The organism is Leptolyngbya sp. GGD (genome assembly GCF_026735145.1).
GTDB classification, from domain to species: domain Bacteria; phylum Cyanobacteriota; class Cyanobacteriia; order Leptolyngbyales; family Leptolyngbyaceae; genus Leptolyngbya; species Leptolyngbya boryana.
Genome location: NZ_JAPQKE010000009.1, coordinates 57,672 through 229,652, shown reverse-complemented (window position 1 = coordinate 229,652; position 171,981 = coordinate 57,672). Strand labels below are relative to the sequence as shown.

At 45.7% G+C, this 171,981-nt stretch carries 122 protein-coding genes and 12 pseudogenes (1 of these 134 cut by a window edge); 70 read left to right on the top strand and 64 right to left on the bottom strand.

All coding sequences use genetic code 11. The features are described 5' to 3' along the window. Positions 1-193: 193 nt before the first annotated feature. The 3 genes from OU814_RS27790 to OU814_RS27780 all read right to left on the bottom strand — a co-directional run bounded on the left by OU814_RS27790 (position 194) and on the right by OU814_RS27780 (position 3,224). The gene (locus tag OU814_RS27790; protein ID WP_268242831.1) at positions 194-421 is read right to left on the bottom strand and encodes a helix-turn-helix domain-containing protein; all 228 of its coding nucleotides are present in this window, start codon (positions 419-421) and stop codon (positions 194-196) included. A 255-nt stretch (positions 422-676) separates the two neighbouring features. Beyond that, positions 677-2,461, bottom strand: a complete 1,785-nt coding sequence (locus tag OU814_RS27785; protein ID WP_268242830.1) for an ATP-binding protein — start codon at positions 2,459-2,461, stop codon at positions 677-679. A gap of 274 nt (positions 2,462-2,735) precedes the next feature. Further along, positions 2,736-3,224 carry a hypothetical protein gene (locus OU814_RS27780; RefSeq protein ID WP_268242829.1) on the bottom strand — a complete coding sequence of 163 codons (489 nt, stop codon included), beginning with the start codon at positions 3,222-3,224 and terminating at the stop codon, positions 2,736-2,738. Between the two features lie 479 nt (positions 3,225-3,703). Here OU814_RS27780 and OU814_RS27775 point away from each other — a divergent pair, with 479 nt between their 5' ends. Both OU814_RS27775 and OU814_RS27770 read left to right on the top strand, forming a co-directional pair. Next, a complete protein-coding gene (locus OU814_RS27775; RefSeq protein WP_268242828.1) occupies positions 3,704-3,883 on the top strand; it encodes a hypothetical protein in 180 nt (59 codons plus the stop codon). Positions 3,884-4,392: 509 nt separating this feature from the next. Beyond that, on the top strand, positions 4,393-4,947 hold the full coding sequence (locus OU814_RS27770) for an ATP-binding protein (RefSeq protein ID WP_268242827.1): 555 nt from the start codon (positions 4,393-4,395) through the stop codon (positions 4,945-4,947). On the opposite strand, the gene OU814_RS27765 is transcribed toward OU814_RS27770, so the two are convergent. The 8 genes from OU814_RS27765 to dnaX form a co-directional block, all read right to left on the bottom strand. Next, complete coding sequence (locus OU814_RS27765; RefSeq protein WP_268242826.1) at positions 4,859-5,233, bottom strand: sigma-70 factor domain-containing protein; 375 nt, start codon at positions 5,231-5,233, stop codon at positions 4,859-4,861. The genes OU814_RS27770 and OU814_RS27765 overlap by 89 nt on opposite strands. 10 nt (positions 5,234-5,243) lie before the next feature. Further along, positions 5,244-6,530, bottom strand: coding sequence for a hypothetical protein (locus OU814_RS27760; RefSeq protein WP_268242825.1), 1,287 nt, complete (start codon positions 6,528-6,530; stop codon positions 5,244-5,246). After that, positions 6,508-7,620, bottom strand: coding sequence for a hypothetical protein (locus tag OU814_RS27755; RefSeq protein ID WP_268242824.1), 1,113 nt, complete (start codon positions 7,618-7,620; stop codon positions 6,508-6,510). The genes OU814_RS27760 and OU814_RS27755 overlap by 23 nt, the downstream gene beginning before the upstream one ends. Positions 7,621-7,635: 15 nt before the next feature. Further along, positions 7,636-12,558, bottom strand: coding sequence for a DEAD/DEAH box helicase (locus OU814_RS27750; RefSeq protein WP_268242823.1), 4,923 nt, complete (start codon positions 12,556-12,558; stop codon positions 7,636-7,638). Between the two features lie 83 nt (positions 12,559-12,641). Next, the gene (locus OU814_RS27745) at positions 12,642-13,481 is read right to left on the bottom strand and encodes a hypothetical protein (protein ID WP_268242822.1); all 840 of its coding nucleotides are present in this window, start codon (positions 13,479-13,481) and stop codon (positions 12,642-12,644) included. A 69-nt stretch (positions 13,482-13,550) separates the two neighbouring features. After that, entirely contained in the window at positions 13,551-13,880 is a 330-nt protein-coding gene (locus OU814_RS27740; protein WP_268242821.1) for a hypothetical protein, read from the bottom strand. After that, positions 13,843-14,985, bottom strand: a complete 1,143-nt coding sequence (locus OU814_RS27735) for a DNA polymerase III subunit delta' (protein WP_268242820.1) — start codon at positions 14,983-14,985, stop codon at positions 13,843-13,845. Before OU814_RS27735 ends, OU814_RS27740 begins: the two co-directional genes overlap by 38 nt. Before the next feature lie 12 nt (positions 14,986-14,997). Continuing rightward, a complete protein-coding gene (gene dnaX / locus OU814_RS27730; RefSeq protein WP_268242819.1) occupies positions 14,998-16,350 on the bottom strand; it encodes a DNA polymerase III subunit gamma/tau in 1,353 nt (450 codons plus the stop codon). Between the two features lie 105 nt (positions 16,351-16,455). On the opposite strand from dnaX, the gene OU814_RS27725 reads away from it, so the two are divergent. After that, positions 16,456-16,953, top strand: a complete 498-nt coding sequence (locus OU814_RS27725; RefSeq protein WP_268242818.1) for a metallophosphoesterase family protein — start codon at positions 16,456-16,458, stop codon at positions 16,951-16,953. 31 nt (positions 16,954-16,984) lie between these two features. Here OU814_RS27725 and OU814_RS27720 read toward each other — a convergent pair whose 3' ends face one another. The 9 genes from OU814_RS27720 to OU814_RS27675 form a co-directional block, all read right to left on the bottom strand. Then, entirely contained in the window at positions 16,985-17,470 is a 486-nt protein-coding gene (locus OU814_RS27720; protein ID WP_268242817.1) for a hypothetical protein, read from the bottom strand. Between the two features lie 51 nt (positions 17,471-17,521). Beyond that, positions 17,522-17,953 (bottom strand): hypothetical protein, encoded by a 432-nt coding sequence (locus OU814_RS27715; protein WP_268242816.1) that lies wholly within the window; start codon positions 17,951-17,953, stop codon positions 17,522-17,524. Next, positions 17,950-18,531 (bottom strand): hypothetical protein, encoded by a 582-nt coding sequence (locus OU814_RS27710; RefSeq protein WP_268242815.1) that lies wholly within the window; start codon positions 18,529-18,531, stop codon positions 17,950-17,952. Before OU814_RS27710 ends, OU814_RS27715 begins: the two co-directional genes overlap by 4 nt. A gap of 68 nt (positions 18,532-18,599) precedes the next feature. Then, entirely contained in the window at positions 18,600-18,827 is a 228-nt protein-coding gene (locus OU814_RS27705) for a hypothetical protein (protein ID WP_017291757.1), read from the bottom strand. 80 nt (positions 18,828-18,907) lie between these two features. Further along, positions 18,908-19,165, bottom strand: a complete 258-nt coding sequence (locus tag OU814_RS27700; RefSeq protein WP_268242814.1) for a hypothetical protein — start codon at positions 19,163-19,165, stop codon at positions 18,908-18,910. Between the two features lie 733 nt (positions 19,166-19,898). Further along, positions 19,899-21,413 carry an HlyD family efflux transporter periplasmic adaptor subunit gene (locus OU814_RS27690; RefSeq protein WP_268242813.1) on the bottom strand — a complete coding sequence of 505 codons (1,515 nt, stop codon included), beginning with the start codon at positions 21,411-21,413 and terminating at the stop codon, positions 19,899-19,901. A gap of 9 nt (positions 21,414-21,422) precedes the next feature. Then, on the bottom strand, positions 21,423-24,365 hold the full coding sequence (locus tag OU814_RS27685) for a peptidase domain-containing ABC transporter (RefSeq protein WP_268242812.1): 2,943 nt from the start codon (positions 24,363-24,365) through the stop codon (positions 21,423-21,425). Between the two features lie 9 nt (positions 24,366-24,374). After that, complete coding sequence (locus OU814_RS27680) at positions 24,375-25,067, bottom strand: peptidylprolyl isomerase (protein ID WP_268242811.1); 693 nt, start codon at positions 25,065-25,067, stop codon at positions 24,375-24,377. After that, positions 25,030-25,530, bottom strand: a complete 501-nt coding sequence (locus OU814_RS27675; RefSeq protein ID WP_268242810.1) for a tyrosine-type recombinase/integrase — start codon at positions 25,528-25,530, stop codon at positions 25,030-25,032. The genes OU814_RS27680 and OU814_RS27675 overlap by 38 nt, the downstream gene beginning before the upstream one ends. 129 nt (positions 25,531-25,659) lie before the next feature. On the opposite strand from OU814_RS27675, the pseudogene OU814_RS27670 reads away from it, so the two are divergent. Beyond that, positions 25,660-26,508, top strand: a pseudogene (locus tag OU814_RS27670) (RHS repeat-associated core domain-containing protein); the annotation flags it as partial. A gap of 69 nt (positions 26,509-26,577) precedes the next feature. Here the strand turns inward: OU814_RS27670 and OU814_RS27665 are convergent. After that, the gene (locus tag OU814_RS27665) at positions 26,578-27,180 is read right to left on the bottom strand and encodes a hypothetical protein (RefSeq protein ID WP_148664755.1); all 603 of its coding nucleotides are present in this window, start codon (positions 27,178-27,180) and stop codon (positions 26,578-26,580) included. 127 nt (positions 27,181-27,307) lie between these two features. Here OU814_RS27665 and OU814_RS27660 point away from each other — a divergent pair, with 127 nt between their 5' ends. The 19 genes and pseudogenes from OU814_RS27660 to OU814_RS27580 all read left to right on the top strand — a co-directional run bounded on the left by OU814_RS27660 (position 27,308) and on the right by OU814_RS27580 (position 39,736). Then, entirely contained in the window at positions 27,308-28,228 is a 921-nt protein-coding gene (locus OU814_RS27660) for an RHS repeat-associated core domain-containing protein (RefSeq protein WP_017291742.1), read from the top strand. Next, on the top strand, positions 28,228-28,665 hold the full coding sequence (locus OU814_RS27655) for a hypothetical protein (RefSeq protein ID WP_096735606.1): 438 nt from the start codon (positions 28,228-28,230) through the stop codon (positions 28,663-28,665). Before OU814_RS27660 ends, OU814_RS27655 begins: the two co-directional genes overlap by 1 nt. Positions 28,666-28,808: 143 nt before the next feature. Then, positions 28,809-29,024, top strand: a pseudogene (locus OU814_RS27650) (RHS repeat-associated core domain-containing protein); the annotation flags it as partial. Positions 29,025-29,045: 21 nt separating this feature from the next. Beyond that, entirely contained in the window at positions 29,046-29,594 is a 549-nt protein-coding gene (locus OU814_RS27645; protein ID WP_326498335.1) for a nucleic acid/nucleotide deaminase domain-containing protein, read from the top strand. 16 nt (positions 29,595-29,610) lie between these two features. Further along, complete coding sequence (locus OU814_RS27640; RefSeq protein ID WP_268242809.1) at positions 29,611-30,264, top strand: hypothetical protein; 654 nt, start codon at positions 29,611-29,613, stop codon at positions 30,262-30,264. Between the two features lie 101 nt (positions 30,265-30,365). Continuing rightward, positions 30,366-31,217 (top strand): RHS repeat-associated core domain-containing protein, encoded by an 852-nt coding sequence (locus tag OU814_RS27635; RefSeq protein ID WP_268242808.1) that lies wholly within the window; start codon positions 30,366-30,368, stop codon positions 31,215-31,217. A gap of 128 nt (positions 31,218-31,345) precedes the next feature. Continuing rightward, positions 31,346-31,726, top strand: coding sequence for a hypothetical protein (locus OU814_RS27630; protein ID WP_268242807.1), 381 nt, complete (start codon positions 31,346-31,348; stop codon positions 31,724-31,726). Between the two features lie 52 nt (positions 31,727-31,778). Beyond that, complete coding sequence (locus tag OU814_RS27625) at positions 31,779-32,603, top strand: papain fold toxin domain-containing protein (protein WP_268242806.1); 825 nt, start codon at positions 31,779-31,781, stop codon at positions 32,601-32,603. 34 nt (positions 32,604-32,637) lie between these two features. After that, a complete protein-coding gene (locus OU814_RS27620) occupies positions 32,638-32,988 on the top strand; it encodes a hypothetical protein (protein ID WP_268242805.1) in 351 nt (116 codons plus the stop codon). Between the two features lie 292 nt (positions 32,989-33,280). Further along, positions 33,281-33,496: pseudogene (locus tag OU814_RS31415) on the top strand (RHS repeat-associated core domain-containing protein); the annotation flags it as partial. A 15-nt stretch (positions 33,497-33,511) separates the two neighbouring features. Next, complete coding sequence (locus OU814_RS27615; RefSeq protein ID WP_268242804.1) at positions 33,512-34,141, top strand: hypothetical protein; 630 nt, start codon at positions 33,512-33,514, stop codon at positions 34,139-34,141. Positions 34,142-34,216: 75 nt separating this feature from the next. Beyond that, positions 34,217-34,669 (top strand): DUF4279 domain-containing protein, encoded by a 453-nt coding sequence (locus tag OU814_RS27610; RefSeq protein ID WP_268242803.1) that lies wholly within the window; start codon positions 34,217-34,219, stop codon positions 34,667-34,669. Between the two features lie 72 nt (positions 34,670-34,741). Next, positions 34,742-34,960, top strand: a pseudogene (locus tag OU814_RS31410) (RHS repeat-associated core domain-containing protein); the annotation flags it as partial. A gap of 18 nt (positions 34,961-34,978) precedes the next feature. Continuing rightward, positions 34,979-35,497, top strand: a complete 519-nt coding sequence (locus OU814_RS27605) for a hypothetical protein (protein WP_268242802.1) — start codon at positions 34,979-34,981, stop codon at positions 35,495-35,497. After that, entirely contained in the window at positions 35,497-35,871 is a 375-nt protein-coding gene (locus OU814_RS27600; protein WP_268242801.1) for a hypothetical protein, read from the top strand. Before OU814_RS27605 ends, OU814_RS27600 begins: the two co-directional genes overlap by 1 nt. A gap of 102 nt (positions 35,872-35,973) precedes the next feature. After that, positions 35,974-36,810 (top strand): RHS repeat-associated core domain-containing protein, encoded by an 837-nt coding sequence (locus OU814_RS27595; RefSeq protein WP_268242800.1) that lies wholly within the window; start codon positions 35,974-35,976, stop codon positions 36,808-36,810. A gap of 179 nt (positions 36,811-36,989) precedes the next feature. After that, positions 36,990-37,646, top strand: coding sequence for a hypothetical protein (locus OU814_RS27590; RefSeq protein ID WP_268242799.1), 657 nt, complete (start codon positions 36,990-36,992; stop codon positions 37,644-37,646). A 271-nt stretch (positions 37,647-37,917) separates the two neighbouring features. Next, a complete protein-coding gene (locus tag OU814_RS27585) occupies positions 37,918-38,844 on the top strand; it encodes an RHS repeat-associated core domain-containing protein (protein ID WP_268242798.1) in 927 nt (308 codons plus the stop codon). 85 nt (positions 38,845-38,929) lie between these two features. Continuing rightward, positions 38,930-39,736 (top strand): hypothetical protein, encoded by an 807-nt coding sequence (locus tag OU814_RS27580; RefSeq protein ID WP_268242797.1) that lies wholly within the window; start codon positions 38,930-38,932, stop codon positions 39,734-39,736. Between the two features lie 157 nt (positions 39,737-39,893). Here OU814_RS27580 and OU814_RS27575 read toward each other — a convergent pair whose 3' ends face one another. The 11 genes and pseudogenes from OU814_RS27575 to OU814_RS31405 form a co-directional block, all read right to left on the bottom strand. Then, a complete protein-coding gene (locus tag OU814_RS27575) occupies positions 39,894-40,715 on the bottom strand; it encodes a hypothetical protein (RefSeq protein ID WP_268242796.1) in 822 nt (273 codons plus the stop codon). A 19-nt stretch (positions 40,716-40,734) separates the two neighbouring features. Then, positions 40,735-41,688 carry an RHS repeat-associated core domain-containing protein gene (locus tag OU814_RS27570; RefSeq protein ID WP_268242795.1) on the bottom strand — a complete coding sequence of 318 codons (954 nt, stop codon included), beginning with the start codon at positions 41,686-41,688 and terminating at the stop codon, positions 40,735-40,737. Positions 41,689-41,761: 73 nt separating this feature from the next. Beyond that, the gene (locus OU814_RS27565; protein WP_268242794.1) at positions 41,762-42,784 is read right to left on the bottom strand and encodes a hypothetical protein; all 1,023 of its coding nucleotides are present in this window, start codon (positions 42,782-42,784) and stop codon (positions 41,762-41,764) included. Between the two features lie 12 nt (positions 42,785-42,796). Then, positions 42,797-43,675, bottom strand: a pseudogene (locus OU814_RS27560) (RHS repeat-associated core domain-containing protein); the annotation flags it as partial. Positions 43,676-43,783: 108 nt separating this feature from the next. Beyond that, positions 43,784-44,068 (bottom strand): YrhB domain-containing protein, encoded by a 285-nt coding sequence (locus OU814_RS27555; protein WP_268242793.1) that lies wholly within the window; start codon positions 44,066-44,068, stop codon positions 43,784-43,786. 14 nt (positions 44,069-44,082) lie between these two features. Then, the gene (locus tag OU814_RS27550; protein ID WP_442786159.1) at positions 44,083-44,679 is read right to left on the bottom strand and encodes a toxin glutamine deamidase domain-containing protein; all 597 of its coding nucleotides are present in this window, start codon (positions 44,677-44,679) and stop codon (positions 44,083-44,085) included. A 42-nt stretch (positions 44,680-44,721) separates the two neighbouring features. After that, positions 44,722-44,937, bottom strand: a pseudogene (locus OU814_RS27545) (RHS repeat-associated core domain-containing protein); the annotation flags it as partial. A gap of 130 nt (positions 44,938-45,067) precedes the next feature. Continuing rightward, a complete protein-coding gene (locus OU814_RS27540) occupies positions 45,068-45,322 on the bottom strand; it encodes a hypothetical protein (protein WP_268242792.1) in 255 nt (84 codons plus the stop codon). A 17-nt stretch (positions 45,323-45,339) separates the two neighbouring features. Continuing rightward, positions 45,340-45,777 carry a hypothetical protein gene (locus OU814_RS27535; protein WP_268242791.1) on the bottom strand — a complete coding sequence of 146 codons (438 nt, stop codon included), beginning with the start codon at positions 45,775-45,777 and terminating at the stop codon, positions 45,340-45,342. A 4-nt stretch (positions 45,778-45,781) separates the two neighbouring features. Continuing rightward, positions 45,782-46,450, bottom strand: coding sequence for a scabin-related ADP-ribosyltransferase (locus tag OU814_RS27530; RefSeq protein WP_442786158.1), 669 nt, complete (start codon positions 46,448-46,450; stop codon positions 45,782-45,784). An 18-nt stretch (positions 46,451-46,468) separates the two neighbouring features. After that, positions 46,469-46,687 (bottom strand): annotated as a pseudogene (locus OU814_RS31405) (RHS repeat-associated core domain-containing protein); the annotation flags it as partial. 118 nt (positions 46,688-46,805) lie between these two features. Here OU814_RS31405 and OU814_RS27525 point away from each other — a divergent pair. Next, positions 46,806-47,705: a DUF4351 domain-containing protein gene (locus OU814_RS27525; RefSeq protein WP_268242790.1), complete on the top strand. Its 900-nt coding sequence runs from the start codon at positions 46,806-46,808 to the stop codon at positions 47,703-47,705. A gap of 159 nt (positions 47,706-47,864) precedes the next feature. Here the strand turns inward: OU814_RS27525 and OU814_RS27520 are convergent, their stop codons facing one another. The 6 genes and pseudogenes from OU814_RS27520 to OU814_RS27495 all read right to left on the bottom strand — a co-directional run bounded on the left by OU814_RS27520 (position 47,865) and on the right by OU814_RS27495 (position 72,058). Next, a complete protein-coding gene (locus OU814_RS27520; RefSeq protein ID WP_268242789.1) occupies positions 47,865-48,251 on the bottom strand; it encodes a hypothetical protein in 387 nt (128 codons plus the stop codon). Between the two features lie 51 nt (positions 48,252-48,302). Further along, positions 48,303-48,845 (bottom strand): hypothetical protein, encoded by a 543-nt coding sequence (locus OU814_RS27515; RefSeq protein WP_268242788.1) that lies wholly within the window; start codon positions 48,843-48,845, stop codon positions 48,303-48,305. 69 nt (positions 48,846-48,914) lie between these two features. Next, positions 48,915-49,106, bottom strand: a pseudogene (locus OU814_RS27510) (RHS repeat-associated core domain-containing protein); the annotation flags it as partial. A 64-nt stretch (positions 49,107-49,170) separates the two neighbouring features. Beyond that, a complete protein-coding gene (locus OU814_RS27505) occupies positions 49,171-49,893 on the bottom strand; it encodes a hypothetical protein (protein ID WP_268242786.1) in 723 nt (240 codons plus the stop codon). 48 nt (positions 49,894-49,941) lie between these two features. Continuing rightward, on the bottom strand, positions 49,942-71,088 hold the full coding sequence (locus OU814_RS27500; protein WP_268242785.1) for a putative Ig domain-containing protein: 21,147 nt from the start codon (positions 71,086-71,088) through the stop codon (positions 49,942-49,944). Positions 71,089-71,332: 244 nt separating this feature from the next. Then, positions 71,333-72,058: a hypothetical protein gene (locus tag OU814_RS27495; protein ID WP_268242784.1), complete on the bottom strand. Its 726-nt coding sequence runs from the start codon at positions 72,056-72,058 to the stop codon at positions 71,333-71,335. A gap of 554 nt (positions 72,059-72,612) precedes the next feature. Here OU814_RS27495 and OU814_RS27490 point away from each other — a divergent pair. The 4 genes from OU814_RS27490 (at position 72,613) to OU814_RS27475 (ending at position 76,842) form a co-directional block, all read left to right on the top strand. Then, the gene (locus tag OU814_RS27490) at positions 72,613-72,801 is read left to right on the top strand and encodes a hypothetical protein (RefSeq protein ID WP_268242783.1); all 189 of its coding nucleotides are present in this window, start codon (positions 72,613-72,615) and stop codon (positions 72,799-72,801) included. A gap of 224 nt (positions 72,802-73,025) precedes the next feature. Next, positions 73,026-74,084, top strand: coding sequence for a protein kinase domain-containing protein (locus OU814_RS27485; protein ID WP_268242782.1), 1,059 nt, complete (start codon positions 73,026-73,028; stop codon positions 74,082-74,084). A 453-nt stretch (positions 74,085-74,537) separates the two neighbouring features. Next, entirely contained in the window at positions 74,538-75,386 is an 849-nt protein-coding gene (locus OU814_RS27480; protein WP_268242781.1) for a hypothetical protein, read from the top strand. 13 nt (positions 75,387-75,399) lie between these two features. After that, positions 75,400-76,842, top strand: coding sequence for a hypothetical protein (locus OU814_RS27475; RefSeq protein ID WP_268242780.1), 1,443 nt, complete (start codon positions 75,400-75,402; stop codon positions 76,840-76,842). On the opposite strand, the gene OU814_RS27470 is transcribed toward OU814_RS27475, so the two are convergent. The 4 genes from OU814_RS27470 to OU814_RS27455 are packed head-to-tail and all read right to left on the bottom strand — an operon-like array spanning position 76,829 to position 81,347. Continuing rightward, the gene (locus OU814_RS27470) at positions 76,829-78,112 is read right to left on the bottom strand and encodes an McrC family protein (RefSeq protein WP_268242779.1); all 1,284 of its coding nucleotides are present in this window, start codon (positions 78,110-78,112) and stop codon (positions 76,829-76,831) included. The two genes, OU814_RS27475 and OU814_RS27470, sit on opposite strands and share 14 nt — an antisense overlap. Next, positions 78,079-80,787: an AAA family ATPase gene (locus OU814_RS27465; RefSeq protein ID WP_268242778.1), complete on the bottom strand. Its 2,709-nt coding sequence runs from the start codon at positions 80,785-80,787 to the stop codon at positions 78,079-78,081. Before OU814_RS27465 ends, OU814_RS27470 begins: the two co-directional genes overlap by 34 nt. A gap of 44 nt (positions 80,788-80,831) precedes the next feature. Beyond that, positions 80,832-80,975, bottom strand: coding sequence for a hypothetical protein (locus OU814_RS27460; RefSeq protein ID WP_268242777.1), 144 nt, complete (start codon positions 80,973-80,975; stop codon positions 80,832-80,834). Positions 80,976-80,984: 9 nt separating this feature from the next. Further along, positions 80,985-81,347, bottom strand: coding sequence for a hypothetical protein (locus tag OU814_RS27455; protein WP_268242776.1), 363 nt, complete (start codon positions 81,345-81,347; stop codon positions 80,985-80,987). A gap of 184 nt (positions 81,348-81,531) precedes the next feature. On the opposite strand from OU814_RS27455, the gene OU814_RS27450 reads away from it, so the two are divergent. Together OU814_RS27450 and OU814_RS27445 are read left to right on the top strand one after the other, a co-directional pair. After that, entirely contained in the window at positions 81,532-82,716 is a 1,185-nt protein-coding gene (locus OU814_RS27450) for an HNH endonuclease domain-containing protein (protein WP_268242775.1), read from the top strand. 29 nt (positions 82,717-82,745) lie between these two features. Continuing rightward, a complete protein-coding gene (locus tag OU814_RS27445) occupies positions 82,746-82,910 on the top strand; it encodes a peptidoglycan-binding domain-containing protein (RefSeq protein WP_017291727.1) in 165 nt (54 codons plus the stop codon). Between the two features lie 199 nt (positions 82,911-83,109). On the opposite strand, the gene OU814_RS27440 is transcribed toward OU814_RS27445, so the two are convergent. From OU814_RS27440 to OU814_RS27425, 4 genes are all read right to left on the bottom strand, one after another. Next, complete coding sequence (locus tag OU814_RS27440; protein ID WP_268242774.1) at positions 83,110-83,244, bottom strand: hypothetical protein; 135 nt, start codon at positions 83,242-83,244, stop codon at positions 83,110-83,112. Positions 83,245-83,709: 465 nt separating this feature from the next. Then, positions 83,710-84,981 (bottom strand): hypothetical protein, encoded by a 1,272-nt coding sequence (locus OU814_RS27435; RefSeq protein ID WP_268242773.1) that lies wholly within the window; start codon positions 84,979-84,981, stop codon positions 83,710-83,712. 12 nt (positions 84,982-84,993) lie between these two features. Continuing rightward, positions 84,994-85,836 carry a ParA family protein gene (locus OU814_RS27430; RefSeq protein ID WP_017291724.1) on the bottom strand — a complete coding sequence of 281 codons (843 nt, stop codon included), beginning with the start codon at positions 85,834-85,836 and terminating at the stop codon, positions 84,994-84,996. A gap of 211 nt (positions 85,837-86,047) precedes the next feature. After that, positions 86,048-86,263, bottom strand: coding sequence for a hypothetical protein (locus OU814_RS27425; protein ID WP_268242772.1), 216 nt, complete (start codon positions 86,261-86,263; stop codon positions 86,048-86,050). Here OU814_RS27425 and OU814_RS31400 point away from each other — a divergent pair. The 3 genes from OU814_RS31400 to OU814_RS27415 all read left to right on the top strand — a co-directional run bounded on the left by OU814_RS31400 (position 86,248) and on the right by OU814_RS27415 (position 89,127). Then, positions 86,248-86,574, top strand: a complete 327-nt coding sequence (locus OU814_RS31400; protein ID WP_442786157.1) for an AAA family ATPase — start codon at positions 86,248-86,250, stop codon at positions 86,572-86,574. The two genes, OU814_RS27425 and OU814_RS31400, sit on opposite strands and share 16 nt — an antisense overlap. A 39-nt stretch (positions 86,575-86,613) precedes the next feature. Then, on the top strand, positions 86,614-88,260 hold the full coding sequence (locus OU814_RS27420; protein ID WP_268242834.1) for an ISL3 family transposase: 1,647 nt from the start codon (positions 86,614-86,616) through the stop codon (positions 88,258-88,260). A 345-nt stretch (positions 88,261-88,605) separates the two neighbouring features. Next, entirely contained in the window at positions 88,606-89,127 is a 522-nt protein-coding gene (locus OU814_RS27415; RefSeq protein ID WP_268242771.1) for a hypothetical protein, read from the top strand. Here the strand turns inward: OU814_RS27415 and OU814_RS27410 are convergent. Then, a pseudogene (locus tag OU814_RS27410) lies at positions 89,124-89,339 on the bottom strand (IS5/IS1182 family transposase); the annotation flags it as partial. The gene OU814_RS27415 and the pseudogene OU814_RS27410 sit on opposite strands and share 4 nt — an antisense overlap. Positions 89,340-89,652: 313 nt before the next feature. On the opposite strand from OU814_RS27410, the gene istA (OU814_RS27405) reads away from it, so the two are divergent. The 5 genes and pseudogenes from istA (OU814_RS27405) to istB (OU814_RS27385) all read left to right on the top strand — a co-directional run bounded on the left by istA (OU814_RS27405) (position 89,653) and on the right by istB (OU814_RS27385) (position 96,015). Beyond that, positions 89,653-91,203, top strand: coding sequence for an IS21 family transposase (gene istA / locus OU814_RS27405; protein WP_268242770.1), 1,551 nt, complete (start codon positions 89,653-89,655; stop codon positions 91,201-91,203). A gap of 15 nt (positions 91,204-91,218) precedes the next feature. Further along, positions 91,219-91,980: an IS21-like element helper ATPase IstB gene (gene istB, locus OU814_RS27400; protein WP_268242769.1), complete on the top strand. Its 762-nt coding sequence runs from the start codon at positions 91,219-91,221 to the stop codon at positions 91,978-91,980. Positions 91,981-92,259: 279 nt separating this feature from the next. Continuing rightward, positions 92,260-93,315, top strand: a pseudogene (gene istA / locus OU814_RS27395) (IS21 family transposase); the annotation flags it as partial. A gap of 379 nt (positions 93,316-93,694) precedes the next feature. Then, complete coding sequence (istB, locus tag OU814_RS27390) at positions 93,695-94,492, top strand: IS21-like element helper ATPase IstB (RefSeq protein ID WP_268242768.1); 798 nt, start codon at positions 93,695-93,697, stop codon at positions 94,490-94,492. Between the two features lie 698 nt (positions 94,493-95,190). After that, positions 95,191-96,015: an IS21-like element helper ATPase IstB gene (istB, locus tag OU814_RS27385; RefSeq protein ID WP_268242767.1), complete on the top strand. Its 825-nt coding sequence runs from the start codon at positions 95,191-95,193 to the stop codon at positions 96,013-96,015. Between the two features lie 172 nt (positions 96,016-96,187). Here istB (OU814_RS27385) and OU814_RS27380 read toward each other — a convergent pair. Further along, positions 96,188-96,936, bottom strand: a pseudogene (locus OU814_RS27380) (ISAzo13-like element transposase-related protein). A gap of 814 nt (positions 96,937-97,750) precedes the next feature. Between OU814_RS27380 and OU814_RS27375 the strand changes: the two are divergent. After that, on the top strand, positions 97,751-98,014 hold the full coding sequence (locus tag OU814_RS27375) for a hypothetical protein (protein WP_268242766.1): 264 nt from the start codon (positions 97,751-97,753) through the stop codon (positions 98,012-98,014). A 79-nt stretch (positions 98,015-98,093) separates the two neighbouring features. Here OU814_RS27375 and OU814_RS27370 read toward each other — a convergent pair whose 3' ends face one another. After that, positions 98,094-98,894, bottom strand: coding sequence for a Uma2 family endonuclease (locus OU814_RS27370; RefSeq protein ID WP_268242765.1), 801 nt, complete (start codon positions 98,892-98,894; stop codon positions 98,094-98,096). 243 nt (positions 98,895-99,137) lie between these two features. Here OU814_RS27370 and OU814_RS27365 point away from each other — a divergent pair, with 243 nt between their 5' ends. The 4 genes from OU814_RS27365 to OU814_RS27350 all read left to right on the top strand — a co-directional run bounded on the left by OU814_RS27365 (position 99,138) and on the right by OU814_RS27350 (position 106,031). Beyond that, complete coding sequence (locus OU814_RS27365; protein ID WP_268242764.1) at positions 99,138-99,743, top strand: hypothetical protein; 606 nt, start codon at positions 99,138-99,140, stop codon at positions 99,741-99,743. A 21-nt stretch (positions 99,744-99,764) separates the two neighbouring features. Beyond that, positions 99,765-100,487 carry a hypothetical protein gene (locus OU814_RS27360; protein ID WP_268242763.1) on the top strand — a complete coding sequence of 241 codons (723 nt, stop codon included), beginning with the start codon at positions 99,765-99,767 and terminating at the stop codon, positions 100,485-100,487. Between the two features lie 23 nt (positions 100,488-100,510). Then, on the top strand, positions 100,511-101,755 hold the full coding sequence (locus OU814_RS27355; protein ID WP_268242762.1) for a tyrosine-type recombinase/integrase: 1,245 nt from the start codon (positions 100,511-100,513) through the stop codon (positions 101,753-101,755). A gap of 394 nt (positions 101,756-102,149) precedes the next feature. Further along, a complete protein-coding gene (locus OU814_RS27350; RefSeq protein WP_268242761.1) occupies positions 102,150-106,031 on the top strand; it encodes a CHAT domain-containing tetratricopeptide repeat protein in 3,882 nt (1,293 codons plus the stop codon). Between the two features lie 18 nt (positions 106,032-106,049). Here the strand turns inward: OU814_RS27350 and OU814_RS27345 are convergent, their stop codons facing one another. From OU814_RS27345 to OU814_RS27330, 4 genes are read right to left on the bottom strand one after another with little or no spacing between them, the layout of a single operon-like run. Then, a complete protein-coding gene (locus OU814_RS27345) occupies positions 106,050-109,163 on the bottom strand; it encodes a CHAT domain-containing protein (RefSeq protein ID WP_268242760.1) in 3,114 nt (1,037 codons plus the stop codon). Positions 109,164-109,218: 55 nt separating this feature from the next. Next, positions 109,219-110,583 (bottom strand): hypothetical protein, encoded by a 1,365-nt coding sequence (locus tag OU814_RS27340; protein WP_268242759.1) that lies wholly within the window; start codon positions 110,581-110,583, stop codon positions 109,219-109,221. Continuing rightward, entirely contained in the window at positions 110,583-110,954 is a 372-nt protein-coding gene (locus tag OU814_RS27335) for a hypothetical protein (protein WP_268242758.1), read from the bottom strand. The genes OU814_RS27340 and OU814_RS27335 overlap by 1 nt, the downstream gene beginning before the upstream one ends. A 9-nt stretch (positions 110,955-110,963) precedes the next feature. Beyond that, positions 110,964-113,378, bottom strand: coding sequence for a CHAT domain-containing protein (locus OU814_RS27330; RefSeq protein ID WP_268242757.1), 2,415 nt, complete (start codon positions 113,376-113,378; stop codon positions 110,964-110,966). Positions 113,379-113,866: 488 nt separating this feature from the next. Between OU814_RS27330 and OU814_RS27325 the strand changes: the two genes are divergently transcribed. Then, positions 113,867-116,971 (top strand): DEAD/DEAH box helicase, encoded by a 3,105-nt coding sequence (locus OU814_RS27325; protein WP_268242756.1) that lies wholly within the window; start codon positions 113,867-113,869, stop codon positions 116,969-116,971. Between the two features lie 450 nt (positions 116,972-117,421). Here OU814_RS27325 and OU814_RS27320 read toward each other — a convergent pair whose 3' ends face one another. The 8 genes from OU814_RS27320 to OU814_RS27285 form a co-directional block, all read right to left on the bottom strand. Next, a complete protein-coding gene (locus OU814_RS27320) occupies positions 117,422-120,319 on the bottom strand; it encodes an NHLP bacteriocin export ABC transporter permease/ATPase subunit (protein ID WP_268242755.1) in 2,898 nt (965 codons plus the stop codon). Between the two features lie 2 nt (positions 120,320-120,321). Next, positions 120,322-122,556 (bottom strand): NHLP family bacteriocin export ABC transporter peptidase/permease/ATPase subunit, encoded by a 2,235-nt coding sequence (locus OU814_RS27315; protein ID WP_268242754.1) that lies wholly within the window; start codon positions 122,554-122,556, stop codon positions 120,322-120,324. A 4-nt stretch (positions 122,557-122,560) separates the two neighbouring features. After that, entirely contained in the window at positions 122,561-124,012 is a 1,452-nt protein-coding gene (locus tag OU814_RS27310) for an NHLP bacteriocin system secretion protein (RefSeq protein WP_268242753.1), read from the bottom strand. Positions 124,013-124,059: 47 nt separating this feature from the next. Further along, positions 124,060-125,151 carry a cyclic nucleotide-binding domain-containing protein gene (locus OU814_RS27305; protein ID WP_268242752.1) on the bottom strand — a complete coding sequence of 364 codons (1,092 nt, stop codon included), beginning with the start codon at positions 125,149-125,151 and terminating at the stop codon, positions 124,060-124,062. 35 nt (positions 125,152-125,186) lie between these two features. Beyond that, positions 125,187-125,483: a bacteriocin gene (locus OU814_RS27300; RefSeq protein WP_268242751.1), complete on the bottom strand. Its 297-nt coding sequence runs from the start codon at positions 125,481-125,483 to the stop codon at positions 125,187-125,189. A 143-nt stretch (positions 125,484-125,626) separates the two neighbouring features. Then, on the bottom strand, positions 125,627-125,878 hold the full coding sequence (locus OU814_RS27295; RefSeq protein ID WP_268242750.1) for a CTB family bacteriocin: 252 nt from the start codon (positions 125,876-125,878) through the stop codon (positions 125,627-125,629). Positions 125,879-126,202: 324 nt separating this feature from the next. Further along, entirely contained in the window at positions 126,203-126,451 is a 249-nt protein-coding gene (locus OU814_RS27290) for a CTB family bacteriocin (protein WP_268242749.1), read from the bottom strand. A gap of 96 nt (positions 126,452-126,547) precedes the next feature. After that, positions 126,548-126,802 (bottom strand): CTB family bacteriocin, encoded by a 255-nt coding sequence (locus OU814_RS27285; RefSeq protein ID WP_268242748.1) that lies wholly within the window; start codon positions 126,800-126,802, stop codon positions 126,548-126,550. Positions 126,803-127,056: 254 nt separating this feature from the next. On the opposite strand from OU814_RS27285, the gene OU814_RS27280 reads away from it, so the two are divergent. The 4 genes from OU814_RS27280 to OU814_RS27265 all read left to right on the top strand — a co-directional run bounded on the left by OU814_RS27280 (position 127,057) and on the right by OU814_RS27265 (position 131,902). Further along, entirely contained in the window at positions 127,057-128,139 is a 1,083-nt protein-coding gene (locus OU814_RS27280) for a Tll0287-like domain-containing protein (RefSeq protein ID WP_268242747.1), read from the top strand. Positions 128,140-128,150: 11 nt separating this feature from the next. Beyond that, positions 128,151-128,960, top strand: coding sequence for a MinD/ParA family ATP-binding protein (locus OU814_RS27275; RefSeq protein WP_268242746.1), 810 nt, complete (start codon positions 128,151-128,153; stop codon positions 128,958-128,960). Positions 128,961-129,290: 330 nt separating this feature from the next. Beyond that, complete coding sequence (locus OU814_RS27270; protein WP_268242745.1) at positions 129,291-130,511, top strand: S8 family peptidase; 1,221 nt, start codon at positions 129,291-129,293, stop codon at positions 130,509-130,511. 458 nt (positions 130,512-130,969) lie between these two features. Beyond that, a complete protein-coding gene (locus OU814_RS27265) occupies positions 130,970-131,902 on the top strand; it encodes a filamentous hemagglutinin N-terminal domain-containing protein (RefSeq protein WP_268242744.1) in 933 nt (310 codons plus the stop codon). Between the two features lie 138 nt (positions 131,903-132,040). Here the strand turns inward: OU814_RS27265 and OU814_RS27260 are convergent. Beyond that, positions 132,041-132,934, bottom strand: a pseudogene (locus OU814_RS27260) (transposase); the annotation flags it as partial. 77 nt (positions 132,935-133,011) lie between these two features. On the opposite strand from OU814_RS27260, the gene OU814_RS27255 reads away from it, so the two are divergent. The 14 genes from OU814_RS27255 to OU814_RS27190 all read left to right on the top strand — a co-directional run bounded on the left by OU814_RS27255 (position 133,012) and on the right by OU814_RS27190 (position 154,933). Next, entirely contained in the window at positions 133,012-134,187 is a 1,176-nt protein-coding gene (locus OU814_RS27255; RefSeq protein WP_268242743.1) for a transposase, read from the top strand. After that, positions 134,172-134,393, top strand: a complete 222-nt coding sequence (locus tag OU814_RS27250; RefSeq protein WP_268242742.1) for a hypothetical protein — start codon at positions 134,172-134,174, stop codon at positions 134,391-134,393. Before OU814_RS27255 ends, OU814_RS27250 begins: the two co-directional genes overlap by 16 nt. 130 nt (positions 134,394-134,523) lie before the next feature. Then, positions 134,524-135,909, top strand: a complete 1,386-nt coding sequence (locus OU814_RS27245; RefSeq protein ID WP_268242741.1) for a hypothetical protein — start codon at positions 134,524-134,526, stop codon at positions 135,907-135,909. Next, the gene (locus tag OU814_RS27240; protein ID WP_268242740.1) at positions 135,906-137,156 is read left to right on the top strand and encodes a DUF1822 family protein; all 1,251 of its coding nucleotides are present in this window, start codon (positions 135,906-135,908) and stop codon (positions 137,154-137,156) included. Before OU814_RS27245 ends, OU814_RS27240 begins: the two co-directional genes overlap by 4 nt. Positions 137,157-137,226: 70 nt before the next feature. After that, positions 137,227-139,635: a CHASE2 domain-containing protein gene (locus OU814_RS27235; RefSeq protein WP_268242739.1), complete on the top strand. Its 2,409-nt coding sequence runs from the start codon at positions 137,227-137,229 to the stop codon at positions 139,633-139,635. Continuing rightward, positions 139,628-140,329: a hypothetical protein gene (locus OU814_RS27230; RefSeq protein WP_268242738.1), complete on the top strand. Its 702-nt coding sequence runs from the start codon at positions 139,628-139,630 to the stop codon at positions 140,327-140,329. Before OU814_RS27235 ends, OU814_RS27230 begins: the two co-directional genes overlap by 8 nt. Before the next feature lie 310 nt (positions 140,330-140,639). Next, a complete protein-coding gene (locus tag OU814_RS27225) occupies positions 140,640-143,588 on the top strand; it encodes a two-partner secretion domain-containing protein (protein ID WP_268242737.1) in 2,949 nt (982 codons plus the stop codon). A gap of 111 nt (positions 143,589-143,699) precedes the next feature. After that, entirely contained in the window at positions 143,700-147,158 is a 3,459-nt protein-coding gene (locus tag OU814_RS27220) for a two-partner secretion domain-containing protein (protein ID WP_268242736.1), read from the top strand. A gap of 12 nt (positions 147,159-147,170) precedes the next feature. Next, positions 147,171-149,783: a CHAT domain-containing protein gene (locus OU814_RS27215; RefSeq protein ID WP_268242735.1), complete on the top strand. Its 2,613-nt coding sequence runs from the start codon at positions 147,171-147,173 to the stop codon at positions 149,781-149,783. A gap of 139 nt (positions 149,784-149,922) precedes the next feature. Further along, positions 149,923-150,795, top strand: a complete 873-nt coding sequence (locus OU814_RS27210; protein ID WP_268242734.1) for a sensor histidine kinase — start codon at positions 149,923-149,925, stop codon at positions 150,793-150,795. Positions 150,796-150,946: 151 nt separating this feature from the next. Then, a complete protein-coding gene (locus tag OU814_RS27205) occupies positions 150,947-151,738 on the top strand; it encodes an IS5 family transposase (protein WP_268242733.1) in 792 nt (263 codons plus the stop codon). Between the two features lie 139 nt (positions 151,739-151,877). Next, entirely contained in the window at positions 151,878-152,288 is a 411-nt protein-coding gene (locus tag OU814_RS27200) for a histidine kinase dimerization/phosphoacceptor domain-containing protein (RefSeq protein ID WP_268242732.1), read from the top strand. Then, on the top strand, positions 152,288-152,959 hold the full coding sequence (locus tag OU814_RS27195) for a response regulator transcription factor (protein ID WP_268242731.1): 672 nt from the start codon (positions 152,288-152,290) through the stop codon (positions 152,957-152,959). Before OU814_RS27200 ends, OU814_RS27195 begins: the two co-directional genes overlap by 1 nt. 219 nt (positions 152,960-153,178) lie before the next feature. After that, on the top strand, positions 153,179-154,933 hold the full coding sequence (locus OU814_RS27190) for a ShlB/FhaC/HecB family hemolysin secretion/activation protein (RefSeq protein WP_268242730.1): 1,755 nt from the start codon (positions 153,179-153,181) through the stop codon (positions 154,931-154,933). A 78-nt stretch (positions 154,934-155,011) separates the two neighbouring features. On the opposite strand, the gene OU814_RS27185 is transcribed toward OU814_RS27190, so the two are convergent. Next, positions 155,012-155,707: a hypothetical protein gene (locus OU814_RS27185; RefSeq protein ID WP_268242729.1), complete on the bottom strand. Its 696-nt coding sequence runs from the start codon at positions 155,705-155,707 to the stop codon at positions 155,012-155,014. A gap of 142 nt (positions 155,708-155,849) precedes the next feature. On the opposite strand from OU814_RS27185, the gene OU814_RS27180 reads away from it, so the two are divergent. The 7 genes from OU814_RS27180 to OU814_RS27150 all read left to right on the top strand — a co-directional run bounded on the left by OU814_RS27180 (position 155,850) and on the right by OU814_RS27150 (position 167,370). Next, the gene (locus tag OU814_RS27180; RefSeq protein ID WP_268242728.1) at positions 155,850-157,964 is read left to right on the top strand and encodes a S8 family peptidase; all 2,115 of its coding nucleotides are present in this window, start codon (positions 155,850-155,852) and stop codon (positions 157,962-157,964) included. Between the two features lie 61 nt (positions 157,965-158,025). After that, positions 158,026-159,330: a hypothetical protein gene (locus OU814_RS27175; protein WP_268242727.1), complete on the top strand. Its 1,305-nt coding sequence runs from the start codon at positions 158,026-158,028 to the stop codon at positions 159,328-159,330. A gap of 9 nt (positions 159,331-159,339) precedes the next feature. Further along, on the top strand, positions 159,340-160,467 hold the full coding sequence (locus OU814_RS27170; protein ID WP_268242726.1) for a DUF1822 family protein: 1,128 nt from the start codon (positions 159,340-159,342) through the stop codon (positions 160,465-160,467). A gap of 6 nt (positions 160,468-160,473) precedes the next feature. Continuing rightward, positions 160,474-162,759 carry a CHASE2 domain-containing protein gene (locus OU814_RS27165; protein ID WP_268242725.1) on the top strand — a complete coding sequence of 762 codons (2,286 nt, stop codon included), beginning with the start codon at positions 160,474-160,476 and terminating at the stop codon, positions 162,757-162,759. Beyond that, entirely contained in the window at positions 162,752-163,474 is a 723-nt protein-coding gene (locus tag OU814_RS27160) for a hypothetical protein (protein WP_268242724.1), read from the top strand. Before OU814_RS27165 ends, OU814_RS27160 begins: the two co-directional genes overlap by 8 nt. A 107-nt stretch (positions 163,475-163,581) precedes the next feature. Beyond that, on the top strand, positions 163,582-166,851 hold the full coding sequence (locus OU814_RS27155; RefSeq protein ID WP_268242723.1) for a CHAT domain-containing tetratricopeptide repeat protein: 3,270 nt from the start codon (positions 163,582-163,584) through the stop codon (positions 166,849-166,851). 96 nt (positions 166,852-166,947) lie between these two features. Beyond that, positions 166,948-167,370 carry a hypothetical protein gene (locus tag OU814_RS27150; protein WP_268242722.1) on the top strand — a complete coding sequence of 141 codons (423 nt, stop codon included), beginning with the start codon at positions 166,948-166,950 and terminating at the stop codon, positions 167,368-167,370. 38 nt (positions 167,371-167,408) lie between these two features. Here OU814_RS27150 and OU814_RS27145 read toward each other — a convergent pair whose 3' ends face one another. Further along, positions 167,409-168,308 carry a transposase gene (locus tag OU814_RS27145; RefSeq protein ID WP_268242721.1) on the bottom strand — a complete coding sequence of 300 codons (900 nt, stop codon included), beginning with the start codon at positions 168,306-168,308 and terminating at the stop codon, positions 167,409-167,411. 377 nt (positions 168,309-168,685) lie between these two features. On the opposite strand from OU814_RS27145, the gene OU814_RS27140 reads away from it, so the two are divergent. Then, on the top strand, positions 168,686-171,981 hold the 5' portion of the coding sequence (locus OU814_RS27140; protein WP_268242720.1) for a CHAT domain-containing tetratricopeptide repeat protein. The gene runs 1,933 nt beyond the window's last position; the window shows 3,296 of its 5,229 coding nt (coding positions 1-3,296); the start codon lies at positions 168,686-168,688; its stop codon lies off the right edge, out of view.

Sequence of the window (171,981 nt, the reverse complement as noted above, 5' to 3'; positions counted from 1 at the left end):
CGAAATATCTTTAGTCGTCCCCTAAAAATTGTTGGGAACATGCAAAGTTAGATTTGATCTGAAATATTTCCCATCCTGGAAAGAGGCACTACCAGCTTTGTAGAGATTTTCTCGCCTTTTTCTTGTATCTAGAAGTGTATTGCCGTCCAACCCACATCAGTCCGCCAATCTTGGCTAACCATTAGAGCTTTGGTCATGCCGACCGCTTAACTTGGAATCGAAGTTCATTGAGAGGAACGTTAACCGCTTCTGAAAAGGCTTCCCACTGCTCGATCGTCATTGAGGGCTGTACCTTACCCTGTTCCCAAGTTCTGAGGGTAGAAGACGCAATATTTAATCTCACGGCTAATTGTTCTTGCGTGAGATTTGCCTCTTCACGCAATTGTTTGATCCAAGTGTTAGTGACACTTTTTTGTCCCATAGCTGCACAGAAGGACTCGGTAAGTTTGAGCAGTGATTAGATGCTGTGCTTAATTATCCCCTGCTACCCCCGATTCTGGCAAAGATTCCGTTAAAAAAATGATCTAATTCCTCTTTAAAAATTACTCCAATGCTCAGTTTTGTTGCGAGATGTAGTTGATCCACCCGCTTCTTGAAAGGATTCTGAGATCTAATCGCTGATTTCAAGCGGTGGATCATGGCATTGAATCTCAACGTGCAGCAAAGGCGCTTAGTTTCAGCTTTCTGACGTTTCTTCAGGATTGCCGATTATTTCAACCGATCGATTAAATAAAGTTCGTTCTGAGTTTTCATCACTTGAAATCGGTGAAACGCGCACCTCGATTTTCATGTTACTCGGCACAATCCAGCGCAGATAGCGATCGACAATCATTTCAATTCGGGCCTTGAGTGCAGATTCGCTGGAGAGCAGAAGTCGAATCGATTCTTCTTGAGCCGATTCGCGAAAATTTTCTCGTTGCGTTTCATAACTATCTGCATCACTGTCTTCACTCGGAGAAAAGAAAGAAGCTTCCAACAGTTCCGCTAATTCATAGGGATTAAGCGAATGGTGACGAGCGATCGCGATCGTAATCTCATCCAGTGAAGGAATGTATTCAAACTCATCCATTGCGCCAAATCCAACGTCTAATTCCAAGCGCAGCTCAGTATCTGGTTTTCCTGCCTGTTTCCGTGTGACAATTGCGGTGATTTGATCAACAATGCCCTGCTGCGGAAACTCTTCTAACCTCGCAAATTCTGTAGGGGAAAGAATACGATCGCCAATTTGAATTTCAATCCGCTCGAAGCTGAGTCTGGGCAATTCATCGTACCAAGGATAACCCTGGTATTTTGATTCCGCAGCGAGAAAGGTGAAAGGCAAATCGCTCTTCTCTAAAGCCCGCGCAAAAAGCTGCTGTTGTGGGGCTTCTAATTCATCAACTTCAACAACGATGGTCGTTGCATCGATTGGCTGTGGTGAGTTCCAACCTTGTCCGGCAAGATGGTCGGCGATTGCCGGTGTGAAGGGTTCAAGCTCGGATCGTGCTAGAGACAAATCGATGCCAAAATTGCGGGCTTCGAGCCAATGCGTATGAGACAAATTGTGGGACTCAAGCCGTGCGACTGCTTCGTAAAGCGTTTTGCGAAGTTCGAGCTTGAGCTGCTCAAAGAATTCAGTCTGAACAATTTCTTTTCTCGCAGGCAGCACTAATTTAAGCTCTGGTGCAAACTCGACATCCACTCGGGTTCTAAGCGTCGTTTCATTACAACAGAGGCTCGGCAAATACGCTTGAACCGTGAGACCGTAAAAGTTTAGTGCTCCATCTCTACTGCGCTGTGTCCAGCGGTAATCCCCTGAAACTCCAAGGCGTAATCCTCGCCATGATTTAATCATCTGTGCTCCAGCGAGAAAATCATGACGAGGGAGGTCTGTTTCGTTGAAGGAGACAGGAATGGGAAAATACCGAGCAGCATTTTCAATCACCGTCGATAACGATCGCTTCTGTTCTTGAGCCGTCAGGGGAAATTCGATACAGGTGCCGATTCGGGGTTCAGTCGATTGCACGATCGCGATCGCTTGCCCTGAAAAATGCGCTGGCTCAAGTTGAACCTGCCAATGATGTGACGCGATCATTGCGCCACGATTTGCCAAGCTGAAAACGCCCATGCCTGCGGGATCTTCACTTTCGACAATCTCGCCTTCCCAGTCGCTCTGCCCCAGATTGAGCAGCGTTTGAGCAGATTCAATCCCGCAGCCATTATCCTCGATCCGAAGATTTCCTGATTCAGTCAGTGAAACCTTAACCTGTGTTGCTCCAGCACGACGAGCGTTTTGAAACAGTTCGTTCACAATGTCTTCTAGTCCTGCATTGAACAGTCGTGTGACTTTGGTAAGAATTTGCAAACTGATTGATGCTGAGATTGGAGATAGAGATGTATCTAGATCCTCGTTGAGTTGAAAGGCACCTGAAAAGCTTGCGTTTGAGAAGTCAGCATTTTGAGAATTCTCTGGCGTTGGCATCTTTTATTCCTAACAAAAATTAGTCTTTTGTAGTAGGGAAATCAGCTCAATTCGAGCCTGAGAATTCTGCTACAATTCTTGTCTTTTCTCATGGTTCTCAAACTTTCAAGTTCAAGCGAACACGGTTAAAAAATGGAGGGATGGGATAAAAAATTAACCATTGCCATCCTCTCCGATCGTCGATCAACCTTTATCTCTTTTCGCGTCGAAGCGAATGAGTGAATGTCCCTCTAAAAAATCCCTCGTGTTGTTCTCAAACTCATTCTGAAAGTAATTAGATGCTCTCACCTTCAGGCAGAAGAACCTCGAAGACTTTCTGCAAATCCTGAATGTAGAAGCTCGCATATCCTAGAACACTATGCCGACGTATGGTTTTGGGGACTTGAATCTTTAAAGCATCAAGAGCGCTTACCTTGACTGCAACCTTCTTCGGTGTTCTGAGAATTTCGATCGTTCTCAAATCAAGCCTTGGCATCTGCTGACCACTTTCCGCGATCGTAGTTTTCTCTTCAACATCTTGCGTAACCTTCTGGTCTAAATCCTTAGTTCTCTCAATGTCTCTCGTTTCATGATCCCCTTCAGTTTGAATCGACGCTGCTAGCTCATCCGATTGAACTGCCTCAACGGTTGCTAACTGCACCGATGAAGATGTCTCCGTATTCTTCCAGCAGTAGATCGGAAATGCGCTCGCAAACCATAGTACAAACCCAACCTCCATTGCCGTTGATATCAGGGTCAAAATGCTTTGAATCTGCTCGTACATAGAACCTTCTCCAATTCGTCAATTTTTGCGTTGTGAATTCGTAACCTGTACTTGATTCAGGAAAGCTGCTTTGTATTGCTCTTCAACGCTTTCCTGGATTGCAGTGTTCAACCCAACCTAAAACCTTCCTAGCTCTTCTAAGCTCAAGCTCGATCGAACAACAGGCATAGGAAAACGATTTATCGTGCCAAATGCAAGACTTTTCTAACGGAAGTTTGAGTTGCATTCTTTGGATTGTTATTTGTCATCAGCTGCACTACTCTGCTATCTATCTTATTTGGCAAACTAGCAGCATCTTCTTTGACGTTTGTTCAATTCCAAAAGATTGAGTAATCGCGGGTTCAGAGCGTTGAAGCATCTTTTTTGATAAATCGTAGGATAATCTGCCAAACGATCAAGCTTTCTATCTACATTGAAGAGGCGAGCAGGGTTGCTATAAACGACCTGCCTGACTTACCACTCGTAGAGGAATTGTAAAAATGAAAGACTACATTGCTCAAGTGTCTCCTCCGATCGTCCCCTTCGCTCCAATTCGTCCACTAGAGACAGTAGCATTGCTTCAGTACGGAGGCGTGTCAGTTGCCGTCATTCTATCGCTCACCATCTTCATCAACATTTCTCTGGATCAAATCATTAAGCTTATTAAGACATTGCGATAGTGTTCTAGAATGCGGAACAGCATCCAAATCACCCTGATTTAGATGCTGTTCCGTTCAAGTATCTGAAATGTAGACAGAGCATTTTGTATCAAGCCCCCCGAAGTTCTGCCCGAAGATAATCTTCGGTTATGAGCATCAATGCGCTGAAATCTTGTCTATACATCTTGTGCAGGGATTGCAATAAGTTCGTTCACATAATAGCGAATCGTCTGCTGAAAAGTTGGAGACTGTCCGTAATATCAGATGGACGACTATTGCAATCGTTAAATTTAAGCCTCTTCAATTTCTCACCTTATCATTTATGCTGCTCAAGCAATTACCGCGTTGCTTGAGATTTTCTAAGGAAATTGCAGGAGTCACGATTTTGTTCCTTACGCTAAACACGGGAACGATTCCAGATCCTCTGCTGATCCCCTCAAATACCCTGCTCGATTGCACAGTCAAAAGTTTCGCCTTTAAAGGTTCCTGTTGCCTTTCACGCCCAATATATCTGGACATGGAGTAATGCGATGCGAGGACGAATTTTAACCAATGAAGCACGCTGCCGACTTGAAGCTGCGATCGGAAAGCGTTTTCCCTACACCAATCACAACTTTGCCGAAATCTATCATGGCGCACCTGGGTATTCTTACAACTTTGAGCAATTGAGAAGGCAGATTCAGATTCACTGCGAACCCAACTTCTTGATGAGTCGGGATACCTTGCAACGGATTCTCTGTCAATCTCAAGGTGTGGATGTTGGTTCAATTCGCAAGTTATTCAGCGTGTTGAATATACCGCTCAAGGATCAAGAAGATCTTCAATCTCCAATTCAGGTTGATCGCGCTTCTGATCATTCACAACCGAAGAACCGAAGCGAATTAAGTCGCAGATTTTGCCGCTTACCCGATCCAACCTATGAAACATTCATTGGGCGCGATACCGAGTTGAGAGATCTGCTGAGATATCTCTCTCCTGAACATCGGGGACATATCATTACTGTCGATGGTATTGGTGGGGTTGGCAAAACAACCCTATTAAGTCTAAAAAATCTTCTGTGCTGTAATGCAAGCGGCGTTTTTTAATGACTGACACTACAAGGCGTAAGTTGTGCTGGATCATTTTCGATTTAGCGCGATCGCCCTTTCGCAGAATTGCTTGAATTTCAGTAGCAGAGATTTCTAGTACTTGGGACAATTCTTCTGGCGTTGGTTCTCGATCGAGCGATTGAGCTAGAGCTTGCTTTTGAGTAACGATCGCTATCATCTGTTGAATTTGAGTGCCGTATTCTTGCTCTTCGTCTTCGGTCAGTAGGGGGTATTGACCCATTTGATTCAAATAATCTCGAATCGAACTGAAGTTAGGAGTCATGGGACAGTTACTAGATTTCGACGGGCATTATTAGAAAAGTCAAACTGGGTTGGTCATGAGTACTCTCAGGAGCAGCAATCAGAAGCGGCGACTTTTCACCAATGATGTGAAGCTTGGCTTCGGTGTGATTGAGTTTTTGAATGATTCGCTGAAGGTTAGCGGCATTCAGGTGTGTGGTCAAAGAAGCTCCATTGATTTGCCCAGAGATTGATTCGCAGTGCCCACCGCTTGCAGATTTGCTTTCTGTATCAAGTCCGGTTGAAGTTGCCGTAAATTTAACCACTCTTGTATTAATGCTCGTAACCATAACTAGATGGCGGTCTAAACAGCTAATGATCTGGCTTTGATCAATCGTGACGGTGGTTTGCACTTGCTGTCTCAGATTGCTCAAAATATTGCGATAGTTTGAAAAATTTCCTTCTAACACTCGAACAGTCAGGCTGTGATGCGTGTTATTCTCACCGTAGCGAAAGCGAACGATTGAGGTTGGCGCTTGCTTGGATTTTTCAAGCTCGATCGCGACTGTTTCGCTGACATTGAGATCTAAAAGTTCAGAGAGTTTCGTCAGGGCATCGGCTCGAACAATGCAATCAAAGTCTGGTGTTTCTTGTTCTAGTGTAGTCGTTTGATACAGTCCCAAAACGTGACCATCTGCCGCACACAAGCTGAAACAAATTTGTTCAGACTGTTTCCATAGTTGAATTTGAACGCCGTGATGGGGTGTTTGGCTTTCATCTTTGGAAGCACACATTGCGATCGCTCGAATCGATCGTTGAAATTCTCTCGCATTCAGTTCGTAAAGCTCAATGGTGCCATCGGGTTCAGGCAGCTTTGGATAATGAGTCGCAGGTTTAGCAGGAATTTCGCTGAGCGCGATCGCGCTCAGTAATCGAAGTTGAGTCACCCCAGGCGCGACTTCCAGCGTGATCGCAGTCTTTGGCATTTTCTCGATCAGACTGGAAAACTGTAATGGCGGAACGAGTAACTTACCCGATTGTGCGACATTCGCAGGTAGACAAACGCGCATTCCAATCTTCAGATCAAATCCTTGTAGAAAAAGCTGCTGAGTGTCGGCACAAGCTTCGATGACCAAGTACTTGAGTTCTGGATTCGTTCCTTGAGAAGGGACAGCTTTAACAACCAACTGGGTTAGTTCTGAAAGCGTTGCTTGTTGCACGGTTGCTAATCGCCCTTCGGGGATTGCTGGTTGCGCTTCAACAATAGGTGCTTCTACTTCTAATGGCTTGGTTTTAGCCGTCGTTGATTTAGTTGATTTACGCTTTGTGGTTTGAGTCATGAGAGCTTTCCTTGAAATAAGATGAGTGTGAAAAACGAACAGCTTTTTGAACTTGTCGATCGCAGCCTGCCTCACCGAGATAGCGGTAAATGGCAGGCATTGAATACCGAATCGAAACACTGTGAGATTGACTGTTGAGAATGCGTTGAATCCGCGCTATGTCTAGCCCTAATCGTTGTCCGATGGTTTGACAGAATGTGTCAGCCGTTGCAGTTAAGCGGTAGGGGTAGTTTTGTAGCCAGTTCTCCCAACCGAATACTTCACGGACGATCGTGCAGAGAACATCGCTTCTTTGCCCAACTGGAATTTCGTTCAATTGTTGAAGTAGAAATTTCACCCGCTGGCAAATTAGGTGTTCGATCGCAATGGGATGATCAGTTAATGATGAAAAGATATTCAAAGGCTCGATCGCCCGTAGTGTTTGCGTTGTCTGAGTTCGAGCAAAGATGCTAATGCTATCAAGTGATTCGATTTGAATCGGCATGACTCGCTGAATCGATTGATATTGCCCATTTTTTCCCTGAGTTGGTGCTAATACAATGATTTTTCCTTCACCGATTAGCTCACCAGCTTGAAAGCTTTTTGGTTGAAAAGCAAAGTTAGAAAAAACGGGCAATGGATTGCAGCGCACTCCAATATGCCAACCCTGACTCTGGCTGATTTCAATGAAGGTCAATTTGAGACAGGGTGCAAACTCTAGATAGGCTTCTAGAATTGTTCGACAGTCTTCGATCGATTGAAACCGATGCACGTCGAAATCAAGCCAAACGGTGTTATTCCATCCTCCCATCGTGGCGATTCCCGTTCTCCGATCGCAAAACCAGCGCTTGATTTCGCTGGAACTGGGGAGGCGATGCTGAAAGTCCTGATGTTTGATGAGGGATGGATAGCCATTGAAATTGAGATAGGAAGGATTTTTCCCAGTAAACCGGGGGAGTGGTTCTGTGTTTGAGATGATCGGCAGCTTTGGGTATTGGTGCGGGTCGTGATAGGGCGCGATCGGGAGCGGCGGATAACCGTGATCAAGGAGCCATATGATCGTGTCATTGATACCAGGATTAGGACTGTAGCGATCGCCAAAATAGGACATGGATTTGGAAGTAAACTAAGCAGCCAGAGCAACTGCATCCATCTGAGCTTCGGTCATCAGCCCCAGAGCTTCATTCAGTTGCTCTTGCCGTTCCAGTGCAGCTTTGAGAGCGTCCGCTTTCTCAAAGGATTGTCCAAAGAGCGGATGAATTTGTTCAAGTTCTGCGGTTAGCATCTGTAGAGTTTGATGACAGGTTTGAATTGCTCTTGTGATTTGGTCAGGACAATGTTCTAATGCTTGAAGTGTTCCTTTGGCGGTTTCTCGAACTTCCGTTTCATAGCTGCGTTCTCCTTGTAAGCGTAGGATAGTAGACTGAAAGATAGGTTCATGCTCGATCCATAATTCAAATCCAGCAAAAGAGCCGATCGCTCGTTTAGCAGCACGTCTACTTTGGGTCAAATCGGCTGCAATATCGTGTAGGGCTTGAGCCGCTTCACTTCGTTTGGTGTAGGGAATTTGAGAACCATTGAGCATCAGTTGAAAGGCTTCTCCTTGCGTTGGAATCAGTGTTTGCACATCGTGCTGGTAGCCGTTGAGAGCCTGTTGAACGCTCGCGATTTGGTGAGGGAGTTGATCGAGTTGTTGAGCGATCGCAATTTGTGTTCCTTGCCAATCTTGCTCCTCAATCAATAGTTTTTGGATTTGGTTATCCAACTCTACTTTTTCTAACAATCGTCGATCTCCGGTTGCCGTCGCCATGAGCAAGCTAAAATCGAGCGTCGTTTCGTCAATGTCCTCGATCGTTCTTACAGTTTCATCAGTTTGATACAGTCCTTCCTCGATAAACCGAGCTTTGCGGACATTGACTTCATAAAGGTATGAATCCGGTGAAAGTCCTTGAATTTGCTTATTCTCTTCGTTCTGGTAAGGCTTGCCTGTCGTGATATAGGAAACGATTTCGACCTCTGAGTGCATATTGCCGGGTCGGAGAATGCGTCCGTCACGCTGCCAGCGATCAGTCGGACGAAGTGGACAATCCAAATGCCGCAGCACCTTGAGGCGGTCTGGAATTTGAGTTCCGGCTCCGATCGTCGGCGTACTGCCACAGAGAATTCGGACATCGCCTTGGCGCACTCGGCGAAACAGTTGAGCTTTCTGCTCGTCAGTAGTTGCATCTTGAGCAAAGGCAAGTTCATGTTCTGGAATGCCACGATCGATTAAACGACGCTTCAGATACGGGTGAATAAACCCGTGACCAATATCGACAAACAGCAATTGAGTACATCGCTCTGTCTGTGTTTCGACCCAGGTTTGATAGGTATCTTCGATGAATTGCTCCAACTTGCTGTGTTCGTTTGCTAAGGTTGCAATTTCGACATCATCTAGAAATTGGCGTAACACCGAGCTTGGTAGACAGCGTAGATCAATGACACCTTGTTTGACGTGAGTGGTGATGAGTGGATAGTTATCTGTTTTGGATCGCCGCCCCTGAAGTTTTTTCGCTCGTGCTGCAATGTAATCGAAAAACTTCAATTGTGCGGCTGTTGCGGGAATCTCAGCCGTTTGATAATTTGGCCTCGGCTTTTCAATATCGAGTTGCGACTCAGTAACGATGTCTGCGACTAATAGCCAAAGTTCTCGAAACTCAGGTAAATTTGACCAACTAGATAAGCGTGTCTTGATCTCAAGTGTTGTCGCAGCGGTGATCTCAGCAGAAACTTTTGGTTCAGCAAACGTTGAGATGAATGAGTCAAAGTGACGAATCCCTCTGGCTTTAAGAACTTGCGGGCAGAGATAAACCAAGTTCACCCAACTTTGTCCGAGTGTGTTTTGAATCGGGGTTGCCGTTAGAAGAACTAAGCCTTTGTCTCGTCCGTGTAATTGAGCTAAATACTGAGTTTTGTAGTAGAGATCTGAAGCGCGATCGGAGTTAGAAGACGAAATTCCCAACACGCCCTGCATCTGTGTTTCGGTCGCCAAGCCTAAATAATCCTGGCTCTCATCCACCAGCAGTAAATCAATGCCTAAATCTTCCCAGTAAACGGTATTGTCGCGTTGCACTGAGTCGATGTGTTCTCGAATCTTCTCTTCTGTGCGATCGACTTTCTTCTCTAGCTGTTTCGCCGCTCGTTTCCCGCTACGCTTGCGTTTGCCATCTTCGCTGCGAACGCGCTCAGTTTCATTTGCAATAATTGAATCAATTGTTTCGGTTCGCAGTCTCAGCATCTTGAATGCCGTTTGTGACATCACAATGAAGTCCCATTCTCCAGTTGCGGCAAGAGAAACCAGTTCCTGCCGTTTTTTAGCCGAATCCAGATCACGAGTCGAAATCGTGAGAATTCGCAATCCTGGATAAATTTGTGCGGCTTCTGCTGCTTGCTGGAGAACGAGGTGATCTTTGACGACAAGAGCGGGTTTGGTGCATTGGTGGTGATGGCGCATTTCTTGGGCGGCAACGATCGCTATCGCTGTTTTCCCAGACCCAGTTGGGTACTGGATCAGGGTATTGCCGCTACTCATAATTCGCCAAATCGCATTCAGTTGATAAGCCCGTTTCGGATTGTAGAGACGATCTAGCCAGGTTGCTGAAACGCCTTGCAGCTTGCCTTTAAGATGAGTGCCGTCATATTGCCGACGACGCAAACAATTGAAGTCGCGATTATAGATTTCAACCAGTTCGGTGGCTCGCTTCCAATCTTGCCAAATCCAGCGCTTGAAGAGTTCTTTCAGACGTTCTTGTTTCAGCAAGGCTCGACGAGTTTCGTCCCGATTTTTGACTCGTGTATCCTTGTCGATCGTGTCATACACCGCAGGCAATTTCTGATTCAATGCCAGTTCAATCAAGCGAATTGCAGAAACACGGCTCGTTCCGTATTGTGAAGAAATCAAGGTGCTATTAGCGCCGCGATATTCAATCTTCCAATGGGCACTGTGAATCGAATGAGTCACCCGCAGCAACTTGGATGAGCTTGCTTCCTGAATTCCCAATGCTTCACGAATGAAGTCCTCAATCACCTCGACTGGAATCCAGGGAGAACCGAGACGGGCGTAGATTTGTCCTGCCTTTAGCGGCTTGGGTTGCACCTGCTTGAGTGCTTCAACGTTGACCAAGTAAGCAAGAGATTCCTGTGCAGCTGTGGCTGCTTGTTCTAGTTTAAGTCGGACATTGCCGCTCAAGTATTCTTCAGCGATAATCCAACTGTCAAGATCGGGATCGCGGAAAATGAGCGGTGTCGTTTCCGATTTCTGAAGCTCCGACACAATATCGGCTTCTGACTTGCGATACAACTCACTCATGTAGGCCAAATCGACAGCCCCACGATCGGCAAGTGAGTGAACGAGGGCTTCTGTTGCTGTTTTCACTTCGTCGATCGCAGGTACTCGAACTAGAGTGCGCTTGAAGAATAAATCGGCTTTTTCTGTTTCTTCTGGACGATCTGGATTCCAAACTTCTAACGCCAGCAGTAGCGGGTATTCTGGATCATCTCCAAACGCAAGTTCATTGCCCTGAGAATGCAGCCAGCCGTACTGCGTAATAAATTCGTCGTAGCGTTGGTTAAGAATGATTTGAGCTTGTTCTAGTTCGCGATCGTCATCTGATTCCCATTGAATATTCAGCACTTGTCGCACTGCATCGCGAATCTGAATCAGCCACCACAGCCGTCTACGCTTCATGCCTTTCACCGCCACTCGGCGAAGCTGCCCATCGCGGCATTGATAAGGCTGATCCCGATACCAGACGTAGGCGAATGGTTTGACCGAGGCTTGCAAATCTGGAGGAATGGGCAAAGAATCTCGTGGACTGGAACTGAGCGCAACGTGAAGGGGGCGCGATCGGTAAACATTTTCTGGTAGATCACGCAGAGCATAACTTAGCACCTCTGGCAAATTGGGATGAATCGGTTGGAGTGAGAGTCGAGGGCTGGCGTAGAGTTTATCGATCGCAAGTTCACCAAGTAGATGATTCGGATGAGTGTGAAAGTAGTGATTGAGCAAAAGCGGTTCCTGCGTTTCTGGATTCAGAATGGAGCTTTCGACTAAATCAATCCATTCTTCAGCGTTGCCATCTTCTCCCGGTGCAAGCGTTTGAAAAAACAGCAAATCTGCGGGGGCATCGGTATGACTGAAACTACGGAAAGCAGTCATCGGAAGTTTGAAAGCGCCTAACAGGCGAACTAAGCTGCTAATTCGTTCACGAAATGCTTGACTGCGTTTTGATTGCAGTGTGCCAACCGAAGTCAGAACGGCAATGATTCCACCGGGACGAACGGCTTGAATCGATCGCGCTAAACAATAGTTGTGCAACCCATCAAGCGACCAATTGACAAACTGCGGATCATAGGGCGTAACTTCCGAGTAAGGGACATTCCCAATACAGCCATCAAAATGATTGACAGCCAATCGAGTCCGTTCCAAAGCTTGAAGATAAACGGTTGCTTCTGGGTAGAGTCGCTGACAAATGCTGCCACTGATCGAATCAATCTCAACGCCCGTCCAACGGCATGACCAATCCGAGGGTGCGAGTCCGATAAATAGTCCTGTGCCAACCGTTGGTTCTAACCATTCTCCGCCATTGCAACCGAGTCGAATGAGTCCTTCATAAATGCACTGAGCGATTGCAGGCGGCGTATAGTAAGCTGTGGTCATTGTCCCCCGCATTTGAGCGAATTCTTCAGGAGTCAATAGCGCTTTCAGTTCAGTCGCCAGCTTTGCCCATTCTGATTTCGGTGGATCAACGAAAAGATCTGCACTCAGCCCAGACCCTAAATGAAGACATAGCTGGATTTGCTCATCGATCGTAGGAAGTCGATGAGCTGTCCGCAATTGTTTGAGAAGCTGAATGGCTTTGATATTATCCTTGACTTTTTGACGCTGAGAGCGAGTGAGTGAAAGTTGACTCAATAAGCGATCTTGTGGAATGCGAGTGGCAGATTGCAGCGATCGTGAAATTGAACCAGTAACATCATTCGTTTGAATCCAGGTAAATAAGTCTGTCATGATTGGTAGGACTAAAGAACACAAAGAAAAAGACTGACCAAAGTCAGCCTTAAGGGAATGAGGTGTTGGAAGTTTGTTGCAAATTATTCGATCGCGGCAGTTACTAGCTCTGGAGAACCATTTGCCATCAGTAGTTGATCCGCTTGCTGGCTCATTTGAGCTTGCAACTTCTGCCGCACTACTTCTGGGTCAAACGTGGACTTTACTCTTGGTCGGTAGTCGGGTACGTTTGAAAGCTGTCCACGTCCATTCAGCGTGTCTGCGTGATCTAAAGGCACTTGATTCGCAGCACGTTCCTGATACTGATCAAGCTGCTCTTGATTGATTGCCAGCAGGTAGGTACGCATCAGATTGCAGCGCTCAGTTTCAGTGAGATTGTGCGTGGTCGGAGGCTGTCCTGAGCCGACGCGATAGCTCGTTTTAGCGCGATCGATCACACAAGCTGCACCAAGCGATACCTCTTTGTCGTGACGTGCGATCGCATCCTTGAGAATCTTCTGAATCCGCTTCTTCAGCACCTTCGGAGCGTTACTGGCTTGATCTTCCAGCAGGCTCTCACGAGTTTCGAGTTGCGAGAGGTACTGTTCCTCGAACACCTCGGCAACGCCTTCCCAAGCAGGTGCGAAAATGTCCTCCCACAAACGTTGCTGATCGTATTCTGGGTAGAGGAACTTTCCGGTGTAGGGGTCTTTGCGTCCGCGTGTCCCTGGAATTTCGTAGTCCACCAGATCACCGTTTTGCAGGTGTAACCAGAATAATCGACGACGAGTGTACCGCCAAACGAGCGTACGGAAGCCGTAACAGAGCGATCGATACTCGTTATAGAGGGAATTGAGTTGATTTACCGCTTTAACGGAAACCCCGTGAGTGGGATCGAGCGCCAGCTTTCGAGCAAGGTCTTTGGAATCGCCATAATAAGACATTGAAGAAATTCCTTTATCTGAAGTTTCTATCTTTGTCGCTAGACAGTTTTTTACATACCAGAAAGACTTTTAACTTTTCTTTATTCCTTTCAATAAGTATTTGTGATTACGAATATTTGCCTGAAGCATAATTAGGTTGGCAACAGAGCGCATTTTAGGGTGACTGGTATGATGCAGATAAATTGACTGCATCAAGCGACGAGTTTCGACCAATTCTCCTCCAACAACAGCATGAACGCCGATTAGATTCTCGATGTACTTGATGAGCCGAGATAGGGAATCAATGCCGCATCCCGTTGAAAGGATGTAAGGTAAGGAATTTGGATCAAGGGTTTGCAGTAGTTCTGTAAACTGGCTCTTTTCAATGGGATTGAACAAAACTGGAGGAAGAGTTGCCATAATCGATTGAAGGGTTAGGAGATTGCTTGTTGAGTACAATCGCCTCAAATAAGTCAGTTTGCCGCCCTCCAAATTCAGTAGAAGGTTCAGCAGTAGGTTGCTGTACGACACTTACTGATTTGGTTGCAACTTCAGACTCTGGCAATGAAGCCATCTGTGAAGAAAGGTGCTGACATGGCGATTGCATGATGGCTGGAAGTTGCCATTGAGTTTTAGGCAATGAGGTAAGCAACCAGTCCCAAACCATTTGTGCTTGGCAGTGTTGCGATAAATAAGTTCGAGTCTTTTCAAATTGATGGAAGATTTTGCTGCAACGAGATTGCTGCCAAGATTGGAATTGTAAGAAATTCAACAGCCATAGTTGTAGGCTAAAGTCGAGCGCTTGAATTTGCTGTGATAGAGAAAGGCAATCCCAAATGGGGCGATCGCTCCGATTCAGCATGTGAATTATGGTAGTTGGAATCTGCTGTGCATTTTTCCATGCTGCGATCGCTCGTCCAGGAGAGCCTTGAGCAAAGCGAATCAAATCTGGGTGCTTTAGTAGTTCTGGGCAAGGCCCCTGTACAACCTGAGTAAGTAACTCAAAAGGCAACCGCTTGAAATGGATAGTTTGGCAACGAGAACGAATCGTTGGCAGTAGATGGTTTGAAGTCGGAGTAATCAGAATGAGAGTAGCGCGTCCGGGTTCTTCAAGAATCTTCAGAAGTGTATTCGCAGCCGCTTCGGTCATCGTTTCTGCTCCATCAATTACGACAAGCGATCGCGAGGCAAGTAGCGGAGGTTGCTGTAGGAGGGTAATAATTTGCCGAATTTGGTCAATGCGAATCTGCGATCGCGATTTAGCAGTCAGCCCATTCCGTTCAGCCTCAGAATGAGTATACTGATGCCCATCTTTTGTAAAAGTTGGCTCAATCCATAAAATGTCCGGGTGGGTAGCATCTTGATGGCAGAGAAGTTGCTGAGACAACCATTGAGCTGCAAGTTTACGCCCTACCCCATCGAAACCAGTGAATAGATAAGCGGGGGCAAGCCGATTTTGGGTGATAGCAGCCTGTAGCTGTGTGATTGCGCTTGATTGCCCGATTGGTGGTTTGACAACAGACATCGATTGGTCTCCCTAAGTGCAGAGTTGAATAGGAACGTGATAGCCGAGGATTTGCGATAATGCCTGCTCGATCGTGCTTTGATAATTTGTCGCTAGGTTCAAAAACGACGCTGCTCGAAAACGAATCGTTGCGCCATTTGAGGTGCATTGAACGAGTTGTGCTTGTCGAAAGATAGGACGATGATTGACTGAAAGTTGATTAAGAGTTTGTTGCCAGGTTGTGGTCAGATCTAGTAAGGAATGATTAATCTGTGCTGGTGCGCCTAAAGCAGGAATAGCTATCAAGTCAAGTATTAGACATTCTAGAAATAGAGTTGGTTGACTCGTTTGACATAGCTGAAATTCAGCTTGTCGCAACTGCGATCGCACTTCAGCAAGACGGATGCAATTTATCGAATTCATGTTGGTTAATCGTTGCCATATCTCAGGCATCACACTCGAAAGCTCAGGGGAATGAGGTAACGTTTGAGCAATCTGCAAATCTTTCAACAGTCGTAATAGCCCTTGAACAATTGCGATCGGTTCTTGCCCTTGCTGAAATAATTGTTGCAGCTGAACAAGTAGGGTTTCGGTCGAACTAGCCTGTGGTAGCAAGAGGTTTTCAGCCCAATCGACTAGGTGCTCATCAGGAACAGCTCCAACACTTTCCCATATCTGTTCTGTCGTAATCGTGCTGCCAAATAAGCTTAATTGCTCCAATAGCGTTTCTGCATCTCGTAATCCACCTTGCGACAGTCGAGAAATTAAATTCAGGGCTGAATCATCGATCGTAAGCTGCTCTTGGTTTGCGATCGATGCTAGGTGCTTGACCATTGGCTCAAGTTTGATACGTCGAAAATCATATCGCTGGCATCGCGAAACAATTGTGGGTAAAAGATTGTGCGGCTCCGTCGTTGCTAGAATAAAGACCACTTGCTCTGGTGGTTCCTCTAGTGTTTTGAGTAGGGCGCTGGTTGCAGAGGTACTGAGCATATGCGCCTCGTCCAAAACGAAAATCTTCATCCGCAACTGCACCGGAGCAAACTGGGCGCGTTCAATCAAGTTCCGCACGTTTTCGACTCCAGTATTGCTGGCGGCATCAATCTCAATCACGTCCAAAGCATTGCCTTGAGAGATTGCTTGGCAGGCTTCACAAACACCACAAGGATTTGGGGTTGGACGATCAGCTTGAAGGCAGTTCAACGACTTTGCCAAAATCCGGGCGCTGGATGTTTTACCTGTGCCGCGTGAACCACAAAATAAGTAAGCCGGAGCAATGCGAGACTGCTCGATCGCATGAGTGAGAATTTGTGCGATCGCATTTTGCCCAACTAATTCTGCAAATGTTTGAGGACGGTACTTCTGATGGAAGGATTGATAAGTCATAAAAACTCCGTAGATGATATAGCTTGAGTACGAATTTCTGCTCTGGGATCAGAGCTAAAATAGAGATTGTTCAATCTGAGCTACGAAGGGTACAGTTTCTCAAATATGGTCAACGGCAAGCAGCAACGAAAAATCGGAACTCAGATTGGCGTCATCTCGGATACGCACGGGTTGCTTCGTCCAGAAGCAATCGAGGCGCTAATGGGCTCTGATTTAATTCTTCACGCGGGAGATATTGGTAAGCCAGAAATTCTTGAAGAACTCAGGACTATTGCTCCGGTCGTTGCGGTGCGGGGAAATAATGATACAGGAGCATGGGCACAAACTATTCCGGAGATAGAAACGATCGCGATCGAAAATGTCTCAATTCACCTGCTACACACTGTCAAAGACCTCAAGGTTGATCCGAAAACAGCAAGTATTCAAGTTGTAATTAGTGGTCATTCCCACAAGCCTAGTATTGAAGAGCGAGAAGGTGTGCTTTTTCTAAATCCAGGGAGTGCAGGACCGCGGCGGTTTAAGTTGCCAATTTCCGTTGCTTCTTTGTACGTGAAAGACAATATGGTTCAGGCAAAGGTGGTGAATTTGTTGGGAAACAATTGAATGATCTGTGATAAATCCTGCTCAAACCTCATTACAGTGGTTCGATTTGGCTTTCTGTGAAGCGTAGAACTTTCTGAGCCTGGATCATGCGTTGAATTCGAGGATCACTTTTTTCGACCCAACGTTCAGAGATGCCAAAGGAGCTTCCAAACAGAACGAGCGGAATATTCGGAACTTCTACCAATATTGGGTATAGGGATTCCTCATCGTTAGAGCGCTCTTCTGAATTAAGTTCACCTGTCAGTTCAGCGTACAACTCCCAATTGATCCAAACGCACTCAATACATTGTCCATGTAGAATGTCTAAAGCAACCCATTGATCGAGTCGTAATTGTTGGCGATCCAATAACCAAAAAATGTCACCACTTTTCGATCTCTTGAATCGTGCAGGATAAAGATTGCCGCTAATTTGGTCTGCCAACATTAGTGCTGGAAATCCCTCTGGAAATCGTTCTAATAGTTCAGCAAATGGAGAATCTGGTACTTCGATCACTTGAATAAAGAAACCTTCGTTCATAGTCTATCCGGTTAGATATTCGATCGACAATCACTTGACTCGATTTCGCAGTTATCCAGAAGGACATGAGTCGTTGCGTGGCACAATCCGAACGCCAACAAAAGTGTTGCCTTCGTAGAGAACAACCACCCAAAGCGTTGGATCATAGTTTAAGAGATAAGCTTCCCGCTCAGATTTAACGCCTGCTCGAATTGAGATCGATTCTAACTTGCAGTAAGGAGCTTTAAGAATTGCTCGTACTCTTACTTTACTTGTCGGCTCCGCTAGACTAATCAGCTTCAAAATCTGACTTTGATTGAGTAGCGCATCAGGAGTAATGATTTCTACACATTGATTGTCAATCAGGTTGGGTGAGCGCGTGAGTGACAAGATAGATTGGAAATGGTGTCCCCATATCAAGCGAATTGCTGCGATCGCAATCGCAATCAGTACAACAATCACTATCCAAATTTGAAAGACTCGTTGCTTGGTAGATCGTTTCATAACACAATGACTGCGAACAACAGCCCTGCAAATAGACTACACAGATTCCACAGCAGTTTGCGATTCCAAGGCATAAAGATCACTGTTAAAAGAACGCTAATGCTGCTAATTGCGATCGCGATCCCGAGTAAAGTGACTGATTGAGTAGAGAGATAGGATTGAATGATATGATGAACTAGTAAACCAATGAAGAACGCAAGCAATCGAAAAATAAGCAGCGTTATTGTTGCTTGTTCCTGAAGGCCGTCTGTTTGTTGGTTCAGGATTGGCTGCTGATCAGATTCGGGTGATTGTTTTTCAATCCTTTCCGGATGTAAACGATGACGTGACGTTTCATGCTTATCCTCAACACTTGAATGAGTTGGCTCCATGGAAGAATCTCGAACATTGCGATTTAATTCCCAAAGCTTTGAAGAATCACTTTGTCTTTGAGAATTAATCTGATAGAGTGCTGCTATATCAAGTGACAGAACTCTTAGCAGCGATGCTTTAATCGATCGGCTCCGTTGGTCAAGCAAAATTTGTTTTTCAGTTAGCTGTTTTTTAGGCGCGCGCGAGTGCCGTTTCTGGTTAGACATTTCTTCTCCAATTTCAATGAAGTATTTGAACTTCTTGCCGTGTTCTGATTGGTTTGTAGTTCAAGCGTTTAACATTTGCTAAAGCGTAAATCGTCTAGAATTTCTTGGATGGTTTGATCAAGAAACGGATACTGCAATACTAGCCGTTGAATGGTAAGATTCGCGACAATTGCAACTTCATCAGGAGCAATCGGAGTCTGTTCTGAATCGATCGCGGTTTCTTGAATGTAGATCAGTAGGTGTTTCATTGTGCTGAGTGGACGAGCAGCCAGTTCTTGAGAAAGATCTTGATTCATCAGTTGCTTGGAATGCTAAACGACTTTGAGGAAAAATCACTCCACTGGGCGTTTGGCTCAACGAAGTACTGCGGGAAGTTCTAACGACGATCAAGGCTCCGAAGCAGGTCAAATTTCCACCAAGTTGCTATCGATTGTGTTAAGCCACCTAGTAGATAAAACCATTCTCCATCGCGGTTTTCAGATGGCTGGCTACCAAAGTCGTACTTCATGCCCATAATCGTGGCAATTTCTCCAGTTGACTTCACTTTCACAACCTGAAAAAAAGCAAACTGCGGTAATATGACCTGCTGGTTGAGAACTGGAACGTTGTGAGAATCATCGGAAGCGTAACTCATAGTTGAATCTCCAAGAAAGATTTCTCCCAATCGATGAATTGAGAGGATGAACAAACGTCGTTAACTATTTAGACTTTCTACACATGAGAAAATTCTTCAATGTTGTGCGTTGGTCATGTGATTGTTTTGTTGGGGTGCTATTTTAATTGCGGGAAGCGAATTTGCTCGATCTCAAACTCATAGTGCTAAGAGTTCGTTAAACTGAGAGACGGCTCAATCTGTTGATTGCAATTTCCCTGCTCATGTCCGACACGATTTCTCATTCGCTTCAACATTGCTCGATCGAAAAATCGCTCAACGATCCTGCGAAAACCAGCTGTGTCGCAAAGATTATAAAGTGGCAAGCAAACAGGTCTCATTCATATTGTTTTAAGTATGTGTATTTAACGAGTGATGCGGAGCGGGGAGCATTAATAACACAAAGAATTGAACAATAGAGCAGAGAATTTGCGTCAGCCGGCAAGAGTGCGAGAGCGACGAATGCTGCAATTCAAATCCCCAGAGCAAGCGCAACGATTTCTATCAGCCTTTGAACTGATTCAAGAACACTTTTATCCAAAACAATATAAACTGATTGCAAAGCAATACCAGAACAATTTCGCTAGCGCTTTGAGAAATAGTAAGAAATCGCTTACGTGAAAGTTGTCGTGTAATATTAAGTAACGCTTGAATATTCAAGGATTATGGTGCTTGATTTTGAACATATATAGGAGAATTGATACCTATAAGGCTACTATCGCACACGATTGAGACTTTCTGACACCTTGGCAAATTGATCAGTTAAGATACTCATCACAGTGCGCTTACGGATTTTGATATTTGCACTCAACGACATCCCAGACTGCAAGGATATAGATCGACCATTTGTGCCGAGCGCTTGACGATCAAGCTTGATTTTGGCAGGAAACGTATATAGCGGCTGAACCTGCGTTGGGGGCAGTGCATCTGAGCCAATCCAGGACAATGTGCCTTTGATATCACCAAACTCACTAAACGGGAACGAATCAATTCGCACATCGACAGACATTCCCTCGCGGACAAAACCAATATCTTGATTCGTAATTGAAACTTTTGCTACCAGCGCGTCTTCGGGCACGATTTTCAGGACAGGTTCAGTTGAATTTGCTACATAGCCTGGTACATTCGCTTTTAGCTCAAAGACAATGCCATCAGACGGGGCACGTAACTCACCGTATTGCAAAGTCTGTTTCGATTGAGCCATCTGACTATCAATTTCTGCCAGTTTTTTATCATTCTCAACGATCGCTTTCGTGAGTTGGCTATCAATCTCTGCTATCTTCTGCTCGTTCTCCGAGAGTTGTCGAGTGAGATCTTTACGATCGACTGCCAATGTATTTTCAACTTTCACCTGAGCTTCTTGAATGCCGAATTGCAAGCGGCGTTGTTCTTGTTCGAGTTGCGCGACCTCAGATTGATTTGATTCCACTTCCTGCTGCTGCTTCAGTAATTGAATCTTAGAAATTGCTCCATCTCTTGCTAGGGGTTCTACATCTGCCAGAATTTTTTGATTCAGTGCTAAGGTTCGCCGAGCAGATTCGAGTTTGACTCCGGTTTGAGCCAGCTGTCGATCGAGTTGATCACCTGCCAATTGTGCTGCGGTTGCACGGGTTGATAGTTCTGCTTGATTCGATTGTAAGCGTTCTTGCTGTGTTGCCGTTAACGCTTCTCCACCTGAACCATCTAACTGAGCACGGATCAACACCGTATCTGCAAGTAGCGCAGCTCTGCTGCGGGTCAAGCTCAGAAATTGCGGAGGAATTACAATCGTCGTTGTAGCCCCTCCGGTTCCTGCTAACTGCGATCGATAAAAGGCATTTTCTTGCAGTAAAGTCGTGCGAACTTTTTGCAATGACTCAAGTTGTGCTTTGGGAGTTGTAGGATCGATCGTCAAAAGCACTTCACCCTGCTTCACCCGCTGTCCATCTTTGACCAGAATTGTTTTCACGACTCCATTGACTGGAATCTGAACTTCTTTGACTGCCCCTTGCGGTTCCAGCTTTCCTTGTGCCGGGATTGCTTCTTCGATCTTTGCGGTACAAGCCCACACCAGCCCTAATCCCAGTCCGCCTATAAAGGTCCACAGAATTGCTCGTGACCAGAAATTCGATTGTTGCAATACACTTGGATGCTCAAATCGAGGTAACTTCGTTTTTTGGGGTGGTTTTGCTGGAGGAGTATTCGCCTCACTACCCGATTGATTTGGTTCAAAGTTGGGGCTTACGGTCATCGTCTTATCCTACAATTGCGTTTCTTGCTGGTTATAGAGGCAGAAATACTGTCCACGTAGTTCCATCAATTCATCATGCGTTCCCATTTCTGCGATCGTTCCTTTATCCATCATCAAAATCACATCGGCATTGCGGATCGTTGCCAAGCGGTGAGTAATGAAAAACACAGTGCGTCCGCGAAAGGCTTGCATCAAATTGGTACAGACTTGACGTTCCGAATGGTAATCGAGTGCAGAAGTTGCTTCATCGAGAATCAGTAAATTGGGATTTTGCAGGACGGTTCGAGCGATCGCGATGCGTTGTCGTTGTCCTCCAGAGAGGGCTGAACCTCTTTCTCCGACACGAGTGTTGTATCCTTGGGGTAAATCCATGATGAAGTCATGGGCAAAGGCGATTTCTGCAGCTCGAACAATTTCTTCAGGCGTGGCATCAGGATTGGTCAACGCAATGTTTTCCTGAACGGTCGTATCAAAGAGGAGCGTATCTTGAAGTACCGTTCCAATCTGCTGGCGTAGCGAATAGAGTTCAACTTTATGAATATCATAGCCGTCAATTAGAATCCGCCCTTCTTCGAGGTCATAGAGGCGATTCAGCACTTTCGTGAGCGTACTTTTACCCGCCCCACTTTGTCCTACAACTCCGATGAATTGACCTGCGGGTAGTTCTAAGCAAATATTGTTGAGTTGACGATTCGGGCTTTTCTCAAAGCGAAAACAGACATTATCGTACCTCACAGTTCCAGCGATCGCAGGCATGGGAATGTTATTGCGATTGCCTTGATCAATTTCTTGGGGAGTATCAAGAATATCGCTCAGCCGTTCCAGCGATAATGCCGTTTCTTGGAAGTTCTGCCACAACTGAATCAATCGGAGCAATGGATTTGTCACATAGCCTGCAATGATGCGAAATGCGATGAGCTGACCGAGAGTTAACTCTCCCTTCAAAACCAATGCGGCTCCCACCCATAGTAATAGCAAGCTTGAGAGTTGATTGAGAAAGTTACTGAGACTCCCTGCGGTGGTTGAAGTTACAACCGTTTTGAACCCTGCCGCAATGTAACGGGAATACAAATTTTGCCAGTTCCAACGCGATCTCAGTTCTAGATTTTGCGCTTTAACCGTTTGAATTCCAGAAACGACTTCAACCAGATAGGATTGTGTTTCTGCATTGCGCTCTGCTTTAGTACGGGTTTGCTGGCGAATGATGGGTGCAACAGTTAAGGTCAGCAATGCAAATAATGGAACCGTTGACAGCGCCACGACCGTCAACAGCAAGCTGTACCAAACCATTACCGCAATGTAGACAACCGAGAAAACAGCATCAAGGACAACCGTTAAAGCGGTTCCAGTTAAGAATTGCCGGATGTTTTCTAGCTCTCCAATTCGTGTGGAGAGTTCACCCACAGGGCGCTTTTCAAAGTATCTTAACGGCAGGCGAAGGAGATGATCGATCACTTCGCTGCCAAGGCTCATATCAATGCGATTGGTAGTATCGACGAATAAGTTGGTGCGGAGTGTCGTTAAGACCCCTTCCACGATTGCTAAGCCAATCAGTAAGCTACCCAGAATGTTGAGTGTATCCGCACTGTTTTGCACAATTACCTTATCGATAATCGTTTGAGTCAACAGTGGGTTGGCTAACCCTAGAAGTTGCACTGCGAACGAAGCAATTAGCACTTCGATCAACACGCGCCGATGACGAATGACGGAGGGGATGAACCAGTGCAGTCCAAATTTGCGTTTCGGCGTTTCTTTCGTCGGTTGGAGGAGTAAAATTTCACCTTCTTCCTCCCAGAGATCCGCAAAAGATTCGGGTTTCATCCGTCGAATCCCTTGCTCAGGAATTGAAATGACCAGTTCTTTTTCGGTAGCTTTGTAGACGATGGCAAAACTATCCTGCCATCCAATCAGAATGGGAGTTTGGACTCTACTGATTGCCGCAGCGGGAATCGTTGCCAGTTGTGCAGTTAAACCCATCAATTCTCCGATCGCACCGCAGAATTGCAGTGAAACTGTTCCAGCACGTTGAAGCTGCTGCACTAAAGCACGTCTCAGCACATCGCGACGAAACGGGAGTCCCCAAAGCTGACTGAGCATTTGAAAACAAGCCAGCGCTCCATCCACAGGTCCGCGTCCTGAAACGTGCGGATATTTGACTTTGCGCTGTGGAGTGTCTTCTTCGAGTTCTGGAGGACGATCTGGAGCATAGGGAATCTCAGAAACGTCCAGACCCGGTTTTGCGGATTCGATCTGGGACTCAGGTTGAGGGGGAATGAACAGCGATCGAGAAACGCCAATTAACCGAGCCGTTTCACTACTCACTTGAATCGATTCGCCTTCAATTCGGCTGCCAACTTCAAGATTTGTCGTTCCGCTACTCAGCAACCAGAGGAGTTCTGGATTAAGGTCATCCGTTGGATAATTGCCTTGGGGGAGATGGAGTGCGATCGCGTTACTGAACGATCTCTGAGTTAGTTCGGCTAAATTTGCTTCTCCGATCGCACTTCGATGTAGTTCAGCCCCTACTAGGTCATAGAGTTCGCTAAGGCTCGGTTGAATGTGAAATGCCTCGGCGAATATTGGATGTTGCTGTAATAAAGCTCGGAATTCTCTGGCACTGAATGTCAGTCCGATCGCTTCAGTTGAGGCAAGAACCGTTTCACAAGCCACTCCTCGAATCAGACTGTTCCATCCGATAATCGCACCTGAATTGAGTCGTTCTAGAGTGTCAGGCACAGGTGAGAGCGATGAATAGGCAACTCGTCTTGCTGTCCCCGAATGCAGAATCACAATTTGAGCAGGTAAGGTTTCACGCAAGACGATCGCTTGTCCCATTCGATAGCGTAACTGCTGCATCTTGGGAGCAATTTGAGCGATCAGGGCAGCATCTAAGCGGTCAAACGGAGGGGTGCGGGCAAGAAAAGCAGGAATGGAGATTGCGGTGGAAGTCATGCGAGTCGGTTAAGCACTGAGGGCAAGAGCGGGGGCGGATTGAGCGGGTTTAGCTTGTTGGGATAAAGCTTCAGTAATCCAAGCTTCAAACAGTTCATCGAGCAGCTTTTGTCGCATTGCTTCGTCGAGTTGGGCAGACGCAATTTCCTCTAAGCGTAAGAGAACAAACCATTCCCCCATGCGAGTGGGCGGGTGAATCTGTCCAGGTTGGCTATGGCGGAGTCGCTCAGCAAGAGCAGGATGGGGTTGGCTCATCGGAACGGGACCAATGACACCATCCGTTTCGGCTTCTGCGCCTTGAGAGTATTCACGGGCAAGTTCAGCAAAGGTTTGCTCCCCAGCTTTGATGCGGAAGTAGAGTTCTTGAGCAATTTCTGGATCAGGGGTACGTAACAGTGAGTAAGTTACTTGGTCATACTGGGGTTTCTGGGTCAGGAAGTAAGACTCTAAGCGATTGCCCCAGGTGAGAAGCTTGAATTTCTGAATCCGCCACGGACGAGTCATGATCTGCTCCAACTGAGTGGCAGAAATTCCACGTTGCTGCGTCCAGGCTTGGCGGTCTGTGTCTCCATTGAGTTGCTGTTGCTCGTCAAATTGGGCTTCGGCTTGCGATCTCTCTTCCTCGGTCAAGGTGATGGCTGCGATCACGCTATCGATCGTCAATTCACGCAGCAGTTGCGTACATAAAACGTAGCAAAGCATAGTTTCGTGTGGTTTTAGTCTGCTCAAGAATGGCAAAGACTTGGGCTTCGGTGAGAATTCGTTCAGCGATCGTGATTTTGACTTTGGGAAGTTTGAGTGTCCGCCCGACGTTGCGCGACAGAATATCAAGATCGTGTCCGAAGGTGAGGAGGGATTTGATGGCAACTAAACGTCTGCGCCGCGTTTCAGAGGCATACCCTTTTTCAATGAGGAAATCAGCAAACGCTTGCAAGTCATTCAACATCACAAGATGCAGTGATTTGTGATTGATAAATTCCAGAAAATACCGCAGGTCACGGCGATAGTTGTCCTGTGTATTCGGACTTTTATCATGTAGCCAAAGCTCAATCAGGTCTTCGGTTGTGTGTGCGATCGCAAGTGGTTGGCGAGTTGGCAGTCCGATGGGGAAAACTGTAGGAAATGGAATGACTTGAGGTTGAGGAAGGGAGGAGACTGCCAACATAATGAAGAATTCCGAAGTATCACGATAAATCAGGCGTAACACCTAAAAAGTGCATCTGTTGAATTTGCTGGATTAAATTTTAGCTTTGGGTCTCGTTAATACACATTCAACTCCCGTTATGATGCCTTCGGGAATGGAGTCAGGAATGAAGGAGCGATCGCGAACAAATACCTGTTTACGGGTGAGCAGTTTGATTCGACTTTGGGCGATTACTATCTGCGCGATCGATTCTATGACTCCAGCACTGGAAGATTTACGAGACGAGACACATACGCAGGGCGCTTATATGAGCCATTGACGCTTCACAAGTACATTTACGGCAATGCTAGCCCAGTAAACCTTGTCGATCCAACAGGATTTTCTTCTCAAGATCCTGAAGAGCTATCTCGATCTCAGATTGGAACCCTAGTTGAAGTCGCGATCGCTAGTCAATACAGCATTGATCCAGATTTCATTGGTGACAATATCTATACTGGGACGAATACTGCAATTGGGTGTGGAGTAGGTAAAAATAGATTGTTGTGCCCAGATATTCTAAACTACGACCAGAAGCATTATATGGAAGTAAAACCGTTCACCCCCAGAGGACAGAGGGAGGCTTCGAGAAAAATGGGGATTTATAAGGCATCACTACAACCAGAATATATGCCAAACACAACATGGAAAGCAATTCCCAATATTGGATCGGTAATTATCGTAAACGGTAGTCTTACTGCCATCTACTACAATGACAATGGCGTACTTTACTATACTACGAGAAACAATCTTGCTGATGCCATCATTGCACTCGGCGCTTTGACTGCGGCTGCTAGAAAACAGCTTAAAAAATGGCGTGAAGGTGGAGAGCCTGAAACTTCTCTCAGTCCCGGATTCCAACCTTCACTGTCGTCAACCACATCGTACATTCAGCAAGCTAATGTTTCTCTAATCGCAGCCATCGCAGCAGCATCGATAGTAGCGAGATATGGTTGGATCTAAGGGTCTGTTTGGTAAGAGCTACCACCGGAAACTGCTTAGGGATGAACCATCTATGTATATAGGCATGAGCTAGATATGACAATTCAAGGCGGTAACTATGTGATCTGAATAACGAGCTAGAATTTCTCTTACTGTCAACCCCCAGGCAGCTTCTTCTGGTGTCTCTGAATCATTAGCGTTCAGCAAACTTCTTTTTAGTGTTTGTATACCTACTTCGCTACCTGCCTCATACCACTTTCCATCTGGAGTAACAATTGCATAAGGTATGACTGGCGGTAGAGTCAAGACTAGACAGGGATAGGAAATCGCTGGCGTATCTTCTCCTGGCTCTGCCTCAATTGATTCGTATGAGTCCCATTTTCCTAAGGGATTAATTGTTGTCATACGGTAAAATCCGTTTTCATCAACACCCGTAACTTCATCGTCGTACCAGTCCAAATTTAACTTTGCCAATGTCTCGATATCATCATGTGGAACTTCCCATTTTCTTGCTAGTTCTTCAACCTCCTGCTGTGAAAGCGTTGATAAATATTGGATTTCTTTCAATAAATCTTTCTGGTCAAGATACTCTCTGTACGGTTCAACATTCAGGTCAGAGTAAAAAGGAGCTAGCATTTCCCTGACTTTCTCCCGAACATTAACTGTATGCGGAGACATAATTACCAGAGTCATAAAATGAGTCATTCTTGATTTCGCTAACGAGAGAACTGTGCTTTAAATTCTGCCTTAAATTTCACTATTTGCTTTAAAAGAAAACTCTGCTTCCAAAAGGAGCAATTCTAAGATCCCTTTTAGCACGTTGCGCTCCCGTTATGATGCTTTCGGTAATGGGGTTAAAAACGAGGGGGCGCTCTCAAATAAATACCTATTTGCGGGTGAGCAGTTTGATTCGGGTCTGGGCGATTACTACCTTCGACAACGTTACTACAGCAGTGAATCTGGACGATTTCTCAGAAGAGACACTTTTCAAGGCACGATCGAGATTCCAAAGTCTCTTCAAAAATATGTATATGCTGATGCAAACCCAACAAACCTAATCGATCCATCAGGATTGACTACGCTTACCGAATTTGCAGCGTACAACACTACGCTCGGTGCGCTTATTGGCGGATCGATGGGAGCATTAGGCGGAATTGCATCAGGAGGAAGCCTGAGTGACATTTTGAAAATGTCTGCTAGTGGTGCTTTGGGCGGGGCAGCAGCAGGATTCTCACTCGGATTCATTAGTCCATTAGTAGGAGCAGCGATCGCATCCGTAGCGGGGACTGCTTCCTGGGGAGGAATTTTAGCGGGAGTGATTGGAGGAGCAATTAGCGGAGCATCTTCAAGCCTAGCGGTTCAAGGATTGAACATCGCTACAGGTCAGCAAGAAGAATTTGAAATTGAATCACTATTGGTAGCCACAACGGTAGGAGGAGCGTTTGGAGGAGTCTTCCTTCGCTCCGCTGCACCAACTGCGGGTCAACAATTCACGCATTGGAGTAATGGGACACCCCCAGGATTTAGAGAAGGTGGAAAATATTGGGTACAACTAGGACGCGACACTTGGCAAAACTGGCAACGTACAGGAAGAGGAGATTGGGCAAAACTGATGGGGCAACCTGTCTATCCAAAATCAAATGGAGTTTCAGTGACAGTAATCGATGCTAAGCGAATCACTTATCCAGAGGGGCATGAGATCTGGAAAGGACTTCTGGGACAACGGATTTATAGACCATGATGAAATGTTCTAAAAAGTTACGCACAGATTGGCTGCCTTTGGTCAGCTTACTTGGAATGATTGGTGTGCTAGTACTCTTGTCGTCTTACGTACAACTCTCTTTTTTCAGAGATGCGTTGCAATCAAGAGCCTGGAAGCAGTTAGCATATCTCTGGGTAATAGGACTCTGGATTGATCTACTCAACCTTACCACAGCCATCTTGTCTGCAAAAAACAAGACGCAATCATCTGCCACGCCAGGACTAGCATTATTTTGCTACAGTTTTTCTACACTTCTGTATGGAAGTCCAACGATACTGAAAGCAGAAGCAATTACAGCTTATTCTCAAATCGATGAAACGCTCTCGCTCAGTTTTCTGAAAACAACAGAATTTATTTTATTGAGTTGTTTTCACTTAACTGTCACTTACATAGCAGCTAAGATGCGGCGTAACTGAAGAAATTATGTACTCATATTTCGATGGCAAGCGAGACTCGCGACTTGATTTCCCCAAAGAAATGTTTATCATCTTTCTTCTGAGTTCACGTTCCGCTTTGGTTCCCTGATTGACGCACATTCAACTCCCGTTATGACGCTTTTGGGAATTTGGTGTCCCAGATAAGCGCTTTAGACAACAAGTATCTGTTCGCGGGCGAACAGTTTGATGTCAATTTAGACAATTATTATCTGCGGCAGCGCTACTACAATTCTGAGAGTGGACGCTTTGGTAGACGCGATGATTACGATGGTAGGTTAAGCGAACCAATAACCTTACAAAAGTACCTGTACGGAAACGCCAGCCCGGTCAATTACGTTGACCCTACTGGTTACTCTGCTATGAATATGGTTCAGGTACTTGCCATTCTGACCATAGCAAGTACTATCGCCAACATCTTCAATCCCTTCAATATCGGTGGTATAAACCCTCTCTCAACCGATATTTTTTCGGAGATAGACCCAACTCGCGGTTTAGGGGGACAAATCAATTTCAATCCTGCATATGACTTTGTACAGGAAGCAATCTTATATCGAGGCGTAAATCAAGTGTCCAAGACTCGTAACGTGGCAGTTTTTCAGTATCGGGATGCCAGTGGTAAGCTACATCTAAGAGCAACCGAAAATGTAACCGAGAAACAGGCAGGTGTAGCAATACATGCTGAATATATGATTGGTCGTGAGTTACAAAGTCTTGGAATTCATCCCAAGAACGTTACAAGAATCTACTCTGAGTTTGAACCGTGTAGTGCAACCTGCGCTGACTTTCTGAGAACGACTTTTCCTCAAGCGAAAGTGTATTGGACATATCCATATAACAATGGAATGAATACTATTTCAAGAGACCGGAAATATTTGGACTTCACAATGTACGGTGTAGACTTCAAGTAATCAAGGGTATATGTGTATGAGTTTGAATGATGAAATGAGCCAGGTTTTTGAGCAGCAGAATCTAGTTTACGCATATCCAGAGTCTCTAGATAAAATTAATCTTTCACCTGAGATCAAGAAATCCATTTTAAGCTTGGGCTTACCCATGGTGGTAAGCTACCTTAGATTTTCAATGGATTTTGAGCCGGTTGATCAAGACGTAAAACTGCATCAATTTAGTGAATCCTTTGGCAACCTATTTACAATAGGTTGTAGAGCTGTAACTCAGCTAATTGGAAGATTTATACACCTTGATGAAATTGGTCTAGATCGCAATGCTAGTCTGTCAAGAATTGCAAAAAAATTAGAAGAACTAGAGCTAGAGGAAGCTATTTTCTCAGCCGAGGTCAATCTTGCTAATAGAATATGTCTTGATTTAGATAATGGGAACAGAATCGTGTACATCAATCCAATAGATAAATCTATTGGATTTTGCAACTCTAGTCTTGAGCAATTGGCTGCTTCTATTGTTGCTTATGAGAAATCCTCGCGTCAGTATGATGATGTGCTCAAGCGTTTAGATAGCTTTAGTCAGAAGATGCAGGTAATTGATTCAGTAGCACTTAATTATGAAGATGGGCTATGGCTATCAATTATGGAACAACTCAAACTTGATGATGAGGGCTATTGATTTAATTGCTGTGAATGAGCTTTATTAAAATCCTTTTTAGTGTTCTGTACTGATTCTCACCCAACTTTCTCCAACGTATGTTTGGCTCTCGATAATGCACATTGTACTCCCGTTATGATGCCTTCGGTAATACGATCTCTCAGACAAGCGACATCAGCAACAAGTATGGATTTGCTGGGGAGCAATTCGACTCAGATTTAGGTGATTACTACCTACGGCAGCGCTCCTACAATCCTCGCTCTGGTCGTTTTGGTCGCAGAGATACTTACGAGGGGAGACTAACAGACAGTCTGACGCTTCACAGATACATTTACGCCCATGCTAATCCTACCAATCTGACTGATCCGACAGGGCTATCTGCTCTGACGATGGGCGACTTGACTGCTGTTTTTGCCCTTGTTACGATATTTGCTGCTTCGTCATATCTCATCACCGTCAGGGATTATCAACCAGAACCGCTTGGAGAATTTGGGGAAGGAAACCGACCAAGAACTGTGCTAGATGCGATACTGGCATGGAAAAACACTTGGAAACCAGAGCCACTTGGAGGATTCAATGGTCAACCTGCGCCGAACATGGCTCAACATACAGGACACTCAACAGATGCCGTTGATCTCGCTCAGTTTGTTTTCTCAGCTTCTTTTCAAGGTCCTGCGGCTAAAGGCTTTGATTGGACCCATATCTACGATCGTCACAGTGCATGGGGCAAAACTGCTCAACAGAGTGGAAAAAAAGATGTCTTTTGGGCACTGACATCAGAGAAACAAATTCAACGTGCTGTTAAAAACGCATGGAAGAACCGCGAGAAAATTGAAACACAGGATAACTTGATTACGAATGAGCGTCGAATGCTTTATCAAGGTTTAGATCCTGAGACTGGGTATGTAATCGAGATGTGGTTTAGTCAGGAGACGAAGATGGTAGAAACTGCTTATCCTGTTAGACGAGATTGAGCGCCTCACTTTTGTCAATTTGAGGCTTCGGCTGATTCGTTGTATTTTGAGGTAAATAGAAAGTGCAAATAATTCATCGGCTTGATAATCAAACCTTTCTAAACTCTGAATTAGATGGGAGTAAGTTGATGTTCGAGGTATGGTGGGAACATGACGGGATAAGCTACCCAGAGCAAGGATGGGTAGATTTTGGTTACGTCATATTAGGATGGTGGGTTTCCAATATTATTAGAATTAGTATGGGAGAAGAACAAGGTAACTTCTCTTTCATGGATGGACCTTTCTCACTGAATTTTCAATATCAGAAAGACAACAGAGTCTTTTATCTTACTTCTGAAGACAACTTAGTAAATTGGAGTGTCTCACTCAAAGAAGTAATTGATGCACTATTATTGTTTTCTAGAAGCCTACAGGTTGAACTATCTAACGCAAACGCATTGAAGAAAGAGCAGGTGATTCTTCAGAAATATGTCTCAGTGTTGATGGATGCACTTAAACAGCATTTCTAGGGATTCAATATCTGTTGGTTATTGAATCCCTAATCGGTCTCTTTGACGCACATTGAACTCCCGTTATGATGCGTTTGGAGAAAAAGTGAAGAGTGAGGGGGCGATCGCGAACAAATATCTGTTTGCAGGTGAGCAGTTTGATTCGAGTCTGGGCGATTACTATTTGCGCGATCGCTTCTACGATTCGCAAACTGGTCGGTTTTTAAGACAAGATATCTATCAAGGCAGGCAAAATGAGCCACTGACACTTCACAAGTACAGCTACGCACACAACAATCCCGTCAACGCGACTGATCCGACCGGGTTCTTCACGATGGGCGAATTTGCGGTAGCTGACTCCATACGCAATGTCCTAGCTGGTCTACAAATCGATGCTGGTCAAAGATTATTTGGCATGGCAATGGGAGATGAAACGACTCCCGGTGATTTTGCTAGAGACAATCTGGTTGGCTTGGCTCTACTAGCAGCAGTTCCAATGCTTGGATATGCGATCGCGACAGCAAGACGCGCAGCTTCGATCGGTCGCATTGCAAATCGGGCAATCGTTAGTCGAGGATTAGCCAGAATCGGGACATGCGACGAGTGTGCGGAATTGATTAAATTTGAATTTCAGCGCAACAATATTGCAGGACGACACATCCGTTTGGAAACAGGAGGAAATCGAGGTGTACAAGGACTTATTTGGGACGATGGTGTGCAACGACAAATCGCAACGAATGGCTATCACGAAGCAATCGTAGTAGATGTAGGTGGTAAGCAGATGGTTTTTGATAATGTTTATCCGAAAGGTAAACCATACGAGCAATGGCGAAATGACCTCGTTGCACCTCTTGGTGTAGAACTTAGAATTGTCAGAGATGAACCATTCCTGCCCTAAGATTCATCGAGATATGATTCATGAGGTAATACAAATGACTGAAGAACACTCAAGCGCAGATTTCTATGAGCTATTGGACGAAATCAGAAAGCGACCAACTCTATATTTACCGAGGTACTCAATCTTTGATCTTCAGGCTTTCTACTACGGCTATGATTTTGCTCGTCGGAAAAGTAATGTCACGAAGTTGGACGAAGATGTCAGGTTTGGCGAATTCTTAGATTGGTTGCGGCAGATTTGTCCGATCAAAACCAATCATGGTTGGGCTAATTTACTCTTCTTCTATTCAATGGACGAAAGAGATGCTTTAGACAAATTTTTTGGATTACTCGATGACTTTAGAGCGCAAAAAGCAGAGGCTGAGATTGAATCTGGCAGAGTATGAATGGAGTATAATATGCATCCTGATACTCACTCCCATTGTTTGTGTCACCTTGCACCCTATTACTGGTAATACTTCTGAAAAACTCGTGATCATGGGTCGAGCCTGTGACAATTCAGAGCCTGAATCTTCATCACCTCTCTGTTCACTGGCTCAAAACATTTGAATTTCTGTGATTGGCAGGCTAGTCAGGCGCGAGATTGGTTCAATCGGAAGATTTTCTGTAACATTTGCAGTGCGATCACACTTCTGATTTCCTCATTGATGCACATTCAACTCCCGTTATGATGCCTTTGGAAATGGGGTCAAGAATGAAGGCGCGATCGCAAACAAATATCTGTTTGCAGGGGAGCAGTTTGATGCGACTTTGGGCGATTATTATTTGCGCGATCGATTCTACAATTCTAATAATGGGCGCTTTGCTCGATCAGATTTGTACTCAGGGCATATATATGAACCACTCACGTTACACAAGTATATGTATGCTCATAACAATCCAGTCAATGGAATCGATCCAAGTGGATTTATGACATTAACAGAATCACTTGGGAACTTGAATTTATTGAGTCAACTTGCAGCTCGAGCTTATACATTTGCCCTAAGTCCTAGCGTTCTAGAAACAGCAAAAGCTTGGGCTATCATTATGGGTGTAGCGACTACTGCTCTCTACGTAGTCATACAAGAGACGAACAAGAAAGGAGAGACTAGCTTACGAATTGGACCAGATGAAGAACCAGATCCAGATTGGAAGAAAAAACCAAAGGCCCCACCCGTTGATGATAAGAAGGAGCAGAATCGGATGAGACTTCAATTGCAGGACGATCCAGGCAACACTTTCGGAATTCCAATTGAAAATTCATCTTTGTTAGGTGTCACTGTGAGTCAAGTTGGGCAGGCTGTATTCGCAATGTGGCAGTATCGTAGAACACTAGCAAGCTGGTTCCCTAAAGATCATGATACAGCACTCATAAAAGCAATGGCTGGGGTTACAAAGAAAGCGAAAAACGCACAAGCAGAGGGTGGAGTATTTCAAGGAAGCTCACAAGTATATTCAAGACAGTGGAATGAAAATGATCCGAAGGGAATCAAACCAGTCAGCCGAGGTTATTACAGAGTAGATTTTGAGAATCTTCAAGGACACAATTTAAGATTTTAAGTTAGTCACGAGGACTGAGTTCTTCTTGTAAGCTGGCAAAACTGTTCCTAGTTATCTAAATCATCTATTCTGCTTATGGTCAACTCAACTTGCAATTATCGTGCAACCACAATTCTCTTCATTTGCGGTCAGAATATTGACATCGATTTTGTCAATCAGAGTTTGAATCTTTTGCCTGAAGTAGTTAAACGTCAAGGCGAAGCCGTGATGCCGTCTCTCACAAATGGTGGACAGAGAGACTTTGATTCAAGAATGAACTGGGATCGTTGGTCGCGAAGTCTGACAAGCAAACAGCTTAATCAGAGTCTGCATCAACAATTGAAATTCTGGCTACAAACTCTTTCTCCTGCCCGTTCTGCGTTTCAGGAATTTGAACGCCGAGACTATTGGAGTGTCTTAGATTGTCAGCTAGTTCCTACTAAACCCTACTTACCTTCGATTCAGTTTAGATTGTCAAAAGAGGTGCAAGCAAAATTCACAAAGCTAGGCATTGATGTAGATTTTACGATTTATCTTCCATCTGAATAATCAGATCGCGTTTCCAGCACCTACAGCCATGCACATTCCAAATGCCCTCAGCGCTCCTGTTATGATGCCTTTGGGAATCAGAGCAATCAAACAGGCAATGTAGATAACAAGTATCTCTTCGCCGGAGAACAACTTGACTCAGAGTTAGACGGTTACTATTTGAGAGCAAGATACTATGATTCCGACACAGGACGGTTTACGAGGAGAGATACTTATGAAGGGCAGTTAGATGACACTCTAACGTTGCACAAGTATCTCTACGCCCACAACAATCCAGTGAATGCAACTGATCCCACTGGACTGTTCACAATGATGGATCACGCAGCAGCAAACTCTATCCGCGATGTTCTTTCAGGACTACAAATCGATAACGGTTCCAGACTGATTGGCATGGCAATGGGAGAGAGACCCGATCCACATGATTTTGTCATTCAAGGGCTACTAGGGCTTGGAATTATAGCTGCCATCCCTTTAGCAACTAGATTCCTTAAAAATACGTTTGCTCTTCGTGCGCTAACTCAACGCTATAAATTTTTTGCAGGCAATGAGGCAGTCGAGCATTTTACAAGACATAGTGGCGAAGTTATGACTGTGCTGAATCGCACATCATATAATGTGCAAGATTACATCGAAGATGCTAACCACGTCATCAAAGTTGGTACTTGGGTTCCTGAGATGAACGGCTATGTCAAGATCATAGGCGGTGCAGGAAAATCTAAAGCAGCTTTTGTCGGTGTGAGGCGTGATAATACAAATATCATCACTACCTTCCATATCAAATCAGTGAAAGAGATTCAGAAAAAAGCTCCAAGTTTAGGGTGGGACTAATGAGCCAAGAAGTTAAAGTTCGAGAAATTGAATATTTGTCGAGAGATGCTGAAGAAGCACTTGTGTATCTAACAGACGGAGTCTATGAATGTGTCGCTTTCTGCCAGCCTTGCGAAAAAATGATTGGAGATGTCATTAGCCAGCCACTACTAGCTTTTGAAACGCAAGGAATTGCGCTTTGCGATGCAGAAGTCGCATCAATTCAACGAATTGGGTCAACATTCGGTCATTCAGTGTGTGCAAGAGTTAAGAATGATGAAGTGGGGCTGTTAGAGGTAGGCTCTATTTTACTAGAACTTGACAGCCCTCTACCTGGAGGCATTGAAACAGGTTGTTTCGTAAGCTTCACTTGTCAAAGAGTCGATTTATTTTAATACTTATATTTGCCAACGTTAACTGGTAAGTATAGGACATTTAAGACAGCAAATAGAGAGATTATTGTGCAACTCACTCTGTAATTCTCATGTGAATGCACGTTGAACTCCCGTTATGATGCCTTCGGCAATACGACCATCAAACTAACCTCCGTAAGTAACAAATACTTATTTACAGGTGAACAGTTTGATTCAGATCTGGGAAGCTACTACTTACGTCAACGATATTATGCTCAAGCATTAGGACGATTTACTACAGTAGATCCGTTTGAGGGTTGGCAGGAAAAGCCTATATCGCGCCATAGATATATTTATGGCAATGCTAATCCTATTATGTATAGCGACCCCAGTGGAAAAGTGTCAACAGCTGCTGAGACTAACATTGTCTTCGCTATACTAGGCGCACTGCAAAAAATCTATATTGCCTATCAAGGTGCGCGTCTGCTCTTTGGTGATGGAGGTTCGCCTCTACCTAAAATTATCTGGAAAGGCAGTATGGAAATCAGTGCTCTGGATTCATCCAGATTCGATAGAAAGTTAGAAACTGGAACTCCTCTGGATAACATGGCTAAAGTAGAACTAGAGTTCTTCTTTGCAAAAGCTACAGCCACTTCAGATACAGGAAAGATCTGGACGCACAATATTTGGGCTGTAGGAGGTGGATTACAAGTTGCTGCACAGAATCCCGAAGACAAGGTTGTTAATCGATCTTTAGATTTTGAAGTAGTGACTGACAGGATATATGGAGATGGACCCTCTTCCCTAAAAGGGCTTTTTGGCATTGGTACTGCTGCTTTTCCTAATAAATTTTTTAGGAAAACTCTTGGAGTTGTGAGAATCGGCAATGGCTCAGGTACTATAGGTTATCGAGACATGACAAAACCAGACACTGTTTTTGGAGCAGGGATATACGGTGGATACTCTGGCATTGGCAGATGAGGACTTATTGCTGTTGTTAACTTATTGCTTATCTGATTGCCACTGGATGTTACTTGGACATAATCCTCATTGTCCTTTATCCTTACACTGTTTACAGTCGCGAAGGCTAAACGATAAGTTCTATAAAATTCGGACGTAGCTCAAGTAGATAAGCTGGAAATTTGATAGAGGAAAGTCTCATGGGATTTGCAATTCTTTTATGGATTCTTGATAACTTAAGTGCACTCCTTTTCTCTAAGGAGCATAAGAATCCACAGCGTGGTCTCCCAAAAAACCTTATGAGTATCCTTGTGGAAGAGAATGAATACTATCAACTACAGAGTCGAATTACGGCATTCAAAGCTAGTTTGTCGTTTGGTAGCAGCAATGAGATAAAGCTTACTTCTCGCGACATCAACCTGTCATTAAGAAATATGTACTCGAGAAACTTTGAGCAAAAATTTCATGAAAGAGCTTTTGACAGAGTGGAGATATTTGACATTGAACAAGGCGAAATTGTCGCGAAAGAATTTCTGTCTTTTTTGCTTCTAGACATCCAGCCCATATGTGTGAGCAAGAAAACAATAAAATTTGAGTTGCAGAATGGAGAGATCTTAGAGTTGCAGATGCAGTCTCACGGAATAGCTGGCCATGATGTTGAACCTCGTTACACTCCTATTAGTAATGAATTTTCATCAAACTTAATCTATCGTATTCTCTCCTCCTCCACTCTTGACTCAGCAGAAAGATGCTCGGTGGGATCCCCCCGAATTCAAAGCCGAACCATAGCTGCTCCTCTTGTTTGTAACCTTAAACAAATTTGCGTTATAAACGATGAATTAATTCTGAGATCGTGAACGTTTATAACGCAAGAAAGACTTTGGCAATAACTCTAATTCTATGTGAGCCAGGGCAAACGCATGAAAAAATCCAGTGACTATCCTGCAATGGCTCCGGACTTCGTGAGCACAAATACTTAAAGGCTGAAATCCTGAAGCTATAGGGATCTCAAATTTTTATGCGTTTTCCCTACTATGTGAGCGATTTGATTTGAAAGAATTGAAGAACGCTACTATGCTTTTGATCTCTTACTATTAACAAGTTCGTATCTAATTTTGCGCTTGCACATTGTGCTCCCGTTATGATGCCTTTGGAAATATAAGCAAGAAAGAGGGGGCGATCGCGAATAAATATCTGTTTGCAGGGGAGCAGTTTGATCAGAATTTGGGTGATTACTATCTCCGGCAGCGATTCTACAATGTCCAGACGGGACGCTTTGGCAGAATGGATACCTACGAAGCAGGGCTAGGAGATTTGAAGAATTTGAACAAATACGTCTACGCTGCTGCTAACCCAATCACAAACACAGACCCTTCAGGATTGTTCATTGGGGAGTACACAGCAACAGAGAAAATTCGAGCGGATTTAGAAGCAGCTTACCGATTACCTGCGGCAGCGCGACTCTATCAAACTACTCGTAGTAATATGATTGCTATCGCAGTAGCACTTGCTGGATCGGTTGCTCTTGCAGCAGCGACTTCAATGGCAATGGCAAGAAATTTAAACAGGCAGTTTGGTATTTCTGTCGTTTTTTGGGGTAATGATGTGGCTGAAACAACTGATCACCAATTCCGGGCAGTTATGGGATATGGCTATACTCATGGCAATGAGAGCGGCACAGGCTTTTCATTACCGATATCACCTGCTCTACGTCGTTCCAAGAATGAACACGATCGAGCATGGTTACGCGGCATACCGCAAGGGCAAAATCTCAACGCAGCACTCAACGATCGTGATGAATTTCCTTATGCCAAGGTAATCGAGGGCGGTGAGACTAATTACAATGCGGGTCGAGTCTCTGTCCATCAACTGAGTCTTAACACTAACCGTCGGCAGGGACGGTGGCTGAAAACTTTCTGGGATCGTGCAGATGTTGCTCAGTTTGAGGTTAACCAGAGTAGAAGCTGGTTCTTAAACATTCCTGTTCCTGCACTAGGTATTTCTTTTGGTCTAGATAGAAATGCTCAAATCGTTAATGTTTACGGTCCCCGCTGATCATTCTGCATAAGCCGTAAAAGTGAATAGCATCTTGCTCATGCAAAGATGTACTGCTAGTAAGAAAACCATGACCATCTTTCTCATGAAAAAATTACCAGAAGTAGGAAACGCTTTTCTGCATTATTTTCAGCAATTTATACCCGATTTTGCTGAGAAATTTGTTCCAGGAATTTCTTCAACAGAACTTCAGTCGGTTTTGGGTACATTGCAGCATGAGCTACCACCAGACTTTTATCTGCTTTATGAATGGCGGAATGGCTATGCTGATTTCAACGGACATCCTGATTTCAATTGTTATTCTTTTGCGCCGTTCCACTTCAATACGATCGAGATGGTTGCTGCGGAGAAGAATTGGGACTGGTGTGATGATAATCCACCGACTTACAAAGGATATAACGTCTTACCTTTAGTATCATGCGGTCGCGTTTTTTGGGGAATCACGCTGGGTCGTGATTATCAAACTGAAGCTCATATCGTTTATGTTGATTCGGTTGGCGAATGTGTTCTACGGTACGACAGTATTACTTGCATGATGAATTCAATTGTAGAAAGTTTCGAGCGTGGAGGATTGCGTTTCAGCGAAAATGTTATTAGAAGAAACGATGGTTTATTTGCAGAAACTCTAAGAGCCAACAATCCGAAAACATTATCGGAAGGAATTGCTGACTTTGAGAGATACATAGAGGTTTATGGCTCTGATACTGATATCGCTGATTATTCCATGAAGATAGATACTCTTTTGAATGGATTGTCCACTTTGTATTACATGAAACCTTCTGTAATCTTGAACCAGGTGCGTTGTAGATTAAACGCTCTTGAAAATATCTCTTCTGAAAGAGCAATTAGCGCACATGAAGGGCTAAAAATGTGGTTAAATACCAACGACTAGCCCCAAATTAAACTGCTCACCCGCAAACCAATATTTCTTCGCGATCCCGCCCTTACTCTGGCTGATTTGCCAAAACAGACTATGGAGAGAACTGAGCGTGCGCAGGCAGGAAATCAAGTTACGATTGGGCTTCAACAAAGATTCACACAGGAACTATTCAATCCTTGCTAGGAATAAATGACGATTTCATTTCTTGAAAAACTTCATCAAGCGAAGGATCGTCATCGTCAAACTCAAAGCAGGCAGATACATCGCCGTATACAATGCACTTATAGTCTATGCCGACCGTCCAACAAGGACGTATTTTCAACGCTCTAGCCAATGCTTCATGTCTAAAGATAGGAGACCAGTAGTTTTCAGTCTGAAGTAGTGCTTGATAACGATTAGTAGCATGAAGAGGAATCTGCGAATTTCCGTTTGGTTTGCGTAGGATTATTTCTACCTGTTCGACAGCCTCCAAAACTTGAAAAGCACGACAAATTTTTCCAGCATTACCCCCTTTAATTTGAACACCAGTTACAGTGTTAGGAAACTCTCCTACTTTCCAATCAGGAGATGCATGAGTTGTATACTCATCTAGCAAAGCACCATTTTCACGAAGGTGATACCAGAGACTGTGACCATCGTTTACGAAAGTACCGAGGGCAACACAGTCAAACTGCCTTGAGAGGTGAGAAGTAAGACAGACTAACACAGCTTCATTTCCGTAATGATATTGACGCAACAAAGTCTCAGCAGACTGGTCCAACTTCTTTAATTCAGCCAGCTCTGATGCCTCAAAACCATTTAATGCCTCATCGTACACTGCTGTTATTCGACCAATTGTTGGAGATACATAGGCTTTTCGCCCTCTCTCTGTTAAATATCTAACAACCTCCTCTTGATCAACGTCGTGAAGAATGATGTTTGAATATTGTACTCCCATTACTAAAAACCTCTTTTCTTGCATCAAACTACAATGAGCAATTTCTTCAAGCACCTGTGAATGGACATTTTCCCTACAGAAAAAACCCTCTAGTCAAAACAAGACGATTTAGATATTGACTAATAGCCTGAGAGATAGCGTATGCAGCTAACGATGCGGATAGTATGTCACCAATTCGCGGATTGATGATGTCGTAGACAATGATTCCTGGTTGTTGACTTCTCACAATGGCAAACTTTCCTGACCAAGCATTACCTCTACCTTCTTGGCGAGTGAAATTCATTGCAAAATTATCAAAAACCCACGCCAAAGACATGAGTGTTGGGGGAACGTAATCATCCCCTAAGTGCCAGTCAGTTAATCCCAGCCCGTGAAGTGCATTTCTTGCTGTAGTCAATTCGTTGATTCCACTTTGAATTTGTTGTTGATTACGAGCGGGCTTAATCTCATAGAGTTCATGGTTTGCAAAATCTACCAAATCCGGGTACACGCTGCCATTGTACCCTCTAACGCCAGGATGGCTTGGATTACCAAGTGCAGTTTTAATAACGCGCCCAAGGCTCGGTCTATTGCCTCTAGTGTAGGGAGTTCTAGGATCGTATACTCGCTCTCTGGTGAACATCACATTTCCTCTATCTCTAGATCGCGAGGAAGGCGGATCTGTCATTGGATTATCCGTTTCTGTAATTCCTACTTCTCGAATGAAATGTAACCCAATTTTCGAGTGAATGATGTCACCATCTTGTTGTGGAGTGAATCCACTAGGATCAGTTAAATTCGTTGGATTATTATGTGCATAGCTATATTTATGCAGTGTCAATGGTTTACGCTTTTTACCTTCGTAAACGTCTTGTCTCAGAAATCGACCATTTTGTGGATCGTAGAATCGATCGCGCAAATAGTAATCGCCTAAATTTGAATCAAACTGCTCACCCGCAAACCCATATTTACTGTTTACTGTTTGCGTTTGAGCGATCGCATTTCCAAAGGCATCATAACGGGAGTTGAATGTGCGCTTGCAAGGCAAGCGCAGTTAATACATTTGTACTAAATAAAAAACGTCGATTAGTTGAGCAAAGGCTAATGAATAGGACGATTGTCTAAAAGCAAGAAATGAGCTTATAACTGTCATCTAATTCTAGTGAATCAACTCTTTCGATCAGCGATGGATCTTTTGACATGAAAAGCGAATATTGACTATCCCTATAGTCTCGGCTTATGCCATAAAACCAGGCAAAATAACTTGTAATCTCATCGACCCATTGAAGGTCGTGATTGTCGCAGTCATACAACTCAGTCCTAGACAATATAAGTTCTAAATTAGCAAGATTTACATCTGAAGGTATGGCAATCGTCGTATTGTTGTAATTCGAGTAGGAAACGGAGCATATTTTACTAAATGATTGAATATTTTGAGGTTCAATAATTTTTAGATGGCGACGACGCATTTGCCTCGAACCACTCCCCTCAACAAAGAAGCTCAAGTCACAAACTTCCCTAAATTCGCCTAGTTCGGAAAATACCTGGCTAGTCACAATCCAGGGGGGACTTAATTCACAATCACAAGCCTGCCAAATTCTTGGTCCCAAATCTTCAAAAGCAAGATCAAGCAGCAATACGCGAATAGCGTGTGAGAACTTTTGTGAGACCGAGTATTTTGATATGAGGATGTTACTTGCTGCATAAGCAGTCTTACTCTGAATTGACTGTGTGTAACAATCTGAGAAAGAATCCAGAAAGTATGAATCTGAAGTCAAAAAGCAGAGCATCAGTAAACTCTCTACACCTCCCCATGTGAATACACACCATTTGAACTGTTGCGCTAGAAATCGGAATAGATCGTTAACATCCTTTATGGACGTTCCATTTAGCAAAGGAAGCTTTATGGGTAATAGTGAAGTTGAATTAGAAGATTTTTCACTGTAAGCAATCCATTCTTGTGGACATAAGAAGCGGTCGTCAATTAGCGAGAGTATCTCAGGATGGCTGGGAACTGTCGTAAGGTTGATCTTGCTCTCCCTTGCTTGAACCCATACTTCAGAAGAAGTGCGTTTCTGTAGTAGATGCAGGGCATCTTGGAGAACAGTAAAATTCTCGTACTGAAAAAATGCTATGAAGTCCATAAAAGCCTCGGTTTAATTAGGATTCTTGGGCACATGGAAGTGGAAACGACCACCAGAATCTTGCCAAACATCATAATTTTTGTTATCTGAGCCATTAGGGTGATTGAATGCCCCATAGTCCATTCTGAAGAATTGATAATCTCTTCCTTGCTTCATCATTCCTACACCAATTAATCGATCCGCAAAGTTTCTACTTATCATTTCTGTTTTCTTGGTGGTGATTGCAACCGACTTCCCTTTTACTTTAATGCCTGTTGGAATTGATGCGCCTCCAGCAATGTCTAGGATAGATGGGGCATAAATCGCGAAGCTTGATTGCTTATCTTTCAGGTAGGCACTTACCTTGCTTCTTTCCACAGGGAACTGCTTTGTAATAACGCTCGAAATGATCCTGCCAGAGTTTTGCCTCAATGCTACCGATGCTTCTTCAAGAAAATCAGGATTTAGAATCTCTGCAATCTGCCTCGGAACACTCTTTGCAAGTTCTCGTGTCATTAGCAACGGGTTCGACATCAACTGAAATCCTTGATACAGAGCACTGATTAAATCTACAGTTGACGTTACTTTGTCAAGCGTATTTAGGAAACGATCAACAGTCCTTATAGAAGTAGAGAGGATATCCATAATTTGCCTTGCAGATACCGTCTCATTCAATGACATGAAGCCAGTCGGATCGGTCCAGAGAGTAGGATTTGCATCAGCGTAGACATACTTATGCAAGCTGATAGGTTTAGTTTGATACCCTTCATAGGTATCCATGCGTCCAAACCTACCTGCATTTGAATTGTAGAATCTCTGTCTTAGATAATAGTCACCAAGATTTTGATCAAATTGCTCACCTGCGAACAGATATTTGCTTGCGATCGCGCCTTCATTCTTGACCCCATTTCCGAAAGCATCATAACGGGAGTTGAATGTGCGTTTCGAGGAGAATTAGGTGTAATTGCGAAGCTCAAAAGCTACGGTCATTGATCTACTAAGTAATCAGTAGATTAGCTTCTAACTTCTTGAGTTCTCATACTCAATCAAGTATTCCTCAACAGAACGTACTGAGCCAAAGGGATGTAGTTTTCCCTGCTTTTCTACAAGAATAGGCACGTTACCAAGGACCCGATCAGAAAAAGATCCCGTTTCTAAGTACCGTTTTGATTCATAGAAGAAGACCCATCCATACTCTTTCTCAATCGTGTATTCGTCTACAACAACTAACTCATCATCAGCAATATGATAGTTATCGTTAATATACTTTAAAACAAATTGCTGAGCAGATTCTTTATCAAGCATAGTTTTATCCTGAATTAATTTGTCCGCAACATCCAAACATATTTATAGGGAACTAAGTCGGCAGGCTGACCAGTTTGCCCATCCAAAAATCGAATGACTCCTTTCTGATTGACTGCGTTGAATACGTGATTCACTTGACCAGGCATAGCCCGGTCTCCATAAATGATTGCTCTTGAACCAGGTCCTGCTGCTTTGAGAGATTCTTCAATTGCCTCACTGGACTGCATAAATATAAATTTTGAGCCATAAAATTCCTCAAGAACTTTGACTGGAGTTACATTACCAGGGAGGGCACTTGCAGGTCTACCTGCTAGCATCGAGTCTGTGGCAATCGAGCAGTTAACGCAATTATTATTTCTACCCGCTGCTGGAAAGCCAGGATTAACACCACGAATTGAACCTGCTAACTCGTCTGGTGCTGCGGCAATAACTGATCTGGTCATTGCTGATTGCACTGCATAGCCAAGAGAGAACCCTACAAGCAGTGCGAAAGGAAGTTTCCAGGGGCTGGAGTTGTAACCTTTATCAGTAGGGGAAGTTGGAGTATTAAGAGGCTCGGGAAAGACGAGATCTGCAAGTGCTGTTGCTGCCAAACTAGTTAGTACAGATATAATTACTGCCTGGCTCAGCAGAGAGAAGTATCCGCTAGGGTCAATTAGATTGGTAGGATTATCATTGGCATAGATGTACTTATGCAGTGTCAGAGGATTGCTTAATCTACCTTCATAATCATCTTGTCTTGTAAACCTCCCTATCTCAGTGTCGTAATACCGTTGACGTAGATAATAGTCACCCAGATTTGAGTCATATTGCTCTCCCGCAAACAAATATTTATTTGCGATCGCCCCCTCACTCTTGACCCCATTGCCGAAGGCATCATAACGGGAGTTGAATGTGCATTATCGAGAGAATAGAATCACGATTACAATGTCATTACTGAGGCACAAGAGAAGAAACAAGCAGTGAATGTCAAAGCATCTTTACAAGAATTATCATTTCTTACTCCTCCACTACTTCATCATTCGATGTATCACGGGACAATTTGGGTCGATAACTAGGATTTGGAATAAACTTTCCAACAATTTCACCAGCTAGGTTAACTTGCCAAGCACCTGCTATCGCCTCTGGAGGAACAGCCTGACTTTCAAAGTATTCTTTATCAATCTGATATACCCAGCCTCCAGGATTCTGTTTAGCTGCTTGAATAGCAGCGTCAGAGGGTTGCATCTCCTCTAGAAACTCTTGTTGCTCCATTTCGATTATCTACCAGTTTACGAAATCAAGTTTATACTTTTTAGCCAGTCATCATGATAGCGTTGTTGCTCTTCCAAACTTCCTACTTTTTCAGGAGGTGCTGGATCAAATATTCGTACTTCATTTGATCGAGTAGGATATTGACCAAGAGTATAGATAAATAAGACCCGCCCACCTGACATATTGCGCGCTGCTCCTGATGAATAGGTATCGATTCTTGATCCAGCGCATGAGAGATAGAGACCATATTCATCCTGAAGAATTCTTCTTAATTTATTTAGACATTCAAAGATATCTACGCCTTGGACTTCGTGTGCTTGAACTTCAGGATGAGAAAAGGAAAGATGACAAAGCGAATCATCTGCGTAAGCAATGAATTTGTCATACTCAAGCCTCGCTGGATGAGTGTAAAGTGAGCGACTAGCTGCATGAAGAATGGGTACATCAGAAATCATAATATCAACGCCGCCTGAAAGAATTGTTCTTTAGAATTCGACCTCTAAATCGTTCTGTTGAAGTATCAATTGGTTTGGCTGCAATGATGTACTGAGGAGGAATACGATGTGCAAATGAGACTTCTTGGTCTGGATAATTTCTTCCCGTGTTTTGGTTAATATCAAAACCATCACCTGGATTTCTAATAATATAAACCCATCCCGTTGAACCTTGTGCGTTGCCTGCCCCCCAATCTTTAGCAACCCTGATGTCTTTGGAGGTTGAAACAATAGCGTTCAAGTCTCTCTGTCTGCCGTCTGCATGATCTATGAAGTCCTGAGTAGTGACTGGAGTACTCTGGTCACGGGCTGTTAGACCAGTTCGGAAAACCTCATCTGGAGATCTACCATCGCCACGAAAAATCCACTCTGGTTGTGGATCTCCGCTTGCTATCATTGTAGACTGCCCTCCGCCTGTCCCACTGCCAATGCCAGATCCTATTCCAAAAGCTCCAAGAAATAGGCTGAGGATTGGAAAGAGTTCACCCATTGCTTCTTGCGCTAGGTCTTTCAGAAAATCCCCTGCACTGTAACTACTGCCTTTTTGAGCAGAGGAGAAAAGGTAGGTGGAGCTGCTAGCTTGCCCTTGAGCTAGAACATTGCGAATATTATTAGCTGCACTGATCTCTCCCATTGTGAATAACCCAGTCGGATCGATCGCATTGACCGGATTATTATGCGTGTAAATGTACTTATGTAAAGTGAACGGTTCGCCTTGCCTACCCTCGTAGGTGTCTTGCCGCAAGAATCGCCCATTTTCTGGGTCGTAGTATCGCTGCCGCAGATAGTAGTCGCCTAAATTCGGATCAATTTGCTCACCCGCAAAGCCATATTTGCTACTAATAGTGCTTGTCCGAGCGATCGTATTACCGAAAGCATCATAACGGGAGCATAACGGGAGTTTTGAGTAAAGTTAGAAGCGCAATCGGAGAAGATGAAGCGAAAAAGCATATAATACAAGCGCTCTATTCAAGCCAGAGAGCGATCGCATGGCACAAAATTCGTTTGATCAGTTATCCAAGCAATATTTGGAGGAGTTTCTGGCTCCCCTTGGCACCGTGCAACGACAGTACGAAATTCCAGGAGAAGCAAAGTTTGCAGACCTCTGGTTCGTTCCCAATTCTGATGCACTGCCTGCACCGGATTTAGGACTGCTGGGACGCATGGTAGGGAAGCCTTGTCTGTTTGAACCCTATCGCAATGTGCCGACGCGAACGGAGGTGCGAGTATCCATCATGAAGTTAGTGTGGGTGCAAGAAGATGAACGTCGCAAAGCGCAACAAGATGAACTTGCTGAAGATGCACTGCCTCAACTTTGGATTCTGGCAGCGACAACCTCTCGACCGTTGCTCGAAGAGGCAGAGGTGAAAGCCAAATCAGATTGGATGCCAGGAGTTTACTTTTTAGCGGGGATTTTGAAAACGGCAATCGTGGCGATCGATCAGCTCCCTGAAGTCGAGGAAACTTTATGGTTGCGAGTTTTGGGACGTGGGGCAACCCAAGAACGAGCGATTCGAGAGGTATTGGCACTACCGATCGATCATCCTCGACGTGGCAACGTTTTGCGCCTACTGGCAAGCTGGAAGGTTAGAATCGATTTAGGTGAACTGGTAGATTTTGCAGAGCGGGAGGAAATCATGGCACTGTCTGAAGCATTTTTGGCATGGGAAGCGGAAACTCAAACCCGCAGTCAAGCAGAGGGCGCACGCCATCAGGCACGATCGCTGATTTTGCTCCAGCTTGAGCAGAAATTTGGGGCTTTGCCCGATGAGGCGAACGCCCAAATTTCTGCGCTCAATCTCGACCAACTGGGAAGGTTAGCGATCGCCTTGCTGAATTTTACGGTTGTGAGCGACCTCATGACTTGGTTGCATGAACAGCAAAATTAGGGCGATCGTTCTGCGGAAAACAAGTCAATCAGAAAGAATGGCAGGTCATCACAACGCGATCGCTCCAATCAACATACCGGAAGTTGATTGTGCGTTTAGAGAAAAATCAAGAGCTTGAACTTAGCTTTTGCATAGGCTGTAAGCCTACTTTTCGTCTAATCAAGCGTAAGTTGTATGAAGCAAAAATTTCTGCATGATTGACGCTCCTAAAGATGGTCTAAATTCTTCCTGAAATAAATCATCTACTGTAATCTCTGGGGTTGGAAAAGCATCATCAGGTAGGGGCGCAAAATCTGCACATCGATAGTAGTAAATCTTTTGCATAGAAGCAATGCTCAGCAAATAATCTACCACCTCGCGAAGCATCGCTTCTTCCTCTGGGTAACCGTATACATAATCTAGAGTGCAAAAGATTCTATTATTAAACTCGGGATAACTGTAAACGGATACATCGTATCCAAAACCATGCCATGATCGGGAGACTCTATCCGTCACAGTTTCCATTTCTACAGCCGTTTCCAGTTCAAATGTTGCACTATTTGACATTAAAGACGTTCCGCTTAATGGCTCAGGACAGAATCTAGTAGCATATTCACATCAATCAACAATTTTGTTTTCTGGATAGAGAACATAATGGCGATGGCTGTTGCTATTTGAACCAAGATGATAGTGTATGGTGTAGGGATGATTAGGAAATGCTTTGGGTATAGGATGATAGTCTACCCTAGCAATCAATTCGTTGATAGGACCACTTCTTTGTTTGAGTCTAGCACCTAGTACTCTCATCTTATCGCCTTCAAACTGTTTCACAATGAAAGCACTTGAGCTTATTGGGGGTGTGTAGATCTCAGGCAGGCGTGTTGTTCCTGAAGGCATCTGAAGAATTAACTGCCACTTGTCTAACTCATTCTTGCGCTTTCTGAGTTCCTTGTTAACTTCCTCTTTCAAGATAGTAAGAGCCTGACTTGCGGCGCCCATCATCTCGCTACTCATATGAGATGCTGCTATCATCGCCTCAGAGGCAACAGTGCTTAATGCTGTCACTAGATTGACTGAGTTAACCGCAGCGTAATAGGCTGTTAGGGTAAAAGCAGCGTAAGTTATGTAAGCAACAGTGGGTGCTTCTAAAAATAACGCCATGAAGGAGTTTCCGCTTGGATCGATATGGCTAACAGGATTGTTGGCTGCATACCCGTACTTATGCAGCGTCCGAGGATCTTGAAGTTCTCCTTCCCAAGTGTCTCGCGAGCTCAAGATCCCAATTGAGGAATCGTAATATCGCGCCCGTAGGTAGTAATCGCCCAAACCCGGATCAAACTGCTCACCCGCAAACTGATACTTGTTCGCGATCGTCCCCTCGCTCTTAACTCCATTTCCAAAGGCATCATAATGGGAGCACAATGTGCGTTTTGAGGAGAATATGGGATTACATCATAACCTCTGGCAAAATTGGTGTGGCTTTCAATTAGCTATGTCGAAGCTGTAATTGTGCCTCTTCCCAAACTAGCTGCCCATCTTCCTCGAAGCAAACATCTTCATAGAACGCTTCCATATCTCCCATTACTATGGCTCTATAGTCAGAACCTACTGTCCAACAGGGGGAAACTCCTAAAACTCTCGCAAGTGCCTCATGCCGGATCATTGCATCCTCGTATCCATCGCACTCTAAAAGAGTGTTGAGTCTAGGGGTTGTTGATTGATGCGAATTATTAATATCGCAATAAGATTTACGTAGAACGGTTTCAATTTGCTGAATCAATTCGGGTGTGTAGAGTTCAAAGGCTTCGCACATCACTCTAGGTTTTCCTAGTGTTGTAGTACCCTCTTCATATTCATCCAAAACCTCTCCATTCTGGCAAAGACAGTACCAAAGTTGGGAGCTATCATGCACAACAACACTTAGAGCAGGACAACTTAGCTTTTCCGACAAGACCCCTGCTAGAACAGCAGACACAGATTGATATGGGCTGCCATGATGTTGATGTAACAAACTTCGAGATTGTGGACTCAACTGCTCTAAACGTTCTAGATTGGCTTCATAAGGTGATGCCATATCTTGATCGTAGACGACTACAAAATTGTTGCAGCTAGGAGAAACATAGGCGACTCGTCCCATCTCGAAGAGAGCCTGAACTGTTTCAGTTTGCTCTACCTTGTACAACACAGTATTTGCATACGAACTACCCATCCCTAATTTACTCCTTTAGACCTCACGAAATCTTAAAAAACTTACCACTTACGCTAGTCCTCTCGTCAATGCAAGTACTTGGATATACTGAGCAATCAATCTTGAAATCTCGTAAGCTGCGTACGCATACAAGAATAAATCTAGATGAGGATTAAGAACATTGTAAGTTATTAGTCCTGGCTCAATGCGTCGAACGATTGCAAATTTACCCTGTCTTGCATCACTAAGCCCCCCTGGTGCTAGATTACGCTCCCAATCTTCGCTGATCCAGCTTAGAGGAATAATAGGTGGTGGGTTGTAATCATCTCCCCGATGCCATCGCGTTAATCCAACCTGATGTAAAGCATCGACTTGCCGGGTAAGATTATTGCGCGCTGCCGTTATATCAGCTTGTTTGTTCTGTTTAATTTCATACAGTTCTCCATCATTAAAATCCACTAAGTCCGGTACAAGTCGATTGACTCCTCTTACGCCTGGATGACGCTCGTTGTTAAGCTCTCGACGGAAGATTCTTAGCATTGTTGGTCGTTGTCTACCCCGACTTGGAATTCTTGGATCGTAAACTCGCGAACTGGTAAAAGGATTGTTGTCGGCAAATGGATCTTCGCCAATCTCTCTGACAAAATTGCGCCCTACTTTTTCGTGAATAATGTCGCCTTCGCGTACGTCTAGACCACTTGGGTCAGTATAGTTAGTTGGAGCGCCATAAGCATATAGGTACTTATGCAGTGTGATTGGCTCACGAAGTCTTCCCTCGTAGTCATCCCTTCTAGCAAATCGACCTGTACGGCTGCTGTAGTATCGCTGTCGCAAATAGTAATCGCCCAGACCCGAATCGAACTGCTCACCAGCAAAACCGTATTTGTTGGCTACTTCTTGCGTTTGAGCGATCGTATTTCCGAAGGCATCATAACGGGAGCGGCTGACGACGTTACCAGTCGTATCCGTCAATTCCGTCGTGCTGCCCAGTCCATCAACGTGATAGTAAGTAGTTTGTCCTCCTTGCGTCTGGCTGATTAGATCATTCCCATAGACGTATGATACTGCAACCGTTCCGTTTGGTGCGTATTCTTCTAGCACCTGAGCGTAAGGCTGCACTTCATCCAGCAGGAAGCGCGTTTCTTGCCCATTGACGATCGATGCAACCCGAATGCCATCATCGTTGTAGCGATATTGCAACTGCTGCTGCACCACACCATTTGCATCTTCGATCGTTGCTGCAATCAACCGCTTATCATCATTCCAAACGTAGCTCGTCTTCGTGCCGTTTTCCGTCTTGGTTAACGTACTGCCGTTTGCATCGTAGGTATAGCTAACGGTTGTGTTTCCGTTCACTTTTTCCCGTTCTAGACGATCGTTCTTGTCGTACTGATAATCGGTTTGAGTCGTCGCGCTGTTGAGCGTTTCTTTCTTCCAGAGGCGGTTGCCGACGCGATCATAGTAATACTCGATGGTGCGATCGTCGATCGTTCCCGTCTCATCAATAACCTCTTTGGTCAGACGATACAGATCGTCATAGGTGTAGGTCATGCTCCGCCCACTAAGTTCTGTCACTGTCGTCCGATTGCCCACCTTATCTAAGGTGTAGTCAAATCTGGAGATGACCGATTCGACCGTTCCAGCCGCAGTCAGCTTGCGATTTTCTAGGGACTTGAGACGGTTGAGCACATCATATTCGCGGACCTCTTCGGTTCCATTACCCAATTTAGTGCTGCTCAGGTTGTTGATTGCATCGTACGTATAGTCTGCTTGTAGCACTCCATCTTGCAGGACTGTATCGAGACGATTTCGCTCGTCGTAAGTATACGCCGTTGTGCCCGATGCTGTCTTTGTCCAAGTTTTGTTGCCTGCCACGTCGTAACCGTACTCGATCTCTCGCGTGGTCTGATTACTGCCCATACCGATCGTGTCGGTGCGCTTGATCAAGCGATCGCGCTCATCATAATTCCAGTTGTACAGTTCAGTCGTAGCCCCATTCGCATTCTTAAAGGCGATCGCATCCCGCTGCCCATTCAGAGTATATGTGTAGGCAACTTTAGAGCCATCTTGGAAGTTCTTCTGCGTCAACCAATTTGAGTAGTCATAGTCATAAGTAATTGTTCTGCCATTGAAGTCGGTAATGCTCTTCGTATTACCAACCGCATCGTAGAGCATGGTCGATCTCTGATTGAGCGGCAGGATTGTGGCAGTCCGACGACCGAGCTTATCGTACTCGTAGCGCGTGATCTGCTGTTCAGCATCGGTGACAGCGATCAAGTTGCCACTCTCGTTATAGTCATAGCGTGTCCAATCGTTGAGCGCATTCTTGACTCCGATCAACCGCCCGAGCGCATCATACTCATATTCAGTCCGCTTGCCATTTGGATCGATCGAGGCAATCCGACGACCGAGCTTATCGTACTCAGTTTCAACAAATGTTTTGTCAGCGAAGATTGTCTTCTTCAATCGTCCAAGGTCATCGTATTGATATTCAGTACGACGATTTAGCGCATCAATGACTGCACTTTGTTGACCTGCACGATCGTACTCATACTTGGTGCGAGGATTATCGCTGAGATCATTTGGGGTCAAATCTGCATAAATAATCTCAACCTGCCGTCCCGCGCTGTCGTAACGGAACTCAGTGCGATTGCCCCGTTCATCGATTTGAGCTTTGACCAACCCATCGCTGTAATACTCGGTTTTGGTGCGGGGATTATCATCCCAGTTGTTCGGAGTCGCATCTGGAAGGATCACTTCTATCAAGCGACCTACTTTATCGTATAGGTATCGAGTTGTACGATTGAGCGCATCGGTTTCCGAGATTTTGCGTCCTGCATCATCATAGTTGTACGTCACCTGGCGGCGTGTTCCCGTACCTGCTTGAACAACGACCAGCGCATCAGTTGCAGCATCATACCGATATACCGTGCCATCTGAAGATAGATTCGCTTCGAGTTCACCTTTGGTGTTGTATTTTGATTCGGTGACGTAGCCCCGTGCATCGAGTACCCAGATTTGTCGCCCCAGGTTGTCATAACCATAAACTGTACGATTTTGCTCGGCATCGGTCATGGTTTTGACGCGACCTTCGCTATCATACGTCCACGTCGTGAGTAGCGTCTCAATCGTGCCATCCGCTTTCTTGCGGTAGCGCATCTCAGTCAGCTTATCGCCGCGATCGTTGTAGGTGTAATCGGTGGTGAACCCTAAAGCATCTTTGACTTGATTGACATTGCCTCGTGCATCATAGCTGAAACTGGTTGCCTTGTCATTGGCATCGGTCAAGCCTTTGAGCAAGCCGTTGCTCTCATAGATGTAGCTACTTGTTTGCTTCAGTGCATCTTCTGTTTGAGTCAAGTTTCCGCGTGCATCATAGCGATTCAGCATCGTCCGCCCCAGCGCATCGGTTTCGCTCAACAACCGCCCTTTGTCGCCATAAGTGCTATAGGTCTTCAAGCCCAAGCTAGTCTCAGAAATCAGATTACCTTGGCGATCTCGTCTGGTAACAATGCCAGTTTCCTCAGATAATTTATTGCCTTTCGCATCGTATTCATAGCGTGTCGTGAAACCAATCACGACATCATCGTTGAAATTGTCATCTGAGCGATCTGAAACAATCGTTTCCTCCGTCACCCAGTTGTTCTCATCATATTTTCGCTGCGTGATTTTGCCTTCCGCATCGATTTCAGTCAGAACATTGCCGCGATCGTCATACACATAAATCGTTTCATTGCCCAACTGGTCTTTAACAACTTGCCGATCGTTGCTAAGGTCATAGCTCATCTCGACCGCTTTCCCGTTGGCATCGACAATCTGCTTCAGTCGTCCGTTCTCGTCATATTCGCTTCTGGCTCCCACTCGACCCAATGGGTCAATAATTTCGCGGAGGAAGTGCGATCTCTTGGTGCGAGCCGGGTCAATCGTCATTCCATCATTGGCATACTTCGGATCGTCGTAGCTGGTGTCATAGACAAAGCGCGTGATGTTCTTTTCGCGATCGCTCACACTGACCAAATCGCCATTCACGTCGTATTCATAGCGAATATACTCCTGCATCGGGTCTTTCACGGATACGATTCGCCCTTGAGCATCCCGCTCAAATGTCACTTTTTGCCCAGTGGAAGAGACGATCGCATCATCGGTATAGGTCAGTGTATTGCCATTTGTATCCTTCACGGTCAGCAAGTCGCCCGTCTTGGCATCAATCCGATATTGCGTGCCATCCTTAGTCGTCAGTACATACACGCCACCAAAGAGACGATCAGCCGGGTTGAATGGTTGCCCTTGCTGTCCAATGTATCTGCCGTTTGCATCGGGTCGAATGTAGTTGTTGAACTCGATCGTTAACTTGTTCGTGCTGCCCTTTTCTGAAACGAAGGTTGGTTCGTAGAAGTAACCCGCAAACTCACCCAGTGGCATACCATCGATCTGAGTCACTTGTTTGGCTTTAAACGAGAAAGTCTCACGTTTGCCACCAGGGAGTGTGATGAATACTTTCGTACGATCGTCAAACGCAGGATAACGATCTAACAAAGCCTCTTCCTCAGTCGGCTTCCTTAGACTCGTCCGCAAATCCGTATCACGAAACTCCATACGCCAGCCATAACCGAAATCATCCGACTGATTCGAGGTCAGCGTATCGTAGGTGCGAGTGAGCGAAATCGGAATCCCGGTCACTGGAATTGCTAAATCGGTGAACGAGAGCCGGAAATTGCCTAACTTTAATTCTCCTGCGACATTCACCGTCTCTTCGAGATAAGTCACGCTTCCATTCGTGCCATAAACGAGCAGTCGCAGCGTGTAGGCATCATTTTGCAGTAGAGATGGATCAACTGTGCCTAGCGTACCGTGATTGACCGCATTCGTCCCAGACGCAATCACACGGAAATTGTCGCTGTTGATTGGTGCGATCGCTAATTCATAGCGGCTAAATCCATCCCCACTGACTAATCCTTTAATTTCCGTAGGTGCTGTCACTACTCCATCAGGAATTCCAGACAGATCAAGTTTGAAGACTGGATTAAATATCGCAGTGGGATCAAAGACTTCCACATTCAGCAGCGCAGAACTGCCTGTATTCCCAGCCTGATCAATCGCCGTTGCTAGTGCGGTAATATTGCCTGTCTGATCGAGCTTCACTGAAGCAAATCCTTGGGCATCTAAAATCACCGCTTTTCCATTAATTAGCAGCGTCAGCCCTGCCACACTCACATTGTCTGTTGCTGTCGCCCGGAAAGTAACCGTTTCTCCCACATTCGCAAGCGTCTGAGTTGCAACTAAATTGACCTTTGGCTTTTCAATATCTGCCTGAACTGTGATCGTGAAGGTATCTTCGTCGATCGCACCCTGAGCGTCTGTAACAGTCAATCGTACGAGGTGTTGCCCCGACTGAGCCGTTGTCGGATTCCAGACAATTCTGCCGAGATTATCAATCTTGATCCCTTTCGCGATCGAAGCATCGTCCAGGGCATATTTCAGCGCATCCCCATCCTGATCCCTAGCAATCACGTCATAGCGGTAAGTCTTACCTAACGTTGCCTCCGTTGGCGCAATCGATTCAATCACAGGTGCCTGATTCGTTCGAACCGTCAGTGTAAATCCTTGTGCGGCTCCAAGTCCTAAGCGATCAACTGCGCCGACCACAATCTTATACGTTCCAACTTCTGGTGTTGCCCAGGAGAGCAGTCCCGTCTGAGCATCAATCTGAACGCCACTGGGTCCTGCTAAAAGCTGATAGGTCAATTGATCGCCTGCATCTTGATCAGTTGCCTTAACTTGATAGGTGTAAGGTGCGCTGGAATCTGCAACAAATGTTGGCTGAGACGTAATTGATGGCGCACGATTCACAATCTCTGCCTGTACTTGAATTGTAAACGTCTGTGTCGTGATCGCGCCTTCATCATCGATCGCTTGAATCTCAACCGTTTGTGATCCCAGTTGACCAGCCTGAGGAGTCCAAGTCAGCACCCCAGTCTGAGGATGTAAAACGGCTCCAGCAGGCGCTCTTCCAAGCACAAAATTAATGGGCTGATTTTCAGGATCAGTTGCGATCGCTTGATAAGAGTAAGTCTGCCCAACTCCCGCGATCGTCGGTGGAGTAGAAACGATTTGAGGCGGTGCATTAATCCCTGTGACTTGTAGCTCGAAGATCTGGGTTGACGAAGCTCCGAAGCGGTCAAGAACGCGCACACTGACCTTGTGGATTCCAATTTGATCTTCAGTTGGCTGCCAGCGGAGTGCCCCAGATTGCGGATCGATGATCATACCCTTTGGCGATCGCTCCAAGCTCCAGAGCAACACATCGTTATCCGCATCCGTTGCTACGAGATTGTAGCTGTAAGGCTTCTCGACGTTTGCCACTAACTGAGTGGGAGCCGAAGTAATAATGGGTGCATGGTTGACAACAAAATTCGATGCCTGAATTGTCCAAGCCTGCTGACTTGTCAAGACTCCATCACTGACTCGGACAACCACATTATGGGTTCCAGTCTGAGCAGCCGTTGGATTCCACCGCACGACTCCATCTTGCAGGGTCATCCCTTGAGGACCCGTCACTAATTGATAGATCAGCCTGTCCCCATCTGGATCAGTCCCTTTGATTTCATAGAGATAATCGCTGCCAACTTGTACACTGCTTCGCGGTTTCGAGGTAATACTCGGTGCGCGATTGACTTGTGCAGGATCAACAGTCCAACTCAACTGCTGGTAGGTTTCTCCACCTTTGCCATCACTCACTTTGACCGTCACTTGCCAAGGTTGAACTAAGTCGCGCTCCGGTCCCCAGATATATGCCCCGCCCACCTGATTCGCGTTAGGAGTCCAAGTCAAAAGTCCAGTGCGAGCATCGATCGACACGCCTGTTGGAGCCACCGATTGGCTCGATGGATTCTGCATCAACGAATAGGTCAAGTTATCTTGATCTAAATCGATCGCGCCTACTTGGTAGCGATACGCTTTGCCAACCTGCGGTTGATACTCAGGAATCCGGGATGTAATGACAGGCGCACGATTTCCTTGTTTGACTTCAACAATGAAGGATTGGAGTGTTACCCCACCCTTACCATCGCTCACCCGCAGGATAACACTATGCTCACCGACTTGATCAGCGCCAGGAACCCAGGAAACAGTGCCGTTGGGTGAGATCGCCATTCCTTCAGGCTTAACAGCGAGGTCAAAGGTCAACTCATCTCCGTTAATATCTGAAGCCTTTGCCCGATACAGGTATCGTTGCTCAGTTAAAGCAGTGAGAATCGCGTCACTGCTAAGAACAGGTGCTTCGTTTGGCGCATCTGCAGGTGCACCATAATTACCAAAATCGAATCCAGAGCGGATTTCATTGGCAATAACCGTTGCCTGATGATAAATAGGATTGAGCGGCTCAGTCTGTGTCCAACCTCGCTGAAGCTCTTGGCGAATTTGATAGGTTCCTACTTCTAGGTTAAAGCTATAGCGCCCTTGAGCATCTGTGTATGCAAATTCTTCGCTGACATCGCGTTGTCCATTCTGGTTGCGATCAACGTAGACTAACCATTCGCCTAATCCAGGCTCATTTCCAACCGGGCGACCTAAACCTCTAACAGCTAGAATTGCATTCCGGTCATTGCCGCGATCGTCTTTCGACTCTCTTCCAGCAGAAGACAACAAAATGTCTCCAGTGATTGGATCAATAACTGCACCGAGTGGATTGTCAATATCGCTGAGGAAAGGCGTTGCAGTCGCAAGAATTGGATTGCCTTGGCTATCAACTTGATAAGCTATGAAGTTATCTCCATCGGAGTTTCCAACTAAAATGCTTGCACCAGTGTCAAATCCAGGTGCTGTGACAGGTAGGTAAACGAAAGCAGACGAGTAACTGGGCAACAAGGATGTTTGAATCGGATTGCTGAATGAACCGTTCGCGTAATTTAAGTTGAAGAAGCCTTGACCAGATCCTTGGCTCGTTGCTTTCAGTTGACCTGCACCAGGAATATCCACCGGAACAAATCCTAGCCCACTGTAAGGACCCTTGGCAGTCGAGTAAAACAGCTTGTTGTCGGGTCCGTAACCTAATCCTGAACTGATATAGGGTGCGTAACTGAAAAATTCACCAACATAGGGAGTCGATGGATCGTTATCATCATCAAAACCAATGATATGTCCCCCATCTCCACGCTTTACCTTAACCTTGAAGATGACTCCTCCACAGCTATGGGCAGCAGCGGCAACGAGCATGGTGTTTGGATCAATCTTGCCTGTCGCGTCGCGATAGAAAGTCATTCCCGCAATCTCGTAGGGCAATCCTGCGGGCACCCCTAAATCATAAGCAGTATAAATATTTGCAAATTGCTCACCTAGCGTGATTCCGGTATACGGGGTGAGATTATTAGGATTCGTTAGTTTCCGGTTGCCATCGCGGTCTAAGTCATTGTAGACATTGCCGACCACTTGTCCGTTTGCAGCACTGCTGGCAATTAAATCAAATACTTGATAATCGATGCCACCGTTCGTGTCCATGACCCGAATCTTGACACGATGGGTTCCAGCAATCGGACTATTCCAAGTAATGACCCCGGTTTCATTATCAATGAACATTCCCTGCGGTGCTTCTGCCAAGCTGTAAGACAGCACATCACCATCTGCATCGATCGCGTCAACATCATACGTATAGCTACGATTCGTGAAGGTTTTGGTAATCGCTTCTGAAACGACCGTGGGAGTTGCATTACCAGGATTCTGATGAACTTTGACCTGGAAGGTCTGAATATCACTACCACCTTTGCCGTCGCTGACTTTAATCTGAACGGAGTATGTCCCTAATCCTTCTTCAGCGGTTCCTCCAGACTCTCCTGCTCCTGGTGTAAGAATCGCAGGTGCATCTTGAATTGTCGAGACTGCAAAGCGATAAGTTCCAGGAGTGGTTGAATTTCCTCGAATCGACAGAATGTACTCCCCGTCTGCGGGCAAGACATAACTGAAATCGCTACTCAAGCTATAGGGATGGTTAAACACCTCTTTTGCATCACCAGGTCGGTGAAGCGTCCAATAATCGCTGCTACGTCCTTGAATCGAGTCGAAATACAGTCGCTGTCCCACTTTGCCAGAAATCTTGTAAAGCGTAGTATCGGTTCCACGTAGTAAATTATTGGCATAGACTCGATTGGTCTGAAGCTCCTGTGCCGCAGAGAGATCGTGCATCTTGAACCGATAATCGACCTTTGCGGATTGCTGTCCCACAATCATCAAGTTGTAGGTTCCTGCTTCAGTTAACGTGAAAGGACCAAAATCTCGTGCTGCTCCCGTGGCAGAAGAACTGGCTTGCAAATCAAACACAGTCTGACCACTAGGACTAATTAACTTTGCTATGACATTTCCATAAATGAAAGATGCTCCATCTGGAAGAATTCCATCAAAGAGGAGCCTTTGTCCAACTTTACCTTCAAATGAGAGAATATCGGTTGTATAGCCTGGATCAAGCGGCTTCGTGATTTCTGCATTAAGGGTCAATCGCCGGACATTATCTTGAATTGTTGCGGGTTTCGTTTGAACTTCCATCAACGAGAAGTGATAATTTCCAGTACTACTGGGTGTCACACCCTGAATCCGAATTTTATATGATCCAGTTTGCTCTAGTAGAATTGGTCCTACGTCAGTAGAAGCTAAGGTCGAAAAAACAGTCGAGCCATCCGGATTGAGAACCTGAACTCGTACATTGGTATGAGTTGCATTCTTGCTATCGAAGTAGATGCGAGTCCCAGAAGATGCAGTAAAGGATTGCTCTACAACCTGATTCGCGCTAATACTACCTTGACGACTGCTAAATGTCGTTTCTCCAACCAGCGTGTCAAGACCAGAAACTGTGACAGAAGTAGGCGTGAGATCCGTAACTGTAAAGCTGTAATTAAATGGGTTAGTGCCAGAGCGGAACAGTGCCAGCGTGTAATCACCAGAACTTGGCAGGGTGATCCGAAAATCTGGATTGTCAGAACTAGAGTAGAACCGCTTTAGGATTTCTCCAGTTGATCCATACAGAATCCAGGAGCCGTTGTCCCAACGATTGGCACTTGCATCAAAATTCAGAACCTGCCCGTTCTTCCCTTCAATTCGGTAGAACTGTACTTGCTGTGTCGAGTTAATGGTTCCAGTTACAGGAGTTCCAAACGGCAAAGGAGCTAATCCAGAAAGATCCGTGACTGCAAAACTGTAATTCCCGATCGCAGTTCCACTGCCCTCTACAACAAGCTGATACGTTCCTGCCTCAGTGAGTGTCGTAACCCCACTGTCGTCTCCGATTGCCTTGTCGTAAACTAAAACTCCGGAAGGCGTATAAAGCTGATAGCGAAGCGAAGATCCTGACAGAGCGTCTAAGAATATCTTCTGACCAGGCTGACCAGAAAAGGTATAGAGCTTTTGTTGCCCAACGGCTGAAATCGCTTCTGACACAACTACACCAAATTTGAGTTCGCTAGTTTGGCGTTGAATGTGTGCTAATTGAAACTGGAATCCGCTATTGCTGTTTCCAGATCCTTGGAAAGCTAACAGATATTCTCCAGAAGTAGAAAGTGCCCATTTATAATTTTCATTCAGTTTACCCTCAGTAATCTGCTCTCCACTAGGTGTGTAAAGTCTCCACCTTTCAGAAGTTCCATTCGTTGAAGCTGTATCCAAGAACAAAGACTGACCTGCGGTAGCAGTAAACCGATATAGTCTAGATTCGTGGCCAGTTGCACCAAATGAGCCAGGAGTGATTGAATTAAATGGAATCTCTGTTGCTTGTGATTTTTCGAGCAACCGGAATGAGTAATCTCCGATCGTTTCCCCATTTCCATCGATTACAATCCGGTAATCTCCATCACGTGTCAGGGTCAAATTACTATTACTAAATCCGTAATCATCATAGTAATAGAGACTGGTAAAGAAAACGTCGCCTATTGGATCATAGATTGTAATGTTTGCAGAACTGTAATTCCCCTTCACTGCATCGAAGAAAAGTTGTTGTCCCGCAGTCCCAGTGAAGTAGTGTGTATTACGAGAACCTTTCTCAGATAGCGTTCCATTGACGGTTTGACCAAGTGTAATGTGAGAAGTTGCCCCTTCTGGAGTGATCAAACTAAAGCGATAATGAGTGTCCGATGAGCTTGTTCCCTGCATGACAAGCCAGTAGTCTCCTGCGCTCAGGTCAAACTCTGCATCATTGGGAAAAGAGCCGGACTTTACTTTCGCTCCATTTGATCCATAGATTGTCCAGCTACCCGTGCCTTGAAGGCGATCTAGGAATAGATATTGCTGATTGGTCAGACTAAAGCGGTAAGATTTTGCCTGCTGTCCTGTTACATCAAAATCATCTTCAATAATAGTGTCAAGCGAAATGGGGGAAGCATCTGCCCGGTTCAACAAGCGAAACGCATAATTTCCAATCGATTCATCGTTGCCATCAACAACGATTTTGTAGAGACCATTCTGCTTCAGAACCAACCCGTAATTAGAGTGTGACTCGCCATAGTTGGATCTCCTATAGTCTGGCCCAAAATCAGCGTTTCCGACACCATCATATACAAGCTCACCCGTTGGATCATAAATCTTGATAGTGGAATTTACTTTACTTTCAAGAATATCTACAAAGATTTGCTGTCCTGCTGTTCCGTTGAAACTGTGAGTATTGTAAGAACCCTTTTCGGCGATCGTACCTGTAACGCTATCACCTAGTCTAAAGATTGGCGCAGTCACAATCTCAGGTGTGATAATCCGCAGACGGTAATCAAAAGGACTAGAACCTAATCCTTGCATCACGAGCCAATAGTCACCTGCTCCTAAGTACAGTTCTCGATTGCTAGAGAGATAGTCCCATGTAACATACTCACCACTAGAACCGTAAAGCCACCATTGACCATTACCGCCTTGACCATCAAAAAAGAGAGACTGACCCTGGATCAAGGTAAAACGGTGAGTCCGCACTGAACGCCCAGTCGAATCCAGTTGTCCCACGATGTCAGTATCTAAAGAAACTAAGGGTGCATCAGCTTTATTCAACAAACGAAAAGCGTATTGACCTGTCATCTCATTCTGACCATCGATGATAACTTTGTAGATACCACTTTGTGTTAGGACGAGGTTACTGTAGTACGAGCTAGCATAAGGTGGAGACGAGTTACTGTCAGAAACACCAAGCCCTTCATAGACAATTTGTCCTGATGGATCATAAATTTTGATAGAAGTATTATTACCTTCCACAAAATCCACAAATATCTGTTGTCCTGCAAGCCCAGAAAAGCTATAAGTATCGTAAGATCCTTTCTCAACAAGTGCTCCTGATACTGTTGCTCCTAAGTTAAAAGAAGATGCTGCTGGAAGAGCAGGAGTAATTAATTTGAAGCGATAATCAAACGGTTGAGATGGTGCACCTTGTAAGACTAGCCAGTAACTTCCTGCATCTAGAAAGAACTCCTTGTCCCAGGAGAGATAGCTCTCATTAATTCTTCGTCCTGCACTGTCATAGAGTCTCCAGTAGCCAGCATTGCTGGTGGATTGCCCATCAAAAAACACATACTGTCGTTCAGCTAAATTAAAGCGGTAAGATTTAGCCAAGCGACTGTCACTTGTATTATTGAATGTTCCTGAAATTTCTACATCTAACGCAACTGCTTCTGCGCTTGCCTTATCTAATAAGCGGAAAGAGTAGGTGCCGATACTATTATCAACAACAACCTGATAAGTTCCAGAGAGCGTTAAGGTACTGACCACTCCACCATAATCGTTTACAGTTTCCGCTTCGTAAATTTTTTGTCCAGCAGGGTCAAAAATTGCGATCCTTTGACGAGGAGTTCCCTCGATCATATCTAGACAGATCTGCTGTCCAACTGTTCCATCAAAACGAAATGTTTGAACTGGAGTGCTTGATGTAATAGAGCCATTAACAGGAGTACCGAATGTCACTCGGCTACCTGAAGGTGTTGCAACCGTTCCATCTCCTAGATCTTGAATTCGGAATGTATAGTTGCTTGTGCTACCAGATTTCTGGACAATAATCCAGTATTCACCTGCAACTAGATCTTGCATTGTACTAGAGCTGAGTGATTGGGTCGTTAGACGCCTACCGTTTGGACTGTACAACTCCCAAACTCCCTCACCGGACTCTCTCTGAATCAGAATCTTCCGATTGGAATCGAGCGTAAAGCGATACGCATTAGGTGAAGCCGTCGCATCAAAGGAGCCTGGAATTGAACTGTTAATATTCACTAAAGTTGCATCTTGCCTCTGCAGAAATCGGAAACTGTAGTTTCCAACTCCCTCCCCTTCTCCATCAACCACCACGCGATAAGTCCCTGAAAGCGGCAAAGCAGAGAAAGATAGCCCTTGAGAATTGTAAGATAGCCCTTGGTCGTGATTCAAACTAAACTGACCCAGAGATCGATCCATTGGGTCAAAGATTTCTACGAATATGGTTGCATTGAATTGCAAAACATCCAAAAATAATTGCTGTCCTACAGTTCCTTGAAAAGTGTAAGCGTCTCTTTCTCCTTTTTTCGAGATTGTACCTGTAATCGTGTCTTGCCAGAGTTTAGGTTGAGCGGGTGCAAATTCAGGTGTGATTAATTGAAATTGGTATCCCAAAGAAGAGTTGCTATTTCCCTGAGTCAATAGCCAGTACTCACCAGGTTCTAAATATCCTTCCCAGTTGGTGAGCAACTCTCTTCCATCGATTCTGTTGCCGGAAGGACCGTACAGCTGCCAAGAGCCAACGCCAGCAACGCCATCAAGGAATACATATTGGCGTTCTGAAATCGTGAAACGGTAGGAATCTTGCAATCCAGCACTTTCAAAATTTTGGACAGTAGTCTGATCGAATGAAATAGGAATCGCAGCGGCTTTATTAAGTAAACGGAACGTGTAATTACCTGTGGCTCTCTCGTATCCATCAACCTCAACCCGATAGGTTCCACTTGTGTTCAAAACAATTGGAGATGAACTATCAGAAGAGTAACGAACGAAAATTCCGCGACCTGCGGGGTCATAGATTGTAACCGTAACTGGGTTGGATTGAGGAACATCGAAAAAGAGTTGTTGTCCAGCTTGTCCAACAAACGTATAGTTATCTTGCTCACCCTTTTCAAGGATGGCACCTTTTACTGTTTCTCCAAGTTGAATGCTTTGAGGTGGTGCAATTTCTGGCGTGATTACTCTTAAGCCATAATTGAACTGCCCAGAGCCTTCTCCCTGGATAATTAGCCAGTAATCGCCACTTTCTAGATACAACTCTCGAATATTATCGGTTCTTCCGGTCGCTACGGGTCGTCCACTAGCGTTGAAGAGTGTCCATCCACCACTACCGCCTAGCCCATCAAAGAAAGTATATTGGCGATCGTTCAAGCTGAAACGATAGGATTTGACTTCAGTTCCAGTTCGATCAAATGTACCTCTGATGTCAGTATCTGTTTGAATTTCTTCTGCTTGAGAGCGATCCAGCAGTCGGAACTGGTAGGCTCCAATGCCTTCAAGATAACCATCCACTACAACTTGGTAGAGTCCATCCATTCCTAGCACTAAGTCTTGATCAGGAGAGAGATCAGTAGGAAAATATTTAGAGGTCAGTTGCCGCCCAAAAGGATCAAGAATGCTTACCTGCATTGAGGAACCGCTAATTGCATCTAGATAAAGCTGTTGACCAGCTTTGCCTTCAAAAGTATAAATATCCTGCTCACCTTTTTTGGCAATTTCGCTCGTGACTAAGGCCCCAGTAGCCATAGGGCGACTGACAATATCAGGCATAACTAGCATGAAGGAATAGTCTACTACAGCACTAAAGCCCGCTTGCCCACGTAAGGCAAGTAAATACTCACCGTCTGCAGGAAGAATCATTTCCAAGTCACTAAAACCTGAATAGGTAATGTACTGGTTATTGCTGTTATATAGCACCCAATCTAAGCTACCGTTATTTGTGAGCTTGTCAATGAAGACTCTTTGCCCTTTACGTCCGGTGAAGCGGAATAAATCGTCTTCTGAACCAGGGGTCAATTTTCCTTGCACAACCTTCTCTGGGACAAGGACTGGCGTTTGAACAATATCAATGATGCTAAATCCATAGCTACCAGTATTACCGTAGCGTTGGCTCACTCGAACCCGATAATTTCCAGCCTCCGTTAGGGCCAGCAGTTGATTTTCAGCAAGAGTTGTGACGCTCAAAACTCTTCGATTGCTGGGACTATAAACTTCAATCTGCCAATCAGAAGCGTTACCTGAGAACCGCAATGGATCAATGTAGAGCCGTTGTCCAGCTACACCTGTAAACGTAAATTCATCAATCTGACCTGCAGCATTAATCGTGCCCAGTACCGTATCGCCAAGAACAAGAGCAGCGGGCGGCTTCCAACTGATTCTGCCAGTCAGCGCGTCGATCGACATTCCATCTGGACCCGAAACCAAACTGTAGATCAACGGATTGTCCTGGTCTGGGTCTTTTGCCTGAGCATCATATTGATAGTTTTGACCGACATAGGCATCAACTGTTGGCGTTGATGTGAATTGCGGTGGGCGATTAGATGGAAACTGTAAGACCGAAAGTGTGTAGACTTGCGTCGTTTTTCCACCTCTTCCATCGCTTACTTCGACCATAACGGACTGATTCCCAACAGATGACGCTGTGGTTGCCCAAGTAATGACTCCGGTTTGTGAATTAATGGTCATTCCGTCTGGTGCAACTTTGAGGGAATAGATCAAAACATCTTGATTCGGATCAGTTGCTTTGATTTGGTAGGTGTAAGGATTTCCGGCAACGACTTCAGCAACAGGTTGAGATGTAATCTTCGGCGCTCGATTCAGTTGTGCCAGAACGACCAGTTCATAGATAAACTGTACGCCGTTCGGGTTGTAGAAGACCAAACTACGATCTCCCGACAATTCAGATGGATCAAATTTACCATCTGCCACCAGGTGACTGAAATCGTAGTAAGGCAGTCCTTCTGGCGTATAGCCATCTGGATTTCTCACCAGTACTGAAGGATCGCTTAAACGTGACACAGCAACGAGTAGCGGAACATCAACACTATAAGTTCCGTTATTCTTGACAGCTATAGTCGTGTACAGCAACTTCTTCGCTGAGTCAAAGGACGTTTGATCATATTGAATCGCCATGCTCGACGACACATCTTCCATCACATTGAAGTTTGGCAATACAGGCGAGAGCAGATTTGTCGCTCCGCTGTAGCCAATCACAGGGGGCAAAGTATTCGCCGGGGCATCGATCAATTGCAGATCGCGAATCCGTATCTCAGTCGCCGTATCCTGGTCATTATTTATCAGTCGGAAGACGAGTGTTGCCTCTGTATTCTTCGGAACCCCAGTCAGATTTAGGATGACAGTCTTCGTGACACTGTCATAGGTTGCTCCAGAACCGAGTGCAACTGATTCGCCCTCGGTCCAGTTGAAGAACACTTCACGATCGACTGCCATTGCGGGTACAAGCGATCGACCTTTTGCATCCACCAATGCGACTTCAAATGCGTCATTGACGAAATCTTGTGTCGTATCAAAACTGGGATCGATCGTAAATTTGAGCAGTGTCGGACGATCCACGGTGAAAGAGACGGATTGTGAGGTGCGGAAGTTTGTCCCCTCGCGCAGTACCACATCAACCCCAAGCAAGTAGATTTGCGTAGAAGTTAAACCACCTGCATCAGTCACGGTTAGATTAACTGCATAGAGTCCGGTCTGATTGCTAGAAGGGGTTCCAGTCAAGGTTGCTGTACCATTGCCGTTATCGGTTAACGTCAACCAACTGGGCAGATTTTTCGCAGCAATCACACGATCGCCATTCTCAGGATCAACTGTCGTAATCGTGTAGCTGTAAAGTTTTCCTGCTTCTGCATTAATAATCGGTGTACTGGTAAAGACAGGACGCTCATTAATGTCACTCAGTCGAATCGTCAGCACCTTATCGAAGAACAGATTCGGCTTGCCATTATCGGTTGTGCGAACCTTGACGGTATAACTCGTTGCAGCCTCGTAATCGAGAATCGCTCCAGGTGCAACTCTCAGTTCATTACCAATCAGTTGGAATCGTCCGTTCGAGTTATCCACCAACGTGTATTGGTGCTGATCGCCTGCATCTGGGTCGATCGTACTCAGCGTTCCAACTAAAACACCCGCCGCACTGTTCTCAGGAATTGTATTGCTGCTAAGTAAGATATCCGTCGGCGCTTGATTTGAACCTAAACGCTTGACAATCAGTGGCGTGGTTGCTCGATTGCCTGCAATATCTTCAGCCTCGAACGTAAACGCATTATCTCCCAATGCCAGCGCTACATTCTCAAACACAAAGCGTCCATTCACATCCGCGATCGCAGTTGCTCCAGTTTGCACTAATTTGACGATCGCGCCTGCTTCTACCTGACCTGACAAACTCACTACAGAAGAAATTGTTTGACTATCTCCAACGGGAGCAGAATCAAACGCGGGATCAAGCGTTACGGACAATGCCAATGACGTATCGAGAACAAAACTGACCTCGAAAATTTGGGAGACATTGTTGTATTGGTCTACCGCTTGAAGATAAACGGTTTGTGTCCCGTCAGAGAGAGTACTCCCTAGAATTTGCTCTAGCCGAGCGCGATCGAGCATGAAACGTCCTTGTGCATCCACCGCAGCCAACACATTAACGGTCGGATTCGCATCATTCACACTCGCTCGGAATGCTACAATCTGGTTCGCATCGAGCACCGTGCCGGTAATCGTTGGATCACTCGTAATGCGATCGGTATTTGTCGTTCCACCCATTGCTGTGTCATTCAGCAAAGTTGCCGTTCCTAGCGGTGCATCAGTATCTAGGGCAACGGTGACATTGAACGTCTGCGTACTGATATTGCCTGCCACATCGACCGCTACGATTGTCAGGGTTTGCAATCCATTACCAATGCCTGCAAAATCTAACTCCTGATCAAAGGCTCCATCTGCATCTGCATTGATCGAGACCGGTTGTCCATTTGTCCAGCGGTACAGAATTTGTGCGATCGCAGAACCCGTGCCATTGATGATGCCGCTCAATCTCGCGCCATCGGTTAACGGTGCAACATCGATCGCTTGATTCAAGATCAGGGTTGGTAGAACCGCATCCACGGTTACGACAAACGCCTGCGATGGAACACTGACATTCCCAGCAATATCCGTTGCGATCGCGCTCAAAGTATGAACGCCGTTAGACAGTGCGATTGTCGTCATCTGCCAGGTTCCTTGCTCGGTTGCAGTCGTTTGACCTACGAGCGTTGTGCCCTCAAATAATTGCACTCGTGCGTTTGGTTCTGCACGTCCGGTAATGGTTGGCGTTGCAATCCGTGTAATTCGATCACTGCCACTCGTTCCCGTATCGCTGCTAGCGGTCAGTTGCAGATTTTGCGGCGCTTCGACGATCGTATCAAGCGTGAATCCCAATCCGAACAGACTGACATTGCCAAATTCATCTTTTGCTTGAAGTTGCAGCGTGTAAGTGCCATCGGGAACCGCAGCACCATAAATTAAATTTAATTGGCTTCGAGTCAGGGTAAAACTGCCATCCGCTTGTCGCTGCGCCAAAATATTGACCCACGGTGCAGTGTTGCTAAATCGAGCTTGAAACTCAACAATCGGATTGGCATCCCGAACGGTTCCAAAAATCGTCGGATCAAACGTGATCACATCTTGGTTCGTTTGATTATCGGGTGCAGTATCACGCACCAATTTAGCCGTGATGATTGGTGCTTCTTTATCCACTGCCACAACGACATTCAACTGAGTGGTGCGAACATTGCCTGCCACATCCGTGGTGATGATCGTGAGAATGCGATTGCCGTTCGCGATTCCAGTCAGATCAAAGGCTTGATCAAATCGTCCCGCTGCATCGAGAACAATTGATCGTTCAACTCCACCGTCAAAGAAATAGGTTGCAGATGCGATTGCACTTCCGGTTCCATCGAGACTTCCAGTTAACTTCGAGACTTGGGTAATTGGAGTTGTCGTAGAAGTCGTTAAGCTTAAAGTCGGCTGTACTGCATCGACGACGATTGTTAATGGACTTGATGGTGAACTCACATTTCCAGCGGCATCGGTTGCGGTCGCGGTTAAACGATGCGTGCCATTGCTCAGAGCAGTCGTCGCCACTTGCCAACGCCCATTCGCATCAGTTGTCGTTTCGCCAATCAGAACCGTTTCACGATAGAGTTTGACGATCGTGCCTGTTTCCGCTTGTCCTGCAATAATCGGCGAGGTTTGATTGGTGATGTCATCCCGGTCGCTTTGCCCGCTATCGCTCGGAGGAATGAGGTCTAGATTGATCGGGGCATCGACTTTCGTATCGATCGTCACGAGCAATGGAGCCGAAGGCAAGCTGACATTTCCGGCTGCATCCTCAGCTGTCGTCGTAAAGCTGTACTGTCCATCAGCTAGAGGCGCAACTTGAAACGCCCAAGCTCCCGTCTCGGTCGAGATCGCTTGCCCGATCAGTTGATTGTTCTGGTAGAGCCGAACGATCGCGCCTGCTTCTGCCGTTCCTTCCAATGTAGGACGGCTCGTATTCGTCAGGTTGTCTGTGTTACTGCGTCCACTATCGCTTGCAGTAATTAAATCTGGGCTCGAAATGGTTGGAGCTTTTGTGTCGAGCGTAAACGTTAGCTCAAAAATGGCAGACGCATTTCCGGCTTGGTCGATCGCTTGGAGCTTTAAGGTATGTACTCCATCAACGAGAGTGCCGCCGTTGATTTGCTCTAGTTGCGATCGGGTTAAGCGGAATGTGCCATCCGCTTGACGCTGCGGCAGGATGTTGACAAAGTTGGCTGAAGACATTGCATCGATTCCGGCTTTGAATTGCGCGATCGCGATGTTGTCTGTAACTTGACCGACGATCGTGGCATCAAAGGTGAGGCGGTCTGTATTCGTGGTGCCACTCGGCGCAGTATCTCGCTCTAACCGTGCGGTGATGGTAGGAGCAATTTGGTCGATCGCGACCACACTGGAGCGACCATTAAAGGTAATATCTCCTTTGGCTTGAATCGAGCCATAGAGCGAAGACGTACCATTAAACGTAAAGTTCTGAGCCGCAACGAAGTTACCACGAGTATTCGTCGCGCCATTGTAGAGAATATTGCCTTGGCTGATGACTCTTAGATTTTGGGTTGCATCAAAAGTTTTCGTTGCACCATTGAAGGTAATATCACCGCTATTATTGACGAGCAGTGTCGTTCCATCAAAACGTGCACCTCCGTTCGTGCTGATTCCACCCGAAGCAAATGCAGCGAGGTTTTTGGCTTGAACATTGCTTAAGTCGATCGTTCCCGCATTGGCAACGAGAGCAACATTATCAAGGGACTGGTTATTCCCCATCGTAATGTTGCCATTCTCAACAATAATCACCATATTGCTGAAGATGACATTATTCGGGATGTTTAAGCTGCCATTCACGACTCGAACAACACGCGGTTGAGTTGCAGTTCCGCTAGTCGGAAATAGACGGTTCCAATCTTGAGCATTCTTGAGCGAATTCTGCTTGGCATCAAAGGTTACGGTTATTGTGCCGGTTGGAATTCGACGATCGAGTTCTTGCTGACGCAAATCGGCATAAACGGGAACAGCAACCGTTTGGCGCGGCGCGACTGGCGGTGGAATTAAACCTGCATAGCGATTCAAACCATTGACGCTGCTACTTCCCGCATTCGGTCCAACACTTACAGCATAGGGACGTAAGACAGATCTACCCTGGCTATCGACGATGATATTGCCACTTGCATCTCGTTGCGTTGCAAGGTCTGTGTTGCCATTGAGGTTGAAACCGTTCCCTGCATAAATGAAAACATCGTCGGTCAAATCATTCGCGATCCCATCAAAGTTACTATTTCCATTCGCAGTGACTCTGCCTTCAGCAATGATGGAGAAGGTTGGTAATGGAGTAGGAGTGGTTGTGGTTGCCAAAGTTGCACTAGAACGATTTCCGGTCAAAGGATCGATCGTATTACTATTTCCAATGGGAACAGTTGCTGCGGTCTGACTAGCAAGGGGTGGAAGAAACCAATCGGGAGTCATATTTTTCCCGATGATGACATCTGCGGGAGCAGGCGTAATCGGGGTGAGGGTCGGAGTCGGGGCTGCCAAACTGTTATTCGGCTGATTAGACTGAATGCCTAAGCTCGCCACGCTGTTGAGCAGAGATGCTTCTTGCAGAAAGGGCTTTGCAAAAACGTCTTGGCTGTTTTGGCCCAGAATTTGATCCGACGAACTCATAACGATATGCAAGAGGTGAATGTGTGCAAGAGAATATGCTGATTCTTCTCAGAATCAGCGCAGCTAATGCTCATGATCAAAATGGCTGTGATCCAACTTCTGCACACGATAAGTGCAGAAGTTGGATCACAGTGATACCAATCTCAGCAAGAGCAATCAGCATAGAAAGAACTTGTTGGGTGGAAGCGAGAGTTTACTAGCTGGATGACCATCAGCTTCCACCACAATTAGGACAAGAAATGAGCTAAGCAAATGCTGGAATTAATGCAGGTGCAACAGATGCAACAGCTAGAAATTTCTCGTTGATCAGGTTGATAAAGAAGTCCAGATCTTCTGGAGCGCGATCCAACGCTCTCAGCATCGATGCTCGACACGCTTCTGCGGCTTCACCTTCAATGGTGTAGCTAAAATTTCCTGAAAAGACCACGACAGGGGTGAAAACCTCAGCATCACTTCTTAGGCTTGCTTCACTGATTGTTAGGTTCAGTTGTCTTCTTTCTTCCAAGGTATAAGCTAAGCTGATTTGGGGACGGACAGGTTCTATCCCAACATTTTGCCATGCTCCAGGTGAAAGGAGCGTTTGGTTGAGATAGTCTCGCACATCTTCTTTTGTGTCACCAAGTTGAGCATGTCCCAATGGATTAAACCCAAACGCTTGCACCTTCAAATTCGGCAGAGCCGCTGCAAACCGACGAGCTAACTGAGCCGCGCGATACTCCACTTTCTCCTTATTCGCAGTCATTTCCGTGAACAAGATGCGATTTGGTTGGGCTGTAATCGTAATGTTATTTTGGTAAGCGAGTTGAACCAGTTGAGGGGTGTAGATGGGATCTCGCGCTAGTTCCCAGTCCATTGGAATCACACCACTGTAGCGGCAGAATTCTTCATTGACGAGTGCAGGGTTGAGTGGCTGATCTGAACTTAGAGCCAAGACAAATGTCTGTTCTTGAGGCTGAAAATTGGACGGCATAAAGAACTCACAAAACGACAGTAGACACAACGGAAAGGCAGCACCTGTTGAGTCAAAACAAGGCATCCAGCGGCGTGAATTGAACGCTCTAGACTTAAGCTTTTCTTAAGGATAAGCAATCTAAACCTGCGAAGCTTTGGGGGAACATACGGAACTCTGGAAAAAGAATATACTGAAGTTGAGCACCTTTAGAGTTTCGTTCTCACAAGAGAACGGTGAAGAGGGAGAAAATTAGTGTAGACAATGTTGAGGTTAGTCGATTTAGTGTAAGTAGGATAAGGATTTGAGCACCTATTGATAAAATCCGAAAAAACGCTTAAGGGAGTAATTTGACTATTGATGCCTTGAACCTGAACATTTGAATCTGCGATCGTAGTTTGTCGAGACAGAAAAGACGATGCTAACCCTTGTTCTTGACCTTGCAATATTTTTGAAATTTGCCTATTCGACCAGGTTATTTACACAACTTGGAAAGTTACAGCAGTAGAAAAACGATCGCAAAAATAGCTTGCAAATTAGCTGGGTAGAAGTCCCTCTAAAATCTGCTGACTCGTTTGTCCTTGGGAGAACTGCGTGGTGCGGTTACGCTAAATATTCCACAAGCGAAAAGTAATATGGACACTGCACAGATTTGGGAAATTCTGCAATCTCCAATGCCCTCGATCGAACAATTTAGTCAAGACATGATTGCGGATCAACCAGAGCGAGTGCAGCGTTTTTTTACATACGATTGTGGTCCTTAATCTCTTCCACTTAATCCAACTTGTCCACTGGAAAATCTGAACTATTTTCACCAAGATCAAACGTATTCTTAACTATGGACATGCTTGTCAAACTCCAGCATAGGGGCAAGCCTTTAGAATTGGAGCGGATACCACTTAGGGATAATGCTGCTCCTGTCCATTCAGAAGCCATATTTACACGACACATTGGGAATACTTAGGGTAGCAAGAGCAGTTTAAGAATCATGATGAGCGTCTGCCTACATCCCCATTGCACTGAGCCGCAGAATCCTGACAACCAAAGAGCCTGTCGCAGTTGTGGCGCAAAATTGCTGATTAAGTCTCGCTACCGTGCTCTACAACCCATCAAAATGGGTAAATTTATCAGAACCTTCAAGGGGGTAGACACAGCTTTTTCAGCCAACGCTCCCATCCAACTGAAGCAAATTCTATTGCCTGACGAGATTCTAAAGAACTCAGCGAACCGTCAAAGAGCGATCGAGATTTTCAAGCAGTCTGTTGCTGCCCTGCATACGTTGAAGGATGTCCCGAACCTGCAAACACCGATCGATTATTCTGTCGTAGGCAATGGCTTATACCTGATTGAAGCACTTCCCCACGGCTCTACCTTATCTGAACTGCTCCAGAATCAGTCCTACCTTACCGAAAGCCAGATCCAAAAACTACTTGAAGACCTCCTACCCGCTCTGCAAACGCTCCATGAATCTTCATTACTCCACAGAGACATTCAACCGGAGCACATCCTTTACTCACATCATTCTGGAACGTTTACCTTGATTAACTTTGGGTTTCCTCAATTAATCGCAGAAATGATGCAAAATAGCATTCTCAAAGCAGGAGAGTACCTAATCGGCGATCCTGCTTACTCCGCCCAAGAACAGCTGACAGGAAAAGCCACGTTTGCTAGCGACCTTTACAGTCTAGGTGTAGTCTGCTTACAGGCTGCGACAGGTATAGAACCCACTTATCTGCTTGACTATCAGGGTAAACACTGGAACTACCAGGACTACTTGACCCACAATTCTCTTAGTCCTGCTTTCTGCAAAATTTTAGAGCAAATGGCTGCTCCATCACTTCTCGATCGCTACGCAAATATTGAACTTCTCCTCAAAGACTTGAGACATCAGGATGCTTCAGCGGCAGAACAGCCCGTCACTCAATTGAGTTCTCAGCAAGCAGCAGAGAAAGCTATTCATTGGTTGGTTAACGCCGCTCTTCCCTCTTTCAATGCAGTTCAAGAAAAAGCGATCCACATTGCAAATCAGTTCTCTAAACCCAAGTAAGGTGAGAGCCGCCTGTTACCTGATAAATTACGCTTGTTGCTTAAGTTATGCAAGGATTGGTCTCTCATTCACGACCTTGATTCTCTACCTGTCTAGAATAGATTGGATACTCAATGTCGAGAATCCAATCTTTCAGCCTGAATAGAGTTCACCAGCATTATTCACTTAGATCGCATGTCTAAATAAAAGCTGAAAGAGGAGTCAGCGAAGTGGAATCAAAATTAGAAGAACTCTATCCACCTTCAGTAGATGAATGCTGAGATCTCCAGGCTCCCAGTTTTTCAAAAAACCAGGACGTTCGCCTTATCAACCACATCAAGGAACACACCTCATTTTGCCATTGAGCACCGCCAAATTTAAAGACTTGGTGTTGCAATCGCTGCATAGGAATCTTCACACGGGTTTTGGGTATATTGCTAGTCATAGCTGTTTCGCTTTTCTCAGCACACAAAGATGTTCAATCAGGGTTCAAAGGATCGCGCTTTGAAGGCGCTCAAAGGTGCCGCGAAAGAGTACGAAAGTGTTTTTGCTCAGGTGACGTACAAATCTGAGAAGTTATACAACAGACGGCGTGGAACAGCCGATCAAATCATTCAAGCTTGCGAAGACTACATTAATACTCTGTCAAACTCCCCGAAAGAATTTGATAAGACGGTTGCAGCGTTCAAAGCGGAATATCGCCGATTTGTAGAACTGGCAGAAAAAATCGAGCTGGAAGCGAGAAAACATGAACAGGTCAGTGGATCGGTTGCTGGAGCAGGTGTCGCCGCTGGAGCAGGTGTCGCCGCTTTTGGCCCAACTGCAGCGATGGCGATCGCAACCACGTTCGGCACGGCTTCGACTGGAACTGCGATTTCTGCTTTATCTGGCGCTGCTGCAACGAATGCCGCACTCGCATGGCTTGGCGGTGGTGCACTCGCAGCAGGCGGAGGGGGAATGGTTGCAGGCAATGCGCTGCTTGCGCTAGCAGGACCAGTGGGTTGGGCGATTGGAGGGGTTGCTCTTGCAGGTAGTGCGTTCTATGCCAATCATAAAAACGCAGAAGTCGCGGAAAAAGCAACACAAGAAACCGTAGAAATCAAAGCGGAAACGAGGAAGCTATCCGCAGCAGGACAAGCAATTGATTGTCTTTTAGATCTGACTCAACAACATACGGATGGTGTTCTGTTGCAGCTCAAGACTCTGATGAAAGAAGCACCGAAGGATTACCGTCAATTTACAAAGGGGCAACAAGAAACGCTTGCGGCGCTGATGAACAATATTCAATCCCTATCGAAGTTGCTCAATCAGAAGATCGCCTAATCCAATGTGCAGCATGAAAGAGAATATCCATCCAACCACACAGATCATCGCCAGCATTGTTGATGCTGAAAATCTCAACCGTGCGCGGGAACTCGCACAAGACCTCAGCCGTCAAGATAGCGCGTTTGCTGATGCTTTGTGCCAAGTTCAGCAGGTTCGTGAGTTCGTGGGCAGCCCTGAACACATTCTAGGCAACTCGCATACGAAACACGGTGAGATTGCAGAGCAGGTTGAAGTGGGGATTCGGAACGCACGAGACTTGGTGCATCAACTCACGCCTACTGCTTCCTTTGATGGCGTCGGTCGAACTGCGCCAGCAGACTACCGAATTGGCCAGGTGGAGGTTCAATCGAAGTTTGTCAATGGAGTTGGGGAGAACCTGGAACACGTTCTAAATCACATGAAACAGTATGAGTATTTTGGGCGTAATGGTTCCTACTATCACGTACCAAAAGATCAGTATGAAGTGATGCAGCGTGTCGCTCGAGGGGAGATGGTGGAAGGGCTGTCTCAAACTTCCATCCAGAAAATTCGGGAGAAGATGCAGGCAGTTGAGCAATTGTCAGGCCGACCATTTCACGAGGTGGTCAAACCTGGAATCTCTAACTACCGTGAAGTTCAGCAAGGTAAGGTTCAAGATACTTTAGACCGACATGAACAGGAGCTAAAAGAGACTCAGAAAGACTTGAAAGACAAGATTCGGTTAGAGCATCAACCGAGTCTTGGAGAAATGGCAAAGGTCGCGGCTCAAGGGGCTGTGATTGGAGCAGGTCTTCAGGTTACCTTCAAACTGTTTGAAAAATATCGGCAAGGCAAGAATCCCTTTAAAGGTGATTTCACAAGCGCAGACTGGCAAGAGCTAGGTTTCGCCACTGCCCAGGGCGGAGCAACGGGCGGAGTTTCTGGCGCAGCACTGTATGGATTAACCAACTTTGCGAATCTTTCTGCTCCGTTGGCGGGCGCTGTGATTAGTGCAGGTTTTGCGGTGGTAGCCATCGGAAAACGCTATGCGGATGGCGACATTACGCTTGATGAATTTCTAGAACTGGGACAGATTGCTTGTGCAGAGTCGGCGATCGTCGCGCTCAGTGCAGCGATCGGGCAAGCTGTGATCCCCGTGCCTGTCTTAGGAGCATTGGTCGGAACCATTGCGGGCCGGATGATCATGAGTTTTGGAAAACCATATCTCGGTGAAGCAGCAGAAAAGTTGCAAAAAAGATTAGCAGCGTACTATAACCAGTGCCTTGCCAAAATTGATCGCGCTTATCAGGAGGTTATTGCCCAGCTCATCATTAAATATGAACGACTAGGAGATCTAACACAAGCTGCTTTTGATCAAACCAAAAATACAGCGCTCAGATTGCAAAACAGCATTCAGCTCGCTGAGGCATATGGAGTTCCCCAAACAAAAATAATTCACACCATTGACGAACTTGATGCCTTCATGCTGTCCTAGCTATGGGTTGACGCGCAAGTAAGCTTTCTAAAAATTGTTCTCCTGCTCGAGACAAATCTCCATCTACAGCAAAAGCCAGAGTGCAAATATGGATGTTTTGCACTCTGGCATCAAGGGGCATTTGTAGTATTTCTGGGTAGATGAGAACTGCTTCCGAACAGCCTGTAGCCGTGGCATAGGCAATAATCTGTGCAACATCTTCAGTAGAAGGCGCGGTTGGAATTTTGTACTTCGTATCCAAAACGTAACGGGTTTGACCTGTTGTGCGATCAAATAACACAAGGTCAATGTTGAAGGACAAGGACCCCTCCTGATTAATCTCAACTTGATGTTGAGATTTAACGTCGAGATTGTGGGTCCATAGATGACTGACTCGGTGAGCTTTCAACCATTCCGCGACAAACAGTTCGTAGAGTCGTGCCATATTTACCAGAAAAGGTAGCATTTTATGATTGCCTTCGGTCTGGTTCGGTCCACTTTGCTCTAAGAAGAATCGACAAAGTGCGTGCAACGCTTGATAGTCGTCATTCAGACGGTTGTAGATCCGTTTCATCCAAGCTTGAGGAGCAACATGTCCTAGCGAAACTGTGCCTTGCAGCGCTCGGTAAGCTCGCCGCACGTTGGTCAGTGCTTGAGGGTTACAGGCCCCACAAGCAATCATTTGATGCAGTGTCCAGAGCAGAATCTGATTATCTTCAATGTCTGATGTATGGTCTTTGTAGTGGCATTTGATGGTGACTTCCCACGGTTTCTGAACTAGATGCCGTGTGTCCATGCGCCCCCGGACAACGGTCATCTGATCGCTCCTTGGAACGTAGGTGCGGTAGAGACCTTTTCGAGCGCGATCGAGAATGCGCCGAGATAGGATATCTGCGAGGAAGCTATAAAGTTCCTCGAGGGTATCGAAGTGACTCAAGCCGTCGAGAAAATGAAAGCTCTTAAGGTTGTAGGCATATTCCAACATGCCAAAGATATTTGCCAGACCAACTTTCGGTTGCAGCCGAAATCCCAGCACGTCTGATAGTGGGATATAGCCGACCCAGCCTTGTGAGGTTAATCGCCACTGTCCGCTTGTGATTGGAGAGGGAAAATCAATCCTGACCACACTCTTTCGCAAGGTGCCATTTTCGCCATAAGTCTGCCAGAGCAACGTTCCTAACTCAATTGGAATAGCATCAGAAGGCAATATTGTTGCAGCATACTCGGTCAGTTCATAAACGATGGGCTTTGTAACGTTCATCTGCTGAATTGCTCCTTCACCTGTTCCCATCGCAGCATTTTCATTTTGTCAGGCTGGTCAAAGAAGAATTCCTCCAGATAAGGCTCAATCTCGAGTTGCCAAATGCTTTTGAGTTCCGTGTCTAGATCTGGACGCAGAAAGAAACTGGTGCCGATTTGATAATGGGGATCGTCAAGTTGAGCATTGATGCGCCTCAGAATGCGAATGAGGTTCGCCGCCGAATAACCTGTTGATTCATGGTATTTGTGCAAGCCCTCGTAATTGGGTGGAACATAGAGAAAAGCAAAGCGGCGACGCAGTGCATGGTCAACCAGGGCAATCGAGCGATCGGCGGTATTCATCGTCCCAAGGATGCGGACATTTTTCGGAATGCTCAAGAGATCGCCACTCGCTAAATAGAGTTTTTCATCTCGGTATTCTAGGAGATACATCAACTCGCCAAATACTTGAGCGAGATTGGCACGGTTGATTTCGTCAATGATCAAAACACAAGGATGATCACCACAAGACTGAGCGCGTTTGCAGAAGTCTAGGAACCGTCCTGGCACGGTGGGATAATCCAATCCTCCTTCTGTTCGTTTGGGTCGGATGCCCTGAATAAAGTCTTCGTAAGTGTAGGCGGGATGAAATTGCACGATATCTACAAAGCCATTCCCATCTCCAACTAAGTGTCGAGCCAGATGACGAGCCAGGAAGGTTTTACCCGTGCCAGGAGGTCCATACAGAACGGCCTGTTGTTTGCGATCGAGGGCTTGCACCCAGCCTTTCAAGACTTCTAAGTCCATATATGTCTCTTCAGCGCACTGAGCAAGAGAGTAGGGCGGATTGATGGGAAGGGAAGGTTCGTCTCCTAGGAGGTATTCTTCAATTTCTTGAGTCGGATCGTTCGACGTTGCCAGTAAAATTAGCGGAAACAGTTGTTGATAGGTTTGTACGATTTGCGTTGTGAGTTGATCAATCGAACTCGCTAAAACTGTGGATTGAGGAAGAACGATCGCGACATGCAGATCTCCCAGTTGCTCTGGGTCCTTCAGCCAATCTTGCCAGCTGAGATTCGCCTGACCCGATATTGTTCCATCTGAACTAATGATGGCGCGGCTACGGCTTCCGAAGAATAGCTTTGGATCGGATAAGTTTTCTTCTAATAGATCAAGCAACAGTGAGTGGTACTTTTGGCAGTTTTGAATAAATCGCTGTCGTTGTTCGCTGCCGTACATACCGATGAAGAAGCCGAATTCTAGACGCTCATAGTTCATCCAGAGGAAAAGTTGAGCATCTTGCGTTCGTTGCCCGCCCTTCGGATAAAATGCCCCCCAGTAGAAGTCCCAAGCACCGCCATGCTTGAAATCATTCTTGGGAATTTTGGCAAAGATTTTTCGTTCCGTTTCCATCCGCACAGTCAGTGCTTCTGGAAGTTGGGCTGCAACTTGCCGAAATAGCCGTTGAAAGGGTTCTTCTAGTTGTTGCTTAAACTCATCTTTCCTTGCTAGATAAGTTGTTTTCTTTGGCGTTGCTTTGAGTTCTGCCAATAGTTCAAAGGTAATTGGAGAAAATAGAGATTCAGGATGGGTGCCCCTATCAGTTCCAGTAATCGCGCTAAATTCCGCTTCGGATACGGCAATTAAGGTTCTTTGCCATCCACTTTTGTTGACCAAACGAGGCGTTAAATCATCCCATTGCACGGGCAATCGATGTTTTTGCTCATTGGCATTGGCATCGAAATAGTAAGGACCTGTGACCGTGCCAATTCCCAGCACTTCTGTTTTACCGCGATTGGCAATAATGCAATCTCCCTCTTGAATTTGCGAGAACACCCACACCTGATTCACGCCCGTTTTTGACCACTTCCAGTCTGGATGTTGGGTAATCAACTGATCCCGCCGAGCATCAAACTGCGATCTGCTAAGATTGGCAATGTCACCGAGTTCGTCCCATCCAATGGCAATAAAGCCTTGATGACGACATTCATCCCATTGCCAAGCGTCTTCACCAGGCGCAATTTTCCAATAGCGTGCTTGCTGACTCAGACTTGAGCTACAGACCCAGATCAAACTCTGAATATCAACCATGTCTCGCGGCTTGTATGGTTGAAGAGCTTCTTTTAAGAAAGAGGCGACTTGTCTGATTGCGCTGTAGCTTTGTGCTGAAGGGCTAGATGTGAAGATGCTCCCTTGATCAATAAAATCTAGAAAGGTTTTGATTGCACTGGGTTTAATAAAAATTTCTGTTTCAGGATGACATAGAAAGAGAAAGTGTGTGGGAAAGGCCCACTTGTTCGGTAGCTTGTTGCGTTCAATCCATGTTAAATAATCATCCAATCGAGCTTCGAGACTTCCATCGCCATACAGTAGGTCATAGAAGACTTTGCAAAACGTTTCCCTATCTAAATCTGGAACGCTCAGAATATTCAAGTCACTTGAACTTGGATATCGAAGGAAGAGTAGATTATTCTCTTTATCCTGTCCTAGAATTTGAAGCCGAGCAATGAAGGTATTGTAGTCCTCCGACTGAATCAGTTCACGCAATTCGGGTTCAGCTAATTGATGTTTTGCTTTAGCAATCAGCTTTTGTTTATAGTCAATTTCATCTTCTTGAAAACGAATATCGATTGGGTTCGAGAAGCTGTTCCAGTCTGGATATTGTTGCTTAAACAGACTCAGAAGCTCATCGACTTTCTGTGAACTGAGCACCATCGGGTGTTCCATTTTTTTAGACCTGTTTGATGGAGATTGAGCGATCGCCTTTGGGATTATAATCCGCAATTACGAATCTCATTGAGGCAACTGACAATCAGGAGTTCTTGGGCTGCCAAACCCGTTGCGATCGTCTTGCCTAATCCAACATCATCCGCGATCAGCAAATTGACACGCGGCATCTGAATTGCTCGAACCACTGGATCAAGCTAGTAATCCTCAAGATCAGTGCCACTCCGAAACGGGGCTTGGAGGGTGCGAATATCAGCAGCAGCCCTGCCGCATCGGGTCGAGAAACGCATCCAGTCTGCGGAATCATCAAAGCCTATGGGTTTGGGCAGCCACTCGCTTAAACTCTGCGCTCCGGGTTCTAACCCCCAAATCACCTGAAGCTCTTCATCCAAGCCATTGTCTTTGATCGAGGACAACAGAACGAGATATTGAGCAGATGTGACTTTAGACAATAGAAGACCAGCAGGCAGTGTCGTCTGGCACCCGTTAGTCATCACATACAAGCGCTGCTGCACCTTAACGAGTTGTTCTTGCTCTGGAATGGCTTGAATAGCGCTCATAGAAGTACAGAAACCCAAAATGAGTAGATAGGCTATACGTCACCTCCGTTATCATACTCTTGCAGGTATAAAACGATCTCTAACCATATCAGGTGACTCTCGCTGCCACTCAACTCGGTTCCCTTCTCATGTTCCATCACAGGGGAATTAGAGTAGTATCTTATACTCTTACTGATCTTTAAAAATGGCTGACAAGTCTGCCGGAATGGTGATTAGCACCATTCTCAAACACGACACTAAGATCACCAGCTACAAAATGGCTCTTCTTCGCGCAATTAATGATGTCGTGCTGTCATTTCCTGACTTGCGAAGCTATCGTCAGGACATTGCGATTCCACTCCGTCTCTTAGCTGAGTTCTGGGTTGCTTACTACTGGGGATTTGCTCAAATTGATCGTCCAATCTGGCAAGGACAACGAGCCACAACTTTCAAGGAGGTGACACCTTCAAATAATAAGCGCAAAAATGACATGGCGTTTCGCCCTGCCTTAACCCGTTTTCGAGAACTATGGGAACATGCTCTTGGCAGTGCTGCACGTCCCTCAGATGGATTTTTTGTCATGAATGAGTTGCGTGTCCCGCGCAAGCGCAAGACGTATCCACCCATATTGCTCGACGCTTATCAACAGGTTCTTAAGGACATCAGCAAAACGCTAGAAATGCCGATTCGGTATGCAGGACCAGGAAATTGGACCGTGTTCGAGAAGCCGAAGCAGGTTAAGGAGCTTAACGATCGCACGATCACAGTTCCCAGCACTCAGCTTCATGAGAAATGCCTAGTTGTGAAAGCTGATTTATGGCAAGTATTCCGAGAAATGTCGCTCTGGGTCGAAGCTTTATGCATTCATGAGTGGTGCTTATTCACCGAGTCAGTCAAGCAAGACGATTCCAGCCTCGATCGAGGAGATATTTACAACCTGCTCACGGATCGTCCTGATAACCGTCGTCCGCTAACCTGGGAGCGTAACAAAATCGATCTACTGATTCTCGAAGGTCATACCTTTATCTGCCCCTGGACACACCGCGAAATTACTCCAGGTGTTGCTTACGATCTAGACCATCTGATGCCTGTTTCCGTTTACCCGATTAACGAGCTGTGGAATCTCGTTCCTGCTGATCCAAAATTCAATTCTCACGTCAAACGCGATCGCTTACCCACAATTGAACGGCTCCAGCAAGCGCAGCCCTATTTTGAACTGGCATACAGTCAATACAGCGCTTCAGAATCCTTGTCCGATGTGCTTCGGGAGGATGCAGAAATCCGGTTCTCGCAGCTACAACAAGACCTTTTTGCTGCATCCTTAGCTCATGCAGTCGCTGATTTCATTGAACAAGTTGCTGAAACTCGAAATTTGAGTCGATTTGGATAAAGGCTGAACCCAGCAGTCTCATCGACGCAATGATTCAACCGTTCTATGGACCGAGAACCGTCGCTGCGGTCATCACCTTCCAACAGCGCTATGGCTTCTCTCCTGCCAATGGGTTTGCGACTCTGCTTGTACACCAACGGCTCTATGACCTCGTTCGCAGTCAAAGCGTTCGCGTCGAAGCCGTGGGCTGTTAATCCATCTTGGCGCTGTTGGGAAAGCACAACCTAAAGGCATCTTCCTGATGGCGGGTGCTTTCCCCGATTCTCTACTCTCTCACTCTTTTCTGTTCCTCAATTGTTTCTGTTTTTTATTCCTGCTCTATTCATCAAGGAGAATCTATCATGGTCACCACGAATGCTTGCATCAACCAACCCGTCGTTCAGAAAGGCTCCACTAGGGCAGCGCCGCCGGAAGAACTTGGTCTTCTACTTTTCGGTGTGCCATATTATATCGCAGCATTAAGACATTCACCTGATCTCCCTGAATCAGTTGGAGAGCAATGCCCCGATTGTGAGTGCTAGATCCCATATAGCGAATCTCTCCCGCCGTTTTCCACTGCTGCAACTGAGCAAGAACGGCTTGAATCTCCTTGGCGCTATTCTTTGGAGAGAAGTATTCGATGAAGAAAGCATCAATGATATCGAGTTTCAGCGATCGATGGGTCTGATCTAAATAGTCCTATAGTATATTGAGATCACGAGATTTGCTTCCTGTTGCAACAAAGACGGAGTCTCTTTGTGTTGCGATAAGTAGCGTAAGTCTCTCTACTATTGGATCGGAGGAGAGATTGTAGGAGCAATAGAAAGTGATGCTTGCTTCAAAAGCAGGCTGAACACAAGTTAGATCTTTGAGATACTAACTAGCTAATCCTAAACGGCTCACGGGTTGCTCAGATAGCGTCATTAAACGCTTTGTGAGCAACTCTTCGCGAACCGAGTTATCTCGATTTTTCTGCATTCCAATGTCTCCAAGTTAGTTTCACCTGTACGATCGCTAGGATTCTTGATTGATTAACTGTTTGATCTCCTTGAGCCTGCGGTTAAGAATTTGCTGACACTCTCGTAATTGAGCGGGAGATAATTCAGAAAAATCAGTATTTTCCAGTGCTGTAATCTCTTTAGGCAATTTGGGTTGTTCAGGTTTAGAACTGGGATTGTGTTGAGCCAGGATGATCTTCACTTGCTCATTGATGGTCTGTGTGCTCCAATTGTTTGCGATCGCATTTTGAGTTACTTCCATCCGGATCTTTTTCGCTTCTGCTTCATCCTCAAAATTTAGTGCCTCTGCATTCAGTTGATTAAGCAAGCGAAGTTTTGCAGGTTCTAAGCCTTCATCCCAGACTGCTTGCTTCAAATCATCTGGTAGTTTCAGCAAAGGAAGCACATATCGAGAGATGGTAGCCGGGTTCTGCTGATAGCTCAGAATGACATCTAAAATCGCCCTGGCTTCTTCTTCTAAACCTGAATTTTCAATCCACTCTTTTTGAACTGAGCGATCAGCAGTCAGAATCTCTGCTAAATCGGCAGATTGATCGCCACGTCTTAATCGTCGTTTTAACTGAGTCAAAGCCGTATTGAGTGCGCGTGGAAGTTCAATATCTAACGATTCGTCCAAAACATCTTTCAGGTAAGGGTAACGATGAGCGCATTGGCAAATAAGAACTTGCGCCATTTCCAGGTCATGCAGTTTCTTTTGATGAATTGTGGTCGAAACGGCTTTCGACTGAATTTCCAGAAGATCGATCGCACCCTTGGCAGGCATAATGACTGACTTCAGGCTTGATAGACCGCTCAGTGGGCCCGATCGTAATCGTCGCTCCCCATCAAACATCAGGTAGGGAAGGTTGATGTCATAGAGTGGCTGATCTGCGATGAAGAGTCCTTGTTCCTCGTACTGCTCTAACTGCGATCGCACCTCTTCCGTCATCTCAATCAGCAGCACTGGGGCAAGCTGCCCTTCCTCTCTTAATACATTGGCAAACGCTTGCTGTTGTGCCTGGGTAAAAATAATGCGGGGTTGCAGCGGATTGCGGCTGATGTCTTTGAAGTCAATTTGCTTGACTCCCTGAGTTTCTGACAGTTCTTGCACCAAAAACTGAATTTTGGACTCAAGCTCTGCTTTCTCTTGAGAGCTAGAACCACTCGATTTAAGTTCGGCAATTTCCGTTTCCAGTTCTTCGACCCGACCTTTGAGCCGAGAGATCTGCTGACTTTGGTTAGCATCTGCAAACATGGCAGACGGCTTAATCGCTTGAGGTTTTGGCATAATTTAGTCCTTTTATTTCTTCAGGTTCTTAACAATTTCTTTGACGATCGGATCGAACGACTTCGTGATTTTGTCGTCAGGTCTATACAAATGAACCGGAAGTCCTGTTCCACTAGCGCTGAGGAAAAAGCCAGATTCTTTAATATGAGGAAAGCAAGGAATCTCAAGCTGTTGTAGCTGATAAGGAATCGTATCAACCGGATCAATTTTGTCATTGGTTGTGCCATCCGCTCTAAGACCGAGAAGATTGCGATGAACCGCTTTCTGAAGGTCAACCCGCGACGGAACAAAGCCTAAGATTTCAGGACGAGGACGCAGGCGCAACGAGTCTACTTTCTCGTAAAACCAGTTCAGCATATCGCTTGAACTCCAAGAGTCTTTGAACTCTGGCTTGATTGCAGCAATGAAATGAGTTGCTGCTGCCAACGCGATCAATCCCATCGGCTCAACCGAAGCAGGCGTGTCAATAATAATCACATCCGCGTCGATCGGATAGTCTTCTAAGCGATCCTTCAGCACTTCATAAGGACGCTCATGCAAGTGCAGTCCTCGAATGGCAGTATGCAAGGGAGAGCCGCCTCGAATCACCTGAACTAACTTCGTATGTTCTTCCCAAACTGGAACGAGCGGATAATCCCCTTTAAACTGACGCTCAAAAATACACGAGATTGAATCTTCCACTTCATCCGGTCGCAGTTTTGGCAGTCCAGTAAACAAGGCAAGCGAACCATTCGGATCAAGCTCAATCAAAACGACTCGAAGTTTCTTTTTCGCCAGTGCGTAGGCGAGATGGCTGGCTAATGTTGTTTTTCCAGAACCACCCGTATTGCTCTCGATCGTAAGTCTAACCTGCATAAATTCAGTTTCCGTATTCTATTGCTGGGTCATGATCAACTGATAGAAAATGCTTTGTTTGTGTCCAGTTATGGCTGATAGAGTCTCTTGAATCGACTGTTTCATGCCATTTAGAACTCCTGAAACGCAACTTTTAAGGATGTACTGCAACGTTGCGGTACAAGTCAACGCTTCGCTAACCTTCCAGCGTTGATTTCATATAGTACAAGATTTATCTCGATTTCCAACAAAAATCTACGTGCTGTTTTTCGATTTCGTTGATTTTGCTCATGGCTGCTTTGTAGGCATCAGTATACACTTGGGAACGTTTGTCCTCAAATGAGGTCGGCATGATCTTGCTTTGTACTGCAACGTTGCGGTACAGAAGTGCGATCGCGATCTCCTTTCCTTTGAGCTTCTCCATTTTGTCGGATTGGTTGCCGTGCATACTCTTCCTCCTGCAAACATCCCTCTCACTTCTGTTGGTACAAATCACTCCAACTCGACCTCGCTCCGCTCACGGTCATTATTGGCAGAAATGCATTTGGGAAGACCTCGCTCCTTAGGGGAATCTCACTCTTAATGCAAGGAGTCGATTTAGCAACCCATTCCGCATCTTCAAGCAATTCAAGTTGGACAGCCAGCAGTGAAGAGATTGCATTCCTCACATCGGAACCTAGCAGGTTGAACATGTTGTTCATGCAGGCTGATCCTTCTGCAAAATTGCATGAACTTCGGGTTCACCGCAGGTTTTGGTGAAGATTTTTCAGAATGGTGATGAATCGCATCGGAAAGATAGTGGAACTCTTAACCCAATTGCTTCCTAGCCCAGAACACCTGCAATTACAGAATTACGAACTTGCTGTAGAACAGAGGCAGATTCGAGTTTTGATGGAATCGGTACAGCAGATTGTTCGTTGTCCCGTTTGTGATCAGGTTGCTCATCGAGTGCATAGTCTCTACGAACGAACATTGGCAGATTTACCGTGGGCAGATTACCAAATCGTAATCCAACTGACCGTGGGCAAGTTTTTCTGTGATCAGGTGGAGTGCGATCGCAAAATCTTCACGGAACGGATCGCGGGCGTGATGGCTCCGTGGGCAAGACGAACGAAACGATTAGCAGCACAACTGAGTGAGATCGCATTGTATACAGGCGGTGAAGGTGGGGCTAAACTGAGCAAAACACTGCACTGTGAGGTCAGTCAAAACACTCTGCTATCGCTGATCTCTCGCCAGTCGATGCCTGCGGTGAAAACGCCCAAAGCGTTAGGAGTAGATGATTTTGCATTCCGGCGTGGACAACGTTACGGCACAATTTTGGTTGACTTAGAGACAAATCGACCGATTGTGCTGCTTCCAGATCGCGAAGCAGACACCTTAGCAGAATGGTTAAAAGAGCATCCAGGCGTGGAAGTTCTCTCCCGTGATCGATCAAAGACCTATCGACAAGGCATGACGAGAGGCGCACCGAATGCAACTCAGGTTGCAGATCGCTTCCATTTGTTGAAAAATTTAGCAGAAGTACTAGAGCGAATCTTAGCAATGCACACCCAGCAATTGAAAGCTGTGGAAGCCGCACAAATCCCTGTGAACGATGCCATGATGATTGCACCCGTAGTACCTCGTCTAGCTATACAGGAGCGCTCTGCCAAGGCGCGAGAACGCCGATTTGCAAAGTACGAGCAAGTGCATCAGTTACGACAGCAAGGCTGGGAGAACCTGGAGATCGCCCGACATCTCGGCATGGGAAAACGAACAGTGTATCGCTACTTGAGCCATTCCAAGTTTCCTGAATGGCAACCACATCCACATCGAGGTCGTTCTCAACGTAGTCAACTCGATGCCTACAAACCCTATGTGCTGAACCAATGGAATCAAGGACAAAGCAATACGAAACAGTTGTTTGAAGAAATCCAACAGCAAGGGTATCGAGGGAGCTATCAAACGGTCGCTCGATACACTCATCGATTGCGGCAGACACAAAAGCAACACCGTGCTCAACTCGGTGTGCAACTCCAGCTTCCAATTAGCGATCTACAACACCCCCCGTTGACTGCTCGTCGAGCGACTTGGATGGTGATGCGTCGAGCGGATCAGCGAACGGATGTAGAGCAAGTTTTGATCGCAGACCTCAAAACACAACATCCCGAATTGGCAGCAGCGATTGATTTGACGCAAGGGTTTACAAAGCTGGTGCGAGAACGATTACCTCAGCAATTGGATATCTGGTTAGAACAAGCGATGAGTAGCTCGATGAAGCTGTTTCAGGGATTTGCTCAAGGGTTAAAAGAGGACTATGCTGCCGTAAAAGCGAGCCTCATGACTGATATCAGCAATGGACCTGTGGAAGGGAACATCAACCGATTGAAACTACTAAAGCGGCAGATGTACGGCAGGGCAAGCTTTGATTTACTGAATCGGAGATTTATCTTGACGAGCTAGAGCTATTCAAGAGTAAAGTAAATCTTAATAGAATTGAAAACGTCTCAAACTGTAGAATAATAAGATGGCGAATTTGTTTGTCTACAAATAATGGTTTAGGAAAAATAGAGATCCATTGTTGGTTAGAGAACTGAGAGCAGCTAATTGAATAGTGAAATGAATGCTAGATTTTCACATATTTCACCTAGCTCACCAAAACCTGCGGAGAACCCGAAGTTGTGAAAATACGCACCTTCTGATCCTTTTTCTGCCAAACACTTTACAATCCAGGGACTCTTTGATGGCGCAGGCTGGCTCGCAAAAGCACTACTTACGGCTCAAACAAGTGGCATCGCTTCTCCAGATGTGACTGTAGAGCTTGAAGCGCTTATTCCCAAGGAACTCAGTAAGAACTCAGTGAAGGGCATGAGTTCGACCTTTAATAGTTATGTCAATACACTTCGCTTTAATGAAACCTATCTATCTGACGATGAACTTCAAACTGCATCTTCCTCTAACGCCAGTTGTGGACTAGTAAGAAATTGGCTGATTCGCTTTAATGAGAAGGCAATTGAACGGCTTAACTGTATATTACGAACTGTCGCAGAAGCTGAAATTATCCCTAGAACACCTCTTTGCGACGCTCAATCTGGTGCTCCTCTCGCCGTTAATTTTTGTCGTGGAGGAGTTAGACTCGAAATTCAATCCGCTAACGATGCTCTGGTGAGTCTACTCGCTCTTCCTAGCCAAGTTGAGATGCAGCTCGCTCGCCCTACACTTACCGATGAATGTGTACTATTACTAGATGAGCCTGAATTACACCTGAATCCGGCTTTGTTGCATGAATCCCAAAAGTTCAACGCTCGCCTTGGGAGAGCATTGAACTAAGCTTCAACTTGATAGCTGTCAGGTTTCGCGATCTGAATCATGCGATTCAGCGCCGCACATTTGATCAATAGCTCCGCAGTTTGGTTGTCAAAGCGACGCGACCGGAGACTGCCACCAAAGACCGTTTTGAAGCGGAACATCGTGGTTTCGGCAAGTGAGCGACGATGATAACCAGCGATGCGCTTCCACTTTTTGCGTCCATGCTTGCGGATGGAGCGGAGTATGGCGCGACAATTGTATTGGCTCAACTGACAATTACGTTGCCCACCCCAAATTTTCCAAATAAGAGAACACCTTCTCATTTGCAAACCGGATCAGATCGAGCAGCTTGATTCAGCAATCTTGATCCAACGAGATCTTCAAAGAAAAGACACTAGGATGCGTCTGCAAAATTGCATAAACTTCGGCAGGTGATTCTCACGTAACTTCAGCACCGGATTCTCATTTAACTTCGGCAGGTAATTCTCACGCAACTTCGGCACCACGCTTTACACTGCGGTCACTGTTGACCCAGAGGATAAAGACGTGAGCAAACGAACGCAACAAGGAGAGTTACTGTCGATGGACAAGTTTCGCGAAATCATCCGTCTACACGAGATGGGACACAGCCAATGTTCGATTGCACAAAGTTGTGCAGTGGCACGGTCAACCGTGCAAGATTATGTTCGTCGAGCAACCGCAAAGGGAATAAGTTATGAACAGCTTGAACACCTGAGCGATAGTGAAGCAAAAGAACAATTAGGCAAAGGGAAACGCAAAGTTGAAGAGCGACCAGAGACAATTGATTTTACAACGCTAGAGATAGAACGGCAACAAAAAGGAGTGACACTGGCGTTATTGTGGCAAGAAGGCATCGACAAACAACAATGGCAATGCAGTTATGGAACATTCTGTCGGCGCTACAACCAATGGAAAGTTCGCAATCAACTGACGATGCGGCAAGTCTACAAGGCAGGTGAAAAGCTGTTTGTAGACTATTGTGGGTTGACGATTGGCGTAGTTAATCCCAACACTCATGTCATGACCAAAGCTCAGATCTTTGTTGCCTGTTTTGGTGCGTCCAACTACACCTATGCTGAAGCGACACCGAGTCAAGAATTGCCGCACTGGATTGGCGCTCATCAACGCGCCTTGCAGTTCTTTGGCGGTGTTCCAGAGTGCATCGTGCCAGACAACCTCAAGTCTGGAGTGAGTGATCCATGTCGGTATGAACCAGGGATCAACCGCAGCTATGAAGAGTTCGCTCGGCACTTCAATCTGGTGATTCTCCCCGCTCGTCCGAACAAGCCCAAGGATAAAGCCAAAGTCGAAAAAGCCGTTCAGGAAGTCGAACGCCAAATTCTCGCTCCCCTACGGCATGAGCGCTTTACCAGTTTCACGGATCTAAATGCAGCTATCGATGTCAGGTTGCAGTACCTCAATGAGCGAGTGATGAGTGGCTATGGGGTATCACGTCTCGTGTTATTTGAGCAGGTAGACAAGCCTGCACTCAAACCGTTACCGAGCCAGTCGTTTGTGTTTGCTCGCTGGAAAACTGCCAAGGTGAATTTGGACTATCACCTGGAAGTGGAAAAGCACTACTATTCTGTGCCGTATTGGTATGTGCAACGCGACGTGCAAGTCAAGGTCAGTGAACATCTGATTGAGGTGTTTCACGACCATCAGCGCATTGCAGTGCACGAACGTTCACGGGTGCAGTATCGCCATACCACTCTCGCTGACCATATGCCGCCAGAACATTGGGCATATAAACGGCAATCGAAGGAACGGTTTTTAGCTTGGGCAGACCAGATTGGCACTCACACGCGCACCCAAGTCGAAGCCATTTTTAATGCGAAAGCGCACGAGGAACAAGCATTCCGCTCGATTCGTGGCATCCAACGACTGGCAACGACACATGGAACAGAGCGGCTGGAATTGGCGTGTCGTCGTGCAAATGCGTTCGGCATGGTGGGACTGAGGCGACTGCGCTCGATTTTAGCGAGCCACCTCGATGCTGCCACTGTCGAAGTCGAATCGACTGTAACGCCTGCAATCGAACACGCAAATCTGCGCGGTTCTCAGTACTATCATTAGCGACACCACTGAACTATGACTGCAACTGTCACCGAACAACTAAAAGCTATGCGACTGGTGGGAATGCTCGATGCCTGGATGGAACAGTGCAATAGTCCCACCTATCATGATTTGAGCTTTGAAGACCGCCTGACGTTACTGCTGGAACGCGAACAACTGCATCGCTCACAAATGCGGTTGCACCGACGATTACGACAAGCGCAATTGACGACCACCGCGCATCTGAGTGATATTGACTTTACCGTGCCACGCGGCTTGTCGAAAGCAAAATTTCTGGAACTTGCAGGGGGTAAGTGGGTTCAAGACCATCTCAATCTGATTATTGTCGGAGCCACCGGAGTTGGGAAAACCTTTTTGTCGAGCGTGTTAGCAGATCAGTTCTGTACGCTCGGACATCCGGTGCGCTACTTCAAGTGTGCCGACTTGCTAATGGAATTGAAGTTTGCCAAAGCCGATGGTTCATTTCGTCGCTTTCAGCAACAAATCGCCACCTTTGAGGTGATCATTCTCGATGATTGGCTCAGAGACCCAGTAACAGCAGAACAAGCTCGCGACCTCTTGGACTTACTCGACGTGCGCTATCGAACCGCTTCGTGTTTGTTTGCCACTCAACTCCCCGTCAATCAATGGCATTCTCAGATTCAAGACCCGACACTTGCCGATGCGATACTCGACCGGATTGTGCATGATTCCATCCGCTTAGTCCTCAAAGGTGAATCGATGCGAAAACTCACCAGTAAAGTCAAACCGAATCCAGATAGCGTTGACTTAGATTGAAGCTGCTGTATTTCTCTTTCAATCTGTGTTTGTGTTTCTGCTTTTGTGCCCTTCGTATTAAATCTAGTGTTTCTTGATCTGGTTGCTCTGAGAAAATATTTGCAATCTTTAGTCAGTTCCGTTACGCTATCTTTAGACCTGCCGAAGTTGAGTGAGAATCACCTGCCGAAGATGGGTGAGAATTAGGTGCCGAAGTTGTGAAAATACGCAGCGTCCAAACTTGCAATTCGAGACTTCCTAGTGCCCGTATCAATAAAATATCAACAGGTTCAACTGTACATGAACGCGAAACAATCGGGACATTCCCGACAAACCTCGGCAGCCAAAGCTGGGATTTCAAGACGTACCGCCCAGCGGATTGAAAATGGGACGCATCGACCCAAACGCGGACGACCGAGAGATTGGAAAACCCGCAAAGACCCACTCGATGGGCATTGGGAAGCAGACTTGCTTCCGATGCTAGAACGAGAACCTCGCCTACACCCCATCACGTTGTTTGAAACGCTGCAAGAGTTATATCCCGGACAATATGACGACAAACTGAGAACCGTAGAACGACGGGTCAAAGATTGGAAAGCTCAACACGGGAAACCGAAAGAAGTGATGTTCAAGATTCAGCATTCTCCGGGAGTCCTGGGACTGTCTGACTTTACGCACCTCAAGGGTGTCACCGTAACGGTCAGAGGACAAGCGTTTCAGCACATTTTGTATCACTATCGACTGGCGTTTAGTGGGTGGCAATATGTGCAGGTAATTCAGGGTGGGGAGAGCTTTGTGGGCTTATCCCAAGGCTTACAAAATGCGCTGTTTGCCTGTGGAGGAGTGCCCCAGCAACATCGCACCGATAGTCTCAGTGCGGCATATCGCAACACGGGTAGCCGCAATCCGCAATTGACGCAAATGTATGCCGCGATCTGTGACCACTACCGGATGCAACCGACTCGAAACAACCCAGGCGTGGCTCATGAAAACGGTTCCATCGAGTCGTCTCATGGGTACTTCAAACGCCGATTGTGTCAGGCGCTGTACCGTCGAGGCAGCTTTGATTTTGAGAGTGTCGCTCAGTATCAGGTGTTCATCGAATCGGTGATAGCAAAGCTCAATGCCAAGTGCCAGCAAAAATTTGAGCTGGAACGTTCCACTTTGCAAAGCTTACCGCAATATCGGACGGCGGATTATGAGGTTTTAAGTAGTCGAGTCAGTGCCCACAGTACCATCAGTGTGCGTTGCATTCTTTACAGTGTGCCGTCTCGACTGATTGGGCAGCAACTGACATTACATCTCTATCACGACCAGATTGCGGGCTTTGTCGGCACGACTCAAGTCGTTGTGTTGCCTCGTCTTCATGTCCATGGCAGTGCAACGATTCGACGGGCGCGCTGCATCAACTATCGCCATATCGTCGAGAGTCTGCGTCGAAAACCCAGAGCATTTCTGCACTGCCAATGGCAGGAAGACTTACTGCCCGATGCCGACTGGCGCGAACTCTGGCAACAGATGAAACGCGGCACTGATCCCGATACTGCTGCTCGTTGGATGGTTGAGGCCTTGTACATTGCAGCCACTCAAGACCGAGAAGTCGAAGTGGCGAACTATCTCAAAACTGAGCTTGCAGCCGGTACATTCACCCTCTCTCGTCTCCAACATCGATTCAATCTGATGAAATCCCTACCTGTTCCCGAAGTTGCTTCAATGCAACACGCACTATCGAGCTATGACCAACTCTTCCAAACACAGAAACAATCCCCAGTCCCAGTTGAGTCCCTACCAAACCCTGACGACGGTGCTCAAACGCCTCAAGTTGAGCCACTTCCTGTCCGATTGGCAGACGGTCGAACATCAAGCCACTCAGGAGAATTGGAGCTACGCTCAATTCCTCTTAGCACTCGCCGAAGGGGAAGCCTCCCGTCGCGACCAGGCTCGGATTGCCCGCGCGCTCACCGAAGCGCAATTGCCTTGCGGAAAATCCTGGTCTAATTTTGAGTTCGCTCATGTTCCTAGTCTCAATCCGGCAGTGGTGATGCAATTTGCCGAATCGACCAGTTGGTTGCAAACTGCCTCCAATATCCTCATCTTTGGACCGAGTGGAACTGGGAAAACACATGTCAGTTCGGCACTAGGGCGTTCCATGATAGAGTTGGGCAAATGGGTGAAGTTCCTGCCTGCCACCACGCTCGTTCAGCAACTTCAGCAAGCAAAACTACAACTGCAATTACCTGCTTTTCTTGTCAAACTCGATAAGTACGATCTGCTGATCATTGACGACTTGGGCTATGTCAAAAAGTCAGAGGCGGAAACCTCGGTGCTGTTTGAGTTGATTGCTCATCGCTATGAACGGCGCAGTCTACTGATTACAGCCAATCAACCTTTCAGCCAGTGGGATAGCATCTTTACGGACTCGATGATGACGGTCGCTGCCATAGATCGCTTAGTCCATCACGCGACCATTCTCGAAATGCAAGCCGAGAGTTTTCGCAAACAAGCCGCAATCTCACGCACTCACACGACTTAATTCAGCACTCGTATCCTGAACTCACTTTACCTTGAGGCTCTGCTTAAAAGTGCAGAAGTTCTTCCGTCCAGCCTGGATTTCAACGATTCAGTTTGACAATTTGTGCTGCTTTTTTGTCCCTGTACTACTCAGCTTGAGTCCATCTTCAGTCCATCCGAGTAGTACAGCATTTTTAGTTGTCGTTTGGAAACGTGATCATCTACACCTTACTTTCAACTTGGATGCGAACACTACCTGATTCCATTGATTTGAAGTTGAATTTTGTAGCAAAAAGGAGGAGAAAATTGATGCTCTAAATGTGCCAATGTAATTGACGGGAGACACTCGCATTCGAGTCAGTGATAAAGCAAAACGGCGCGCTCGGTGCATCAACTATCGGCATATTGCAGAAGGGCTACGTCTCAAGCCCAGAGTTTTCTTGTACTGTACCTGGCAACAAGAACTTCTGCCAAATCAGATATGGCGGGAGCTTTGGTCGCAACTCAAATGCCGGTTCGACCTCGACAGTGCTGCGGTGCTGATGGTAGAAGCTCTGTACATTGCGACCACGCAAGACAAAGAAATCGCAGTAGCAAGCTACCTGCAAGCACAACTCAATGCAAATAGCCTGACCCTGGCTACACTCCGCAAGCAGTTTCAACTCTTGAGCGATCTAAGCCTGCCCAATCTCACGACGACTCAACACAATTTAGAACACTATGACCAACTCTTGCACCGAGAACCCGCCCACCAGTCCGTATCAGAATCTCAGCCTCCACCTCAAACGACTGCACCTACCTCACATGCTGCATCACTGGGAAACACTCGAACAACAAGCGATGCAGGAAGGCTGGTCTTACGCACAGTTTTTGCTGGCTCTGTGCGAATCGGAAGTCCAACACCGATGGAGCAACCGCATCCAACGCGCTCTGAAAGAAGCCCAACTGCCAAGCGGAAAAACGGTTTCCAACTTTGACTTTTCCCATTGTCCGAGCTTCAACCCTGCTCCCTTGATGCAGATGGCGGATGATCCTACTTGGCTCGGACGCGCCGAAAACCTTTTGTTGTTCGGAGCTTCAGGCGTTGGAAAGTCACATTTAGCAAGCGCTGTCTCGCGCCGCATGGTGGAGTTTGGTAAGCGAGTCAGGTTCTTTTCTGCCTTAGCTCTAGTCCAGCAATTACAGCAAGCAAAGCTGCAACTGCAATTGCAAGCAATGCTGAAGAAGCTAGACCGCTTTGACCTACTCGTGCTTGATGATTTGGGCTATGTCAAAAAGACTGAGGCGGAAACCTCCGTGCTGTTTGAGCTAATTGCTCATCGATATGAGCGCAAAAGCTTACTGATTACTGCCAACCAACCCTTCAGCCAATGGGATGCCATCTTCACCGATTCGATGATGACGGTCGCAGCCGTTGACCGTTTGGTGCATCATGCTTTGATTGTTGAAATTCAGACCGAGAGCTACCGCAAACAATCGGCAGTGTCTCGTTCTGAAGCATCGAAGACCGCCAAGAAAGAGACCGTTCAACCGAAACGTTCCTAGCTGTCGTTTCGATCTTAATTGTCGTCTCGATCTTCGTTGTCATTTTGATCATCATTGTCGTGCAGTCGCCTTGAGCATTCTGCACAACTTTAATCTGTCATTCTTTAGCGATTACTGTTCTTGAGCTCGCGACTAACCAAGAATGTTCTTAGTTCTTACTAGCCCGTCTTTGTCACTGTCGCGACTCGAACTTGTGCTTGACATCTAACAGTCTCTGTTGCTTGAGGGTCAAGCGACTCCACCAATCTTGAAGGGTATCGACGATGAAATCACTGGTTTTATGCGAACTGCCAAAGTAGAGATGCAGTTGTCCACTATCTTCATCCACAATCCCACAAGGAATGTACGTTTCCTCGCATCCCATATCGTGGTCAAGCGCTTGAGGATTGCCTCTGGTTTGCCCGCCACGAGAATACTTGCCAATGTTCACCGTGGCTTTGCAATCCAGACTCAATCGTTTGATGCTACCGTTTTCACTTTTGCGATCTTTAGCTTTGCTGTTGTCGAAGATCGCATCGGTTTCGGGCAGTTTTTTTGGGGAATGGCTTTGACCACGGGCTTCAATCGATAACCCATCCGATTCAAGATCACTGCCATCGTGCTGGGTGCAGGCAATTGCTCCTCCCCAAACCCTTGTTCTCGCAGTTGAGCAATCGCCGCTTGTGCCGTTAATCGCGTGTAAGCAATCGTCGTCTTAAACGTCGGGTCTTGTTGAGCGTGATCTTCCGCGATCTGCTGCAACGCTGAAGCAACTTCGGGATACTTTTCTTCCCAGCGTTTCGCCCCACTATTGCCTACTTGCGCGCTGATACACACCAGTCCAGTGCGACGTTCCCCTAGCCCAGTTTCCACATTCACTCGTCCCCAGCCAAACACTCGCTCTGCAATGCGGGCGCTTCCCTCGCAATATTTCAGCGCCATCTCTGCCTGAAAGCTCCGTCGTTCTGCCCACGCATTTTGGACGCTGCTAATCGAAGATCCTCAACCTGATAGGCAGTGAGGATGGGGTCTTGTGTGCGCTCATCGATTCTGTCCACCCGATTGTTCCTAGATTTCTGAGAGAATGAGGACTATTCTAAAGCCTGGGTAAATCTTTTAACAGAAGCCGCCTTAAATATTGAGCGGTAATTTTCGCGTTTCAGACAACTTCATTCACAAAAGGATTTGCTGAAAGCCTTGGAGGGAACTCATGATCTGTCTCTCTACTCAGCAGTCAATTTTCTTGCGGCTCGGCGAGTTCTTTTTGTTGAGGGCGACCGATAAGACTATTTTAGAACAATGCGCCATCGCTCACCTTAGTAAGGCATCAGCCCAGATCGAACAATTCAACAATTGGACGTGTATACCGCTTGATGGCGTTGCTAACATACCGACAGCAGATCTCGTTGAGCGTCTTGCATCTAGCCCTCTTCTTCCCAAGCTTGAGAATAATGAGCGTCTTGTCATTGTATGCGTTCTTGATCGTGACTACGACAAGGAACCACCAATGCGTTGGCTTCGATCTGGGCTTCAGGTAGAGCGAATCGACTGCATTTAGAGTGGTCACCGTATCGAATCACTATTTGTAGAAGTTGACGTTTTAGAATCGATACTTCGTAACACGCTTGGTAATGCTGCTCCCGTAGATTTTAAAGATCGAATTCAAGCGGCAATTTCCGCAGCGGATGTTGATGAGAATCTCCGTGAAGAATCAGAGGACGAGTTAGCAGAACATTTCCGAAGGGTACGGAAATACGTGGGTAAGGAATGCCAGGTTAGAGCACGGCAGCAAGTTCGCGCCAATCCTGAGACTTGGCAGCGGGGCAAGGATCGCGCTGCATTTGTATTACAGCACATTCGCTCAACTCTTCCGGTTGCTTTACAGAATAAGATTCGAGCCACGATCGCTAAAAACTTGGGAACTCTCACACCTGAGCAACTTCAAACTATGAGAGTTCCCACTGAAATTGCCTCTCTGCTAGACGAACTTGCCCAACTTTCTCATTCACCAAAGCATTAATTGCCTTAACTCCTCCTGTTAATCTCCGTGTAAGGGTTTTACGAATATCAACCCAGTTTGGTAGCGATTGACAGTACCGCTAATTTCCCAATAATTCTTCTGGATTGATTCCTCTAACGCGCAGTTGCTCGATCAGCCTTATGTTTTCTTGTTCTGCTCGATCGGCTCTCGCCCGTTCAGCCTCCTTTTCTGCTCTCTCCGCCTCTTTCTCAATTCGTTCTGCCTCTTCTGGAAGCAAAATGAGATTTCCATCTGGGTCGTAGAATCGCAGCCAATCACAAGTTCCAGTGGCAGGTTCGCGATCGATCACCCCCTGCCAGGTTCCCAACCATAGTTCTAATGCTTCACACCAAAGCCAGCCCTGTGCATTGGAGCGGAGCGATTGATAACCTCTCCGCCCAATCTGCAAGTGCCAACCTTGTAAGGAGTTAGGATCAAAAGGGTCAAAAATAAAATAATCTTGAGTTTTGAAAATTCGTTCGTACAGGCGCTTTTTATCCTCACGATCCACTTTTTCGGTACTCGGCGATAGGAATTCCACAATTACATCCGGAAAACGCCCCTCTTCTTCCCAAGTCACCCACGCTTTCCGTTCCCGACTGCCATCGACATCCAGCGTCACAAAAAAATCTGGTCCGCGAAAGTCTTGATTCATCGCTTGAGTACGGCTGTAATACACAAACATATTGCCGCCTGCAAAAAAGTCGGAACGATCATGAAACGCGGACTGGACAGAGCGAATCAAGAGATTCATCGCAATGCGATGGCGAGGGCTTTCCAAAGGTTCTCCATCGTCAAAAGTTAAGTTGGTCGGAGGCATCGGAATGTCCGGCTGGTGGACTTCCGCTTGGATTGAGGCTTGCTCAGTGGGCAACTCCATAGACTCCACGACCTATTTGAGGTCAGATAGCGCGATTGCCCCTATTTTACTCTACAGTACGCATCAACTAATGTTTTTGATATAAGATAATATTCAATTATCTTGACTCTAGCGAAACTCTAACGACGTTCAGCGTAAGTACACAATTACTAATTAATTTTAGGTAGTTTTGTACTATTAAATTCTTATCAACCTTGATGAAAAGTGGCTTTGAATGACTGAGGATGAATAAAGGAGGAAACCGTGCCGAAAAATCCTGATCCAAAATGTAAACTTTGTTCTGCCCTCAGTGATGCCGAGGCAAAACAACTTCATGATGCGGCTCAGGGTGGGGATGGCTGTTGGGCAGGAGATCCTTGTCATAAGCTTCGTTACTATTACGCCAACCAGGAAACGATCAATGCTCAACGTCGAGAAAACTATAAGCGCAAAAAACTTGCCAAACAGCAGGTTGGAATCGAACACTTGAAAGCACAGGGCAGTGATCTCTCAACTTCAGATTTGCTGAGAACCTGGATACCTCAAGCCGCTCCAGTTCTGCCTCCAGAGCGGATCTATGTCCAATTATTGTGGTATCGTGAAACGCCAAAGGATCGATTGCACGCGATCGGCGCTTTGCTACTTTTAGGGGATCAGGAGATTGCATTCTCTGGTCCTTACCACTGTCGGGGGCTTGCACCAAAGGATGTGACAGATTATCTCATTCCAAGTATGGTAAGGGCACTCAACCAAGTCTTAAATGAAAATTTTCCGGAATATCAGACGTATCGCATTGGTCGATTGCATGATGAAGGAGATGAACGTCACCCTGCGCTCTGTCCGCTTTGTACGGGTCGCCCGATGCGATGAACTGATCAGAGGCAAGAGTCAATGGATAGTCAGCAACTCGAATTCGATCTACGGCGCTCGCTCGAAGTAGCGACGGCATTTCCTGATGAGAAAGAGGTGCTGACGATCGTATGGCAAACTTTCGACCAGTGGGTTGAGATAATTGCATCTCAGTCGGCTTCTGTACAGCTTGAGTTAGCAGGTGAAATTTTGCAGCAAATTGCAGAATTAATTTGTCTACGCTCGGATGTCCTAATTGAAGATTGGAAACAGCAGCATGATCCGGTCGAGCCGATCGTCGATATTTCCGGTCGAGTCGATTTAGTGATGCAGACGCAAGAGTTTAATTTATCTGGATTGGTTGAGCGGGATCTTCCGGCTCCTTATCCAGAGTATCGCCAACCTCCAATCAAAATAGAACCTGTCGAGTCTGCTGCTGGATCTGTAAATACTGCTCAATTCGTCAAAGTCATGGGTGAGGACTTGCAGCAAGGCGCAAAGTTGACGGATGAAGAAGCAGTCGAGGCATTCAAAGCTGCGATCGAGACTGCTCATGATGAAGATGTGGCTCAGTGGACGGAGGCGATCGTTACCTTCTGGGAAACGGCTCAGGTTCATGCGATTCCCTTTGTCGAGTTGTGTCAGCAGCTAAATCAACCGTGGATCGAAGTTTGGTTGGCATTATTATTAGGAGGATTTTTGTTGGAGTTACGAGGGGATTGGTACGACGGGGAAATCTGGATTGTTGGACACACTCAACGCTGATTTTTTAATAATGGATTGAAAGTATGGTTGCTCGATCGCTCCCACCAGTTGAAGCGCAGTTAATGCCCTTGCCTCTCGATGATCGCACCTCGCCTCCAAGACAAAGAGGCAAGGTGGCGAAGCTCCGGTTACCGCCAACGGATATTCGGAGCGTGAAAGTGCGGGAGTTTCTCAATGCAGGGGGCTTTGAGTCAAATACGCGCAGAAATTACGAACGCGAACTCTACCGCTTCCTGATGTGGTCAGAATTGCTGTGGAGCGAAATCAAGCCGCATCACCTCAATGCTCATTATTTGCGTTACTTAACGGAGGAGGTGCGAACCAGCCAAGGGAAACCGCTTTCCACAAGCAGTCGAAACTTAGCAGTGATGGCGCTGCGGAGCTTTTTTGCTTGGCTGCACAAGACTTATCCTGATTTAGCACCCACAAATCCAGCAATCGGACTCAAAGGAAAAGCAATCCCGCTGCCAGAGGCGCAGAGCTTAACCGAGGAAGAACAAGCATTGGTTTGGAGTGCCGTTGACCAACGGGGAGAGACGCAACTGCGCGATCGCGCTCTGGTTCACATTCTCAGTCATGGCTTACGAGCAGGTGAAGTAGTTGACTTAAATCTGGGCGCGATCGGGAACCATACAATGGACGGATTTAGTGGAAAAGTTCTTTTCATTGCAGATACTAAGACCGATCGTCCCCGAATTGTGCCACTTGACCCTACTTCCTGGGTAGAAATTGACTCTTATCTGAATTGGCGTAGAAGTCAGGGAGAGGAACTAAGCTGTGATCGTCCATTGCTACTCTCGCATCATGTGACTCGTCGTGGAGAGCGACTAACTTATCATGGAATTTACTTTGCCATTGAAAAGATTGGAGAGTTGGCTGAGATTCAAAATCTGCATCCTCATTTATTTCGACACACCTACCTAACAGAATTGCTGCTAGATGACATTGATCCGACTCATGCCCGTCGATTAGGTGGAATTGAGAGCGAGTCTGTGTTCCGTCGTTATACCCTTCGGGCTGAACAAGAAGCTGCAATTAATGCTTTCTTTAGAAATTGTCAGAAACGCCAGCAAAGCTCAGGAATTATTGCATCGAATGGTGCTCTTTCCATTACTCCATCTAAAACTGAGGATCAAGCACAGGAAGAAAGGCTGAAAATTGCCAGTAATCTGCTGAAAGAAGGCATTGCATTAGAGATCGTTGCGCGATCGCTAGGTCTATCACTCCAAACACTTCAAGACTTTCAATATACTGAAGATCTTGTGTGACTCTCAGACTTGAGCCAGAAAGATTAAAAATCTTTTGTACTGCAACGTTGCAGTACAGGAAATCAGAGGAGACTCATTGATAGAAAAAGACCTGATAGCTTGAGCAGATTGGATCGCAAACAGGCTACTGAGATATGCGGCGGATTGCTCTGTGCTGTGCTTGTTTCTAAATTTGTGCAAGAAGTTGAACTGCCGTTTGTGGCAGTCTAGGTAGGGCAATTGTTGAGCAGATTTGACCTGATTCAGTTTAGAGAATTTCATGAAAGCGATGTTCTCGTTCTAGGTTAAACGTTTGTATAAGAAACGTTTGTCTCTGCAAAAACTTCAGCTTGAAATTTAGGTTTAACCCAAATTTCTATTTTTATAATGAAAGACAGCTTACCTGTGATCAGCAATGAACTCCCCCAATGCTCAAACACGATTGGAATTGATTCTACGCCTCCTCTCTTGTCCTAGCGGTCAGGAGGTGGAACTGCTTGAGTCGAATATAGCCTTAGTTACCATTGATTTGATTGCAATGATGCAGCAGGTAGCAGAGCGCTTACCACGGCAGCCTGGGACGAAAGATGCTGAATGGCTGATTAACTTAGCTCAACAATTAGATGCATTCCTACACCTTGAATCGCAAGAAAATATTGCGCCTTCAAATGAGGCAGATCAATACCAAGTTTTCATGCAGATGCTACAAGCAGTTCTTGAGAGTAGAGGCAATTTAAAAAAGGCTAATACTTTACTGGAAACCCACATAGATCAAATTAATATCACTTGGATCAACTTATTACAGAACTGGTGCATTAATGTTCTTGCACAGGCTAAAGATGAGAACACTGAAACTGATCAGGTTGAAGTCGTTGCAGCGATTCTCTACAATGTTGGTAACTTATTTCTCGAATTTTTGTCAGGTTCTCTGTCGCTTAATCTTGAAATTGCGATTGAAAGTTATGAATTGGCTTTAAATCTATATCGTCAATTGGAACTCCAAGAGAACCTGTTTCAAACGCTCACCAATCTTGGGAGTGCATATAGTAAACAAGCAGAAACAGGGATTTGCACCTCTGCTAATTTGAAAGCTGTCGAATCCTATAAAGAGGCAGGTCAGATTCTACGTGAATTAGGACGGCAACAGGAGTTATCACTCACTCTAACCAATTTAGGAATTGCCTACTGTGATCACGCAGATTTTGGAGTTGATTCAGCTATCAATCTACAGCGAGCGATCGCAGCTCATTTAGAAGCACTTGAAATTCGCCGCCAATTTGAGTTGGAATTAGATTGTTCAGTGACTCTCACGAATTTGGGAAATGCTTACCTTGCTCAAGCTGAACTAGGGATTGAACCTGCTAGTAATCTTGCAAAAGCGATCGCTAGTTACACAGAAGCTGTCAGCATTCGGCGGAAATTGAAGCTAGAAGCTAGCTTATCTGCACCCCTCATCAATTTAGGCAGTGCCTACCGCACTCAAGCTCAACTTGGGATTGACCCAACAATTAGTTTGCAGCAAGCGATCGAAATTTATACAGAGGCGGTTTGCATCTTGCGACAAAATCGGCAGGAGCGAGATTTGTCTACTGCTCTCAACAGTTTGGCGAATACTTACCGAAGTCAGGCGGAACTCGGTATTGATCCTATTCTCAATTTACAACGTTCAATTGAAACCTATACAGAGGCAGCCCAAATTCTTGCTCAAGCAGAGCTACAGAGAGATCTATGCCAAGTCTTGAATAACCTAGCGATCGCTTATCGGACTCAAGCTCATTTAGGAATTGATCCTGCTACCAATCTAAATAAAGCGATTCAGACGTATCGAGAAGCGGTGCAAATTCTTCGTCAACGGGAACTTAAACGAGATTTGTCTTCTACTTTAAATAACCTGGGAATTGCCTATCGGACGCAAGCGGAGTTAGGAGTTGAGCCTGCCGCTAATTTGCAATGGGCAATCGACACTTATACAGAAGCAGTCGAAATTTTCCAACAGTTATCATTGGATCGCGAGCTAAGTCATGCTCTCAATAATTTGGGAGGCGCTTATTTCGCACACGCTGAATTAGGAATTGAGGCTACTACAAACTTATGCCAAGCGATCAATACTTACGTCAGAGCAGTTGCAATCCGTCGTCAACCTGGATGGGAACGGGATTTATCTCAGACCCTCAATAACTTGGGAACAGCTTACCTGACCCAAGCTCAACTACAAATTGAACCCATTGCTAATTTACAAAGAGCGATTGATGCCTATGCCGAAGCAGCACAAATTCTTCAACCAGATCTGGAATGGGAATTGTCTACAATTCTAGACAACATAGGGACAGTCTATCGCACCAAAGCCCAACAGCAAATTGAGCCTAGTATAAATCTAAAAAAAGCGGTGGAAGCCTATACACAAGCTGCCCACATCCGTCGTCGGGCGAGATTTGAACGAGGTTTATCCCAAACACTGAACAATCTAGCAACGGCTTACCGTACTCAAGTTGAGTTAGGGATTGAGTCTAAGGTAAATTCTCAGTTAGCAATTACAGCATATCGAGAGGCTTTACACGCTTTTGACCCTCAAATTCTTCCAATGGACTGCCTTAGAACAGGTCGTAATTTAGGCAATTTCGCTTTGTCCCAACAGTGGTGGGAAATCGCGATCGAAGGTTATAAGCCTGCGATTGATGCTGTTGAGCAAACTCGTTTTCTATCCTTTTCTGAATCTCGTAAGAAAGAAGTGACGGAAGGAGCACTTCAGGTTTATCGAAATATTGTTCAAACGTATATTCAACTTGGAGAATATGATAAGGCTCTAGAATATGCTGATCGCAGTAAGACTCGTAATCTTGTTGAACTGCTTGCTATTCGAGATATTACACCCAAAGGTGACGTTCCTTCTGACACGCTTCAGCACTTGCAGACGCTACGCCAAGAAATTCTAATGGCAGAACGTTGTCTCGATCCTGACCTAGAACAGATTGGCTCCTTACGCCAAAAGCTACACAGTTTCATCCAAACACAGATTCAACCGCTTGATCCTAGTTTCTCTCTGACTCAAAAAGTCGAGTCGATCGATTTTTCTGCAATGCAAGAAACATTGCCTGATGACCGCACTGCGCTTTTAGCTTGGTATGTCGTGGGAGAATGCATTCTTACTTTCATTGTTACTCGACAAGGAGCACAACCTCATCTAATTCAAGTAGGAAGAGAGTCGCGCCAAGCTCTGGTTGTGCTTGCGAACCAATATTTAGATTGTTACATCGAAGATAAAGCTGCTTGGAAGGCTCAACTGTCTGATTTTTTGCAGGAAATTGCTACTTTGCTCAACCTACCTGCTGTACTTCAATGCATTCCTGATACTTGCAACCAGCTTATTCTGATTCCTCATATCTTTCTACATCTGCTTCCCCTCCATGCTTTGCCTATTCAAGACGATCAAGGGCACTCTTACTTGCTCGATCGCTTCCCTGGCGGTCTAAGCTATGCTCCCAGTATTCAACTACTACAATTGAGTCAAACTTGGAGTCGTCCATCATTGCAACATTTTTTTGGTGTGCAGAATCCTACAGAAGATCTCAGTTTTACTGATCTGGAAGTGGCAACTATCCGCAAACACTTTCATCCTTATGATGATGTATTAGAGCGAAACCAAGCTCAGAAACAAGCTTTCAACCCAGAGCGTCTTGCTCAAGCTAATATTGCTCATTTTTCCTGTCATGGTTATTTCAATCTTGAAATTCCCAGTCAATCGGCTTTGCTTTTAGCAGGAAGTAACGCTGTAGAAGCATCGATTTCTAACGATCGAACGCGCTTTTGGACGAATCGTAATAGATCTGTGATCGATCTAGAAAAATGCCTCACTCTTGGCGATATCTTTGCTTTAGACTTACGCCAATGTCGCCTTACAATCCTTTCTGCGTGCGAAACAGGACTGACAGATTCTAAATCTCTTAGTGACGAATACATTGGGTTGCCCAGCGGTTTTCTCTATGCTGGTAGCTCTAGTGTGGTCAGCAGTCTTTGGACAGTGGATGACCTCTCGACAGCTTTTCTAATGATCAAGTTCTATGAAAATCTGCAAGACTCTGAAGAGTATCCTACTGTGGCACTTGCACTTAATCAAGCTCAGCTTTGGATTCGCAAGCTAACTAAAAAAGCCCTACTAAAATGGATTACAGATAGCCAGATTCCCCTAAGCGCATCTCTCCGTTTGGTTTTAGCACGGAGGCTATACACAGTGTCAGATGATGAGTATCCCTTTAATTCCCCCTTTTACTGGGCTTCATTTTCTGCGATCGGGCAGTAAACTTCACTCACATCACTCTTACTGCCCAATTGCTTGAAATGCTGCCCAATAATGTGGGTGTTGAAAGGGGCAAGCGTCTTCAGCAAAGGCGTTCAGATAGCGATTAATTTGATATTTAAGAGAAGGTTTATCTAGGACAGCAGCAAATATGGAGTGATTTTTACTCAACCAAGTCTCTAGTTCTTTTCTAGTACAATTGAGAAGCCAAGATTGAGCGTTTCTAATTGCCGTTGTGGGCGATTCAGAATCTTGAAAATCCTGGTAGAACCGAAGCATTAGAAAAATAGTTGATCGATCATCGACTGACCAAAGTGACACAATTACGCTTGGAGTTCCAGCCGCGACTAGAGCGCGAGACAACCCAATCAATCCATCTCCAGAAATTCTCCCTAGTCCAGTTACGCAAGCGCTCAAAACCACAAGATGAGCTTGGAGTTGTAGATTGAGAATTTCACCTGCTACCAAAAAGCCGTTGTCCTCTTCTGCTGGTGTAAGAGCAATGCCACCCGGCGCAATTTCTGCGATCGCTTCCGGGACACCCAGCAAGCGAACATCTTCCCAGATTCCATGAGTTGCGAAATGAATCAATCGAGCTTGTACCATCTGTGTAACGACAGCTTCTTTCGTTGCCTGCTTGCCAATCATTGCTGAAGTATCGAATAGAGATGCGATCGCAACTGCTTCTGCCTCAGATCCAGGTAGCTGCTCAAGCGGCTCAGGTGAGTCGCTTAATGGAAAGACTGGCATTGTTGGGTTGCCTATGACGAGAACAGGAGCATTTTGGGCTGAATCTCTCGCCTGAGCTTCGAGAAATTCTCTTCGCTGACGAGTGAGTTCAAGGATTTGGATAGAAGGAGAAATCTGAATCGTATGGCTCTCGATCAAGAATTTGCCATCTGGGTCTTGTAAGCCTGCGAATGGAACTAAAAACAGACTGTCTTGCGGCATGAAGACAACAGGCTGCTCATTATTCTGAGGTAGAAGATTGTGAATAGGCTGAATCAGTAGTTGATACAGTTGCTGTGCCCATGAAAAATTAGAACGAGAGCTTGCACGATCAATGTTGATCGTGTCGCGATCACTAGGCTCATAAGCGTCAAGAATAAGATGATGTAGGAAGATTTTTTGTTGAGTCCAAAGCTGGCTCAAATCAACGATTCTAAAAGTGATTTCACCATTCGGTTGGATTACCCAAATCAATAACTTCGACTCTCGGACTTGTTTTCGGTTGTCAAGATCCACGTAATCATAAGCGATTGAATACTCAATAAGCGCTGCATTCTGTAATTGAGCAATTTGTCGAATTTGTTCAATTGTCGGTGGTGTGGGAAGTTCTTGAGCTTGTGTGGAGAATCGTTGAGATAATAGTTCGGCAAATGCGCGGGCACGTCCTCTTTCTGCGATCAGAAGTGCTTCTTCAACTTTTCCTTGTCCAGCTAATGCAAGCTGTAAAAGATAGTAGATTCTTGTTTGTTCACTGCTTAGTGAAATCTTGTCGGCATCCTTTAAGCCTGTTCTAAGTGACTCCCAAACTTGCATTCCTTGGCAAAGCAACTGTTCTGCTTCGCTCAAATTTCCCATTTGATAAACTGCGATGCCTAAATTGTTCAGAGAAGTTCCTTCTCCTTTCACATCACCAATCGTTTTAGCCAAAGTAAGGGACTGTTGATGATATTCGATCGCTTGCTGATACTGCCCCAGCAAATAATAGACGCGACCTATGTTATTCAAACAAGTGGATTCTCCCTGACGATCGCCCAGTTCCCGCTTTATGGCTAAAGACTGCTGATGATACTCTAGTGCTGCTTGATACTGCCCTAATGTATCGTAAGCATTGCCTAACCCCCCAAGTGCATTAGCTTCACCTTGTCGGTACTCGATTTCACGAGCAAGGGATAATTGCTGAGTGTGATATTGAATAGCTTGTTCGTATTGCTCTAAGCTGTCATATGCATTGCCCAAGCTGTTCAACGTCTGGATTTCTTCGCGCTGATTTCCGGATTGGTGAGAAATTTCTAAAGATTGCTGATAGTACTCGATTGCTTTCTGATACTGCCCAAGGGAATTGTAGGCACTCCCTAAATTATTGAGTGAAATCGCTTCACCTCGACGATCCTCGATCTCGCAGCAGATGGTTAGGGATTGTTGATGATAAGCGACAACTTGAACATATTGCCCTAGTGCATCGTAGTCATTTCCTAGATTATTCAGTGCATTGGCTTCCCCTCGCGAGTTTCCAATAGCCTGTGCAATTTCTAGTGCTTGCTGATGATATGAAATCGCTGTGCGATACTCTCCACGAGCATAATATGTGTTGCCCAAGTTATTGAGCGCGTTTCCCTCACCTTGACGCTCTCCCAATGTCTGACACATTTCTAAAGCGCGTTGATGGTAATTTTCTGCTGTTTTATACTGCCCTGAGTCATGATAAGCATTGCCTAAATGGGTCAAAACATTCGCCTGCTGGTAGCGATCGCGTAATTCCTCGAAAACATTTAGCGCTTGCTGATAATAACTGATCGCTTTTCTTGAATCTCCAGTTACATAGTGAATAAATCCCAGATTCCCTAGAGAATTAGCTTGTCCTTGAGAATCATCGATTTCCTTGAACAATTTGAGGGCTTGTTGATGGTTGTGCGTCGCTTGTGGATAGTTACCAAGCGCTTCATACACATTGTCTAAATTTCCTAAAGCCATTGCAATACTAAGTTGATCATGAAGAGTTTCAGCGATCGCGAAAGCTTTTTGGTGAGCATCGATCGCACGCTGATACTGTCCCAGAAAGTAGAAAACAGTTCCTAACCCGTTATGGGCTTTGAACTCGTCTGACTGGCTGTGAATCTTCTGGGCAAGTGCTAATTGCCGTTGGTGAAATTCTAAGGCACTCCCATAGTCCGCCATGATGCTGTGAACAATCCCTAGATGATTAAGCGCTTCAACTTCTCCTTGAGGATAATTACTCTGCTGATAGAGGTTTAAAGCTTCTTGCCAAGCTGCGATCGCGTCGTCAAATTGACCTTCTTCATAGTAAGTCATGCCTTGCTCTAGACAGGCTTGAGCTAACTCCAGTAATTTATTCTTAGTGCTGGGAGTACGAGAAGCTCTTCGTTTCAGCCAATCGACGAATTTCATCTGACGTTCCTCTGCGCTGTTGAATCTGTCCCCTGTTGACAATATTCTCTCTAAATCATTGCTTTGTGCTGCGGAACCACTGAAGCCATCTCCATTTTCGATGTTTGGGGCGAATTATCCAGAAAGTAATCCCTCCTGCTATAAAAGCGGCTAGAAAACTAACGAGCAGTGTTAGAACAAAAGGGTGAATCGTATTTGTCGTGAACGGTGACTTAAAAGGACGTTCAAGGTAGCTTGACCCTGAACCCACGATCGAGCCTGCTGCTAATCCAACGCCAACGACTTGAATAATTTGCCCTAATTTACGATCGATCTCTGCTTGCTCAATTTCGGTTAATCCTCGAATCGCATCAATGTACTGCTGAATCATCTGCTGTCCTGGTTCTAAGTACTTGCGATCAATCTGGATTTGCTTCAGAAATCGACGTTTAGCGAGGGCGGAAAATTCTTTCAGAAACTCGGCATCGGTTCCTGAAAGTTTTGAGAATTCAGATAGCTCTTGATCAAAGTTCTCGATGTTTGTTGCAACAGTAGTTTCCTGATCAGACAGATTTCTTAAATACTCAATATACTGCGTTGCATTTTGAGGAAGTTGTATCAGTGCTTCTTTGAATCGCTTCAGACGATCAACGGCTTGATGATCCTCGTGTAACTTCTTTAGCTGCGTTTCAATTTTGTTGTATAGTTGCTTAGCTTGTTGATGGCATGTTCTTGACTGCCGATAAGCATAGAGAATAGTGTGCCGAGCATTCAGGAGCAACAATAGATAAGCTGTGGCTCGCTCTATTTGTTCATTGCCCAGGTCATGGTAGCTAAACCAAATTAGGGCATGATAATGATTCGTTAATCCAAACTTGCAGTTATCGAATTCAAATACTAAGCCATTTAGAAAAGAACCTTGTCCAACGAGTTCGATTGATGGGTCTTGAAAGATCTTCTCAACACATTTCTTTGCCAATGTTTCGTACTCTCTAACAGCACCATTAGGCTTTGCAAATAGCACTAAAGTTTGACCATATAAACCTGGTAGATTAGAGAGAATAAGACTCTTCCGAGGGTTAAGTTGATCAAGATGACTCAACGGAAGTGCTTCTGAAGATCCTAAAGTGAGATCAGCAGCGTAGGAATTATGAATTCGGTACGGAGTCAGAAAGCCATTGATAGGCGGAGCTAATTGTAGATCCAGCGTATCATTGCTGTCTTTAAGCAAAATTTGGTACTCCTGCTGGTCTATCCGCTCAGGAGTGAGTAGTTCTTGCCGAAGATTCTGAAGAACCGTAGACTGGACGACTTTTCCAATTTCACTTAATTGTTTCCAAAAATCATTGGAATCCGTATCAGGCTGCTCGGCGTTATTGCTGCGGTAAGAATGAAAGGCGTAAAGCGTCAGACTACAATTACAGAGTTTCGGATCTAGCATCAGTTTTGTTTAGAGGAGTCTGAAGGGTTCTGAGATTCTGGTTGCTTGTCATCCTGGTCATTCCGCCGCATCATATTTTCGAGCAAATTATTTTTTGCTTGTTTTGGATCAAGGCGAGTCGGACGATTGCCGGGTCCTCGCGATGTCGCTGAAGTTTCTTCGAGCGGAAGTTCCATGAGTGCCTTGTAAATTTTGGGTTGACCCTCGCACCAGGCTGCGATCGCATCTGATAAACCTTCAATGTCATCCGGTGCGGATTGAAGGGTAGCTGTGAGCGAGTCTCGATCTGCTTCGGTGAATAATTCTGGTTGGTTCTGAAGTAGTGTTTGAAAATCTTGAATCATTTCTTCATAAGGAGACAGCCCTGACATTATGACCTCCTATTGCCCGATCGCGCAAAATCCTGCCCAATAGCGAGGCTGCCGAAACGGTTGACTCTCATCAGAACAGTTATACAATCTTTGAGCCAATCGCACCCGCATCGTTGGACTTTTTTTATAAAACGACTGCTCGACCAGCCATGTCTGAAGCTCAGATTTGGTGACTTCTCGCAGCCATCTCTGTGCTTGGTTGAGCGCGATCGCAACCGAGCCACTGTTTTTCAGATTGCCGTAAAATCGAATCATCAGCAAGGCAGTCAGAAGATCATCAACCTGCCATAGCGAACTAACAACCGATGCGCTACCTGCATACAAGAAGGCGCTGGGTAGTCCAATGTATTCATCAATCGGAGTACTGGCATCGATTTTTCCGGTTTCACAAGCTGAAAGTGTTACGAGCCGACAGTGTTTCAAGTCGAGCTTAAAAATGTCTTCTAGCCGAAGTGGGCTGTCTGCCAGAAACAGTGCGGATCGCTGAGGATGCTCTGGATCAAAATATCCGTGGCAGGCAAAATGCAAACAATGGATAGAATCGAAATCTTGCTCATTAAAGGTGGCTTTGGTTGCCTGTTTTTGCTTCAGAATCTGAGCCGATTTGAATGAGGACGTGATCGCTTCTACCTCTGCGCTGGCATGATCTAGATTGCCTGTCACCCCTACTCCGTCTGGATTCTCAATAGCGATAATATTTGAGAAATCAGAGCGTTCTCGCATGTGAGACAGTCTTAGCAGTTGGCAACTAGGAGCATAAAAAACACCTTGCGGAAATCGCTCAAATAAACAGGGATGTACTTTGGTTGCCATTGCATGGAGCGGAAAGAGATGCAAGCCGCGATGAGGAATGAAGATTAATCGCTCATAGTTTTCAGGTATTTCGGCTAGTAGTTTATCGAAGCACAGAATATCTGCTAACTCTTCCATGCAATCATCTAGACTGTCAAACCACTCGTTCTGATTTTGATTAGAATCTGTCAAATATTGCTGCGTCCAGACTCTCAGCCTTTGAATACTTTGCTCTGTGGAAACTTGAATTTTAGGTTCAGTGGCTCCGGGTGTGATGATGAATGTAATCAACTTGGAGCTAGTCGCATACCAAATGATGACTGATGTATGCTGGTCTAGCATCGATCTAAGTTGCTTAAATTGAAAATCTGTACCTTGTGGAAAATGCTTTTGCTGTATTTCTAAAGCTTTCTGCTTGAGCGATCGCAATTGATGTTGGGATAATGTTGGTTCCTGTGTTGCTTTTGCTAAGAGTCTTTGCTCAAGGGTTTTGATTTCACGCTGCAAGGCTTGGAACTCTTGGGCGACTTTTGGTGGAAGATGATTCTGAGCTTCACGGTTGAGGATTAACTCGACTAAACCTCTGGTTCTGCTTTGTTCAGCGCATTCTAATGCTGGAATGACTTGTTCTACTTCAATGTAGCTCTCGACTAAGTCTGCGTAAACTTGAATTGCGCCTTCCAAAATTTCTCGTCTCCGCTCTACGGTCAAACCCCAAATACGTCCGGCTTCAATTGCAGATAGTGCAATTTTGTACGCCTTAATCGCATCTAACCATCGTTGAGCTTTAAATTCCATATTGCCTAGATTTCTAGCAAATTTGAAGCATTCAATCGAGTGACTGGAAGGCTGGATAATTTCTAATGCGGACCAATAGAACTTTTCGGCTAATTCAAGCTCATTGATCGCAGAATAAATGTTTCCAAGACTGTTCTGAATTGCTGCCCAGCGCTCAGAATATGACTCGCGACTGTAGATCTGTAAGGCGTTGTTAAAAGCAGTCACCGCTTCATCGATTTGACGGGTTTCAGTTATTTGAATCTTTAAGCAATGGGCATTTCCTAAGTTGTACTGAATATTCGCCCATTCTGCTGGATAGCGATCGCGGGTGTGAATTTCGAGAGCAGAATGATAATAGCAAATAGCTCGATCCAAACTTTTGGAAGAATTGGTTCGATTACCGACGCAGTAGGCATTTCCCAATGCACATTGCAACAGTGCCCATTCATCTGGTTCAGTTTCTCGATCACAAAGTTCTAGCGCATCCTCGTAACATTGAATCGCTAAAGTGGTATTGTCGTCGAGATTACCGTTGGGGTTTTCGATATAGGCGATTCCTAAATGAGTCAGTGCAGACACTTGAGGGAGCCGTGAAAGCAACGGAGAAACTGTTTTGAAGACCTCGATCGCAACTTTGTAAAGTTCAATCGCTGTGTTCAAATTTTCAGACAAATCTCCTGAAGTTCTCTCACAGTATACAGTCGCCATATTAGCCTGCACCTCCGCCCATTGAAGCGGAAATCGACTGCGCGTTAGAATGCTAGAAGCAATCTCATAGCCTGCGATCGCAATTTCTAAATCAAGCGACCTTCGATCTCCACGAAACTCTTGTATTAGAGTACAGAGAAGCACGAGCCTATTGGCTAGATTATCAGAATCGAATGATCTTAGTGTTGAGAGCCTGTATTTCGTCCAATTCCTCAAGAATTCTGGGAAGTGGTTATCCAATTTCCCTAAATATTTCTGAATTAACTGCCTAAGCTCTACGTTGTTAAGCGTGGTTTGAAAGGCTTCTTCTAAGAACTTTAAGGCTACTGCTCTTGGCTTTAGAAGCCCATCAACTTTTCCGAACCCTTTAGTCATACTTCTGCATTCGATGAGTTCTGATCGTTCTCAACGATAGTCTCGAAATAACAATCTCACGCACAAATCATAGCTCTCTATCAAGTTCTAGAGCCATCTGTTAAGTTGGTTAAATTTTTCATTCTATTCATAAATTAAAAGTAAAAACTGTGAAGCTCAACAATATATACAGTTCGTTTGAACTATTTTATATGTAGCGTTTTTGATTACGTGATGTATTATCTATACGCTATACGTTGATTCGGGTGGAGTGTAGGATGGTGTTTCGAGGACTATTTGTTGGGATTGATCAGTATGCTGCTTCTGAACCATTTCGGCTCAGTTGTGCGAAACGAGATGCAACTGCCCTTCATGCGTTATTTTACGACACGTTGGGTGGAAACCCTGATCTCTTGGTAGATCAGGAGGCGACTGCTTCAGAAATTCGGAAGCGCCTCAATGCCCTTACACACTGTGAGCCAGATGATGTCGTTGTTATTTCATTTTCAGGGCATGGTACTGATACTCATCATCTCGTGACCCATGATACGAGCCTAGCGGATCTCGAAAATACTTCGATTGCGCTAGATGCCCTAATGGAGATGATTACGCGAATTCCAGCACGGCGATTGATCTGTTTTTTAGATTGTTGCTTCTCTGGCGGACTAGGGGCGAAGGTACTACACATCGAAACAGTTCCCCGAAATTCAAGGTCGGTTGAGACACCTCTGGCTCAACTTTCTGGGGAGGGGCGTTTGATTTTAACCGCATCAAGCCCAACGGAAGAAGCATCTGAGAACTTACGTCTTCGTCATGGATTACTAACGTACTTCCTGCTTGAAGCCCTCCAAGGCGCACCGACAGTTCAGCAGAATGGACAACTTCCGGTCTATCGGCTTCTAGAATATGTGACGCGGCGTGTCATTGATGCTTCGACACAACTTGGTAAACCACAGCATCCAACTCTGCGCGGGCAGATTGAAGGTGAGTTTGTGTGGCCCATTTTCCGACCTGGCGATCGATATCGAGCGATGTTCCCGGAGCGAATTCAGCCCAGAATTACTGCTAATATTCACAGCCTCGAAGTCTATGGATTCCCTAGTGCCCTCCTAAATGCTTGGGCAGGTGCAATTCCATCCTTGAACCCAATGCAATTGGAGGCAATTCAAGAGTATGGCTTGTTAGAAGGTCAACATCTTGCTGTTTCGGCTCCAACCTCATCCGGGAAGACGCTGATCGGTGAACTCGCTGCGCTTAAAGGAGTTCTTGATCGACAGCGAGCAATCTTTTTGCTTCCGTTGAAAGCACTGGTGAGTGATAAATATCACAGCTTTACAGCGACGTATGGAGATTATGGAATCGTTACAGTTCAAGCGACAGGAGAAACCGATGACATTACTCCACTGCTGCGTGGGCAATTTGACATCGGGTTGCTGACTTATGAAAAATTTACAGCGATCGCACTTGCCTATCCTCACATTCTTAGTCAAGTCGGTACAGTTATTGTTGATGAAGTACAGATGGTAGCAGACGATTCGCGAGGAGTGAACTTAGAATTTATTTTGACACTTCTAAAGATCCGTCGCAAACAAGGAATTGAACCTCAGATCATCACTTTATCTGCGGTGATTGGAGAAACGAATGGCTTGGAGCGGTGGCTTGGAGCGCAACTTCTCCGGTATACCATGCGCCCAGTTCCGCTTGATGAGGGAATTCTACTAGCTGATGGGCGATTCCGATTTATAGACGGTATCTCTGGTCAGGAGCAGATTACAGAACCTTTATTTACCCCTGAGTATCGCAAAGGGCGGAGTCAAGATTGGATCATTCCGTTAGTTCAAAAATTGGTCAGCGAAGGGCAGCAAGTTATTGTTTTTCGTGAAACAAAAGGTGAAGCGCGTGGCTGTGCGCTGTATCTCGCACGAGAATTGGGATTGTCTTCAGCCCAAGCTACACTAGATACTCTGCCAACAGGCGATGCTTCAAGGGCTTCACAGGATTTAGCATTAGCGTTGCAAGGCGGTGTTGCGTTCCATACTAGCGAATTAGCACCTGAAGAACGACGGGTGATTGAAGAACAGTTTCGTGCTGATTCCTCATCAATTCGGGTTATTGCTGCAACAACGACCTTAGCAATGGGGGTCAATACTCCAGCTTATTCGGTTGTAATTGTAGGGTTACAACATCCAATAGGGGGAGGAGCGTTTACGCCCTATTCGGTTGCAGAATATAAAAATCTTGTGGGACGAGCAGGGCGACAAGGTTATACCGATCGAGGAACCTCGTATTTGCTGGCTCTAACTCCCCATGATGCTCACTACTATTGGACTCAGTATGTTAAGGGATCACCTGAAAATATCGCGTCTCGTTTTCTGAATGCTGAGACTGATCCACGATCGTTGATCATTAGAGTGTTAGCAGCAGTTCAGCAGCTTACAAAACAAGGTGTTTTCGCAAATGAAATTATCGAATTTCTAGAATCTAGCTTTGGCGCATTTCAGCAGATGCAGGTTGCACCGTGCTGGAGTTGGAATCGCATAGAAATGGTGAAAGCGTTGGAGGACTTATTGCGGCATCAATTGGTTGAAAAAGATGCTAACGATCACTACTACCTGACGGAGATCGGGCAACTAGCAGGACAATCAGGTGTAGAAGTCGAGTCAATTATTCGTATTGTAGATTGCCTCTCGCCACTCAATCCAGACTCTATCAACGACCCAACACTTCTTGCTACTACTCAGATGACAGTTGAACTCGATCAAGTTTTGTTTCCAATCAACAAGCGAAGTACAAACAAGGAACCTCATGCATGGAAGCAGATGCTGATGGGGCAGGATGTTCCTGAAAAAATGATTGCTTCGCTAACGCAGCGTAACTCTAATCCACATCAAGGAACTTTAAGAGCAAAGAAAGCGATCGCTTGTTTGCTTTTCATAACGCCACGCACGATTCTGGAAATAGAAACGATGCTGACTCAATTCGGCGGTGCTACAGGTGGTGCAGCAGGTGCAATTCGAGAAGTCACTGCCCGTACCTGCGATTTATTACCCCTTGTGGTTCAGATTGCAGGTATTCTTCATCCAACGATCTCTGATCTTGATCGTCGATTATCTCGTCTGTTAATTCGCCTAACTCTAGGTATTCCATCCACCGCAGTAGATGTTGCTCAGGTTGCTGGATCTAAACTGACACGAGCAGATTATCTACAGCTTTGTAATTCAAGCTATATCAGCATTGATAAGATTGAAAGTAGCGGCGATGATATGTTACTCCCACTGATTAACCAAGATGTTGATAAGTTAGCGGTTCTTCGACAGGCAGTAAACACTTTTCAACAAAAAGAGTACCTATCAGTTCCACCTTTAGAACAATATGAAGCCTGAATATGGCAGTATTGATCAGTCTTATTTCACGACTCGAAAATTGATGAATCAATAGCTATGCCAAAACTCATCAGAGCAGTTTTCTAAATGCTCTGATGAGGTAATAATTTGTGGATGTGTCAATTCATAGACACGCCGATGATTCGGATGTCTATTTCAGCTTTCTCGCTCTCCAACTTAGGTCGACTTATTTAAAGCGGATCATAATGTTTGCAAGAATTGAGAAAGCGTCAACACAGGCTTGCATTAAAGGAATATGCTTCTGTTCACATCCTTTGAGAACGACAAGGTTCTCGCCTTACGCACGCTTTGAGCGCAAGGCGTTGTTAAATCGCTCAATGTAGCTGGTTAAGCGGCCGCTTTTATCTAAAGCACCCGACGCGTAGCGATCACACATCTAAATTCCGGTAACAGGGCTGAAAGTTATAGAGCTAGGCTGATTGGATTTTACTATAGTTGCCGATCGATTAATTGCCGAAACAATCCATCCTGGCTAGCAAGCTGATCAAAATTTCCACGTTGAACAAGCTGTCCCTTTTCTAGCACATAGATTTGATCGGCATTGCGAATCGTACTGAGGCGATGGGCAACCACAATCCGGGTAACGTTAAGTCGATCGAGGCTTTCACTGACGATCGCTTGGGTGCGATTATCCAGCGCACTGGTGGCTTCATCAAAGAGAAGAATTCTGGGATGGAGTGCTAAGGCACGAGCGATGAGGAGCCGTTGGCGCTGTCCACCGGATAGGTTGGTTCCACCTTCACTGACGACCGTATGCATTCCCATGGGCATGGTGGCAATGTCATCGGCTAGACCGGACATCCGAGCTGCTTCCCAGGCTTCATCCATGCTGATTAGGGCATTACTGGCAATGTTCTCAAAAATTGAAGCAGACATAACGCGGCTGTTTTGCAGTACAACTCCTAGTTGACGCCGGACAGCATGAATATCAAGTCCTGCCAGTTCTTGTCCGTCGTAGCGAATGCTGCCCGACTCAGGAACGTCAAAGCCCAGCAGCAATCGTAATAGGGTTGATTTGCCGCTGCCGGAAGGTCCAACCATCGCTATAAATTCGCCGGGTTCTGCGTGGAGGCTGACATTGTTGAGGATGAGTGCGCCATCGTCGCGATATCGGAACTGAATGCGATCGACGTTGACTCGTCCAGAGAGCCGTCCTGGATCTGCTTTTGTGGTATCAATCTCCGGTGTTGCATGTAGAATCGGTTGCGCTCGTTCCCATAGCGGTAGCACTTCAAGCACATCTACCACCGTTGTACTCAAGGTTGTGGCTCCGCTAATAAAGGTGCCAAAGGCAGTATTAAACGCAAGAAAGGTTCCGGTCGAAAGCCCCTGATTGGATTGTCCCGTTTGAATGAAATAGACCGAACACGCAAACAGAATCGCAGGGGTTAATGCAGAGAGGATGTGATTAATTACCGTTAAATTGTCTTCGATCGCTTCTGTGCTGAGCGTTAATTTCAACTGTTGACGATACTGTTGCCCCCAATAGGCAAAGGCTCGTGCCTCTGCTCCGGCAACCCGAAATTTAGCAACACCATTAATGATCTGTACCATCATGCCGAAGAGTTTTCCTTGCTGATCTAGCAATGGACGAACTCGCTGAAGGGTCATGATTCCGGCAAGAACCGTGACTGCAATATTCAATAACGCAACGAAGACAGCAATGAGAGCAAGAGAAGTGTTGTAGTAAAATAGCAATCCTAAATTTAATAATGAAAACACGCTAGAGAATAAACTTTTTAGAATCGTGCCACTGAGCTTCTGGCGAATTTGACCGATCACAGAAACTCGTGCGCTCAGATCCCCAATGGAATAGGTTCGGAAGAATGAGACTTTGAGATTCAGTAAGCGATCCCAAACGGCTGCTTGAGTTGCAGAATCGGCAAAGGTTTCTAATCGGGTTACTGCAATCCCTTGTGTAAATTGAAATAAAGTCGTTCCTAACGTGGTTGCAAAGAGTCCTAGCGCAATTTGGATGAGTAGAGATCGATTGGCATCTGGAATGGCGTGATCCATCAAAATCGCGGTTGCTTGGGGGGTGATCATTCCGATCAACGTGGCTGCAATGCCTGTAAAGATCAGTGTTAACAGCTCTTTGGTATGTCCTTGGGTGGCAAATTGTAGGAGATTCAGTGCTTTAAGTTTTTCGGGCAAAGGGCGATAGAATGTATACGCTGTGGGAGAAAGGGTGAGCGCCGTTTGTCGATCGCAGCGTTTGCGAACATTTTGCAAGGGATCGATGAGGTCATATTGCGTTTCTGAAATGGGAATCAGCGCTACAGGATATTCCTCTTCGATAGTGTAGGCGAGGAATGCGCCACAATCTTGTTTCCACCATTGATCACACAGTGTAATCCGCCGCATCCGAATCTGAGAGGCGCGTGCGATCGCATCGAGTGGATCTCGAACTCGTTGCAAATCCTCAGACTTGGCGGGTGGACGAATTGTGATTCCCAGAAATCTCCCAACGGCACCCGCTGCAATTAAAAGTGCTTCTTCGGGATTGATTGCTGGTTTTGTGGGAGAGCCGTCAGGGTGATCTGGCTCAAAAACCGTTGCGAGATTGGAAAGTGTGGTTGCGATCGCTTGGTTATTGAGATGTTCTCGCGCTTGAAACCGAATTAATTCTTGTTGTAGATCTTGTTGCTCAAGCTGTTGAATGGTTTGGAGAACAAAAAGCTGGAGCTGATGAATTCCGTTGAGTAAAATTTCATCGTCTGTGATGCTATTAACATTGCAATAATCGATTTCTACAATGTCAATGGCATTTAACCATAGATGTGTTTGTAATGGGATTCTACCCGTTGAAAAATTGATATCTATCGAGCCTAAAAATTTGGCATTTCCCTGAAGAATTTGCGCCCAAACCACAGTTCCATGCATTGGCTGAAACACTTCCCCTTCTGCAAGAATGCCACATCCTGTGGGTTCAAAGGGCGTTGGCAAGCGAGGCGAGACCATTTCTGAAACTGTAGAGCCGAGATGATGCACCCATCGATCGATTAGTTCTCGATTTAACTCATGTACTGGCATCAGTTCCGTTTCTTCTAATGCGACCGCTAATAGTTGGTGCTGTACGCCTGCGGTTTCCCAATGAGCCGAGAACATCGCTTCTCCCGCTTTGACACTGAACAGATAGCGGCGTTTCCCTTTAGGTGTGCCGTGTTCCACTGCGATCGCAAAGACTGCTAAGGAACCGGATTGAACCAGCCAAATTGTCTCACGATCGTTGAGTAATAACGGCTCATTGCTTTTGAATATGTAGGTTTCCGGCAATGGGGAATCGTTTTCTGTATGCGTGTCTTTGTAATTATCTTCTGCCAACATACTTATGCTTCCTCTAGCGATTCGCCTTCGCTTTTGATCAACTGCAAATAGGTTCCTTCCACTTGCCGTAATTCTTCATGGGTGCCACGCTGAACCACTTTGCCCCGCTCAAACACAATAATTTCGTCACAGTCGCGAATGGTGCTGAGCCGATGCGCCACAATTAAACAGGTACAGCCGCGTAGCCGTAAGTTATAGTCAATAATTTTTTCTGTTTCCGTATCGAGTGCGCTCGTCGCTTCATCCATGATCACGATCGAGGGATTGTTGACTAAAGCGCGGGCAATTTCTAAGCGCTGTCTCTGTCCACCACTGAGGTTCGTTGCCCCTTCGAGCAAATCGGCATTGTACCCACCCGGCAGCGATAGAATCACATCGTGAATTGCCGCATCCCGGCAGGCTTGAATTAAGTTGCGATCGGGAATCGTGGTATCCCAAAGTGTGAGGTTATCGCGAACAGTCCCTTCAAACAATAAAATATCCTGCTCGACCATTGCGATCGAATTTGCCAACACCGATCGCGGCAAATTTACTTGTTCATCAAAGAAGATTTCACCCGACCAAGGTTGATATAGCCCTGCAACCAGTTTCGCGATCGTTGATTTGCCCGAACCACTGCCGCCGACTAATGCCACTCGTTGACCAGGTTTGAGCGAAAGATTAAAGTTTTCGATTAGAGGAGGAGCCGTTCGGTTATATCCAAACGTGATGTTGCGAAGTTCAAGATAGCCTTGTAATTTGGGTTGCGAAGGGGATAAGCTTTGCTTTGTTGTGATTGGATCGGTGGGATTTCTTAAAACATCATCCAGTCGATTCAAGTTCCCTTCTAATTCCTGTAGATCGCCACCTAAACTAATCAGTTGATTCACAGGTTGCATAAACTGTTGCATCAACGATTGAAACGCAACGAGCATCCCAATGCTGAGAGCACCATCCATTACCCGTAACCCGCCCACTGCTAATAGCAGCATTGAGGTTACTCCGGAGAGGAATGCAGGCAGGGTTCCTAGGCGTTGGTTGAGACTGCTCATTTCCTGGCGGACATTGATTGCTTTCGCATAATGCCCTGCCCAACGGGCGAAAAAGTCCGATTCCAAGCCTGAAGCTTTCAGGGTTTCCATGCTTTGCAACCCTGCGATCGCTACTCCGCTGACTTTTCCCTGTTCCTGCATTAAACGCACATTGTTATCTGCCCGTTGTCGCCCGACCCATTGCAACATCAAAAGGTTGACAACGACAAAGACAATACCAATGAGAGTGAGAATTAAATCATATTGCAGCATTACGATCGCATAAAACACAACCATGCCCGCAGAAATTACGGTCGTTGCGAGTTGCCCCGATAGAAGACTAGCTAAGCGATCGTTGAGTTGAATGCGACTACTAATTTCTCCCGCAAATCGTTGATCGTAAAAGCTCACAGGCAAATGCAAGATATGCCAGAGAAAACGGCTGGACATCGACATCGCTAATTTGATTTGCATTCGCCTTAGTAATTGCAGTTGTAATCGTGTGAGTAATCCAGTCAGAATTGCTGTGAACAACATGCCAAATATCAGTGGACGCAACCAATCATCCCGTCCTTGAATCAAAACTTGATCAATGAAAACTTGTGAAAACGTGGGCATTGCTAGTCCGGGCAATACTAATAAGAAACCCACTAACACCGCATAAATGAGCGAACCAATTGAATGGCGTAGCCTGTCCCATAGTGCTAACGCAATACTCGGTTTGTGTCCTCCTTTTTGAAAGTTTGGACTCGGTTCAAAGACGAGAACAACGCCTGTAAATGCCTCACTAAACTCAGCGATCGACACCGATCGAGATCCAGTCGCAGGATCATTGAGGTAAACTCGCTGCTGACGAAACCCCTCAACCACGAGAAAGTGATTGAAGTTCCAAAAAACAATGTAGGGACACTGTAACTGCTGCAAGCCGTCGAGATCGACCTTAAAGCCCTTTGCCTGCAATCCATAGCTACGAGCAGCATTAAGAATATTGGAGGCTTTACTCCCATCGCGTGAAATGCCACAGGCTTGCCGAAGTTCGGGCAGTGGAACAATTTTCCCGTGATAGCCCAAAATCATTCCCAGTGAAGCGGCTCCACATTCGACTGCCTCCATTTGGAGGAGGGTTGGGGTACGGCGAAGGCGTTGGGGTGAAATCGGAGTGGGTGAGGGATTCTCGGTTTTCTGAGAAGAAAAGCGATGAGAAAAATAGTGTAGAAATCGCTGCATGATCTTAATTCATCCCAGTCCAAGATTTGAGAATGGGCAAGACAAAGGTAATGGGTGCTCGTTCTTCTACCGTGATTCGTACTGTGCTAGTCGTTCCTGGTGTAATTTTTTGCTCGGCTCCTTTTGAAGATGACCAGCGATAGCCACTGGGTGTTGATTCATCTGTCTGAGGTTCCGTAAACACTGCAATCTGAGGTCCCTCTGACATCACACCCGGCAAAATATCAGGATTGCCAATCAAACTGGCTGCCCCTTGTTGAGTCATGGGATAAGCAGAAATTGTTTTCACCTTGCCTTCGATGCCACCAAATTCTTCTCGCTTGACGGTTGTTGGTGTAATTTGTACCGGCATTCCTGCTTTTATTTTCTTCCCTTCACTGACCGGAAGAAATGCAATATTAACCAGTTGTGCCGAGGATTCTTGTGCTGCGATCGTGCCTATGCCGACTCCCGGTTCTAGCCGTTGTCCTGGCTTTGCAGTTATTTCTAACACTCTTCCCGAATAGTCACTGACAATTTGGCTATTTTGCCGAAGCTGAAGTTCTAACTGAGCAATTAATCGTTGTGTTTCCTGAATTTCTTTTTGGCGATTGATATTGGTTGACAGATCCTGCTCTGCTTGTGTTGCAATGCGGCTGTCTAGGGCTTTCAATTGCGTGTTTAACTCATCTTCCTGGTTTACATTACGGAGATATTCTCGTTGAGCATCTGCTTCTTTTACATCAAGCTGCTTGAGTTGGGATTCTACCTCGTGAATCTGAGCTTTTGCATTGAGATAGTCCTGTTGTGCCTGAAGAGATACGTCTTTAGTGATCGCGCCTTTGGTTAGCAGTGCTTGACGTTCCTGCCATCGTTGATGATACACGGGCAGCAAATCCCGTAAGGTTGCGACGCGTTCCTGAAACTTTTGCCGTTCGCGTTGAATTGCCTCTAAGCCTTTTTCTCGCAAAATGGGAGTGAGAGATTGTACCGTTTGGAGGCTTTGTTGAATCGTTTGTCGCTGCTCTGCGATCGCCAGTTGTTCCACCGAATTCCGCTGAGTTTGGGCTGAGTTAGCAGTTTGATCTTGCGCTCTCAGTTGAACCAGTTTTTCTCGTGCGAGTTGCAATTGGCTTTGTAGTTCCGACTGATCGATCGTGGCGAGAACTTGCCCTTTCTTGACAACATCCCCAACCTCTACAGTTACGGTGAGAATGCGACCAGAACTTTGAGCTTGAACGGTTGTCACTTTACTGGGATAGACCAATACTCCCCGACCTGTAACGGTCATGGGAATTCGCCCCACAATGCTCCAAGTTGCGCCCGCAATCACCAGAGAGCCAAGAGCGACGAGGGATAGCCAGCGTTGTGGATTGACGACTTGAATGACTTGATCGAGCCGTTCGGGAGAAGCCGCTCGCTTCAATGCTTCTTGGCGAAACAGTGTGTTTTGTTGCGTTTTCTGTTCCGTTGTCATTGGCGTTTACCTGATTATTGAGATTAGTCTGTTTCAATGAGTCTGTTTCAATGAATCCGAACTCGCTTTAACATCCATTCAAATCGCGCTCCTGCCAGTGCCATCTGTGTCAGGAAGTGGTTGCTGAGTTCATTAGCATAGGTGGAATCTAGGGATTGTCCTTGGCTGTAGGTGAGTCTGCCATAACCGAGACGAGAGACGATCGCTTGTTGTTTGTCAGCCAGTAACATTGCTAGAACTCGGTAAAACCTGGCAGCAAATCCAATGTCATGTAATAACTTTGCGGATAAGCGCCATTGCGGAATGGATAGAATTTGCGATTCCCGTACTGCTCGTACATTAACAGTCAATGCTTGAGCTTCGATCAATGGGGTTTCGCCGATCATGTCCCCACGAGATAAGCGTGCGAACTCTCGTTCGATCTCAGGATTGTTCTCCAAATTAGAAAACACCGTAGCTAATGGGTTGCCGTCTTCTTCAGAAGTGGTTAGCGCGATCGCACCATCGAGCAAAATGTGTAACGCCTCGATCGGGCGATTGCGACGAATTAGAATCGTTCCAGCCGCGACTTGGTGGACTCGTCCTGCGGCAATGAGCCAGTCAATATCGCTGTCCTGAAGTTCTGCAAAGACAATTAATGCTTCTCGCAGTTGGGGTTGGCTCAATACGACGGTACTGCGTCCCAGTTGATGAATCATTTGCTCAAGTCGATGAGCAAGTAAAACTGCACTCGCTCGATAGAGATGGGCAGCAAAACTTGGATCTTGTTCAAGTTTTTGTAGGAGGCGCGATCGAGGAATCGATAAAATGCGCGATCGCGTCAGGGTGCTAGTCGTTGTAGAGGGGATGTAAGTCTCTAAAAATGGAATTTCTCCCACAATTTCACCGCTAGATATTTGTGCGATTTCTCGCCCTATCATCTTGCCTCCTTCCAAAGCAGCAAAAGCTCGTCCCAACGGGTTCTGTTCGCTGTGTGCGAGTGAGACTGTTAATTTACCCTCTAATAGAATGTGAAAAGTAGGGAGTGGCTGCCCTTGCTGAATTAGAACTGTTCCTGGTTCGAGATTAGATTGCTGTCCCGCAGCTAATAGCCAATCAATATCTTGATTGCTTAGCTCCTTGAGAAGAATTTCTGTCATAGATCAACTCCCGATCGATTGGGGTATAGAGAGTATTAGTTTCTTCTACCAAAGAAGCTAGATAAGTTTTTAAGGATGTTCAGTACATCTTCGATAGAACTGAAGCCACTTCCCCCAAATTGGAAGGCAGAGGAGAATGTATTGGAGTTTCCCTGTGAGTTTCCGCGTTTGCGCCGCCCTCGTCGCGTGAAACTGATTTGTTGATCAAAAATTGAACCAGATAAGAAGAAACTAATTCCACCTGAAATTTGATCGAGTTCTTGCTCAGAGAGTTCAAGTATGGTTGAAAATTCTGTGCGATCGTCTTGCGAACTTTTCTGACAATTGGACATGGCTTATTCCCTGCAAAGTTGAATGGTTAAGGAAAGCTAGTTCTACGAGCGAGATGCTTATGCAAAGCCACGCATAAAGCTCAAGAAAAAGATCTCCGACTTCTTCAGGAAATCGGAGATCTTGAACTCACTAAGGAGTTTACTTAGCTAATGGCAAGGCTTTGACCTGCCGAGCTTCCATTGATTTGGAAGTTAAAGACTGATGCGGTGCCACTGCCTTGAGGACCTGCAAAGGTTTGTTGGGCAACGGTCATATTCTTTTGAATGAAATCATTGGCTGAGGATTGTGCGAATCCGTTGGCATCACCGATCGTGACAGATAATCCACCTGCAACAACATCGAGTTCAGTTTCCGACAGTTCAACAGCAACGAAGTTAGACTTGAGTTCAGACATGGTTATGTTCTCCTATAAATTAAGGGTTTGCAATGAGTTGGTTAATGATTTTGGCAATGGGTTAGGCAATCATAATGCCATTGTCATCATTAATCATGGGCGGATCGACATCTGTGATGACAGAATGACTTGGTTGAGATCCAGGCATGCTAGAAGAAATTGGGCAAGTTTTAAGAAACTCTGTCAGTGCGTCAGAAACATATTGATTCAGATTGGTTAGCAAACTGGTGTGAGTTGCTCCGTCTGAAACTGACTCTCCTGCTCTGAGAGTTCCACTGCACCTGATTTAGAGATCGCTTCAACGCTCATTATCCATTCCTCAATCTAGCTGATGACAATGCTTTGACCCGCAGAGCTACCAATTTCTTGCAGATTGAAGACCGATGCGGTTCCGCTACCGTTAGGACCTGCAAAGGTTTGCTGGGCAACGGTCATATTCTTCTGGAAGAAATCGTTCGCGGCGCTTTGGGCATAGCCTTGAACATCACCGATCGAGACAGCAAGACCACCCGCAACTTGATCTAACTCAGTTTCAGACAATTCGGTAACAAGATTCGATTTGAGTTCAGACATGATTGTATTCTCCTAAATGAATAGATGTCAGTGAGCGATTAAGAATTGATAGAGTTGGGAGGAGAATAGATTGGCTAATTCGCCTCCCTCAATGCACTAGCTGATGACGATACTTTGACCCGCGGAGCTACCGATTGCTTGTAAATTGGTCACAGAAGCGGTACCACTACCGCCAGGACCTGCGAAGGTCTGTTGTGCTACTGTCAGATTTTTTTGGAAGAAATCATTCGCTGCACTTTGGGCATACCCTTGAACATCACCGATCGCGATAGCCAGTCCACCTGCAACTGTATCCAGTTCGTTGTCAGAGAGTTCTACAGCGTTGATGTTGGTTTTGATTTCGGATGTCATTGTGATTCTCCTTAAGATGAAATTAGGGTGTTGTAAGTTTTAGCAGCATGAACTCGTTTTTGTGTTTTGAGTTGTCTCTGCTGCGTTTCGTGTTCTGTTGAACATGTACACACTATAGGGTTTGGCAATTGGGTTGCACATCGACAGAACGTTTGAATATGATTCAACCGAATTGTCTCCAACTTTTGGTTGAGTCTGTGCATAAGCTTCACTTGCTCAGAGATAAAGGGTTTTCAGAGTCGAGGACTGCTGTAATGAATCTGAGAGATCTATTCTGTCGCTTAAAGCTTGCCTCTCAATTTACGGTGTTACTATCGCTAATTTTCATCATTGGAATTGGTTTGGGTGGCTTTGCGCTCTCACAAGCATTAGAGCACCAAGCCAAAACCGAAATTAGCGATCGCGCCCAGCTCGTCATGCATCTGATGGGTTCGGTTAGCAGTTACACCAACGATCAAGTCACCCCACTCTTACGAACTCAATTAGATGCTCAAACTGCCTTAGTTCCTCAGAGTATTCCCAGTGTGGCTTCTCGACAAGTTTTTGAGCACCTCCAACAGAATGGGCAATACAAAGACTACATTTATAAAAGTGCTGCACTGAATCCAACAAATCTGGCAGATAAATCCGACTTGTTTGAAGCAAAATTGATCGAACGCTTTCAGAACGATCGTATGCTCAAGACCCTTTCTGGGTTTCGCAACACGACTGAAGGTCAGCTATTCTATAGTTCGCAACCGTTAGCGATTACTCAAGAAAGCTGTTTGGTATGCCATTCCACACCAGAAAAAGCCCCAAAAAGCCATGTCGATCGCTATGGTGCTCAAAACGGCTATGGTTGGCAACTGAACGAAATTGTGGGGACTCGGATTGTTTATCTCCCAGCCAATGAGGTGTTAAGCCATGCTCGTCAAGCCCTGTTTATGTTTGTCTGCATTTTTAGTGTGATTTTTGCATTAGTTCTACTGCTCGTTAACTATCTATTAAAGCGACGAGTGATTCAACCGCTAAAACCAATGGCACAACTTGCCGAGCAGCTCTGTTTAGAAAAAATCGATACGACGGAAGTAGAAGCGTTGGAGCGCAAAGGATTGAATAAAATTGCCAAACGTGCGGATGAACTCGGTCAACTGGGGCGTATCTTCCAACGTATGGTTCGAGAAGTCCTCGATCGAGAGCAAAAACTTGCAGCACAATTGCACCGACTGCGAGTAGAAATTGATCACAATCAACGAATCCAACAAGTTTCGGAAATTGAAGCAACGGATTATTTTCAAAAGTTGCAACGCTCTGCAAAACAAATTCGCGATCAGTGGACAGATCCTAAAAATCAGTGAGGACAGCAATCATGGCAAAAATCGTTTCCATTCACTCCTTTCGAGGGGGTACAGGTAAATCTAACGTGACCGCAAATTTGGCGACTTGGATTGCAAAATCGGGCTATCGTGTGGGCATTGTGGACACCGATATTCAATCTCCAGGCATTCACGTTCCGTTTAAGCTAGACGAAACGCAAGTGAAATATACGCTGAATGATTATCTATGGGGACGGTGTTCGATCGATGCCGCAGTTTATGATGTGAGTGCTGTTTTATCGACTGGACGAAGTTGGTTTGGTAATCGTGGCAAACTCTATCTGATTCCATCGAGTATTAAAACTGGAGAAATCTCTCGTATTCTTCGCGAAGGATATGATGCGCGATCGCTCAATGATGGTTTTCGAGCCTTAATCCAGAAATTGCAGTTGGACTACCTGTTTATTGATACGCATCCTGGTATTAATGAAGAGACGTTGCTTTCTGTAATTATTTCTGATGTGTTGGTGGTGATTTTGCGCCCAGATAAACAGGACTATCAAGGCACTGCGGTCACGATCGATGTTGCCCGAAAATTAGAGGTGCCAAAGATGCTCCTCGTGGTGAACAAAGCTTTACCGAGTTTGAACTTTGAGGCACTACGGCAGCAAATCCAAACCAGCTATCAAGCTCCCGTTGCTGGCATTCTACCTGTTTGTGAGGAGATGTTTCAGTTAGCGAGTAGCGATATTTTCTGTTTGCGCCATCCCGATCACGCCTGGTCAAAGGAAATTCATGCGATCGCGGCTCAAGTGCAGGCTAATCAGAGCTCTGGAAGTCGTCTAGCTTATCAGTCACGATAGATCATATCTTTGAATATGAATCTGTGAATCGAGTTAGGAATTGGAATTCATTCAGGTTGCATGAGTCAGATGACCGTGAGAGCTATGAAATAGTGATCATTTCAAATATTTAACAGTCATACTATGTTCAATAGCCAAAATACGCCTCTTGATGTCCTTGATAGAACATTTGGTCATACAATTACACCGACATCACTTTTTGACTGTCCTTCCACTTTAATGCCATCGTATTGTGCTCATGAGGCATCTAGCTCCCTAGCTGCAGATGAACGAGCCATAGTAGATGCATTAAATCTCAGGAGCCAAGGAGCTGACAAAGATAGCTATGGAGTGTGTGATTCTTTTTCGCGTGAGTTCAAATTCAATCTAAATAGCAATGATTTTGAGACTTACTTCCAAACTGTGAATTACAATACCGGAGAAGGTTTTACCGATAATGATGGTCTTTCTGGTAGTATCAATTCTGATCTAATCCTTGAGTTTCAAGCTGATTTGCCTTACCTCGTCCAGGCTACAAGTTTTGATCCCAACATAACAGAACCCTATCAACTCGATTCAGAATTACTCTCAGCTCAACCTACTTTTACTGCCTCTTCTTCCTTTAGTGAAGTCTATGGCTATGGTCTTGTGGACGCAGCGGCGGCAGTTGCTCGATCGATAGGACGTTCTCGCTTTGCTGATGTGCCAAATCAATATGCGAATCTGAACTTGTGGGGAATAGATGCTGTCAGTGCGCCCGAAGTTTGGCAAGTAGGCTATACCGGAAAAGATGTTGTGGTTGCGGTGATTGATAGTGGTGTGGACTTTACCCACGATGATCTCGATGACAACATTTGGGTGAACACAAAAGAAGTTTTTGGCAATGGGATTGATGACGATCGTAATGGCTATGTTGATGATGTGATTGGTTGGGATTTTGTCAGCTACGACAATAATCCAATGGATATGGAAGGACATGGCACTCATGTTGCTGGCACGATCGCGGCAGAGAGAAATGGCTCTGGAGTAATTGGTGTTGCCTTTGATGCAAAGATTATGCCAATTCGAGTGTTGGGTAAAGATGGTGGAACGGATGCCTCGATTGCAGAAGGAATCTACTATGCGGCAAACAATGGTGCTGATGTGATCAATCTCAGTTTGGGTAAAAATTCCCCGGCTCCTGAGCTTGCACGAGCGATTCAGTATGCCACGGAGCGAGGCTCGATCGTGGTCATGTCTGCGGGAAATGATGGTTTGTCTCAACCGGGCTATCCAGCCCAATATGCGAGGGATTGGGGCATTGCGGTGGGCGCGATCGATGAATATGGTTATATGGCAAAAACCTCCACTTGGGCATCGAATTTTGCGGGTAGTGATCCAACCATGCGATATGTCGTTGCACCAGGATTGGATGTTTACTCGACGGTGCCAGGGAACGATTACAAGACCTATGGCGGAACCTCAATGGCGGCTCCTCATGTGGCAGGAGTGGTTGCATTGATGTTAAACGCGAATCCGAATTTGACGCCTGCCCAGGTGCGCCAAATCATCACGCAAACGGCGATCGGATAGTGGTTTGTCGTGATAGTCTCTGATGGTATGATTTTGCCAGTCGATCGATCTTCAACGCTCAATCCGAAGCAAGGTACATCTAGGTAAAGTTGTCTGAACTGTTGCACAATTTGTATTCTAGGTAGCTGTTTCAATGTTGAAATTAATAGCTCGTTTAGGATTGTCTTCTGTCGTGTTGGGAGAGATCGAGTGTCTGGCTATGGCTCAAACTCAGGTCGGTTGAGACGCAAAAATCCTAAAAATTTAGAGATTTTGACAACTGGGGATGACTTTTCCGTGAAAAGATGAAAAAATCGAAAACTATGTGCTTTCAATAGCAAAAAATAGGGTGTTTTGAACATCAGTATCAGTCAGTAAGAGAACTCTGAGTGGGTACAGAATTTTCTAGTGCTTGTCTAACTTTGGATAGTGTAATGCCATGTTTTAAGGTTCATTCAAAATTTTTTGAGGCAGAGTGGATGTTTAGAATAAACGTTTTGGGAAACTTGCTTGGAGTTTGTTTATTACTCTTCCCAAGTTATGTCTTGGCACAGATTACTCCTGATACTAGCTTAGATAGAGAGTCTTCGCGTCTTACCCAGATTGGAAAGGATGGAACAGTACAGATTGATGGGGGTGCTCAAAGGGGAGGGCATCTTTTTCATAGTTTTCGAGATTTCAATGTGGGAGAGGGGAAACAAGTTTATTTTGCTAATCCAGTAGGAGTAGAGACAATTTTCAGTCGTGTCACGGGAAGTGAAGTTTCCCGAATCCTTAGACGATTGGGAGTACAAGGAAAAGCAAATTTGTTTTTACTCAATCCGAATGGGATTATTTTTGGGAAGGATGCTCAACTTGATATTAAGGGATCGTTTGTTGCAAGTGCAGGAGGTCGCTTTATCTTTCCCGATGGCAGTGAATATAGCGCGATCGACCCTCAAGCTCCTCCTTTGTTGACGATTACAACACCCATTGGCTTACAGCAGCTCACAAATCTATCTGGAACGATCTCGAATGCAGGTCAGTTGGCAGTGGGTCAAGATCTCACTTTGGTCGGTCGTCAGTTAGATCTCCAAGGACAGCTACAAGCAGGGCGAAATGTAACATTGCAAGCCCAAGAGACGCTCAAGGTTCGGGATAGTGTTACGGCTCCTTTCTTGGCAACGGCGGGTGGAAACATGGTCATTCGAGGAGATCGTGGTGTAGATATTTTTGCCTTGAGTCATCCTCGCAGTGGCTTCTTTTCCGGGAAGGATATGATCTTACGATCGTCAAGTGCAGTTGGGGGTGATGCTCGGTTTTGGAGTGGCGGCAACTTCCGGATTGAGCAGTTAGATCAATCCTTGGGTGATCTCTTTAGCCCGTTTGATCCGGTGATTCTATCCAGCGGGGATGTGAGTTTCAATAATTAGGGCTTGCTGAAAAAGTCAGAACTGAAAAAGTGAGGAGCAGGTAGACAGATTTTTTGCTCAAGCCGCAATTGCGAATCTCCATCGGTGAATTTGCAGCTTTTGCTGGGTTTGTTCTAGCAACCACATCCAGACCGACAGCACAGCAAACAGGACAAAAAGAAGATGCTGGAGCAGTCGCTCCAAGTTCATCACCAAGAACGTGATAGCAATCGTACACTCAGCCGTGGGTGCGAGTTTTGCCATCACTCGACCGAGGCTAAAGCGTCGCTTGCCTTGCCCAAACTTACCCTCAATCTGATTGCGAAGGACTGCATCTGCCAGGACTTGCTTGCGAATGTCTGCTGCATCTTTCACCTTCGGTCTACCGAGTGGTTTGCCGCTCAATCGAATCCCGCGTTCACGGCAAAAAGCACGATTGGCACGAGTGCGATAGATTTGGTCGGCATGAACGGATTCGGGGTAGTGTCCAAAGCGTTGCTTGAACTGTTCGACTTGAGTGGGAAGATCTTCCGATTCGTTGAAGCTCTCCCAACTCAGACGATCTAGAAAGACATTGCCATCGACACAACTTGCAGAGAACTTCGCTCCAAATTCAACAGGCGTTCCTGCCTTGCCTCGAACAATTGGACGGATGTGGGGTTGCGACAGACTGACAATCCGGTGTTCGATTCGATGTTGCTGTTGGTCATACATCGACTGCTGCTGTCGATACAGTTCAGCAATCACCAAGAGCTTGCGATACAAGGACTTGTTCAGTGCCGATAAGGTTGCTCCAGCTTCGACCAAGGCATCAATGTGAGCCAGGTTGCGCTTTACATAGCCCAGTTGCTTGCGAATCGCTTTTCGCATCATCTTGCCTCGGACTTTGCGTTGCTTGGTGATGCTCAGATACTCTCGACGGGCTTCCTTACGATAGGTGCGAGGTTTGTGCGCCACAGCAGATCTGACTTGCTCATACAGTAGGTCAATGATGGCTTCTGTTGCTTCGCGTGCCTCATTCAACAAGCTCAGGTCGGTTGGATAACTGAGATCTTGCAGCATTCTCAACAAAACTTGCCAAACGCATGAAAATCTGAAAGAAAGGGCGTAGAAAAAATAATCAGACGGTTATGGAAACCATCGTTGGACACGCCCAATCGTTAGTGTATAGTCTCCTTTGCTTGATGCCTAGTGCCTATCAAAAAGCCAGCCTCAATGCCTTGTTTGGATTGTTTCTCGAAGCACTCGGACATCCCCTGCCTCAGTCCACTCAAGTCAAATCTGCAAGTTCGCTGAGTCGGTTCTTGAACCATTACGCTTGGTCTACTCGCAGTGTGATTCGAGTGACGCGACAAGCCATTTTTGCCCAATTGTCACAGTATCGTCCGCGCCAAGATGCCCCACTGCGAGTTCTGATTGACCTAACGACATTAGAGAAATGCGGCAAGTTTTTGCATCTGAGTACTCCGACCGAGAACCCAGATGCTCCTGACCCTTGGGTACGGATGCTTAACGGCAAGCGGGGACTGCATCTGGTGGTGTTGTATCTCAACCTTGGTCAATGGCGCATCCCGTGGAGCTTTCGCGTTTGGCGAGGCAAGGGAAAGACCAGTCCGGCTCAATTGGCGTGCAGATTACTGGCAACAGTGCCAAAGCAGTTGGTTCTGGACGCACCCGTGATTGTGCTGGCTGACACGGAGTTCGGCACGATTGAGTTTCTCCGAGCGGTCAACAATCGAGGGTGGAGAGCGGTGGTTGGTGTGCGCTGCACTCGAAAATTGCAAGATGGCAGCAACCTCAAACAGCTTTATCGTCGGGGCAAGCGGGGAACACAAATTAAACTGGAGGGCATTCCCTTTGCACTCACCGTCTCTTGGTTTTGGCTCAAACAAGCCAGTGGCAAACGTGAACTTCGCTTTGTCGTGTCTACCTATCCTTACTCTGGAGTCTACCTGGTACGCTTGGGGCGCAAACGCTGGGCGATTGAAGCTTTCTTCAAGACCATCAAGCATCGCTTTGGGCTACATCGCTTCGGGCAATCGACCAAACTCGGAGTTTATCGTTGGTTGGTTCTGGTTCTGATTGCCTACCTCTTGGTGCATTGGGTTCACCAAAGTACGGCGCTCCCTCAACTCGATTGGAAGACCGCAAGTGATTTAGCAATGTCGATTTTATTTGCTTCTGTGCTGTGGTTTCAACTCCTCCGACACCTACGAAAAACAGTGCATATTGCAGCACACTATCACTTTGAAATTGTTCTCAAATCACTGCCGAATCTGGCTTATCAGGAATGGTGCAAGATCTGAGTAATACCAATTCGAGCCAATTGGCATCGATCGATACCCCTACAAATTCCCGCGATCGTGCTTCAAACTCAGCGATCCCCAATTCGCCAGCTTCCGAATTGATCTTAGAAGCACAGGGCTGGATCAAAGATGCCAACGGCAAAACCGTTCTCGTTGCCCATACACCAATTTCGAGTTTGCCTACCCAAACCATTCCGTGTCGTTAAGATTTTTCCATTCGCTTGCATAAGTGAACGATCGCGAGAACTACGGCTTTATAGAAATTCTTAAGCCAGGATGACTTTCACTTCAGGAGGTGAAAAAATGAAACCAATGGCTTAAGTAGGAAAAAACATCGTGGGTTCCGCATCGAAATACTGGCAACTCGTAAAGTTAGACTCAACAGGCAGGCGACGAATGGAGGTTATGACCAGTGCCAAAACCTATTTCACTCAGCAGTTTCCCGACTGGGTAGAAGCTGTTGAGGTCACGGATGCGATCGTGCAGCGGGAACTATTTCACCGCATGAAAATAGCAGAGCCTTCAGAGCCAAATGCCGCTGAGTTGTGCCTACGGTGTTTCATTTCCTATCAAATTGATCAAGCCTGTCGTGATTTAGGCTTGAAATTTGGCAGCCGTAATGGATTCACTGCTCTTGATTTGTTGCTGTTTGTCTTGGATGACGACGGGCGATCGCGGCAAAATTCCCAATATCGATCGCTCTCTCAAACGGCTCTAAACTCCTTTGATCCCGCCAAGGCTTCCCTCGGAACTTGGGTGAATCTTCAGGTCAAGCAGCATCCCGAATTGCGGCGATTCTTGCTCGAACACGGGGTTTATTTGATCAGTGATTGGGCGATCCTCAATGACACTACGCCAAAACAATTGCAACGGATATTTGCTGAGATTTACCATCTAACGGATACAGATATTCAATTTGCCAGTGAATTATTGAAAAGCTTCCATGCAATCTATCGAGAAGAGCGATTGCAACAACGCCTGTCTGGAAAACTCCAAGCCTGTCAGCCGCCAACACTAGAACAACTCAAACGGATTTCAAATGATTTGCACGATCGAATGCAACACCCAATCAGTTCAGAAACGGTTCTGAGCCAGTTGAATGCGATCGCGGCAAGATTACGACGCTATCGAATTGTTGCGAAAGGTGGGACGGTCGATTCGGTGCCCTTTGATCAACCCGAAATCCGCCCCCTTGTCGATCGTGCCCAACCTCCTCAAGAGGATGAGGAGCAGAACGAGTTTCTTCAGTTCTATCAAAGTCAATTTATGGAATCTTTGGATCATGCGATCGCTGAAGTGATCCCCAATATAATCAAGAACTTGCGACGAAAGCGTAATCCTGCTGATCAGTCTTTTCTCGCAGCGTTGCATCTTTTCCATTGTCAAGGGCAATCGATGGGAGAGATCGCGCCTCAAGTTGGATTGAAAAAACAATATGAAGTGACTCGATTATTAAAACTCAACGATTTAAGAGCCGATATTCGTCAGCGATCGCTGGCGAATTTACGCGATCGGGTGATTGATAAAGCTAAATTTTATGCGGATATCGATCGCTTACAGCGTCTGGAAGAAAAAGTTGACTTGATCTTAAATGAACAACTGACAGGCGTGATTGAAGAAGCGCAAGCGGAAACGAAGTCTCCCGTCCGGAATCAACCGCTCAAAAGTTTACTTGCCCGTCGTCTTTGTCTCTATCTCGCTTCCAGGAAGTCTAACTCATGATTGACCAACCGCTGTCTCTCCCCAATGAAAATAACTGGATCGATTGGGATGCACTCAGTCCGGCTCAACTCGAACTTTTACCAGAACAGATCCAACAAGCCGCGCAAGTCAGTCGATCGATTCGAGTGGCAGATCAACGCTGGCAAGTTTATTTAACCGCTTTGGGTGTATTGGGGTTCGAGCAGTGGATTCACGATCGCGCACCAGAATTATCGGTTCAAGTTGATCAATCCTCAATCTGGGAACCCACTGCAAATCTGGTTTCTGCTGCTTGTAACGTGCGAGTCGGCGCGTTTAAGATTTGTTTGATTAGCGTTGGCAGTCTGATTGACGATCGAGTGAATATTCCCGTTGCAGCATTTGATTTGCCTGATTTTGCTGCACATTTTTATGTGTTGATGCAAGTGATTGAAGAAGAAGAAAAAGTTGCAATCTCAGGCTTTCTAACTTACGAACAATATCGCCAAATGTTGCTCACCAGAGAACCGGATTGGACATACTCGTTACCATTGGAGACTTTTAATTCCGATGCAAATGCATTGTTATTAAATCTTCGGTGTTTAGAGCCGACCGCGATTCGATTACCTGCTCTGGATGTGACTCGTTCGAGTGTCACATTACGAGAGAAGTTAGCAGGATTGCGATCTCAACTTCAAACTCAACCTGCTTGGGATCTGCTCAGTGTTGATGAAGGCTTAACACTATTGAGTGATCCGATATTGCTGAATTCGTTGTATGCAGAGACTTCGCAACCGTTAATTAATGCAGGATTGTGGTTACGCAATCAGATGGATACTGTGGCACAGGAATTAGGTTGGATGTTGATGCCTGTGTTTTCACCCGTTCGATCGCTGCAAGAAGAATTTGACAGTATTCGATCGAGTCTAGAACTCCAAGGGGTTCAGATTCCACCCTCAGCGAGGGGAGCGTATCGATCTCTGAGTTCTGATCAAGGGAGCGTTCGGTTGTATGTCATCACCTGGGTGCTGTCAGAGGATGCGAATCAACCGGAGTGGATGTTATTAGTGGCGTTAGGGGCTGAACCTGGAACCGAAATGCCGAGCAGTCTGACGCTAGAAATTCGCGACGAAACGCAGACTTTGTTTGATCAAACCTTGGAAGATACCAATCGAGGTGTGCTTTATGCTCAAGTGGTAGGCAATTGGGACGAACGATTTTGGGTCACCATCACCGCAAATGAGATCGACGTGTTTGAAATTCCGCCCTTTGGGTTTGCGATCGATTAGGTCAATCCCTAGCCCTTCTGCATAAGCTTGAGCCAGTCAGAAATAAGATTCCTAGCATTCACAAAACGCTATGAAACTACATTCCCACACCTTCCATCTCAAAGTTCAAAAAGTCGAGCAGATTTGCTTGTTTGAGTTGTCTTGGGGACAGGGACAAAACCTTACTGTTCAGGTCAACTATCCTCCGCTCCTTGCTCAGCTTTATCAGGATTGGCGACAGGCATATCTCAACTTTTATCAGTCCGATCAGTTGCGCGGTAGAACGGTCGGTGGTGGCGTGGCGACGATCGTCGTGGATTGGCACGCGGAGTTAGTCAAAGCTGAAACTAAGTTAATGTATGAGTTTCATCGCTGGCTCAGAAGTGCAGAACTCTACGAAATTCGAGCCACGATCGCTTCTGCAAGTCAACGAGCAGCAAAAGCCAATCCTGATCGTCCTGAAGCGATTCGAGTGTTTTTGACCTGTGCGCCGATCGAGTTAGATCGCTATCCTTGGGAAGCGTGGGAATTGGGCACTGAGTTTGCCACAACCGGCGCAATTCAGATGATTCGATCTCCACTCAACATCAGTGCGCCAACGGATCAAGAATCTCTTAGATCAGGACGAGTCAGAATTCTGGCAATTTTGGGGGATGACACCGGACTCGATTTCAAAACCGATCGAGAAGCGGTGAGATCGCTGTCTAAAATTGCCGAAATCAAATTCATAGGATGGCAACCAGACCAAAGCCCCACCCAAGTAACTCAGGAAATCACCACTGCGATCTCCGATGAGCAAGGTTGGGATGTCCTGTTCTTTGCCGGACACAGTAACGAAACCGAAATGACGGGTGGCGAACTCGCGATCGCGCCGGGTGTGTCGATTTCAATTAACGAAATTAAACCCCAATTAATGGCTGCAAAGCGTCGTGGATTACAGGTTGCGATCTTTAACTCCTGTAGTGGCTTAAGTATTGCCGATGCATTGATCGATCTAGGGTTCGGTCAAGTCGTCGTCATGCGCGAACCGATTCACAATCGTGTTGCTCAAGAATTTCTGGTGCATTTCCTTCAGGGTTTAGGCAAAAATCTTGATGTGTATGAATCCATTTTGTCAGCCCGTCAATTTTTGCGGATGGAGAAGAGCCACACCTATCCTTCTGCGTCCTTAGTGCCATCGCTCTTTTGCCATCCTGGAGCGGAACTGTTTCGGATTCATCCGATTCATTGGTATCAAAAAATTCGGCGGTTACTCCCAACTCGGATTGAAGCGATCGCGCTGACTTCAGGGGTTATTCTCAGTTTATTGTTTCCAGTTCAAGATCTCCTGCGCGATGGTCGGCTCTATGCCCAAGCCGTTTACCGCAATGTCACTGCTCAGGTTCCCACAGAGGAAGCGCCACCCGTTGCCTTAGTGCAAATGGATACGGATTCGTTTCAAAGAGCAGGTATCTCACAATTTAAGCCCCTCGATCGAACGTATCTGGCGTTGATCCTCGATCGATTGCAACAGAAAAACGCCGATGTAATCGGATTCGATGTTTTACTTGATTCTCCCCAAGCTAATGTACCTAGAGGCGATCAAATTTTGGGAGATTCGGTTCGTCGGGCTGTTGCTAGTAATACTTGGGTGACCTTTGCCTCGATTCAAAAAGATGGACAAGAGATTGGCGTCAATGATAAAACTGGCATCACCCAATCCAACTGGACAATGCAAGGAAATATCCAAGCTGATCCACTCTTTGTGCAATTGCCAGATCAAGATTGTCGAGAAACCTGCCCGATTTCCTATCTCTTGTCATTGGTACAAGCTGGACGAGAAGAAGCTGCTGGACTTCCTACACCCCAGCTCGATCGACTCCCAAATCTGAGAACTCAACTGCTCGACACGCTGCAATCGCTCACCTTAAAAGACGGGAAAGTGCCCTATTTATTGCACTGGAAACCTCCTTTTAATGTCCAACCGATTATCGATTTTTCACTTCCACCGAATGCCGCTTATCAATTGATTCCAGCTTGGCAGTTGCTTGACACTTCTGGTAAATATCAGTTCCCAATGCTCTCGAAACAAGTCGTCCTTGTTGCCGCTGGCAGTGACGAACGGTTAGGTATGGGAGATGCACCCGATCGCTTTCCTCCTCCGGCTGCTATCAGCTACTGGACAGGACAGCGTTGGCTCACAGGTGGAGAATCCTTGGCGTACATGACCCATCACTGGTTGAGGCGCCACATGATCACTCCGATTCCTGATCTTTGGCTAGTGGGAGTAGCCGTGATTTTTGGGAAAGCGATCTCGATCTTGCTGCACCGTCGATCGCTGCGATGGAATCAGGCTAGACGCTTGCAAGTGTCTTCGGCTCTCGTCGGTTTGACCGCAGTTTATGCACTGCTCGGACTTCAGCTTTACATCTCAGCGATGGTCTTGCTGCCTTGGTTATTACCATCCTCTGTGTTTTTGGCTTACAGTTTATCTGCAATCAGAAGAAGAAACTATGTTTAATCTCAACCCAACGCTGTTACGCTCTGCTCTGATCTCTAGTGTTTTTGCTGGTATCGTCATTGCTCCGTTAGTAGAACTCTCGCTGATTGCACCTGCTTCGGCAGAACTTTCTCAGTGGGTTTCTTTATGGCAACGTCGCCCACCGCGTCCACTCGGAACCCGCAGTGGAGTTTGCCTCATGACCCCTGGATTGCTTGAGAAAGACTTAAGAATTGTGAGCGATCGACCCTTGTTTAGTTGGCAAGGAAAAGCGACAAAGCTTAATGTTCGGGACTACACCACTCAAAAGATCGTCTGGACAATAGATCTTGATCCACAAGCTCAACAGATTGCATATGGTGATGTGAACCCATTAGAACCAGGTAAACTCTACGAGTGGCAAGTGTTAGGAGAAAAGCCAAGTTCGACGGATCTCGGTTATTGGACAACGGTGGAAATTATGGCAGCACCAGAGCGAGATCAAGTCAATGCAAAACTCAAAAAAATTGAACAAGCAGCACAAAAAAGTAAAGTATCGCCTGAATCAACCGTGAATCAGCAGGTAGCATATTTGTTAGAGCAAAACCTTTGGTCGGATGCAATGACTATCTTATATACGGTAAAAAATCCATCCTCAGAATTCGCTCAAAAACGACAACAATTAGCATCAAGTTTGTGTACAGCAAAGACAACATCAATGAAACAAGCAAGATAACCATTTTATAAAGATTGGATACCACGTTTAAAGCAGTCTCTAGCTTAACGCCAGCTTTAGGTTATCGACTTTGAAGTGCAAAGGGATTTAGAAATTCTTTTACTCACAACTTGTTTGTGGATACGGTTGCTGGGGGCGATCGTATCCACAAACAAGTTGTAAGACTGCACTGCATGAGTTAGTGATCACTAGAACTTAAGAGCGCTTAACCGTAAATTTACACAAGCAATTCATTAAATTGCCCCAAGAGATGAAAAAATTAAAAACGAGCTTCGTCTCCATGTGTGGTCTTGATTATTAAGGGGTAGCTATGACGGGCAATGAACGGCTCAACTTCCGATTGAAGTGGATAGCCTATCAGCAGGCTTTGCTGTCAACGACCTTAGTGTTTACGAGTGCCACAGTACAGGCTCAAATTATTCCGGACGGGACGTTAGCAGGAGAAAGTTCAAGGGTTGTTCCGCGTGCGTTGGGGGGAGCAGCGATCGAAGGTGGCGCAATTCGGGAATCGAATCTGTTTCATAGTTTTAGTGAGTTCAATATTAGAAATCAACAAAGCGTTTACTTTGCCAATCCTACTGGGATTCAAAATATTTTCACCCGTGTGACTGGAAATACTATCTCAAATATTAATGGAACGCTAGGCATTGATGGAACTGCAAATTTGTTTTTGCTCAATCCCAATGGCATTCTTTTTGGACAGAATGCCCGACTTGATCTGCGGGGATCGTTTGTGGGAACGACTGCAAATGCGATTCGATTTGGCACCCAAGGCGACTTTAGTGCCACAAATCCGCAAGCACCACCCCTATTGACTGTCAATCCTTCAGCGTTATTGTTTACGCAAATTAATCCAGGCAAGATTACCAGTGAATCGATCAATTCGGCTGGTCTAAGTCCATCGGGACAAGCCCTATTTGGGCTGCGGGTTGACGAGGGGCAAGGCTTGTTTCTAATTGGTGGGGATGTTCAGATTGATGGTGGTAACCAAAATGGCGGCTTAAGTGCTCTGGGTGGACGCATTGAACTCGGTGGATTGGCAGGTGTGGGAGAGATCGGACTAACTGGTAACCTTCAAGGATTAACGTATCCTAATACGGTTGCTCGATCGAATATTTCGTTGCTCAATAATGCTGTCATTCAGGTACAGGGAAATGGTAGCGGCGACATTATTGTGAATGCAAACGCAATGGAATCGCGAAATGGAAGTCGGCTTATTGCAGGAACCGAAGGAACTGGGAACTCCGGAAATGTTGTCTTGAATGCTAATCAGATTCTGTTCCAAGGTAGTTCTCTAGATCCATTTCAGGGCTTGATTCGTGGAGGAATTTTCACAACGTTACAACCGGGTGCGATCGGCAATGCTGGATCTGTACAAATCGCTACAAGAACTCTGACCATTGCTGATGGTGCTACTATTTCGACCGTGACCCGTGGACAAGGCAATGCAGGAAATATTTCGATTGAAGCTCGCGATCGTATCTCGATCACCAATCTATCGGATATCAATAGTTCAGTTGACTTTACAGGTATAGGACAAGGCGGCACGATTCAGATTCGGACTCCATTGCTTACACTGACCAATGCGGGCTTGATTACAAGTACGACTGCAGGACAGGGCAATGCGGGGGATATTACTATCACTGCTGATTCTGTACTCTTGACGCAACCCTCTGAGATTGCTCAGTTTTCTGGGGGGATTTTGACCAGCACTATCGGGCAGGGCAATGCAGGCGAGATTACAATTAATGCCCGCGATCTCATCCTACTAGATAATGCCAATCTTTCCAGCGATGTGCTCACTCTGGATCTTGGAGGAGTGTTTTTGGTTGGGACAGGACAGGGAGGCGATATGCGTGTGAGTGCTGGGACACTTCAAATCGCCAATAATTCAACTCTCTCATCGGCCGTGAGCGGACAAGGAGACGCAGGCAACATCACCCTCGAAGTGCAAGATGTCCTTTCTGTTGAGGAAAGTACGATTTCATCTTCCACGGCATCTAATGTGATTCCAGGGTTGATTGTTCGGGGACGAGCGGGAGATGTGAAAATTTCAGCACGATCGATCTTTCTCGACCGTGATGCACAAATTCTGTCTTCCGTAGATGGGCAAGGAGATGGCGGTGACATCTCCATCCGCGCGCGCGATCAATTGGTTGTGGATGCAGGGACTCCCCGGACTGCAACAGGAATTTCGAGTACGGTTTTAACAAATGGAACGGGACAGGGAGGGAGTATTGAAATTACGACAGGGTCGCTCTCTCTATTGAATGAAGCGATTATTGCTTCGGGTACTTTGGGGGCAGGAAACTCAGGAGATATTGAGATTCAGGCAAGGGATGATATTCAGTTGATTGGAAGCAGTGCCGAGCAACAAATTCGGGGCGGGATCTTTCTTGGCGCGAGCCCAGCAGCAACCGGAAATTCAGGTAGCATTCGCATTACAACGCTAGGAAATTTCCGAGTTCAAGAGATGAGTATTGCAGTGAATAATTTAGGCGGTGGGCAAAGTGCCAATATTGATATTGAAGCAGGAACAGCCTTGCTGAATCGGGCTGCGTTGTTAGCAGAAACCGCGATCGGGACTGGAGGGAATATTACCTTGCAACTCCAAGATGCGCTGGTCTTGAGAAACAATAGCCTAATCTCGACAACGGCAGGAAGAGCGGGTGCCGGAGGAGATGGGGGAAATATCACGATTAACACGGGAGTGATCGTGGCTCCTGCTAAGGAAAACAGTGATATTAGTGCCAATGCTTTCTTGGGTCGAGGTGGCAATGTTCGGATTCAGGCGGATGGAATTTTTGGTATTGCAGCGCGATCTCAGCCGACATCAGACAGTGATATTACAGCAAGTTCTGAGCTTGGAGTACAAGGACAAATTACGATCGTTCAACCTGAAGTGCAACCCACGCAAGGGATTATCGAACTCCCGACCGAGATTTTAGATGCCAGTAATCAAATTGCTCAAATCTGTCCGCGTAGAATCGCAGGAAAACAGATGGGACGCTTTGTAGTTAGTGGTCGTGGTAGCAATCCTCCGAGTCCTTTTGATCCACTGACTGGGGCCTCTATTCAACCGCCTGCTGAGATTGAGGCATTTGTATCCAGTTCAATCGGTGTATTCCCAATTGAACTGATCGCAACCCCGATTGTGGAAGCCCAAGGATGGGTTCGCCATAATGGTCAGATCAAGTTGGTCGCTATGACGGAACTAGAATCTACGGCTGCCAGTTGTCCTACACCACGTCAAAATTAGTCGAAACTATTAGTTGAATTTTGGCGCTTGTACCGTTTGAGACAAGAAGTTGCATAAGTGGGCGATCGCGAGAATTAAAGGCTTTTAACCGTAAATTTACGCAAGCGATTCATGAAATTGGCTCAAGAGATGAAAAAATTAAAAACAAGTTTCGTCTCAACGTGTGGTCTTTCTGTAAGAGGTAGTATGCAGGGCAGCGATCGACTCAACTTCCAGAGCAAGTGGATAGTGAAGGGATGCCAACAGACTTTACTGTCAACAATTTTCTTGCTAGTAGGCGCAACAGCACAGGCTCAAATTACGCCCGATGGGACGTTAGGAGGGGAGAGTTCAAGAGTTAATTCTAATGCAGTAATTGGAGGCAGAATTCGAGGAGAATTGATAGAGGGTGGTGCTCAACGTCAAGGGAACCTGTTTCATAGCTTCAGAGAGTTCAATATTAGTGATGGACAAAAAGTTTACTTTGACCATCCGATAGAAGTGAAAAACGTTATTACCCGAATCACAGGTAACTCCTCCTCAAACATAGATGGAAGATTGGGCGTTGTTGGAAATGCAAATCTCTTTTTGATCAACCCGAACGGTATCTTTTTTGGATCGCGTGCTCAACTAGATATAGGAGGCTCGTTCCTCTCCACTACGGCTAATGCAATTGGCTTTGGAACTCAAGGAAAGTTTAGTGCTACAAATCCGCAGGCTGTTCCACTCCTGACGGTTAATCCCTCTTCCTTGTTGTATACACAACTAAATTCTGGAATGATTGAGAACAGAGGCTCGTTACGGGTTCTCAATGGTCAAAGTTTATTACTTGTAGGAGGAGATGTTCGCTTAAATAGAGGTGTACTTTCGACCATTGGAGGACGGATTGAGCTGGGAGGGCTAGCAGGAATAGGAGAAGTTAATATCACTACTGGAGATCAAGGTTTACAACTTCAATTTCCAAAATCAGCGGCTCGTTCAGATGTGCTACTCGATAAATCATTGATTGATCTTGTACAAGGCGGTGGCAATTTATCTATTAATTCAAGAAATATAACACTTCAGTCTGGTAGTCTAATTTTTGCTGGTATTAGTAGCGAGCTTGGATCATTTACTTCTCAAAGTGGAGACATCACCTTAAATGCAACCGAAACCATTCAACTGGATTCAGAAAGTGAGATTCGTACTGATGTGAATCCAGGAGAAGTGGGGAATGGTGGCAACATCAAGATAGAAACGGGTTCGCTCTTTGTATTCGGCAACTCTGCTTTAATTTCTCGAACCTCTGGAGTAGGTAATGCAGGCGATGTGATCATCAATGCTAGAGATCGAATCGTTCTTAGTGGCGATGATACAACAATTGATACTAGTGTAAGGCGGACTGGTAGCGGAAAAGGGGGAAACATTCGCATTGCTACGAGTACGCTAGAAATTTTCGAGGGTGCTCAATTGCTTTCTGTTGCTTTGGGGAAAGGAAATGCAGGAGATATTCTAATAGATGCACGCGATCGGGTCTCTCTAATTGGAGGTAATACAACAAATTTTAGTAATACTGGGATTTTTAGCAGTGTTGGCGGACGTGTTAATAACCAGCTTATTCAAGAAGCACAAGGGAAAGGAGGTAATATTAGCATTGCTAGTAATATTTTAGAAATACTTAATAATGCTCAAGTTAGTGCTGGTACGTATGGATTAGGTGATTCGGGCAACATTGTTTTTGAAATTAGAGATCGTGTACGTTTTAATGGAGATGATACTATTGTCGCCAGTCGTGTAGAAAGAACAGGTAGAGGTAAGGGAGGAGAGATTTATCTTTCTGCTAACACCTTAGAACTCTCCAATGGTGCAACCTTAAACGTTAGTACACTCGGTAGTGGGGACTCAGGGAACATTTTACTGTCAATTCGTGATCGTGCTTCCTTCAATAATGGCAACGTCTTTAGTGCAGCAAGGGGGAGCAACGGAAATGGAGGAAACATTAAAATTTCTGCTAGAAATCTAGATATATCTAATCGCTCACTACTTGGCTCTTTCACTTTTAGCAGTGGGAATGCAGGCAATATTTACCTTGCTACCAATACATTAAAGATGTCTAGTAATTCAGAACTAATTGCAACAACTTTTGGTGCTGGCAATGCAGGAGATGTAAGAGTTAATGCACTTGATTTAGTTTCACTTAATGGAGCGGCAATACGAAGTCAGGTTTCTCAGGGTAGTAGAGGAAATGCTGGAAATATTAGTATTATCACCAATACGCTAAAACTAACAGAGCAATCTTCCCTTAGTACTAGTACGTATGGCTTCGGTAAAGCTGGAGATATCAAGATCGACGCAAGAAATAGTATTTTTTTTAATAATAGTTCTGCTTCTAGTTTTGTTGCTTTTACTGGTCAAAAAGATGGAGGTAATATAGAGATTCGTACTAGTAATTTAATGTTATCAAACGGGTCTGATTTATCTACTTTCACCTTTGGCGATGGGAATGCAGGTAATATTCAAATCGATGCAACGAATGAGGTTGTATTTTCAGGTAGAAGTCTTTCTGAAAATATCTCTGGTGGATTGATAGCTTTAACGGGCAGTGCAAAAAGGGGGGGCAATATTCTCGTTAATACGAATCGCTTACGCCTTATGGATGGTGCGATTATTGATGCGAGTGCCTTCTCTCAGGGTAACAGCGGAAATATTACCCTCAATGCAGCCAATATGGGCGTTGTTGATAGTGATATTTCCGCGGTTTCAAATGACAAAGGACAAGCGGGCGACGTAACTTTTTTAGCAACTCGCCAAATTAACTTCTCAAATAGTAGAGTGTTGACTCGCGCCCTTTCGATAGGTGAAGCAGGTGATATTCAAATCAACAGTCCTCGACTGAAACTCGATAATCAAAGTACTATCAGCGCTGAATCTGCTAATGTCAATGGGGGAAACATTAATCTGAGCTTGGGTGACTTCTTAGTTTTACGTCGTAATAGTAGTATTTTGGCAACAGCAGGACTCAACCAACAAGGTGGTAATGGGGGAAACATTACACTCAATGCAAATGCTATTGTTGCCGTCCCTCAAGAAGGTAGCAGTATTCGTGCAAATGCCTTTCAAGGTCGTGGAGGTAATATCACCGTTAATACCAATGGTTTGTTTGGTCTAATGCCTGGAGTAGATATCACTGCATCATCTCAATTGGGGGTACAAGGTCAGGTTACGATCGCTCAGCCCGAAGTTCAACCAACCCAAGGTGTTCTCGAACTGCCAACTGAGGTTGTAGATGCCAGTAACCAAATTGGTCAAGTTTGTCCTCGCAATTCCAATGTTGCCAAGATGGGTAAGTTCGTCGTCAGTGGCTCTGGAAGTTTGCCCCCCAACCCGATCGAGCCTTTAACCGGATCAACAGCAATCCCGTTAGCGACGATCGATGGATCTCCCACCACGACGATCGCAACTGTTTCTTCAACTCCTAACGATTCTGAAATTGTTGAGGCGCAAGGCTGGGTCAAAACTGCGGATGGCAAAGTTACCTTAGTTGCTCAATCTGCGGAAACCACACCGTCTTCTCGTCCCACTGTAAATTGTTCAACCGTAACCCAGCAATAAGAGGAGTAAATGATGAAACGTCAGCATAAGAGAAAGCTAATGCGATTTATAGCTCCGATGGTCATGACAGCATTGCTATGTATTACATCGTCTGGGTTAACGAAATTTGCAACTGCAACAACACCAAATTTACAATCCGCAGCTTCAATCGATCAACAAGCCCGATCGAGCTACAGCAATCAAAATTTCTCAGATGCAATCAAGTTCTTTCAGCAAGCGGCACAAGGGTATAAAACGTCTGGCAATCCGATTCAGCAAGCCTTGAGTTTGAGTAATTTATCGTTGGCATATCAGCAGTTGGGGCAATGGAATGAGGCAAAGCAAGCGATCGAGGAAAGCCTTTCGATTCTAAAATCCTTGCCTGAAACGACACCGGGGCGATCCCTTGCGTTGGCACAAGCGATCGATATTCAAGGCAGTTTGCTCTTGGCACGAGGTCAAACGAATCAAGCCTTATCGCTTTGGGAACAAGCGACAACGATTTATCAAAAAGAAGGCAAGCGAGATCGCGCTTTGATGAGTCAAACGAATCAGGCAAAAGCGCTGCAAAATATGGGACTGTATCGCAGAGCGATCGAGCTTTTTGATCAATCACTTTCCCTCAAATCGCGAGAAAACCCTGAGACTCTCAAGGTAGCACTACAAAAAATCCCTGCATCAATTGAAGCCGCAACCGCATTGAGAACGCTAGGAGAATCACTAAGAGTAGTCGGTGATTTTCCGCAAGCACAATCAACCTTGGAACGCAGTTTAGCGATCGCCACCGAACTCAAATCAGCAGATGCGATCGCTCTAGCGCAACTAAGCCTTGGTAATACTTACCGCGCCCAAGGATTTGATAAGGGTGATCAGAAAGCTCAAGATCAGCAGACTGCCATCCAGTTGTATCAACAAGCTGCGGCATCCACTACCGGACAGATCCGCGTTCAAGCGCAACTCAATCAGATTAGTTTGATTGTAGACCAAAACAAAATTTCAGAAGCCCAAAAACTGGTTCCACAAGTCCAACAAGAAATCGAAGCCCTCCCACCCAATCGTAGTGCGATCGATGCTCGGATTAATCTCGCGCAAACGATGATGCGAATGAAAAGCGATGTTCACCCGATCGCCAAGTCGCTCGCAATCGCCGTACAACAAGCCAAAGCATTAGGCGAGCCTCGAATACAATCCTATGCTTTGGGGAGTTTAGGCAGTATCTATGAGCAAACGCAACAATGGGCGGATGCCAAAAAGTTAACCGAACAGGCTCTGCAACTGGCTCAAGAAATTAATGCAGGCGATGTTGCCTATCGGTGGCAGTGGCAACTAGGGCGTATTCTCAATGCTCAAGGCAAGACAAAAGACGCAATCTTTGCCTATGAAGGTGCTGTGAGCATGATTAAATCTTTGCGCCAAGACTTAGCTGCCTCCAGTCCGGATGTGCAATTTTCCTTCCGAGTGGCGATCGAGCCAATTCACCGCCAATTAGTAAGCTTATTGCTGAAATCTGATCAGCCCGATCGCCTCAAATCAGCTCGAAAAGTAATCGAAGATTTGCAGTTAGTCGAGTTAGATAACTTCTTCCGCGAAGCCTGTTTGAACGCTGATCCGACCGCGATCGACCGGGTTGATAAAGAAGCCGCCGTCATTTATCCCATTTTGTTGGAAGATCAAGTCTCTGTGATTGTGAGTTTACCTGGCTCACCGGACAATCTGCGGTACTTCACAACCAATGTTCCACGTCGGGAAGTTGAAGCCTTAGCGATGAGAGTGCGAGGTGACCTCGACCAGGGAAATTCACTCAAACTTGCCTTACCCAAACTTCAAAATATCTATCGTTGGTTGCTAGAGCCTGCTATGGCAGATCTTTCTGCAAGCCAAGCAAAAACGCTCGTATTCGTCTTGGATGGGGCGCTTCGCAACGTCCCCATGGCAGCGCTACATGATGGCAAGGAATTTCTGATTGAGAAATATAGCGTTGCGATCACGCCCGGTTTGCAATTGTTATCACCACAACGCTTAAGCAATCAAAGACTCGGCGTGCTCGTTGCAGGACTGGCAGAAGCCCGAGAAGGATTTGAGCCGCTTCCTGAAGTGAAGACAGAAGTTCAGCGAATTGAACAAGAATTACCGAGTACAGTTCTATTCGATCAGAAGTTCACGACTACGGCTTTCCAAAAGCTTGTCGCCCAAGCATCCTTTCCGATCGTGCATCTGGCAACGCACGGCAGATTTAGTTCTCGTGCTGAAGATACGTTCATCCTGACGTGGGATGGCAAGCTCAAAGTGACCGATCTCAGTGGTATGTTACAAACCGTGGATTTGGCAAAAGAGCGATCGCTAGAACTGCTCGTTCTCAGTGCGTGCGAAACCGCAGAAGGCGATCCCCAATCTGCACTCGGACTTGCTGGAATCGCTGTGCGATCGGGTGCACGTAGTACAGTTGCCACGCTATGGCGCGTCAATGATAAAGCTTCGGCAAGTCTAATGGAACAGTTTTATAGTGAATTATCCCAAGTTAGCAAAACCGGAATTTCTAAAGCGGAAGCCCTGCGACGTGCCCAGCTTTCGATTCTTCGCAATCCTGAATATGAGCAGCAACCGTTCTTCTGGGCAGCCTATGTTCTCATCGGGAATTGGACTTAACGGAGTGACAACACGGTTACGCTTGCGTATGTGAGGTTTATAGAGCAGGGAAAACCAAGATTTTTCCTGCTTTTTCAGCTTTTGCATAACCTCTTTCGCATGGGAACTAGATGCAAACAGTGAGACGGAGGAACCCATTATGGTTGAAGAGTGCTACACCCCCGAACAACTGGATCATCTGCATCAACAGTTATGGCACTGTGTTTTACAATTTGCTAACTTCTCTGCGACACAGGAACGTCATCGAATTGCCCGTGACTTACATGACTCTCTAGGACATGCCCTCACCGCCCTCAATTTTCAGCTCCAAACGGCGATGAAACTGTGTCAACCGAATCCGAGCCAAGCACAGGAATTTCTCACCGAAGCCCACCGACTTGTTGCGATCGCAACTCAAGAAGTTCGACACTCTGTGCGAGCATTACGCGATGATTCATCGGAATCTCAATCGCTAGAAACGTTGGTCGAATCGTTAGTTCAGGATTTTGAGCAGACAACCGGAATCTTGCCCTCTGTTGAGATGATCTGTGAGATTGCAATTCCTAATCACTTGATCACGCTACTGTATCGAATCATTCAAGAATCACTCAACAACACACGAAAATATGCCCAGGCGACAAAAGTAGAAATCCGAATTCACACAACAGAAACAATGGTTAATCTCATGATTCAAGATAACGGGCGTGGGTTTGACCTTACCTCCGTGGTAGGTGGATATGGATTACAAGGCATGAAAGAGCGAATTGCGATCTTCCAAGGAACATTATCCATTCAGTCTCAACCCGGTTTGGGGTGTTGTATTACCGCAGAAATTCCGATGCAGTTGCCGAGCATGGCTTCCCAAGTGACTGAAAAGGTGATGCCAGATTCTAAGCCGTTACCTGCCTCGATCGAAATCAGTGATTGGCAACCTCTAGACATTGACTCTTGGCAATTGGGATGGATTGGAAATGATTCAAACACACTAGAACTTTCGGTTGAGACAACACTAAGTCGTTCCAACAATAGTTAGAAATTGAGTTGGAAATTAGGTTCTGGCTAGATCACCAATCAAATTTAGAGATAACAATATGAGAGGATGTTTTAAAAGACAATCAAGGGGGTAAAAAAGCTCTCCGGTTATAAGCTGTAAATACGTAAAAGCACAGCACCAAGAGAGCTACATGAGTAAATCATATCCGAGTAACCTCAGCCTCGCTCAATATGAATTGTTGAGTGACCTGCTGCCCGAAGCAAAACCCGGTGGACGACCGCGAGAAGTGGATTTGTGGGACGTTCTCAATGCCATCTTTTACATTCTGGTCGAAGGAGTCCGATGGCGAGCATTGCCGGGAGATTTTCCAGCATGGCAAACGGTGTACACGTACTTTCGCAATTGGCGCAAAGATGGAACCTGGATCAGCATCCATGACCGTCTGTATCGCTGCATCCGCATCGAAGTGGGACGCTATCCCAGTCCGTCGGAAGCAGTTGTCGATAGTCAATCTGTGAAAAGTGCAGCAGGAGTGCATGAAGCAGTCGGATTTGATGCAGGAAAGTTGATCAAAGGACGCAAGCGATTTCTCACGGTTGATACGTTGGGGTTGATTCTGCGAGTCTTTGTCACCGCAGCCAGTACGGGTGAACGCGAGGGCGGTAAAAAAGTCCTTCGACGAGTGCAACAGCGAGGTAAAGCAGTGTCTCGATTACACACTATCTGGGTCGATGGTGGCTTTGATGGCGACCCTTTCATGCAATGGGTCATTACAATCTGTCGCTGGGTGGTACAAGTCGTACTCCGTCCTGAACAATCTAAAGGCTTTGTCTTGCTCAAAAAAAGGTGGGTGGTTGAACGTACTTTCGGTTGGCTCATGCACTGTCGCCGCTTGGTGCGGGATTATGAGTTACTGCCTGAAACTTCGGAAACGTTTATCTATCTCGCCATGATTCGCATAATAGTCAGGCGACTGGCATAAAATTTAACCCATTGCAACTTTTAAAACACCCTCTGAGGAGGTGAACTAGATTAGCTGATTAATCAAACTGTGAATCGAATTTTCAATTTCTGATGTGCAGTTGCTTCACCTGTTACACACATCAGTTTTCATAGAAATTATGAGCAACTTATTACTCGTCATAGTACTTCTGATGATTAGCTGGCAACTGGTGAAGATCTCAAAAGAAAATCGTGAGAAGCAAAAACAATTAGTCTTCGTCAAACAAAAGTTGCAATGCTGTCTTGAAGAAATTGAAACACAGTCACCAACCCAAGCACAAAACCAAATGGCTTATCACCATTGCGCTGCACTGGGGCAATCGATCGCCGCACTCCATATTCAACTTCAAGTTGCTCATAAACTTTGGCAAATTAATCCTTTCCAGGCAAAACATGCTTTATCAGAGGCGTATGAATTGAGTTCTACCCTAATGCAAGACATTCGGCGAACTGTAAAGACGCTAAAGCAAACGTCGCCATCTCAATCTTCGCAAACAATTTTTGATATTACCCAATCCTACAAACAATGATGCCCCACACTTCTGAGCTACCCAGAATTCGTCTGTTGCTGGTGGACGATCAAATTTTAGTGCGCCAGGGTCTTCAGGCAATGCTGAGTTTAGAACCGGATCTAGAAATTGTTGGCACCGCAGAAAACGGAGAAACTGCAATTGCCCAAGTTACAGCGCTTCAGCCGGATGTCGTGTTGATGGATGTCCGAATGCCCGTGATGAATGGTACCACTGCTACCCAAATTCTCTGTGAACAGGTGCCGGGAATTAAAATTCTGGTCTTGAGCACTTATGATGAAGATCAAGATGTCACTGCTGCGCTACAAGCAGGTGCAAAAGGTTATTTGCTCAAAGATATGCCTTCTGATGAATTAGCAAATGCTATTCGTAGCATTCATCGAGGCTATACCCAACTTGCTCCGGGGTTACTAGAACGCTTGACGATCGCATCCCCTTCTTCAACTCCCAAACCGATTCCCTCAGAATTTGCCCAACTGACTCCCCGCGAATTGGATGTGGCGAAATTGGTCGCGATCGGGGCAACCAATCAAGAAATTGCCCAGCAGTTATTTATCTCTGAAAGCACAGTCAAAACCCATCTCAACAATATTTTCGTGCGGTTGAATCTGAAGAATCGATCGCAACTTGCCATTTTTGCCAATGGTTTTGAACAATCTGCACGAGCTTAAGTTCCTTCACTGAATTCTCTCAAATCTATGCTTGACTCAATTCTTTACTGCAATAATATTTTCGTGCGGTTGAATCTGAAGAATCGATCGCAACTTGCCATTTTTGCCAATGGTTTTGAACAATCTGCACGAGCTTAAGTTCCTTCACCGAATTCTCTCAAATCTATGCTTGACTCAATTCTTTGCTGCAATTTATTCAAAATAATGGCGAAATGCTTTTTGAGTACATCTCCACTGCTAGTGCTGAATTTCACGACTCTGATCGGTTCGTCTGCTGTCGCACAATCGACGGTTGCACAATCGGTTGGTGTATCGGTAACTCAGGCACCCTCCCGCATCGAGGTTCCGTCGCAAGCTATCCCTCAGAACCGTCCTCCACAACCTGATGTTCCCCAAAACCCGATGCAACTTCCTCCAGTAGACAAGCTGCTTCCCCAACCAGATACACCACAATCGCCACCGGAGTCTTCTAATGCAATACCTGATACAACCTTTGTGCGTCGCTTTGAAATTGTCGGAAGTACAGTGTTTAGTGCAGCAGAGTTTGATGAAATTATCAAGCCTTTTACAAACCGCAGCCTTACATTTGCAGAAATACTGCAAGTACGATCGCTGATCACGAAACTTTATCTCGATCGCAAATATGTTACCTCAGCCGCAGTTCTTCCGCCCCAAACCTTAGAAGATGGCGTCATCCGCATCCAAATCATTGAAGGATCGGTTTCTGAAATCAATGTTGTGGGCAATCGCCGATTGAATCCCGCCTATGTTCGCAGTCGAATTGGACTTGCAGCCCAAAAACCATTAAATGTCGATCGCCTCCTCGAACAACTCCGACTCTTACAACTTGATCCATTAATTGAATCTATCTCTGCTGACTTGCAAGCAGGAACAAAACCCGGCACTAGCGTTTTGCAACTAACGATTTCAGAAGCAAAAACGCTGAACGTCACCGCTACGATCGACAATGGACGATCACCCAGTGTTGGTAGCTTTCGTCGTCAATTGGAATTCTCGCAGGCAAATCTACTTGGATTAGGGGATGGATTGAGAGTGGGATATAGCAATACCAATGGTAGTAATGGTGTTGATCTGAGCTATATCATTCCCCTAAATCCTAGAAATGGAACGTTACGGTTAGCCTATGGTAGTAATCGCAGCACGGTCATTGAAGAACCTTTTGATGTTCTCGATATCCAATCTCGATCGCGCTATTACGAGTTGACCTACCGACAACCCCTGGTGCAACGTCCAACGAATGAATTTGCAGTTGGATTGACCTTCTCGCGCCAAGAAAGCCAAACGGAAATCGGATTGGATGATATTGGTCCCTTTCCCCTATCTCCAGGAGCCGACGAGCAAGGAAGAACGCGAATTTCCGCTGTGCGCTTCTTCCAAGACTATGTTCGGCGCAGCGATCGACAAGTGTTTGCCGCTCGATCGCAGTTCAGCTTTGGTCTAGGTTTATTTAATGCGACCCAAAACGATTCGGCTCCCGATAGCAATTTCTTTAGTTGGCGAGGACAAGCGCAATGGACGCGCTTATTAGCTCGCGATACATTGTTGCTCGTTCGAGGAGATGTGCAACTGAGCGATCGTGCTTTAGTGCCCTTAGAGCAGTTTGGCATTGGCGGATCAGAAACGGTTCGAGGCTATCGACAGGATGCGCTCCTAACAGATAATGGCTTTTTATTTTCCACCGAACTTCGCTTACCCATCCTCAGAACAGGTGGTGGAACGGGCTTACTTCAACTCACCCCTTTTGTTGATGTTGGGACAGGCTGGAACCGAGGCGGCAATTCTCCCAACCCTAATACATTAGTGGGGACAGGAATTGGTCTGTTATGGCGACAAGGCGATAATTTCTCAGCGCGATTGGATTGGGGAATTCCCTTAGTTTCAGTTGATTCAGAGAAGCGTTCTCTCCAGGAGAATGGTATCTACTTCTCGATTCGCTACAGTCCCTCGTTTTAGGCAATACTCCACGCTCCCTTGCATGAGCACGAGTAGCGGGAGTATTAATCGATCTCTACAAGTTAACAATCCTAAGATTCACGGCGTGTTGGAAGAACGAGATGAACAAATATCTTTAACATAAGCTTGCCGTTGTTGACTAAAGGACTGAGACGGGTTCTCAATTTCATAAAGAGCCTGTAACGCATCTGACCAGAGATTGCGATCGACAAAATAACTTGCTTTTTGAAGTGCAATGGCTTCTGTACTTTCACCTTTCGATTTCCATTGTTTTTCTAACGTTTGCAAATCTGTTGCAATTTGTGTGTGTTGTTCGATCGGTATCACGTCAAATGCGAGCCATCGTGATGTTGAAGAGACAGGATTCGCAAATGTCCACTCGTATTGTTTTCCAGATTGTAATGGCGTGGGTGCTGTGTAGTATATCTGTTGATCAGTCGGACGAATCGCTTGAACCCAAAGAATTTTTTTCGTTTCTCGATCTCGTACCGTAATTTGAGAAATTCTGCCCTTCCACAAAAATAGCGGACGAGTATTCCAAACACTGAATTTACGAATTGAACCTGGCGTCAAAATGCAAATGCCACGAGTTCCTAGGGAGATTCTGGGTCTGCGCCATCCAAATAAATCAAATATTCCTACAGATTGAGCGATCGCAGAATCGGAAGAAAGTTTTAGAGTTTTGTTCGCCTCTCCTATCGTAATTTTGGGAGCTATCAAGACAATCAGATATGAAATAAGAATGACCTTGAGCATTAGCAATGATCTGAACATTATTTCTCCTTAGTGTGTTCGAGAGACTCATTTTCCTTATGCTTCTCAGGGATTTGAGGATATGCAAGAACACAGAACTGCATATCCTACATTGCGCTCGATTTATAGGGGATTCAGCCATTGTTGAGTACGAAGGATTATGATGAGACGATCTCTTTTGCTGCTTCTGATTGTCGGGGTTTTGGGTAGCAATGCCAGTTGGGTAACAAGGTCAGCTAGGGCACAGGCAAAACCAGAATTGTATTACACCTTTTTTGGACAAAAGATTGCGTTGACCGAGCAGACAGATGCGATCGCAGTCAACTTCAAAACGTTTCGAGGACGAGGTCGATCGCTGCATCAACAACTCGAAGCGGATTTGACTGGAACTAGAGCAGGCAGAAGTCGGGGAGGTGGCTCAACGGCTCAATCTTCTGGCATTGAGGTCAAATCTCTGGGGGCACAGTTCGCGATCGTGAAACTTGCAGCGAATGTGTCTAAACCTGACATTCTCGAAAAAATTCAGCAACAGGACTATGTGCAATCGACCTTACCAGTTCTGTCGCGAACGCCTTCGCCCAAATCTGAGCCGACTCAGTTCAGCCAGATTGTACTTCCCAATGAAATTATTGTTAGCTTTGCTGCCAATCTCGCACCCGATCAAATTAGCAAGATTTTAGAGACACAAAAGCTTGATGTTGTCCGTAAACTGCGGTTTAGTCAGAATCGCTATGTTGTCAAGTCGCGTCAAGCGAATGGTGTTGAAATTTTGAGGGTTGCGAACGGTTTGGCTCAAGTTACGGGGATTGACTCTGCAACGCCAAATTTTATTCAGTCGATTCAGCAAGATCTACAACCTCAAGCATTCCGAACGACGCCCATTGAATCAATTTCTCCGGCATTGCAAGGCTTACCAGAAGTCAAGGGAGTGCCCTTTGCGAGTAAATTGCTCCCCTTACAATGGCACTTGAATAGTACTGCTCGCCGTGGCAATTTAGCTCGAACCGATGTCAGAGCCACCGATGCTTGGAAACACAGTCATAGTGGCGATCAAGTGGTTGTTGCTGTGATTGATAGTGTCATTCAGTGGGATCATCCGGATCTTAAAGAAAGCCTCTATACCCTATCGCCTAATACCCCAGATGCTTTGCCGGGTGAAACCCATGGTTGGGACTTTGTGGAGAACGATAGTGATACACGTCTAGAAGGAAGCGATCTCACCCAAATCCAACCCTTGTTTCGTAACTCCTTTGAGTTGAGTGATGCAACATTGATCAAACGATATGCAAAGGAAGCTAAAGCTATCTTGGAGCACAATCCCAATCTCTCTTCTGCTCAAGTCGCAAAGGTGATTCGCAACTCGATCCAATCGTTTGTGATGAGTCAATTTCATGGGACTTGGTCAGCAGGTGTGATTGCAGCACAGCCCCATGCTGGAACGGGGATTGTGGGCGTTGCACCCAAGGCGAAAATTTTACCAATTCGAGGACTGGGGTTAGATGGAGTGATTCGACCCGAAACCCAAATTGAAGCGATCGGATATGCCGCTGCTCGCAAAGCCGATGTGATTAACATGAGTTTTGGGGGTGCGTTGCCAAGCCAAGCTGTAGTCGATCAAGTGTTCTCTGTGCTAGATGCGAATCCGAAATTGGTGATGGTCGGATCGGCTGGAAATTCTGATGTGGATGGCGTGGCGTTTCCCGCAGCTATTCCTGGGGTGTTGTCGGTGGGTGCGACGAATTTGATGGGAGAGAAAGCGCCCTATAGCAGCTTTGGGCAGCGGTTAGATCTCGTTGCGCCGGGGGGTGATACGTCTCAAACCGAGAATCAAGGAATTTTGACCACTGGCGGAACGTGGATTGAAAATCTTTGGCAAGGGGTAAACCAACGTCCCCAAAATAATCAATGGGCTTGGGGAACTGCATTTGATCCAATGGGGCAGTATGTGCAAGTGCAAGGAACGTCTTTTTCTGCCCCGATCGTGTCAGGCATTGTGGCATTGATGAAGAGTGAAGATCCTGATCGCAAGTTGAGCCGCGATCGCGTGATCGAAATCTTAAAACAGACTGCCAGCTATGACGGACTGAAACTCACCAAGTCGGATGAAAATCGCTATCGATTACGCATTGCTACCGGAATTAGCGATGGAATCCTAATGCCGATTCGAGCTTCAGGCATCCAAGACCCAAAACGTCCCGTTTCAATGCAACAGTATTACTTTGGACGAGGACTGGTGAATGCAGAGGCTGCGGTGCAGGCAGTGAAAGACAGTCGATAATTTGGCGGGATTTGCTTGCCTGGTATGATACAGCTATTTCGGAGTTTCGGGTGAGAAGGTAATGGAGGAGGCATCACAGTACTGGACATTGGCGCGGTTGAATGCTTCAGGCAAGGTGCAGATGGATTTTCAGCCTTTAGCCTATGAGTATTTGAGCCAAATGAGCCTGAGCGATCGTACTCAGTTACAAAGCCGATTGTTTGTTGTCTATCAGTCAGGCAATGCGATCGCAGGATTGTGTCTGCGATGTTTCCTTTCCCATTGCATTTTGCAAGAATGTCGATCGCTGGTCAAGCAATTTCAACTGCATTATCAGTTAGATCTCATGGATATTCTGCCCTATGTTCTCAATGATGAGGGTTCTCTGAAGTTCGGAACGTTTACTCCGTTTACTTGTGAGATTTTGAATTCGTTTAATCCTGATGCTGCAAGCTTGAAAACTTGGACAAGTCGGCTATTTCGTCGCCACCCTGAGCTAAATCAGGTTCTCAAAGAGCAAGGGCTTTACTTGATCAGCGATTGGGCAATTCTGAATGACACGAAGGCAAAGCAGTTAAAGCGAATTTTGCTACAGGCTTTCCAGTGGTCAAATCGTGAAGCCGAAGAAGCTGCCGATATTTTAGAGAGTTACCGAGCGGTGTATTTGAGCGATCGCATTGCCCAAGGACAGATTGGAAAATGTGTTGAACCGACTCTAGAGCAACTGCAACGCATGGTGAAATTGCTTCCAGACGGTTCTCTGTCGGTCGAGCAGTTTACGAAGAAGTTGTCTCAGATTGCTCGGTGTTTACGGCAGTATCGATTGCGATCGTATACGACCCAATCTCTTGATGTTCCAGAAGTTGCACGAGCCGTTGAGCAACAATTGATGGAGCCTGAAGAAAAGCCGGATTTAGAGGTCGATCGATTTCTCAGTCTATATCGATCTCAGTTCTTAACCTGTTTAGATCAAGCTCTGGAAACGGTTGTCACGGCGCGTCTTTCTCGCTTGAAAATGGAGAAGGCACAACAGTTTGTAGACGCATTGCGCTTGTTTCACTGCGATCGAGCCAGTATGAGTGAAATCGCGAAAACGTTGGCACTTCGTGGACAGGATTCTGTCACACGGCTTCTGAAACTCAAGGAATTTCGAGCCGATGTGCGACTTCATATGCTGCTCTGTCTCAAAACCTATGTGTTAGACATTGCACCTGCGTTTGCTGATCCAACTCAATTGCGAGAACTCGATCACCGAATTCAGGTTGCTCTCGGTGAATTGCTCGAAGCGTTCATTGAATCGGAAGAGAAACGCGCTAAAACCGCTAAAGCCCTGCTTGAGAAGAGTTTATTCTCCGATCGCTTATGTCGTTACCTTGACCATTGTTAACCCTACCCTATGCTTATGTTCTCAGAGTTTTCTCTCGATTTTGAGCCGAGCCGAGCCCCACGAGTGGATCTCACTCCGGAGGCGGTTTCTCGTGCCTTAGCGATCGCGCAAAGGATGCGCCAAACTGAGTTGCGTTGGCAATCCTATCGCGCATTACTCGCCTTTGAGGGGTTGATTCACTGGCTAGAGCAGCGAGATAGTCCGATCCCCTTTGAGCCTGAAGGCGCGAGATTGATAGAGCCAAGGGGCTTCGATCATTCGGCGGTGATCAATTCTGTAAGGCTTCATCATTTTTTGTGTTGTATTGTCTGTGTGGATGAGGATACCGTTGAAGTGCCTGTAGGGGTTGTGGATGATCCGAATCAGGTTGCTCATTTCTATGTTGCGATCGCAGTCCATGAAGAACAGCAACAAGTCACATTACAGGCTTTTATTCGGTATGACCAACTCAAACAGTATCAGCAAGACTCTAGATTGAGTATCACCTCAGATCAGACCTACGAGATTCCAGTTTCCAGTTTTGAAACGGACTTTGATCAACTGCTGCTATATCTCACCTGTCTTGAACCTCAAGCCATTGCATTGCCTGAGAGCCATTTATCTTCAGAATCGAGACTGCATCAATGGTTGATTGAACCGAGTGTAAATGCGATCGAGTGGTTACAGCGTGAGGTGAATACGATCTCAGATACATTAACTTGGACGTTCTTTACCCCGACTGCTTCTGCGTTGCGTTCTCCACAATTTCTGATAACCAATGACCAACTCTCAGCCGTTCTCACTGAACTAGAAAGAGGGGGAATTCACATCCCAGAGCAGGCACAAGCAGCTTATCGATCTATGACGAGCTCAGATTTGACGGTTCAACTTGCGGTGATGGTTTGGCAAGTAGAGGATAGTTCAGAATGGTCATTGCTCACAATTTTGGAAGCGGTACAGGGTGAAAATCTACCGATTGGGACACAACTTACGATTTATGAAAATCAAACTTCTATTGTGAACTCTGTCTCGCTTGAAGATTCTCGTTATCTCGTGGCTCAAGTCTTTGGAGAAATGGGTGAACAATTTGTGATCGAAATTCGACTCGCAAAGGGTGACAGTCTAACATTGCCTGCATTTACGTTTCTTAATTCATAATGCACCATGGTTTCATTTTTGCTGAAGGTTTGGCAAATTGATCAAACTTGTTTATTTGAATTAACTTGGCAGAGCCATCATACGATGAGTGCTAAGATAGCTTATCCTGAAACGCTAACGACGCTTTATCGGCAATGGCAAACTGCGTATCTTAATTTTTATCGATCGAGCCTAAGAGCACGTCCGGGTGCGAGTTTGAGCCTAGCGCAACCTACGATCGATTGGAGAGCAAAGCTGGTTCAAGCGGAAGCGGTATTTCTGGCGGAATTTCATCATTGGTTGAATAGTGCAGATTTGATTGAAATTCGGCGCGAAATTGCTCAAGCTGCAAGTCAGGAGCCGCAAGTCAAACTGTATATTCGCTGTGATTCGCTGGAAATGGTCAAGCTCCCTTGGGAGTCGTGGCAACTCGGAACCGAGTTTGGCATCCTCAATCCGATTCGAATTTTGCGAACCTCTGCGCGTTTGCAAACTACAGCAACGCGATCTACACGACGTTGGAAACCTCGAATTCTGGTGATTTTGGGTGACGATACTGGACTTGATTTTCAGGCAGAAAAAGAAGCCGTTGTCAAACTGAAGCATTTTGCAGAAATTCGATTTAAAGGGTGGCGATCGAATCGCTCAACCACCGATTTGAAAACAGAAATATGCCAAGCGATCGCGGAGCCTCAAGGATGGGATATTCTCTTTTTTGCTGGACATAGTAACGAAACGAATATCACCGGGGGCGAACTCGCGATCGCGCCGAATACGTCAATTTTGGTGAGTGAGATTGCACAATATCTCAAGACGGCTCAAGAGCGGGGCTTACAGTTTGCCATTTTCAATTCCTGTAATGGCTCAACGATCGCAGAGCAATTCATTAATTTTGGATTGAATCAGGTGGCAGTGATGCGCGAACCGATTCATAACCAAGTTGCAAAGGAGTTTCTTCTACAATTTCTCGAACATCTAGAAAATTATGAAGATGTTGAGACGGCAATGCTTTTAGCCTCTCAATCCTTAAAAGTACAGTCGAATTTAACCTATCCCTCCGCCTATTTAATTCCCTCGTTATTTTCTCATCCCCAAGCGCAACCGTTTCGGTTAAAAAAGATTGGACTAAGACAAATTCTCGAACGTTGGAAGCCAACTCGACTAGAAGCCTTCGGGTTAGGGATGTTGGCTGTTGTGAGTAGTTTGTTACCTGTTCAAAGTTGGCTGATTGATGGGCGTCAGTATGGGCAAGCAGTTTATCGCAGTATGACGGCACAGGTTCCTTCGGCACAAGTTCCGCCAGTGTTGTTAGTTCAAGTGGATGAAGAATCTCTTCAGAAGGGCAAAGTTGATATTCTGAATCAGAACCTCGATCGACAGTACTTAGCCAAATTGGTCAATCAGTCTGTTGCGCTCAAGGCGTCTGTCATCGGGATTGATTATCTTCTGTTTCGCCATCAACCGAGCGGTGATCCAGTCCTTGCAAAAGCGTTAGCGACCGCAGTGCAGAGATCGGGAACTCAATTTGTTTTTGCTGCCAAACTGGAGGAAATGCAATCGCCACCGAAATGGATTAAAGCGTTACCAGAATTAGCAAATCCTCAATGGCGAATTGATGGCGATATGGATTTGTTGGGTGATCCAGCATTCTATGCGAGGGTGATTGGGGATACGGATGGACAAACGGAGGTGTTACCGTTGTCCTATGAGTTAGTCCGATTGCAGGCACGAGCTAGTAGAGCCTATCAGTGGGACACGCGATCGCAGTATTCGCCAATTTCTCAAGGGGCAGCGTCGATCGGACAGATGTGGTTTCATCCTTTGATTGACTATACGATTCCACCCAATCAGGTTTATCAAGCGATTCCAGCCTGGAAGTTGCTAGAAACGACTCAACTGCCTCAAATCAATGCTCAAATGGTGTTAATCACGCCAGGTGGGCATCTCGATGCTGGAATCAAGCCGGGAGAAGATAACTTTAAGAGTCCCCAAGCGTTTAATTACTGGCAAGAGGGTGCGCCGAAGATGACGGGAGGCGAGATTCATGCCTATTTGGTGCATAACTTGCTAAATCATCGGCTGATCATTCCTGTTCCCGATTTGTGGATGATTGGGGTTGCGACACTACTCGGAAAAGGAACCGCAATTTTGTTGGGTCAACGTAGAGCAAGATGGTTTTTAATCATGCCTGTATTCTATGCAGTAATCAGTTTACAACTCTACATTACGATCTCTGTACTAATCCCGATCGTGTTTCCAGCTTTAACGTATTGGATGTATTTCTTGACGATGAGGAGTCAGCGCAATGCTTAAATTATTATCTTCTGGGCTAATCGTTTTAGTGCTAACGACTGGGTTATCGATCGATACGCTGGTACAAGCTCCCTCGATCGCGAAAGCCGAACAATCTCAACCATCGTGGTGGGAAGCAATTTTGAGAAGTGTTCGTCGTCGTCCTCCAGTGTCGCGTCGATCGGGAGGTGGGCGAGGCGATTTTGATGCGATCGCTCCTGGCATTTGGACACCGCAGGTTTTAACGACGCAACCGATGGTGATTTGGCGGCATCGTGGCTCAATATCAAGGTTGCCGGATCGGATTGAAATTGTTCCGGTGGGTCAAAAGACGATCGTTTGGAAACAGTCGCTGCCTGCCACTTCATTCTTTGCGGCTAAAGTTGGCGTTGCGTTACAGTCGGGTCAAACGTATCGGTTGCGCTTCTTGAAAGAAGAAAAGGAAACAAGGAAGTCGATCGAGTTCCGGGTGCTATCAGATTCGGAACGACAACCGATTTTACAGGTATTGAATCAAACTGAAACGGCATTGCGATCGCAGCAAGCGACACCCAAGGAAATTCTCACGAAGCGAATTGAGATTCTCTCGAACTACGGTCTTTGGTCAGATGCGTTGCAAGAAATTAACTCATCGGAGTTGCCTGCTTTGGAGCGACAACAATTAACGCAAGCGATCGTAGACCAATGGTATCAAGCCCGTCAGAAAAAACAACCGGAGCATCCCGAATCTCATTAGCTCTTGCATAAGGTCAAATGCCTCAAAACCATAAGAAGACATGAAGGGAGGTCGCGATCGCGTTTTTTCCTTCTTCAATCGTAGTAATGAATAATATCGCCTCCCTTATGATGATGCGTTTCCTGATCAAAACTCTGGTTTGGCAAAGTGGACTGGTGTTAGCCCTTGCGCTGTTTGGTTTTGTCATCGGTATGGATCGATCTATGGGAGGTCAAGCGGTGTCGATCGCCCAGGTTCAACCAACTGAGCAGAAACAGGAAGCCGATCGATTGTTGGTTCAAGGGATTCAGCAATACGAAGCAAACCACTATGAAGCAGCGATCTCATCTTTTGAAGCAGCCTTGAGAATTTATCGTAAGATCGGCGATCGTCAAAACGAAGCATGGGCACTGAATAATCGTGCTAGTACCTATGATTCTATGTTGCGTTATGAGGAGGCGCTCACGGACTACAATCAAGCTTTGCCAATTTTCCAGGAAGTAAAAGATCGCAACGGTGAGGCATCAGCGCTGTTTAATCGTGGCAACACCTACCGTGTCCTGTCGCGTTACGAGGAAGCAATTACCAATTACAGTCAAGCTTTGCCGATTTTCCGAGAGGTAAAAAACCGTAAGGGTGAAACAAGATTACTGTTTAATCGTGGCATTGCCTACGATTCCCTATCACGCTACGAAGAAGCGATCAGTGACTACAATCAAGTCTTGCCGATTTACCAGGAAATAAAAGACCGCTATGGGGAAGCATCAGCACTGTTTAATCGTGGCAATGCCTATCGTTCCCTATCGCGCTATGAAGAAGCAATTACCGATTACAATCAAGCTTTGCCGATTTTCCAAGAGATAAAAGACCGCAATAGCGAAGCAGGGGCACTAATGAATCGTGGCATTGCTTATCGTTCCCTGTCGCGCTACGAAGAGGCAATTACTAACTACAATCAAGCTTTGCCGATTTACCAGGAAGTCAAAGACCGCAACGGCGAAGCAATGACACTGAATAATCGTGGCACTGCCTATCTTTCTTTATCACGCTACGAAGAGGCAATTACTAACTACAATCAAGCCTTGCCGATTTACCAAGAAGTTAAAGACCGCAATGGGGAAGCAAAGGCACTGGCAAATCGTGGCAGTGCCTTTGCTTCCCTATCACGCTACGAAGAGGCAATTACTGACTACAATCAAGCCTTGCCCATTCACCAGGAATTTAAAGACCGCAATAGCGAAGCAAATGCATTGACGAACCGCGGCATTGCCTACTTCTCTCTGTCACGCTATGAAGAAGCGATCAACGACTATAATCGAGCCTTACCCATTTATCAGGAAGTCAAAGACCGCAACGGCGAAGCAGGGGCACTGATGAATCGTGGCACTGCCTATAGTTCCCTGTCACGCTATGAGGAGGCGCTCACCACCTATAATCAAGTCTTGCCCATTTTTCAGGAAGTGAAAGACCGCAATAGCGAAGCAATGGCGCTGAATAATCGTGGTGGTGCTTATTTTTCCCTGGCGCGCTATGAAGAGGCAATTACTGACTACAATCGAGCCTTGCCGGTTTACCAGGAAGTCAAAGACCGCAACGGTGAAGCAGTGGCACTAATGAATCGTGCCACTGCTTATCTTTTCCTATCGCGCTACGAAGAGGCAATTACTGACTACAACCAAGCCTTATCAGTTTTCCGAGAAGTGAAAGATCGCGGCGGTGAAGCAAATGCACTGATGAATCGCGGTAATACCTATTTTTCTCTATCACGCTATGAGGAAGCGATCACCGCCTACAATCAAGCCTTATCAGTTCTCCGAGACGTGAAAAATCGCAACAGTGAAGCAAACGCACTAATGAATCGTGGCATTGCTTATGCTTCTCTGTCGCGCTACGAAGAAGCGATCACTGATCTTAATCAAGCCCTACTGATTTTTCAGGAAGTGAAAGACCGCAATGGCGAAGCAGGGGCACTGAATAATCTTGGGTTTACTCAATTCAAAACTCGGCATTTTTCTCAATCAGAACAGTCGCTTCGTAGGGCAATTTCCCTTCATGAAACCATTCGCTTAGATCGTCTATCCGAGGAGAATAAAATCTCATTGTTTGAGGAGCAAGCTCGAAGCTATCGCACCCTACAGAAAGTTTTGATTGCCCAAAACCAACCTGAAACGGCTCTTACCATTTCCGAGTGGGGGCGCACGAAAGCTCTCGTCGAACGTCTCAGCCAACAACTCCAACCCTCTGCACCTCTCACGAGCCAAGCTCCCAATCTGAAAACGCTCCAGCAGATTGCTCAAACTCAGAAAGCTACCTTGGTTGAGTATTCAGTAATTTATGAAAACCGTCAGGAAAAACAACTCTACATCTGGGTGATTCAACCCAATGGAATGGTTAACTTCAAAGCTGTGGAGTTAGCTAGTGTGTTGCCAAAACAATGTACTTCGATTGCTCAATTGATCGGAAACAGTCGTGACTCGATTGGGGTTCGCAGTCCTGAAGGTGATTGGGTTGCCGCAGACCCTACTGCTAAAGCTAATCCTTGCTTACAAATCGATGCAGAAGAGAATTTCAAGACCCTACACAAACTCCTGGTTGAACCGATCGCCCAATTCTTGCCCACTGATCCGAACCAACAGGTTGTGTTCATTCCTGATGATGTTCTGTTTCTCGTACCTTTCTCTGCACTCAAAGACGCCCAAGGCAAGTATCTGATCGAAAAACATACCCTTCGCACCGCTTCTTCAATCCAACTCCTCGATAAAACTCGTGCCCTCAAAGCGCGTCCCAAAGGCGAGGGCACACTGATTGTCGGCAATCCCTTCATGCCGAATGATCCCACTGCACTACAACCTAAACAACTGGCAAATTTACCGAATGCAGAACGAGAAGCCGTCGCAATTGCACCCTTATTCAACACCAAAGCGATCACCGGACAGAACGGAACCAAGAACACGGTTCTTCAACAAATGTCCAATGCAAGAATCATTCACTTGGCAACACATGGCTCGTTCTACGATCGTAATGGCTTCAAAAGCTGGCTTGCCCTCGCCCCTTCTAACAACGATAGTAGCATTCTCACGGCTGAAGAGATTGCCCAGATGAAACTGAGTGCAGATTTAGTTGTCTTGAGTGCCTGTGATACTGGACGCGGAAAAATTACAGGCGATGGCGTGGTAGGCTTATCGCGATCGTTTATTGCAGCAGGGGTTCCGAGTGTAATTGTCTCGTTGTGGTCAGTTCCCGATGCGCCAACTGCCGATCTTATGACCGAATTTTATCAACAACTCCAACGCAATCCTGACAAAGCACAGGCACTCCGACAAGCGATGTTAAAAACCTTAAAAACGCACCCTCAACCGAGGAATTGGGCTGCATTTACTCTAGTGGGTGAGTCTTAGTATCATCACTTTCTTATCTCTGATTCTGGCTTCTGAAAAGTGCATAACCTTAGTAAGTCCAGAACCATATTGAATTAGTTACTGAGGAAATTCATAATGAATCGCTTATTCACAACTCTGTTAATGGCTACTGCGATCGCACTTCCAGTCTCGGCTTCTGCCAATCAGCCTACTGCATCATCTTCACAAACCATTGCCCAAGCCAAAGCTTCTAAATCAGTGGTTCAATCTCGCCTCGATCGAGCCGGAATCAAGTACGAAGCGATGGAGGATGGGAGCTATCGCATTGGCTTACGGCTAGAAGGCGATCGGACGCAGTTAGCAATCATCCGTCCTGAAGTTCGCAAGATTGGTAAGACGGAAATTATTGATGTGGTTTCCTTTGCCTACATGGAAAAATCCCCATTGAACGCAGAACGACTGAATCAACTATTAGAAGATAACGTTTCCTACCCTCTAGGAAGTTGGGGAGCCACGAAGCTAGAGGATGGTCGATATAGTAGAGCTGTTGGGGAATAAGTTGTAGAGTTGTGAGATTCCTGCTTTTTTCCATCAGGTTAAGCAGCCATCAAGTAAAAGTTCCATAGTCCAGCAGCAGTGAGCATTAAATGGTCATCAAAATCTTGCGTTCGATTCCGATAGATTGCACTCACCGCACCATAACGCTTGATGCCTGCGAAAGCATTCTCACACACGACTCGCGACTGGCTCAAACTGCGATTTTCTTGTTTTTGGAACTCGGTTAGCTCACCCCCTTTTGGCTTCTTATGCGGAATGCGAATGTTGATGTACTCAGACTGTAGACCTTGAAACCCCAAATCGACTTCAATCGGGATCTGATCCGGGATGTGAAAGGCAATTTCTTCTTCGGCTTCAAATCGTTTGTCGTGCAGCTTGCCTTCACGCGATGTGCTTAACACTAACACTCGTTTGGTTTGGTCTACAGCGGCAAGATGCTTACGAGTGTGTCGCCGCTTTTTTCCCGAATAGTTCATCGTTTGTTTGTTTGCGTCTTGTGGACGTTGAATCGGGCGCTCTGTCCCATCAATCATCACCCGCTCCACTCCCGGAAACCGCTCGAGAAAAGCATCCATGCTGCGTAACTTGCGTTCGGGTAGCGCCATCTTCTCTCTCAGCGCTGCTTCGAGAACGGGTTGGAGTTCGTGCATCCATTCGTGTGTCTGCGAGCGGTCGAGGTCAAATAGAATGCCTGCTAAATCAAACGTCGGGTAGCACTTGAAATAGAACAAAATGTAGAACAGTTTCGCTTCAATGCTGCTCAGTCTTGCTTTACGTCCGCCACCTCTCGCCCGTTGTCGGACTGGCTTTGCAGCAATTCGACTTGCCTCATAGGCTTGTTCAAAGCTGGGCAGCAGTGCATCGAACGCTTTACGGTTTAGCCCAGTCAAAGCTCGAAGCAATCGCTCTTCGTTTAACGCGCGTTTGAGGTTGAGCATGAGACTTACCAAGCAGTTCCGTTCTATTATCCCCTATTCCCCAACAATTCTAGTGTATTTTATCTGAGCAAGATTGCTTTGAATGACGACAATGAGTTCTTCAAGTCTAGTATCTATGGAACGATGTCGATCGCAGATGCGATGGAAAAAACTTTGACAAACCAAGATGCACTTTAACAATCAAGATGGAAGAGAAAATCATCTTCCATCTATAGATTTTTCTGTCCTCGTCTTTCTCTACTCTCTTCCGGAATCGTAAAGTTATATACCAATAGCTTTGCTGTAAATCTCATCACTTCAATGGAGCGTTAGTTCAGATGCAAGCCCGGATTACTCTTCATCTTTTGCTCGTAGCTGTCATTCTCTCAGCGATGCCAATGTCAGATCGCGTCTTTAATCCATTACCCGCGATCGCCCAAACAACCGTTGCACAATCTAATGCGGAACAGTTCTTACAGCAAGGTAAGAAACAATACGAAACGGGAGAATATGAGGCTGCACTAAAATTGCTACAACAAGCCTTAACATTGTCTCAGCAAAATCGAGATCGACGCATTGAGGCAGAAACCTGGCTAGCGATCGGAGCCACCTATGCTGAAAGCACGACTAATAATAAAGCTGGAGAAGATGCGTTACAGCAAGCATTAAAAATAGCAAAAGAAGCCAAAGATATTCAGTTAGAAGGTTGGATCTTGATGACGTTTGGACGGCTGTATCTCAATAACAATCAGGATGCAAAAGCTCAGGAATTTGCCAATCAAAGTCTAGAAATTGCTCGAAAAATCCAAGATAAATCTCTAGAAGCACGGTCATTGTTTATAATTTCAGGAGTTTATCAATATGCTGAAAATGGTACGAGTAAAGCGATTGAGTTAACGCAACAAGCTCTCAATTTAGCGCAACAAATTAGTGATAAACGGCTGGAAGGTCGAGTAATTGGACGGATAGGTTCAATTTTACAGGGTCAAGATAAGTATTTGGATGCCATCGCCGCGTATCAAAAAGCGTTACCCCTCTCTCAAGCTGTTAACGATCGACGCAATATTGTGCTAATGCTGGTTAATATGGGCGAGAGCTATAACAGCCTGAAACAGTATAACAAGGCTATTCAGGTACTTGAACCTGCAATTCCACTTGCAGAATTTCTGCCCATCCAGTTTTTCAAATTTCAAGTACCATTTCAACTTGGATTAGCTTATGCAGATACAACTCCTACACAGCCAGAGAAATCATTTCAGGTCTTCCAAGTTGCTTTGAAAGTTGCACAACAAAATGGTTATTTACTAGATCAGTATCGTGCTTGGTTTAATATTGGAGCATACTATAGTCGTAAACAAGATTATCAAAATGCTTTGAAAGCAAGAGAAGCTGCACTGGAAGCTGCTAAAAAATTGAACAATCCAAAAGTTATCGCTGAGGCATATCATCGGATCGGCAGTGCTGCTTCTTTGCTAAAAGATTACAAAGTTGCAAAAGGATATTTTGAGCAAGCGATCGAGCTTTATCGGAAAGAGCGTGATCCTAAAAATGAAGCAGACACATTAATTTCTTTAGGAGATGCTCAATATCTGAATCAGCCCCAAGAAGCCCTTCAATCTTACCAACAAGCCCTTAATATTCTACAAACACTGAACGAACCATCGAGTAAGGGAGATGCTTTATTTAAGATAGCAGGAGCCTATATGGCTCTAGACAAAACCGATCTAGCAATTGATTATATGCAGCAATCATTGGCAGTACGTCGAACGCTAACTGATCGATCCAGCGTTCTCAATACGTTATTGCTGCTAACTATGCAATACAGTAGCAAAGCATTCAACCTTCATACGAAGGGATTCGTTTCCCAAGCTAAAGCGGAAGTTCCCAATATTCAAAAGTACGCTCAAGAGAGCTTAACTTTAGCACAAGAGCTAAAGCAGCAAGATGCAGAAGCAAAAGCGTTAATTGAACTGGGGAAAAGTTATCATATTTTAGATGACTACTCAAAGGCAACTGAGTTGCTAAAGCAAAGTGAAAAACTTGCTTATAAAATCAAAGCGATCGATACTGAGAAATCTGCACTCAATGTACTTGCTAATATCTATATCCGACAAGGTAATTTCCGCGAAAAACTGAGAGTAGATTTAAGGAGTGCCGAAATTGCTAGAGTACAAAACGATGAATTGAGTCTGGCTTTTGCTCTAGGAGCTGTTGCGGGGAGTTATAACAGTCTAGGTGACTATTCACGATCGCTTGAAACCTTTCAAGAAGCTTTAAAGGTTGTTCGCAGTATCAATATTGAGCAGCTTCCTTCTAATCAAAGGAGCCATGCTCAACAGGCAGAATTGATGACTTTAGGGGGAATAGTAGATAGTTACACTTTTTTAGGTAAGTTAGAGGAGGCATTGCAAACTGCTCAAGAAAGGGTAAGAATTGCGCAAACATTCAAAAAACCAGAGCTTGAAGCACAATCTCTATCATCGCTGGCATCTTTTTATCAAAACTCTGGGAATGATTTTCTCAAAGCGATCGAGATTGCTGAAAAAGCCTTATCCATTGCCCAACAGATTAAAGAGCCTAAACTAGAAGCAGAAGCCTGGAAAAATATCAGCCAAAGTCATACTAAACTGGGAAACTTTACTCCAGCGCTGGAAGCTGCAGAAAAAATGTTGCAAATTGCCAAGCGGTTGGGTGATCCCGTGGTGGAACACAATGCTTTAACCGAGTTTAGAAATATCTATCAAGCACAAGGTAATTTCCAAAAAGCAATTGACGCTGCAAAACAACTTTTAGCAGTAGTTCAGCAGAGAAATCTGCAAATGCACGAAGCAACTGCCCTGTTTCAACTTGGTGAAAGCTATCTATCAGCAGGAGATATTCAAGGTGGATTTGATACAGCACAGAGAATGCTTGTCCTTTCTAGAAAAGAAGCTAGTCCACATTATGAGGTTTTTGGGCAGACGTTACTGGGACGAGCCTATAAATTGCAAGGTGAGTATGGCAAAAGTGTTGAAGCATTACAAATAGTTCTAAAACTTGCTCCCAAAAATAAGGTGTTCTTGCTTGAAGCAGTAGCCGTTAACGAACTTGCTATCGTTTACGAGGCATTGGGAGAGTATCAAAAAATTATTGATGAGATTGAGCCTCGTCTACCTCAAGTTCGCACTCTGAGAAGCCCTACGATCGAGTCTCCATTACTTGCGGTACTAGGATATGCTTACGCGAGTGTTGGTGACACTCAAAAAGGAAAGGCATCCGTTGAGCAAGGACTCGCGATTGCACAAAAACTCAAAAATCCCTACTTAGAATCTTTAGCATTGTCTCGATTGAGCTACGTCTATATCAACCGCAATGATTATTCCAAAGCCCTGCAACTTGCTCAACAGAGCCTCCAAATTGCTCAAACCCTAAAAAGTCCGCCGTTAGCTGTTGATGCTCAGTACCATTTAGGTGAAATCTACAATGTCCTAGGAGACTATAAAAAAAGTCGTGAATACTATGAACAAGTGTTAGCAACCTTCAAACAACTGAATAACCGTCGAGGTGAAGGCGTTGCACTACTCATTCTGGCGCAAAATGCCTTCAACCAAGGCAACCCAAGCACAACAATTGATCAAGCACAACAAGCCTTCTCTATCTTCCAAGCGATTAAAGAACCTCGTCTCGCGACCTTTGCTCAACGAGTCCTTGCCAC

Coding starts and splice junctions, on each gene's coding strand:
- OU814_RS27610 (WP_268242803.1), top strand. CDS start 34,217: ATGGTCAACTCAACTTGCAATTATCGTGCAACCACAATTCTCTTCATT.
- OU814_RS27325 (WP_268242756.1), top strand. CDS start 113,867: ATGGTGTTTCGAGGACTATTTGTTGGGATTGATCAGTATGCTGCTTCT.
- OU814_RS27700 (WP_268242814.1), bottom strand. CDS start 19,165: ATGAGTTACGCTTCCGATGATTCTCACAACGTTCCAGTTCTCAACCAG.
- OU814_RS27740 (WP_268242821.1), bottom strand. CDS start 13,880: ATGGCAACTCTTCCTCCAGTTTTGTTCAATCCCATTGAAAAGAGCCAG.
- OU814_RS27465 (WP_268242778.1), bottom strand. CDS start 80,787: ATGGAACACCCGATGGTGCTCAGTTCACAGAAAGTCGATGAGCTTCTG.
- OU814_RS27620 (WP_268242805.1), top strand. CDS start 32,638: ATGACTGAAGAACACTCAAGCGCAGATTTCTATGAGCTATTGGACGAA.
- OU814_RS27360 (WP_268242763.1), top strand. CDS start 99,765: ATGGATAGTCAGCAACTCGAATTCGATCTACGGCGCTCGCTCGAAGTA.
- istB (WP_268242767.1), top strand. CDS start 95,191: ATGACCAACTCTTGCACCGAGAACCCGCCCACCAGTCCGTATCAGAAT.
- OU814_RS27155 (WP_268242723.1), top strand. CDS start 163,582: ATGATGATGCGTTTCCTGATCAAAACTCTGGTTTGGCAAAGTGGACTG.
- OU814_RS27295 (WP_268242750.1), bottom strand. CDS start 125,878: ATGTCTGAACTCAAGTCTAACTTCGTTGCTGTTGAACTGTCGGAAACT.
- OU814_RS27690 (WP_268242813.1), bottom strand. CDS start 21,413: ATGACCGTAAGCCCCAACTTTGAACCAAATCAATCGGGTAGTGAGGCG.
- OU814_RS27470 (WP_268242779.1), bottom strand. CDS start 78,112: ATGGGAACAGGTGAAGGAGCAATTCAGCAGATGAACGTTACAAAGCCC.
- OU814_RS27450 (WP_268242775.1), top strand. CDS start 81,532: ATGGCTGACAAGTCTGCCGGAATGGTGATTAGCACCATTCTCAAACAC.
- OU814_RS27305 (WP_268242752.1), bottom strand. CDS start 125,151: ATGACAGAAATTCTTCTCAAGGAGCTAAGCAATCAAGATATTGATTGG.
- OU814_RS27680 (WP_268242811.1), bottom strand. CDS start 25,067: ATGCTTTGCTACGTTTTATGTACGCAACTGCTGCGTGAATTGACGATC.
- OU814_RS27665 (WP_148664755.1), bottom strand. CDS start 27,180: ATGACTCTGGTAATTATGTCTCCGCATACAGTTAATGTTCGGGAGAAA.
- OU814_RS27580 (WP_268242797.1), top strand. CDS start 38,930: ATGAAAAAATTACCAGAAGTAGGAAACGCTTTTCTGCATTATTTTCAG.
- OU814_RS27165 (WP_268242725.1), top strand. CDS start 160,474: ATGGTTTCATTTTTGCTGAAGGTTTGGCAAATTGATCAAACTTGTTTA.
- OU814_RS27160 (WP_268242724.1), top strand. CDS start 162,752: ATGCTTAAATTATTATCTTCTGGGCTAATCGTTTTAGTGCTAACGACT.
- OU814_RS27480 (WP_268242781.1), top strand. CDS start 74,538: ATGTTCAATCAGGGTTCAAAGGATCGCGCTTTGAAGGCGCTCAAAGGT.
- OU814_RS27240 (WP_268242740.1), top strand. CDS start 135,906: ATGATTGACCAACCGCTGTCTCTCCCCAATGAAAATAACTGGATCGAT.
- OU814_RS27150 (WP_268242722.1), top strand. CDS start 166,948: ATGAATCGCTTATTCACAACTCTGTTAATGGCTACTGCGATCGCACTT.
- OU814_RS27735 (WP_268242820.1), bottom strand. CDS start 14,985: ATGTCTGTTGTCAAACCACCAATCGGGCAATCAAGCGCAATCACACAG.
- OU814_RS27685 (WP_268242812.1), bottom strand. CDS start 24,365: ATGACTTCCACCGCAATCTCCATTCCTGCTTTTCTTGCCCGCACCCCT.
- OU814_RS27430 (WP_017291724.1), bottom strand. CDS start 85,836: ATGCAGGTTAGACTTACGATCGAGAGCAATACGGGTGGTTCTGGAAAA.
- OU814_RS27555 (WP_268242793.1), bottom strand. CDS start 44,068: ATGCTTGATAAAGAATCTGCTCAGCAATTTGTTTTAAAGTATATTAAC.
- OU814_RS27500 (WP_268242785.1), bottom strand. CDS start 71,088: ATGAGTTCGTCGGATCAAATTCTGGGCCAAAACAGCCAAGACGTTTTT.
- OU814_RS27640 (WP_268242809.1), top strand. CDS start 29,611: ATGAGTTTGAATGATGAAATGAGCCAGGTTTTTGAGCAGCAGAATCTA.
- OU814_RS27495 (WP_268242784.1), bottom strand. CDS start 72,058: ATGCCGTCCAATTTTCAGCCTCAAGAACAGACATTTGTCTTGGCTCTA.
- OU814_RS27145 (WP_268242721.1), bottom strand. CDS start 168,308: ATGCTCAACCTCAAACGCGCGTTAAACGAAGAGCGATTGCTTCGAGCT.
- OU814_RS27210 (WP_268242734.1), top strand. CDS start 149,923: ATGGTTGAAGAGTGCTACACCCCCGAACAACTGGATCATCTGCATCAA.
- OU814_RS27600 (WP_268242801.1), top strand. CDS start 35,497: ATGAGCCAAGAAGTTAAAGTTCGAGAAATTGAATATTTGTCGAGAGAT.
- OU814_RS27425 (WP_268242772.1), bottom strand. CDS start 86,263: ATGCACGGCAACCAATCCGACAAAATGGAGAAGCTCAAAGGAAAGGAG.
- OU814_RS27525 (WP_268242790.1), top strand. CDS start 46,806: ATGGCACAAAATTCGTTTGATCAGTTATCCAAGCAATATTTGGAGGAG.
- OU814_RS27205 (WP_268242733.1), top strand. CDS start 150,947: ATGAGTAAATCATATCCGAGTAACCTCAGCCTCGCTCAATATGAATTG.
- OU814_RS27605 (WP_268242802.1), top strand. CDS start 34,979: ATGATGGATCACGCAGCAGCAAACTCTATCCGCGATGTTCTTTCAGGA.
- OU814_RS27200 (WP_268242732.1), top strand. CDS start 151,878: ATGAGCAACTTATTACTCGTCATAGTACTTCTGATGATTAGCTGGCAA.
- istB (WP_268242769.1), top strand. CDS start 91,219: ATGACTGCAACTGTCACCGAACAACTAAAAGCTATGCGACTGGTGGGA.
- OU814_RS27290 (WP_268242749.1), bottom strand. CDS start 126,451: ATGTCTGAACTCAAATCGAATCTTGTTACCGAATTGTCTGAAACTGAG.
- dnaX (WP_268242819.1), bottom strand. CDS start 16,350: ATGACTTATCAATCCTTCCATCAGAAGTACCGTCCTCAAACATTTGCA.
- istB (WP_268242768.1), top strand. CDS start 93,695: ATGACCAACTCTTCCAAACACAGAAACAATCCCCAGTCCCAGTTGAGT.
- OU814_RS27220 (WP_268242736.1), top strand. CDS start 143,700: ATGAAATTGGCTCAAGAGATGAAAAAATTAAAAACAAGTTTCGTCTCA.
- OU814_RS27745 (WP_268242822.1), bottom strand. CDS start 13,481: ATGTCTTATTATGGCGATTCCAAAGACCTTGCTCGAAAGCTGGCGCTC.
- OU814_RS27310 (WP_268242753.1), bottom strand. CDS start 124,012: ATGACAACGGAACAGAAAACGCAACAAAACACACTGTTTCGCCAAGAA.
- OU814_RS27710 (WP_268242815.1), bottom strand. CDS start 18,531: ATGTCTAACCAGAAACGGCACTCGCGCGCGCCTAAAAAACAGCTAACT.
- OU814_RS27230 (WP_268242738.1), top strand. CDS start 139,628: ATGTTTAATCTCAACCCAACGCTGTTACGCTCTGCTCTGATCTCTAGT.
- OU814_RS27475 (WP_268242780.1), top strand. CDS start 75,400: ATGAAAGAGAATATCCATCCAACCACACAGATCATCGCCAGCATTGTT.
- OU814_RS27780 (WP_268242829.1), bottom strand. CDS start 3,224: ATGTACGAGCAGATTCAAAGCATTTTGACCCTGATATCAACGGCAATG.
- OU814_RS27175 (WP_268242727.1), top strand. CDS start 158,026: ATGGAGGAGGCATCACAGTACTGGACATTGGCGCGGTTGAATGCTTCA.
- OU814_RS27655 (WP_096735606.1), top strand. CDS start 28,228: ATGAAATGTTCTAAAAAGTTACGCACAGATTGGCTGCCTTTGGTCAGC.
- OU814_RS27760 (WP_268242825.1), bottom strand. CDS start 6,530: ATGACTCAAACCACAAAGCGTAAATCAACTAAATCAACGACGGCTAAA.
- OU814_RS27300 (WP_268242751.1), bottom strand. CDS start 125,483: ATGTCCAATTGTCAGAAAAGTTCGCAAGACGATCGCACAGAATTTTCA.
- OU814_RS27335 (WP_268242758.1), bottom strand. CDS start 110,954: ATGTCAGGGCTGTCTCCTTATGAAGAAATGATTCAAGATTTTCAAACA.
- OU814_RS27775 (WP_268242828.1), top strand. CDS start 3,704: ATGAAAGACTACATTGCTCAAGTGTCTCCTCCGATCGTCCCCTTCGCT.
- OU814_RS27215 (WP_268242735.1), top strand. CDS start 147,171: ATGAAACGTCAGCATAAGAGAAAGCTAATGCGATTTATAGCTCCGATG.
- OU814_RS27440 (WP_268242774.1), bottom strand. CDS start 83,244: ATGGGATCTAGCACTCACAATCGGGGCATTGCTCTCCAACTGATTCAG.
- OU814_RS27255 (WP_268242743.1), top strand. CDS start 133,012: ATGGAAACCATCGTTGGACACGCCCAATCGTTAGTGTATAGTCTCCTT.
- OU814_RS27590 (WP_268242799.1), top strand. CDS start 36,990: ATGGGATTTGCAATTCTTTTATGGATTCTTGATAACTTAAGTGCACTC.
- OU814_RS27355 (WP_268242762.1), top strand. CDS start 100,511: ATGGTTGCTCGATCGCTCCCACCAGTTGAAGCGCAGTTAATGCCCTTG.
- OU814_RS27630 (WP_268242807.1), top strand. CDS start 31,346: ATGTTCGAGGTATGGTGGGAACATGACGGGATAAGCTACCCAGAGCAA.
- OU814_RS27435 (WP_268242773.1), bottom strand. CDS start 84,981: ATGCCAAAACCTCAAGCGATTAAGCCGTCTGCCATGTTTGCAGATGCT.
- OU814_RS27280 (WP_268242747.1), top strand. CDS start 127,057: ATGAATCTGAGAGATCTATTCTGTCGCTTAAAGCTTGCCTCTCAATTT.
- OU814_RS27725 (WP_268242818.1), top strand. CDS start 16,456: ATGGTCAACGGCAAGCAGCAACGAAAAATCGGAACTCAGATTGGCGTC.
- OU814_RS27785 (WP_268242830.1), bottom strand. CDS start 2,461: ATGCCAACGCCAGAGAATTCTCAAAATGCTGACTTCTCAAACGCAAGC.
- OU814_RS27540 (WP_268242792.1), bottom strand. CDS start 45,322: ATGGAGCAACAAGAGTTTCTAGAGGAGATGCAACCCTCTGACGCTGCT.
- OU814_RS27195 (WP_268242731.1), top strand. CDS start 152,288: ATGCCCCACACTTCTGAGCTACCCAGAATTCGTCTGTTGCTGGTGGAC.
- OU814_RS27755 (WP_268242824.1), bottom strand. CDS start 7,620: ATGTCCTATTTTGGCGATCGCTACAGTCCTAATCCTGGTATCAATGAC.
- OU814_RS27485 (WP_268242782.1), top strand. CDS start 73,026: ATGATGAGCGTCTGCCTACATCCCCATTGCACTGAGCCGCAGAATCCT.
- OU814_RS27340 (WP_268242759.1), bottom strand. CDS start 110,583: ATGCTAGATCCGAAACTCTGTAATTGTAGTCTGACGCTTTACGCCTTT.
- OU814_RS27790 (WP_268242831.1), bottom strand. CDS start 421: ATGGGACAAAAAAGTGTCACTAACACTTGGATCAAACAATTGCGTGAA.
- OU814_RS27235 (WP_268242739.1), top strand. CDS start 137,227: ATGAAACTACATTCCCACACCTTCCATCTCAAAGTTCAAAAAGTCGAG.
- OU814_RS27275 (WP_268242746.1), top strand. CDS start 128,151: ATGGCAAAAATCGTTTCCATTCACTCCTTTCGAGGGGGTACAGGTAAA.
- OU814_RS27320 (WP_268242755.1), bottom strand. CDS start 120,319: ATGTTGGCAGAAGATAATTACAAAGACACGCATACAGAAAACGATTCC.
- OU814_RS27520 (WP_268242789.1), bottom strand. CDS start 48,251: ATGTCAAATAGTGCAACATTTGAACTGGAAACGGCTGTAGAAATGGAA.
- OU814_RS27345 (WP_268242760.1), bottom strand. CDS start 109,163: ATGAAATTCGTCGATTGGCTGAAACGAAGAGCTTCTCGTACTCCCAGC.
- OU814_RS27225 (WP_268242737.1), top strand. CDS start 140,640: ATGACGGGCAATGAACGGCTCAACTTCCGATTGAAGTGGATAGCCTAT.
- OU814_RS27770 (WP_268242827.1), top strand. CDS start 4,393: ATGCGAGGACGAATTTTAACCAATGAAGCACGCTGCCGACTTGAAGCT.
- OU814_RS27265 (WP_268242744.1), top strand. CDS start 130,970: ATGTTTAGAATAAACGTTTTGGGAAACTTGCTTGGAGTTTGTTTATTA.
- OU814_RS27350 (WP_268242761.1), top strand. CDS start 102,150: ATGAACTCCCCCAATGCTCAAACACGATTGGAATTGATTCTACGCCTC.
- OU814_RS27285 (WP_268242748.1), bottom strand. CDS start 126,802: ATGACATCCGAAATCAAAACCAACATCAACGCTGTAGAACTCTCTGAC.
- OU814_RS27315 (WP_268242754.1), bottom strand. CDS start 122,556: ATGCAGCGATTTCTACACTATTTTTCTCATCGCTTTTCTTCTCAGAAA.
- OU814_RS27750 (WP_268242823.1), bottom strand. CDS start 12,558: ATGACAGACTTATTTACCTGGATTCAAACGAATGATGTTACTGGTTCA.
- OU814_RS27705 (WP_017291757.1), bottom strand. CDS start 18,827: ATGAATCAAGATCTTTCTCAAGAACTGGCTGCTCGTCCACTCAGCACA.
- OU814_RS27645 (WP_326498335.1), top strand. CDS start 29,046: ATGAATATGGTTCAGGTACTTGCCATTCTGACCATAGCAAGTACTATC.
- OU814_RS27615 (WP_268242804.1), top strand. CDS start 33,512: ATGACATTAACAGAATCACTTGGGAACTTGAATTTATTGAGTCAACTT.
- OU814_RS27185 (WP_268242729.1), bottom strand. CDS start 155,707: ATGTTCAGATCATTGCTAATGCTCAAGGTCATTCTTATTTCATATCTG.
- OU814_RS27535 (WP_268242791.1), bottom strand. CDS start 45,777: ATGATTTCTGATGTACCCATTCTTCATGCAGCTAGTCGCTCACTTTAC.
- OU814_RS27530 (WP_442786158.1), bottom strand. CDS start 46,450: ATGGGAGAGATCAGTGCAGCTAATAATATTCGCAATGTTCTAGCTCAA.
- OU814_RS27765 (WP_268242826.1), bottom strand. CDS start 5,233: ATGACTCCTAACTTCAGTTCGATTCGAGATTATTTGAATCAAATGGGT.
- OU814_RS27515 (WP_268242788.1), bottom strand. CDS start 48,845: ATGGCGTTATTTTTAGAAGCACCCACTGTTGCTTACATAACTTACGCT.
- OU814_RS27170 (WP_268242726.1), top strand. CDS start 159,340: ATGCTTATGTTCTCAGAGTTTTCTCTCGATTTTGAGCCGAGCCGAGCC.
- OU814_RS27370 (WP_268242765.1), bottom strand. CDS start 98,894: ATGGAGTTGCCCACTGAGCAAGCCTCAATCCAAGCGGAAGTCCACCAG.
- OU814_RS27675 (WP_268242810.1), bottom strand. CDS start 25,530: ATGTTGGCAGTCTCCTCCCTTCCTCAACCTCAAGTCATTCCATTTCCT.
- OU814_RS27505 (WP_268242786.1), bottom strand. CDS start 49,893: ATGGGTAGTTCGTATGCAAATACTGTGTTGTACAAGGTAGAGCAAACT.
- OU814_RS27715 (WP_268242816.1), bottom strand. CDS start 17,953: ATGAAACGATCTACCAAGCAACGAGTCTTTCAAATTTGGATAGTGATT.
- OU814_RS27455 (WP_268242776.1), bottom strand. CDS start 81,347: ATGAGCGCTATTCAAGCCATTCCAGAGCAAGAACAACTCGTTAAGGTG.
- OU814_RS27250 (WP_268242742.1), top strand. CDS start 134,172: ATGGTGCAAGATCTGAGTAATACCAATTCGAGCCAATTGGCATCGATC.
- OU814_RS27720 (WP_268242817.1), bottom strand. CDS start 17,470: ATGAACGAAGGTTTCTTTATTCAAGTGATCGAAGTACCAGATTCTCCA.
- OU814_RS27445 (WP_017291727.1), top strand. CDS start 82,746: ATGATTCAACCGTTCTATGGACCGAGAACCGTCGCTGCGGTCATCACC.
- OU814_RS27565 (WP_268242794.1), bottom strand. CDS start 42,784: ATGGACTTCATAGCATTTTTTCAGTACGAGAATTTTACTGTTCTCCAA.
- OU814_RS27180 (WP_268242728.1), top strand. CDS start 155,850: ATGAGACGATCTCTTTTGCTGCTTCTGATTGTCGGGGTTTTGGGTAGC.